Origin of the sequence: Leptospira sp. B5-022 (genome assembly GCF_000347035.1) — a bacterium.
Lineage (GTDB): Bacteria > Spirochaetota > Leptospiria > Leptospirales > Leptospiraceae > Leptospira_B > Leptospira_B cinconiae.
Map to the genome: position 1 here is coordinate 284,383 of NZ_ANIJ01000018.1, position 215,566 is coordinate 499,948.

A 215,566-nucleotide genomic window follows, 5' to 3' on the forward strand; every position below is an offset into this window, starting at 1 on the left:
TTTCCTAAGTTTCTGAAATTGATCTCTTTTTTGGAGGCAGCATCCAAGTATGTTTCAGCTTTGGATCCTAGATCTAAAACGATCGTATCAAAGAAGGTTTTGTTTAGAATGGCTAAACCTGCCTTCTCTAAATTTTTTGCCAATGTTTCAGTGAGTCGATGAACTCTAAGAGCGATATCTTTTAAACCTTTCGGTCCATGATATACTGCATACATAGAGGATAGAACTGCTAATAGAACCTGTGCTGTACAAATATTAGAAGTAGCCTTATCTCTTCTGATATGTTGCTCTCTCGTTTGCAAAGAGAGTCTAAGTCCCGGATTTCCTTGGCTATCCTTGGATACTCCTACAAGTCTTCCGGGCATATTTCTTTTAAATTCGTCTTTGGTAGCAAAATAACCTGCATGAGGTCCGCCGAATCCGTAAGGTAATCCGAATCTTTGGGAACTTCCTACGGCGATATCCGTTCCGAATTCTCCGGGAGCCTTTAGAACTGTAAGTGAAAGTAGATCGGCAGCACAGATGGTTAAAGCTCCGACAGTGTGGGCCAACTGGAAGAAACTTTCATAATTATATATTGTTCCTTCCGTTCCCGGATATTGCACTAATACGGCAAAATAATCTTCATTTAGTTCTGCGTTTAAATGGCTTCCAACTTTAACTTCGATCCCAAGTGGAAGCGCTCTGGTGCGAACCACATCGATCGTTTGAGGATGGCATAATTCGGAGATAAAGAGTAGTTTAGAAGTTTCGTTTTTGCGAATTCCAAAAGCTAAGAATACTGCTTCTGCGGCAGCTGTAGCTTCGTCCAAAAGGGAGGCGTTTGCGATCTCCAAACCGGTTAGATCCATAATCATGGTTTGGAAATTGAGAAGTGCCTCTAATCTTCCTTGGGAAATTTCCGCTTGGTAAGGAGTATAGGCAGTGTACCAACCCGGATTTTCCAAAATATTTCTTTGTATAACTCCAGGCATTACGCTGGCTTGGTAACCGGAACCAATATAAGAACGATATAACTTGTTCTTAGAAGCGATCTTTTTCAGATCATTTAAGATCTTTCTTTCGGTAGATGCCTTAGGAAGATCCAGGGCTTTTTCCAAACGAATTCCTTCCGGAACGGCTTTTGCCACCAATTCATCCAGTGCTGACAATCCAAGAGTGGACAACATTTCCTTGGTCTGATCTTCATCAGGACCTATATGCCTTCTGGGAAAAGTATCCAAAGGATCGAGAGGGTTCTTCATTTCAGTTTGTTTGCCGGATCCGTTCCAAGTTGCCGTACTCATTCTATTTTCCTAATCCAGTTTGCTCACGAATTCTCTGTAAGATTCGGGATCTAATAATTTCTCCAATTCGGAGGGGTTGAACCCTTTCACTCGGATCATCCAAGACCCGAATGGGTCCGAATTCACTGCTGCCGGGTTTTTGGAAAGGTTGCCATTAACTTCGACTACTTCTCCGCTGATTGGAGCGTACAAATCTTCCGCTGCCTTTACGGATTCGATTGTCCCGAATGTGTCTAGCTGTTTGATCGATTTTCCCACTTTTGGAAGGTCCACAAAAACGATATCTCCAAGTGCCGCTTGGGCATAGTCAGAGATCCCAATTAGTGCGGTATCTCCTTCTACCTTTACCCATTCGTGTTTTTCTGTGAACTTGTAGCCCGGAGGTGCGTTAGTTACTGCCATTTGAAAATCCTTAGTTTAATTTTTCCGAATGCTTCCCGGAATGAAAGATTGGGTGAATATGATTGCGGACTTTGCTTGTCCTCTGATTTCGATTTGGATCGATTCTCCATGTTTGATCTTTTCAGAATCTACGAGCGCAAGCCCTATTCCTTTTTTTAAGGAAGGGGAGAAGGTACCGGAAGTCGTGATACCTATATTTTTACCGTTCGAATCCAAGACAGGCATATTCTCTCTTGGGACTCCAGCTTCCTGAAGTTCGAAGGCCACGACCTTTTTTTTAGGTCCTTCTTTTTTTTCTGAGATGATCTCTTGGTATTTTGGATAAGGTGTTTTCTTTTCTTTTACGATCCAGCCTATGCCGGACTCGTTTGGACTTCTATTCTCGTCCAACTCATGACCATAAAGAGGATATTTTGCTTCTATACGAAGTGTGTCTCTCGCGCCTAAACCTACAGGAAGAAGTCCGTCTTTTTTTCCGAACTCCAAGAGTTCCTTCCAGATCTTGACACCCGTTGCATTGGAGCTATAAATCTCGAATCCGTCTTCGCCAGTATAACCTGTCCTAGAAAGGATGAGATCCTCTCCTGAAAAGGGGAATAACACGAATTTATAATATCCGATATGACTTAGATCCGATTGGAAATAAGAAGAAAGAATGGGATCCGCTTTGGGTCCTTGGATAGCGATCTGATGCCAGTTTGCACTTTGGTTCTCTAACTTTACGGAACTCGGAACGTATTTTTTTAGATACTCGTAAACCGAATCCACATTGGATGCGTTTGCACAGATCATATATTTTTGATCGTTGAACTTGTAGAGGGTGATATCGTCTACCAGTCCGCCTTTCTCATTGATGATCGCGTTATACTGCACTTGTCCATCCGTTAGAGAAGAAACCGAATTGCAGGTAACGGATTCCAGAAAACCGAGGGTGATGTCGGGCGGACCTTCGACAAAAATTTCTCCCATATGAGAAACGTCGAATAGACCGGCAGCTTGTCTAGTCGCTGTATGCTCGGCTATGATTCCTGAATATTGAACAGGCATATCCCAACCGCCGAAAGGGATCATCTTAGCGCCTAAAAGTTTATGCTCCTCATACAGAGGTGTGGTTTTCCATTGGGACATAAGCGTTTGGGGCCATCATTTCATCATAGTCCCTAGGGAAAAACAATTTTAGGCCCCTTTAAAAAAGATTTAAAGGCTTTCTTTAGAACGGTTCGACAAAAAGGTCCCGGGTTCGGTAAGCACTCCAACAAATCTCACACTGACGAAATTTGGGCGGCAGAGTTAAGAGATCATTCTTTCAATTTTTTTCTGACATAGATCACTTTGTCTACTTCAGCTATGAGTTTGCCGGTCTTTATATCTACGACCTGCGCGGTGAAAGTAACGTCCATTTTTCTTTTGCGATCCGTTTCTTCTTTGATCTCTTGTATTTTTTCCTTAGGGATATGGAACTCTGCTCTTACGGTTCCTTCTCCCGGCTTGAGGAATCTTATTGTCGCTGCTTTGTCCCAGACTAAATATCCGGGTCCTAAATGTTCGATCAGGATCAACATATAAAAAGGATCGCACATGGAGTAGAGAGATCCTCCGAATTGTGTTCCCACGTAGTTCTTATTAAAAGGAGTGAGTTTCATTGTGGTGGAGAATAAGGTTCTCTCTTTATTCAAGGCTTTTACCTTGATCCCGGCTCCGAAATAAGGAGGGTAGAAATTGAAAAAATGAAATTTAAGTCTTTGTAAAAAACCTGGTTGGGACATAGAAGATTCCTGATCTTTATTTCTAATTTTGTCCCAAACTAATAGGAGGCTCAAAAATCCGAGCTATTTTTGAAGAATATAATTGGTTTGTAAGACGGATCGATATCATACTCATATCCGAAAATTCTTGCTAAGAACGTACCCTTCTGATAGCAAGTAGAGGCTAAAATTTACACAGAATTCCCGGAGGGGGAATGAACCCGAATCAAATTGTGAAGAAAATCCAACCCTACCTAATTTCGATCCTTCTGATCTATTCCGTTATTTCTTGCGGAACCGTTGCCGAATATAAGATCGCATATAAAAAGCCGGAAGTAATCTCCAAAACCAGAGGACTGGTTGCGGGAATTTCCAAGGTGGACTTAACTCCTCCTCCCGGTTTACCTTTGGCAGGTTATTCCAAAATGGCCGAGACCGAAAAAGGTTTCCGTACCCGTCTTTATGCTAGGATTTTCTATATTAGGAAAGATGCAAATGAACCTGTTGTATTGATCCAAAGCGATCTTCTTTCCGGATCTCTGTTGATCCATCACTTGTTAGCGGAACGTTTGGCATCAAAAACGGATATTTCCTTTGGTGGAATCGTATTTGCCGGGACACATACTCATTCGGCTCCAGCTAACTTTTACGATAATAATTTTTACAACGAGTTCGCTTCAAATAAACCTGGATTCGATAAGGGTTGGACCGAGTTCGTACTGGATCGTTTGACGAGTGGAGTAGAAGAAGCTTACAAGTCAGCAAAGCCGGCTAAGATCGCATCCGGAAAAACAGCTATTTGGGGACTGACCAGAAATAGATCCTTGGATGCCTACCGCGCTAATAAAAATTCAGGATTTGAGGAATTAAAACCCGAGATCCAATACCAAGCAATCAATCCCGATCTAGTAATGATCCGTATCGATGCACAAGACAAAGACGGAAGATATAAACCTCTCGGGGCATTCTCCACATTCTCCGTACATGGGACCACAGTTCCGGATTCCAACGATGTTGCAAACGCAGATGTGTTTGCTTACCCAACTCGGATTTTAGAAAAGAAGATACGTAAAGATTTTAAACCAAGCTGGGATCCGATCCATGCTCTGAACAATTCCACGCATGGGGACAACTCACCCGATTACCGCGAAGACATGCAAGGTTTCATCGAATCCCGAAGAATAGGAGAAGCAATCGGAGAAGAAGCGGCTAAACTTTTCGATTCCTTGCAAAATTCTTTAAGTACTGATGCGAATCTTTCCTTTAATACAAGAGAAGTAGATCTATACGAAAACCAAAAGATAGGAGACGCTGAAATTTGTGATCGTCCTTATGTGGGAACCGCATTAACGGGTGGAGCGGAAGACGGACTTACACCGGTGCTGAACTGGTTGCCATTCTTTGCGGAAGGTTGGCCTCGTTGGTTTTTGACTGGCGGCTGCCAAGGTCATAAAAGGATCGTAGGTTTCAAATATCTGCAACCCATCGTTTTACCTAAATCCAAATTCCCTCATAAACTCCTTTTGCAGTCCGTGAAAATTGCGGATACACTTCTTCTTCCTGTTCCTTTCGAAGTTACTAAAGAATCCGGCAAAAGATTTGTGGATGAGGCATTAAAATCCAGTTCTCAACCGATCAAAAACGCATCCGTGATCAGTTGTGCAAACGGATATTTCGGTTATGTAACTACTGCCGAAGAATATACCCGCCAACATTATGAAGGTGGTCATACTCTGTATGGTCCAGGCACTCAACCGTTCTTACAGGCACATCTTGCAGACTTGACCAAAAATCTTCCTGCAGCAGGAGGAAAGGAATCTTTTCCTGCTTCTTGGAATTACGAATTGGATCGCTCCGATCGTTATCCTGAAACTGAAAAATCGGAAGGAGTAAGGGAATTGGTGGATTCTCCCGAGCTGATCTTAGCGGAAGAAAATCTGGAAAAACATTGGGTCTTCCGTTATAAAGATGTGGGTAGTTCTGAAATTTCCTTACATGAATCCTTAATTTCTATTGAATACAAAGAAGGTGCTTCCGATTGGAAAGAATTAATTCAGGATGGAGAACCCGTAGACGATAAGGGAGTGGATATAGAAATCAGGAAAACTTCCAATTCCGGCAAAGGAATGGCAGTTTACCAAGTTCGTTGGTACAACCCGGAACAAAATGCAAAACGAAAATATAGATTTGTAATCCATCCTCGTGCAGGCCAGGCCAAGTTCGTTTCTCCGGAATTCTGATCAAATTTTTGACTTTGCGTGAGGATTGGATCTTGCGCAAAGTTTTCCTCTCTCAACTTTTTCCCTTTCCCGGAGAATCGATTTTAAAAGGATATCTCTATGGATTGGAAAATTTCCAAGTTTAAATCGGGCAAACCTCTCCGATGGGAATTTCTAATTCCTCCCGGTTCTGCTAGAGAAACGGAAACTTTGCTTTCTCAAATTGTTTCCGATCCATTTCTTCCTAGAAATCATACTCCCGAGTTTAAGGTCTTTCCGGAGAAGTTCGTATTAGAAAAAACGAATTTTCGTCAAGCGTTGGAAGTATTAGTGAGAATTCCCTGGATCCGGGATTTTCGTTTGAACCTGGGCAAATTCACTTTAGATGAAAAATTTACCTTCTCCGGTTTGATTGAAACTTTGAGAGAAAATGAAATTTTACCGGAAGGTTGGGGAATAAACTTCCATCCGCAAGTGCGGGGAAGAAAAGAAATCTCCAGAGAAGAACTCCGTTCTTTTTGGGAAGAGTCGTATCCTGAATTCGGAGATCCAAATCCGAAGAACACCGAACTAAACGCGCTTGCTCTGGGAGATAGTATTATACTTTCTTTAAGTTTAGCTGGCGCTCCTATTTTCCAAAGAGGAAATTTTAAACCTTTATCCAAATCAGCGCCGGTCAGGGAAGATACTGCCGCCTTTCTTTTACATTTGTTAAAAAGGCAGATGCCGGAGCCGGATGCTGTTTTGGTACCTTTTGCCGGTTCGGGAACATTTATCTGGGAATCCGCTTCTTTACTTTTTAAATTAGGTTTCCCTCATTTGGATCGAGACTATATGTTCCAAGAGATGAGGGAATTCCCCTCACCTAGTTGGGAATTTTTGAAACGTAAGATCGGTCCGGAAGAAGGAAGTAAAAAACGCATATTTTGGTACAATGATTCCGAGCCCGAAATTTTTTCCTATCTAAACGATCGAAAAGAAGAATATCATAAATTTATAAAACACTTTCCGTTAAATCCGGAAAACCGATTTATTGGGATAGAAGGGGACTTCTTTTCCTTATCTCCAAGAGAAGTCTGGGAATCCGCAGGAAGACCCGAAAAGATCTGGATGCCTCTTAATCCACCTTACGGTTTGAGAATACAAAAAGGTTCCGATCTGGGATTGTACAGACGTATTGCGGAGACTCTAAAAGTTTGGTGGGAACTTCCGGGAGAAATTTCCGGTTTTATTCTTTGTCCTGATGAAGAGACCTGGTCCTCTTTTTTGAAAGGAATTCATTCCAAATTACAAACAGTTCATATTACCCACGGTGGCCTGGACCTTCGGGCGGTTTATTTTTGATTAAAGTAGAAGGGAATTTTCCTCCGTTCAGATCCGTTTTTTCCTTTTAGGATAGGAATTAAAAGAGCAGAATGCCCTCATGATTCGCTCCGTTTATCGAGTCGATACCAAAGGTTCCTTAGATTCTTTGGAAAGAAGAGAAGAGGAACTTCCACCTCCTGGGGACAATGAAGTCGCAGTAGAGATCCGTGCGATTGGTTTGAATTTTGCCGATATTTTCGCGATTCAAGGATTGTATAGTGCGACACCAAAAGGTTCTTTTATTCCGGGTTTGGAATATTCCGGTAAGGTAGTAGCTGTCGGTAAGAAAGTCAAAAATTTCAAGAAGAACGATAAGGTCATGGGAGTGACCCGATTCGGAGCATACGCGGATTATATAAATATTGATTCCAGATATATTTTTCCACTTCCACCCAAATGGAGTTTTGAGCAAGGGGCAGGGTTTTTAGTCCAAGGACTTACCGCATATTATGCTCTTCTTCCCTTAGGAGATCTCAGAAAAGGACAGAATGTTTTGATCCATAGCGCAGCAGGAGGAGTCGGGATCTACGCCAATCGTATCGCTAAAAAATTCGGAGCTTGGACTTTGGGTTCTGTTGGAAACCATTCTAAAATTTCTCTATTGGAGAAAGAAGGTTATGATGCTTGGATCATTCGATCTTCTCGCTTTCCGGAAGAGCTAAAAACTGCACTTGGTGGTAGGGAATTACATCTGGTGTTAGAATGTATTGGCGGTAAAATTTTTAAGGCGAGTTACGATGCTCTTTCTCCTATGGGTCGGATGGTGGTTTACGGCTCCGCTTCTTTTATGAGCCAAGGAGATAAGGTGAATTGGCTGACTTTGGCTTGGAGATATTTGACCAGACCTAAAGTGGACACTTTAGAGATCGTATCCGACAATAAGGCTGTGATGGGATTCAACTTGATCTGGTTGTATGAAAAAATCGACGAACTAACCGTTCATCTTAAAGCTCTTTTAAAATTAAATTTGGAACCACCTCATATCGGTTCCGTATATCCTTTTGTGGACCTTCCGGAAGCAGTCCGGCATTTCCAAACTGGAAATACTACTGGTAAAGTGGTGATTACTGTCGAATCCGGAAAATGACAAACCGAACGGAAACAAACGAACTTTCTTTACTACTACAACGTTCCAAGGATCGTTTCGAAAATTATTTAGAAGACGAAGTATATCCCCTTTTTAAAAAAGAATCCGCTCCTGAACTTGCGGCTGCAATGGAATATAGCCTGAGAGCCGGGGGAAAAAGATTAAGACCTATTCTTGCATTTGCTTCTTTTGGGAGGATAGATCAGGATTCTCTTTCGATTGGAGCTGCCTTAGAATTTGTCCATACCTATAGTTTGATCCATGATGATCTTCCTAGTATGGACGACGATGATTTTAGAAGAGGAAAACCTTCCCTTCATAAACAATTTTCGGAAGCTACGGCAATCCTTGCAGGAGATGCATTGCAGGCGTATGCGTTTGATTGGCTGACCCGAATCGTTTCTTCCGATAAAAATTTGCATAAAGATTTGGTCGGAACTTTGGCAAAAGGCGCCGGGGCCGCCGGAATGGTCTCCGGACAAATGTATGATCTACTATTAGAAAGAAATCCTTCTTCTTTAATTGGGACAAAAGAAGAGCTTCTTTCTAAAACTCATCGATTGAAAACCGGAGCATTGATCCAAGCTTCCTTTTTGATGGGAAATCGTCTGCGAGAAGACTATAAAGAAAGAGAAGTAACCATCTCCGAATACGGTACAAAGTTAGGATTATTATTTCAGATCACGGATGATATTTTGGATATTGAAGGAACAAAAGAGGATTTGGGAAAAACTCCCGGCAAGGACGGAAAATCCGGAAAGATCACCTATCCTTCTTTGTATGGAATGGAAACTTGTAAACGGATGGTTTCCGATCTGGTTTCAGAGTTGGAAGAATTAGGGACAGATCTGGATTCTTCTTCTAAAAACGAAACTTCCGAATTTCCTGAATTCTTTCAATCCTTACCTTCTAACATTGGCAAAAGAAAAAATTAGGCTAGATGATCTGCTCTTAAAAAAGGGTTTGGCTGAGGATATTTCCAAGGCTAGAAGTCTGATCTTATCCGGTTCCGTGCTCGTGAACGATAGAATGTCCGATAAGGTAGGCACTTTATTCGATGAATCCGTTGAGATCCGGATCAGAGAGATCATCCCGAAATATGTGAGTAGGGGAGCCTATAAACTCAAAGCTGCATTCAAAAAATGGAATATTTCCGTTCAGGGGAAACTCTGTATAGATTGGGGAGCTTCTACCGGAGGATTCACTCAAGTCCTTTTGGAAGAAGGTGCTGACTTAGTATTCGCTTTCGATGTGGGCTACGGACAGATGGCTTCCAAGATCGCAATGAACCCGAAGGTTTCCGTTCGAGATCGATTTCATATCAGAGATACTAGTTGGGAATTATTGTCTTCTTTGTGGGTGGAAAAAACGGAGAAAAAGTTTCCGGACGAGATCTTTCTCGTTATGGACTTAAGTTTTATTTCTCTTCGTACTGTTCTTCCCGTTCTTACCGAGCTCAAAACTAAAAATCCTAACGTTCGTTGGAATATAGTCAGTCTATTTAAACCTCAATTCGAAACAGAGTCCAGAAATTTGGAGAGAGGAGTCTTAAGAGATCCTTGGATACGTTGGAAAACGATCCGTTCTTTTTTGCAGTTTCTGAAGAATGAAATTAAAGGTAAAAGAATAGGATTGGAAGATTCCCCGATTACCGGGAGAGATGGTAACCGGGAAATCTTGGTATACTGGACCCTTTAGCTTAACCGAAGGTCGCGTCTAGAACCATGGAGACTCTGGAGCCTATCCCCGGTTTTTTTGCTTTTCCGTCCGCACGAACGAATTCGTAATCGTTAGGACGAAGGAAGAACGTCCTAGCCTTAAATTCGAAAGTGAATCCAGGCCAAAGAGTGGTGTTTCTACCCGAGCTAGTATTATACCAGCTTACACATCCCCCGGTCAACCAAACGGATTTACCTAGGCGTTTTTGGATCTCCGCATTATATCGATCCTGAACGTCTTTACGAACATCTATAAACTTTATGTTTTTATTAAGTAGATAACGAATTCCTTGTAACGCATATTGCACTTGGGATTCTATCATCAGGATCATCGAACTATGTCCTAAACCGGTATTCGGGCCAACGATCATGAATAGATTCGGAAAACCGGATACTGTCGTTCCTAAGTATGCTTCCGCACCGTCTTCCCAAACATCCGCTAAAAGTTTTCCGTCTCTCCCTCTGATCTCAAAAGGGGAAACCGCTTCTGCCGCTTGGAAACCGGTGGCAAAAACGATGGCATCTACCTTATGTTCTACCCCGTCCTTTGTTCTTACTCCGGAAGCGGTGATTTCTTCTATACCTTCGGTAATTAATTCCACATTCTCTCTGTTCAACGCAGGGTAATAGTCGTTGGAAAGGAGGATACGTTTACACCCGATCGTATAATTCGGAGTTAGCTTTTTCTTAAGTTCTTCGTTATGAATACTTTTATTGATAAAACTTTTAGCGAATTTCTCGAAAATTTTCATCAGCTTAGGATTGATTGCAAATGCCAATACTCCTATTTCGTTTATCCAATAGATCACTTTTCTAAACAACCATCTTAACGGGGGAATAAATTTGAAGATCCCTTTTACGGAACCGGAGATATTGCTGTCCGGTTTTGGGATGATCCAAGCTGGAGTTCTTTGGAAAAGTTTTAATCTTCCTACAATAGGTGCGATAGCAGGAACGATCTGAATTGCACTTGCTCCAGTTCCGATCACCGCTACCTTCTTCCCTTGGAGATTATAGCTATGATCCCATTGGGCGGAGTGAAATTTCGCTCCTTGAAACGTATTGATTCCTTTGATATTCGGAAGAACGGGTCTACTTAAACCACCTGTGCCACTTACCACTGATTTTGCTTTATAGGATTTCCCACTTGCAGTGTTAATTTCCCAAAGGCCTGCCTTTTCATCGAAAAAAGCGCCACTCACTTCCGAATTTGTGCGGATGAAAGGGCGAATTCCAAATCGATCCGTGCATTCGTTCATGTAGTTTAGGATTTCTTCTTGGGGGCCGAAAAGTCGGGACCAATCCGATTTGGGCGCAAAAGAAAAGGAATATAAATGGGACTGAACATCGCAAGCAGCTCCCGGATAGGTATTGTCTCTCCAGGTTCCTCCGATCCCATTTCCTTTCTCCAAAATAACAAACGATTCTATTCCGGCTTGTTTCAAACGGATTCCCATACAAAGTCCCGCGAATCCGGTCCCAATGATGACTACATCATATACCTTTTCCGCTTGGGAGTTCTGATTGAGGCTCGGTCTTTCTAACGTCTGAGCTACCATTCTTCTTCTCTCCTCTAAACAATGTTTCCGGAGTTTCTCCGGTGTTTTGTTGGAAATATAGAATACTCGTTTTTTTGGAAAGGATCGTCCGATCTTAGAATTTGATACTGGGAAATGCTAATAAATTCCGGAATCAGTAAGGAATTTCATTCTGATTGTATTCTCAGTTTTCTTTTGGAATCAATATTCCGGCATAGAACCTTTCAATCTTGCAAAAAGTGCGAACCACTTTTCCTCTTTCTAACCCGTTCTTCTAAAGCAATGCGCTTGAAAATCAACTACAGGATGAATAGATTATGACTGAACCAATACTATTAGTTCCCAAAGCACTTAGGAACAGTTTAGGCGAGGAAGGTGCAGAGGCTCTTGTTAGTCTTTTAAATCAAGCCAATTCGGGAGGAAAAAAGTTTATGGAAGAATTCGTTTCAGAAAGATTTGAAAGAAGACTAATGGAAGAGACCGGCAAGCTTCGTTTAGAATTAAAGGAAGAAACCGGAAAATTATGGATTGCTATTTCAGAACTTAGAGCAGAAATGCACGCGGGTTTTGCGGGCATCCAAGAACAATTCAAAGAAGTATATAAAGAGATCGCAAATATTCATAAATCAATCGCTTCTCAAACGAGATGGATGGTTGCGGTGATCATTGCCTCCGTGCTTCCTATCTACCTGGGTTTAGCAAAACTGATCTTTCAATAATTTTAGAATTCATTTTGAAATAAAAAAACCCCGGGTTTCAAAGCCGGGGTTTTTTCCTACATTGAAATGAAAAGATAGGATTATGGGCGAACCGAAATCACTTCGTCTTTGTTGATCAAAGCAACGATGTGTTTGTATTCCGGAGAATCCTTTCCATATTTCAGCTCGGTAGCGCGGAGAAGGTGGATGTTTTTCTTGTGACGGAATTTGAACATCTGGTCTTCGCTTGCTCCACCGTATTTCTTGATCATGTTTTCCTCGAAAGCGTAGCAGCTTGCAAGATACTTGTGAGCTGGGTATTCTTTCTCGTTTTCATTCACCTCGATGTAAAGTTCCAATATAGGAATACACTGAGGTAAGTTTTGTAGATCGTATTCAGTAACAATCCAAGATCTGTATACATCGGAAAGAAGTCTTTTGAACTCGGCACGTTCACGTAAATCCGGGTTCTTGATCTCATCCAAATGGTTGATTGCCTTGGTGAAATAATTCAATGCTTGTTGTTTTGCTTCCAACTTTTGGCGGGAAACGACACGATCTTCGCGAGCTTTACGGTCGACTTTTTGCCAATACCATTTCTCGTCTAGACGTTTCTTCTCCGCTTCCTCTTTACGGTACTGCTCAACAGCTTCCCTCATCTTGAGGACGGTATTCACTCCGGATTGATAGCTAGTCAGGGCCAGGCGGAACTTGTTGTTCGCGAAAGCCTTAGAAAGCTGATGGAGTTCTTGGAAGTTCTTGTCGTAACCTTTGAAGTCAGGGTTCTTCCAGATCGCTTCCTGCTCCTGGATTTCTTTTTTACGTTTCTTAGCTTCTTCCGTTAGATTTTTGTCGTCGTCTTCCGGAACGAGCTCACCTTTCAGCAGTTCGTCGATCTTATCAGCTGCCGCTTTAGCATCTGTAGTATCCTGCCCCCCTTGGTTCTGTGCGAACAAGGAGAGGTTGAGTCCGACCACGGCCAGAAGAACGAATATAGTCTTCATCACCTTCATAGTGCTCACACCTGTGCCTTCTCTTTCAAAGATAGGATTTAGAAAAAGGACGGCAAAGTCCTTTTCTTCTGTTTAACTATCGGTCAGGGACCTTTAGATATAAACCTGGATTAGAAAAAATTTCCCATTTTTCCTATACAAGGGACATAAACGAGAATCTTTTTACAATATCCATTAGCGAAATTCTATCCTTTTTCGCTAATTTTGTACCCTAAATCCGTTCAAAGTACTCCTCCAGGATCTAGCTTAAAGCAGAACTTGTCAGCAGATTTTTAGGAATTCCTAGGAAATGATATGGTCTTAGATTTCTTTCTTTCTATTACTTCCCTTTCTTTCAGTCTGGATCTAGACCATGAATTTAAAGAATTTAACCCCGATCCGAGAAGGTTCTCCCAGTTGTAAATTCTGCGCGGGAGTCGGATTCCTTTTGGAAGAGAATGTAAAGAATTCCAGCTCCGGAGTCCTGCTACTTTGTTCCTGTGTGGGAGAATCCTGCCCTTGCGGCGGCAAGGCTCCCTATATGGTCTATGACGAAAGCCAAAATAGGATGCTACCTTGCGTCTGTCATAACGCTAGAATGGAACTGGGCAAAGTAGAGTATTTGGTAAAGAAGGCGGGGATTCCTGCGAGATATAAATACAGAACCCTGGATCGGATGGACACCACCGAACTTTCTTTCTTGGCGGCTCATGACTGGGCAAATGATATCGTAGTAAAGTGGAAAGAAAGAGAAAGAGCCCAACAAGGTCTTTATCTTTGGGGTGGAACCGGTTCCGGAAAAACATTATTAGCCTGTGCCATTTTGAACGAACTCATTCTTCGTTACGGTTTGGAATGTAAATATGCAAAGATCAATCGTGACTTTCTTTCCACAATCCGGGACAGTTATCAAAAAGAAAGTGAACTCCATGGAATGGAGCAAACCATTAAGAAACAATTCACCGATGTGGAAGTTTTGGTTTTAGACGACTTCGGAGCAAATAAGGAATCCGATTGGGCAAATTCTCAGTTATACGATCTAATAGATGCAAGATACGAGGAGGAGAAGGTAACTATTCTCACTTCGAATATTCCTCCAACCGATTGGAAGGACAAAGCGGAAGGAAGGATTTTTTCCAGACTCATGGAGATGGCAAAACAAATCCATTTGGATTGTCCGGATTATCGTCTAAGTCATAGCGCTTTCGGGACTCATTGATGGATAAAAATAATCATATCGCATTTCTTTGTTTGGGAACCAATTTAGGAGATCGTGAATTATATCTTTCGGATGCGATCCAAAAGATCGGTGCCCATCCTGAAATACGGATCCTGAAAAAAGGAACTCCTTTAAACACGGAAGCGCTTGAAGTGGTAGATCAACCTGATTTTTTAAATCAGTTAATACAGATCTCCACCCATCTATCTCCCAGAGAACTTTTGGATTTTTTACTCGGCATTGAAAAAGAAATGGGAAGGGTCCGTTCGAGAGATAAAGGTCCTCGTGTCATAGATTTAGATATTCTATCCATCGATGATATGAAAATCCATGAGAAAGGATTACATCTTCCCCATCATAGTCTGTTTACTCGTCCTTTTATATTAGAACTTTTAAATGAACTCGGAGAAGGTTCCCTGATCCAAGCTTTCGGGAATCCTTCGGAGGGATGACATGAGAGATGTTAGCAAATTATTTCCAAGGGGACCAAAACCCGTGGAGAAAAAGATTACAGTATTAACCTGCTACGATTTTATGTTCGCTCGTATTTTGGAAGAATCGGGTGTGGATTGTCTTTTAGTAGGGGACACTCTGGGTGTTGTTTACCAAGGCCAACCGACCACCTTGCCGGTTACCTTGGACGAAATGATCTATCATGCAAAAGCAGTCAGAAGAGGAGCCCCGAACACATTCGTAGTCGTAGACCTTCCCTTCTTAAGCTATCAAGTCTCTTTGGAAGAAGGGATCCGCTCCGCTGGCAAGGTAATGAAAGAAAGCGGATGCGACGCCGTAAAATTCGAGGGTGGTGGGCCCGAGATTTTGGAGCTGATCTATAAATTGGAAAGGATCGGCATCCCAGTTATGGGACATATAGGCCTTACTCCGCAGTCCGTGAACGTTTTCGGCGGGCATAAGATCCAAGGAAAAGCGGAAGAAGATAAGGCAAGATTGATAAGCGAAGCAAAAGGTATCTCGGACGCGGGGGCATTCTCCATTGTTTTCGAGCTAATCCCTTCTGCCCTTGCCAAAGAAATTTCCGAATCGGTCCCGATTCCTACGATCGGGATAGGAGCAGGAGCCGCAACCGACGGGCAGGTGCTGGTAATTTACGATTTTCTTGGATTGAATAAAGGCTTTAAGCCTAAGTTCCTAAAAACTTTCCTGAATGGATACGACGATGTCTCGAGCGCAGTCAAAAGTTATATTCAGGAAGTGAGAAATGGAAGTTTTCCCGGGCCGGAACATTCTCATTAACTCTTTTCTCTGCGGATTTCTTGACGTTCCATGTGTGAAGTAAAGGCTGGAGAGAGAATCAATCCCGATTGCAAAATCGAACAAAGATAGGACGGAAGATACGTGGACATAGTCGAACTGGAGAAGGGATATCCGGAAACCGAAGCAAAAATTAAGGCTTTGGCCTCCGAATGTGGGAACGCCACCGAGATCATTCGCGGAGCGGTCGTATCCGATACCATTCATTTTATCGGGGATACCCGTAAGATTTCCGACAAGGAAGGTTATGTAAAAGAACTTCCTGGTGTGACTAGAATTTGGAACGTATCATTGCCTTATAAAAATATCGCCCGCACGGCTGCCGGTAAAAACGGAGAAGTGGTTCACCGCGAAAACCGAATTGTAGAAGTTCACGGAAAAGACGGATTAGTCCGTAAGTTCGGAACAGGAAAACATATCTTTATCGTCGGTCCGGATTCTCCTCAGACTTACGAGCAGACTGTTACTATCGCGAAACAAGCGGTGGAGATCGGTAAAAAATTCGGAATTTTAGATCGTATCATCTTTAGAGGTGGAGCATTCAAGCCTAGGACTCGTCCGACTGATTGGAGAGGAATGGGTTGGGACGGTATCAAATTACTCGATAGAGTAAAAGAAGAAACCGGACTTCCTTACGTAACGGAAGTTATGGACCATACTATGGCGGAAGAAGTTTCTAAACATGCGGACATGATCCAGATCGGAACAAGGAACGCGCAAGACTTCGAACTTTTAGAAGCGGTAGGTCGCACAGGCAAACCGGTGATCTTAAAAAGAGGTTTCGGCAATGAAGCTATCGAATGGTTTTCTGCAGCGGAATATATCGCTAATCAAGGAAATTTGAATATTGTTCTTTGTGAAAGAGGAGTGAAAACCCTTTTCATCAAGGAAGGGTATTGTCGTAACACTCCGGATCTGAATGTGATCACTCACGCTAAGAACCAAACAATTCTACCTGTGATTTTCGATCCAAGCCATGTTGCCGGGGACGATAAGATTGTGGTTTCCAATTTACTCGCTTCTCTTCCGTTCAATCCGGACGGATCCATTACGGAAACGTTACATGAAGAAGAGTTTCGTAAGGAACAGATGTGCGATGCGGCGCAAGCTCTTCTCATGTCTTTATATGAAAAAACGGTAGAAGCTATTTTAACCTATGAGGAAAAAATCAAACCTCTCACGGATAAGGTTGATTCTTATTTTTTGGAACGTAAGGGAAAAAAATAAGTCCGAGTTTTCGGGCTTATTCCGGAAATTTGGGAGCTAATTCTTTTTTGGTTTGCTCCCAAAGGCTCGGAAGTTCCTGACAAAGAGCCAAACAAGCTTCGAAGTTTCCTTCCTTCAATTTTTGTTCAGCCTCAGTAACGGTTTTCTGAACTCCAGCGAGTCCAAAATTTGCCGCCACTCCTTTTGTTTGGTGTAATTCTGCTTGGAGTTCTACGCTTTTCTTTTCGTCAGTGAAACTTTTGATATTCTCTAAACGGCTGTTCATGTTCTTACGTAAGGAACGTACCATTTCTTCCAGCCAAATAATATCATCTTCATCGTCGCCTTGTTTTAGGGAATCTAGACGAGACCAATCCACTAACATAGAATTCTCCTTCCCGAACCGCGTTTGGCAATTGTATACGGTTCCCAAAATTCGACGGAGCCATAGACCCTTTACCGACCCCAATTATTTATAGCTTGAATAAAAAATCCACGTCGATTTTCGTATTATGGAAGATTTAAGAGGCGAAACTTAATGAAAATTCACCCAACAGCCATCGTTGATTCGAAAGCGGAACTACATGAATCCGTCGAAGTCGGTGCATATACAATTATAGAAAAGGATGTGGTAATCGGCGAAGGAACCGTGATCGAGACCGGAGCCCGAATTTTCGCAGGTACTAAATTAGGTAAATTCAACAAAGTCCATCATGGAGCCGTGATCGGAGTGGGTCCTCAGGATCTAGGTTTTGATCCTAACACTCCGAGTAAAACGATCATAGGTGATAATAATACTTTTAAGGAATATTCCAATATTCACAGGGGAACCAAAGTGGATTCTCCCACTATTATCGGAAATAGGAACTATGTGATGGGAAACGCTCACGTAGGCCATGATTGTATTTTAGGGGATGATAATATTCTTACCCATGGTCTTGTTTTGGCGGGACATGTTACAGTAGGCAATAAGGCCTTCATCTCGGGTTTAGTAGCAGTTCACCAATTTTGTTTTGTGGGTGACTATGCGATGATCGCAGGTTGTTCCAAAGTGGTTCAAGATGTTCCTCCTTTTGCTACCGCTGATGGAAACCCGTGTACGATCATCGGTTTAAATACTGTAGGATTAAAAAGAGGCGGATTCTCTCCGGAGACTAGATCTGCGATCAAGAATGCTTACAAAGTAATCTATCATTCAGGTATGAATTATAGAACTGCTTTGGATCAATTGGAGAAGGAATCAGGTCATCCGCCTGAAGTTCTTCAGATCATTAAGTTCTTTAGGGATAGTGATCGTGGGGTCATGAACCACAGATAATCGAATATTCCGCGTGTTGGAATTCCAACATGCGGTTTTACTCAATCTATCTTGGCGCAGTCAGGATTGATGGACGTCACATATTCCAGGGGAAGATCTCCCAAAAAGTCTGATCCCTGGAATTTTCCTCTAAAATTTAATTTTCCTTTTTTATAAGCTTCAACCCAGGCTCTTTGGAATTTATTCGAGAGCGGAGCATACGACCAATGCCATTTCTCTTCATTATACCCTTTTCCACCTCTTTCTGATTTAGGGGAATACGGCTGGCAGAATCCGAACCTATGAGCATTCTTCTTCATCCAGATATAAAATGTTTCTCCTCTTCCCCCTTTTTCAAAATAGGAGTTTTCCAAGGCATTGATATCGATGTCCGTCCCCCAGTGATGTCTGGAAGTGCCGGGCGCGCTGGAAAACTCTAATATTAAGGAGATGATTTGAGAAGGAGTTTTGTCTTTTACAGGTTCCCTCATCTTCTTCTTTCCGGAATACTTATCTTCCCAGATGGATTTTTGTTCCGAAAAAGATCTATGCGCGGAAATTAGGAACGGCTCTTGTCTTTCTTGAGGGTAGTCCTTTTTATATTCTTCCTTTAATTTTAAAAATGCAGCTTTGGTTTCCTTTCGGAGATAGAACTGCCTGGGATCGCCGGGATTCGTGAAAGATACGAGAGCTTTTTCTTTTGGAAAATCTCCAATCAGGTAAGAAGTTTCAGATACACCTTGGTAGGTTTCGTCTGTCGTTTGGGCAACTAAGCAGAAGCTACCAAAAACCAGAACAAGTACTAAACATCGGAATAGGAACGGCATAATTCCATATTCTTCTCCGGCGAAATGGGGAAAAGGGATTTTCTAGTACTCTTGATTTGTTTAAGACACAAATGCTACTACAGAAATTTCCGGGGCCTTATGACAAGCAAAGGCTTTGAAATCCGGAAATTTGTATTGCATTACCTAGGAAATTCGGTTGAAGTTAAGCTCTAATTGGAAATTTTTTGTAAAAAACAAATTGGGAGAACCCTGGATGAAAAAAATCATCACTCTTCTTCTGCCCCTGTTCTTAACGTTTAATTGTATTTTATTCGATACAATCGGTCTGTCCTATCCGGACACCGTGGACGGAACAGAAGCAAAAAGTATAATTCTGACAAGTGCTGTTATTGGATCCGCAGTTACCGGTTTCGAGGTTCTTTCTATTCTTGCTCCTCAATTAGCAAAAGTAGAAGAAGATAAATACTATAACAAAGCGGATGTGGACGATTGTGCGAACGAAGCGTTGATCATCAACTTGCTGACTGTGGATCTGGGAGGATTTACCTGCGATTTGAATCCTAGGCCGATAATCATTCCGTTTATTTATTAATTCTTAAGAATGAGACTTGTTTTTTGGTCGGTTGAAATCTCGGCCGGCCGGGAAACATTTCTTTCAATTCGAAAATAATAAAGCCCCTTCCGAAAACCTAGAAACAATTTCCGATTTTTCCAAATCTCCTAAATTCCCGAATTGTTTCGCATCTTCTCCGGAAATCTCAATCCATTGCCGATCTTCTCTTAAGTCCGCGATCTTAAAGTCCGGCAAACCGCTTTGTCTAACGCCGAGTAATTCTCCGGGTCCTCTCAATTTTAAGTCGGCCTCGGAGAGGAAGAAACCGTCATCGGAATCAACCAAGGCTTGGATCCTATATCTTGCCTCTTCCGTAATTTTGGAGTCCGAAATTAAGATACAAAAACTCTCGTGTTTTCCCCGGCCTACTCGACCTCTTAGCTGATGTAATTGAGAGATCCCAAATCTATCAGAATGTTCAATGACCATCACGGAGGCATTCGGAACATCTACACCTACTTCTATCACTGTGGTGCTGACTAAGATCTGGATCTCGTTTTGTTGGAATAATTTCATGATCCGATCTTTTTCGGAGGTTTCCATTTTTCCGTGGAGAAGTCCCACTTTGAATTCAGGAAAAACATCTTTTCTTAATGTTTCATAAGCTTCTATACAGGATTTTAGATCCGATTTTTCGGATTCCTCCACAAGCGGATAAACAATGTAACATTGTCTTCCTTGGGAGACATACTTTTGGATGGATTTATAAACTCCGGATCTTTTACTTTCCGTGAACCATAATGTTTTAATTGGAATTCTGCCTGCAGGGCGATTTTTTAGGGTTACTAATTCCAAGTCTCCGTATAGAGTGAGACAAAGTGTCCTTGGGATCGGGGTTGCGGTCATCGCAAGAATGTCCGGATTTTTTCCCTTGGCTCTTAATGTTTCTCTTTGTTCCACTCCGAACTTATGCTGTTCGTCTATGATCGCAAGTCCGAGATCCTTGAAAGTAACATCTTCCTGGAAAACACTATGTGTTCCAATGATAAATAGGGACTCTCCCGTTTTGATCCTGAATATTTTTTCTGCTCTGGTTTTTTTAGGTTCTTTTCCCACTAAAAGTTCTATCCGTAGGAAGGGCATATTTCCTAAAAAGTTCATTACAGTTTGATAATGTTGTCGGGCTAAAATTTCGGTAGGGGCAACCATACATACCTGGACCTGATTGTCCGTGTATTTGAGTGCGGTAAGAAGAGCGACCAAGGTTTTTCCGGAACCTACGTCTCCTTGCAATAGGATAGCGGCTGGAGTATCCGACTTAGTCCATTCCGAAATTTTTGCCAAACTTTCTTTCTGGTCCGGGGTCAGCTCGAAAGGTAAATTTTTGATCAGATCATTTGCGGTTTTGGACTCCGGAAGAGGCCATAAAAGCCTGGGGACTTTTGCTCTCCTGGAACGTTTGTATTCTATCAGAAGATTAAAATAATATAATTCTTCGTATTTGAATCTGGTCCTTGCTCTTCCTAATTGTTCGTCTTCCGTGGGAAAATGGATCTCATTATAAGCCTGGGCACGATCCATCAGATTTCTTTTTTTGACCGCTTGTGCGGGAAGAATTTCCGGAATTCTACCTTCTAAAAGTTTTAATGCAAAATGAATGAGTTTGCGTAGCTCTCTGGAATTGAGATGTTCATCCCTCATTGCCTCCGTTGTAGGATAAAGTGGAATGATGCGGCCGGTATGGATACTTTCCGGAAGATCATCTTCCGAAATGTCGGAATTCCCTCCATAAGACAGAACTTCATAGTCAGGATGTAATAGTTGGAATCCTCTGAAATATTCCAGTTTACCGGTTACGGCTACGAGAATCCCGGGTTGAAAAACCCTGCGGAAGAATTGGATCCCCCTGAAAAAAACCAAACTGATCGGTTCGTTGTTTTTTGTTTTTGCGGAAACTACTAGTCTGGATTTTTTTCCATGAGCCAGATAAGAATCGATTACTTCTAGAATTAAGGTAACCGATTCTCCCTGCTTAAGCAGAATGTTTTCCGTTAAGTTCCTATCTAAGTATCTGCGAGGAAACCATCCCAAAAGATCTTGGATGCTTTTGATCCCTACGGATTCCAAAACCTCCTGTTTTTTAGGACCCACACCTCTAATGACCCCGATGGAGCTGCTCAGGGAAACGTTGGAATTTTTTTTATCAGAGACCGAGTTCTTCATCCTGGACTGGTTTCGGTTGAGGAGAATTTTGTGCTGCTTCTTCCGGGGCCGAACTCGAATCATCCAATCCTAGGTAACAATAACGGCAACCATAAATCCGCGCTTGTCGTTTTGCTCCCGGAGTCGCGGGCTCGAAAAGTACCGCGTATAAGTATTCATTCTTATCCAAGAACCGACCGCATACAGGACAAAGTCTAGGGCGGGGAAGATTCGGATCCCAATTCCCACCGTATACTTTTCTGGGATTTCCGTAGTCATTGTCTTTTGGCCGGCTAGATGCTTTTTTATCCAGACGTTTTGTATCCACTGTATAGAGAACATGGAAGAAGATCGCAGCGGCGGCTAAACAAGCGACTAAGGTGAGAAAGGTGATCATTGTTTTAGATAATCCTTTATTTTCTCCGCCATAGAGCCGGGCAATTTAATTCCCTTATCGGCCAATCTTCCTGTGTATTTATGAAAGGAATAAGTATGTTGAGAGGATTTGATGATCCCTTCAAAACATTCTTCTAACGATTCGGAAATTTTTTCCCAAAGAGGAAGATTTTCCGAGATCAAGTTTTCGTATTTATGAAGAAGTCTACGATTCACTCCTCTACAAATGGATCTGTAAAAACAAAAGCGGATGAGTAAGGCGGACTCGGCATTTTTATCTTTTATATCTTTTTCCAATTGGTTCAGATTGATACAATCTACTATTTCCAGTTTATAAGCCTGAGAACTGTGTTCGAAGGTGACTAGGTTCAGGAACATATGTTTGAATAGGGAAATTTTATAACAATTTTCCAATCCACATTCTCCCATTTTACCTTCTTCACATCTGGTATACATCACTATGTCCGTATCGGAATCGGAGGTGGCCTGACCGAAATTTAAGGAACCCAAGATGTCGAATGCGACTTCGTCCCCTCCGAAGTTGATAAGTTTATTAAATTTTTTGAAATCTTCTATTCTCTCTCTGGAGACACCGGTCTCATGAGATCTGAAAAACTTTTTCAGACCTATAAATTTAACTATATTAGAGTTTGAATTGAGTTTCGGAAGAGTCATAAAACTATCGGATGAAATCTTCCGCCTGGACTTCTGAGTCTTTATTTGCCTGGACAAGCTCCAATTTGTCCCCCGAGCAATCGATCTCCATAAGTTGGCGAATTGAGTGATCCGATAGTCTATTCAGTTTTACTTTTTTTACAAGATCCTTTTCTAATTCTATTTCCGAGAAGAAGCCTCCGGGTTGAAATCCGAAAACCGAATCCACTGGTCCAAAATTAGAAGGATTCAAAAACACAGTTTTTCCTTTTTTAACGATTCCTTGGTCTTCATGAACATGGCCAGAGACGACTAAAGAAGGTGTATAATCGTCTAAATATCTTCTGATCCCTTGAGAACCTACATGTCCAAAGCTTGGTATCTTATCTAAAAATCCGTACGCTGGATTATGGATCACAACTATATCCGGATTTTCTTCCTTAAAAAAGTCCTCCGGTTCACTGTAATTTTTTCCGTTCCGATTGTATTCGTGGAATTTTACGGCTAATTTTTCCGGGATACCTGAAGTGATCACAGGGGCTCCGCCGTAACCTGCAAATTTTAATCCTCCCATATCGAAAGTTTTTCTATGGAGGTCTCTTTCGTATAACGCGGAATATTGAAGATCTATATCGTAATTTCCCGGTAGTAGCCATACGGGGGCTTTCGCATATTTTTGGATGATAATTTCGATGAGTTCGTATTTTTCTTTCATCGTTTTAGCGGCTTGGTGGAATAATCTTCTATAATCTTGGGACTTTTCTACCACGTTAGGCTGGTATTTTTCCGGAAAACGTACAGCTCTTGTCGCATAATCGTAAGGATTGATATCTTCTTTGATATCATCCATGATACGATACATATCCTCTTGGAGAGTAACGAACTCTATAATACGTTCGGGATTAAAAAAGGCCTTATAGATGATATCGCCGGAGAATAGGTACAAGTCGCATTCGGTTCCTAGTAGGACTTCTTTCAATCCTCTGAGTCCGTCGTGGATATCGGTGAGGTAAATGATCCTCATTTGGACTTATCCTAATTTTTATGTTAAACGACTTGAAGCCGTTCGACCCTTTCTATACTGATTCTCGAAAAACACGTGATAATGTCCAATCTTTCTAATCCCTCCACAGCATGAGCATGCTGTCCTCATTCTCCGAAATCGGTTCTATTCTCAAATAATCCGGTCCAAAAAAATCCAGTAGAGGTTTTAAGATCGTATTGGAGCGTACAAATAAGAATACATTTCCCTTTTCAGGGATTACTTTTTGGACAGTAACAGCTCCTGCAACTTCCGGAATTTCCGCCAAAAAATAATTCAGATCGACTCTGATCTCATTTCCTACTTCCGTAAGGGATAATATTTCCGGAATTTCTTCCACGATCTCTTCTAATATCAATTTTCGATGGAATTTGAAAACTTTGGAAAAAATTCGTATCGGATCTATAGACCTTGGGTTATGATCATAGAGTCTAAACGCTTCTATTCGAAACACAACTCTGTTTCCGTCTACTTTCACAGGTCGTAAAGAAAGTTTGTATCTGATATGATTCGTTCTTAAAATTTTGGACCAAGTTAGTCCTTTGATGGAATAATGTCCGGAAAGGTATAAAACGCCCCGACCGGAATCCATCACAAGCGATTCCAGATCTTCGGTACCCTCTACCACTTTTTTTTGCAGAACCTTATTCAAAGAATGAAGTAAAACGGCGATCCTGTAATTGCTCTTTAAGGCTTTTTCTTCGAAGGAATTTTTCCCCGTCAGAAAATCAAAAAGATTGAATCCCGAAAGTTTCCGCAAATCGAGCATGGAAGAACAAAGTTAATCCTTCGGATTCGGTCGGTAAACTTCATTTCTTTTTTAGGCCAAAATAAGAATAGACGGGCCTTCTTATTTCCCTCCTTTTTTTTCTTGCCGTTTAGGCTTTCCTAGTCAGGATCATCACTCCTTAGGGTTAGTCGGGGAAAGGATATCTCATGCAAATCGGCGTTATCGGATCTGGGAGTTTTGGTTCTTCTTTAGGCGTGCTCTTGGCAGACAAAGGGTATGAAGTTACCATTTGGGGAAGGAATTCAGACCTGATCCGAGAGATAAATGAGAACCATCGAAACGAAAAATATCTGCCGGGGATAGAACTTCCTAAAAATTTAAAGGGAAGTACAAGTTTAGAAGAAGCAGTTCGAGAGAAGGACATGATCGTTTCTGCTCCCCCTTCTCATGCGATCACTGATATTTTAAAAGAAATTAAATCTTTTCTGCCTGAAAAGGCTCCCATTGTTTCTGCAAGTAAAGGAATAGAGAACGGAAGCCTCAGATTGGTCTCCGAAATTTTTGAGGCGGAACTTCCCGGTAAATTTCACAGCAAATTATCTTATCTTTCCGGGCCTAGTTTTGCGAAAGAATTGGTCAAACGTGTTCCTACAATCGTGAGCATCGCCTCCAAGAATGAAGCAACAGCAAGAAAGGTGCAGGAAATATTCAGTTTCACTTATTTTAGGACCTATTGGACTCCGGATGTAGTGGGGGTGGAAGTCGGCGGTTCCTTAAAGAATGTGATTGCGATCGCGGCAGGTGTTTCGGACGGATTGGGATTTGGACAGAATACAAGAGCCGCTTTGATCACCAGAGGACTTACCGAAATTTCTAGGCTAGGAGTCAAACTGGGAGCGGATCCTCTAACTTTCTTGGGGCCATCCGGAATGGGGGATTTGATCTTAACTTGCTGCGGGGACGCTTCTAGAAATAGGACGGTAGGTTTTAGATTGGGAAAAGGAGAAAGTTTGGATTCAATATTGGGTGGTATGGTAGAAGTTGCAGAAGGGGTAAAAACGGCTAAAAGTGGATTCGAATTATCCCAGAAATTAGGTATAGAAATGGCCATCACCACCGAGGTGTATAAAATGCTTTACGAGCATAAGAATCCGAAGGAGGTTGTTAGAGATTTAATGGGCCGGGACTTAAAAAGAGAAGGTCTATAAACCGGACTTAATTCGCGATCGATTCCCTTGCAAAATGCAATTTTAAATATTCGTAAAATAGGCGGCATCAGCCTAATTTTCAAGTATATTCCATTTTTATTAATTTCATTCTGCTCTTTTTGCACTTCACTTTCGGCGCAGTCCCGTAATGATTACGGTTGGACCGGTTCTCCGGGAAATTTTTATCTTTTGATGGACGGCAAAAGTGTCCTAACCAAGGAAACGGATTTTAATTCTTTTCCGGAGGGATTAAATGGGGTCCAAAAATCGGAATTTGCACTTTTGGCTGGAGAATATTTACTTCTTAACAAAGATTCCGGAAAATTTTCCAATCTGATCAATACGATCCGAAAGGAAAAAGATCTAGGCTTTGCGGAAGTTCTACTGCTTTATTTTCAGGATATCTACTTCTCCAAAAAAACAAACGGAGAAAATTTCTTAAAGGCTTGGAATCCTCCTGTAGGAGACAGTTACCAAAAAGAATTGGTAGAATCTGCGCGTAATGTTCTTCTTCATAAGAAACCTGCGGATAAGATCAAATGTTCTCCTAAAAAACAATATTATTCGCTATGTAGAATGCTTCGCCTTGGGAGTTATATGGCGGATTTTAAACTCTCCGATCCGAATCATGATCGGGAATATACGAATCTACATAGAATACTTTCTCCTTTTCCCGGGGTCAGCGATCCGGAGGAGAAGGAGCTAAAACATATTCCTTTCTTATCTAATTTTCTTCCGAATATTGCGGATTATCTTTCCGAGCTGGGATTTGCAAGAGATGCGATCCAATTTTCTAAAATAGGGATCGTTTCCGAAAATTTGGGCGGAAGAATGTTGTCCCATTCCTACGAAAAACTGGCGTATTATTATTTGGTGGATGGAGATCCGAATTCCGCAGAAAAAGTCTTAAAATACGTCGTTGATAGACAAGGAGAGATGGCTCCTGTTTACAAAAATTCATTATATCTGAAGTTAGGCACTCTTGCATATTTGCAAGGTGAGCCTGCAAGAGCTTTGGATTATTATCTGAATCTCGACTTTCTACATTGGTCTACCAAGATACTTCATCCATTTTTGGGCGAGCCGATCTCGATCAATAGCGCTCGTGATTTGGTTTCCGTGGCCGTCTGGAAATCTAAAAATTCTCATAAGGCAGTAGACGCTCTCCAGTCGGTTAGTACTCCGAAAAATCTAACCGAAGACGATCTATTTACTAAATTAAGGATTATTCAAATACTTTCCGAAGACGAGCCAGAGGTAGCTTCCAAGCTTGCGATGGATTTAAGCTTTCTAGCACAGAGTAAGGGATGGAGAAGAGTAGAATATTCCGCTACATTACTCCATGGATTTTTGCAGTTAAAGACGAATAATCTCAGAAAAGCTATCATAGAATTCACCAAAGCAGGTGGAATCTTAAAAGAAGATCCGGCTTATAAAGAAGAATGGATCCGATTGAACGGCTTATTTCTTTCTCATAAAGAATCCTCGAATCTCCGAGGAGTAAAAGGTTTCTTAGATCAGGCTCTTAAAATTTCCGCTTCCGGTGTTACGGATGATAAAACTTTCGAGATCAAAAACTATCTGCCTCCTTCCTTTGGAAGTAAAAGTTTAGAGAACTCAGCCATCGATTTTTATATCAGACATGGATATACAAACGATCTACTTTCGTTTATGATCCATTATGAGGAGAATTCGGAACTTCAGGAGGACGATTCTCCTCCAGATCTGGCCATTCTCAAGACCCATATTAGGATCTCTAGATACAAAGGATTTTATCCCCCTGGAAGAGAACCTTGGAAATCCGCCTGGTCCGAAATGAGAGCCAAGGAATCCGCTCGAATTAGAGAGGAATCCGACCCAATCAAAAATGCGAATTTCAAAAAGTTAACTCATCCATTGATTGCAATTTTTGTGAAAGATAAGAGAGTATTTCTATTTCACAAAGACGGAGATTCTTCCGAGTTGGAAGCAAGGGAATTGAATACCGAAAATCCTTCCAGTTATACCGCTCAGTCTGCCTTAAGAAATACGATGGAATCCTTTTCCAAAAAAGACAAGGTCCAAATTTATCTGAATTCTCCGGGAGTCGAAGCTGCCGAGTATCTCAGGAAGGAATTCCCGGATTCGGAGATCAAATTATTCCTTAGATTCGATAAAAGGGATGAATCCGACTCCGCAAAAAAAGTATTCGGCCCAGCTTGTGAGAACCTTTTTCCAAAAATCCTTCCTGAAGGGGACGGGCATTTAGGTTGGCAATCCTTTCCATTACAATATTATGATGGTTCTAAACTGCTCCAAGGAAAGTCAGCGTTACTTGTTTGGAACATGAAGGTGACTTCTAAATCTCCTAACGGTCTTAGGGACTATGAATGGTCTTGCGGATCCGATTCTATTTCTTTCAGAAAAGCAAAGCGCAGATTGGATTTCAGGAATTTGCCTGATAGGATCGCATTCACTAAGGATTCTCTGAATGGTTCCGGTTGGGGAGATAAATCCGAGGATTTTCTGGACTGGGCCAGGTTCTGGTTATCCGCAGGAACTTCTCGCCTTTACTTTGTTAAATACTGGAATCCCGAGTCGGAATCCGACATAAATTTATTAGAAAGACTCGCGAACGAAAATGGGGACCCGAACCTGAATTCTAGAGTCTTAAAAATGGTCCGAAACGCTGAATAAATCACTTAAACCGAGTTCGGTAAAAAGGGAAATTTTCATTTTTTCGGCTCCAAAACACTCGACAATGGACCGTTTTTCATGGATGGTATCACAGATAGATGGACCCCGACAGTAGAAGCCGGATTTTTCCGGACCAAAGCCATATTTTTCCCACCTTGTTTTATTCTTTCGATCTAGCAATCCGCCTAAATCTTACATTCGGAAGATCTTGCCGTTAATGGATGTGATTGGATTTTTCGTAATTCTTCTTCTTATTTTTGCAAATGGATTTTTCGTGTCCGCGGAATTTGCCCTTGTCTCGATCCGACCTTCTCGTTTGGAAGAATTGATTAGAGACGGAAGACCGATGGCAGTTTTAACCAAAAAAGCGGCCAGTATGTTAAACGATATGCTCTCCGTCTGCCAGGTGGGGATCACGATCGCGAGTTTACTTTTAGGTTGGGTGGGAGAAGGTTATCTGTCCAGTTGGATAGAACCTATTTTTCATTATGCAGGTTATCCCGACTCGGATTTGACGATTCATGGTGTAGCGGTCGCGATCTCGTTTGCATTGATCACATTTTTGCATATTCTATTGGGCGAACTTCTTCCCAAAACTGTTGCAATCCAAAAGACAGAGACCATGGCTTTGGTGACAAGCGCACCTATATTCTTCTTTTATTATTTATTTTTTCCTATTACGTTTTTCTTAAATGGAATGACTACTTTTCTATTAAGGATGATCGGGTTTAAGGAAGATTCTCATCGGATCATCCATTCTCCTGAGGAATTGATGATCCTCATCCAGGAACAGAATAAACAGGGAAATATTGACCAAGAAGAATTCCAGATCATCCAAAATACTTTCCAGTTCTCCGAACATTTGGCGAAAGATGTGATGACTCATCGACTCAGTATTGTGGGAATCCCTGCGGACAGCCAAATGGACGGGGTCCTTTCTATTATTGCTGAACATCATTTTTCCAGGTATCCTGTGTACGAAGGAACTACCGATAATATAGTAGGTATCGTTCACGTTCAGGCTTTTCTTGCATGGCTTTCCGAATCCAAACGGAACAAGAAGGCAAAAGTCACTACAATCATGCAACCTCCTATCGTGGTTCCGGAAGGAATGTCAATAGAAAAGGTCCTTCAGAAGTTGCGCCTTGCAAAACAGCATATGGCTATCGTTATCGACGAATACGGAGGAGTTTCGGGACTACTTACTATGGAGGACATAGTAGAAGAAGTTTTCGGAGAGATCCGGGATGAGACCGACGATCATGAAATCGATGCCGTTCCGTCACATTCTCCTGATGCATTCGATATAGATGGAGAAACCGAACTAGACGAATTAAAAGAGATCCTAACCGGGATCGAAGAAGAAGAGTTGAACGATATTCGAACTATTGCCGGCTTTATTTTAGATAAGGTAGAAGATATGCCTAAAGAAGGAACTGAAGTTGTGATCCCGGAAGGTAAACTAACCGTAGAAAAAATGGATGGGAATAAGATCATGACCGTTCGTTTTACTCGACTTTCGGCTCCTTCTTCCTTTGCGATTTAAGTTGTAAATCTAGTTGATCGGTTTTGGATCTGTAAGTATGGACAAAAAGGATATTCTGATCGCAGTCAGCGGAAGTATCGCGGCTTTTAGAGCTTGCGAACTAGTACGTAATCTTACCAAAGAAGGTTATCCTGTTTCCGTGATCATGACGGAGAACGCCACCAAGTTTATAGGTCCGATCACATTCGAGGCTCTTACCGGTAAAAAGGTGCAGGTGGACGAGTACGAGCAAGGAATGGCCCATATCGATGCAAGGAATCGTGCGGCCGTGATTGCAGTTGTACCTGCTACGGCAAATATTATTGCTAAAATGGCTAATGGAATTGCGGACGATCTTGTAACTTCTACCTATCTTGCTGCGAAATGTCCAGTATTGGTCGCTCCTGCAATGAATCCGAATATGTTCACTCATCCAGCCACACAAAGAAATCTTGCGCGTCTGAAAGAGGACGGAGTAATCATATTAGATCCACAAGAAGGCGTTGTGGTTTGCGGTGACGAGGGTTACGGTAAACTGGCCGATGTTCCGGTGATGCAAAAAAAGATCCTGGAATTGTATCTAAAAACTTCTCAATAAGACGTTCTTCCTTTGAATAAATATTCAAAAATTATAATAAGTTCGGGACCCACCAGAGAGTGGATAGATCCCGTACGTTTTATTTCAAACGCTTCCTCCGGAAAAATGGGTTATTGTTTGGCCCAAGAAGCGGCTCATTTAGTTCAAGATATCGTCTATATTCGAGGATTAACAGAACCGAAATATTCCGAACCTAAGGGTGCGAGAGTTATCAAGGTGGAAACAACTTTAGAAATGAGAGACGCAGTCCTAAAGGAAGTGGGTTCTTCTTGTATTCTTATCATGGCTGCTGCTCCCGCTGATTTTCGTCCCAAAAATGCAAACGAGTCCAAGATCAAAAAAGAAGAAGGTAACGACACCTTAGTTCTGGAGCTGATCAAAAACCCGGACATACTTGTTTCGGTTCAGGAAAAGATCCAGGCGCATAATCTAAAAGACGTGCTTCGTATCGGTTTCTCCGCAGAGACCGACCTATTGGACCAAAATGCACTCGGTAAACTTAGGAAGAAAAATCTGGATTATATCGTAGGAAATTACGTGGGAAAAGACTCCAAGGGTTTTGGAGATCTGGATACCAGCGTGATCATTTATGGAAAAGAAGGTTCCAAAAAGGAGATCGGTCCCGCTTCTAAGGAGACCATAGCAAAAGGTATTTTAGAATATTTGGATATTCTTTCTAAACAGGAAAGTATTAGATAAGAGCCTGTCCCAAATGGTCCAATCTCCTGATGCCCGGGACTTGGTATTGACCGAGGCTCTATATTTTGGTGCGGATTATAAGATTATTTAAAGACTGCTTTGGCTTCGTCTAAAGTATGATAGATCGCCACTTTTTTAGGTAATTCCATTAATCGGATCACATTCTCTAAGAAATGATTCAATCCTCCGATTACGATTTTTCCGTTATGCTGGTCTACGGTCTTGATAAGCGTTAAGAGAGTTGCAACCCCGACACTATTGATATATTCCAAAGAAGAAAGATCCAATATGATCTCGTAGATCCCTTCATCGAAAACGAAATTGATCTTTCTGGAAATTTCGAAAGCGTTCGTATTCGTCACTTTTCCGTTCATTATGACGATTAGAACTTCTTTGTCTCCGACGGAGTCTTTTTTAGTTTCTATGTACAGGCCTTCGAATTCCGTTTTTGCCATTTTATCCCGATCCGCGTTAAAAGATCATTATTCCGTCTTTGATGGTGGCTGTCAATTCCGTCCATCCGGAGACTTCATCCGGTTTGGAATCCGTTTTTGCGGATCCGCGGAAAAGTATCCTAAGTCGTCCCTTCTTTTCGATTTCACCTTCTAAATCCAGATAGATCCTTCTGTGATCTTTCTTTCTTTGAAAAGTTATTGTCGACCCACTCTCAAACAAATCCCGATTGGAAGCGACTGTTCCGAAGGTGATTAGACGAGAATTTCCGTCAATATCCAAAAATAAATCCAAATGTGGTTCCCCGAATCCTTCATGTAAGGATAATGTGCAGGGAAATTCGCTCATAATTTTACAATTTGTCTTCCAATCGGATCGCAACCGAGGGTTCTAAAACCACTTCGGAAGCGTCTATCCTTCCTAAAGATGCGGAAATGGAAGCTTCCACACAAGGATGTGTGACCACGACTACTTCCGCAGGTTCCGTTTCCGATTCGTTTTGGCGGACAGAAGAAATAGATACTCCGTTTGTTCCCAAATCTTTTGCGATTTCCGCCAAAACCCCAGGTTGGTCCAGGGTATTAAATCTCAGGTAATATCTGGCTTCGGTTTGGTTCGCTTCTGATATGGATGCTTTTGGAAATCTGTTCTTTTCCATCGGAAGATTTTTGCCCCGTCTTGAGCCATAATAGATCAGATCCGAAACCACGGAGGAGGCTGTAGGCAAAGCGCCGGCTCCCTTTCCTACGATCAGACCTGGACCGGCAAATGCGGTTTTGTAATACACCGCATTTGTCTCATTCATCACACTTGCGAATGCGTGATGTTTTGGGATCATTACAGGTTGGACTCTCGCTTCTATCTTACCGTCCAATTTTCTAACAAGGCCAAGTAACTTGATTCTATAACCCAGATCCGAAGCGAATGCGATATCCAGTCGTGTAATCTTTGTTATACCTTCCACCACTATGTTTTGTAGAGGGATCTTCTCTCCGAATGCCAAGGAGCCTATAATACTGATCTTATGGGCTGTATCTATTCCTTCTACGTCGAAACTTGGATCCGCTTCCGCAAATCCGTTCTCCTGAGCGAGTTTTAGAGCTTCTTTATAATCTAAACCTTCTGTTTCCATTTTAGAAAGGATGAAGTTAGTTGTTCCGTTTAAGATCCCATAAAGCCCAAGGAACTTATCACCTGCCAAACAATTCCGTATGGCTCGGATGATCGGAATAGAACCTCCGACGGAAGCTTCGAATCCGATTTCGGTCTGGTTCTCTTCTGCCGTTCTATAAATAATCTCTCCTTTTTCGGAAAGAAGCGCTTTGTTCGCTGTGATTACTGTCTGTTTGGATTGTAGGGCGGTTAATACGATTTCTTCGGAGATTGTTGTACCTCCAACAAGTTCGATAATGATATCGATTTCGGGGTTTCCCACTACTTGTTTGTAATCATCCGTTACAGTTACTTTGGAAAATAATTTCGAAATGGGGGCGATTTTGGAGGGAGTTCTGGTACAAATCGTATGTACGTTTAGCGAGATACCGTATTCTTTTTCGAATCTTGCCGATTCTTCCGAAAGAATTTTAAGAACTCCTGTGCCGACCGTCCCTGCGCCAATTAATCCGATTCGAATCGTCTGCATTCTGGGACAATCCTTTCGGTCATACTGGAAACATTCGACCTTTTTTAAGTATGACTAGGGGCTTTCCTTTCGGCTTGGCGGTTTTTTCTTTACTAAATGAGCTAGTCTTGGTAGAGATTCTTTTACGGACGATTTTCCAATTCGTCCAGGGCCGTTTTGAATAAATAGGTCCAAATCCATCGACTGAAAGGATAACCCACTTTATGGCGAACCGTCGTAAGCCTCCCCGCAAAACTTCCGGGAATAAAAAACAAGAATCTTCCCACAAACACCCAGGCGGAGGAAACCGCGGTCATCAGCAGAAAAAAAAGCCGGAACATGGTCGTCCAAATCGCCACCAGCAACATACTGTAGCGACTAAAATTTCGGAAACAATGAAAGAACTTCCTATGAAGGCACCTCAATCCGCGGGAAGTTCAGGGACTCTTGTAAAAGTTATCGGATTTCTCGCGGTAGCATTGATCGTGTTTTTCGGTTATTTTATCGTTCAGGAATATTTGGATAAGACCCCTGTTTATGGAAAACACGGTTGGGACGAAGAAGTCGGATCACCGGTAGCCTGGGAAGATGCGGTTCGTTATTGTTCTTCCAGAAAAAAGAGACTTCCGGACAAGGAAGAGCTTAAGACATTCTCCAAAAGAGCGGACAAAAAGATCAAAACCATAGGATTATTTTGGTCTACAAGTGCAGCCGGAGACAAAGGTGACTATATGACGGTAAACTTGAGCAGCGGGGATTTTTCTCCAAGTCCCAGCACAAACAAATTCGCAGTAATTTGTGTGAAATGATGCTTTAAATACATCATGTTTGTTTTAACTTTTTCCAGCGTCAGTTATCTTACCGGATTTCTTCTTTCCGGGCTCTGCGCTTTTTTTCTTTTGAGCAGAAGGGAAAAGTATGAAACAACCCTGCACCTAGGTTGGGTATTCTTATATTCCGCGTTACTCGAGCTTTCCTTTTTACTCGGGACTTCTTTTTTTCATCCTCTCTCTTTTTTGCATCGATGGGTTTCTTTACCTTCCGCATTTTTAATTTGTGCCCATCTTTGTTTGTATTTTTTCCTCCTGAACTCACAGGCTTCCGAAAAGACAGGAAGGATCTTATTGGGGGCAGGATATTTTCTTGCCTTAAGTATTTTGGTCCTTCATATAATAGGGACAATATTCTCCAAACCTGTTTATGATTTCGGCGGAGGGGTCTACGACGTAATCCATAGACCGAACGAAAGAGTGATCTTTTGGTTCGGTATTTTTTATGTTTCTCTAATTTTACTTTTTGGGGCATGGAGAGGATTTCAGGCTCATAGATCGGATGTTCAATTGATGGCGCTTTCTTTTTGGGTGCCATTTTTACTACTTCTTGGGACTACGATACTTTTTCATTTAAAAGAGATTGCGTATCCTTTAGACAGGGCCATCGGACTTTCTTTTTGGAACCCTATCTTTTTGACCGCATTATTCTTAGCTTGGCTGATCCATTTAAGGGCTTCTGGAGAAGTTTTTAGTCTCCGATCTCCTATTTTACTCGGGATAATATTATTATTAGTATTCGTGTTCCAAGGAAGTAGTTGGCTTTTTTTACAACCCGGTTTGGAGTCCTTTAACGAAACGGTAAAAGAAAGATTAAAAGCTCAAGATCTATCCCCCGATTCTTATTTACTTTCCGTGCAAGACAATGACGGATTTGTGCTGACCGCTTCCGGAGGATTGGAGACTTCGTTTTTTGCAGAATCCAAAAGAGATCTGATCCTTTCCTTTATCTGGAACAATCCTTCCTCCTTAAACAAAGAATTCCCTTCTTATGCAAAGGTTGCGGAGTCTTTGAAGGGTTCAGATAAATATTCTGAAAATTTAATAGGATTTTCCAAATATTTAGAGAAGTTCCGTAAGAAGATCAGAAACCTTCCTCCGAAAGATCTTCGGGACCGGATCTTGGAACAGATCTCGCCCGATGGAAAAGAGGAGAAGTTGGCCTTATTCTTAAAGATACTTTCCGGTTCCGTGAGAAACTCTTCCGCAGAAGGAGAGGCATTACGGAGTTTTGTTTTGGATCAAATGAGAGAATTGGTCCCGGAAGGGGAGCCTCGTTTTAGGAGGATCCAAGGAATTACGATGGGAGAATATTACTATTCCGTAATCCAGAAATCTCCCGGTAAAACACAAATAAAAGAGATCGGTATTCCTTATCAGGAATTTCTGGCGTTCGAGACAGGATTATTGAAAAAACCGGTTCTCGCGTTTTTAATTTGCCTTCTTCTTTTTGCCATAGCGATCAATTCGTTTTTCTCCTTCTTCGTAATCCAACCTTTGGACAGACTATATTCGGCCTTAGAACTTGCGACCGAAGGGGACCTGCAAAGGGAATTGCATCCGGAAGCTTGGGATGAGATCGGAAGTTTAGCGGATCAATTTAATAGAATGATCCAGTCTATTCGAACGGAAGAAAGTCCGGAATATTCTTCTTTTAGCCAAAATGAACCGGTATCTAGACCGAGTGGAGTAATTTCTTCTTGGAAAGAAATTTCAGATCGGATCAAAAAAACCAGTTCGGTTTCCGAATTGAGAAAATTCCTCTCCGATCTGCAAGGAAGCCACGAGTCACATCCGGTTCGTTCCAAATTAATTTTGAAACTCGGTTTGAAGATCAAGGATTATCAAACTGCTTATCTGGCCGCCCAGGAATTGAGAGAGATGGGGATAGTGAAAGATCCTGAGATGCTTTTTATCCTGTCTTATTGTGCAAAAAAAACGGGAGATATCCAAGAAGCTATCCGTTTGTCTGAAGAACTTAGATCCATTTCCCAAAGTCATACACAAAATAATCTGCATTTAGCAGATATGTATTATCATACAAATCGTTTGGACGAGGCAAAGGACCTCGCGATCCAAATTCGTAAAGAGCAAGGGCCTTCTGCGGCAGTTACGAAACTTTTGAATGCGATAGAAAAAAAAGGCGCTTGAGATATACTGGGCGAATGGCTTCTCAAATCCGAAAAATTTCGGGAAAATTCCAAAATTCCAAAGGATCCTTTATTGGAATGGTGGAACTGGATCCGAAAACCGGCCTTATACTTTCCGTTCAAAAAGGCAAAATATTACAATCTTCTAATTTGGAAGAGCTAACATTTGATCCGGACAAGTTTGTGATCTTTTCAGGCTTCGGCGATATCCATGTACACGCAAGAGAAGACGAGTCCGGGAAGCATAAATATAAGGAAGATTTTTTATCCGCTGGAAATGCAGCGATCAACGGAGGTGTGATCCATATCGCGGACATGCCCAATAACCCAATCCCTCCTACCGACGATATAACTTATGCTAAAAAAAGAGAACTCGCGGACCATTCTCCTGTTCGGATCACTTTATACGCGGGTATAGGTCCTCATACAAAACCTCTTAAAGTTCATGTTCCATACAAAGCATTCATGGGCCCTTCTATCGGAGAATTATTCTTTTATTCCAATGAGCAGTTGGAAGAAACTATACGCCATTATAAAGGATGTAATGTCAGTTTTCATTGTGAAGATCCTGAAATTTTAGAAAAGAACCAGAACGAAACCTATCATGAGGACAGAAGGCCGGCTATTGCGGAGACTTTAGCTACGGACTTCGCACTTTACTTGATCGAAAAATACGATCTGATCGGAAAGTTATGCCATTATTCCACGGAAGAAGGTTTAAAGAAGATCATCGATGCTAAGAATAGGGGAGTTAAAGTAAAATGTGAAGTAACTCCTACTCATCTCTATTTCGATAGAACCATGCTTACGGACGAGAACCGCCATTGGTTCCAAATGAATCCACCTCTCCGAGGACCGGAAGACAAAGAGGCATTACTCCGAGGAGTCAAAGATGGTTGGATCGATTTTTTAGCTACGGATCACGCTCCTCATTCTATCGAAGAAAAACTAAAAGGTACATCCGGTATTTCTCAGCTGGATACTTATTCTTTATTCGTGACTTGGCTGCATAAGACCGCAGGAATTTCTTTGGAAAAAATTTCCGAAATTTGCGCGGAAAATCCGGGAGATTTTGTGGCGGAGTTTTTACCGAAAGAATACGGAAAAGGGTTTGGAAAGATCGAGGAAGGTTATTGCGGAAGTTTTACCGTTCTGGATTTTGAAACTCCTACTACATTCAAAAAAGAAGATATAAAAAGTAAGAGCGGATGGTCTCCTTTTGAAGGTGTTACTTTTCCTGGAAGTATCGTTTCTGTCATTCACCTCGGAAAAAAGGTAAGGTAGGAGAATCGGAAAATTTTTGTTCTAATTCGAGCAGGAATTTTTTCCTCCAGAGTCCACCTCCATATCCTGTTAGATCTCCGCTTTTTCCCATGATCCTGTGGCAGGGGATCAAGATCGCGATCCGATTTTCTCCATTCGCTTTTGCAACCGCGCGGACTGCGTTTTTGTCTCCGATCCGGATTGCCTGAGCCTCATAAGAATTTGTCTTTCCATACATGACCGAATGTAGCGCTTCCCAAGCCTTCCTTTGAAAATCAGTGCCTAAGATTACAAGAGGGACATCGAACTCTTTTCTTTTACCTTCGAAATATTCCCAAAGCTGCCTTTCTAAAAGAGGAAAGAACTTACTTTCTCCCGGTTGTATATCCTCGCCGAAAACTTTTTTGAGCCGACTGAGTTGGAGTTCCAGCCTCTCTTTTTCGGTGAATTCCAAAAGGCAGATACCTTCTTCCACCGCACCGGCGAGAAGTATCCCTATAGGAGATTGTATTTCTTTACTGAGGATCATTTCTTTGTCTAAGTATAAAAGAATTTTTGAATTTAACACAACCCGAAAATTGCCGTAAAATATCTTACTAAGGATCTTAAGATTGAATCGAAAGCCGACCTAGGACCAAATAATGGACCGAACCGTTTTTGCCTAGTCTCACGTTAGCCTCGTCTAAGTAATGGAAAACAATACATGGATACTCGACAAATAGATAAAATGGGTTTTGTCATATGATCCGATTAAGTGTTTTAGATCAGTCTCCTATTCGCAAAGGTGGGACTGCATTCCAAGCGGTCCAAGAGACGATCGAACTTGCAAAACTTACGGATAGACTTGGTTATCACAGATATTGGGTTTCAGAACATCATAATATTCTTGGATTAGCCGGATCTTCTCCCGAGGTTTTGATATCTCATCTTGCAGGAGAAACAAAAGGAATACGTATGGGTTCCGGCGGGATCATGCTTCCCAATCATAGTTCTCTCAAAGTGGCCGAAAATTTCAGGATGCTTGAGACGCTCTTTCCGGGAAGAATAGATCTGGGACTCGGCAGAGCGCCGGGTGGAGATCGGCTAACGGCTGCTATATTGAATCCTTCCAACAGTTTTGTCCAAAATGATTTTATCCAACAACTGATGGATTTACGGGATTTTTTGACGGACAATGCGGAACCTGATTCTATCCAGGAGAAGGTAAAAGCGATCCCGGTTGCGGAAACCTGTCCTGAACTTTGGATCTTAACTTCCAGCGGAGAAAGCGCTTTGATTGCAGCTCATTTCGGGATGGCTCTTTCTTTCGCTCAGTTTATCAATCCTACCGGAGGATATGCGAGTATCCGGGCTTATAAGGAAAGATTCCAACCTTCAGAATCATTAAAAACTCCTCAAGCAAGCGTGGGACTTTTTGTGTTATGCGCGGACACAAAGGAGAAGGCGGAAGAACTACAGGCGGTAATGGACAGACAACTTTTAAATATTGAAAAAGGGATTAGCGAAGGTATTCTTTCTTACGAAGAAATTAAACCTTACGTTTATTCTGATTTGGAAAGGGTCAGGCTACTGCATAATCGTGGAAGAATGATTGCAGGCACACCCGATACGGTCAAAAAAAGGATTATAGATCTAACTGGCGAATATGGGATAGATGAAGTAGTGGTCTCTACGATCACATACGATTTTAAAGATAGAGTTCGCTCTTACGAACTATTGGCGGAAGCTTTTGAATTAGAAAAAAGATTATAAAAGCGTAAACTAGGGAAGTGAGAACTGGACTAGGTCCTGCAAACTAAGCGGGACCTAGTCTTTTTTATGATTAGGCTTCCGGGTTTTCCAGGATAAGAGCGATCCCTTGTCCACCGCCGATACAAAGAGAAGCGACTCCGTATTTTGCCTTTCTTCTTCTGAGTTCGTAAGCCAAAGTGATGGTCACCCTCGCACCGCTTGCTCCCAGCGGATGTCCAATCGCGACTGCTCCACCGTTTACATTGGTGATCTCAGGATTTAAGCCCAATTCTTTTTGGACGGCAAGATACTGAGCAGCAAACGCTTCGTTTACTTCTACAAGGCTCATGTCGGAAAGTTTTAAGCCTGCTTTTTTAAGAGCGATCGGAATTGCTAACGCAGGTCCGATCCCCATTTTCGCAGGATCACATCCTGCGTGTCCGTATCCTCTGATAATCGCCAAAGGTTTTTTGCCGATCTTTTTAGCATAAGAAGCGGAGGTAACGATAGTCGCTGCCGCTCCGTCGTTCAGACCGGATGCGTTTCCTGCAGTTACCGTTCCACCGTCTCTAAATGCAGGTTTAAGTGCGGATAGTTTTTCGATAGAAGCGGCGCCTTTGATAAATTCATCTTTTTCTAATGTAACCGGTTTTTTTCCGCCTACAGTTACAGGAAGGATCTCTTCTTTTAGTCTACCTTCTACCGTTGCTTTTTCCGCTCTGGTTTGGGAGATCCCGGCCCATTCGTCTTGTTCTGCCCTGCTGATCTTGTATTGGTCAGCAAGATTTTCCGCAGTGGCGCCCATAATGAGTCCTACGTATTGGTCGGTGAGTCCTTGCTCTAACGTGTCTTCGAATTCTGCGGAGCCGTATCTCACTCCCCATCTTGCGTTACGCACAACATAAGGTGCATTGCTCATGGATTCGGATCCGCCTGCAAGGACTGCTTCCGATTCTCCCAAGTAGATCTTTTTAGCTGCTTGGATGATTGCTTCCATTCCGGAACCGCAAAGTCTGTTTAAGGTCAAAGCTGGAACTGTGATCGGTAATCCGGTTTTGAGTCCGATATGTCTAGCAAGATAGATGGCTTCTTTTCCAGTGGGAACCACGTTTCCGAAAATAGACTCACCTATATCGGAAGGATTGACTCCTGTTCTTTCCAACAAAGATTTAGAGACTAATACTCCCAAATCAACTGCACTTACGTCTTTTAATGTTCCGCCGAAATTTCCGAAAGGGGTGCGGATTCCGTCCAACAAAACTGCTTCTTCCATTTTTCCAGTCCTAAAAATATTAATATTACGCAGTTATTAACTGCAGATCAATACGGTGTACTACCATTCCAATTTACATCGTTTCCGAGTCATACTATTTTAATTCGAATTCGGGGCAATCAATGGAGAATGGCACTTCTTTTCCTTCTTTGTTAATATAGAAGGAAGAATGTTTGAGCCTATAGACTCCCGGAGTATTCCGCTTATCCGTCTCCCAAACCAATCGTATCTTATCGTCGAACAAAGGTAAGAGGGATTTTTTAAAATAGAATTTAGTAGCCCAGTCGGAATCAGTATAAACAGTGATCCATTTATCTCCCTCTTTCTTCTCCACATCGAAATAGGATCTTTGTTTCGGATAAGAGATATTCGGATTTACGGAGCTCACTTCGCAGGAAACGGATTTTCCGATCTTTACGAAACTTTCATTCGGGGTTTTTATTTTTGGTTCAAAAGAAGAGATCCTCTCTCTGTGAGGGACATCCGTACCTATAACGGTTTTACTTAGATCTTTAGGAAAGGGTCCTTGGGCGCTAACCTTGTTCTGTAGAAGATCGTTTGCAAGTCTATCGTATTCTTGTCTGAAAAGATCTAAACTAAACGGACCATGAAGAGTATGACCGCCTTCGTATTGTTGTGTGGAATATTCTTCCTTAGTAGTAATATATCCCGCGAAATCGTTGGTCAATCCTGAGAGTGCGATCTCTTTGATCTTAGGCCCTAACACTTTTCTGACTGTTTCTTTCATTCTTCTGCTGGACATCGTAGTGACTTCGTTAGGTGAAATGATCAAGGCAAAATCACCGATGGTTGCAAGCCCCAAAGGTAAGATTTGAGAAAGAGAAGGATCCGGTTTTGTTTCTCCCATAGGGAATAGGATCGCCTTAGGTTTTTGGCATACTCTCAATTCATCGCTTGGAGCTTGCAATAATCTTGCGGCCAGCCAATCAATATAGAATTTTCTATCTTCGTCCTTCATTCCTTCATGGAAAAGCCAGTGACCTCCACCTTCTTCCGTGGAACCTGCCGCCAAAGCATAACCATATGCGGACAAACAAGTTCTTTCGTCTTTTCCGGTTTCCGAAAATTCCTTACGAACGATCGAGTTAGGCATATCTATAAAAGATTGTGTATAGTTAAGACCGGAAGGTAAGGCTCTGAGATTATTATCATTCAAGATCTTGGAACTCGAAAGATATTGTCTTTCTCCTATGATCTTGGTGCTCTCGAACATATCCTTTCCCGGGCCTGTATTATTTAGATTCAGGTTGGGAGTCACATCTCCTTCGTTTGCCTGAGCATAGATCGCGATAAAATCTTTTTGTCCTCTTTTTGCGGCTTCGGATTCCGAAAGATAAGAAGCATATCCCTTATTATCGGTCGATACCAAATGATTATCGAAGGTCATACTTGTAGTATGTACACCGTACCAATTCACGATCCCGATCACACCTCTTCTGGTATTTATAGAAAGTTGGATCATTGTTTTATCCGTATCGGAATCGTATTTGTCTCTTTCTTCCTTAGGATTTGCTTGGTATGCCGTTAAGGAACGATTGACTCCGGCTCCTTCTACAATTGCGCTTCCGACCAACAATTGTGCGGCTTCTTTCTTGGAATAAGCCTCTTTGATCGCCTGAAAGATCCCGTTTACGATCACTGAATAATATTCGGGAAAAAACTTAGTAGTATATATGGAATTTTGAATATAATGGAAGAATCCTGCCGGAGCGCTATGGGTATGGGAAGCGTTCAAAAGAACATTTGCTAAATTAAAATTAGGATCTACTTCTTTTTTTAATCTGGCTACAACATCTCTCTGCACTTCATGAGGAACTCCGCCTAATTCCGCTGTCACATAGGCTAATACTTTTTCGGATTTAGGATCTTTGACGACCAAAGCTCTTGCAAATTGCCGGAGATGTATACCTTCTCCTTTTTGTCCTTCTTGCGCATAACCCCAGAACATGATCCCGATAGGAGGTCCTGTGATATCTACCTTGGACATTCCGGCCTCGAAATTAAATTCTTTGATCTGAGGTTTGGCGGTTCCGGAAAAAGTAGGACCGGAAAAGAGAAAAAAGAAGAATGGAAGAATAATCGTTAAACGGAACTTCTTCATGGAAGTACTCCTGGCGGATTTTTATAATGGGTATTTCATTAAATTTGAATATTCAGCTTATTCCACATTTTCTGCAACAGGGAAGGTCAGATGGAACGGAGAAGCTGCTATTCCTGTTTTTATTCCTCCACCTTTGATAAAATCCGGAAAGATCGTTTCGTCCGACCAAACGGATTCTATCCTTGCGAATTTTCCTTTGCCTGTACCAATAAACGCAGTGCTTAGTTTGGAACCATCTTCCGCTTTTTGTAATAGAACATAAGGAAGGATCGATGTGCTTACCGGAAAATGAAAACCTAATGTGCGGATCTTAATTTTGAAAAAAGATTTTCCGTTTCTTGCAACTTCGATCTTAGTTACTGAGCCTTCTTTTTTCCATACGAAGTCTGCTCTTTCTTTTGGGATTGCCCAGTTGCGAATTCCTTCGTCTACAGAAGTTTGGCTAGATACAAAAATGCGGGTGATCCTTTTGTAATTTGTGCCCTTGTGTTCGAAATTTCCGGGAATGTATAAAAGTTCATAATAAGGCCCTACATCGGATCTTTCATAGTTCACTAACATCAAAGAACCGAGTCCTCCTTTGAAGGACTTACGATCTTCTTCATCCAAGAATGCCATTTCAAAATTGTAGGACTTCCTACCGAATAGCGGGAACAGGAATCCTTCTCCTGTTAATGACCAGGGGGCCGGAAAATGTCTCTTAGGGGACTGGGATTTGCTCTTACCATTTGTGGCTTTTTTGGGAGATTGCTGTGTGGTTTTTGAGGCTTTAGCCTTTGATTTAACCTTGGAAGAGGCGGTTGCTTTCATTCTGGGGGTCCGTTTCTATCTTTTTTCTATCCTATCCTAGGAAAATCCCCAAATTTGAAAAGGAAACTCTTGAACATCCTGCCTATTTTTGGGATAACTGGACAATGGGGACGATATTCGAGCCGTTCTCGGCTTTCGAATGTCCCGAAGGCAAAAAATATGACTGCAGTAGCTGCTCCGCGTCCTAGAAGGCGCACTAGAAATAGTTTAAATAAAGAATCCATCGTCCAGGCGGCTTTGGATATATTGAACGAAGAAGGAATTGATGGGCTGTCCATGAGAAGGATCGCCGAAAAGTTGGATTGTAGTGTAGCAAGCCCTTACTCGCACTTTAAAAGCCAGCAAGATATCATCAAAATTATCATTTCCCAAGGAGAAGCTCAGTTAACCGAAACTCTGAGAGCTTCCAGACTGAACGGAAAAAATTCCTATGAAAAATTGACTCTAATTGCAAGAGCTTATTACGATTTTTCCGGGAATAACCAAGAATTACATAAGGTAATGTTCAACACCGTTCACGGGCATATGCACAGAAAGGCTTTTCCGAAACTTCCAACCAGTTATCGGGTATTTTTGGAAACTATCCGAGCGGGCGTTAGGTCGGGAGAATTCAAGATTAAAGAAGAAGATTATCCCTCTCTCGCACGAACGATGTATTCTTGGATGTATGGGATCATTGTTTTGGACATGACCGGAATGTTGAAAAAAAGAGGGATCGGCGATCCACTGGACGAAGGCTTTTTATTTTTCCGGAAAATTCTTTTAGATAAAGAATGAGAAAGAAACTTCTCATAACCTTAGCGGTAATTGTACTCATCGTACTTACCGCTTTGCCGCTTGTCTGTTCCCGGGAAAAAATCGAATTAAACGAATCGGTACGCTCCGGAGTCTCCGGTCAATTTGCGGAATTCCCTTTGGGTTGGACTCATTTCGAATTGTCCGGACCGGAAAAGGGTGATCTTGTAGTTTTAGTACACGGATTTTCCACTCCTTATTTTATCTGGGATCCGGTCCAAAAATCGCTGACGGATGCGGGTTATAGAGTTTTACGTTTCGATCTATATGGCAGAGGTTATTCCGATCGGCCGGATACGGTTTATAATTTCGACCTGTTTACTGCTCAGATAAATGATCTATTGAATTTTCTGCATATAACCGAGTCTTTCGATATAATGGGATTATCTATGGGCGGTCCTATCGTCGCTCATTATGTTTCTAAATATCCGGAGCGAACTAAAAAAATAGTCTTAATAGATCCGTTTACTTCGAAAACGAATACGTTTCCTTTAAATGTTCCTTTAATTGGAGAATATTTGAACTCCGTTGTTTATATTCCTTCTTTGACCAAAGGAATCTCCGCCGATTTTGTGGATCCTTCCAAAGTCCCAAGCGATTGGGTGGAAAAATACGAGACCCAATTGAGTTTTAAAGGTTTTGGAAGAGCCATCCTTTCTACGATCCGAAATATTATTTCTCTCGAGCCTAAACCTGAATTCGAAAAATTGGCGTTAACCAAAAAACAAGTATTGGTTTTTTGGGGTGACCAAGATCGCACAACTCCGTTAGAAAAAGGAGAGTATGTAAAGGATTTATTGAAGGCGGAATTCGTATTGGTAAAGGATGCCGGGCATCTACCTCATATAGAAAAGCCGGAAGTGGTCCTTCCGGCTATTTCTAACTTTTTATCCAAGTAGATAATAAATTTTTAATATTTAGCCAAAGAGGGATCCACCTCGTCGGAATACAAAAGGATCCCACCTTCTAAGTTAAATACTTTCGAAAAACCTGTGGATTTTAAAAATCCGCAAGCATTCGCAGATCTTGCTCCGGAACGACAATATACTATAATTTCTTTTCCGGAAGATTTCCAAGAGTCCAATTCTCCGATCCTTGCAGGCAATTCGGAGACAGGGATCAAAAGATCCGTTCCTTCGATTGTGCAGATTTCCTGCTCGTTGGGGTTTCGCACATCCAGGAGGTAAAAATCGTCGTTTCCTGATTTTCTGGTATCTAATCTATTTTTTAATTCTTTCGGATTCATTCAGTCTCCTATATGATCAATTATACTACGGAAGTAAGTTCTTCCATTTCGATTTGCAGTTTTTCCCAGGTTTCGGTCAACTTAGAGATCTCTTTTTTAGTTTCGTTATAAGTGTCTAATTCCATTTGGTAACTGCGTTTTTTATAAAATTCGGGATCTGCGAGAAGTTCTTCCGAATTAGATTTATTCTTTTCTAATAGAGCGATCTTGGCTTCGATTTGTTCTATTTCTTTTTGGATTTTTTTAACCCGATTTTTATCGGCGTTCCTTTGGGACCTACTCTTGTTTTCGGCACTTGTGTTTTCGGTCGGGGCTTTGACGGTAAATCCCCCTTCCGCTTCCAATTCCTCCGGAGGGAATTTCAGATAATCCGAAAAGCTGGTATTCAGATCTTTTACTTTTCCGTTCGAAACGGAAACCGTTCTGGTACATAGATCCTTTAAAAAATCGGGATCGTGAGAAATAACTAAAACCGCGCCGGGATATTCCTGGAGTGCACGTTTTAAGTTATCTCTGACTACCAAGTCTAAGTGGTTAGTTGGCTCGTCCAAAAATAAAGTATTTGAGGGGAATCTAACCAATAGAGCCAATCTCAATCTGCTCTGTTCTCCTCCGGATAGAAGTCCCACCTTTTTAAAAACCCTATCGTCGCTGAAGGAAAAATAACCCAATAGTTTTCTTGCTTCCACATCCGGAAGATCCGGGTAAACGGAAAGAATCGTTTCTAAAAGATTTTTTTCCGGATCCAGATGTTCATGATGGTTCTGTGAGAAATAGCCGATCTTTGTTTTGGGCCCGAAAGTGACCGAACCTTGGGTTAATTTATGAATTCCTAATATGTTTCTTAAAAATGTGGATTTACCTGCACCGTTCGGACCGATGATCGCTATCTTATCCCCGTTGGAAACATGGAGTTCCGCGTTTGAGAATATATTATTCCCTGTTTTTTCGTAAGCAAAGGAGGCATTCTCAATCCTGAAGGAAAGATTTCCGCAAGGGGTATAATTGAATCTGTATTCGGTTTTGGAGTTCCAGAAAGAATCTTCTGGTTCTTCCACCCTCTCCCTTTTTTCCAATTTTTTGATCACACTTTGGACTTGTTTCGCTTTTGTAGCCTTTGAGCGAAAACGTTCAATCCACTCGGTCCTTTTTTTTAAATAAGCTTCTTCTTTTTTGAACTGAAGTCTTAACTTATCCAAAAGTTCGTTTTTATGTTCGAAGTAATCTTCCAAAGTGCCTTTAAATTCCAGAACACCTGAAGGATTTAATTCTGCGATCGTATCGGTGGTCGAATTCAGGAATTCAGGATCGTGGGTAACGAGAACGAAAGAACGATTCGTAGCCACTAAATATTCCGCAAGCCACGCCTTTGAAGCGTGATCCAAGTGGTTGGTAGGTTCGTCCAAAAGAAGAAGATTCCCCGGGTTCAAAATAGCGATCGCGAGCCCAAGCCTGTGTTGATAACCTGGAGAAAATTCTTTTACCTTCTTCTCCATTTGATCATTCGAAAAACCTAATCCGCCGATGATTTTTTTGGCCTGGGCCTCCAGCTCATGAACACCGTAAGTAAAAGCGTATTCCTCTAACTGGCTCTGCTCTTCTAATAATGATCCGAACTCGGGAGAATCATGATCCGTGCGGTCCATTCTTGCATGAATGTCCTCGGCACGTTTAATATATTCGTTATAATGTTTATGTTTGGAAAGTGCAGTATCGATCACTCTTGCGTCGAAATTAAAATCAGGGATCTGTTGGAATAAGGAGATCTCGGTATGTTTGGAACGACTGACTATCCCTTCTTCGGGATTCAGTTCTCCTACGGCCATTTTGAATAGAGTGGATTTGCCGGAACCGTTAGGTCCTACTAGGGCAATTTTGGAGCCGGGCTTGATATGCCAGGAGAAGTTTTCGAAAAGTGTGGAGCTACCGAACCGGTGCTTGATATCGATGAATTGTAGCATGGTTCCAAGGAATATTGAGGTCCCTCCGCACGAGTCCGCGGAGGGTTTTGCGGGATTTGAAAGTAGTGCTTACTTCTTATTAGCGAGTTCTTCTTTTCTCGCTTTAAGATGTTGTACGTACTTGCTCGTTTCCCCGTTCATCTTCTCGACTGCGTTCTTTAAAGCTTGGTCAAGCTCCCCAGCGCTCATCTTGTTGATCTTTTTGTTCTTCTTTTCGGCTGTCTCTTCAGACATAGGTACCTTCCGATGCGTTCGTATTGCCAAAATTTACGGAAATACCCCTTTCGACAACCTATTTTGGTCCTGACCCAGACTTCCTGACTTAAGGAAGATAAATTAGAATGGAAATATGTCCGGATTGGAGTTCAATAGGATGCAGATTCGGCATGTTATATAATTTATTTCAAACGAAAGAGGGTTTAGGACCCTTATTTCTTCGTCTTGGCTTTGCGATTTGTATTTTTCCGCATGGAGCCCAGAAAGCACTGGGTTGGTTCGAAGGCTCCGGGTTTACTGCCGCGATGGACTATTTTACGGAGACCCTAGGTGTTCCGTATTTCTTGGGAATTCTGGTTATTGTTTTTGAATTCGTAGGTACTATCGGTTTAGCCTTTGGATTTTTAACCAGGTTCTGGGCCTTAGGACTGGCAATTACTTTGATCGTTGCAGGTTACACTCATAAAGATTACGGCTTTTTTATGAACTGGTTCGGGGACAAAGGGGGAGAAGGTTTCGAATACCATATTTTGGCGGTCTCCGCAGCTCTTTCGCTTTTGTTTCGAGGAGCAGGATCTTTCTCTTTGGATAAAAAATTAGGAGAATGGTCCGTTTAAGAACCTTTCCCTGCGAACTCCGGTCTTTTATACGGGTTTCCGGAGAGGCACCTATATGCAGTATGCAGGCATAAAAAAACCCGGAAAAATAATTCCGGGTTTTTAACTTAAGAAGTTCTATTAATTTTTCTTAATAGATGATCTTTTCGACCGAGTTCTCATCCAGGATATATGATCCTTTTAGGGTTTGAACGATCAGTTTTCCTTTCTTTTGAGAAACCACAACACCTCTTATTTCACGGCCGTCTTTCATTATGATATGTTCTATACTCTTATCATAAAGTTCTTCCAGCTCTTGTTCGGTCTTAGCGGTTTTTAAGTTTTGAGTGCTTGCTAAAACTTCTTTGTCTAAGCCGTTCAAGTTTTTGCGCATGTCGCCGTATTCAGGACCTTCATTTTTAGCGCGTTTTTGATCTTCGACCAAAATCACTTTTTCATCCGTGACTATGATCAATCCGCCGGTAATTAAAGCTCTTTCCGTCTTGTCGTGGATCAAAGGGGTCACTTCGACTGCACCTTCGACTACGAATACGGAAGATTCTTTATCGGAAGCGTTCACTTCGAAAGAAGTTCCCCGAACAGCGGCAACCACAGTAGGTGTATCTACGAAGTAGTTTGCGTTTTTCTTTTCCTTCTCGACTAAGTTCAGGATCTTACCTGACATTAGGGAGATCCTAATTTGAGAAGAGTCCGTTTGTCTTAAACTTTTGAGAATTAACTCGGAGTTTTCTTTTAAACGGATCACACTAGAATCAGTCAGACCGATATCGATCGATCCACCTTTACCTGTTACGATCTTATCGCCTTCGCTAAGTATATCGCCTAAATGTAATGTTACGGGAGCTTCTTTTACATTTTTTGCGTCACCTTTAACGAATACGACTGCCGCTTTAAGCAGTGTGCCTTCCGCAACCGGTGCAGCTTCTTTTTTGAAAATCGTAAAATAAGTTCCGGCTCCGATCCCTACGAATAAGATTGCTGCCGCAGCTAAGAACCATACTTTATTTTTGGAGCCGCCCAGTTGAACTACGTTGTCCTTAGTAGGAGATTGCATGATATTTGCCTCCACAGAGAAGCGAGGAGACATGCCGATCCATTTTGGATCGAAGTCCGGTGCCTTAGAATCCGGTAGAGTCTTTTTGAGGAGCTCTGCGAATGTTTGGAATTCAGGGTTCATTCTTTCCATCCTCTTTACCGTATCCTTTAGTTCCGGGCCAGTTCACATTGTCCTGCCCGCTCAGTTGGATCAACAAACTGAAGGTTGGTACCTTGCTCATTTTTTTGAGCTCGGATGGCTTTTTTGACGAAATGAATTGATTGTTCGAAATACATAATAAGCGAAAATCCTAGGATTTTAGAAAAGAAGAAGGTTGAATACCTCTCTTCTTTCCCTCTTGTAAAAGTTGCTTTTCGGCCCTTTCTAAGAGCCTGGAAACCCCGGATACGGATAAATCCAAAACGGAGGCAATCTCTTCCAATTTACAACCTTGGGAATAACGCAGCTCTATAGCGGTCTTTTGTTCTTCCGGTAAGGTGCTCAATAATTCGCTTACGATCTTTCCGAGATTCTGGGCTTCCATCTCGTCCAGGACCTGGCTTTCGGGCCCCTGGCCTTTGGAGCCGAATAAAGAAGAAGTTTCCTCTCCAACGAGAGCAACGTTCTTTTGATAATAGGATTTTCCGTGGTTAATCATTAGGTTTCTAGAGATCCTGAATAAGATCATCCTGGAGACCTGCTCATCCGGTAGTTCCTTGCCGGAATAATGTTTAAAGAAGTTCAAAAAGGTGTCTTGTAATAGATCCAAGGCCGTGGATTCATCTTGGATAGAGCGCCGAATAAATGAAAACAAGTGGTCCTTGTTTTTATTGTATAGTTTTTCGAAAAACAAGGTTTCAGACACGGTAGAATAGAAATTTTTTTCTATTGGTCTTTTTTCAAGTAAATTCGGTTTTTTCTTGTAGAAAGCAATCCGTTTTAAAACGGTTATAGGCAGACAATTTTAGTGTCTGTAGTCCTAAACCAAAGGGATTTAAGATAACATGCCTTATCGTTGGCTTTTTGCAATTTGTTTCCTTACTGTCACCCATTCCATTTTTGGCTCTAGCCTAACCTTAAAAAACGGAAAGGTACTGCAAGGGAAGGTAGTAAACCAAACCCGTACGGAAGTTCAGATCGAAGTGGATGGAAAGGTTCTAACCATTCCAAAAACCGAGATTGCCGAATTGAACTTAAAAGATACCCCTAAACCGGAAGTGAAAAAGGATCCTGTTAAACCTAAAGAGGAGCCTAAAAAAACCGAGGAAGAACTGGTCCAAAGATGGTACCATAAGCCTCGTTGGAATTATTCACTTAGGTCCGCAGTCGTTCCCGGTTGGGGAATTTGGAAGGCTGATAAAAAATATCATGCTGCGGCTGCATTTGTAGCTGTTTTAGGGACAACCTACCTGGCTGTGAAGGCTCAGAACGATTTTGGCGTTGCTAAAACCGCTTACGAGGAGAATGCTAGAAATTATTTCATATTTGCACTGAACGACCCGGTTCTTTCCTTACCTGCAAATACCGCTCAACGTTTGATCGGAGCATTTATCATTAACAAGGGAGCTTTTAATCATTATCAGAACCTTGCGGAAGAATCGAATAACTTCCAATACTTGTTCGGGATCGCCTACGGGTTACAGCTTTTTTATTCTTATTATTTAGGAGTAAAAGCGGAGCAAGGAGTTGCAGAAGGACCCAGTTCCGGCTTTCGGTTCAGCCTGGCTCCTTCTTACCAGCCAATGACTGTTGGAGGCAACGGTTTGGGTTGGAATGGGGAACTCAAATACGAGATCCGATATTAAAGACTGGATAAAAGTTATTTATAACCGAAAGGTCCCACTTCCATCCAGTAATAAAAAAACTCGGATCACTTAAGTAAATATCCGAGTTTTTTTACTTAGAATCCCTTTCTGTTACTGGATTACAGTAACGGGAAATTCTATACCATTGGAAGAGTCTGAATACACATTTGCAGTTCCTCCGATCCCACCTGTAAAATCCGGATCAAATAGGAAGATTGCATCGCTTGATTCATCTGCCACACTGATAAAACACGCAGTCGTTCTGCAAGCAATGGAAGAACCCATGGTTCTATTTGTTCCCAATTCGGAAACTGAGTAATCGGTCGGAATCCCTATAGCTCCAGAGGAAATCGTGACCGGAAGATCAGAGACTTCATTAAATATTCCCATGTCTGCACAGAAAAGGTCATACGAAACCAATAAGGTCGTGTTGGTAGCGATCGCCGCAGAAGGGATCATATATTGGTCCCCACTGCTATTGACCGGGTCGCATCCATACGGATTTGTTTCCGTTCTCATTGTTGTCGGCGTGATCTGGAAGTTCTTAGAACTTTTTAAAGTAGAAGCGTTCACTTCGCCCGAACCGTCCGTTTCCGTTTGACTGAAGAATAACCAGGTATTTGAACCTTGTGCAAGTAAAGAAGGATAATCTAAAGCGAGTGAATCGGTGCCGTTTACGGCAGAATAAGTTCTTACGGAAGTAGCTGATCCGGTTGAGAAGCTGAAAACGGTTAATGAATTTGCACCTCCGCTAGTTCTTTGTCGGAATGCCGTATTATAACTGCTACCGTTCCAAATTACGTCCGCATTAAAATAACTGGTACTTGTGGAAGAAGAAATGGTAGTCGCAGTTCCTATAAGCGCTCCAGTAGAAGCATTGATCCTTTGGTATTTTGCAGCCCTTGTTGAGGCTGATTCTGTCCAGACTATCGCAAATTCCCCGCTCGGATTATATGCAGCAGAGACCTTGCCGATGGTTACACCGGCTCCGGTATAAATCGTGAATGCCGCAGCAAGTGCGGTAAGTGTTATATCGTAAAGTTGCCCTCTAATTGTTGTGTCTGCCGACTTCCAGACTAATAGATAATTGGTCCCATTCCAAACCAATTCGGGATCAACAGAGCTTGGTGTTCCCCCGACTGCAACTGCGAAGTTTTCCGTTACCGTATAGGGAGAAGAGGAGTGATTTACTCCGAACAATCTCAAGACGGGGACGGAGCTATTGTTCTTCCAACCTGCAGCGATCGCTAATTGTCTCTCACAAACAACGGTGGCGGTTCCAGTTGTTCCAGCCGTACCGCTTGCATTTGATGTAATATTACAGGTCTGACCTTGGGTATAGGAACCTAACGTTATCGAATAAGAATTTCCACTTGGGAGTTCTGTGGAAAAAGAATAAGAACCGTTTGCACTTAACTGAAGGGTTTGGGTCGTACTAGTTGTCGAATCCGATAGAGTAAGATTCAGATCGGTGGAAGTAACATCCACATACCCGCTGAGAGAAATGTTTACCGGAGAAGTTCCTTCTGAGTTTCCAAAATTGCCGAATACTCCAAAATTACCGTCGGAAAGTAATGCGCCGATAGCGGAAGAACTGGCGTCTATATTGATAGCTTTGGCATCGTTACAACCTTGTAACAATAAGAATGGTAAAAGAAAACATCCCTGAATTATTAAATAAAATCCGTTTATAGCCTTGTTTGTATCCAGGAATCTTTTCATTTTAGTTCTCCATTGCGAAGAAGGGAAAATTCGGGTAGTTTTCCCCATAACAAAGGTAACAACCTAACTTAAACTCTTTGATCTTTTTTTTTTCGATGGAATAATTTTTTTACTAAAAAGTATCGGAAATGGTCATTGCCCGATACATAGGAAGTATCTAAACTTATTGCATGCATTATAATCCGGCAACCCAAGTGCTGTCTGCTTAGAGATCAGGTTAGAGTCTGTAGCGGCCAAATTCCCCACAATGGCTGAAATAGAGACCGAATTGCTAGACCAAGAAACCAGGCCGCCAGCTTGGTTTGTTCCGGCACATTCGCTGAGTATTTTGGAAGTAGCGTCCGACCAAGTATTCAATAGACCCGTCCAGAGCAACCCACTGCCAAGTGCCTGAGAAAGTTCGGGATTAAAGTTATACGTCCGACCGCTATCCGTGGTGAACATCTTCTTATTTTGGCTACCGAAATAATAAGAAGTATTCGCTGCAAAAGGCCAATCATTGTATTGAATGCCTCTGGTTTTAGAACCGTTGCTTGGGCCAGTCACACTTAAGAGTGCCTTATAAATCATAGTACTCGGAAAATTACCCGGCTTATTGGAAGAAGAATTACAGGCCGCATCAGCAAAACCTCTGGCATCATCGTCCAATTTGCTGTCCAAAGCAAAATTTCCCTGCCAGCCTTTTCCATCATTAGTGGCTACGAACGCGCACTTATCCAAATCCTTGGTATCGAACGAGATCGTCTGCGGAACGTTGGTAATCGAATCCACGGCAATAATAGAATACTTCTGCTCCACACAATCCGCATCATCCAGATAGAGAGAGATCACTGCTTGATACGCTTGCAAAGAAGGATTGAAAGTATAACTGTTATCGTTACTTCCTGCGATACTACTGATCTCGATGGAACTAGGATCGTTTGTATTGAAGGAGAATGTGATTGTTTCTCCCGTATCTGGACTCAGAGGATTAACAAGTTCTAAGATCACTGTGTTGGAAGAAGTAGAACGTTCCGTCACTGTATTCGGCGCGGCCGTACCCGGAGAATTTACTAATTGTAATGGGATAGGAGTGGCCCCAATACCGACAAGCAAAGTAGGATCGATCATGATCGCCCCGGTGATCGGACTTTTGCTACTATCAAGGTCGATACTATCCGCCTTATTACAGTAAGTTGAAGTGAATGATAAGATCAGAAAAAGAAAGGGCAGAGAATGAGCGTAACGCATATCAAGCCTCGTTCGGAAACAAGGCCAAATATATCCCATAAGAAAGGATCTTGATAAACTTTTTTCTAAAGAATATAAAAAGTTTAAGTCAAACGAAGTGTTACAGATGTAACACTATTGTCCTACACAGACAATGAAACGTCTTTGGGAGCAAGCAGTCTCAATCACCTGAGCCGGATCCGTAGTTGTCATCTCTGCAATCGAGTTTCCATTCACTGCAGAAAGTATTCCTTGAGTCCCCGTTGCAGTCGATGAATACCAAGAAGAATATGGCGCTCCGGATGGAAGTAATGAAGCACATTGGGTTGTTGTAGGAGAACCAGTTGTCCAATCGATAGAACTGAAGCCTGTCCAGATTTTACCGCTGGTCCCAAGACTATTTGTCCACTGATCCAAATTTGCAAAACCGATTGTAGTGGAAGAATTGAAAGAATATGCCAACTTTTTACCGCTCTGGCTGAAATACTTACGGAAAGAACTAAACACCCAATCCGTGGAAGGATTTCTGTAATTTCCGCTTGGGCTGTAGCTTACTGCGATCATCGCCTTGTAACCTACATCCTTGTTAATGCCGTCCGGAATATTTGAGTTACAGATATTGTCTGCAACTTCTACAGGGCCTGCAAAAGTTAGATTATCCATTCCTTTTTTCGCGAAGTTCCCAGGATAACCTGCTCCATTATTTGTAGCAACAAAGACACATTTATCGGAATCACTTACCTTAACTTTAAATGTCTGGGAGATTCCGGATGCAACGTCAACCGCAACCAAGTCATAATAGTTATTAATACAATTTTCGTCGGACAGAGAATTGATCTGGAATCCGCTCTTATAATCGAAATTGGAATTCTGAGGGTTCGGCCCGAAATCCACGGTCAGATAATCCTGATATCCTCCTTGGTCCGGGTTATAGTCCGTTGCGAAGGTGATATTATCATTTCTATAAAATCTAAATTGAATGGTGCTACCGTCGGAAGGAGGATTTTGAATTCCGAACAGAATATCCGAAGCATCGTTTTCATCTAAGGTTAAAGTGGTTTCTCCTTCGTTCAGAAGAGGTTCTATCGGATATGGGGGAAGTGTAACGAACAAGTCCCAGAAAATAGACGGATCTATTGTGATCGCACCCGCCAAGCTAGGTTTACTTCCGTCTAAGGCGGTTGATTTCGCATCATTACAATTGGAAATCAATAAAGTAAGACATAATAAAATGAAAGTTGTTCCTAATGATTTAGATCCTTTCATATTTGCACCAACCCGATCTCTTAGAGAAAAATATCCCTTAAAGTATGAAAACAGTTAGGCCGGAAAAAAATTGAACGATTTTTTCGTTTAATCCGGAGAATAAACGCAAATAAACGGTAATGCCAAAGTGGCATCACAGCTGGAAAGGGTCGTATACGCCGCATCTCCGGTAACAATACTTGAAGTTCCTAAGTTTCCGCTGGAGGAACCGGTAGTATTTGTCCAGCTTTCAGAACCGTTTAAACAGGTATTGCTATCCATTCTTCCCCAGCCTGAATGCATCCCGGTCCAATATTGTCCCGAATCTATCAATGGATTGTCAAAGTCCGAGCTAGGGGGCCAGACGCCACTGACGGAAAAAACTTTTACCCATGTCCCGTCCCCTCTCTTACGAACGTATCTTTTGTTCGTTCGGAAAAAGGAAGTGGAAGATAAGGTTTCTCCCGGATTTCTATCTCCGTAAGCAGCGGAAAGGGCACCTACCATCGCTTTGTAATACGCAGGGTTTCTGGGAAGACCTTTTGCACTCGCAAGGTTTTTACAATGATCGTCCATTGCACCGAGCCCATCTAATTGAGCCAGGGTTTTGGCAGAAGATTCGAAAATACAAAAATCCCCGTCCTTCACGGTTACATCATATACGAAAGAATCACTGGTAGAATCTTTCGTAATTCTGAAACTGAACTTGTCTCCTGCACGATCCAAACAGTTATCGTCGTCCGCATTTAATGCAAAACCTACGGAATAAGTTCCTGTATTGGCAGGAAGAGTGAATGTGTTATAACCGACAAAACTAGGTGAAGATACGGTAGTATAACTTTCGATTGCCATCGTAAAGTTTTCGTTCACAGAGCTTTGTTCCGAAAATGAAAGATCTATATAAGTATTTCCCGCATCATACATAATGTTAGAAGAAAGTCTCGGTAGACCTTCCGGAATCACCTGGACGCCGATGATATTCGGTAAAACTACGTTTAAAAGAACGCCGGCAGCACTATTGCTGCCGTCCAGATTGATAGCATTTGCCTGATTGCAAAAAGAGAATAAGGAGAATAACGATACTATCGGGATAAATTTGAAAAAGATCTTTGGATTCGAATTCATTGTTCCGGGTCGGTTGATTTCTTTTTAAAAATCACAAACCAAATTGCGAGTTTTTGCTCATTTTTTAAAAAAAATATTTCGAATGAATTCGTTTAAATTCCAAACTTTTTGATTGGTGGAACGAACAGAGTTCGTTATTAAGAAAATCCCTCAAGATTTGTCTACTTTTCTTAATTTATCGATTTCCTTACGGAATGACTCATAAGGATCATCCGAATCTGCTTTTCCTTTGTGAGGGGTCGTTTTGTCAGACGAAGATTTATGAGAAGCGAACCATTCGTCCACATGCTTAATTACTTTTGCGATCCTAGTTCTGCTGTCTTCTTCCTCCGCGGTCCGGACTTTGTTTTGCAGGACTTCCATCCTTTCTGAAAGGAGTCTATGCAATTCTCTGGCCTTATTCCTAAAGGATTCGTTCGCAGGATAACATAGGATCTGGTCCATTCTTTCCTTCCCTTTTTCCCAGGGGATAAAAACGAACTTCTCCCGATCTAAAATTTGGTAATATAGATCAGCGGAGTATTCTCCAACATTTCCCTGGATCTCGGAGGCTGTAGGCGGGACAATACGTTTAAAATAAAACTCGTCCATTGCGGAAGAAATTTTAGATTTCTGTTCGGCTAAGCGGATCTTTTCCTCTTCTTTGAGCTTTTCTTGGAGCTTTACCTGTTCTTCCTTTTTGGAAGTTTCGTGGTTTCTGGCCTTGAGTTGATTTTGCTGCCATTTGATCTTATCCTTTGCTTGGGCAAAGAACATATCTTGGAATAATCTTCCTATCCCCAGAAGATCAAGAATAGTATAATACCAGGGGAAATAATCTAAATAACCTTTCCTTAATACTTTTCCGTAAGCTTTGACCAGATCGGGTTCTCTAAAAATCGATTTGATCTGGGGTTCGTTGGATTCCACAAGTTGTCTGATGCATAGGATCTTCCAAGTTTCTACGTTTGTAGCGGCTCCTAAACTAAGAATAATCTGCCTGACACTGTTTGCATTTTTATGAAAGAATGCATGGATCGTACTGGTTTTGGTCTCCCAAGTGGAGTAACCGATTTCCAGATCGTCCATCAACATTCTTTTCAATTCTTCCGGATAGGATTTGAATTCCTTGTCAGGAACTAAGAGTACTTTTTTTTCCCAAGAACCGGATTCCGAGAGAAGATTTTTTTTGATATCATGGAACCTATTTCTATCTTTTTCCGCAGATTGTTTATGAAGTTCTTTTTCCGCAAGTTCGGATAAGCTTCGAACTAAAACTACACTTAACATTCCTGGAGTTCCGGGACTTGGATTGCCCGGCAAAGCTCTGGCAAAAGCTTCTGCTCTTTCCGCTTTGAATTTTGTGGTCTCGGGATTGGAAGTATTAGAATAATATAATTTTTCTTCCATGGCGATCTTTTGGAACTCGTCCATTAGAACATGACGTAATTGTTTGGTTCCTTTGGATTGGATAAAGTCGTCCACGTAGTCCATGATCTGAACTGCTTCTTTCGGATTTTTGATCCCGAATAGTCCGTATCCGGGAACGTCGATAATTCTTCCTTTCTTATGAAGATCGTCCTCTAATTCGAATAAGAAATCCTTAATGAACTCCGCATTTGCGGGAATTCGGAAATGTTCGTTATGGAACGCCTGTTTTAAATACAGGAATAATTGAGGGAATGGAGCTTCCTTCCTGGCTCCCCATTCTAGATCCGATTCTAGATTCTCCCAAAGTAGGATCTTGCTCGTTTCAGGCTTTCTATCAAGATAACTTAATAAAGAAGAAACGGAATAATCCAGAAGTTCCAGATAGATCCTACTTAGATCCAAAGATTCCGATTCAGGAAAAGTCGCATAACAAGGAAGTGCTTCCGGCTGTTTTTCCGCACTGTCGCTGATTAAGTAAGCAAGTTGAGAAACTGTACCATCCTCCAGCAAGCGTTTTAAATGAAGATCTATATCCTTCGGACCTAATTCTCCGACTTCGGGGACTCTATGATGCGGTTCGAATAACTGTCTTTTTTTTACGTTTTTGAAAGATGTCGCTGCCTGAATCGCTTTGTAGACAGAATGAGTTATCTTGTCGTTCATGTAGTAACTCACGACTTCGTTTAACTTCTTAACTTTTAAGAAATTAGGAACGGCTACATTGCCTGTATGCGGATCTAAGGGTTTGGGACCTTTTACGTTCATCTTTTTATAAATAATTTAATATTAAATATTTAGAATATACTTGCGGAGAGTATCCGCTTAAGGATATAAGTATCCCAAGGATACTCAAAACCATGATATAATGCATTCTAAACGCTTCCACCGAAAAACCTAAATTCTCTTTCTTTTTCGATAAAACCGATATAAACCGAAGGACGTATGCCGAAGTTGCTATATGAATCCTCTTGACGAAGCGTGCGGGAGAGCTTTCCTGGAATAGAATGCAACTGAAAAAAAAGACTCCGTTCTCCCCCAAAAAGCTATTATTCGTAATTTTAGACGGAGTAGGCTATACTCCGAAGGGACCCGAATTCGGGAATGCGATTGCAGGCGCCAATCTTCCTTTCCTCAATAAACTCTGGAAAGAATCCCCGACTATTCTTTTGAAAGCGCATGGGACTGCCGTTGGTATGCCTTCTGACGAAGATATGGGAAACTCCGAAGTGGGTCATAATGTACTGGGTTGCGGGCGTATTTTCGATCAGGGCGCTAAGCTAGTCAATAACTCTATCGCTAAAGGACTGTTATTCGAAGGAAAAGCTTGGCAAGAAATTGTAGAAAATACCAAGACCAAAAATTCCACTTTGCATCTAATCGGTTTGTTTTCGGACGGAAATGTTCATGCACATATCGATCATACAAAATCATTAATACAGGCTGCGATACAAGAGAAGGTCCCAAGGATCAGGTTGCATATTCTTCTGGATGGACGCGACGTACCGGAGAAATCCGCTCTAGAGTATTTAATTCCATTCGAAGAATGGCTGACCTCTCTTCGATCCGAAGGAGCTGACATAAAGATCGCTTCCGGCGGTGGAAGAATGACAATCACCATGGACCGTTATGAAGCGGACTGGGCCATGGTGGAAAGAGGCTGGAAGATCCATGTTCATGGAGAAGGTAGGACTTTCCCGGATGCAAAGACTGCGATCGAAACTTTTAGGAAGGAAGATCCGGCGGTAATCGACCAATATCTTCCTAGCTTTGTGGTTGAAGAATCCGGTAAGCCGGTTGGAAAAATTGAAAGTGGAGACTCAGTAGTATTCACGAATTTCAGAGGGGACAGAGCAATCGAGATCTCCCAAGCGTTCACTCAGAAAAATTTCGACAAATTCGATAGAGGAAATTTCCCCGCAGTATGTTACGCGGGAATGATGCAATACGACGGGGATCTACAATTGCCAGAACGTTTTCTGGTAAGTCCTCCTGCAATCGATCGTACTTTGGGCGAATATATGGCCAAGTCGGGGATCAACCAGTATGCGTTATCCGAAACACAAAAATACGGACATGTAACGTTCTTCTGGAACGGGAATCGTTCCGGCAAATTCGATCCCAAAAGTGAGGAGTATAAGGAAATTCCTTCCGATGTAATTCCATTCGACCAAACTCCTGAAATGAAAGCGCAAGCGATCACTGCGGAGCTTGAAAAAGTTTTAGGTGAGAATCATTCGGACTTTTATAGGATCAATTTTCCGAATGGGGATATGGTAGGCCATACTGGAAATTACCAGGCCACAGTGAAAGCAATGGAATTCCTGGACGGATGTATGAGCCGTCTTGCGGAAGCATGCAAAAAAAATAATGTAGTTCTATTGGTGAGCGCAGACCACGGGAATGCGGATGAGATGTACCAGCTGGATAAAAAAGGAAATGTGCAGAAGGATAAGGAAGGTAAACCCGTCCCTAAAACTTCACATACTCTAAATCCGGTTCCGTTCAGTGTTTTGGACCCTGAGAACAAGATTAAACTGAGAACGGATCTACAAGAACCTGGACTTGCTAACGTTGCGGCTACAATCTTAGATATTATGGGATACGAAACTCCGGAAGGATATCATCCTAGTTTAATAACGAAGTAAGATCAGTCACTTACACAATGAATTGCATAGCTTAGGCTTTTATCGAACTGATTTAGGCTCCCATACATGAATACTACGGTCCTTGCAAACTGATCCATTGGAGAGCCTGAAATTCCTCGGGATGCGGTCCAGGTTGCAGGAGAAACAGGATTTGGGAATGCGGTAGTATTGATATACGGATCAGCGACCCCTTCGACAAGAGAGTATAATTCTTCCGCTCTGGGAAGTCTCCAGTTTTCTCGATCGGCGTAACCAATTCCGGGACCGTGTACGGTGTTTAGGTAAGCACACGCGTCTAACGCGGCTGCCCAAGAAGTATTTGTTGCAGAGCCGGAAGCACAGCCTGGCCCCACTCTTCCTTCCCAACAAGTTTTCCAAACAAGTCCGGTAGAAGAATCCGTAGTGGTGATATCCGAAGTATAAATTCCATGAGCCGTCGGGCCGGAATAGACCTGAGCTCCTGAGACCGGAGCCCCGGTAGTGGTTGTAAAAGTCGACTGATGGCTGACTGCATTTCCGGCTTCGTCTTGCAAGGAACTGGCGGGAATTGTCCAACGTATCTGGGATTCTTCCGGAAAATAAACCCAGCTAACGGTTATAACTAAGGTTTGAGCGTCCTGCCAATCGAATATTGTATTACTGTTCGGAATTGTAACCCATGAGGTTCCGTTATAGATTTCCGTTGCCATGCTCATCGTAAGACCGGTATTCATGGGCTCTGCAAAACTTAGAGTAAGAGATCCGGGAGAAAGAGCAACTCCTGTTGTGCCATCACTCGGTGTAACTGCGGATATAGTAGGAGTCACAGTGTCGACAGTGATATCGGAAGTAGAAACGGTGGATACGTTCCCCGCCTTATCTCTTGCCACATACTTAAAAGAAGTGGAAGAATTAGCGGCAACATTGATAGGAGTAGAATACTGGGTCCCTACATTTATAGTTCCGCTCACCCCATCAATATCCGGAGTAGAAGTGTCGGTAACATAGGAGATCTTATCGCAACCGGCTCCTCCAGTATCCGAACATATAATAGAAACATTTTGAGAAGAATTGTAGGCCCCACCCGAGGGATTTGTGCCCGCGGTCGGATAAGTATCATCCCGAACGATCCTGAAAATCCCGGAACCGGTTAGATCCTCCTCCGGATCGGTGACACAAACTCTAACATAACTGGCTCCTAAAGGAAGAAGACTTGCATTGATCGCGGTCATATTGTCCGTGTTTGCGATTGCAGTTCCTGTGGTTAAACTTGTGCCACTTGTGCATGAGCTGGAATCTATCCGAATATCGTAAGGTCCGGCAGTGTCCGATCTCCATGTGAGGTCGGAAGAGGTAACTGCTCCAGGATTATTACTTACGAATTTAGTGCTAAGGCTACCACTGACTGCCGGGCCCGGAAGACATACATCCAATTCTCCCAAGATACAACGAACAAAGGTAGTTTCCCACCAAGCATCCGAGAATGGGATAGCCGGGTTATGCACTTCTATCGGTTTACATAACATTCCGAATCCAACTAAAAAAAATAAAAATCGAGCCCGCATATTATTATCTTAACAATGGTTTAATATCAAAAGGACGAAATTATCCTATGATCCATTTCCATCTAGTAAATAAGTTTTTAACACTTACGACCTGGTCGAACGCTTAGACTATCGATATAACCCTAAGCTCAGACTTCAATGAGCCTGGACCTTTTGGGCAAGGCTCTTATTTATCCCTATCTTATCTAGGATAAATCTCCGACAAAAAAAACATCCCATCCCTGATTTCAGGATTTTTTTGTATGTTTTTCTTTCTTTTTAGAAGTTGGAGCTTGGCGAACCTTAGAAAATCCTTCCCATAACATTTCGGCGGATTGTTCCAAAAGGGACGGGTCTATATAATTCTCCTGGATCCGATGGAAACGTAGGATCCCTGTAAAGGAACCTAATATGAGAGAAGGATACAGTTGTCTAAGATTTTTGTCGTTCTGGGTAGGGGCAAAGTATTCTGAAATTTTCTGCTTTAAGGCGGTTGCCTCTTTTGTACTTTCTTCATCCAGTATGTAGGAGGATAGATTTCTTTCTATCATGATCAACTGGTCGAATTTACCTTGCGAGAATAGTCCGAGTCCTTTCCAGAAATCGAAAAACTGTTCTTTTGGAGTTAGATTCTTAGAGACGGATCTATCTAAGAACTCAGAAAATTCTTGGACCGAGATCCGAAATGTTTCGTTGAACAGGTGATCCTTGTTCCGGAAATGACGATACATTGTCCCTACGCCCACTTTTGCATAAGCGGAAATCTCAGGGATCCTTGTTTCGAAAAATCCTCTTTCTGCAAATAACTTGAGAGCGGAACGAATGATCCTCTCTTTGGACTCGTCTTGTTTTTTGTTTAGTCTATCTTCCTGAGGCTCCTTTTCTGTTTCAAATATGGGATCCTGATCGGGTGTGAGCTCTGGATCCGAGGAAATATCTTGGGTCTCTAACGGGGGATTATTTTCCATTCGGGTAACCATTTTCAAATTTTATTTTTTCTTAAATTTCTTCCTAATAAAGTAAGGCCGAAAGTTCCGTCTAACGAGCATTATTGTCAAGGATGAAAGACCAAAATAACATAATTTGTAATCTATCCAATATATTTGCCTTCGATCAGTAAAAACAAAGTTAATTTGGGAAGACCTCTTTGGATAAATTTCCTATCCATAATACCGGAATCTGAATTCAGATTCCGTAAATCATTAGAATCTAATATATATGCATATTAGAAAGAGATGTTATTTGAGAAATGATAAATTGAGATTTTAAGAATATATAATTTGGAATATTGTTTCCGTTTTTGCTAAGAATCTGCTTTGGAATGATCCTTATGTCTTCGGAAATAAATTTTAGAACAGAAGGGATCTTATTTCGCCAACGCTTTCCAAAGAGTTAAACCGGAAGCATGTAAAGTTTCCGGAGAAAGTTGAATATATCCACCTTTGGCCATCTTTACCATTCCCACAAAACTTCCATAACATAAGGAAACCAGTTCCATGGAGCCTAGGTCGGATCTGATGTCTCCTTTCGCTTTCGCTTGTTCTAAGAACGTACAAATGAACTCCATGGTTTGGGAGGTTGCTTTTTTGCTAGCTTGATCCAGATAAGGAGAATGATAGTGTAGTTCTAAAAATTCGAACGCTTCCGGGTAACGGTGGTAGAAGGTAGCAAGTGCCTTCCACAAATGAATGAATAAGTCTTTGGACTTTGCTTTTTCCGGATAATTTGCAGCGAGAGTTTCTCTTAGTTTGTTTTTCCAGAAACGATATAACTCGTTTACCAGTTCTTCTTTGTTTTTATAATATCTGTATATGGTTCCGGCGCCGATACCCGCGTCCTTAGCTAGATCAGGTATTGGAGTTGCTTCAAAACCTTTTTCGGTGAATAATCGCAGGGCAGAGGTGAGTATTCTTTCTTTTTTATCTTCCGGATCTCGAACTACTGGCATTTTGTTTTCCTGGAATTAGGGAATGGTACCGAAGTATTCCACTTCTCTTTGTAATATCACACCGGTTTCTTTTTCCACTTTTTCTTGGACAGTATTAACTAGTCCATACACATCGGATGCCTTTGCTCCTCCGGTATTCACTATAAAATTACAATGTTCCGGAGAGATTTGAGCCCCACCTATTTGTAAACCTCTTAAGCCCACTTTGTCTATAAATTGCCAAGCTTTGATCTCTTTTCCTTGTTCGTCGAATACCTTCGGGTTTTTGAACATGGAACCTGCACTTTTTTTGTTCTGAGGTTGGGAAGAATTTCGTTTGTCCCTTTTTTCTTTGAGAGATGTTTCGATCTCTTCCAGGTTTCCAGGTTTTAATCCGATCCGAATGGAAAGAATAATGGAATCTTTTCTTTTTAGAAACTCAGTAAATCGATACCCATGCTCAATCTCGGAGGGTTTTCTTTTGAGGACTTCTCCGTTTCTCAGGAATTCCACTTCTTGGATAAGCTCGAAAAGTTCTCCTCCGTAACATCCGGCGTTTTGAATGACTGCTCCTCCGGTCCAACCAGGGATGGTGCTTAGGAACTCCGCCCCGGTATATCCTTTCTGAGAGATTTGGCGAAATACTGGAGTAGTGTTCGTTGCTGCTCCTACTTGGAAGATTCCTTCCCCTAAGTCTTTATATTCCTTAAATCCACCGGAAAGTTTTAAGATCACAAAATCATTCGGATGATCCGAGATGAGAATGTTCGTACCTCCCCCTAGGATTTTCCAAGGAAGGTCCAGTTTTTCGAATAGGGAAAGAGTTTCCAGGATTTGCTCCTGGGTTTCAGGTTCGACCATTATGGGAGAAATCCCGCCGATCTTAAAGGAGCAATGAACGCTCAAGTCCTGATTTTCCCGGTAGGGTAGACCGGAATTTTCTAGGGAATTCTTTAGTTCTCGGATCTGTATTTCGGAAAGAATGGCCACTTTATTCAAGTTTCCCCGTTCGGATCTAGGAGCAAGAAAAAAGTCTAAGGCTTAAAAAAGGCTTATGAGAAGAGTAAGCCAGTCCGACCATTCTTTTAGGGGCCGAAAGATTATGTTTTATTTGCTCTTGCAATCCGTGTATCAAGACTATATCACCGGAAGATCCGATCGGGAAACTTATATCAATTCCGTGATCCGATTAGCTCTAGACCAAGAAAAATTGGCAGGACTGGTATAAGGTCTACTTGTTCAAGAACCAAAACCTACATCAAACATAGGTTTTTTCCGTTTCCTCTTCCCATTCCTCGTCATCTTCCCAAAGTTTTGAGTTAGAGAGTTTTGCCTCTGCTTGGGCGTAAATTCTCTCTTCTATCCGATTCAATAGAGTGTTTAATCCGAAACCTTGGATTGCAGAGACATAGATCGTGTCCGGATCACCTTCTCTTAGAAGTTCGTTGCGCGCTTCTTCAGGTAGTCCGTCTATTTTGTTGAATACCAAGATCCTTGGAATGTCGGATAAATTCAAATCTTCTAATATAGTTTCGACCGCTTCCATCTGTTGTCTGAATTCAGGATTGGAAACATCCACAACATGCACTAGAAGATCCGAATCTCCCAATTCTTCGAGTGTTGCTTTGAATGCGTTGGAGAGTTCCGGCGGAAGATCGTGGATAAATCCCACTGTGTCCGAGATTATGATCTCTCGTTCTTCCGGGAAACGTATTCTTCTGGATGTCGGGTCCAAGGTTGCGAATAACTTGTCTTCGGATAATACGGAAGAGTTTGTCATCGCGTTCAGTAGAGTGGATTTTCCTGCGTTCGTATAACCCACGATACCGCAGACAGGGATCTCGTTTTTTTTCCGTCTTCTTCTCGCGATCTCTCTTCGTTTTTTTAAGGACTTAAGTTCCTGTTCCAGTCTGGAAATTCTTTCTTCTACCCTACGTTTTCCGATCTCGAGTTTGGTCTCTCCGGGGCCTCTTCCTCCGATTCCTCCGGTGAGCCTGGACATATTATCATCCAACTCGGAAAGTCTTCCTTTCAGATATTTTAGTTGGGCAAGTTCTACTTGGAGTTTACCGTCTCTGCTTGTCGCATTTCTGGCAAAAATGTCCAAGATCAATTGAGTTCTATCTAAAACTTTCAGATCCGCATAGTCGGAGATCTTTTTTGCCTGAGAAGGTGTAAGCTCTAGATCGAATACTAATAGTTCCACTTGTTTTTGGATGGCCTTTAATACGATCTCCTCTAGTTTACCTTTTCCTAATACGGTAGAAGGATCCAATCGATTTTTTCTTTGAATAAACGAGTCCACTACATGAACCCCTGCAGTCCTGCAAAGTTCCTTTAATTCTTCGATTGATTGTGCCGGGGGACGAACCCTATTATTTTCAGGATACACTCCTACTAAAAAGGCCCTATTCTCTTTTTGGGCGCCTTTTAGATTTCGACGGTATCTGGTCATTCTTCCTTCAATGTCCAGAATTTCGTCCAGTATACCTTCTTCCAATTGTCCCGGGACTTTTTTAGGAAGAACTGTCCAAGGTTCTCCATCTTCGTCTTCCGGATTTACATGTGCGGAGTAGTAGGACCGGGGAAGTCCCTTTTCGTCCATAGTGACCGCGGTTATATAATCTAAACGTAATAAAGCTAAGTCCGTAAGATCTTCCTGGTTCAGACTTTCTTCTTTGAGATGACTATGTACCAGTCTCAAACCCCTTAACCTGGCTTCGGATGTTCTGATGCGATCGAGCCAAGGGATATCGATAGAACTATCCGATCCCACGATCACATGGGTTACGTATCCGTTCCTATCGATGAGGATCCCGATTTGTCTGCTAATTTCGAAGGAAAGTTCTGTGAGTGTTCTGGAGACTTCGGGCGTGATGATCACGTTTTCCCGAATTCTACGCTCGGAGAGTTTTTTGAGTCTTTGGATCTGATTGGACTTTAGTCCGGAAAGGTTTCCGCTGAGCTTACTGATAAATTTGCCTCTTCTCTAAGAATTAGACGGTACCATTTCCTAAAAAGAGAGTCAAGCAGTTCCGATCGCAAAAAAGAGCAAGAAGATCGAATTCTATAGATATAAAGGTATAAACGGCAAATCCGTAACCCATTCCGGAAAGAAATTATTACTTTTACGGTTACATTACTTGCAATCGAGGATTCCGGCCTAAAAAAAGGTAAACGCACGATAACGGATGGTCGAAAAAAAGAATAGAGGCTGGCACAGGAAAATGTTTCTTGGACCAAAGCTTGCTTTTCGAATAAAAGAATGTTTGCCCCATTGAATTTCAGATTTTTATTTCCAGGCTTATTACTGATCGCCTCCCTTGGAGTCTGGTTTTCACCTGCTTTTGCTCAAACTCCCGAAGATACCGGCAATCCTTCCGATGTGGGAAATACTTCCTCGGACACCGAAGATCCTTCTTCTTCCGATGAACAAGGAACCAATAAGAAAAAACCTAAAAAGAAAGTATTGGATCCCGAATCCAAACGTTACAACGATCTTTTAAAGAACGGTCTGTTGAAGGTTTTTGAAGCGGAAGCAACTTACAATTTTAGCAGATTAAAACACTTCGGACTCACACATCCTATCCCAAGAGTTAGAGCAGCAGCAGCTTTGGCTTTAGGGAGATTGAAAAATCCTGCGGGCGTTAATATTTTGCACAGTATGATCGATCGTGACGGAGAATGGGTTCGTCAGGCTGCGTACAAGGGACTTGCGGATATCGGTTCCAGACGTTCATTAGATTATTTTTATATAGGTGCCAAATCCTCCGATAGGGAGATCAGAGTCGCTTCTTTCCGTGGAATGGGGAAAACGTTGGATCCCGGCGCAAGAGAAGTTCTTTTAAAAAAAGGTCTTAAGTCGGAAGATAAGGAAATCGTTAAGGCTACACTTTTAGGTCTTGGCTATTATCAAGTGCCGGAAGACCTTCGCATTTTTATAGAATATTTGAATTCGGAAGACGAGGAATTCCAAAAAGCGGCAGTGGAAGCCTTGGGAAGACATAAAACCCGGACTTCTATGAAAATTTTGGAGGATTCTTTCAAAGATAAAACAAATCTGCGTAATCAGATCTTGGATACTCTGACGGAACAGAAAAATTCTTTTGCGATCTTTGCACTATTAAGAATTCTTAATGCTCATTCCGGTTCGGAAGATATCGTGAACGAGATCAGCGCTAGATTGTATAAACTAAAAGCTGTCGGAAAATATATGACCATCATTTCCGATAATACTCCTCTTCTCAAAGAGCCTTATGTCGGAGCTACTAAGATCCGAGACCTGGAAGCGGGAGAAGTAGGTAAGGTAGTCGGCAAAAATTCCGTAGCTTATATCATTCCAATCGAAGGCCAGAGGATCGAGGACTTTTATTATAAGGTTTTGGTTAACACCAAATACAAGGATGCATTTACGGAAACTGTCCAGGGTTGGGTGTTTGGAAAATATATCCAGATCAGGACTATTTCCATGCCTAAGGAAGAAAAGAAGAGGAAGCCGAAAAAACCTTCTATCCTGGACGATATGGAAACTTCCGATCCGGCTCCAAATACTCAGCGTGAAAATCCGAATTCTCAATAAAGTTTCGTCTTTTCGTTAAGACATTGGATCTATCAAGACGATATCCTCTTTTACATTATTTTTTTAAGAGTAACCTCCGGCGCATGGATTCGGGTCTTGACTTCCGAATTTGTATAATAAAATATTGATATTCTAATTTTATTTTAAGAATGACCGATCTTTCCGAAATTTTATCCGTTTTTAAATTTGCATCTAGATCTGCCGGGATAGAGATCTTAAAATTATTCGGAAAAAAATCCGCTTTCGATCTGAAGGATCCTATGCAGGTTTTGACCCAAGCGGATTTGGATTCTCATCGTGTTCTGGAAGAAATTCTCAAAAAAGAATTTACCGGTATTCCTTTGGTAATGGAAGAGCAGAATAATTATGAGCCTCTTCCCAGGACTTTTATTGTCTGCGATGAGTTAGACGGCACCACTTTATTTTCCAGAGGGATCAAAGAGTTCAGCGTAATTTTAGCATACGTGGAGGATGGATCTCCTGAAGTAGGATGTATTTATTTCCCTGCCTTGGATACGTATCTCACGTCTCAAATAGGATTCGGGACTTTTATCGACGATCGAAAGATTCTGTTGAAAAAAGGAGGAAGTCTGGATCGTTCCGTTCTTTCTCTTGAGATCAATAATACTTTTCAAGACGAGGACTATCGTTGGATTGCGAGCGCTAGTAAAAGTACTTTAGCGACCCGTGCCTTGGCTGCGACAGGCGCAGGGTTTTTGGAATTATTGGAAGGCAAAACGGATCTCTTCATGAACTTAAGCGGTGCCAAGATCTGGGACTTTGCCGCAGGTGTTCTTGCTTTGGAAGAAGCAGGTGGGATCGCTTTGGATAAAACAGGCAAGCCTTTGAAATGGGATAAGATTCGAATGTCCGCCTTGTTAAGCAGAGATCAAGATTTATTAAAAGAAGTTTACCGACTGAAACCTTAAAGCATTCCTTGGAATATGCAGGAATTTCTAACCATTTTGGATTCTAAAACGATCGATACCTTCACGGTCAGTCTTCGGGTGGGGTTGATCATTCTTTTTGCGGGTGTGGTAGGCTGGAATAGGGAAGGCAAAAATCACGGTGCCGGTTTTAGGACCCATATCTTGATCGGTCTTGCTTCTACGGTTTTGATGTTATTATCCATTTTTATTCCGGAATTTTATTCGGTAGTGGGAGGAGATCCCTCTAGGATTGCGGCTCAGGTGGTTTCCGGAGTCGGGTTTTTATGTGCGGGTGCGATCATGAAGTTCGGATTGACCGTGAAAGGACTGAATACTGCAGCTTCTATCTGGATTGTCTCTGCCATCGGTTTACTTGTCGGTGCCGGTCTTTATTATGCGGGATTTTTAACCACGGTTGCTACTCTGATCATTCTGGTCTTATTCGATCTGGTAGAAGAAAGATATTTCGGAAAGTACGAATATAAGGTCCTGATCCTGGATCTGAAACAGAAAAAATTCCACCGAAAAGGGTTTAAGGAATTATTATTAAGAAATAAGTTACGATTGGTTTCGGAATCTTTTATGCAAGATTACCAAACTAAAAACGCTCAGATCAAACTTACGATCGCTATGCCTCGAGATTTCGATATTCTAAAGATCGTGGACGAGTTCAGGAATCTGGCGGATGTCATAAAAATCAGTATAGAATCGACTTAAGCTTGGACAATACCGATCTGAATTCGGCTCCAGAAATTAAGAGATCTCTAAATATCTTCCGATCATAAGTGCGGTCTCTTCTAGGATTTTTTCATCCGAGATATCGAATCCTTGTAGAACCATATACGTTATTATATCGTCCATTGCTCTTTGGGCGACTAAAAGAGCTGAGGGTTCGGATCTTAGTTTTCGGCCTTTGCCGAAGTATTGCAGCAGTTTGAAAACTTCCGTTCCAATCCTTTCCCTTTCTATTTTTTTTACGGCACTTGCAAGAGCCTGGTCCGAAAGAGACAATATCGCAAATTCTTTATGTAGTTTTTTGTTTTTTAAGGCGGACTTGCGCATTCTGGTTAAAATTTCCAAAATAATCCTGGTAAGATCTGCATTTTCAGGAAGTAAGCCGATAGTTTCCGCGGCAAGATTCCCGTAAAATTCTTCGCTATATTTTCGAACTATTTCTAAAGCAATATCGTTCTTATCCTTGTAGTAAGCATAAAACGTCCCGATGGAAACACCCGCTTCTTCCACTATGTCCCGTATTCCGGTTTCATTATATCCGTTACGTTTTACGAGTCTATAGGCAGCATCTATTATACTTTCTTTTCGGGCTATCGAACGATCTTGTACAGGATTACGGACAGTTTTTTTCTTCGGATCCATTTCTGAAAATATTCGAGATCGGCCGTTTTGCCTAACAAGCGTATTTTCCATTTTTTAAAAAACATGAACAAGGTTCAAATTTTAATTTACATTTTATTTTTAGTTCGTCTGATATATGAACAAAGTTCATGTTTTGGAGAATTCGAATGGGATGTATAATAGGGAAATTTAGTCATCTTTTGGTTTTTACGGTGCTTTCAATTTCCGTTTGGAACTGCGGGAAAATCGAAAAGGGGCGTTTTTTCAACGATCAGGCCTATCATTTTCAAACCTTAAGAGCCTTGAACGACGCCCGCAGTGACGGAGCGGAAACAGGAGAGGTTCTCGAGGCGGTACGGAATATCAAGGAAGGGGACCCTCAATCTTGGTTTTCCGCCTGGGAAAATGCGGGAAATAAGGTTTTAGAGAGAGGAGATCGTATCCAGGACCGGATGAGCCGGGGGCAAGCATACCTGAGAGCGCATAATTATCTTAGAACGGCGGAATTTTTCCTAGATCCTGAGGATGAAAAAAGATCTTCCGCATTCGATAGATCCGTGGAAGTTTTTCATAAAGGATTGGATACTCTTGGAGTAAAATATGAGAAGATCAAAGTTCCTTACGGCGAATATCAATTGAATGCGATCTATTATCCGGGGCCTTCCGGTGCGGATCATAAACCTTTGATCGTTCTCGTGGGAGGATTCGATTCGACTTTAGAAGAATTATATTTCGTTCTTGTTCGAGCTGCTTATGAGAGAGGGTTCAGCGTGCTTACTTACGAAGGGCCTGGCCAAGGTTCCGTATTACGAAAGCAAAATTTGGGTTTTACTCCCGAATGGGAAAAGCCGACGAAAGCCGTACTGGATACTTTTTTAGCTTCTCATAAGAAACCTAGCAAATCCGTTCTGGTAGGTATGAGTCTGGGCGGATATTTCGCTCCCCGTGCTGCCGCTTACGACAAGAGATTTGACGGAGTGGTTGCCTACGACGTTTTGTTCGATTTTGGAGAAGTGGCCGAGAATTCCGTTCCGGGGATCATACTCTGGCTTGAAAAAAAGAATTATGATAATGTAATTGAGTTCCTAGTGAAGATAAAATCGTCCCTTTCTCCCAGTTTTTCCTGGGGAGTAAAAAACGGAAGATGGACGATGAAAACCGGAACCTCAAGCGAGACTTTGAAAGCATTTAGGGCTTATACGTTGGCGAATTCTGCAGAAAAGATCACACAAGACGTTTTGATCCTCGCAGGAACGGAGGATCACTTCATTCCGGTCAAACAAGTCGAGGACTTTAAGAGTAAATTAACGAATGCGAAAAGCGTTACTTCGATACTCTATGACAGAGGATCAGGAGGAGCGGAGCATTGCCAATTAGGCGCTCAGGCTTTATGGCACGCGGACTTTTTCGATTGGATGAAAAGGTTCGAAAATAAATGAAGTTCTGTCATTAGGACCGCGACAGGGATCGCAGCGGAAATCCGGCGATGCACCGTTCATGGTGCGTCGCTGATTGCAGCGTAGAGCCCGGTCCGAGCGTAGCGAGGAGTCGCCCAACTCCGAATATTACAATTCTAAAATCTATTTATGTCCTATTACTTTTAGCGGGATTCTATTCGAATTTCGGAATTTGCTATGCTTTTTTTAAGAGTTTATAAAATGACACTGACCTGGATATGGCCGAAAAAAGAACATCGATCCCTTCGGATCTCGCACAGGAACTTGTAAAAATCATCCGACTTCTTGCCATGTCCGGCAAAAAGAATTTTAAGAAATATCTATACGATCCCTTTATCTACGCAGGTTGGGAAAAGGAAAAATCCCATTCTGCACTTGCTGCAAGTAAGATGATCGATAAGATCCAAGAGGATTTCAACAATCCTTCCTATTTGCATACGATCCCGCATCATTGCAAACGTTTGATCTCTCAGGCAATCATAGAAAGTCTTTCCGCTTTGGGAGACTCTTGCATTTTCTTTTTAGAGAAGATCCAGGAAACGGGTAGTATAGCCTCTTCTCCCGAGGCTTTGGAATTTGTCGCCGTATTAGAAAAACCTTTAAAAGAATTCGAAAAAGTAACCAGCAATAATAACGAAAAACTTTTCGAAGACTCCATTAAGAATTTCTCTAAAGAAGAATTAAAATCCGCTTTCGAGCCAGTGAAATTGGACGGGACCAGACAGAAGGTGTATCTTGACTCGGAAGTGCATACCTTGTATCAGCAGATACTTTCTGCGGCAAAGGTCAATAACCTTGTCCGTTGTAAAAAGTTACTTTCCAGATATATAATTAACTACAGCGATTCGGAAACTTATAGCGAACAAGAGGTGGAAAATCTTTTGGACGCATTAGGAAAACGTGAAGTCGGATTCAAGGAGAATTTAAAAGATTCTCTCGCCATAGAACTTTACTTTTCCATAACAAAGGGCATTTTAGAAGGGAATGCAAAGAAGGCGATCCAAGGTATAAGGAAATACGCTCATATTTTCGAAGGGGATCCGAACACGAAATATTATTACGAAATTGACTCCTTAGAAAGAAAGTTATACGGAATCATCCAAGCGAAGGATTTAATGAAAGAATTAAGGAAGGGTGTGTAAATGGCGAACCTCACATTCAACGAAAAAGTGGAAGGAAGCAAGTTGATCCTCAAAGTCGCGGGCGAGATCGATGCTAAGACCGCTCCGGATCTAAAGATCAAATTGGAAGCAGCGGTAGGGAACGGAATTAAAACAATTATCTGTGATTGTTCCGCTCTTACTTATATCGCTTCCGCAGGGATCGGTGTTTTAAACTCCATCCAAAAATTCCTGAAGGAAAAATCGGGAGAGATCGTTTTCTGCAGCCTTAAGAAGGAAGTGAAGGATACGATGGAACTCATGTATTTCACCAAAAAGGTAAGAGTATTCCCCTCTTTAGATGACGCATTAGGCGGGGTTTGAATCCTCTCATGGATTCCTCTCCGGAAAAAATCCTATATTACTCCGTAGACCTGGATGAACTTTCTAAAATTCGGGGGGAGGTCCGTGAATTTTTGGGAGAGGACTGTTCGGATATAGTCAAAGGCCGGATCGTATTCTGCCTGGATGAAGCAATGACTAACGTAATAGAACACGGATTTCCGGAGCCGAACTCCTCTAAAATCGAGCTCAGAATGAAAAAGAATAAGGGAAGCTGGAAGTTCTCCATCCTGGACCAAGGCGTTCCTTTCGATCCCACGAAAGAAAAAAGCGAAACCTGGAAGGAATTATACGAAAGCGGGGCCGATGGAGGTTTCGGATTACGTTCCATTAAAAAAATAATGATCGTACGTTACCAACGTCTTAAAAATCCCCCGCGTAACAAACTTACTCTGATCCACACGAGATAATAAGATGATTAAAAACAAATTCCTGAGAGCGGTTCTTCCCGGGATCCGGGCGAAACTTTCCTTTTTTACGGCCGCATTGGTTATCTCCATATTAGGCTTCACATCCATAATTCATTATGCCCAACAGACAAAGGCTTTGGAACAGAAGTTGGAGTCGGAATTAAAAGCTCCTTTGGAATATGTGAACTCTGTCGTTCTGGATCTGGAAAACCTGAGCCGAAGTATGATCTTGATAGAGGAATTCAAGGTCAGAGTGAAAGAGAAGAAAAAACAACTCAGTAAATTCAAAAGGACGGTCGTCCAGAAAGAAGGCGGGCTTTTCGGTGCGTTAAAAGCATTCGGTCAATCCATCGGTTTGAACGTGAAAAGGGGAAATGTTTATAAATCCGTAGATACTTATTTTACGAGATATCTTTCCGAAAAAGAGATCCAAGAATTCGAATCCAAGGTCCGAAACGAATTAAGAAAAGAGAATGGAGCTCCGATTGACGCACCTGTTTATGAAAAGATCAGATCCATTGCGGAAAAGACCGCCCTCGCAAGGATCAGTGCGGAAACTTCTAAGATCAGAATAGAAGAAATTACGGAAGAGTTAAAGGATATAGATTCTGAATTAGCAAAACCCGATATCGATCCTAAGAAGAAAAAAACTTATCTTACGGATAAGGACAAATTAGAGAAGGAACGAAAGGCCGCAGAAAAAGCGATCCCGGACGGAGAGAAGAAGGCGGCATCGGGTGAGACCGCTTTAACAAAGGCTCTTCAGAATTTTTTCAGAGGATCTTTTAAGGATCGAATTTCTTCTTTAGGACTTCTTCCGGATAAAATTAGGATTTTAGCTTATGATAGAGCGGGGAAGGAAACCCTGGACACAGGTTTACTTTTCTCTCAAAGTTCCGAGACCGGAAAAAAATTACTCACACAGACGGATTTTACGGAAAGTCGTAAAACCCTTTTCGGAGATACCGACGTTTTAGAGGTTATCCAAAACAAATCGGAGGCGGAAAGTTATGAAGTGGGCGGTAGACAATACGAAGTAATATATCGTCCTGTTTTTAGGAACCCAAGTACTGCGGAAAGATCCAGGTCCATGGCGGAAGAGATCGTTGAGAATCCCAAAGATTGGGCAAAGTATCTGGAAGAAGATAGAAAAATTTCCGCAGAGATTGCGGAGATCTCTCAAAGATTGAAATCAAGAATGTCGGAACTTCGCAAGGACGGAAAAGCTAAACCTTCTTCCGATAAGGAATTCAAAAATCTGGCTCTGGCCTATAGGCAGATGCTCAAGAAACGAGATACTAAGCTTGAACAGTTACAGCCGTATTCTTCGGTTTTTGAGAAGAATGAGAAAAAATGGACTGATGATCATAAATCCCTAAAAGACAAGATAACAAGTACTTCCAAGGAAATTTTGGAATGGGAGAAGATGCTGAAGTTCCCTCCTAAAGAAGGGGAGAACAAAACTTCACCGGAAGAGATCCAGGAAAAGATCAGGATATTAGAATCTCAGGAAGAAGAATATAAGGATTCTTTAATCCGTTTGGAATCGACTAAGGGTGATTGGAGTAACTCCTACGAACATAAAGCGGAAGACGCTTTTTACGGCCTGAGAGAGGCGGCATTGGAGGATTTCACATTTATTCCTTTCAAAACAGGGCCCGCCAGCATTAGAAGATATTATAAAGATGATAATGAAAGAAAGTCCGTTCGGATCAAATGGAGGCTTTTGAGAGAATGGATCCTTTCCGGAAATTCAGAGACGGAACTACCTAAAACTCCTAAGGGGATCGCTTGGGACTCCGGTATCCTTGTCAGAAGTAGAAGTGAAGCGGAAGAAATGATGTGGGCCCTGGACTCCACTCCACTTGTTCTTTCTGGAGAAGAGGAAGGTAAGGGGCTAGTCTACGACCTCCTCCGCAAAGACTTATTAGGGTATAATATTATTCTAATTGATAGGACCGAAGGTGTTCGTCAGATGAGATCCAACAGAGAAGAGATGATCCGTTACACGGGGATCATCGGAACTATCGCAATTCTTCTGGCGTACGGCTTGGCTTGGTTTGTGGTCCGCAGGATCAGGGGTATCAGTAAAAATGCAGAGTTAATCGGAGAAGGGAATCTGAATGTCGAATTTCCTCCTGCGGGTTACGACGAGATCGGCGTATTGAGTGAATCTCTGAATGATATGGTTCACGGTTTAAAGGAAAGAGAAGAGATGAAAGGGGAACTTCTGGCGGCGGAAGAGATCCAGAAACGTCTGCTTCCTGAAAAACTTCCTTCTAGCTTGAACGACTATGTTGAATTCGGGGCGTTCTATAAAGCGATGACCGGAGTAGGTGGGGATTATTACGATTTTATCGAATTAGGCGGAGGAAAGATCGCGATCTGTATCGGTGATGTTTCCAACCATGGTGTGGGTCCTGCGATCGTGATGGCTCTTTTCAGGGCTCAGATCCGGGCCATTCTACGGAAGGGAGAAAGGGATCTGAAAAAGATCCTGCTCGAGGCAAACGGATATCTGTATGAGGATACTCCGGATCATATTTTTATCACATTCTTTTTGGCGATCTTCGATTCCAATACCTCCAGATTGGAGTATATATCTGCGGGCCATGTTAAGCCTTTATTCTTCGACGCTTCCGATGGAAAGATCAAAGAACTTCCTGCAGGTGGTTTGCCGATCGGTATGGATGAAAATTCTTTCTTTGAAACTACTATTGAGAGGAGGGCATTAACTTTGGATTCCGGAGATATTTTCTTTGAATATACGGATGGTTTGGATGAAGCAAGAAGTCCGAACTCGGATATGTATACCAGAGAGAGGCTTGCGAAACTTTTGCATGCAAACGGAGAAAAACGTCCGGAAGAATTGATCAAGACAATCGTTACGGATGTGGAATCCCATACGCAACAAGATCTGAGTGCGACCGGGTTTTCGAAACTTTCCGACGATATCGCGATGATCGCGATCCGGAAAAGATAAGAACCGCTTGTTCTCATTTATGGCCTTGTAGGAGAAAAGCCTAAACAAGCGATATACACTTAACGCATGTTGGAACTCCTAAATCGCCATCCTTTAAAACGGATCGTTCAAATTATGGAAGGATCAAATCCTTCCATTCTTCTTCTGAACTGGAAGGACAAAGATATACTTCGCCCTCGGAGTATTTATTCTTATTTTTTCTCCAAAGAGAAAGTTTATGATCCGCTTCTTCCAAACCTGTTTTTAAAACTTCTCTTAATTCCGAGACAGATCCGAAGGTTCCGTCTAAAACTCCGGTATTTTTTGCGTCAAAATCAGCTCTGGATTTTTTTGTAAAAGATCCGAAAAATTCTTTTTGGATAGATTCGATTTCCTGAATATTTCCTTCTTTTCTGAGTGCGGCAACTTTTGCACCTTGGAATAGATCGAATGCGGAATTTCCCCCCATAACTGCAAGTGTTGCCTCAGCTAAAGAATAGTACGCAATTCCCGGTCTTAAGAATCCGCTAAAAGCATGTATTTGCCTTCCTCCGTAATTTTGTCTTAATACGATCGAAACCACGGGGATCTCTGAAAGAATGTTTACATCCAAAGATTCTCCACCGATTTGCTGTATTCTTGCTCTTTCTTGTTTGGTGCCTGGGACAAAACCCGGAGCATCAGAAATCATTAATAAAGGAATGGAATGTTTGTTTGCAAACTCGGTGAAAACTCTGAATTTTTCCGTCCCTGGAGCGTCCGGAGACCCTCCTCCTTTCGGTTGGTCGGCAATGATCGCTACCGTTCTACCTTGTATCCGTCCTAACCCTGTGATCAAACTGGAGCCGGGGTCCCATTCTCCGAATTCTAGGAAAGTGTTCTTATCCAAAATTTTTTGGACGATCTCTTCTTTCATATCGTAGGAAACAGTGATCTCGCTTGGAAGTTTGATCTCACTTTCGCTTGGCAGAAAGTTTTCGATCTTTCTGTGATTTAATAAATGGAAAAATTTTCTGATAATCTCATAAGCCTCCGGTTCGTCTTTTGCGGTGAAGGTAGCCCATCTTTTTTTATTCGAGAATTCCTTATGAGCAGAAGATTTACTTTTTGCGCTCGGTTCTAAAAGTAGCCATACGTCCGCATTCGAGGTAAGTTCGGAAACTCTAAGTCCCTCCGGATTTTTTACAAAATGTAAACAGGCTCCTTTAAAATTTTGTAATGATTTTTGAAAATCTCTTCTTGGTCTTAAGGAATCATAGTCATCCAAATGGGAACTTCTGAACCATTTGCTTCCATAGACTAAAAGTAAACTTGCTCCCGTTTTTTCCGCGATCCGAACGGACTCTTTCGCTTTGATAATACATGGAAGGGAGTGAAATCCATCATCGGTCCTTGGGCCCATGGAGAGTACGGGAGCTTCTCCCAATCGAATGAGCCCGGAAACTAAAGATCCTGAGCCGGAATAGTTTTCTTTGATTGGAAGGAAAAATCCGCTTTCAGAATAATGAGTCAGTTCGTTCTCGTCTAGAACATTCCAATTTTCCGATATAGCTCTTTGGCTTTTTTCTTTTGGAAGAAGTTTACATCCCAACAAAGAATCTTGTATCCTTCTGATAATCCATATAAGCTGGATCTTATCGTTTGCTACAAAATCCACAGTGCCTGTAGCTTGGCCCATAATTTTAGCACCGCCTATCTCGTAATTGGTGAATTTCTCTCCGGTTACGGATTCGATCACTGAAGATCCTGTTAGAACTCGATAAGATTCTTCTTCATTTAAAAGGACTTGTAAAGAGGCTTGAGAAGAGCCGTAAACGTCCAATCCAGTAGAAGATCCCGTTCCGACTGCGACCGTAAAACAAAACTTAGGTCTTTCTTCAGAGTTGTATTTTCTGAATTCTGGTCCGTATTTTTTTTCGGTTTCGGAGCATATTTCTTTTAAAATAGGATCCGAATGCGATTCGATTGCAGCCCTGAAATCGGAGGCTTTCAAACCGGCACTTAAAAGTGAATTCATAAAAAACCCTTCTGCAGCTCGGTTCAATGATACCATTCCTTCTTTGATGTTAGCACCGGCCCCGTCGTTCCAGATATATAAAGGAAGATCTTTTCGATAAGCGTAGTAGGCGGCTGCAATATATTTTCTTCCTTCTAAATCTCCTGTGGCTCCGCCCGCTACTCTGGAATCTTTAAAAAAACATAATGCAGGTTTTCCGCCGATCTTTCCTTCGAAAATTTTCGCTCCCGGAACATAGATCTCTTCTTTGCCTGTTTTAGGATTTTTTCTGAGAAGCCCGTCGGTTCCCGGGATCGTAATCTCTTGTACGGAATCCATGTCGAATATCTCGGAAACCCAACATTCCAGAGGCCATTTTCCTTTTTGGAAAACGTTTAGGTCTTTCGGATCGGTTCCCGTGCAATACGGAAATCTAGGATCGTTTGAATGGGCTATATCCATCCTAAGTTTTCCATCTTTAAAGAAGAAGGAAAGTGTTACCGTTTTTTCGGCATTTTCCGGAAGGAAAACCATCGTGAACTGGCTATACAACCCATGTAAGAAGAACCGTAGAACGGAGCCGGCAGATTCCATTATATTATTATAATTGAATACGTCTTCTTCGTTGGATCCCGGGTCGAATTTGATCATAAATCCGGAAACAAGGACTTCTAACCTGAAAATATCAACATTTTTGAATATTTGAGAGCCTTGTAAGATGCATGCTCCCACTTTCGCGGTAGTTTCCAGATCGAACCTGGAGATTTTCTTTTCCGCTTTAGCGTTTAATGTCGAGAAGAGTATATATTGTTTTTCTCTTTCCGTTTCTAAGAAATATAAGAAATGTCCGGTGCTTGGGGAGAATATTCTTTTAAGATTCCCTTGGGTTTGCCAATATTCCAGTTTTTTCCGGATCTGATAAGTAAGGGATTCATCGAAGTTTTCCGGGACCAACGGTAAGTTTTCGGAAAAAGACCTATTGAATTTTTCCTCTAAGATCTCGGATCCTTCTTCCGAAACGGAAGACCAAGGCGCTTTAAGAAACCGTACGTAATCGAATACGTGTTTTCTAGATATAGTCGCATCTCCTCCTTTGAATTTTTGCGGACGATTTCCTCTCGAGTTTAATATTCTTCTGACTGTTTTTTCGAGGGAACTTTCTTTTTCTCTTTCTTCCAAATATAAGATGCCGTTCAAAGCTAGGTCTATGGAGGGAGTAGGCGGAGCATAAATGGAAAGTATTTCCAAAAGTTTTGCTACAAGTTCCTTTCCTTCTCTAAGGTTCGCGTATGCTTTTACTAAAAATATGAATGCATCCTTTTGGCTTTTGGTCCTTCGAAGAGGATTCCAAGGTTTGATACCGTAATAGTGAAACGCATTGGATAAGAGTTTTTTTGTGGTCTTAGGTGGATTGTATCCTTCCGTATCCCATTCCGATAGAGCTCTTTGAACCTCTCCATAATGGGAAAATTTTGTTCCCGGATCCGATGAGAATATTCTTCGTACTAATACATGGAATTTTAAAAGTTCTAAATAGAAATTTCCCCATTGGCGGCTCTCTGGATCGGATAGTTTGGAAAATTCGAGATTAGAGAGTATAAAATCTATCTTTTCTACGGCGTCTTGTTCCCTAAAAGTTCCTAAGATCCAAGACCTCAATAAGGTTCTTAGATCGGGGCCTGATTTTTTTTGGATCGATGGAATTTTTCCTTCCGTATCCGGATCTAAGGAAGGCCAGATCTCCCAGATAGATCCTTCAGTACTATTATAATTATCTAATTCTTTTTTGGGTTCGGATCTTTGTTCTGTTTCAATTTTTGCAAGTATTTCCCCTTCACTTAAACCTTTGCCTAAGATCATCCCGGAAGCGGTCATTCCGCGAACCAATTTATTCCTATCTCCGTGCTCTAATAAATATCCTAGTTTTCCGCCGACTGGTGCGGTTAGGACTGTTTCCATCTTCATTGCGGAAATTACTAAGATCGGATCTCCTTCTTGGATAGTTTCCCCTTCATTCCATGTATTGTTCGTTTGCGGATTATCGCATATCTTTACGAATGTTCCTTGGAAGGGAGAACGTAAAACTCCTTCGTTGGAGGTATTATTCTTTTTGTCTTTGGATAAAATAGAGAATCGGAGATATCTAAGTTTTCCTTGGCTATCCGGGAATCTCACCAAGTGAAAAGAAGGCCTACGATCTACGCGGACGGGAATCGTTCTGCCGGCAAATTCCACTAAAAATTCTTCTCCAAATTCTCCTTGAACGGAAACCCCGATGGATCCGAAATCTTTCCCGTTTAGCAGAATTCTATAGCTAGAAATGGAAGTTCGGAATAAGCGGGTTTTATACGCTTTCGTTTCCGATCTCAATTCGAATTCAAAAAGAGAATACTCCGATTCTTGGGAATGAAGTAATTTAGGAAGATCCCGATCTCTGAAAGACCTTTTCAGATCGTTTTCGGTCATAAAAACCGATTCTGCAAGCGAGCAGATGACTGCCCCTTCTTCTTCCGATTCATTCTCCGCTTTTGTAAGTTCCTCATTATTAGATAAAATTAAATTATCATATTCTCCCGAACGAAAAAGATCATGCCTTACTAGTTTGATTAGCTGTTCAATGTTTGTGGTAATTCCGCGGATGTACAGATCTGAAAGTGCTCTTTCCATTCTGAGTAGAGCTTCTTCCCTTGTAGTTCCCGTAGTGATCAATTTTCCTATCATTGGATCATAGTCACCTAAGACTCTATCGCCTTTTTTGAATCCGAAATCACAACGTACTCCGTTGAATGTAGGAAGTTCTAGATCTTTTATTTTTCCGGGAGAAGGAGAGTAATTTTGAAAAGGATCTTCCGCATAGATCCTGCATTGGATGGAATGATTTCTGTCCGAGAATCTCCTACGGATAACTGAGTCGTAAGGGATCTCTTGTTCTCTACCATCAAAAAATAAAATTTGCCATTTGGCCAGATCGATCCCGAGAGATTGGTCGGTCACGGGATATTCCACCTGCAATCTAGTGTTCATTTCTAAAAATCCGAAATTGCCTGTTTCGCAATCCAGTAAGAATTCAACAGTTCCCGCGGCGCATCCTTCCGAGTAGCCCGAAATATGAGCGATCTTTTCCGCGGATGATAATAATTGTAATAAGGTCCTATCGTCTAAAAAGGTTTCTCCACTTTCTTCCACGACTTTTTGGTTCCTTCTTTGTACTGCGCATTTCCGGATACCCACAGCCGTGGAATTGAAAATTTGTACTTCAAAGTGAGCAGGTCTCTCCACATATTTTTCAAAAAAGAAGGTACCGTTCCCATAGGACTGGACTCCGATCCGAACCGCACTCTCGATTGCTGGAATTAATTCCTTTGAGTTTCGTACGATGACCATTCCTTTCCCGCCACCGCCGCTGTCTAGTTTGATCATGATCGGATAGCCGATCCTTTCCGCTTCTTGAATTGCGATCTCTTCTCCGCCTGTGATAGGCCCGCTCCCCAATAAAAGGGGGATTCCGTTCTCTAAAGCCAATTTTCTGGCATCTAGCTTATTTCCAACTTTTCGCATCACGGAAGCCTTGGGCCCCATAAATATTATGTTTCTTTTATATATGAGGGAGACTTCCTCTAGAGATTCAACGAACCTAAAGTCTTCGGACAAAAATCCGTATCCCGGATAAACTGCGTTTGCATCCGAAAGTAAAGCTGCGGCTATAATTGTCTGAGAGTTCGTATATTTATCGGAACTTCCAATGTAGACGATCTCGTCTGCGGATTCATACCAGGATTGTTCCCTATCCGGATCGGTTACAACTGCAACCGATCGGATACCTTCTTCTCTCAGCGCTAAAAAAAATCTTTTGGCGATCTCTCCTCGGTTTGCGATCAGCACTTTTTTTAGTACACCTTTTCTTTCCGGGTAAATTTCTTTTTTTTCTGAACGTCCTGGGTTTAGGATTTTCAATTCTTTTATGACGGAATCTATTTCAGGAATACTTAATATTCCTTGGGTAAATGATTCTGGTTCTGGCTTTCTTGTGGGTATCATTCGCTTTCTCCTAAAAGATCAGGAGGACTTCGGAAAATGCATAATCCCCCGTATGGCTGATGCTTAGCCGGATCGAATTCGGCTTTATATTATTCAAATATGTTTCAAAGTTTCCGTAAAAACGAAAATAGGGACGGCCATAATCATCATTCCGTATTTCTATTTCCGAATAGTTCACATTCAGATCGGGTTTTTGGAATAAACGATATCCGTCCAAAGCCTTGATCAACGCTTCTTTAGCGGCATATCTTCCCGCAAAAAAGCCGGCCCTTTGGTTTTCAGGTTTTGTTTCTCCCTTCTTTCTTTCCCAATCCGTAAAAGTGATCTTAAAGAAGAAGGTAGCCTTATCTTGCAAACTTTCCTTGAATTCAGGAATAAAAGTAAGATCCACTCCTACGGAAGCATAAGGACTCGTAATCGATTCAAAACTTGGAAGAGGTTGCGATCTTAGTTTCATTTTTTCTCTCCCGGTTTGGATCTGTATTCCGCGTTTAGAAGTAGACCGATTTCATCTTCCTGGAAGTAAGACTTGGTATGTCTTTCATACAAAGGTTTTCCTATTCCCATTCTGATCTCGTGATATCTGTTCCGATATCGGATCTCTCTTTTTTTTCTCAACTCTAGATAGGTTTCTCTTTGTTCCTGAGTGAGTGCTGCTAAAAAATAATCGGAATGAACGAAGAGACAAAGCGCACCGACATGTCCGAAACCTAAGGTGGTCAATATTCCGGCCCTAATATTATGTTTACCGAATGGAATACTTTCGTCCGTAAAAGTTACGAACGGATAATCGTTCATGTCCGGATCCACTTCTTCTAGATTTCGGTTTCCGGTTACGATACCGTTTTCTAGAGTTTGTAATATTCCGATTGTCTGCCAAGCGGCGGCCCCTCCTTTGGAATGTCCTGTAAGCGATTTTTGAGAGACTACCGGTAATAGGTTTCCTGGTGTTCTTCCTAACTTGGATAGTAAATTATACAAAAGTTTGTTTTCATTCTTATCGTTCGCTTTTGTAGAAGTATCGTGCTTATAGGCGACGCCTATGTCGTCCCCGGTGAGTCCGAAGGTGGATAACGCGTTTCTTAAAGGAGATTTTTCTTTTTCGGATTCAGCTCCTAAAGATAAAAGTCCTAATCCCGGAGCAGGAATAGAGGCTTGGATCCCATCCGTCTTAGAACCTGCATAAGCTAAAATCCCGTAGACAGGAAGTCCTGCTTCGAGGGCTAAGTCCGCTCTTGCGAGTAAAACGACTCCTCCTCCTTGGGCCTCTACGAATCCGCCTCTTCGGATATCGTTCGGACGACACATTCCTTTCGGGTCGATTCCTTGTTCCAACATTTCTACACTGCTTGCAGTCGCTTGCATATCCCCGAATCCGACCAGACTTTCCATCGCGAAATCATCGAAGGCACCGGCTAACATAAAGCCTGCTTTTCCTTCTTTGATCAAACTTGCAGCCATTTCCAAAGAAATTCCCGCCGTAGCGCAGGCTGCAACAGGAGTTTGGACGGGACCATAACCTCCTACATAAGAGGTGAGTGCCCAAGCGGTCGTAACGTTTATCAATGATTCTTGTAGCGCGTCATGTTGCCTTTGGTTTCCGAGTAAGAAGTCATGGAACATTCTTTTGAGTTTACCCATCCCTCCCATACCGGAACCGACCGTTGAGCCGACGAGTCCAGGATGAATGAATCGATACAATTCCATCGGTTCCATTCCGGAACGTAAGAACGCTTCGCATGTGCAATAAAGATTATATACTGTGATCGGATCCACTTGAGCGGTTAGATCTTTGGTTAGTCCGTATCTTGCCGGATCCCAACCTTTCGGGATCTGCCCTGCAACTTTTCTATTGAAGTCGGAAGCTTTTCTGGCCTTGATTGTACTTCCTTTTTTCCTTCTCACGAACCATTTGTCTTTTTCAGGATCATGATAGACTTCCGTAGCTTCCGGTTCTGCATTTTTGAATTCTTCCGCTTCTTTGGAATTCGAAACAGGTATAAAGAAGTCCTCTTCTAAAACCACGTCTACAAAGGAGAATAACGTAGATGGATCGAATCCGACACATTCCTGATCGATGATCCGAATGCCCGTATGGGCTAAGATCTTTTCTTCGTATTTGGATTTGATTTCCCATTCTGCGACCGCTTCTCCTGTTTCGGAGTCAGTCCAACTTCTTCCTTTATCGGCGGCTTGGTATTTGATAAAACCCATCATCCAAGCCAGTTCGAGAGCGGCCTCCAAGGAAAGTGTTCCGGATTTTTCCAATTCCCATCTGGTCATGGAACTACCGGCAGGTCCTAATTCCGCAAAACCGACAACACAAATCGTTTTAGAAAGATCTAATTCTTGTAAATACCCGATCTCATTTAACCTTGCTTGGTTCGGAATGGAAGGATATTTATACACTTCTTTAGGTAAGAACTCTCTTGTATGAGTTTCCTGTTTTTCTAATAGGATTTTGCTTTTAAGATAGAATGTTTCCTTTTTGATCTTGGCTTCCGAAAGAATGTCAGCACGGATCTTGCCTAAGGTCTTTCCAAGCTCGGTTTGGGAATCCAAGCCGCCCGTAAAATTTGCCTTAGTGATTTGTTCGGGAGAATGGTATACGCAAGTGTTGATCAAATTTGCTAAGAGAAGTCCCATTTCTCTTCGAGAGAATGTTAGCACACCCGATCTTTCTTCCAAAGTTTGGGCCACAAGATCGTTCGCTTCCATGAGACCGGTCCCTCTTACCCAACCGATCACACAACCGTGGATCCTTGTATGTTTTCCCCAATCGTCTTCTTCCGAGAATTTTTTTCGGAACAAAGTTTCAAGACCCAATTTGGTTTCGGCATACATTCCATCTCTTCCAAAGATACCATGATTCGGTGAGAGAGGTAAGATAACGTGAAGTGGAGAAGTTTCCGTAGGAGTATTCTTCAATCTTCCTAGCGTGCCAATCAGTTTTTCCACGCCGAGCAGCATCACTCTTAATGATGTTAAAGAAGAATCATCCAATTGTGATCCTGTATTTTCTTCTCCGACTGCACCGAATGGAATTAGGACATCAGGCTCCCAGTCCTTTTGGACCAACCATTCGGATAATAGACGAATATCTTCGAACGATCCTTGAGAGAAGGGAACTAAGGAGAGAGATGCGCCCTTTGCTCCGTACTTTTGGAATATCCTTTTATAAAACTTAACTTTTTCGGAAGAATAGGAAGTAGTTGTTAGGATAATATCCGCTCCACCGGCAAGCAGTACGAAGACGGTCTCTAACGCGATGGAGTTTGGACCTCCTCCTGTGACTAAAACTTTCAGACCCGAAAAACTGATCCCTTCTTTGGATGAACTCAAAATAGAGTTTAGAATAGATTCCGTCGCTTTATCGTTCTCGGTCCAACTTCCTCCTTGGTCCTTACTTGTTAATATGGAAATTTTGCCATGGAAGTATTCCTTTAAATTGGTAGAATATTCTACTTCTTTAAAGTTTAAATTACCGTCTTCGGAGATTTCTAACTTAGGACGTAAGACGGAGTTCTCTGCTTGAGAGATCGGCTTCCGATTCGGGTCCCATTTAGAAGAGAGTGATCTTAAATATTCTCTTTTAGATCCAATACTTTTCTTTTCTTGCGGAAATCGGATCTCGTCCTTTTCCAAAATTTGATCCCAGTATTGTAAAACCTGGGACAACAGAGGGCTTGCATGATTTGCAAAATACTTTTCTGCTTCAGGACCGAAATGATCCGATTCTCCCGTTCTGATCTTGGTTAGGCCTTGTAAAAGTTTTTTCTTCGCCCATTGTTCCGAATTGGAAAAACGAACAATTTTCTTTTCTTCGAATAAAGGAGAAGGTTCTGTCTGGATCTTTTGCCTTGCTTCTTGCAGGGCAAAAATATCTTTTATTAGAAATTCAGCGTATGGATCTTCTCCTAAAAGTCTATATTGGAAATTTTTGATCGCCTTTCCGAAAACTCCTTCCGCTCCGAAATATTTTCTTTCCAGCTCTTCCAATGCGGCAGCATCTACTTTTGCTCCCCCGGCCGATCCTGAATTATTCGCAGAAAGTTTTCCGATCCGGATTCCTTTGGATTGAGCAAACAGATCCACTGCTTTGTCCAACCATTTGGACGCCTCTTTGGCATTTCCGATCCGAGAGTTTAATGCAATAGGGCTCAATGCTCCTTTTCGCAACGACTCTCCTTCTCTTACATATAGAGGAAGAAAAATACTGACCGTAAAAATTCCCGAAGAACTTAAACCCCTTTCTTCTTTTAGATGTTTAAAGATCTCTGTTCTCCCGAAATCAGGCGGAAAAAATTTCTTCAAAGTTTCTTCGAATGAAGTTCGAAGATAAGGCCCCGGTTGTGAATACGCAGATTGTTCCTCTAAAGATTTTATAAGATCTTTTAAGGATTTCTCATGAGCTCCGTCCAAATTTGTCGTTTTGAATTCCGCTCCAAGATCCGCCATTACCTGATTTCGTTTGGAAGAATTTCCTCCGAATAGGGTGTCTATATTTTCCTCTTCCGAAATTTCTTCGGGTCGAATTCCCGCTTTTAAAGCAAGTAATACGAATAATGCGTCCTTCTTAGTTAGATTTACGGACACTTCTTCTCCGCCGAAAGGTTGGGGTTCCTGGATCGTATCCTGAACTTGTACAGGCTCTGTCCTACTTTCAGCTTGTACGATTGGGACTTCCGATGTTATCGGTTCCGCAATTTCTCCTAGTTTGGAAAACTCTGCGGTCTCACAATCTTCTAGTTCCGAAAAGACCAGATTTCGATTTTCTTCTATATGCAGGATTTCGAATGAAGAAGGATCCGGAAATTCCCTCAGAGTTTGCCTTGCCATTCCTGCAAGATCACCCCTAGCTCCAAGATCGATCAACCTTCGGACTTTCAGATCTTGGAAGAATTGATCCTGGGTCTTGATCCATTGTACCGGCATAGCAAATTGATAGGCTAGTAATTCGATCAATAATATTCTTCGGAGTTCTTTTTCGGAAAGATTTTTGCCTTCTTTTAGGATCTTTTCTAAAATAGGACTTCCGGAGACTTCCCAAACATACTTTATGAATTCTTGATCAATGGAGAATGGTTTTGCAACCAGATTCGGGATATACTTGCCGTCTAATTCTTCGAAACCGGAAATTTGGGGAACGTTCGCTTCCAGAGTTTTTCTGAATTCTGCAACCCCGTTTACTAAAACCCTTGAATGAAAAGGTACATCTATTCCTTCCAAGCGGATCGTAGTCTTTTTACCTCTCACGATCTCTTTAAAACGATTTTCCATTTCGGATAGCGCCTTGAGATCTCCGGTTACGGAATATTGTTTGTCTCTTATGTTTAAATTAACTACTTCTAATGGAAGTCCGGTCTCTTCTTTAATTTGAGCGACAACCTTAAGAATGGTTTCTTCATCCAAGCCAACATGCCGATTTCCTAATACTACGCTCATTCCGAATGGACTTCTTCCTTCCTTATCTCTTGGAACAAGGCTTTGCATGGTAAGTCCTCTTCCATACACGATCCGGATCACATTCTCTAATCCTAAAAATCCTCTCGCAGATAGAGCGGAAAATTCTCCTAGAGAATGTCCTGCAAACGGAGCCTCTTGATCTAAAAATCCTCTCTCCTTCAAGATCTCCCAATCCGCCATAGACTTAGTGACCAAAGCGACTTGTGTAAATTGTGTGAGATGAAGAACACCCTTAGGATGATTCCAAACTTTTTTTCCAACTTTCAATGAAGTCGGATTATCTTGTACTATCTTTAAAAGAGAGAAGCCTAATTCGTCCCTTGTAGTATTTTCAGCTCTTTGCCAAACGTTTCTTGCCTCCGGGAATTCATCTCTGAGTTTCATTCCCATTCCTTGGGATTGGGAACCTTGTCCTGTAAATACGTAGCCTGTTTTTTTAGGAGAAACGATTGCTTTCGCGCTTAACTTTTTCTCTCCGTCTCTGTTGACTAAACTGACGGAAAGAATTTGAGATCCTTTCTTTTGAGAAACATGGATTGCTTCCAAAAGTAATTCTTCGCTTAAATATACGGGGGCCTCGAAAGTTTCATCGAAGGCGGACAATCTGGAAGGATCTCCTTCACAAAGATCCATTACGATTTTCTTAATTACTCTGGCCGAAGTCCATAAACCGTGAACGATCCTGTCTTTCCAACCGGCATATTTTGCGAAATCGATATCCGTATGGATCGGATTTGTATCTCCGGAAGCAGCCGAATATTCGCTCATATCCGAAGGAGCGTAAAAAGTTTCGGATATGATCTTATAAGGTTTTGCAAGTGGAACTTCAGGATCACCTTCCGAAAGGTTGGTGAAGAATCGATCCAAGGATGTTGGGATTCCGATTTGGACTTTTTCTTCTAATTTGAATTCTCCCCATTCTTCGAAATGAGAGCCTGAAACCTTTTCAATCTTACCTTCTACTTTATGAAGTTCTTGATTTGCTCCCAAATATCGAACTAAACGATTTCCGGATGTGAATTTTAGTTTAGACCCGACTGAACTTATATTTTGACCTTCCTTTTTATGGATCCAAGGAATTGAATTTAGAAGATTAGATTCCGCTTCGGATCGGATCAGAATACTTTTTTCAAAAGGTAAACAATCGAATTCTTCGAATTTAGAATGGACGTCTCTTATCAAAAACCCGGTTTGGAAAGAGCATATCTTCTTTCCTTCTTTTGAAATTTCTCCCAGGATCTGGATCTCCTGTCCGGAACCAAGTTTACGGACTTTCGCAAGTCTTGCTTTGGACTTTAGCTTATCTCCGGGAATCAATTCGGCGGCTTCTCTTTCCCATTGGAAATTTTGGGAGAAGTGTAAAAGTCTAAATAAATTCTTATTTTCTAATGTAAACAATGGAGCGAGTAATACTTTCCAAGCAAAAGCGGTACTCATTCCAAGAGGAGGATTCGGATCGGATTTAAGATCCGTTCTCCTTAATTCTCCGATCGCTTTTCGGAAATTTAAAATAGATTCCTTATCGATTACGATCTCGGATTCTAATTCTTGTGAAATATTCTTGGAAGAATTAAGATCGATCCTTTGATTTAATCCCCATGTTTTCAGATAAAGATCCAGACCCGATTTTTCTCTAACCGTAAGATCTTCCTCTATGAATGCCCCTAAAGTTTTTCCTGCACTGAATTTTCTTTGAAAAGGGATCGCAGCCCCGTCTTTTGGATCATAAAAGAATAGCTTCAACTCCGCAGAATCTTTTTCAGAAAGTTTTAATTCTACTTTTAGTTTGTTTTCTTCCAAAACTTGGATCAGTAATAATTCTTTTGAATCGCTTGTCTCCCAGACGAACTTTCTGCCGACTCTCGGTTCGAAGAATAGTTTTAGATCGGATGAATTTTGTCCGATTTTGGAAGATCGTAAAACTGCAGTCAGGAAACCTTTTCCTAATGCTGCTAAATGAACGATCCATTCATTCGGAGTTACATCAAGATTATCGAATATAGAGATGGAATTGTTACTGATTTGTTCTTCTGAGATTAAATTCAGGATATTTTTTCTTTGGGATTCTGAATCAAATAGATCCTCCCATGGGATTTTTTTAGCTTTGGAACTTTCTAAACTTGCTTGTAAAAAATTTCGGAAGATAGAGGAGACCGGCTCGTTTGGTTTGTGAATTCCTTTGATCGCTCTTGGTCCAGGGATCCAAGCACAAGAATCCGGTTCCATATCCACACAATGAGAATACCAGAGGGAATCCGAGCGAACCCATTTTACTAAGTCCTCGTCGATAACGGGGATGAAGTTTACAGGCTTGCCGGGTCTTTTACAAACATCAAAGAAGAAAATAATATCTTCCGGTAATATAAGAATTGTATCAGCACTTGGGTATCTTGTCTTCCATTCGTGAACAAAACCATTCGGATCAAAGTCGGAGTTTACTTTTTCCAGTATAGAATTTTGATCCGTCGGTTCGGAGATACGGGCCTCGAATCTTTCTACTAATTCTATGAATCTATTTCTGAAACTTTTATCTATGAACGGATGATCCGGCCAATCCCCTTCCGGAGAGATCAATCTTTTCCCAGGGCAAGTAAGTTCCAAATATCTAGAAAGGATTTGAGTATAACTCATCTCTTCCAGATCGCCGAAGTACGGTTTTGCGGTGGAATTGATAAGGGAGATTAATTCTTTCTTTTTGGACAGGGTGGCTTTTTTAGCCTCCTCTGTTTCTTTTCCCTTTGTGAGTTCTTCCGCAAGAGAGGAAAGTTTGGTCCAAGTATTTTCCGCGTAATAAATATCGGCACCTAAGCCCGATCTTCCTGAGATGACCCCGCCTGCATTCTTACCATCTTGTGTGGTCTTCCAATTTTCAGATCCTGAGATCTCTACGAGAGCTTGTTTAATTTTTTCCGATGTGGCACATTCCTTGGAAGCCATGAGTCTGGTGCCGAGGAAAACTGCGTCTACCGGCATTGGATTTTTACCTGCCCATGTTCCGAATAGCCAAGACTTGGAGTCTTGCGGTTCGGCAATTCCTCCACCGACAGCTAAGATAATATTTTTACAATCTCTGATCTCGCTATAAGTAGATCGGACCAATTCTTCTAGATCTTCCCAACTGTGATGGCCTCCAGCGGCTCCACCTTCGATTTGCATTAGGATTTTTGAATCCGGCATTTGTTTTGCTATGGAGAGAACTTGCCGGATCTGTTTTTGGGTTCCAGGTTTGAAAGAATTCAACCAGATTCCATGAGATTCAAAATCCTTTAATATTCGTATTGCTTCATCCGTATCAGGAATTCCTGCCGAGATGGTGACTCCTTCGATTGGAGCTCCTTCACTCTTGAGTTTTTTCACCAGAGGAACTTGTAGATTCCATAAATAAGCATCTAAGTATAGAAGATTAACAACTATACCGACTCCCGGAGGTAATTCTTTTCGAAATACTTCCATTCTTTTTCGAAATAGTTCCTCCGTTACTTGTCCACCACCGGCCCATTCGACCAAGTATCCATCATTTGCGGCAGCGATCACAATTCCCGGTTCAACGGTAGAAGGAGTCATACCTCCTCCAAAGACCGGAGCTCTTCCAGTCCATACGGAATAGTTGTTTTTTAAGAATACTTTTCCGTTCGGTAGTTCTACGGTCTCAGGCTGGAATTCTTTCCATGATTTAGGAAATTCCAAATTAGTTTCTTTGGTGAAAGATCTATACGAATCGGATTTGCTTAAGTTTCGAATGAGATAGGATTTGCCTTTCAGACTGGGAGAGCATAATTTCTCCGCATCTACTCCCGGACCGAAAGAGATGAGTAAAATTTTACCTTTTTCTTTTTCTAAACATCCTAAACAGGTTTCCCAATCTAAGGTTTCCGCTACCGCCATTCTGGATAATGCAAGAGCAATGTCCGATTCCGTTCTGAGATCTCTTCCATCTCTTGTATCATATAAAGGAATTTTTAGATCGGATTGTTTAGGATTGAATCCTATTCTTTTTACGTCCTCTTCCAGAAGAATAGGGACTCTTCGTAATAAAGGGCTATGAAATGGAGCGGAAATTTTTAGAAATGCCCAGGACTCCGGATTAGGGAAACTATTATTTGCGAGATAGTTTCTGAACTCTAATAAAGATTCGGGAGACCCGCAAACAACTCTTGCTTTTGGTCCGTTCTTTAACCCTAAATATACTGTATCTTCGGAACTTCTAGTTGAATTAAATTTTTCTAATACTTCTCCCAGTAAGAAATCGTTTTCCGATCTTAAAACCGCCATAGGAGAAGCAATCTCATCCTGCTTTAGAAGTTTTTTTGCAAAAACATCCAATTCTAAAATCGGAAATTCTTCTTGGGTCCGTATGCCAAGACTGATCAGGTTCCTAAGTATCATTGATAAATTTTTCAAGAACGTGGCTTTATCAGGAGAAGAAGATAATAAGAAACCGGCATATACACCCTGAGAATGACCGAATATTCCTGAAGTTTCGTTAAACAAAGCCTCCCAGTTCGATACGTCTTGTAGGACTCTGTATAAGGCCGAAGCCTGAGCTAAAAAGATAAGCGGAATACTATAGGAACAATTCTTTAAGATGGAATGATCCGGAGTTAAATCAGGTTGATCGAGCCAGTCCTTTAAATGGAAGCCCAAAGGTAATGATCCGATCAGCCTGTCTTTATGGATTGCTTTACATTCTTCCTCGATGGAAGAGAAGACAGTTTGCCAAAATTCCGAATGTGTATGGCCTTCTTCATAGAAAGATCGTAATTCAGGAAGTGGATCAGCTCCTTGTCCGCTAAAGGTTATAAAGGTTTTAACGGATTGAGCGGAAAGATTTTTAAAGATGGATGGTGCTTGTTCGGAAGATAAAGCTCCGCTTGAATAATTCGTTTTCATATATTGACCCTTCCATTTTATTTTTCATTTGTTAAGATTTCATTTGAACTGGAAGAGGTTACGTTTTGATTTCAAGAAAAAATTTTTTTATGCTTAATAAAATAGAAATCGAAATTATGAACACCTGTTTGGACGGATGTAACAAATGCTATACATAAGTAATTTCCTAATTTATAATATGAATGCATAAATATTATGCTGATGAACGTTCGTTAGTTAAATAAGTTAGCTAACAATCGTTCGCTAATGGCGTTTGTTTATTGTTCAAAGGCTTACGTTTTGTAGTAAATATATTTCATTAAAATGAACGTATGCTTACATAATATTAATAAAATATAAAGCATTATGAGGTGCGGATCTTATTGCGGTTCCTTCCTGTATCGATTGATGAGAAGCCTCGGTTTCGGGTCAGGTTTGGAAAAAATACCCGTTGGAAACCGGAGCCGTCGGATCCGGATTTAAGAATGGGATCAATGTGTTTTTACGGGGGAGGTTATGGGATCCGGAATCTTCCGGTCGGGTCTATATATTCCGGACCGGAAAGCCTGAGTCGTTTCTGTTCTAGAATATAATAAAAATAGAATATATAATCTTTGGGTTTAGGATTTCAGTTTGCTTAAAAAATCCGAGAATACTCCGCTTGTCGGTAGGAGTATGACTTCTCCTTTTTTTAATGGGACTTTTGGCACCATATATTCCACTCCTGCAAACCAAGGAAGGAAATATTTACTTATCGCCATTACTCCGGATACGTCGAATCCGGTAGTAGCGATCACTTTAATTCCTTCGAATCCATCTTGGTAGATCCTACGGATCATCCAAAGACCGGAGGTCTGGGTTTCCATTGTGATGTCGGTGATGACAGCTTTGAGTTTATGTTTATTTGCGAGATAAAGATCCCAACCTTGCGAAGCATCTATAGCTCGAAGTACGTCGCATCCGTTTGCTTGGAGGTAGGTTTTGAGATTATTCGCATAACGATCATTGTCGTCCACTACGAGAACTAATGGTTTCAAGGTAGCATCCCCACTCCGGCGTATTGATTGTCTGTAAGTTTACGATAAAGACCGTTTTTCTCCATTAGAGAATTATGATTTCCTTCCTCTACAATCCTTCCGTTGTCCATAACAAGTATACGAGGGATATCCTTGATTGTAGAAAGTCGATGAGCGATCACGAAAGTAGTACGGTTTGCGAATAATCTACGGAATGCATCGCTTACTAATCTTTCGGATTCTGCGTCTAATGCGGAAGTGGCCTCATCCAAGATCATGATCTCGGGATCTCTTAATAGGGCTCTTGCTATCACAAGCCTTTGTCTCTGACCGCCTGAAAGATTTAAACCTCTCACTCCCAGGATACTATCGTATCCATTATCCATTTGTTTGATAAAGTCATGGGCGTGAGCAAGCCTCGCAGCTCGGATTACATCTTTCCTGCTCGCTCCCGGTTTTCCATACGCGATATTATCCGCCACTTTTCCGTGGAATAGAAAAATGTCTTGGGTCACGATCCCGATCTTATTGCGTAGATCGGCAAGAGAAAGATCCTTAATATTTTGTCCATCGAACTCGATCGACCCTACACTCGGATCAAAGAATCTAGGAATTAAGTCCATTAATGTGGATTTTCCACAACCGCTTGCACCTACAATTGCGATCGTTTCGCCCACTTTCACATTTAAGTTAATATCTTTCAATACTTCTGCATTCGTTCCAGGATAAGCGAAGTTTATACCTTTAAACTGGATCGAGTTAGTAACTCTTTCTACTTTTACTTTTTCTTCTTCGCTATGATCTTCCGTTTCCAGATCGATGATCTCGAATATCCTTTTGCCCGCGATGATTGCTTGCGAAATTTTTCCCACCATCTGCGATAATTGTGTTAAAGGACGAAGAAGGAAAAGTAGCGTCAGAAGAAATACCATGAACTGCCCCACAGTGAATGGGGTACCTACGTTCCCTGCGAGAATATACTTTGCACCTAATGCAAAAAAACCGAGAGCCACTAATGAGGAAGTCAACTCGACTAAGCTCGGAGCGATCTGAAGATAATACTGCCCTTTAAAATTCCTACGATAAACGTTCTGATTGATCTTTCGGAATTTTTCCTTCTCGTAATTTTCCGTGTTAAAAACACGAATCACTTTGATTCCGGAAATCATCTCTTGTAGATTCGCGTTCAGATCCGCCATCTTTTCTTGAAATCGTTCCGTTGATCTTGTGATCTTTTTAGTAAATAAGGTTACCGGGAGGATGATCAAAGGTACGATCCCGCATGCGATAAGTAGAAGTTCCGTATTCAAATAAAGTAATACTAGGAGGTGAGTGATTACGTAGAAAAAGTTGATCGTAGCATCTCTGAAATTGGAAGAAATCACGGCGGCTACCACTTCTACATCGTTGATAATCCTACTCATCAAAAGTCCCGTTTTTTCCTTAAAGAAAAAGGTGAGAGGGAGCATTTGGTTTTTCTCGAACAATTCCTGTCGGATATCCCTAACGGCCCAATAGCCGGCAGTTGCAAGACAATACACCGAAGCAAGATACGTGAGCAGCTTGAGCCCGTACAAAGGAAGTATTAAAAGACAAACCGCCCAAACCACTTCCTTAGGTTCCATGTATTTGGTGCGTCCGTTAGACCATCTTTTAACGTCTATCAGTACTTTTTTGGCTCTTTCTACAGGATTTAAACGGATCTCTAAGTTGGATTCTTCTTTTGCGATGATTTCCTGTTCAGCTTCCGTGAATTCGAATTGGAAGCGAGAATTCGGATCCGCTGCCATAGTATCGAAAAGAGGAATGATCGAGGTTAAAGAGACTGCATTTAAGATCGCAGTCAAAAGGGCGAATGCAATACCTAATGAAAATCTGTACTTATAACGTACTGAATAACTCATTAAGCGGAAAAAAATTTTCATTTGATTTATGCTTCTGACACGATTCGAGAAAAATTTCTCACCAGCTCCAATCCGTTTTGGGTCATGATAGACTCCGGATGGAATTGCACTCCGTATAAATGAGGTTTTGTCTTATGACGCACTCCCATAATAATCCCGTCTTCCGTTTTGGAGGAGACTTCCAATACGTCGGGAAGGCTTTCCGGTTGGATCACAAGAGAATGATATCTGGTGGCTAAAAAAGGTGATGGTAATGATTTATAAATATCCTTACCATCATGTTCAATCAGACTTACTTTTCCGTGCATGATAGTCGGAGCGTTTACGATCTTTCCGCCATTGACGAGTCCTATAGCTTGGTGACCTAAACATACGCCTAAGATCGGAAGTTGTCCAGCCAGTTCTTTTAAAATGTCTATACATACTCTCGAGTCTTCAGGACGTCCAGGGCCGGGACTTAATACGATCCCTTTCGGATCTAATCTTTTGATCTCGTTTAGATCTATCTTATCGTTGCGAAAAACTTCTACCTTGTTGCCGATCTGCGAAAAATACTGATACAGATTATATGTAAAAGAATCGTAATTGTCTACGAGAAGGATCATCTATTCCATTCTCCTTTCAATCCGTTTCTTGCAAAGTCCACAGCTCTAAGTAAAGCGGCCATTTTATTTTTGGTCTCTTCTAATTCGCCTTCAGGAGATGAATCATACACCACTCCGCCCCCCGCTTGGACGAATGCCTTTTCGCCGTAAAAAGAGATCGTGCGGATCACTATCGCCATATCAGTATCTCCTTGGTAGGAAATATAACCTAAGGCTCCGGAATAAATCCCTCTTCTGGTTCTTTCTAATTCGTCTATGATCTCCATAGCTCTAATCTTAGGTGCTCCTGAAACCGTTCCAGCAGGAAGAGTGGCTCTAAGAAGATCGTAAACGGATTTTCCTTCTTCCAAAATACCCGAGCACTGGCTCACAATATGCATTACGTGGGAATATTTTTCTATAATTTTGAAGTCTTCAACTCGAACACTTCCCGCTTCACAAACCCTGCCTAGGTCGTTCCTTCCTAGATCAACGAGCATGATATGTTCTGCGATCTCTTTGGGATCCGCTAAAAGATTTTCTTCTAGAAGTTTATCCGCTTCCGGATTGGCTCCTCTCGGTCTTGTACCTGCGATCGGTCGGAGGTACGTTTTTCTATCCTTACATTTTACCATGATCTCAGGAGAAGATCCGACTAAGGAAATATCGTCCAATTTGAGGAAATACATATAAGGACTCGGATTAACGGTCCTTAATCCGCGATATACTTGGAAAGGAGGAACTCCCGGTCGGAATTCCAACTTTCTAGAAGGAACGACTTGGAAGATATCTCCCGCGTAAATATATTCCTTCGCTTTTTGGACCGCTTTTTTATAATCCTCGTCCGGAATATTAGGAGTGTATTCCAACTTCTCCTTGGATTCCAATGGATGCTTGACCCAACCTGGGAGTTCTCCCTCTCGGATCTCTTTTTCGATTGCATCAATTCTTTCTAATGTAGCTTCGTAACAAGCTTTGGGATCTTCGTATTCTGAAAGACGTGCGTTTACAACGATCCTTAAAAGGCGATCCACATGATCTACAACCAGTATCTCGTCGTATAAAGCGAAGTAAACATCGGGAGAAGGTTCGTCTTCCGGTTTAGTATCCGGGATATTTTCATAATAACGTACAGCTGCAAAGGAAAGGAATCCTACTGCTCCACCTTGGAAAGAAGGAAGCCTATGATCCGGAACGTAAATATCGTCTCCCATGGAATATTCCAAAAGGAATAAAGGATCGTAAGTGATGATCTCGGTTTCCGGTTCTTTTCTTTTGGAAACGTAGAATAGACCGTTCTTACCGTACAGTAGTCGATAGGGATCTTTTCCTAAGAAGGAATTTCTACCTACATTCTCTCCACCTTCTACCGATTCTAGAAGAAAAGAATGTTTGGCCTCGGTGCCTCCCCATTTTGCAAAAAGAGACACCGGGGTTTCCAAATCCAAGAAGACCTGTTTGAAAACCGGGATCAAATTCCCGGACTTTGTTTTTTCCAGGAATTCTTCGTATGTTAAGGAAAATTCCTTCAGAGGTTCGGTCCTTCTATCCCTTTACCTTCAGTCAGGTAACGAGAGATGATCAATCTTTGGATTTGAGAAGTACCTTCGTAAATTTGGAAAATTTTCGCGTCTCTCATCAGTTTTTCCACCGGATATTCGGAGTTAAAACCGTAACCGCCTAATACTTGTACTGCGTCGGTGGTAATTCTCATACATGCATCCGCGCAGAACGCTTTCGCGATAGAAGCTTGGTATGTATTTCTGAAACCGTTATCTATCAACCAGGCCGCTTGGTGACAAAGAAGTCTTCCTGCTTCTATATCTCTCGCCATCTCTGCGATCATAAACGAGATAGCTTGGTTTTCTATAATAGGTTTCCCGAATGCAGTCCTAGTTTTAGCATATTCTAATGCATGTTCCATGGCAGCTCTTGCAACGCCGACTGCTCCCGTCGCAACACCCGGGCGAGTGTGGTCGAATGCTCCCATCGCGATCTTAAATCCGTCACCTTCTTTACCGATCATTTGGCTTTTGTGTACTTTCACTTCTTCAAAAGTGATCCCTCTGGTGTCGGAACATCTTTGTCCCATATTCAATTCTTTTTTACCCACTACTACACCGGGGGTTTTGGAACTAACTATAAATCCAGTGATACCTTTATGACCTGCGGCAGGATCGGTCTTAGTAAGAACGAAGAACCAATCCGCATAACCTGCGTTTGTGATCCACATCTTGGAACCATTAATGATGTATTCGTCTCCCACTTTTCTTGCGGTAGTGCGGATACCTGCAACATCGGAACCTGCTCCCGGTTCGGTCACCGCATACGCGCAGAGTTGGAATTGTTCGGTCATTGGTTGGACCCATTTTTTCAAAACCTCGTCGCTTGCACCGATGAGCACGGGAGCGAGAGCAAGGTTATTCGCAAGGATAGCAGTCGCCATTGCGGAGCAACCCCAAAATAATTCTTCTGCAATGATAACATCATCCAATTCCGGCATTCCGGCTCCGTTATATTTTTCCGGAATATGGATATTCATTAGGCCGATTTCCCAGGCCTTTTTCAAGATCTGAAGAGGGTATTCTCCCGTTTTATCGTGATGTTCCGCTTTTGGGCGGATCTCATTTTTTGCAAAATCTCTGGCAAGACCTCTAAGCGCTTTTTGATCGTCTGAAAGGGCGAAATCCATTATAACTAACCTTAATTGGAATGAGGGTTTCTTCGGGGGGCACGATGTATGAATCGTGATTCTTTTCAAAAGACGAAAGATCTTCGAAAGGATATAATAGGACAGCCGTCCGGTAAGCCGGTCCGGATAAAAATATCCCCGACAAAAAACCCTAAGGAACAGGTTCTAAGCGGAAGGGTACCAAGTCAAGAACGTACGATTCGATTAGAAGAAGTGAGAAAAATCGTAAAATCGCATAAATGCCGAAAGGACGGCATCGACTTTCGGACTTCTTATCGGAATTATCTTTCCAATAAGAATAACAGAACAAAAAAATCCTTCCTCTACAACCCGAATGGGTTCACTGATTTTATTCCGTATAAGAGATTCGAAATTTTTCTCTTTAAATACGGTCCGCTAAAAAGAAGAATATTAAATTAGTAAAATTTTATATAAACTTTCGAATTTTTATCGCGAGTGGTCTATATTTTCCCACAGGGACCTTCTACACTTTTAAACCGGACTCTGCGAATAACTGCGGATTTTTTCTGCTATAATCTTTTAAGTCCCCAAAATCTGGGACTTCATAAAATGAGCGGACCTTCTTCCAAGTTCTAACGCCAATCTACCGTTTTCCATTTTTTTCGGATGAAGATAGGGAGTATTGGTCACTACTCTAATTATTTTTTTACCGTACTTCTTGGCTAGTAATTCTTTCAGATCTCTGGTCTCGCTTGCGATCACACTCACGCAAGAATCGAATGCTCTCATCAGCACTTTATCCGAAACAGGTTTACGGTTCTCTATATCATGGACTACGATCCTTTTGATACTAGGGTCCAGAATGAATTCTTTAATCGGTTCGGCGTCTGCAACACCGCCGTCTAGAAATTCTTCTCCTTGTAGATTAGGAATTTCAAAAAGAAGAGGGAATGTCATGGAGGCCATGATCATATCGATGATATTTCCTTCGGTCTTTAATTCTCTGATCCCTTTCGTAAGATTAGAAACTGCGATCCCCATTTTAATGGGCATCTCCGAAATATCCTTACCTCCTAAGTAAGGTTCCAATAATGTCCTGATCTTTTTTCCCGAAAGAATGCCCGAATAATTTTTAAGTCCTTTTCTGATCGGTTTCAAGAATTGACTGAAAATATTCCCGTCCCAAAAATCGCTTTTTTTTAATGTAAGAATGAATCTTGTGATCTCTTCCGGAGGAAGTCCTGAGGCGACCAAGGAACCGATCAACGCTCCGGAGCTCGAACCGGTGATTGCAGCCGGTTTAAAACCGATTTCTTTTAGCCCGAGGGAAAAACCTGAATGAGCGTAAAAACCGAAAAACGCTGAATTCAAAACCAGTGCGTCATAGGATTTTTTAAAAATAAGGTTCGGCGATTTTTTGGAAGCCATTACGAATTTCTTAATTTAGAGGGGACCTTTGTCCAGAATTTTACCTAAACTTTTAGGATTTCGTTTTTCGATTTCATAAGAATCATCTTGAAACAGTTCGTTTCCCGAAGTATCATTATAATATGGGATATCGAACTTTTTACGTCACTACAAAGAACGAGACAGAGGCTTTGGAAATTGCGGAAACTTTAGTGAACGAAAGACTGGTCGCCTGCGCCAATTTGATCCCTGGGATGAAATCCGTTTATAGATGGCATGGCAGGTTGGAGCATGAGCAGGAAACCGTTCTTTTGTTAAAAACCAAAGATTCCGAGGCCGAAAAAGTTGTAGCAAGAATTTCGGAATTACATAGTTACACGGTTCCATGTATCGTTTCCTGGGAAATCAAAGAGGCTAACCAAAAGTATTTGAGTTGGATAGATTCGGAAATCAGAAAATAATTCTTTCCCTTTAAACAATATTTTCCTACATTCGGATATTTTTATAGGGTCTCTTGGTGAAATTCCGACAGATTCGTGACTGAGGCGGATGAATGGAAGAAAAAGCGGAAAAGTTTTGGAGCTGGTTTTCCCAAAACAGCCGGTATTACACTAAACTAGACGACTTGGAAGATAGAGAAAGAGATCGCCTTTTGGACGATCTGATGGATCGACTCCAGGAAGTGAATTCCGAGTTTTTTTTCGAGATCGGTGGAGGGGACGAGAGTCCTCACGAATTCACCGTTGTAACGGCAGGAGACGAAGATCTATATGCGGAGGCCGAAAGATTTGTCGACCTCGCGCCTGAAATTTCAGGCTGGGATATATATTCCGTAGATCAATACCAAGAAAAAGGTACAGTCATCTTTCACGAAGGCCTGGAATTGGATTCGGAAGAGACCTGGTTTCTGCCGTTAGAAAATACAAATCTTCCTAAAAGTTTCGGAGTCCGGATCTGTTTCCCGGATTTCCCGAATGTAGAATCAAATCCTCATCTCAAAAAAGCAGTCGGATTATTATTAGAGACCCTTTTGGGTGAAGATACATTTACTAAAGAAATAGGATATTACGAGATTGGAATGCTTCCCGACGATCCGGAAGAAGAAGGATTTATAGAACTAGTTGAATTGCCCGATTATATCCAGTGGAGAAAGGAAAGAGAGGCATAAAAAAGGCGGGCAAAGCCCGCCGTCTAAAAGGGAATGGAATTCCGAAATTAATTCTCCGATTGGATCACTAATGTGGATTGTTGGCTTTTGGAATGTTTCACATCCAGACCATAAATCAGCACGGTAGGCACAGCGTATTGAGAATCGAAAGTGTCGATTGCAATCGCGATCTTATTTCCTGCAGGAACATCGTAAGCTACCGCATTTAGATCGATAGACATACTTTTTGTTTCATACCATCCCGCGTCGAAAATGGTTCCAGTACCATGAGTGATCAAAGTAGCGGTGCCGTTTTTGTTTACATCGTAGAAGTAAACGTTCACGTTAGCCTTTCCTAAGCTGGAGGAGATCCTTCCGTTCCAGAACATTTTACCTCTGATCTTCAATGTAGAGTTTAAGGTAGAAGATTGGTAAACGATGCCGTTTAATCTGCTTACAAAACCTAAATTAGTTTGTACAGGAATTTCAGCATGTGCGGCGAGAATGTCCGAAAGCAAGGGAAATCCGGTGCTGGCGAGAGTGTCCGCTCCGGAAAGAATTCCTGTGTTTGTAACGGTAGTATTCTGGCTCGTGGATAATTCACCGTTCGTGAATAAACCTCTAGGTTTCAGATAAAAAGTTTTATCGGAAACGGTAGGAGAAGGCCAAGAAGGAAGAGTTATCCTAGGGCCTGCAAAACGTTTTTGGAAAGTAACCTGAGGTTTGTCCATGATCCCGTTATTGATCCCTTTCAACCAATAATCGAACCAATCATAGGCGTTATCCCATACAAAACCGGAGATACCTAAAATGCCGGTTAGCTCAGCGCTTGCATGGATCCCTTCGTTCATTAAAAGTTTTTTAGGAACGCTGATCTTAGAATAATAATCCAAAACCGCATTCGGGTTGAATAAGAAGTCCTCGAAATTATTAGAGATCAATACCGATTTACCTTCAGAAGCATTCAATTGTCCTACGAAAGTTTCCGGAGAACGATCTGCTGCCCATGCGGACACAAAATCGATATCCTTATGTTGTAAAAGTTTTCCGAAATTCTCCGCGATGATCGGATCAGGTCTTCCCGTAATATAACTGGAAGCGACTAGTAACAGTCCCCAGATCAATCGAGGAGTATCGTTACCATAAAGAGAACGTTTGAGATTTCCCCAACCGCTCATTGCAACTGCAGTCTTAATCCTAGGTTCGGTGCTCACACCTGCCAAAGAAATTCCAGCACCGTAAGAGATACCAGAAATACCGATATTTGCCGGATCTGATTGAGTATTAGCAAGCAACCAATCCAGAATTTTACTCAGGTCCGATCTGTCTTTTGGACCGGCAGTATCAATGAGTCCTCCGGAAGCTCCGAAACCTCGGGTGCTATACGAGAGAACGATGTATCCTTTTTTAGCGAGTTTGGCTGCGGGAACCAGATACTCGTATTTATTCAACGCCCAACTGTTTACGAAAATTACCGCAGGGTATTTTCCTGTTGGAGAAGGTGTATTAGGTGCGAAAAGACTAGCTTCTAATACCACTCCGTCGTTTGCAGTTATCTTTATAGTATTATCGAAAGTGAAACTTCCGTCGCTCTCCTGCGCGAAAGCGTTTTGGATCTCCCCGCTGGAATCTTCTAACTCGGAAACGTTTTTGTTTCCTACAGCTTGAGCCAGGCTTGGATCCAGGGAAGCTAAGAGGGCAGCAGCTTCCGCATTTTGAGAAGAATCACTTTTACAAGAGTAAAAAGATCCTCCCACGATCAGCATCAGTATGCAAAATTGCATAACTAACGTTCGATATATTTTTCTCATCACTATTCTCCATACGCTTTTTCAGTCTTTGACTTTTAGCTAATTTTATGAAGAGGGAGTATAAGACAGTTATCAGTAAGGGTCGTCTTGGATTCGAATTTTGGACAAATTAAAAGGTCTTAATTTTTTATTTAAACGAATTCGAAAGAAAACGTTCGTTCAAATTAAGAGACTTTGGATTTTCGCAGATATTCTCGAGGGGAAACACCTTGTATAGATTTGAATGCAAGGTTGAAGGTCGCCTTGGAATTGAAACCGGATCTGTAAGCGACGGAAAGGATATTGGCTCCTTCTTCTTTTTGTAATATACGGACCGCTTCCGCAACTCGGAAACCGTTTACAAACTTTGCAAAGTTGGTACCTTTTCTTTGGTTCAGAAATTCTGAAAGTTGATATGGTTTGATATCTAACTGATTGGATAGTGCGGAAAGAGAAAGATCTTCTTGCAGATAGATTTTTTCTTTTGTCATCAAACTTTCCAGACGATTTTCCAGATCCGTCGTATCCACACCTTCTAACCTGGAATTACGATAAGCATCTCTCATAGAAGGTCCCATCTCGTTGAAAACTTCCGGAGCATATATCTGCGCTAGATAACCGGCAACCGCATATACCACCGTACTTAGAACAGAAATGAATAATAAATGAATATCTCTGATCAAATAAGAAATGACCAGGATAGAAGTTACACTTCCGCTTCCGATCACAACGAACAGTAGAATCCTTGCTCCGGCGTCTTTTTTCAGTCTTTCCAATCGGAATGCGGCTCTTGTTTGCCAAACGATAGAAGAATAAAATAGTAAATTCGCGGAATAGGCGCCTAGTAGAAGGATATCCGACCAACTAGTGGAGCCCTTCTCGAAATAATCCACAGGATGGCTTGAAAAGATTTGAGGTAAAACTAAATATAAGGTAGGAAATACGATAAGAAGTAATATTCCCGGAAGGTAAAAACTCCGTTCGAAGGCTGTGAACTTCTCCTCTCGCACGGTAACAGAATATAGACTATACATTCCCGGTCCTAAAAACCAAGCGAATGGAATATGAAGATGATTTAAAAACGAAGGTTCGAAATAAATACCCTTCAAAAGAAAATACACATACAAGAATTGGATCGAAACACAAAAAGATAATAAAGATAAGATCTTTAAGCCGACTGTTTTTTCCGGGCGGAGTAGGCATGCAACGCAGAGTAGCATACAGAATAATACTCCGAAGAATACGATCTCATGGAAATGAGGGACCACGAACTAATTGGATGAAATGTTATCCTCTACTTGTCAAGTTCTTACGTTTAGAATAGAAATCCGCAAATCGTATTTAGAACCAAAACTTAGGCCGTTTTTAGTCTAAATTCCCGGAAAGAAGGCTCGTTTTTTGGGATTCCTTTCTAAGTTTTTGGGAGAAATTTTCGAAACTATAAGTATGGCATTCAGAGGGTTCCTCATACTCTTCTTCTTAATACCCTCTTATATATTTTCCGAAACTCCCGTATTATTCCGATGGAAAATGAAGTCCGGAGACGATCTCGAATTGAACGAATACCACCGAGTAAAAGCCAGACAAGGCGCTCGAGTCATTCACAGAGAAGATAAGAATCGAATTTTATTGAAGGCCGTCTCCTGTAAAAAGGAAGGCTGCGATTTTTCCGCGATATTCGATACCTATATTAAATTTCCCGAATTAGATCCGGCTTTCTATAAAGATAAAACTTTCAAGAGCAAATTTCATATTTCGGAAACGGGGCAGTATACGGTACCTCCCGAATACAGTATGCCCAATCTCAGATCGCTGCCTACATTCTCCTCGAAAGAAGTAGGACCGGGAGAAGAGTGGAACAAACCTGCTTCCGAAAGTTTTCAGTTCTCGACGGCTAGGATAGAGATCCCTGTCCAGGCAAAGTATATTTATCAAGGAAGAGGGGATTGGGAATACGCTGGTAAAAAAGGGAATGCAGACCTGATAGAATATAATTATAACTTAATGAAGGAATCCGATCCTATCGCTCAGAATATACCGTACAAAATTTACGGTTTCGCAAAGGGAAAAGTATTCTTCGATTCCGAACAAGGCGTTCCACAATACAAATATGTGCAGCTTGCTTACACGTTCGTTTTTCCGAATGGGATAGCGCAGGAAATGTCTTTCGAGATCCACGGGGTTTATTCCAAACAAAATTCCGTTACCGAGAATGATAAGGACAAAATTGCGGAGGAAGTAAAAAGGATCCTCGGACCTTTTCCGGAGGGAAGCACTTATCCTAGAAAAAGACCGAATGGCAAAAAAGGAAACGGATTAGAATGGCCCGAGTGGGAAGGAAATCCGGAAGAAGAAATCGCAGACCGCGCACCGGTTGAGATCAGAAAATCGAACGAAGGTGTTGTACTGTCTTTGGATAATCTTCTTTTCGATTACAATAAATCCGAATTAAAACCGGAAGCGAAAAAGGTTTTGGAAAGGATTGCAGACGTTCTGAAAAAATATCCGGATAGAGAAATTCGGATCAGCGGACATACGGACGATAAAGGAAGCCAAGAATATAATCTTAAACTTTCCCAAGATCGAGCATTATCGGTTCTGCAAGAGTTACGAAATTCTCATGGAATAGAGGAAACTAGAATGTCGTACAGAGGTTATGGGAAGTCTCAGCCTGTTACGGAAAATTCCACGGAATCAGGCAGGGCAAAAAACCGAAGAGTAGATATCACCATCGTTTTGGAATAAGTTTCGGCTCCTGCCCCTTTTAGACAAATGGGCGGTCAAAAGTAACCTTCATTTTTGCATTCGTTGTAGTGATCATGTTCCGTTAAACAGGAAAGAAGGATATTATTATAGGATTCCGTTCCAGGTTCGTGAGCGCTCACTGCCTGACAAACTGCATCTCTCATTATTTTTCTTCTGTCTTGGCATCGTTCTACCGGATTACTTCCGCAAGATATAAAACCGAATATTAGAATAAGACAAAATACAAGGTTTCTAATTTTCATTCTTTTCACCTATTTCTGTTTGGTTTAGCAAGCGGATAACATAACGAAGGATATAAAAAAAGCAAGGAGTTTTGGCAAAAACGGGAGCAGAAACCTTTACGGTCCGTTCCAAAAATGAAATTGTCGAGGATAGTTGATCGCGGGCTTCAAGAGCCGAAGGCTCTTATGTAAAACGGATTCTATTCGTGAATATAACCCCAGCTTTCCAACACTTTTCGGACTTCTTTTCCTAAAGCCGCCTGCTCGGAAGATTCGGAATTTCCGGAAAGACCGGCATCGTTATAAAAATAAGGTAATTTAGAAGTTTTGAATTCGTAAGGAACTTTTGCAGAAGCCACTGATTCGGGAGAATCTCTATAAATTTTAGAACTCGCTTCCGATAGAATTCCCCATTTTCCGGATTTATAATCTTCCTGCTTCCCGTCTTTGGAAACGGACAAACGAAATCCAAAAACAGGTTCAACCGTGTAAAAAGAGAGGATATTTTCTTTTCCGGGGGCCTGTTTGACAGTGAGGGAAGCGGACTTCGCTTCCAATCTATTCTCTATAAATGGAATGTCAGATTGTATTTTATAAATACCGGCTTGGATCCCGATCTCTATTTTGCGAGTACATTCTTTTTCGCAAGCTGGCAATCTAAGTTTGAAAACATTCTTCTTTAAACTATGACTTTCCAATTCTTCTCTTGCTTTTGTTAGAAGTGACGAATCGGTCGAAGAAAGATTTCGTAGTTCTCCCGGATCTTCCATTAAGGAATAGAATTCCTCGGACATTTTATGAGGTTCTCCTTCTTTGGTTCTTCGTACGAAATCGTAACCTGGGTATCTGCGAATAAGTTTGTATTCTTTGGTTCGAATCGATTCAGAAAACCGTCCCTCCGTATATACGAAGTTTTCGGATTGTGGACCTTCTTCACCATAGATCGCTTTAGAATAATCGTTTCCATCGCAAGTATTCGGATCACAAGGGAATCCCAAAACCCCTGCTAAAGTTGGAAAAAGGGAAAGTAAGGAGACTTGTTCGGAGAATATCTTTTTTTGAATATTCTGTTTTTCTGATGCAGGTGGATGAATGATCCAAGGAACCTTGATTTCTTCGTCGTAATGGGTTTCACCGTGAGCATGCAGATTTTCCGCCACGAAATGGTGATGGTAATAATGTTCCATAGATTGTAATTCTCCATGGTCTGCGACTACGGCGATCCAGGACTTATCGAAAGCCCCAGTCTTTTTAGCTTCTTCTAAAATTTTGCCTATAACCTCGTCCGTATAAAGGATTTCCGCCATGTACTTTCTGACATAAGGATCGTAACTGTTCCAGATCTTTGGATCCGTCTTCTTTGCTAGAATGTCCATGTATTTTTTTTCGGGCAGATAAGGATAATGAGGAGTGTTGATGTTTATATGTAGGAAAAATCTTCTGTTTTTATTCTCATTCAGGAATTGGACGGATTCTGCAAGTATAAGTTCCGTATCGTCTTTATCTTTTCCGGGTTGGAATAATTTATGAAATCCTAGATCCACCCCTACGCCGGTATAATCCAGTAGGAATACGTTATTCATAAGACTCGCAGTCAGGTACCCTTTGGATCTGAGATGGTTCGGAAGTGTTTCGGGTTTTTTAGAATAGAATATTTTTCGATGAAGATTGCTCGAATAGAACCAGGCATTCCCAAGACCTAATTCGGATGCGATTTTAGAAGTGAAAAAAGAGATCATACTCGGCTTAGTCCAATTTCCATTAGAGAAAGCGTTTTCAAAAACGATGGAATCGGAAGCAAGTTCGTCCAAATAAGGACTCGTAGGGACTGGAGATCCGCCGAAACCTAAACGATCCGGGCGAAGAGCATCTACAACGATCAATATTACGTTTTCTTTAGGTCCCCAAAGCTCCGGATCGGCAACGGAAGAATACAATGTAGGCTGTCCTACAAACATTAGGTCGTTCTGATTTTTGGGGAACCATTCAAAGTTCCAAGTGATGGAAGGATCCTCTTCCAAAGATTTGGAAAGTGATTCCGGGATCTTGATCTTGTGATCGATCCATTCTTTTCCTTGGCTTTGTACATCTTCCGAGAATACTACCGAATCCCCCAACTTCACGACCAGTTTCCCGGAGCTAGGAACATTCTCCCCTGAGGAAGCAAGCGCAGTGGTGGAAAAATCCAAAACGACATTTTGAAGATCGTAAAGTTTTGCCCCAGGGATGATGAACTCGGAGGAAATATCACAACCGCCGTTTTTGAAAAGTAACAAACTGTCCCGGGACTCGTTCAGTAAAGTTCGTTTATCTTTTAGGATGGTAAGCTGGGTGTTTCTCCATTTCTCATGAAGAGGGAGTTCCGAATAACGGGACGGATTTTTTTTATAATGATAAGCGATCTTTTGGACGGCTTCTTCCGAGTTTCCTCGGCAAACACTCCCTGGTTTTTTTAAGGAACGAAGTCCGTCCCAAACGGGGATAATGGTTTCTTCTTCTTTCGAAAACGATCCGGGAAAAATTTGCCTACAATCCGTGTAAAGATAACATAACAAGATCGGGATCAATATTCTAGAAAGTTTGGAATCAAAAGAAATCATAAGGAACAAGGACAGAATTTTACTTGAGGGGTTCGCTTACAACACTTATAGTCCGCAACGCGGGCTTTAGGAGCGAAGCGACTATCATCTTGATGAACACCATTCAGTCGATTGTTGGTTGAGTAAACAGAACGTTCGTTACTAAAAATTCAATGGACCTGTGGGATCGGTGTCTAAAAAATAGGGCCGTAGAAACGATCTTCGACACTTCGAAGGTTTTTTAAACCAATCCCAAGGAAAAGGATTATGGCAGAAAAAGGCATTTCAAAAGACCTGATCGGCACAAAACTCGACTCCTACGAATTCGACGTAGAAAGAGGAAAAATCAAAGAGTTTTGTCTCGCGATCGGTGAAACCAATCCGATATACTTCGATCTAGAAGCGGCAAAAAAAGCGGGATACGAGGATATTCCAGCTCCTCCTACATTTCCCACAGTGATCCAGTTTTGGGGATATCCTAAAATTTGGAAAGATATGGAGAACATGGGAGTGGATACTTCCAGGATCCTACATCTAAAAGAAAAATATAATTATGTTAAAACTCTTTACCCTGGCAGAGTTTCTTCTCAGGGAGAATGTGTTAACGTTACCGTCGGTAAAATGGATACGATGACTTTCCGCACTACCATTCGTAATGCCAAGGGTGAAACCGTGATCGAAGCGGAGATGTCCATTTTCATCCGTAAACCGGAACAGTGATAGGAGGATTATGATGAGTAAGATTGAATTCGATAAATACGAAGTAGGACAAGAACTCCCTCCTTTAAAAGTGGATACGGTTACGCATGCGCATTTAGTGCGTTATGCGGGAGCAAGCGGCGACTTTAACCCTATCCATAACGATCCGGATTTCGCTCGTAAGACCGGATTGGACGGAACGATCGCACACGGTATGTTCGTAATGGCTCAGATCGGAAGACTTTGCACTTCCTGGGCAGACCAAAAGCAGATCAAAGAATTCGGAGTCACTTTCAAAGCGATGACCAAACCCGGACAAACATTGACTTGTTCCGGTAAGATCAAACGTAAGAAAGAAGAAAACGGAGAAAAGCTGCTTACGGTAGCCGTTGAAGCTGCTGATGAATCCGGAGAAGTAAAAGCTTCCGGAGAATTAGTAGTTATTTGCTGATCTTTTCGTTTTTCTAAATTATAAAGGCCTCCGGATCTCGGAGGCTTTTTTATGCCCGGATATTTTTCCTTACAAAAATAGATTGTCCTTCTTTAATATTTAGATATGTTTATTGCCCATGATAAACGCGGCAAAAAGTGTGCAGTTTTTCGGGATTTTCTTATTGATCGAAGGACTTCTTTTGATCACGGTCCCGAATTTTTTCCTGGGTCTATTCCTATTAAGTGCAAGTGATGTTTGGGTAAGAGTGGTCGGTCTCACTCTGATCATATTAGGATATTTTTATTTTAGAATGGGTCAGGAGAATGTTCGTCTTTTCTTAAAATTGACCACTCATTCCAGAACGTTCCAGTTTTTGGTCTTAATTTCATTCGTGGCTCTTGGATGGATCCATCCTATGATCTTGTTGCCGAGCGGATTCGAATTTTTATGTGGGGTTTGGACCTTCTCCCTTTTAAATAAGGAAAAGCCGTAATTTTTTTTACGCAGGGTATTCCGGAGTTTCTCTGGATTCGATCGCGATGATGGTGATATCATCATATCTTTGTTCGTCTCCTCTGGACTTTTCTTCCAATACGACCAATTCTTCCAATAGTTTTTGGAGACCGACATTGGAAAGTGTGGAAGCTCTTGATGCGATCGTTTCCACAGTGCTCCATCTATTCTCCTTTCTTCTGTTCTCGATAAGTCCATCCGAAAAAAGTAATAAACGGCTTCCTAAGGGAAACTTATAAGTGGAGAATTCGATCTCCAAATCATCGAATAGTCCTAAGATTGGACCCGTTTTGTGCAATAATTCGTAATTACCGCCGGGAGAAAGAAGCACTTGATCCGGATGTCCCGCGGAAGCATAGAGCACTTCTTTTTTTTCCAAATAGATATCGGCAACAAAACAAGGGAAAATACTTTCCAAGGTATCGAACTTTCTTAAAAATCTTCCATTCAATTCTTTTAATACATGAGTAGGGCAGGCTAGTTTTTTTAACTCTTCGTATTCCGTTTTTAAGGCCATAGTCATAAGACTCGCTTGCACCCCATGTCCTACGGCATCCGCTAAAAGTACTCTCACTTGTCCCGGGTTGATCTCCGAGATGTCTAAGAAATCCCCTCCAACTTTTTCCAAAGGTTTATATACGTAATCGAAACGGATCCCTTTTATCTCTCTTTCCGGCGGAGTTAGGATCTTTCTTTGTACGTTCTGAGCGATCTCTAACTCCCTATTGATCTGTTGTAAAGTGTCGTTTAGGGTCCTGGTCCTATCTTCTACCTTTTGTACCAATTTTTCCTTCATTTCGAAAAGTTCTAGGTTCATGGTCTGTAGATCTTCGGTAAGAAGTTTTGCTTCTTTATATTTGGAAGAACGGTCCGAAGCGATCACTAAAGATTGTAAGAACACGAAAAGTACAAGTGCAATATGAGAGACCTGATGCGAGGAAACTTTCAGGATATAAGTATAGAATAGATCGATCGCAACTCCTAAGAATAGTATCCCGGAACCGTATAAAATATAAGAAGAATTACTTTCTTTATCAAAATCTATTCCGAAGATCACGTAGATCACATATCCGATTGTGATCCCTATGAACAAATGGAAATAGGCAACCTTACTACTGTTGAATTCCAAAGAACCGAATAAGGTCATTATAATAAATAGCGAAATGATCGCTAAGGAAATCTGTACGTATAGTTTGGATGCATAAACGCTGAAGGTTTCATAAAAGAAAAGCAGGTACAATCCGGTGGCACACATCATGGAGATCTGTTCTATCATCTGGATCCCGTTTTGATTGATAGATGGGAAAAATTCCATCAGTAACCTTGTATTTGTAACAAGGGCCCTAAGACTGATCGCCATACTCATAAAACCGAAATACAGAGGAGCTTTGCTGGATCTTAAGTACAAATACAAAGAGATATGATAGAGCCCCATGATCACTAAACTGGAGAATGCAAAAATTTCGGTAAAGATGGTCCTTGTTCTTGTGGATAACATCACTTCGGAGGGACCTAATTTGATCGGAGAGCTTATCCCTCCCTGCCTAGCGAAATTATTCGTAACGAAAAGTGAAACTTCCATCTGACTGGAACTAGGAACGAAAGAAAAAGATCTAGGCTGCACCCTGGCAACGCTGGATTTAGGTGAAGTAGACGGGGTTCCCGATTCTCCTAAGAATTCTCCGTCTAAGTATAACCGATAGGAACTCCAAACGGTACCTACGCTTAGAGTAAGAACCTTCCCCACCCAAACATCGGGTAAAAGTATCTTTAATCGATAAGTAGCATAACCTAACCTTTCATAAGATGGATGTAATTCGGTCTCTCTATTCCAAGAACCTGGAACCGTCATATTCCCATGAAAGGACTCTAAAATCTTACCAGGCTCTTGGCTCCAGAAAAATTCCCATTCTCCGGAAAGATCTACCGGGCCGGAACTTGCACTTTGGATCCCTCTGAGGTCGATTATCCCTTTGTAGGCGCGTAAGTTTTCTTCCTTATGCCATGGGGTGAGAGACAAAAGGAAAATGAGGAAGCCGATGGGTCCTAATAAAAAGAATAAGTATTTTGCCGTGTGCATTGAGCAGGAAGGTTGGGACCATCCTCCATCGGTTTATATTTTCTCGTCAATCCTTCTCCGACTAACAAGAGTATTCCGGAGAATTTTGGAAAATAATAATTTCCAAAATCACCTTTAGAACATTTGACCTTCTACTTTTTGCTTGGATTCCGTAAATACGAAAGAAGCGGCCCTAAAGTTTCATTCGGGGAACTTCAAAGATTATTAGAGGAAAAAAAGCGAAGAATTATACGTCCAATACGGTGTTTTTTATAAAAAAGAAGTATTTCGCCGGATCCGCGTGAAAACCTGGAAATTCCTGTTGCCATGTCGCTCCTCCGAAAGATGATGAAAAAGACCGATATTGACCTACAGATGAGCCGTTTTGATTTTCCCAAAAAATATCCTATTTTTGCTAGCGTTACACTCGTATTGGCTTTCTATTCCGCTTGTTCAGGGGAGAAGGATGAGCCATCCATTCTAGAGATCAGAGATCTATTGGACTCCGGCCATTTAACGGAATCGGTCCAAAAGGCGAAGGATAAGGCCCTTACCACCGGGAAAATGGATCAAGTCCATTATTTGAGAGGTTGGATCTATTACTTGCGCAAAGAAGACTCTTCTGCAGAGAAAGAATATAAACTTTGTTTAAAGGAGAATAAGAACTCTATCGACTGTCTGCGAGGGCTCGCTCAAATCGAAAAACATAAACAGAATTTTGAAAAGGCGGAAACAAGATACAAACAAGCCTTAGTGATCGCGCAGGCCTCTAAGGACAAAGAATACAGTTCTATGTTACTTACTGATCTTGGAAATTTGGCGCTTTCTCAGGATGAAAGAGAGGAAGCGATGGATTGGTACGATAAATCCATCCAAGTAAAGCCGGAAGGTTCTGCATTTTATGGACTCGGTTTTGTGTATCTATTAAATCGTGACAAATCTGCTTCGATCCGATCCTTAAAAAAAGGATTAGAAACCGAATACAGGGATTTGATCATTAAGGCGGAAACCTATTATCTTCTGGCGAAGTTACAAAACGATTTCGAAAAAAATCCGAAGGCAGCAAGCGAGTCCGCAAAAAAAGCCTTCGAATTATTTCCGGCAATGGAGAAATACTCAAAATCTTGGGAACATTATTCCAAACTTTCCAGTTCTAAATAAAACAGGCCATAATGAATTTTCTGAGAACGATCTGGCGGATCATCCATAAACAAATCATCTTACCTTTTCAAGAATCATACGCTCCGATCCACGAAGTTTGTTTAGGGACCACAATCGGTTTGCTATGGTCTATGACTCCTTTAGTAGGAGTGCAAATGTATTTGGGATTGGGGACTTGGTTGGTACTTCGATTATTCCGTATCCGTTTTTATCTTCCGATCGCAATCGCAATGATCTGGATCACAAATCCGGTCACAGTTCCGTTTTTCTACTCCCTATTCTATTGGACAGGAAAGCAGGTTTTACTTTTACTTGGGATCCCATTCCAGCAAATCAGCTTTGACACGTTATTAGCCATCTCTAAAGAATCGGAATCAATGGATCTGATCAGCGGATTGTATCATTGGACAATTTTCTTATTCGATAAGATGGGCCTTCCTATGTTTATTGGAGGTTTTGCATTCGGGATCCCTCTGGCTTTACTAGGTTATCCGATCACATATAACTTATTGAGTTCGTACAGGGCTAGAAGAGCGGAAGAAGAAGGTATCAGTTTGCATGAATGGGAACTAAAACATGTCAGAAAAGACGTGGGATTGTTCGCTGCAAAATCGCCTTAAACTCGTCCTATAACGTTCGTTCTTTTCAATATATTTTTTCTAATTTAAACATTATTAGTTGTCCGAATTCCTTGCCGACCGGCATATTATCTGTTACTCGATTTTAATCCCGGGAGAGATTATATGATTCCTCGATTCTTGGCCGCCTTCTTTTTTACGGCCATCCTATGGAGTCTTCCTGTTTCCGCTCAAAAATTTGAAACAGATGCAGACTTATTAAAATGGATCAAATCCTTAAAGTATGAAACTAACCTAGTACCCCTTACAAATAAGGACGGAAAGGTGATCGCAAATATCCAAGTTCCGAAAGGTTACAAATATCTGAACCCAAAAGACAGTAAGATCGTGTTGGAAGATGTTTGGGGAAATCCTCCCACTACCGAACCAGGACTAGGGATTTTATTCATCTCTAGCGAAACACCTTTAGACTTGGGTTCCTACGCGATTACAATAGATTATGTGGACGAAGGGCATGTGGATGACGAGGATTCCAAAGATATTAATTACGACGACTTATTAGCCGATCTAAAAGACTCTACTAAGGAAGAAAGCGAACTGAGAAAAAAAGACGGATATTCCGGATTGGAATTAGTAGGCTGGGCCTCTAATCCTTATTATGATTCTGCCGCTAAAAAATTACATTGGGCAAAAGAATATAAATTCGACGGAACCGAAACAAACACTCTCAATTATAATATTCGGGTTTTAGGAAGAAGCGGTTATCTTCTGCTTAACGTACTCGGGGATATTTCCGTTTTAAAAAGAGTGGAGAACGATGTTGGTAGGATCCTCGAAAGTGTGGAATTTTCCGAAGGAAACCGTTATGCGGATTATGATTCTAAAATAGATAGTTTAGCCGCCTATGGGATCGGAGGTTTGATTGCGGGGGGGCTTTTAAAAAAAGCGGGATTATTTGCAGTGATCGGAGGATTTTTGCTTAAAGGAGCAAAACTACTGATCCCTGCCGCCATCGGTCTCTTTTACGCTATTAGAAGATTCGTTTTCGGAAAAGGAAAACCGGAAGACACTGCTTCCGGACCGGGCGACAAAGAAACCTAATTCACTCCTAAAAGACTGGAAAGCGTTTCCGCATCGTATTGAGATTTACCGGAACCGCTTTCCGCTTCTGCGATCAAAGACGCTATTTTACGATTGATCGGTGCCTTATGTCCGATCTCATCCGCTAAACGTATGATCTCTCCGTTCAAAAAGGAAATTTCAGTTGTTCTTCCATGATGAAGGTCCTCCCACATGGAGGATCTTGCTTCCGGATCAATTTTCACCATACTAGAGGCTACTCTGAAAAATAGAAAATCGGGTAATTTCAGAATGATTGGTGCAAGCCAAGGGATCATTTTTCCTACACTTGCAGGTTGGATCCCGGAAAGTTTGAGTATTTCTAAACCTTCAGTGATCATAGAAGCTAAAATTTTTCTGTACGTTCTTTGGGATAATTCTTCTCTAAGAGGAATGCCTGCAAGTGCGTTGAGACTATTATTCAAATTAAAAAGTAGCTTTCCCCAAAGCACTCCCTCCATATTTTTATGTATGATAGAGGGTAAACCGGCTTTTCTCAGATAAGAATGGATCTTATTTCCGAATTCGTTCGATTTAACTACGAGTTCTCCGCTTGTTCCTTGGTGGAATTGCCCTTTTCCTTTTGCCACAACATTAAACGGGACCATACCCGCTACATTTCTATCGTTTAGCTCCGGCAAAACGGAAGCTAGTTCCTTGGAATTTCGAACCCCATTTTGAAAACTTATGATCACAATTTTCGAAAGTTCTTCCGGTGAAAAAAGAGAACGAATGGATTTTCCGACTTCTATCGTATCTTTACTTTTGACAGTGATCAGAAATACGTTCGAATCTTTGGCCTCCTTTATATCGGTTACATAACGGATCTGGCTTGGGGCAAGTGTGAAGGAATTTCCTCGATAATCACTGATCCCTAAACCGAATAATTGGATCTCTTGTTTTAATCTTTCTCTACCTACAAATACTACGGGATAACCTGCTTTTAACAAGTACGCACCGATATACGTTCCTATACTTCCGGAACCCAAGATCGCAAATTTCGGGGAAAAACTCATAAGCGGAAAGAATGAGGAATATTAGAAAAATACCAACTAGAAAATCGCTATTCTACCCTTAGGTTTGGGCATAAAAAAAGCCGGGAGATTAGCCCGGCTTTTCCAGACACAACGTTCGAAATTACTGATTAGATTTCGCGTTGGATGCCATTTTCAGGAAGTAACCTTCCACGTCGTACCAAAACTTTCCGGAATTTAGAGTGTTGGAGCACTGGATATGGTCTACACCTGTTACCAGAAGACCGTAATCAGGTCCACCTTTGAAGGTTCCCCATTTCAAAGAAGAATAAGGAACGAGTCCGTCGCAAGTCCCACCTTGTCCATTAAACAATCCGCCGGCGATACAAGCAGGTTGGATCAACCCCATCAGAGGGTGTTGGATTAAGTCAGGAATTGTGATGTAAGAACCGTAAGAGAAATATTTTACGGAAGGAGCATCAGGAGTACGAGTATTAAAGGCTGCAGTTCCGCTTGTAGTCAAAGAGCCTAATGCAGCAATCGCATTTTGCTCTCCACCATTATATACTAACTGAACGAAAACCCCAAGAATCGTGCTAACAAAAGGTTTAATCCAACTAGGCAATACAGTATTAATAATGTCCGCAATCGGAGATCCTCTATGAGGAGTATTCAAAGTGGTTAGAGTAGAAACTTTAGAAGAAAGTCCAAGGTTGGAAATTGCGTAACGGCTATCCAATCCACCTTGAGAGTGCCCAAGGATATGTACTTTGCTGAAGCCGTTTGCAGCCATATAGACAAGGATTTTGTCCTTTAACTGAACTCCGCGAGTTTCATTGGATTGAGCCGCGGTTTTGGCAGGTGCATATACGGTAGCTCCTTGGGATTGAAGGTAAGTATCCATTCCTCCCCAATAGCTTAAAATACTGATAACACCGGAGGAATCATTTCCCCAACCGAAAAGTCCATGGGAAAGAACGATTGGATACGATCCCGCTAGGGGCTTGGAGGAAGATCCTCCACCGGAAGCGAACACTGTGCCGCTACACAAAAATAGGAGCAATACTGCTAATCCTAATTTACGCATTTGAGTTTACCTCTTCACTATTCTCTTGCTGTCTATATGGTCTCAGATTGAGATTCGCTTAGTTTAACTTGTTCGCTTTTTTATCTGTATCACTCGGTACAATACCGAGCTTTTGAAGATTAATTCAAGACTTGTAACTGTCAAGAGAAAACACTCGAAAAAAGCACTGATAAAATAACATTTGATATAGAACCAATGTTTTTTTATAACGCTCGGTTTTTAATAAATATTCTTTTAGGGATGGGTTAAGGGTAGAAGGTCCCAAGTTGAAAAATCCCCATTTTTAAGACCGACTAACGTATTTTGGGGGGAAGATGCGCTGGTTTGGAAATTTTTTTCTGAACAATCGGGGATGGAGCGGGCGAATAGGGCTGAGTTACGGATTTTGTGTAGAGCATGCTCTAATTTTGTGCTATCAGCCTGCCCGGTACTTTTGCCTGTGGTCGCGTCGGAGGGCGCATGGAGAAGGTTCGCGTATGTGCCGATGCCAGGATAGAACTCAGCGTGATCGGTCCCATCGTATATACAATTTTCTTTTTCCGTGAACAATCGTTCATCTATATTCAAAAAATTTGAAAAAGATTGACTGTGGATTATTATACACTTTCGTAGCGAAGCTCTAAAACATAGGATAGAGAAGAGGAATCATTATGAAGTACGATGTTCTGATCAAGAATGGAAGAATATTCGATGGAGAAGGGAACGGATCCTTTATCGGAGATGTTGCGGTCCTGGATGGAACTATTGTAGAGATCTCAAAATCGATTTCCGGTGATGCAAAGAAGATTTATGACGCAAAAGGACTTTGGGTTACTCCGGGATTCATTGATTTTCATACACATTACGATGCAGAGGTGGAAGCTTCTCCAGGACTTAAAGAATCTGTAATGCACGGTGTGACCACCATCACAATGGGAAGTTGTTCTCTCAGTCTTTGTATCGGAACGGCTGAAGACCTTGCGGATATGTTCAGTAGGGTGGAGGCAATCCCGAGAGAGCAAGTGCTACCTTTATTACAAAAAAAGAAAACTTGGAATTCGATGAAAGAATATGCCGACCATTTGAATTCGCTTCCTTTGGGTCCGAATGTTTCTACATTTTTGGGGCATTCTGCTATCCGAGCTTATTCTATGGGATTGGAAAGATCTCTTTCTCATGGAGTAAAACCTACGGAGCAGGAAATGTTACAAATGGAGAAACTTCTGCAAGAAGCGATCGACTGCGGATACTTGGGACTGTCTATCAATACTCTTACCTGGGACAAGATGGATGGTAGTCGTTTCAGAAGTAAACCTCTTCCGTCTACCTTTGCCAAATGGTCCGAGATTAGCAGGTTGAATCGAATCGTTCGTAGAGAAGAGCGTATCTTCCAAGGAGTGCCGAACGTTTCTACAAAGTATAATGTTCTTCTATTCTTTAAGGAAAGTCTAGGGATTTTGAGAAAAAAACTAAAGACTACAATCATTTCTCTCATGGATCCAAGATCCAATCGATCTATTTACAAATTGGTAGCGTTTTTAACTCGGATCGTGAATACGATCTTAAAAGGAGACGTTCGTTTGCAGGCGGTTCCGGCGGTATTCGATCTTTATGCGGATGGAGTGGATGTAGTAGTCTTCGAAGAATTCGGTGCGGGAACCGCTGCCATTCATTTGGCGGATCTTGCCGAGCGCAGGAAACTTCTGCTCGATAAAGGGTATAGAAAATGGTTTCGCAGACAATGGACCAATTGGTTTTTGCCACGAGTATTTCATAGAGACTTCAACGAATCCAAGATTGTAGAATGTCCTGATCAAAAACTAGTGGGCAGATCTTTTTCAGAACTCGCAAAGGAAAGAAAACAACATGTGGTCGAAACATTTTTGGATCTCTGCGCCGAATATGGGAACGATATCCGTTGGTATACCGTGATCGGCAACGATCGAAAAGGTCCTTTAAAGTATATAGTCAGTCATCCGGATGTGTTGATCGGATTTTCGGATGCAGGAGCCCATTTAAGAGGAATGGCTCATTATAATTTTCCATTACGTTTTCTGAAATTAGTGAGAGATGCTGAACTGGAAGGAAAACCTTTCCTCTCTACGGAAAAGGCGGTTTGGAGAGTGACGGGAGAGATCGCTGATTGGTTCGGTTTAGATACAGGCAAATTGAAAGTAGGGGCTCAAGCGGATATCGTTCTTTTAAATCCAAACGGTCTGAACGAAAAAGTGGAAACCATCCAAGAAACCCCCATGCCGGAATTCGGTGGAATGGTTCGTTTGGTTCGCAGAAATGAAGAAGCGATCCGTGCGGTGCTGATTAACGGAAAAGTCGCTGTGGAGAACGGGATCGTTCTTCCCGAGATCGGAAAAGAAAACGGTTTCGGTAGATTTATGGCCCATAAGGCAAAAGATTATTTGTACCGCTCTACAAAGGGGCAAAAACGGGAAACTGCAGGTTCTGCCGCTTAAACCAAGTTTAAGGAATACGAACTACGATCTTTCCGAAATGTTTTCCGTCTTTCAAATAATCTAATGCATCTTTGAATTCGGAAAGTTCGTAGACCTTATCCACTACCGGTTTTAGTTTCCATTCTTCTATTGCTTTGTTCATGGCAAGGAAACCTTCTCTATGACCGACTACGATCCCTTGGACTTTGATCTGGTTCATGACCAGAGGGAGAAGGTTTAGATCCTTGATGGCTCCCGCTAAGATCCCGATTAGATGGATTGTGCCGAATAATTTTACTGCCTTAATGGATTGTTCTAAGGTTCCAGCTCCGCCCACTTCCACTATGTGATCGGCACCTTCTCCACCGGTTAACTCTCTGATCTTCTCTCCCCAGGATGTTACACTTTTATAGTTGATCAGATAATCCGCGCCTAAGGATTTTCCTCTTTCCAGTTTTTCGTCGGAGGAAGAGGTCAAATAGACTGTGGCTCCAACTGCTTTAGCAAATTGTAATGCGAATAAGGAAACTCCGCCTGTGCCTTGTATAACTACGGATTCCCCTTTTTTGAGTCGGCTTTCCACAAAAAAAGAAGACCAAGCGGTAAGTCCGGCACAAGGAAGTGTGGCAGCTTCTTCAAAGTTGAGATGAGAAGGCATTGGAACCACTCCGGTTGCAGGAAGGATTGCATATTGTCTTAGAGTCCCGTCCAAAGGACCGCCGAGAGTGGTCCTGAGTTCTTTTTTGTTTGCATGTCCGGATAACCAGTATGGAGCAAAGGTTGCGTTTATTTTATCTCCGCTCTTAATACCTGTGACATTCTCTCCGACTTCTACTATTTCTCCCGATCCGTCGCTGCAAGGAACCATTGGTACGGGAAAATTCGGATTGTACTTTCCTTGAACCACCAGATAATCCCTGAAATTTAAGGAAGCCGCTCTGAAACGGACTAAAACTTCTCCAGGACCTGGCTTGCCCGGTTCCGGTAGATCGATTAAGGAGAGATTTTCTTTTCCGAAAGAGGAAAGTTGGACCGCTTTCATTTGATTATACTTTTATAATGTAGTTCGGAGGGTAGAAGGACTCCCGCGATCAGGAGCCCTTCTGCGGTAGTTTACTTTCTACCTAGTCCTAGTTTATCAGCACCCACAAGGATACTCATGTTTCCTGAAGGGTGTTTGTTTTCTTTCATCAATTGGTGAGCCATTGCTGTCTCTTCAAACTTGTACGTATGAGAGAGAGCAGGATCTACCTTCTTGTCGATCACGAGTTGGTTCAAACCGGCTGCGTTTTCGTCGTTTGCAAAGTGAGAACCTTGGAGACGTTTTTGGCGCATCCACAGATATCTTAAGTCTACGGTTGCGTTATAACCTGTGGTTCCCGCGCAAATAACTACCATTCCTCCGGTTTCACATACGAAAACGGAAGTAGGGATGGTGGTCTCACCCGGATGTTCGAATACGATCTTAGGATTGTTTCCTTTTCCTGCGATGTCCCAGATAGCCTTTCCGAATTCGCGGGCTTGTTTGGTCCATTCTACAAATACTTCAGGCTTATTAATATCCGAAGTAAGGGCACCCCAATGTTTGAAATTGTTTCTGTTTATTACACCGGCAGCGCCAAGCTTTTTACAGAAGTCGATTTTGTCGTCGGAAGATACTACAGCGATCGGAATTCCGCCTGCTGCTTTTACGATCTGGATTGCCATAGCTCCGAGTCCACCGGCTCCTCCCCAAATCAACACTACGTCCCCCGGTTTTACATCGTTCGGTTTCCAGTGGTGAAGCATTCTGTATGCCGTTGCTCCAACGAGCATGTAAGCAGCAGCTTCTTCCCAAGAAAGATGTTTCGGTTTAGGAAGACATTGGTGGTCTTGGACCTTACAGAATTGTGCGAAGGATCCCCAGTTCGTTTCATACGCCCAAATCAATTCGGAAGGTGCAAGCATAGGATCATTCCCAGCTTTGATCCAAGGATCGTTTTTATCCCAGATACCACAGTGTAGGACGACTTCGTCTCCGACTTTTACGTTCTTAACTTCGGAACCTACTTTATATACGATTCCGGAAGCGTCAGAACCTCCGATATGGAACTTCTCCGGCTCGCCTTTTTTGTTCCTAGCGGCAATCACATCTACCGGGAAGCCTAGACCGGCCCATACGTTGTTATAATTAATTCCTGCCGCCATGACTGCAACCAGCACTTCGTCCGGAGCAATTTCAGGGACATCTATCTCTTCCGGTTGGATGGATTTGATCGGGTCTCCATAACGCTCTGGTCGGATGACCTGTGCATGCATTTTTTTCGGGACCACCCCTAACGGAGGGAGTTGGCCAATTGGTACGATTTCAGGTGCGCTCATGGGGACCAGAAAACAGAACCGACCGAGGCTTACGAGAAAAAAAAGGGTCTTTAACTTAGCTTTTGAGGCTAACTAAGCAGGATATGATCGATCCTATCTTCCAATCCTCTGACCCTATCCTCAAAAAATCGCTCTGAGGAGATAGAAAGTATCAAACTATGCAATAGGTCCACGAGAAGGGATAGTTTAAGTTCCGCATTCTTAGCCGGGGGGTTCCGATCCACGGCTGCATCCAGTAACTTTCTATACTGGGCTCCATAATGATTCGTATATTCTTGGACCAGATTTTCCGGCGCAGAATATACTAAGCTGAAGGGAAGTTTAGCTCTATCGGGAAACTGTCTAGCGATATCGGAAATTGCCCTAAATACGGATACAACCTCTTCTCTTAAACCTTTATCTTTTATCACTCTGCTTCGGATATCGTTCAATATCATCAAATGAGTGGCTACCAACGCTTTTCTAAACAGGTTCTCTTTGGAATGAAAATGATGATAGATACTAGGTTGCTCCAACCCACATTCTCTACTGATCTCTCTCAGAGAAGTTCCATGGAATCCCTTGCGGGCAAAAGCAATCGCAGCGCCTTCTAAAATTCTCTCTCGAGAATTTCTGAAAACTCCGTTTGTGGGGTAGACTGGGCTACCGTCCTTCTTTTTCACCGATCCGACCTCTTTTAGGAGGATTAATCCGGCGAAATGATTTTTTTTTGTCTGAAGATCGAAGATCCCGAAATCGCCGGAAGATCTATCCTTTAGGATAGAAATTTCACTATATTAGCGAAGATATAACAAACGCCAGAATTCCGCAATTCATTAACTTATTTGGAAATGCTATTTAGGTCAATCTTGTAGGAAAGTTAGTCTTACCCGACTTAAATGCAATCTGAAGATTCAGAACTCTTTCTTAAAAACTTCAAAGTAGTTATTCAACTCACTCGTACCAGGAAGTCTTCCTTCGGCTCCCGGTTGTTTTTTGCCTGGAGAACCTGGTTGGTTCAGGTTTTGATCCTTTTCCTCTCTCCCGAACGCGGCTGCAGGAGTGTATAATTGGCTTCCGAATAGAAGCTCGAAGTTTGCAACGTTAGACTCCGATTCATCTAATCTAATCTCTACTAAGAAATGATTTTCTCCGAATCTAGCTTCCCATTCATACACGAAAGAAGGTTCTACAAATCCCGTAAATAGAGGAGATAATTTTCTATCTTCGCTATCCGATTGGAAGATATGAACCAATACGGCTTGGTCAGGATTTTCGTGAGCGAGACCTATTCCTAACTTGCGAACGATCTTTCTATCCTTTCCTTCGGGGAATTGTAGTTTGAATGATACGGTATTCCCTTTGAATACGGAACCTGTAAAATGTGATTTTCGGTCTACGATATATCCTCTGTCTTTTAAAGAAATCTTAACTTCCTCCACCAATTTTTTGAATGGGGGGGGGCCTCCTGCTATGGTCTCTTTAGGATTAGCTGGGGGATTTGAAGGAGCGGTTTGGGCGTACGGGCTCGATTGGATAATTAAGAATAAAAACAAAATTAAGGGAAAGAATCCAAGTCGGGGAAGTTCTAATAATAAAGATCGCATGATTACTAACAGACTAACTTGGATCGCACATTCTCGCCAGATTTTTTCGAAAATAATTCGGAAAATAGAGGAGAATCCCTTGGGAAAAGTCCAAAAACAACGATAAGTGAATTATGCGTCCCTGTTATAAGAAAAAACTCGGAGGAATCATGAAAACGAATCTGGGTATTCTTACCTTTGCCTTAGTCTCAGTTCCCCTTTTAACCAATTGCGTTTCGCAATCCAAATACGACGCATTACAAGCGATGTACGACGAAAAAGCAAGGGAGCTTTCCAATTTAGAAAGAGATAAATCTTCTCTTCAAAGATCCGTTGAAGATATGAAACGTATCCAGGAAGAAACGGAAAGAAGGATCGCCGATTACAGAAGCCTATTAGAAAGTTTTAAAGGAATGATCGATTCCGGAAAACTAAAGATCCGGATCGTAGACGGAAGAATGGTAGTAATTCTTTCTTCCGATATATTATTCCCTCCAGGATCTGCGAGTTTATCCTCAAAAGGAACGGATGCGATTAAAGAAGTTACAGGGATCTTATCTTCCCTTCACGGAAGAAGATTCCAAGTAGAAGGTCATACGGACGATGTACCCACCGGTATCAAAGGATATTCCAATTGGGAACTTGCGTCCGCAAGAGCTTTGACCGTATTGCATACAATGGTGAAGTCCGGAATGCCGGAAGATCGGATCAGCGCTGCTTCTATGGGATCTTCTCGTCCTTCTGTACCGAATACAAGTGTGGAGAATAGAACCGCAAATCGAAGGATAGAAATTGTAATCGTCCCGGATTTATCGAATCTACCTGGAATCGAAGAATTACGTAAATTGAGCGAATAGACCCGGCCTAGGATTCGCTTGGCGAATTACTGCACCCTATAAACTATGGTCCTATCCCCTCTTTTTAAGATTCCTTCGGTGTTAGGTAGGTTGTATGATCAGCGTTTCGGGTTTATCTCTGAATTTCGGAAAGAAAATTCTTTTTGAAAACGTTACAGTTAAGTTTAAGGAAAACTGTAGATACGGTCTGATCGGAGCCAACGGTTCCGGTAAATCCACTTTTATGAAAATCCTTGCCGGAATGGAACAAGCTGCCGCGGGTTCCGTTGCCATCGATGTAGGAGTCAAAGTAGGTTACTTAAAACAAGACCATTACGAATACGAAAATGAAACCGTATTGAATACTGTGATGATGGGGAATAAGGAACTCTGGGCAATCGCCAAAGAGAGGGATGAAATTTATTCCAAACCCGAAATGTCCGACGAAGACGGGATCCGAGTTTCCGAACTAGAGGAAGCTTTCGGAGAAATGGGCGGATACGAGGCGGAAAGTGTTGCAGGAGAATTGTTGGAAGGTTTAGGAATTCCTACAAACATCCACAGCCAGACACTTTCCTTTTTAACAGGTGGATTCAAACTTAGAGTATTACTCGCCCAAGTTCTATTCCAAAAACCGGATGTTCTACTTTTAGACGAGCCTACCAACCACTTGGATATCAAGACAATTCACTGGTTGGAATCATTCTTATTAAATTACAAGGGAGTCGTTATTGTGATCTCCCACGACCGTCACTTCATCAACTCGGTTGCTTCTCATATCTGCGACTTAGATTATCAAACGATGACAGTTTATCCTGGAAACTATGACGAGTATATGGAAGCTTCTCAGGCTGCCAGAGAAAGAGCTCAATCCGATAATAAAAGGTCAAAAGAAAAAATCGCAGAACTACAAGAGTTCGTAAGTAGATTTAGCGCCAATGCGGCAAAATCCAAACAGGCTACTTCTCGCCAAAAGATGATCGAGAAGATCAAAGATAATATGACGGAGATCAGACCTTCTTCCAGGTTATTTCCTTATATAGTTTTCAAAATGAAACGGGTTTTGGGTAAGGACGTCATCCTTGCCGATAATATCACCAAAGCTTACGAAGATAGAGTTATCTTTAAAGATTTTACGATCAATATCACTAAAGGCGAGAAGATCGCGATCATCGGAACAAACGGTGTCGGAAAGACCACTCTTTTAAAAACTCTGATGAAACAGATCGAACCTGATTCCGGAAAGGTTGTTTTCGGAGATTCCGTAGAAGCTTCTATCTTCCCTCAGGATCATAGAGAAGGGATTGGAGAAGACGCAGACTCTATTATAGAATGGTTATATAGATACGCTCCTCCAGGCACCGAGATGGAAGAGATCCGAGCAATTTTAGGCAGAATGTTATTCAGCGGGGACATGGCTAAAAAACCGACCCAGGTACTTTCCGGAGGAGAAAAATCCAGGATCATTTTAGGAAAGATGATCTTGGCCCAGGACAATCTTCTGGCTTTGGACGAACCTACCAACCACTTGGATTTGGAGTCCATCGAGTCCTTGAACTATGCTTTGACCAAGTTCGAAGGAACTATCTTATTCGTTTCTCACGATAGGGAATTTATAAGTTCGATCGCGACCCGAGTTCTGGAAGTTACAACGGAGGGTATCCGAGACTTCAAAGGTACTTACGAAGAGTTCTTAGAAAGAGAAGGTCAAGAATTCTATAAACGTTTGGCAGGCGGGCCTGTTCTTACGGAAGCTCAATAAGACAGATACATTCGCTCGAAGCATATTCAGTTTTATGAATATGTTTTCAGGTATTTTACTAACTCATCCAATGCTTTCTTGCGATGAGAAACCGAGTTCTTTTTCTCATCCGAGACTTGGGAAAAATGTGCTGAGAAGGGCGGGTAATAGAAAATAGGATCGTATCCGAATCCATTTCCGCTTGTATCGTAAGAATCGGAGATCAGTCCGGGACATTCTCCTTCGAATGTAAATTCTCCTTCCGAAGTGACTAACGCGATCACGCATACGTATTTTGCGTTCCGATTTTTTTCTCCTTTCATTTTTTCCAGAAGAAGTCTAGCTCTTCCCTCGTCGTCTAAACCATCTCCACCGAAACGAGCGGAATAAACTCCGGGTTCTCCGCCTAGAGCTTCCACACAAATTCCGGAATCGTCCGCTAAAGAAGGAAGTTTGGAAAGAGAGAATAATTCCCTGGCTTTGAGAATTGCATTCTCCGTAAAAGTTTTACCGGTTTCTTCCGGACCGAAATCGATCCCTAACTCCTTCGGGGTGGATAAAGTGAACCCTAAAGGAGAAAGGATGGCCCGGATTTCGCGAACTTTATGGGAATTGTTGGAAGCTAAAGAAAGGGATTTCAATTTCCCAATTTGAACTCGTCAAAAGCGTCTTCGATAGTCGGAAGAACTTTAAAAACTTTGTCCAACATTGTGATCTCAAACAGTTGAAGAAGATCGTCGTCGTTCACTACGATGATGATATCCCCTTCCGCAGAGTTGAACTTTTTTTTGTAGGAGACTAGGATCCCCAGAGCAGTCGAGCAAATATGACTCACCTCTGTAAGATCGATTATGATCTTAGGAGAAGGTTCGAAATTATGATCGCTCAGATTGCGGTCCAGTTCCTCGCTGTCGGATTGCAGAATGGATCCGGAAATTTTGATGATGTGGATGTCGCCTTGAACCGTTATTTCCATGTGGGTAACGAACCTTGTGTGCATATTCGATTTTTTAATAGCAAGCAAAAAACAAGCTTTCGTGAACTTCTTTCCCCCTTCTTCTCGAATAATTTTAGAAAAAGAAGGGGAGGAGCCTATTTTAACGAATTTCCCGGGAAAAAACTTCGTTTATGTCCCTATTCTCCGGGTCGTTCAAAGACCCTAATTCTCATTTCAGATCAGGGACCTTTTGCAATTGTTCGCTGAAAACTTGCGAGGTCATCTTAACTTTGTATTTTGCAATCAGCTTGTCCTTTAGGATCGCAAACGGTTTTTCAGTGATCAAATGGTAAAAATAAGCGAAAAAGAAAACTGCTAACCCGACCGGAATTGTATAGAGCAGGAATTCGTGTTGTTCCAATTTTTTATCCGCAAAAAGTAACTTTCTAGAAATAGGCGCCATCACCACGATATGGATGATATATGCGCAATAGGATAATTTTGCAAATGGGGAGAATCCTTTCCAAGAAAGGAATTTTCCGATCGGATCCCCTTTTCTCATAGAAAGAATAAAGATCCCGATCCACAACAGAGCAAAACTTGGGAAACGAACGACCTGATGAAATCCCATTTCGAATTCATTCGCTAGAGCGGTGTAAGCCAATAAACCGATCCAAAGTCCTGCATGCAGGTAATTGGCCCAGGGACCCAATTGGAGAGCTTTTTCCACCCATCCTTTATGAAAATTGAATATATATGCGAATATGATCCCATAAAGGACGGAATCTATATGTCCGTGGAACGGATAATAGATATTTGCATTGTATAGATCCACACTTTCTGAGCCGGAGGTTTTTAGGATCACTGTATACATGAAGATCGCGCGATAGATCAAAGGAAGTGCGGTAAGAAAGATCAAAGATCCTAATCTAAAAGGTTTCGGAATATATCTGAAAATAACCAATAGAAAGATCGGAAATGCTATATAAAACTGTTCCTCCAGAGATAGGGACCAACCATGGAACATGGTCCCTTTGAAGTAATTGGATATATAAAGAAAATCGAACCAAATTTTACTTTTTGCCGCTTCTATTTGAGGGATAAGTTCAGGGGGAGCGCTTTTGAGCATTGCAGGAATGAATACGAAATACTGCAATATTAAGAAAATATAGAACGGAGGAAAAATCCTTAGGGATCTTTTTATATAAAAGAATTTCCAGTTGATAGTTCCTTTGGATTCTAATTCCGCAAATAAAGGGCTTGCGATCAGGAATCCACTTAACGGAAAGAATAAGTCCAGACATACGGATCCGTTGTTTAAGAAATTTCTTAAATAGGGATCTATATCCGGTATAAAGATCTGAACTGTCCGGTACATATGCCCGTAGATCAGCATAAAAAAGCCGATGGTCCTTGCTCCGTTAAAAGGTGCGATCTCCCTTTCATCGGGTCTAAAAATTCCAAGGAAATATTCTTTCATTCAATGATCCTTAATATTGTGGATTTATAGTGAAAGGAGTTCTTGTTTAGAAGTTGAAACTCTTCACTTTCTTTTTCCGGGGTTTCTAATATGATCGTAATTGCAGGTTCCGAGTCGGGACATCTGAACGATCTTGGAACTAAAAAATGCCATTCTTCATTCAGGCATACGTTGTATCCTTCTCTGGTTAATCTCAGGAGGATACCCAAGGCTAAATCTCCCTGTCCGAAATCTTTAGGATCCGATTTCCAAAGGATCCTGTATTTGTTTTCTTTTTGCGGAGAGAGTGCTGTTAAAAATTTTTCAGGTCTATTATCGTACTCGAATTCCGTATTTTTACCGTAGATAGCGATACAAAGGAATACTATGGAAATAGAGTAAATTCGAAAGTTTCTAGTACTCGGAAAATCTAATTTAGATAGAATAACCTTTAGATTTAAATAGTAAAGAAGTCCTGCCAGAACATATGTGAACCAATAAATATGGGAAATCTGGCCGCCTTTCATCTTGAAAGCGCCGAATAACGTAATAAAGAATGACCAGATCAGGATTTTGAGTAATGACCTATCAAATTCTTGTAATTTATCCTTCCGGAAAATAGGAATTCCGAACAGTATACCTACCACTAAAAGGGCCGGGATCTGTTTCGGGATACTGAGTGGGGATACATAGTAGGACAGAACGTATTGTAGCGTAGGGCCCAATTTGTGAAAGGTAGAATTCTTAAGAGCTAATCCGAAAATTTTACTTAAATTGCCGGGAGAATTTGTGAATTGTTCAACTAATGGCGGGATCCAACAGATAATCGTAAATGTTATCGCCAACAGGACGTTTAAACCGAACTCCCTCGTTTTGTATCGGGAAAGTCCTTTATTTTTATAAAAATAAAAACTTCCTACGGCGAACATCGGTACAATAAAAGAAATACCGACAATTTGGTTTTGTACGATGATATTCGAGCAAACTATAACCCAAAAAAAATTTCGGATAGAACCTTGGGAAAAATCCGTTAAAGAAAGGATCAATACCAATGTGGGTAAAAGTACCACTCCCGGTCCCCAGATATTGGAAAATGCATTCGGTAAGAGTGGGATTAATCCTATTACCAGGGATGCAAATAGAAGAGCAGTTGATCTGTTCTCTTCCGATTTTGTATCAGAGCCGGTTTGAAAAGATCCAGGCTCTTGAAGACCAGGGATTGGCATTGTTCTACGGCTAAAGGTTAGGGAAGAACTATAAAAAATTTTTAAACCGATCAGAAGGAAAATGAGATTATAAAAAACGATCCCGATAGAGTGGGCTCCGTGAGGTGACCTCACAAAGAAAAATATTTTTTCCGCAAGAGCAAGATAATAAAAGACGATTGGTCCCGGGTGATTCACTAAAAAACGGGAGTAAGCTCCTAATGTTTCTTCAAACTTTCCAGCCTTCCAGATCTGAAGAGCGTTGGCAGCATAATCTCCTGTCTCTTGGTATGGTTGGCTAAAGAACCCGGGGTTTGCCAGTAGATATCCTAAGCAGAATAAGATCGGGAAAATTACATATAGCGGAAGTTTTCTGTCTGAAGATGTTTGCATGAATCGGGGAAAGTAGGTTGGCCGATATTTCAAGTAAGCTTCCGTTTTTCGGTTCCTGGGTCAAGAAGATTCCTTTTTAGAACGTGCTTTATGCGAAGAGAGAAGTATTAGAAAAACCCTTGAACGAGTTTAAACTGGAATTCCTACAAATCTCAGAAGTCTCATAAAATTTTGGAAATAAATTACGCTTGATCCGAGTCAGATCGTTACTCTAAGCTTCCGGGACCGCTTTTCAACACCAATCAATGGATCCGTTATTTTTTAACTTTTACTCTTTCGGTTCGATCTTAATAGTTCTGTACTTCCTCTATGCCGGCTTCTTTTTTCTTACGATCAAAGAGAGAAGTATGGCCGCCTTTCATTTGGGGGTTTGCGGTTTAACAACCGTTTTCCATAATGTAGGATATTTTTGGGGTTTTATCTCCTTTGACGAAAGTACGATTTTCCATCGGGTCATTGCAATTGCAGGACCACTGATGAGTTTTACACAATTGGTAGGTTTTTTTATATATTTCCCTGAACCAAGGAAGAAAGGGATCTTACCAGGTTTGATCTTTTATTGGCTTCTATATTTGGGAGTGTTAGTCGTCACAGGATACTATATATTTATATGTTGGGATGCTCCTAGATCTTTTGTGCCAGGAAGTCATTATTGGGATTATGAAGCACACGTATTTTACAGTTATTTTATATATATTATCTTATTCTACGAAGCATGTTATCTTGTTATCGGGATATGGAAAGCGATCATTGAGAAAGGTAAAGAGAGAAGGTCGGTAATTTACATTCTTCTTAGTTATGCCGTGATTACTGTAGTTCCGGGAATATTGAACGCGCTTAGTCGTAACGGATCAGTTGCGCGTGCTACTTACCAGCAGTCCTTTAATCTGGGCATGGTTACGGGTATGTTCCTGATCATGATCGTTTATGTGAATGCTACTAAAGAAAGAACTACGATCTTAAACCGTATTATCGGGGTTTCTTTAGCTACATTCTTCGTATGTTATCAGTTGGTAGGTTATTCCATCTTGAATGGATACGAAAGATCCTACGATGAGATGAAAAAAAGAGACAGCTCCATTGCCGTTATGGAAGAAAAAAATCCGCAAGGTCTCGCTTATATAGTCTCTTATGATCCTGAAAAAGGTGAGTTCCGATCGGAGCGAGGGAACAAAGATCCCAGATTTAAGAAAGAAGATGAGTTGGAAGTCCGATTCTTTAGAGAAAAACAAAGGATCTCTAATTTAGGAAGTTTGCCTGCAAAAGAACGTTTGGAAAAAACGGAGAAGATTTTGGAATCTTCTCCAAACGATTTTAAGGCGTATGCTATCGGAGTTCTTGCTTTCTTGAAATCCAAAAATAATGAGACTGTAAAAGACTCCGATATGGAGGATTATTTTCGAGGTATATACGGAAAACTGAATATTATCAGAAATAAATACTCCCGACTTCCCGACCGTAAAAAACAAAAATCTATCGAAGGATTGCTCTTTTCGCCGGACATAGGCCTCTCGGAGACATTGGCCTACGTAAAACAATCGGCAGTCCAAGCGGTCAATTCGAATAAATCGGCCGAACAAGTTTCGAAGATCGTATTAAATTCATTGGCCCCAATACATTTTGCAGGAGAGAGGATCTACCGTGGCACAAGGATCTACTCTCCTTCCGATCCTAAACCTGTGATGTATTTGTCCTATTATTTTCTTCCGAATCCGAACGGAAAGATATACGAAGTGGGATTCGAATATAAAGATTATAGAATATTCCATCATGATCCGAGTTTTATCTTGGTCGCCTCTATGGTCCTGACTTTTTTTGTGATCGTCATCGGATTCCGGTTCTTTTTCCAGAATGCGATCGTGGTTCCCATGGACGAAGTAGTTGTCGGACTAACGGAAGTAAATTCGGGAAATTTAGACTATAGACTGACCCCTCGTGTGGAGGATGAGATCGGATTTATCGCTAGATCTTTCAATAAGATGGCAAGAAGTATCCAAGCCGCTAAAAAAAGACTCCAGGAATACGCGGATGAATTGGAAGAAAAAGTAAAAGATAGGACCAAGGAATTGGAAAAAACCCTAGAAGAAGTGAGGGAACTAAAACAACAACAGGACGGGGACTATTTCCTCACATCACTTCTGATCAAACCTTTAGGAGCAAACAAGGCAGTTTCGGAAAACGTAAAAGTGGACTTTCTGATAGAACAAAAGAAGAAGTTCAGCTTCCGAAGATTTAACGATGAGATAGGTGGGGATATGAATATCTCCAACCAGATCACGCTGAGAGGACAACGTTACATAGTGTTCTTAAATGCGGACGCCATGGGAAAATCCATGCAAGGAGCGGGGGGAGCCTTGGTTCTAGGAGCCGTATGCGAGTCCATAATAGAGAGAACTCGGATAGTAGGATCAATGAAGGAACAGTCTCCGGAAAGATGGCTGAAAAATGCCTTTATAGAATTGCATAAAGTATTCGAAAGTTTCGAAGGTTCTATGCTCGTATCGTCAGTGATAGGACTGATAGATGAAAATTCCGGAACGTTATATTATATTAATGCGGAACATCCTTGGACAGTGTTGTACAGGGACGGAAAAGCGGATTTTATAGAGCGAGACCTCATGTTCAGAAAGTTGGGAACTACCGGAATGGATGGAAAAATTTCGGTGAAAACGTTCCAGCTATTACCTGGCGATATAATTATAGCAGGTTCGGACGGAAGGGACGATATCCTTATCGGGAACGACGAGGAAGGTGCAAGGATCATCAATGACGATGAAAAACTTTTCCTAAGACTTATCGAAGAAGGAAAAGGAGAACTTTCCATTATATACGAATCCATAAAAAAAGTAGGTTCTTTAACTGACGACTTGTCCTTGGTTCGTATCTCCTTTAAAGAAGAAGGTGGAATTGAAAGGATACAAGAGAAGGAAAAGATAAGGCAACTTCTCAAAAAAGCGAAAGAAAAATCCCAAAACAAGAATATCGAAGAAGCATTATCTTTATTGGAAGAAGCAGACTCGATAGACGATCGTCTACCAGAGGTCAAAAAAGGACTCCTTAAGTATCATATTCGATTAAAGAACTATTCCAAAGCTTCTCAATTTGCGGAAGAATATCTTAACATCCGTCCCGTGGATAAAGAAATATTATTCATCGCCTCGTACGTAGCTAGAAGAGCTAGACAATTCCAAAAAGCCCAGGATTTCGGCGAGAGATTACTCTTAAGAGAGCCGGAACATATTAGAAATTTGATTAATCTAAGTCGGATATCAATCGCTTTACGAAACTATGAAAGAGCAAAGGAACATTTAAGAGAGGCCCACAGATTGGAGCCGGAGAACTCCCAGGTCCAAAAGATAAAGCAAGCCTTAGATAAAATCTAAAACTTTCGATCTAATGTGACTTAATTAAGAGGTTAAATATCGAAAATGATTTCAGGAAATTAATTTTGTCCAAACTATGTAAATATCTTGCAAAATCAGGTCAAAAAAAATAAAATACGCGGATCAAACATGAGATAGAATTAGAAGATTAAGAACTTTTAATTTATCTTTTTCCTTATATCATGCTCTCTTATAATTCTAAACTGAGATTCGGGATTGTCGGGATAGGATTTTTAGGCCTAATCATCGGTGTTTCTTCCTGGATTAGCAGCAGGAATCTTACACAATCGAAAGACTGGGAATCTCATACTTTCGGAGTACTTTCAAGATTGGAGGGTTTGGTTTCTTCGGTAAAGGAAACTAAGATCCGTTTTTTGCTCTTTTTGACTTCGGAAAAAAAAGAGGACCTTGAATATTATAAAACTGAAAAAAAGAATCTGTTCCTTAAACTCCGGGAACTAAAATATATTACTAGAGATAATCCCACCCAACAAACCGGCCTCCTTGAGTTGGAAAAATTACTTATCAGGCGGGATGAACTGATCCAAAAATTCGGATATTCCCCTTTCCAAAACAAAGAAGCGAAAGCGGAAAACGCCGCTCTGGAAAATGAGATAGGTCGTTCTATCGACAGACTAAAAGAAAAAGAGATCTCACTTTTAGCGGAAAGAGTTTCCGATTCCAAAACTAATGAAAAGATCACAGATTGGATATTGTTTCTTTCGATTTCGTTTAATATTCTTATCTTAATAGCAGTTTATAGATTCTTAAAAAAGGAATCCGATCTAAAGATCAAAGCGGAAAAGATCCTATCTGAAAAAAATACACTTTTAGAAAATTCACTTTCCGAAAAGGAAAAGTTCTATAAGGAAATATTAATGATCAAATCCGCTTTAGATTGTGCGTCTAGCAATATTATGATTGCGGATAACGATCTGAATGTGGTATATACGAACCGTTCCGTTGTAAATATGTTCCAAACAGCAAAGGAGAATATTCGGAACCAATATCCTAGTTTTTCTCCGGAAGCGCTTTTAGGATCCTGTATAGATATTTTCCATTCTCAACCTGAAAAACAAAGGCAAATCCTTTCTACATTTACTGACACTCACAAAAGTTCCATTTCTATCGGTGGAAGACAATTTATTCTAAGCGCAGATCCCGTAATCGATTCTTCCGGTAACAGATTGGGAAGTGTCGTGGAATGGCTGGATGTGACTGAAAGGAACGAGAGGGAATTCCGAATAATCCAATTAAATCGGGATCTCGAGGAAAACATTCGAAAATTAGAATATGCGAATCGAGAATTAGAAGCTTTTAGCTACTCCGTTTCTCACGATCTGCGGGCTCCGATCCGCGGAATAGACGGATTTACCAAGATCATGCTGGAAGATTATTCCGCTGTTTTGGAGCCCGAAGCTCTCAGACTTTTGAACGTGATAGCCACCAATTCCAAATTTATGGGGCAATTGATAGACGACCTTCTTGCATTTTATCGTGTTTCAAAACTGGAACCAAAATCGGATTCCATAAACATGAAACATATGGTTTCGGATTCGATCGAGATCATAAATCAGGAATACGGATCCAAGAGTCCTAAGGTGCAAATTTCGGAACTTCCTCCGGTCAAAGGGGATGCTTCCATGTTAAAACAGGTTTGGTTGAATCTTATCTCGAACGCATTTAAGTATTCTTCCAAGTCGCAAAATCCTTTTGTCGAAATCGGTTTTTTAGACGAAGAAGGGAATCGAACGTTTTTCGTAAAGGATAACGGAGTTGGTTTCGACGATCAATATTCTCATAAACTTTTCAAGGTATTCCAAAGATTACATTCCAATGAGGAATTTAACGGAACCGGTATCGGACTTGCAATCGTGGATCGGATCGTACAGAGACATGGCGGAAAAGTTTGGGCGAAAGGAAAAATGGGACAAGGCGCCACATTTTATTTTACAATACCGAACAAGGAATAGAGAAGAATGAACCAATCGGGAAACTATGATATACTTTATGCTGAGGATAATCCGAACGACGCGGAACTTACTTTGAGAGGTTTCAGAAAAAATAATTTAGTAAATCAAGTTTTCCATGTGAAAGACGGAGAGGAGGCTCTGGAATTTTTGTTTTGTAGAGGAAGATACAAGGATAGAGAATCCGGCGGAAAACCTTTGTTCGTTTTGTTGGATCTGAAAATGCCGAAAGTAGACGGACTCGAGGTACTAAGAGAGATAAAGTCCGATGAAAAATTGAGAACGGTTCCCGTAGTAATGTTAACTTCTTCCGCGGAAGAAAAAGATATAGTAGAAAGTTATAAATTAGGTGTGAATAGTTATATTATCAAACCGGTAGAATTTGAAAAATTAATCGTTACGGTATCTGAAATAGGACAATATTGGTGTATATTAAATAGATCGGTGCATTGACATGAAGACGCTAAAGTTCCTTTTTTTAGAAGATTCTTCTACCGATCTAGAGCTTATCCAAAGGGAGCTAAAAAGGGGAGGGGTGGATTATATTCCTGTACATGTCCAGGACAGGGACGAATACCTAAAAGCAATTATAGACGAAAAGCCTGATTTTATCTTTTCAGACTACTCACTTCCGAACTTCGACGGATTATCGGCATTATCCATTGCAAAAGAGCAGTGTCCCTCTACTCCTTTTATATTCGTTTCCGGAACATACGGGGAAGATGCAGCCATTCAAACTTTGACAAGAGGAGCGACGGATTACGTTCTCAAGGACAGGTTGGTGAAACTTGTTCCCGCTTTAAGAAGAGCGATCCGAGAAATAGAAGAACATAAGGCATTAAGAAGAGCAGAGCAAGAGAAGTTCGAAATAGAAGAACAACTTAGACAAAGCCAGAAAGTGGAAGCGATGGGGTTTTTGGCCGGAGCTATGGCCCATGAGATCAATAATCCTATCATGGCGATCATCGATTATGCCCAATTGATCTCCAAAGGAGAGATGGATATAGATAAGGCGCAAAAGATCGCTTCTAAGATCAAACAAGAAGGAGAGAGAATTTCCGTAATGGTAAAAGATCTATTAAGATTTGCCAGACAGGAAAAAGGCGCTTTCGAACCTGTAAGCGTGTTCGCCTTAATATCCAAGACACGTTCTATCTCAGAACAGCGATTAAAAATGAGCCGAATTCAGTTGGATCTGGACGTACAGCCGGATCTTCCATCGGTTCTGTGTAAAGAAGGTCAGATACTTCAGGTGCTCTTAAATCTGATCAATAATGGAACGGATGCATTGAATCAACGTTATCCGGAATATGATGAGAGCAAAAGGATGATCATCTCCGCAAAACCCGAAGAGATCGGAGGTAAGCCCTGGGTGCGGATCACTGTCGAAGATTTCGGTTCCGGAATTCCTCAGGAGATCGGTAAGTCCATCTTCAATACATTCTTTACTACCAAGGGAGCGGAGAAGGGAACCGGTCTAGGACTTTCTGTCAGCTTAGGGATCGTTAAAGAGCACGGAGGGTTTCTTTCTTTCGAAAGTGCACCAATGGAATATACTCGATTTTTCTTGGATTTACCCGCGGTCTAACAGCGATTTTTGGACCTTCTTCTTAATTTTTTTGTCAAATAATTATCTAAGAACGGTTATACTAGAAGATGGAATCGATTGAATATACAAACTTAGTCTCGGAAAGACCTTTTGCCAATCTATACTTAAAAATCGGCAAGGTAATCGGTTTTGAATTGGTTCTCGATAGCGGGGAAAAAGCTTATAGATTGATCTTGGATTTCGGCGAAGAAGCGGGTATCCGTAAATCCAGCGAACCTATACTTGCTCTCGGAGAGGAAAAAGATTTCTTGGGTAAACAGACATTATGTGTGATGGACTATCCTTCCGCTCATATAGCAAGAATGAGAGCCCAGGCTCTATTTTTAGGTTTTATGGAAGACGAGGAGGAGTTCAGCGAGTCCGATGCGATCAGCTTCGTCCAACTGGCCTGTTAGTCTAATCCGAATAATTAAGAAGCCTTTCCGGCTTCATAATAGCTGATTTTAATTATCTTTCTCCCTTGACGGCACGCAATTTTTACGTATAGTAAAGCGGCGCCGTCCATTTAAGAATCCTAAATATGCCATACAAACCCACAGAACCCAGCATGAAGCTGGGAAAATTCGCAGTTTCATTCGCAAGAGACACATCACTCGGGGTTCTGTCCGGAGTAAAATCCGCACTAACCGGTTCATTTGAATGGTGTGCGAAAAGTTTATCCCAAATTTCGGAAACACCGACTGTAAACGGTACTCGTCTGGGAGAATTTCTGAAAAATACAGGCAAGTCCTTGGGAGAAGCGGGAAGTAAAACGGAAGAAGGTCTCTCGAAAGCATTCGAGTCGACCGCACAAGCAATGCATACCGCACTGGAAGCTTTGAGCGAAACGGAGTCTTTGATCCAAAGAAAGGTATTCGAGAATATTTCCGTTTCCAGCGTAGTAGGAGAATCATTCGCGGGAATGATTACCACTTCCGAGATCCAAGCATCTTTTCGTTTGGATGGAAAAGACGTAAGCCCTGAAGAAGTATTGGCCGATTGGAAAAAGTCCGGATCTAAAAAACCGATCCTTTGTGTTCCGGGTTTATTTTGTGACGAAGGACTTTGGATCAAGAATGGGGAGCCAACTTTCTCCGAGATCCTAATTCGGGAAAACTATTATCCTTTTTATCTTCGGTTCAATCCGGGGGCTCATATCTCTGACAACGGATCTAAACTTTTGGAATTAATGAGAAAGGTTCTGGAAGATCCGGATATAAAAAGTAAAAAATTCGACGTGATCTGTTATAGCCAAGGAGGTCTCGTCTTTAGAAGCGCTTTGTATTCCTCGGGAAAAGAGGGTAATCCACTTGCCTCTAATATTCAAAAAGTATTATTTATCAGCTCTCCTGACGGAGGTTCTTATATCGAAAAGGTGGGATTCTGGCTGGGGCTTGGTGCGGAAGCTTTGCCTGTGTTCCCTGTGCAGTTAGTAGGATATATAGGAAACCAGAGAAGTGAAGCAATGAAGGACCTTTCTCATGGTATTATCCGAGAAGAAGATTGGAAAGAAGGTACACATCTCGGCAGGTACGGGAAAGAAAAATATTTCGGAGAATTGGATGAGATAGATGCCTACCAGATCTATAGTTTTGTTTCGGAAGAAGAAGGGGACTGGTCTTCTTGGATTGGAGACGGTATCGTGGAAAAACCAAGCCTTTCATTTTTGAGCGATTCCGTATTTCGAACAAAATCCAATCCGGAAACTAGAGTTAAGATCTTGAAAGGATTATCTCATTATCAGATCATACCATCTTCCGAATTGAGGGAATATTTTCTGAAGATTTTCATAGGAAAGTAAGGGTTTTATTTAACCCAACCCTTCTTTTTATATTCTTCGTATCCTAATTTCAAAGCGTCTTTTATTTGAGAAAGAAGGACTGGGTCCTTTTTCTTTATATAAAAACAACTTTTGCCTTTTAAACATTTCAATAACTCCGGTTTGAAAAATTTTTTCAATTCCGGCTGAGAGTATACAGGCATAAAATAAAATCCAACATATCCCTTTTGAACGAGTAGGCCAGCGAAATAGACTTCGGGCTTTTTTTTGCCGTCTACCTCGATCTCCATCTCGCTCACCAATCCATATTGGCCTCCCGTATCTCCTCTTTCTTTGAGGCTTCCCTTTTTATACGGTTTTATTAACTTCTTGATCTCTTCAAAAATCGGGACTAGTTCCGGTTGTCCTGGGGATTTATCTTCGTATTTTATCCCTTGTTTAGGGGAGGAACTTGCCTTCTTGGCCTTCTTCTTCGCTGGCATGTTTCGCATTTTGCGGACTTCCTTCCGACCAAACAAGATTTTTTCGGGGAATATTCGTTTTATAAAAAGGATCTTCACAATTTTATACTCCGCGTATAAAAATTGTGAAGATCGATTAATATTATATAAACATAATGTATGAGCGGTTGCTCACTTAACTCTGTTTGTTTGTGGTCCCACTAATTCATTCGAAAATTATAAATAACGATCGTTTTTCATAAAAATAAACAGATGTAAGCCGCTTATAAGAAGAAGCTTGTTACAAGTTAAGCCTTCGAAATAATATGTTTCCACAGAAGTAAAAAAGGTGAATGGAAATATGAAGAGAAAATTGATCATGCTTACCGTTTTGCTGATAAGCTTGTCTTCGACTAGTTTGTTTGCAAGTAGAGGAGCAGTAACTGAAAGTCCGATCGATATATTCGAAAAGTCTGCGGAAGCAAAATCACTCGCTGTGCAAAGACAAGTGCAAGTGGCTGCAAACCTACCTGTGCATAAAGCTTTGTTTTACGGCACACACAATTCCTATAATAGCAAAGCGTATGCGGGACCTTTCTTTTCTTACGCTTTCCCGAACCAACAGGTCTCTATCACCGACCAGTTGAGATTGGGAGCTAGGTTTATAGAATTGGATATTCATTATTATTTGAGTACGAATTTCAAAAATGATTTCTTGCTCTGCCACGCTAAATCGGACGATTTAGGATGTAACGTATTCGATCGCCCCGCCAGTAAAGGATTGGAAGAGATCCGCAACTGGATCTCTTCCCCTCAAAACAGGAACGAAGTTCTTATTCTGTACTTCGAGGATTATCTGGACGGAAGGGCCGACCAATTTTTAGGAATTGTAAGGAACTACTTGGATCCTTATCTTTACAGATATAGCAGCGGTTCGTGCGGAGATATTCCAAACGCATCCAACATGCCTAAACTCAAGGATATGGTTTCATCCAATAGAAGGATCCTGATGATGAGTAATGGATGTTACGGAGGGGCTTGGAACCAATACTCGAAGAGGATCTTCTTCGGAAGCAACACGATCAGCCCTAAAAATTTTCAAGGATATCCTAGCTGCAACTGGTCCCGAAGTGTATATGATAACACCATGACCCGTGTTTTCAACGATAGCACCAATTATTTCGGTATCTACGACGGCGTGAAAGAAAGTGGAGTATTCACAAACGATAATATTGCTCAAATGTTGGCTTGCGGGATCAGCGTATTCGGAATAGACCAATTCAATCCTGATTTTGCAAAACGAGGGCTTTGGTCTTGGGATAATGCGGAGCCTAACGATTACGGTGGAGCGGAAGATTGCCTCCAGATCGTAGGAAGCGGACGATGGAACGATAACAGATGTTCTAATAGCTATCGTTACGCTTGTAAAGACGGAAGCGGAAACTGGGCGATCACTGACTCTTCCGGAAATTGGGCAAACGGAAAGAGCGCATGTTCTTCTAGAGGCTGGAACTTCTCCGCTCCTGTAACTCCTTACGAGAATAAAAAACTACAAGAGGCAAAAATCGCGAAAGGAGTTTCGGAAGTTTGGGCAAATCTTACCGACCAGTATTCTGAAGGATATTGGGAAGCCGGAAAATAATCTAACTTACTTTCCGCTCCAACGCGAAAAACGGGATCTCCGAGAATTCGGGGTCCCGTTTTTTTATTTTTCCCCCAAATCCGTCAAAATTTTATCGTCGACTTAAACATTATAAAAACGGATAATTTACGCAAAATAAAAGTTTTAAGTCGGCCCATTCGGAGGTCCCGGCGGGCTCATTAAGGAAAAATGTCAGATTTATGATCCAACCTTTCTTTAAAATTTTATTTGCGGAAGATAACGAGACTTCTGCCGAGTTACTCATTCATTTTTTAGAAAGGTTCAACTTCGAAGTGGACCATGTCGTGGACGGAATGGCTGCGGAACTTAAATTAAGAAAAACGAAATATGATTTGGTCCTTTTGGATAATATGATGCCCGTACTTTCCGGTGTTCGTCTCGTAAGCAAGATCCCTGATCTGAATAAAAATACTCCGATCATCTTTCTGACTGCGAGTAATGAAAAAGAAGATGTGGTAGCTGCGGCTCATAGCAAACAACTTGTGGGATATATTCTCAAACCTTTCGATCCGGAAAAACTTTTGCAAAAGATCGTCTCAGTTCTCAAGATCCCCGAGAAAATGATCGTGGACAAAAAAAAATACCCATTCTCCATTGAAAGGACTCAAAATGTTTCTTATGGGATCGGAGTAAAATTGCTCGGTTGTCCTTTCCAAAAAAATGCCGAGAAAATCGCTCAAGAGATCGCTTTCATCCTGAAAGAACTCCCGGGAGTCCGAAAATTTTTTATCGAAGTAGGCGAAGAATTCTATTACCACAAAAAGTCTCAGGAAATACTGAGTTCTCTCATTACCCGCCTGGCCTCCAAATACGAGATCAAGGAAGAAGATATTCTCATACTTTCTTCTTAATTTTTTTGGAACCGGCTTTTTAGCTCCCGGTCCCAGTTGTATAAAGAGGAGAAATGAATGTTTCGCAAAATTTCGAAAATAACCGCGATTTTGTTGGTGTTGGGGACGACCGCCCTACTAACTCAGGGTTGCCATCATAAATGGATGTCTCATGAAAAAAGGGCCAATTATATCGTCAAAAAACTTAAATCCGAACTGGATTTAACGGATACACAAGCTGCGGCCTTGGATAAAATTAAAGAGGACGTGCTTGCAAAACGGAAAGAGCTTAAATTGGGCGGACACTTCTTCCCTAAGGAAGCAGTAGAAGAACTTCGTGCAGACAAATTGAATCCTGAAAAATGGAACAAACTGGGCGAAGAAAGAGAGAAAAAGATAGCAGCTCTTAGAGTATTTTTTACCAAAAAGGCAGTGGAATTCCACGCGGTATTAACCCCCGAACAAAGAGGGAAACTGGCGGATCTAATCCTTAAGTTCCAAAGTAAATTCGATAAGGAAGACGAGGATTAATTTCCAAAGTTCTTCGGAGGTAAAATGGGAGAGGCAGAATTTTCCCGCTTCGTAGAGGAAACCAGGGAGATCGTCTTAGCGGCGATCTCCCGTTACTTGTATGAACGATTTGCATACGCGATAGACGATGTCGCACAGGAAACATATCTTCGCGCCTATAAGGCATTACAAAAAGGTCAATTCAGAGGAGACTCTAAGTTGACAACTTGGTTGTACACTATCGCTCGGAACGAGTCCATTCGGATGAATGAAAATCTGATAAGAGAAGAGACCAAGGCGGAGAAGGCCGGAAAAAGATCGGAAGAAGATTCCAGAAGTTTCGTTTTTGAAAGAGAACAACGTGAGGATAGAGAAAATCTTCCTACATGGGAAAAAGCAAAACTTTGGATCGGCAATCTACCGGAAGCGTATAGAAGTGTGATCCAATATTATCTTTCCGGATATTCCGAAAAAGAGATCGCCGAAGCTCTAGGAGTTCCTGCCGGAACCGTAAAATCCAGGGCGGCTAGAGGGAAGGAAATGTTGCGAAGAATGCAGAACTCCGAAAAAAGAGAAGGAGGAGAAGTATGGGGAAAATATTAAAAGATTGTCTACCAATGAAGGAAGAGATCGAAAAAAGAAAATCGGATCCGAACTGGTCCAAAAATTTAGCTTCATGTGTGATCGACAGATACATAAAGGAAGAAAGTTCTAAAAAGCTGGTTCGATTCCCGATTAGAAATGTATTGGCGGCAGCGGCTGCTCTCCTCTTAGGCATTTCTATCGGATGGTATACTTTTTCCGGACAATTCAACTCGGAAGATGAATACTATCTTGGTGTCTCTTCTATTTTGGAAGGTGAATCTTACCTCTCCACTCTGGAAGAATAAAAAGGTCGGGCCCGAGTATTTGGGCCCGTCATTCTTTCCTAATAGGAGTGCGAACACTGCGGAATAAAAATTCCGATAGATACTTCGGTAATTTCGAAAAAATTGCAAACTTAATGAACATTCTACTACACGTAGCTCCTATATTCCCCCAGGAGGAAAATGTTTATGAAAAATCTATCACTCACAGTTCTGGACGGTTTTTTAACCGTTGATCCGGAATTAAAGAGGACCCAAGCAGGAAAGTCGGTCACAAATTTTACTGTGGCGGTTAATCATAACTACAAAAGAACGGAAGGAGAAGAATCCGAAGTCTCGTACGTGGATGTGGAGGTCTGGGAAAGACTCGCCGAAAATTGTTCCGAGTATCTTAAAAAAGGAAAAAAGGTAACGGTAATCGGGCATTTAAAACAGGATCGATGGAAAAATCAGGAAGGCCAATCCCGTTCCAAGGTCAAAGTAATAGCGGACGAGGTCCGATTCGACAGTTTCGGAGATAGAAAAGAAAAAGAAGCGGCGTAATACCCTCCTGGGCGAGGCCTTGGGAGGATTTCCAAGGTCTCACCTTTCTTGACGGTTCTGGTCGGTCCTTGGTTTATGTAGGAAAAGGATGCTTACTATCATTTGGGCCGGGGGACAACCCGGAAAAATTTCGGCATTGAGAAGAATGACCCAAGAAGAATGGGACCTTCTCCGCCGCGACCTTCCGACTAACGTGAAAACTTATATAGACTGCGACGAAGATACGATACTAATTTTTCATCCTAATTTTTCGGAAAAGGAATTGATGGAGATCGAGAATTTCGACGACCTCAAATTCTCGGATGGTTTGATTCCGGTGATCACCAAGGATGAGAAGGGTCTTGTTTTGATGCAGGCATTCTCCACTTTAGAAAGTTTAGAACTCAGCCAAAAAGAATCCATGGGAATCTATTTTAGCAGATCCAGAAACCGGCTTTGGAGAAAGGGCGATACTTCCGGACATATCCAAAAACTGAGAAGGATCCTCGCACCTAAAGACGGAAGTTTTGTCGTGTACGAAGTAAAACAGGAAGGTGCAGCCTGTCACGAAGGATACTATTCCTGTTTTTTCAGAGAGCAGGATAGAAGCGGGAACAAAAACTTAGCTCCGGAGATCCCTTTTTTGGGGAAGTAGAGGTTCCGTAAATAGGAATATTCGCCGATAGAAATACGAGGCAGATGCGGTTATGATTTTTAAAAATACATTCGTGAGAAGATCCGTTGTTTTATTAGGAATACTTGTCCTTTCAGGGATTGTCGCCTTCTTTGTTGTGGATGAGATCAAAGGGGGAGCGGTTGGCGCAGGCCAGGTAAAGGTGGACATCATCGTTGAACCTGGAGACTCTCCGGTAGAAGTTACGGAAAATCTTTCCAAGAACGGACTTTTAAAGTCTTCCAAATATTTCCTTTTTCTAATTAAAGCGACGAGGTCCGCAGGCAAGATCAAAGCAGGTCTGTATGAGATCAACGACGGGATGGATGCGCGTAAGATCCTCCAAGTGATCACGGAAGGAAAAGTAAAACTCGTAACTTTCACGATCCCGGAAGGTTATAATAACCGCCAGATCGGGGACTTATTAGTTAAGAAAAATTTAATTAAAACCAGAGCGGACTTTTTGAATGCAGCTTCCAGAACGGAACTATTGAGAGAATTCAAAATTCCCGCAAATAATGCGGAAGGTTATCTGTTCCCGGAAACGTACAGCGTGCCGGTGAATTTTCCGGTGGATAAGATCGTCAGAATGATGATCAAAAGATTTTACGTACGATTGGAAAAGATCCCAGGCGCTAAAGAATTGGATCCTAAAAAATTACATGAGATCGTGGTCCTGGCTTCAGTTGTAGAAAGAGAAGCCAAAAAAAATGAAGAAAGACCTTTAATGGCGGGTGTTTTCTTAAATCGTCTCAAACAGGATATTCCTTTGGAGTCTTGTGCGACGATCCAGTACCTTTTTGATAAACCTCATCCTCGCATTTTCGAAAAGGATCTGAAGATTATTTCTCCTTATAATACGTATATGAACAAAGGATATCCGCCCGGTCCTATTTCTAATCCGGGACAACCGTCTTTGGAAGCGGCGCTTATGCCTACCAAGACCGAGTATCTCTTCTTCTTATTAAAACCGGACGGGTTCCATTACTTCTCTAAAAGTTTTAAAGAACATGCCGAAGCTAAGAAAAAGTACATCGATGTTCTTTACGAATAGAGGAGTGCAATCATGAGTTCCCCTGTAGAAGAAATCGTTTCGGTCGCAGAACAATTAAAAGAGGTCCAAAGATCTTTGGATCTTTTTAAGGAAAAACAACAAAAGAGGGAATCTGCCAGTGACGCGGCCATCGAGTTCGTGGAAAAAGCGAGTTTGGTTTTGGGTAGGGCGGAACGAAAAGAGATACTTCTGACAGAGGACCAAAAGAGAAGGATCCGGAACAATCTATTGAAGATCAGATCTTCTCTAGTCCGCAATATGGAAGGTTGATATAGGAACTCCTACAGGCTTCATTGGACAGAAGAAGCGACCTTCCACCGGACATTCTGTCTCATTTCTTCCCGAGACTTGGGTTCAAAAACTTAAATGACAGGCCGAAACGGCCCCAGGTTATAGTATTTTGAGTAATATTCCCAAATAATTGGTAGGAACAAATGATGGCAACGAAAGCTCCGACGGACTCTTCGGCGGCAAAACAGGCTTTAAGCAAGTCTTCAGCTATAATCGAACAAGTAACCAAGGCCTTAGCGGCTAAATGTAGCTCCAATGGAAAAGTTTCCGTTTCCAAGATGGACCAAAACCAATTCGTACAATACCAAATCGCTTGGTTGACTTCCGAGCAAAAGATCGCGGAAAACTTTATCGAGTACGCTTGGAACGATTCTCTCGGGACCGGCGAGCTGGAAAAATTAATGGCGCAAGTTTTCGCTGCGGAAGTTGTTTCCCATATCCGCACCGAGTTCAGTTCCAGAGCTTCCGAATACGGAATTTCCACCCAAGAACTGGTTTCCAAATTATTCGACGACTCCACTAACAAGTTCTTAGAAGAATCCAGTGCGATCGAAAATTATAATCATATTGCCGACCTGATCGCTTCTACCGGAAGTTTCGGAGCGTACGGTCTGAGCGAAGACCATGAAATGTTCCGCCAAACTTTCAAACAGTTCGCAGAAGAAGTAGTGGCTCCTAAAGCGGAACACGTTCACCGTCACGACGATATCGTTCCGGAAGAGATCATCCAAGGTTTAAGAGACATGGGATGTTTCGGTCTTTGTATTCCTGAAACTTACGGTGGATTACAACCGAACGACAAGCCGGACAATATCTCCATGCTAGTCGTAACCGAAGAACTTTCCAGAGGATCTTTGGGGATCGCAGGATCTCTCATCACTCGTCCTGAAATCCTTTCTAAAGCGTTATTAAAAGGTGGAACAGACGCTCAAAAAGAGAAGTGGCTTCCACTAATCGCTTCCGGAGAGAAGATGGGCGGTATCATGGTGACCGAACCTAACTACGGTTCGGACGTTGCCGGAGTTTCCGTAACCGCTAAAAAAGTGGACGGAGGTTGGTCGATCAATGGCGTTAAGACCTGGTGTACTTTTGCGGGATATGCGAACCTTCTTCTTATCCTTGTAAGAACAGAGACGGATCCTGAGTTGAAACATAAAGGTCTTTCTATCGTTCTTGCGGAGAAGCCAAGTTTCACCGGTCACGAATTCGATTATAAACAAGATGGCGGCGGAAGAATTTCCGGTAAAGCAATTGGAACCATCGGTTACCGCGGTATGCACTCTTTCGAAGTCTCTTTCGAGGACTATTTTGTTCCGGAAGAGAACCTGATCGGAGGAGAAGCAGGCAGAGGAAAAGGATTCTATTTCCAAATGGAAGGTTTTGCCGGAGGAAGGATCCAGACCGCGGCTCGTGCAAACGGTGTGATGCAAGCTGCCTTAGAAGCAGGTCTTCGTTACGCACAAGAAAGACAAGTATTCCAAAAACCTATCTTCGATTATAACCTGACTAAATATAAGATCGCTCGTATGGCGATGATCGTTCAAGCGTCTCGCCAGTTCACGAACACTGTAGCAAAACTTTTGGACAACCACGAAGGTCAAATGGAAGCGACTCTCATCAAGTTCTATGCTTCTAAAGTTGCTGAATGGGTGACAAGAGAAGCAATGCAGATCCACGGAGGAATGGGATACGCGGAAGAATATGCAGTTTCTCGTTATTTCGTGGATGCCCGTGTATTCTCCATCTTTGAAGGTGCGGAAGAAGTAATGGCTCTTAGGGTAATTGCAAAATCCCTAATGGACCAATATTCGGCTTAAATTCCTTCTTAAAACGTGAAATAAAAAAAGGAAGTCGAAAGACTTCCTTTTTTTTTCGAGCGGACCTTTTGAGCGATCCGTCGGAGCGAAATCAAACAAACTGTACTCGAGTAACTTAACTGGCGAGTTGTTCTACGAAGGCGAGAATATCCGAATTATCTCTTTCCAAAAATTCAAGAGTCCTTTCTACCAGATGATCCAAATAATAGTTGGGGTTGTGGTAATCTCTTAAGAAAGCTTTTACTTGTTCTATCTTTTCCTCTGGAATCCTGTCTTCCAGGACGATTTGTGCCAATGCGTAGATCCCGAATGCGGATTTGAACGGATCGTTAAGAGAAGAGATGGAAATAATCTCATCTATATCAATTTCTTTGAATGTAGGGATCAGATCTCCGATCAGCTCCAAGGCACCGGTCGGAATAGTCCTGTCCAAGGACTTTACGTAATTGATAAATAATCGATAAGACTGAGAGTCTCCGATCCGAGAAAGCATATGAAAGATCCCGGAAAGTAGTCTTTTATGAAATCCCCAGGACAATCTGCCTGAATCCGCCTCTCTGATCGCTTGGTATAAAAAACTCCAAACCAGTTTGTCTCCGGATCTCGCCCTTTCAGATAATTGATCCAACCAAAGATCGAAGTTGGGATTTTCGGATTCCTTTTTGAGAAAATCCATGAGTTCCGAGGGAGTTTGTACAGAGGGGAGAGTAAGGGCAATTTTCGACATAAGTAGAAGATACTCTCTTTTAAGATCGGTTTCCAGTCTTTTTATTCGACATCGATTTTTTAATTCCCTTACTCTAGGAATAGTTTCTGTCTCATTAAATTATTGATGTTCTACCTGGCTAACATCTCTGATAGCTCCCGTATGTGCAGAAGTTGTCATTGCGGCATAGGCTCTTAATGCTGCGGAAACTGTTCTCTTTCTGGACTTAGGTTTCCAAGCTTCCTTTCCTTTATCGTTCATTCTATCTCTGCGGTCGGAAAGTTCTGCGTCACTCACTCTTAAATGAATGGATCTATCCGGGATATCTATTTCGATAATATCCCCTTCTTCTACAAGACCGATGACTCCGCCTGCTGCCGCTTCCGGGGAAACATGTCCGATAGAAAGTCCGGAAGTTCCTCCGGAAAATCTTCCGTCCGTTAGGAGGGCACAAGCTTTTCCTAAACCTTTGGATTTTAGATAAGAAGTAGGATATAACATTTCCTGCATACCGGGTCCGCCTTTTGGACCTTCATATCGGATCACTACTACGTCACCTTCTACCACCTCGTTGCCGAGGATTTTAGCAACAGCTTCTTCTTGGCTTTCCATCACTCTGGCCTTGCCCTTGAATTTCCAGATGGACTCGTCAACACCCGCCGTCTTAACGATACAACCTTCGGGTGCGATATTTCCGTAAAGAACAGCAAGTCCTCCATCTTGTGAGTATGCGTGTTCTACGTCTCGAATACAACCGTTAGCCCTATCTAGATCCAGTTCAGGCCAACGTTTGTCTTGGGAGAATGCTTCCGTTGTAGGAATTCCACCCGGTGCTGCGGAGAATAATGCGTATGCCTTGGAGTTTGCTTTCTGACGAACGATATCCCATTCTTCTAAAGCTTTTCCTAATGTTTCTGAATGGACCGTAGGCACATCTCTATGAATAAGGCCTGCTCTGTCCAACTCGGAAAGAATACCGATGACTCCACCCGCTCTATGAACGTCTTCCATATGATATTTTTGCGTGGCAGGTGCTACTTTACAAACGCAAGGAACTCTTCTGGAAATAAGATCAATATCATGCATTTTGAAATTGATTCCTGCTTCGTTTGCAGCCGCGAGAATATGGAGTACTGTATTTGTAGATCCTCCCATCGCTACGTCCAAACTCATCGCATTTTGGAAGGCTTCGTGTGTTGCGATGTTTCTCGGAAGAACGGATTCATCGTCCTGTTCATAATATCTTTTTGCAAGTTCTACGATCAATCGTCCGGCGGTTAAGAAGAGTTGTTTTCTGTCCGCATGAGTAGCTAACGTGGAACCGTTGCCAGGAAGAGAAAGTCCTAATGCTTCGGTAAGACAGTTCATCGAATTTGCTGTGAACATTCCGGAACAAGATCCGCAAGTCGGACAAGCAGAACGTTCTATCTGCTCTACAAGTTCGTCGGAAACATTTTCGTTGGCGGCTTCTACCATTGCATCCACCAAATCCAATTTTCGAACCTCTCCATTCCAATTTACTTTTCCGGCTTCCATGGGTCCACCGGATACGAAAACGGTTGGTATGTTCAATCGTAACGCTGCCATAAGCATTCCGGGTGTGATCTTATCGCAGTTGGAAATACAAATAAGTGCATCTGCAGTATGTGCGTTGACCATATATTCCACCGAGTCGGCGATCAGGTCTCGGCTCGGCAAAGAGTATAACATTCCGCCATGCCCCATGGCTATACCGTCGTCCACTGCGATGGTATTGAATTCTTTTGCGACGGCTCCCGCCTTCTCCACTTCTCTAGCGACCATTTGTCCTAGATCTTTTAAATGAACATGTCCCGGAACGAACTGAGTGAATGAGTTTGCAATTGCGATGATCGGTTTTCCGAAATCACCTTCTTTCATGCCGGTGGCTCTCCAGAGAGCTCTGGCTCCGGCCATATTGCGTCCATGGGTGGAAGTACGGGATCTTAACTGAGGCATATTGAATGCTCCCTGGTGTAAGTTTAGACGTCGAGTTTTTTCCTAAGGGAGAAACTAAGTTGGTTTTGAGATCGAATCGCGTATAGTAAGTATAAAATTGTGCTCTAGTCGCCCGAGTGGTGGAACTCCTACATCGTGTTAGAAAGCTCCGAGGGGGCAGGCACATTTCTTGCTAATCAAACCTAGAATGGAATCAAAAGAAGAATTCAGTAGAACCCTGGGGCCTTGGCTACTTTGGGGTTTGGGGGTCGGATACGTAATTTCAGGCATGTATTTCGGTTGGAACTTAGGTCTACCGGTTGGTGGGACCTTGGGCTTAGGAATTGCCACCTTACTCATCATTCTGCTATATGTTTGTTTTTCTTTCAGTTACACAGAACTCGCATGTATGATCCCCAAAGCGGGAGGAGCATTCGACTACGGTAGAGAAGCTCTCGGAAATGCCTGGGCTTATCTGGTAGGCACCGCTCAGTTGATCGAATTTTTATTTGCGCCCCCTGCGATTGCCGCCGCCATTGGCGCCTACTTCTCCTTGTTTTTGTCTGGAATCGATCCGATCTGGATCGCGATTATTGCTTACCTACTATTTACAAGTTTGAATATACTTGGAGTAAAATTTGCGGCTTCCTTCGAATTCGGGATTACTATATTAGCGGTTTTCGAATTACTTTTATTTTCAGGACTTACACTTCCTAGTTTTTCTTGGGATAAGTTTTCCTCCAATCCATTGCCCAACGGTTGGACAGGTGCCTTGTCCTCATTACCGTTTGCTGTTTGGTTCTTTCTTGCAATCGAAGGAGTAGCAAACGTTGCAGAAGAAACAAAAGATCCTCAAAAAAATATTTTGATCGGATTCGGATCTGCGTTAGCCACTTTGGTTGTACTTTGCGGATTGGTGTTTTTTTCTTCCATTGGAGTCGGTGGATGGGAAATGATCGTGTATCCTGAACAAGGAGCTGCCGCCTCCGATTATCCATTGCCTCTCGCATTACGGAAATTATACGGAGAGTCCGGTTGGGCATTTCACCTTCTGATCACCATCGGATTATTCGGACTTATCGCTTCTTTTCACGGGATCATTTTGGCGGGGGGAAGAGCCAGTTTCGAATTTGGAAGGGCCGATTTTCTTCCTAAATTTTTCGGTAAGATCCATCCTAAATTCAAAACACCTGCAAATGCACTGTTGGCAAATACCGCATTCGGGATTGCAGCATTATGCACAGGTAAAACATCCGAGCTGATCACATTATCCGCATTCGGAGCCTTGCTCTTATATTTCTGTTCCATGATCAGCTTTTTTGTGCTCAGAAAAAGTCAGCCGGATAGAGAAAGACCGTTTGTGGTTCCGGGAGGGAAAATCCTACCTTCTATCGCCCTTGTTCTATCTGCGCTCGTCTTGGCCGTGTCTGCCTGGCAACATCCAATCTTATTCGGGATCTTTATTTTGATCTTAGGAAGCGGCTTGGTTTGGGCCAGGTCTTCCATTTTTGGAAAATGAAAAGGCAATTTTCTTGATTTGGGATTTTTCGGAATTAGAGTAAGTCGGATCAAGAAAAGAAAAAATTCCGATCAAAGATCTTATATGAGACAATAGGAAATCAATATGGCTTATAAAACCGTTCTTGGTAGGAGGTCTTACACATTTCCTGACTTAAAAACATTATTAGCGAAGGCGAGCCCGCTTCGTTCGGGAGACCAATTGGCAGGGATCGCAGCTTCCACTCAGGAAGAAAGGGTGGCCGCCCAAATGGCTTTGGCAGATCTGCCTTTATCAGAATTTTTGAATATAGAATTGATCCCTGGAGAAACGGACGAAGTGACTCGGCTCATTTTCGAATCGCATAATAGTTCGGCTTTTTCTAAAATTTCTTCCTTAACAGTGGGAGAATTTCGCGACTTTCTGTTAAAGGAAAATACGGACTCGGACCTGATTTCCCAGATCCGAGACGGGATCACTCCGGAGATGGCTGCCGCTGTTTCCAAGTTAATGTCCAACCAGGATCTGATCTTGGTTTCTAAAAAATCTCCCGTGGTGACCAAGTTCCGAAACACGATAGGACTTCCTGGAAGGTTGTCCGCACGTTTGCAACCCAATCATCCCACGGACGATCCTAAAGGAATTGCTGCGAGTATATTGGACGGACTCCTTTTGGGAAGCGGGGATGCAGTGATCGGTATCAACCCGGCGACGGACAATGTTCCGACAGTGATTGCACTTTTGAAAATGTTGGATTCTATCATTCAAAAATATTCTATACCGACCCAGTCTTGTGTTCTCTGTCATGTGACCACTTCTATGAAAGCGATGGAAGAAGGTGCTCCTCTCGATCTTGTATTCCAATCCATCGGAGGAAGCGAAGCTTTGAACAAAAGTTTCGGGGTGAATTTAAGTATTTTGGAAGAATCTAGACAGATGGCTTTGGAACTGAACAGAGGTACAATCGGAAAAAACGTAATGTATTTCGAAACGGGACAGGGAAGTGGATTGTCTGCGGGAGCACATTTTGGTATAGACCAACAAACCTTAGAGGCAAGAGCGTATGCGGTCGCAAAAAAATTCGATCCTTTACTTGTGAATACTGTGGTAGGTTTTATCGGACCGGAATATCTATATAACGGAAAACAAATATTAAGGGCTGGATTAGAAGATCATTTTTGTGGAAAACTTTTAGGTCTTCCTATGGGTGTGGATGTTTGTTACACCAATCATGCGGATGCGGACCAGGATGATATGGATACATTACTTACATTACTTGGAGCCGCCGGATGTAATTATATTATGGGGGTTCCCGGTGCGGACGATGTGATGTTGTCTTACCAAAGTACTTCTTTTCATGACGCTTTGTATTTGCGTCAACTTTTCGGCCTGAGGCCGGCCCCTGAATTCGAATCTTGGCTTTTGGAGAAAGGGTTATTCGAAACAACGAAACAATTTTTGCCCAAGGAGAATCCAGGCAAACTTTTACTCGAAGAAATATTAGAGGATAAGGCCGGATGAATCCTAAAGAATTTTGGAAAAGTTTAACTTCCGCTAGGATTGGGATCGGAAGGTCGGGAGGTTCTATCCCTACTTCTGAACTTCTAAAATTCAGATTGGATCATGCAAGAGCAAGAGACGCAGTTTTAGAAGAACCGGATTTTGATACGATCCATATCGGCCTTGAAAAAATTTTCCAACCATCAGGGATCGAGACTATTGGTGTAGAAAGTTTAGCAAAAAGCAGAGAAGAATATTTACTGAGACCGGATTTGGGCCGTAGGCTCTCGGGACCTTCCCGGTCTAGATTAGAATCTAAAAAAGGAAACTGTGATCTTGCGTTGATAGGTATAGACGGACTTTCTGCGAGAGCTATCGATTCGAATTTGATACCATTCTTACAAGTTTTGGTGCCGATCTTATCCAAGCAAAAATACAAGATCGCTCCGTTCGTTTTAGGAAAGTTTGGAAGGGTTGCCATCGGAGACGAGATCGGAGAAATATTGGGGGCCAAAGCGGTTGTATTGCTGATAGGAGAACGACCGGGACTTTCTTCCGCAGATAGTTTAGGAATGTATCTGACCTTTGATCCTAAGTTAGGCAAAACAGACGAAAGCCGAAATTGTATTTCGAATATACGACCCGACGGCTTAGATTTTTACAAAGCATCCTTAAAAACGGCTTATTTACTTTCCGAATCTCTCAAACGGGGTATTTCAGGAGTGGATCTAAAGGACGAAATGATCCCTGATTTCTTGGAAGCTTCTTCCAAAGATAATGTTTCAAATAGATTGAGTTTATAAAATCTGTTTCAGAAATACTTTAAAGTAGCTTAGAGTGAATTTTTTGCCTGAGAGCGAAGCCAGGATGGCGAAGTGACCCGGAGCTCTGCACAGGATGTGCAGGCGGAGGGGAAGGCAAAAAATTTACTCTAAGAAAATGCTTCATAAAGATTCTGAAACGGATTCTTATAAATTTATCAAACATTACAAATTCGGCTTGAATCCTTATTCTCTAAGGAATAGATTCTATGGAAAGAACTACTTCGAGAAAGAGCTAGATCATTCTCGATAAGGCGAAAAGGGAAAAAGATGTATAAAAATAATATAGAATTTATCATTAACTCCACCAATAAAGATGAGCCTATGTATGGCATTATCGCTTTGGTGAGTGATACTCTGGAATCCATGAAAGCGGATATAGCTTCACAAAGAGTAGACGAAGATCAAAAGAAGGCTTTTCGTTCCGCTATGAAAGATATGATTTCCGGTTTGATTAAATTGAACGGCATCGTAGAGGGTGCGGGGCAGAGGGTTAGGTAAGAGCGAAAATTTCGCTTAACTATCAATCCTTCCCCAAAAACAAGCGGATCCCTTTCGCTATCGTTTGCAAGGTTCTGGCCATCAAACCTTCCAGCTTGGTTTGAAGGAATAATTCCATGATCAATTTTCTGAGGGCCAGATCGAAAGGGAGATTGAAATCGTTCCAATCAACTCCGAATCGGAATGGATAAGATTCGGATTCCTCTTCTTCTCCAAGGCCGGTATGTAATAAAGTGCCTTCGAAGTCGGTATGATGTTCGTCTATATGCCGAAATTCTAAAGTAAGATGCACTTGCTTTTTGAATAAAGGTAAAGGGATAATTTCCAACCCGGCAAGTTCCCCCCAGGTGATGCCGCTCAACGTCAGATATCCCCTGTCTCCACCTTTAAGCGTTCCGGTTCTAAGTAGTCCTTCTCTTCCGAGCCTACAAGAGCCCATTCTGCTTCTAAAAAGGATCTCTAACGGAGAGCCTGCATCCAGAACCCCGTTCTCTATTTTGATGTCCCGGATCTGTATATTAAATACCGGAGTTAAGGTCTTGTCCTCTATATCTATACTGGAATGCGATACCTTCTCCAGTTTGAATTGGATCCTTCCTCTTTTGGGAAGGTATTCTATTTTTTTCCGGGATTCTACTCTGTTGGTGTAATCCATATGGAATGAGCGGACATTCACTCCTCTGAATATTAGCTTTCCTTTAAATAGATTGGAAAACGAGATCCTGAAATGAACAAAACTACCTTTCGCATGAACGATATCCGTTCCGAGTTCTCCTGGGAAGAATAGTACGAAATGTCTGGCCCAAACCCAAAGTCCCGGCAGTATGATGCCGGGTGTCAACCATCTGAACTTGAACAACCTAAACGATATTATATTTACGAGAAGCTGTAAAATTGGGCCGCTTAGAATGAACTGAAGGCCTAAGTAGCCAAATAATACTAATAGGATCGGAAAAGGCATGGGAGAGAGGGCGACTTGAGTCAGTCCTCGTCGCCGTCCGTATATTTATTATCTATGTTTTTCTTATCCATGGAAGAAATTTCCAACTCCTTGGCCAGATCTTCTAAAAATTCCTTTTCTCTATCCGTAAATTTGCCGTCACTCGTTACGATACATACTGCATCTTCGTAAAAATTCGCGGCTAAGACCGGATTTCCTTCCGCAAAATCAGTGATCATCTTAATCGGAAGTGGAGATTCGAACACTTCGGATAATTCTTCTATGATCTCGGCCTTTTGGTCTTGATGATGATCAAAGATACAATCCTTATCGAACATAGCTTTTACCATTTGTCCGACTAGGTTTCCTTCTTTTCTATGAAAGACTCCGTCTGCATGACAAGAATAAGACCAAAGACTGACTAACACTTTGGCGTAATTCATCTTGAGTTGAAAAATCTCGGACTCTCTATCCAGACTTTTCTGAAATTTTTCGTAAAACTCATGACCCGGCAGAACTTTACTAGCCAAGGATGAAACCCTTTCCATTTTAATGCCTTCCTTACGATGGCGATCCCGTTTTTCCGATGTATTTTAACCCAACCTGCGGTTTTGCAATGAAAATCCATGTTGATTTTGGGGGAATTTTTCTCAACCTGACTATGTGAGTTCCGAAACAAAACGAAAGATCCTAGTTACTTCCGCTTTGCCTTACGCGAATGGTCCCATTCATTTGGGCCATGTTCTGGAAGCGATCCAGACTGATATTTATGTTCGTTATCAAAAATCTATAGGCAATGAGTGCTATTTTTTCTGCGCGGACGATACCCATGGCACACCCATCATGCTTGCTGCAAGAAAAGAAGGGATTAGCCCGGAAGAATTGATTGACCGAGTCAGAGCGGAACATTACCGGGATCTCTCCGGCTTTTTAGTGGGATACGATAATTATTATACCACTAACTCGGAAGAAAATCGAATCCTTTCCGAGGAAATTTATCTTTCTTTGAAGGGAAAGGGGCATATATCGGAAAGAGAGATCGAGCAGGCCTATTGTGATACCGATAAGATGTTCCTTCCTGATCGTTTTATCAAGGGGACTTGTCCGAATTGTGGGACCCAGGATCAATACGGAGATAGCTGCGAGAATTGCGGAGCAACTTATTCTCCTAAGGATCTAAAAGATTCTCATTGCTCCTTATGCGGTAACCCACCCGTTAGTCGAAATTCTAAACATATCTTTTTTAAGTTGGGTGATTTCGAAAAATATCTTTCCGACTGGGTCGAAAAGGATTCCCACGTTGCGGACGGTGTTCGTAAAAAACTGAAAGAATGGTTCGAGACGGGGCTTCAGGATTGGGATATTTCTCGTGACGGGCCTTATTTCGGTTTTAAGATCCCCGGCGAGACCGAAAAATATTTTTATGTTTGGTTAGATGCTCCTATCGGCTATATGGCTTCCAGTTTGAATCATTTCAAGGGGGATCGTAAAAAATTCGATTCCTTCTGGAAAGACGAGAAGGCGGAGATCTCCCATTTTATCGGAAAAGATATATTATATTTTCATACTTTATTTTGGCCTGCTACCTTAGAAGGAAGTGGATATCGTTCGCCTACTCAGGTCCATGTGCACGGTTTTATAACCGTGAACGGAGAAAAGATGTCCAAGTCCAGAGGCACTTTCATCAAGGCGGAAGGTTACCTAAAACATTTGGATCCGGAACATCTTCGCTTCTATTTGGCTGGGAAACTCGGGCAAGGAATGGACGACCTGGATCTTTCTTTCGACGATTATACTGCGAAGGTAAATTCGGACTTTGTAGGGAATTTTGTAAACCTGGTTTCCAGGGTAGCTACTTCTATATTAGATAAACTTGATAGAACTTTGGGTAGTTTGGATGCGGAAGGAAAGAAGGTCTTGGACGAACTTAGAAGCTCCGAATCCAGGATCAAAGAATGGTATGAAACCAGAAATTATACCAGAGTAATGAAGGAATGTTCTCGTTTAGGGGATATTGCGAATAAATACGTAAACGATCTTGCCCCATGGATCCAGATTAAATCGGATGCGGAAGCTGCTCGAAAAACGGTAACCGTCGCTTTGAATGCAGCCAGAATTCTTTCCATTTATCTGTATCCTGTTCTTCCTAAATCAGGGGAGAAGGTGTATAAAATTTTAGGTTTAAATAAAAAGCCCGAGTTTGCGGATCTTTCTTCCGATCTGGAAAAAACAAAAGTATCCGCTTACGAAATGATCACCAAACGTGTAGAGGAAAAATCGATTCAAACCATGTTAGAAGAAAACGCTTTGGAAACTAAATCCGTTCCACCTGCAACTCCGTCCGCTCCTACTAAGGCAGAAGGAATTTTGGAAATTTCTATCGAGGATCTAAGCAAGGTAGATCTGAGAGTCGGTAAAATTATAGAGGCCGGTCCTGTGGAAGGTGCGGATAAATTAGTCCAAGTAAAATTGGATCTGGGTCCTCTTGGAACTAAGAACGTTTTTGCAGGTATCAAAGCCGCTTATCAACCTCAGGATCTGATAGGGTTGACGATTGTTGCGGTTGCCAACTTGAAACCTAGAAAGATGAAGTTCGGGGTTTCGGAAGCTATGCTTTTGGCTTCCGGTGAAGGCGATAGACTCAGTCTTTTTGTGCCTCATAGAGGTGCTAACCCTGGCGATAAATTGAAGTAAACTTAGTCTAACAGCTAGTAGGAACGAGACTTGCCTTTAGAATTAGACATCTCCTATAGTTTTCAAAGGCTTTTGGAAAAAAGTAGGGCGGTCGCTTCCGGTCGCTTGGTCTCTCGTCAGCTCACATTTATTATAGATTCCTTTTTGAGGACCAGGTTTGAAAAGTCTTCCGGCATTTTAAAAAAAGGGGAAGAAGTCGCGGTTATCGCCCTAGGCGGATATGGCCGCATGGAAATGGCGCCTCATTCGGACGTAGATATATTATATTTACATAATGGAGTTCCGGATTCCAAACTATCGGAGATTATCTCGTCCATTAATACGTACCTTTACGATTCCGGAAAAGAAGTAGGGCATACATGCAGGACCATCAAAGAATCGTTTCGTTATTTGGATGATATGTCCAGTTTTCATGCGATTTTAGACAGTCGTTTCCTGACAGGCTCCAAGGAATTATTCAAAAAATACCAGGAAGAATTTTTGGCGAAACTTCCTCCAAAGTTTGCGACCAGATACAACCAAGCTAAAGAGGAGCAACTTTCGGAAAGGTTCTTAAGAGAAGGAAGACCTATTCTTCTTTCTGAACCGAATTTAAAAACGGATCTCTGCGGGTTGAGAGATATCCAATATTTGTACTGGACCGAAAAATCCAGAAGCCCGATCCGTTCTTTGGGCGGACTTGCAGTTCTGCCCTTTTTTCAAAGTGGAGAAGTCCAGGCCCTAGAAGAAGCGTACGATTTTTTGATCCGCGTCCGGACAGCGCTTCATATTCTTACAGGAAGAAAACATGATCGTTTGGATCTGAATCTTCAACCTGAAGTGGCTGAGTATCTTGGCTTCGGTAAAAAAGAAGATATGCAAACTATAGAGAAGTTTATGAACACTCTCTATAGCCACCAGAAGAATATATTTTTTATCGTTCGTATCTATTTGGATTCTTTGTTAGCGGCTCAAAAAAAAGAAGAGGCCCAAAATTTCGAATATGAAGGGATCCGATTCTTGAAGATTGGGAATACGATCTTTCCTCCTAGCGAAGGAAATTTATTCGCGGATCCTCATACATTATACAAGGATCTTTTACTAACCTTCAGAATGTTCCAAGAAACGGGTTTGGAGGTTTCCGGCGGATTACTCAGCGAGATCAGATTCGCTTCTCACTTTTTGGACGACGACTTCAGATATTCTGCGGAAGTGAACGGGGAATTTATCCGAATTCTACAGAATAAAAAAGATAGAGGAAGGATATTAAAGTTAATGCATGAATGCCAGGTGCTCGGAGCGCTCTTGCCTGAGTTTGGCGCATGTACGAATTTTCCTTTGTTTAGTTATCATCATGAGTTCACTGTGGATGAACATACCCTTTTGATCCTACATGAATTGGATCGTTTGGATAAGGGAGAGTTCGAAGACAGAGAGATCCTCGAAGTTTACGGAGAATGTGATAAGACCGAAATTTTGGCTTTGGCAATTCTTCTTCATGATGCCGGAAAAGTGAAAGAAGGCGATCATTCGGAATACGGTGCGGAACTTGCCGTTTCTGTCGGATCTCGTTTAGGACTATCGGAGGAAGATACGGATCTATTCCGTTTCCTGGTAGAAAAACATATCCTGATGTCGGAACTTTCTTCTAAGAGAGATATTTCGGATAAGATCTTGATACGTAACTTTGTGAGAACTGTTTCTAACCCGGACAGACTCAAACTTTTATATATTCTGACCATTATCGATACCAAGTCGGTCGGTACGAATGTTCTTACGAATTGGAAAAAAGCCATCTTAAGCGAACTTTATAAAAATTCCATAAACTTCTTCCTTACAAATCGAACAGACCATGAGGATGCTCATGGTGAAGAAGAACGGATCGCACTTGCAAAAGACTTAGTTGCATATTTAACCGAAAAAGAAGGACAAGATCCTAAGATCGCCAAAACGATCGCTTCTTTTGCGTATTCGGTTATCCCGGTAAGTTTTTTGAAAACAGTGTCGAATAGAAAAATATTAAAATATTTTAAATCGATTACTTCTCTGAGCCAAGACCTGAACTCCGATCTACTCTTGGACTTGGAACAAGACCCTGCTTTCGTAACTGTTGAAGTAGTAAGTCGAAATATTCCCGAGATCTTATTGGATCTTTGTTGTTCCGTTTCTTCCGAAGGATTAAATCTGGTTGGGATGCAGAGTTATACTTTCGAAGAATTCCAGATCCATATTCTTCAAGTAACGGATTCTCAAGGGAGCGGTAATATTTCTTCCGAAAGACTTTCCAGGATGGAAGGCAAACTTAGACTGATGGCTTCCGGAGAATTACAAAGAGACAGTATCGCTTTCGAAAGAACGGAGTGGAATCCACGTAAGACGATACCGGAAAGTATCATCAATCGTTCCGTTCGTTTTTCCAACGAAGATGTTACGGATACCACCATTATGGAAGTCCGTATGCCTGATATGGTAGGCTTAGTGTATCGGATATTACGAAAAGTATTCGATTTCGGTTTAAAAGTTTCTCATTTGAGGGTCTCGACTTCTGCGGACTATGCTTATGACTCATTCTATCTCCAGACCAAGGACGGAGAACAGGTAAAAGATGCAGAATTGTTAAAATCCTTGGAAGATAAGATCTTGATAATCCAGCCGGTGGAAAGGATGACAGGGGAACTCGTTTTTTAAAAATGGTTCCCAGTATGGATTCGGGTAGTCGTTCCACAGTCACTTCTAAAAGAAAAAAAGAAACCGCGGCATCTGTTAGGTTGATGAAAAAACCTAATTCTCCACGCCGGGGCAAAAAAATAGACGCCGACTGGTGGAAGAACGCGGTAGTTTATCAGATCTATCCTAGAAGTTTTCATGATACAAACGGGGACGGAATCGGCGACTTAGAAGGTATCATCCAAAAACTGGATTATCTAAATGATGGGACTCCGAATTCTCTGGGTATCGATGCCATCTGGCTTTCTCCTATCTATCCTTCTCCAATGTATGATTTCGGATACGATATTTCGGATTACGAAAGTATCGATCCAGTGTTCGGCGACTTAGACACCTTCAAACGTTTATTAAAAGAAGCTCATAAACGGAAAATCAGGATCATTATGGATCTGGTTGCGAACCACACTTCGCATCAACATCCTTGGTTTTTAGAATCCAGATCTTCCAAAGACAATCCTAAAAGAGATTGGTATATTTGGAAGGACCCAGTGGATGGAAAACCTCCTAATAATTGGATGGGCACTTTCGGGGGAAGGGCTTGGACCTTGGACAAAACCACAGGTCAATATTATTATCATTCTTTTTTAGCGGAACAACCCGACCTGAATTGGAGAAATCCTGAGGTTAAAAAAGCGATCTTCTCTATGGTCAAAAATTGGCTGGATCTCGGGGTGGACGGTTTCCGTTTGGATGTTGTGAATCTATTCATTAAGGATTCGGAATTAAGAAGTAATCCTCGTAAAAGATGGATCGCAAGACCTTTCGATCAGCAAAACCATATTTACGATCGTGATCGTCCTGAAATGCACGACATTCTGAAAGACCTCAGAAAACTTTTGGATTCGTACGGAGATAGAATGTCCGTAGGCGAAGTGATGATGGAACCTCCCGGTACAAGCGCACTCCCCGCTTCTTATTACGGAGCGAAGGGGGACGAACTTCATCTGGCATTCAACTTCGCTTTCTTTTACACACCTTGGAAGGCCGAAAAATTCAGGGATGTGATCAAAGAATGGGAGAAGTATCTCCGAGATAAGGGATGGCCGAATTATACATTAAGTAATCATGATTTCCGCAGACATATCACCAGATATTCAAAGGGAAAAGAGACGACCGCTAGGGCTAAGATAGCCGCTCTAATGCTTTTGACCCTGAGAGGAACTCCTTTCTTATATTACGGGGAAGAACTGGGAATGATGGACGAACGAGTCCCTAAAAATCGCATCCAAGATCCGGTAGGGATCAGATACTGGCCTGTTTATCCGAGCCGAGACAACTGCAGACTCCCTATGTGTTGGTCCGGAGATGTGAACGGAGGCTTTAGCAAGGGTGAACCTTGGCTTCCCGTTTTTTCCAAATACGAATCCGTAAATGTGGAAACCCAATCCAGATCCATCGATAGTTTATTAAATTTTTATAAAAAGTTGATATGGCTAAGAAAAGGGAACGAGATCCTGAAAAAAGGGTCACTCGCCTTGGATTACGATTCTCCTCCTGGAGTTCTGCAATACACCAGAGAGTTCGAAAAGAAAAAATGCCTGATTATTTTGAACTTTGAGAATGAATCCAAAAAGATCGTAGCAAATGCGAACCGCACCGCTCAGATACTTATCTCCACGCATAGAAAGCCGGAGAAGATGGAAATCCCGGTGGTATTCGAGATCGCACCTTATGAAGGTTTGGTTTTAGAATATTAATGGTTTAAAATCCTGGGGAAACGGGGTCTTCTCCGCTTTTTACGACTATTTCCTTGTTTTCGGTTTCTATTTATTCCTAATTCTGATCGTTTTCATGGCTTAAAGTTAAGATTTCGGAATAACTCTTATACTAGAGGGTTTTCGAGTGAAATTTTTAGCCGTTTTATTCTTCTTTTTTTTCCACATCGTTCTTTTGGCCCAGGACGCATCTCCCACATCAACCTGTATTGAACCGGAAAGTTTACCTTCAAAACCGGTAAAGGATTTGGCAAAACGAGAAGATCCATTAATTTTGAAAAGGGAGAACGAGGAACAATTCTTACTCTCTATGGATTTTATGAAATCCAAAGTCAAAAACGTAAAAATCCCCACCGAAGTAAAGGAAGGGACCTTCATTACAGTTACGTATATTCATTCGATTTGTAAAAATTCTTTTTACGATCAACAAAGATTGGATAAGGAAAGAAGAAAAGAATTATTGAGAATATTCCCTACACTGGAAAACAACTTGTTAGTGGAATGGAAAGAAAAGAAATACGAATCTTGCGGTGAAAAAGAAAATACTTCGGATAAATTTCACGGCTTTGCTATAAATTACAGACAAAAACCGTCTGGCGAAACATGGAAGAAGGAAAAAGAGATCCTATTCGGAAAGAAACCGGAAATCTCCGTCGAAAGTCGTTCTGAATCTTGTGTTACCGTATCGAAACATTCTCCACAATTTCAAAAAGACGAAATCGTTTCGAAAGTTTTGGAAAGAAAGAAGGAATGGAACGGGGCGATTGTTGGAGACCTTACCGGAAGTATGTTTCCTTACACACAGCAATTATTCCTTTATTTTAAATTGCAGACCCTTAAGAGGATCGAGAGAGCATTCGTTTTTTTTAATGATGGAGACCGTACTCCCGATGAAAAAAAAGTAACTGGAAAGACCGGAGGGATCTATTTCCAAAAATTGAAAAATTATGAGGAACTAGAAAAATTAGCGAAAGCTGCCATTAGCGGAGGATACGGAGGCGACAGCCCGGAAAATGATATTGAGGCTTTGATCAAAGCACAGGCAGTCTGTCCCGAATGTAAAGAGCTGATCCTGATTGCGGATAATTTCTCCAATATGCGGGACTATTCTTTGATGAGCCAAATTCAAAAACCTGTAAGAGTAGTGTTATGCGGTTCCTACGCAGGGATTAATACTGAATATCTGGATTTAGCTAGAATTACTAAAGGATCTGTTCATACAATCGAAGAGGATTTGGAAAATCTGATGGAGTTGAATGAAGGTCAAATAATTGAATTGAACAAGAAAAAATACGTATTGGAAAAAGGCAGATTTAAACCGATCCAATCCATTTAAAACGAACAACGTTTAACGAATTTTGCTTATATTAGAAAATTCAAAAAAATAGTCGCAGTTCGTATGATTTACTCTAATATAGTTTTAAGTAAGTTTATTAGGGAATTATATGAATCATCCATTACGCTTAGCCGAAAACCCAGGTTTATCTTCTTACGACTTAACCGGTTATAAGGGAAATAGAGGTAAAAATTTTTATGAAGAGGACAAGGTCCTCCAGAGAGTGGTGGAAAGGTACTCTTCCGATTATAAACCGGATCATAAAAAAGCGATGTTGGACCATCTCAAGGGTTATGGAGAATTGGTCGGGGGTATTTTAGACGAACTCACAGAAGCCTCTCATAAGGAAGGTAAATACGGAGAAGTAGTCAAATACGATCGAACGGGAAATCGTATAGACCAGATCGTTTATTCCCACGAACAAAAACTTTCCAGAAAGATCTCTTACGATTACGGAATTGTTAATTTAGATTTTCATGATGAATGGAAGTTTCCTTTTACGGATCTTCATAGACAGGCTTTAACTTATCTAGCCAACCAGAATGGAGAAGGCGGAGTAACCTGTCCTTTGGCTATGACCGAAGGTATGATCCGAGTTCTACAAGGGATCGGAACGGAAGAACAGAAAAAGAAATATCTTCCATTGGTGGCAGGAAAAGGTTCATTCTCCCATTTTATGGCGGGACAGTATGTGACCGAAAGAGTTGGAGGCAGTAACGTAGGAGCCAACCGCACGATCGCACGCAAGGGTGAGAATGGGAAATGGATCCTGAACGGAGAAAAATGGTTTTGCTCCAATCCGGGAGATCTTTGGGTCACCACGGCGAAGATAGAAGATACCGAAACGGTGGGGTTATTCCTGGTTCCTCGTATAAAGGATAACGGAGAACTGAATGGACATCATATATTAAGAAAAAAAGATATTATTGGTTCTAAAGGAAAACTCACCGTAGAGATCGTTTACGAGGATCTAGAAGCCGAAGCCTTGGGAAGGCCTGCACACGGGATCGCAAACCTGATCCGTTACGTGATCCGGACTTCACGGGTCCATGTAGGTCTTGCCGCTTCCGGAATGTCCAGAAGGGCTTTCATGGAAGCCCGAGAATATTCTCGATATAGAACTGCTTATGGAAAGAAGATCCAGGATTTTCCTGCATATTCCAGAGAACTTGCAGAGATGAGGATCTTGTATGCTGCTTTGGTTATGCCGATTTTCCGCGGGATAGATTGGACCCAAAAAGGGGTTTTAGCGGAACAGATCTCCACTCCTCTGATGAAGTATAGATCATCTTCCCTCTCTTCTCAGATCACTCATAGAGCGATTATGGCTCTGGGCGGTTCCGGCATTATCGGGGATTACACTTGTTTGCCAAGACTTCATAATGATTGTATTATCAACGAGACCTGGGAAGGAACCCACTTGATCATTACGGATCATGCGCTTGGCGCTATGAATCGGGCAAAGATCAGAGATTCTTTCGTTTCGGAATTGAAGAAGAATTTCGACTCTGCAAAAAAATATCCCGAGCTAAAAGAGATCTCTCAGTTAGGAGAGGATCTCCTACTGGATTGGAATAAGAGTATAGAGGAAAAACCAAGAGAATGGAAGGAAACGTATAGAGTGGATCTTTCCGATCAGGCTTATGGCGCTTTGGTTCTTTCCGAGTTTTTGGAGCAGGCGGTGTTTGATCGAGTATCCGGTTCTAAAAGATCCAGATTCGATTCTTTTGCAAAAGGATTCGGGGCGTTCTTATTTCGGACTCTTCCTAAAACTTCGGGAGACTATGAGTCTTTCCGTTTAAATCAAGAAGAAGTAGATGAGATTGTGAACTGGTAATCGCGACAGCGATACGTAGGACGCGAAGCGGTCACGGCCGATAGGAACTATATTCAGAATATTGAATGCGATTTGCCGAGACCGGAGCGAACGCGTAGTCCGGAGTAGCGCGGCCCTCACGTAAGCGAGGGAGTCGCCCAAAAGATCGCTGCGGAAGGAATCGCTCCAATAAGTTGCGAGTTTCCTCCCGTAGAGTGAACAAAATTTTAAACCAATTTAGGGGCAAAAACTTTCTCCATATGTGCCTGTGGAATTGCTCCCACCACCTTTTCGGCGATTTCTCCGCCTTTGAATAACATCAAGGTCGGAATGGATTGAACTCCGTATTGTTGAGCCAATTCAGGTTTTTCGTCTATATTGACTTTCACTACGGTGACTTGCCCTTGGTGAGCTTGTGCAAATTTTTCCAACTCAGGGGCTACCATTTTACAAGGACCGCACCATTCGGCCCAGAAATCCACTAGGATGGGTTTATCATGTGTTTTGAGTAGTTCGTTGAATGAACCAGGCATTGTGTTTTCCATACAAAGATTAGACCCATTCTAAATCGGATCGGACAATCCGTTTTTAAAGGTTTGGAGAATTTTTCAAAAAACTTTTTAGTCCACCCGAGGCGCGGGCTTCAGAATCCGAACAGGTTTTAGCCCAATAAATTTCGAAGCGCCGCTTCCAGATTCGGGTATCTGAATTTATAACCCAATTCTTGGAGTCGTTTGGGCACTACTCTTTGGCCATGCGTTGCTACGATGGCACCTTCGCCGAATGCGAGAGAAAGTGCAAAGGAAGGCATTCTTGTGAAAGATGGACGTCCTAGAGTTTTTCCCAGAACCTTACTGAATTGCTCGTTGGAAAGAGGTTCAGGAGATACCAGATTGAATGCCCCTCTTGCCTCTTCTTTTCTGATCAGGAACATGATTGCGGAGAGTTGGTCTTCGATATGGATCCAAGAAAGGATTTGATTTCCGCTTCCGATCGGACCGCCTGCGAATAATTTGAATGCAGGGAGCATGGTGGCGAGTGCTCCACCTTCTGTGGTTAATACGACTCCTGTTCTTAGTAGAACGGTCCTTATACCTGCTTTTTCCGCTTCTAAAGCTTCTTCTTCCCAATCTCTACAAAGGGTGCCTAACTCGTCATCCGCTGCGGGACTATCTTCGTCGAAAGGCGGGGTTCCCGCGTCATAAGATCCATAGATCCCGATCGCTGAAGAGTTGAATAATGTTTTGGGAGCGAATTCTCCCAAGGAGGTGAGTCTTGCGACTAAATCCCTGGTGAAATCTACGCGAGAAGAACGGATCCTTTGTTTGTATTCAGGCGTCCAGCGAACTCCCGCAATCGGTTCACCCGCCAGGTTGATGAGTACGTTGACTCCTTCTAAATCCGCTCTGGTTGGGAGCGAGCCGATTCGAACGTCCCATTCCGAAATTCTTTGGAGTCTAGGCGGCAATTTTCCACTACGGCTAAAAATGCGGACTCTATGTCCTTCTGCCTTCAAGCGGATCGCCAACATGGATCCTATGAGTCCCGTGCCGCCGGTAATTCCAATAAGCATTTCGCGAACCGCCTTTTTTGAAATTTCTTTCCGAGAATCATGATTCGAAATCGGTTTTCTTTCGACAAGAAGAAAGGAAATCCTTCTTGCTTCTCGGTTAGGAAATCGACATCTTTGGATGCAGTGGATTTTTTAAAATTGAACGCCGTTTCAAAAATTTGGGCAGCCGTTTTCGTTGTCGGGCTGGTTTTTTCCAATTTTTATCTATACTCTACCACCAATTCCAAGTTGGAGTCTTATAAATCCGAGCCTCCTTTTTTACGTTTTGATTTCACTGATTCCTATTTAGTAGATCGTTCTTCACAGGCTCCTTATTTGGCGGATGGGAATTTGGATACGGAGTGGAGAAAGTTGAGGCCTTCTTCCATGAAGGTGGATTTTGATCTGGAGTTACGACTTTCTCATCGGCTGAAGTCCGGGATTTATGTTCCGACCAACTGGAAAGGATTAAAAGTAATTGCGTGTTCTAGAAATACTCCGGCTCTTTATCTTAAAGTTTTAGAAAGAGAAGCGATCAACGTGGATAAGGAATCCAGACTTCCCGACGATACGGAATATAGTTCGATCGTTTTGGATTTTTCCGGGTCTGAAACTGCGACAGTTTCTTTGAAGAAGGACGGGAGCTCTGTCCCTCAAAAAGAATATCCGAATGGGATCTGGATTTGGGCAGTGCAGGGGACTTTCCAAAGCCTTGGGCCGGATTCCTGCATTAAGGATATCCAACTCTACGAATAGATCTTCCGGCGATAATATGAACTTTTCGGAAACAGGAAGAATCGATGTACCTGAATACAAAGCAAATACTTGGGAAAGTTATCTTATCTATTTATCCATTGTTGTTTTCGGGACAGCCGTTTTCGAAGAAATCAGGAGCCTTTATATCGTTCCGATCGTACTTCTTCTTCTTTTACTGATCGGATTTCAATTTAAATGGAGGTCCTTATTCTATCTAAATATTCCTCTGGTTACATTATCTTTTATTAATACATTTCCTTTTGCTAAAAATTTTTGGCCCGCTACGTTGATTGTGGCTTTAGGTTTTTACTTTTTGAATTTTTCTAAAATTCGAAATTTAGGGTTATTACGTTGGTGGGCTAAGGGAGAAGTTACCAAACAAGTCCTAGGACTTTCCGTTCTATTTGTTCTATCTGCAAGTATCGCTTTGATTCTTTGGTTTTATCTTTTGGATCCCGATATCAGCGATATCAAAGAGAATTTTCCAAAGGGAGATATTCCTTTGCTTATTGCGGCAGGAATCGGCTTTGCAATAGTGAATGCGATTGCGGAAGAATTTTTATTCAGGGGGATTTTATTCGAGGCCTTATTGACTGCAAAACTTCCCCTTTTTTGGGCTCTTGTTTTCCAAGCTTTAAGTTTTGGGATCTTACATTTACACGGATTTCCAAGAGGTTGGGTGGGAGTCGGACTTGCCGGAATTTATGGTTTGATGACCGGGCTTATCCGAATTTTGAGTAAGGGAATTTATTATCCCGTGTTGGTGCATTTTTTTGCGGATATTACAATAGCTGCGATCGTGCTGTTTTTGACTCGTTAGCGAAAAGCTTCGATCCCCAATTTTTCCGATTAAGTTAATTTGATTTTTATGGTTTGGAAGAGTTTGGGGTGAACGATCTTTCGTGTTAATTCGGATGCAGATAGTTTCATTCCAGATTTGCCTTCGCTCCGCTCGGCACCCGATGGGAATTTTGCTTCCTATGGGTCGCAAAATTGGGCTCGCCGTTACGCAGTCTCGCATCCTGCTCGACTTGGCTCCACGGCGTCTTTTGCACTCGCTTCGCCATCCATGGCTTGCGACGCGTTTGCGACGCTCTCTATGGATCGCTGCAAACGCTTGCGTGCAAAAGCTTCGATCCCCAATTTTTCCGATTAAGTTAATTTGATTTTTATGGTTTGGAAGAGTTTGGGGTGAACGACGGGGCTCGAACCCGCGACAGCCAGAACCACAATCTGGAGCTCTACCAACTGAGCTACGCTCACCATGTTTGGTGACCCGAGAGGGATTCGAACCCCCGACCCACTGCTTAGAAGGCAGTTGCTCTATCCAACTGAGCTACCGAGTCTTTTGTTTTGTAAAAGAGGGATTCGGGATGACTGGATTTGAACCAGCGACCCTCTGTACCCAAAACAGATGCGCTACCACTGCGCTACATCCCGGATCGAAGTCCATGATTTCGCGAAAGGTCGAGGTGTCAAGTCGCTTGTCTATTTGTTTGGGTCAGTTTTTTCAGGTGTTCCAAAATTATATCTTCGTTGGGAGCTTTGGTAATGGCTTTTTCAAAGGCCTTTCTGGCTTCTTCCATTTTTCCCAATTTGCTCAAAAGTACTCCGAAAGAATCCAAATAAGCAGGATTTTCCGGATCCAATTGTAGAGCCCGCTTGATATTTTCCATTGCCAGTTTTAGCTCTTCCGGTTTCGGTTCCTTTCCCTCTAAAAGAAGATATGCCACCGAATTTAGGCTGTTTTTCTGTTCCGGTCTCAATCGCAAAATTCTCAAATGAGTTTCGATTGCGGCTTTCGTGTCGCCGGACTTTTCCAATGCGGATGCTTTTAGGGAAAGAAGAATGATATCATCCAGAGAAAGTTTGAGACGTTCATCCGTTTTTGCAAGAGCGGTTTTGTAATCTCCAGTCCTGATAAGAGAATAGATCATCATTCTGAATGCGTTGTCTCTTTCCGAGAATTTAGGGAATTCTTCCAGCAATTCTTCGATAATGGAGACACATTTTTTATGGTTTCCGGTCCTGGAACAGCATATTGCAAAATTATAAAGTAGTTCCGGATCTTTTCCGGTTTCGGACATTTCCCGATCGATCAATGTGAGTGCGATCGTATAATTCTCTTTTAGGATTTCCGTAAAAATCCTTCTTTTGGCTGGGATCTTTCTGGAAGTTTTCTTTTCCATTTACTTCGATTTTACCCGGATCCTTTTTTTGAATTCTTCCAATTCAAGTGGAGAAGTTTGATCCAAACTTAAAGGTGTGATCGGTATTTTTCCACGGAAGAATGTATCGAAGTCGGTACCTTCTTCAGGAACATATCCCAAGTGGGATCCTCCTAAGAAAAAGTCCGAAATACCTCCTATGATAGGTTTAGATTCGTAGGTGTCTATATAGGTTCTTCTGCCTAACTTAGCAATTTCAATAGCAGATAACGAATCCTCAAATTTTTCGGGAATATTTATATTATAAACTATTCCCGGGATAAACTCTTCAACCCATGAGCCGAGGATTTCGTGGACCAGTTCCGCTTCCTTGATATAATCGTAGTTTTTGTCCAAGTTTCCGGAACTGACTGCCAAACTTTTTCTATTATGAATAGCGCCGTGCCTTGCCGCACCAACCGTTCCAGAATAATGTACGTCATGTCCCATATTCACTCCGCGATTAATCCCAGAAAGAACCAAATCAATGTTAGGAAAAATCTTCCCATGAAGTCCGATGTTCACACAGTCTACAGGGTATCCGTCTACGATATAATGATTCTCGTTCACTTTCTCCACTCTTAAAGAATCGTAGATACTCAATGCCATAGAAGTTGCAGAGCGTTCTTTAAGAGGAGCAATTAAATAGGTATTATGTTCTTTGCCTAAAACTTTTTCCAAAGCAAGGATCCCGTTGGAAGAGATCCCGTCGTCGTTAGTGATTAGAATATTCATATACTATGTTACGGAAGAGAAGGATTAAACGATGTGATCACGGCCGAATACATCGCCAAAGGCAGGAAGAATGTTACGATAAATGTGAAAATATTGATGAATAAGGAATCCTTAAACTTTAGATCGTAAATATAAGAAGTCCCTCGAACCAATACCACCATGAACAATCCGTAATGGATCGAGTATAAAGTAAAAACTCCAAATCCTCCTTTTAGTCCCAGCTGAGCAAGTAGAATGGCCCAAGCAGCATTGGAAATAAATATAGAAAGAGAAAGGTTCACAAATCTGAGAGTGGTATTTGCGTTTCCCTTCTTCCCTTTGGATTGGGCTAATCCATCCATGATGAATGCGATCGTATAGGGTAAAAGTATGAAGAACAATAAATGAGTCAGTGCCGCAATAAGGAATTGTCCGAAACTTCTTCCTGTGAACGGAGGAGTGATGAAAACATAACCCGCTCCTGCGCTTACGGAAGCAAGCAGCAGAACTAAGAAACCGACTATTTTAAGCGGATAAGTTCCCCAAGAAGAAATTACATTTTCCACACGAAACGGTTCGAATAGCACTGCGTCTAAAAGATCTATAAATCTGCCGAATAATTCTTTCAACACGGGATAATTACCATGCCATTGAGTGAGGGTATAAAACTAAAACAGGAGAACGTTTGAGCTCCTGAAGAAATACTTTTTCTCCGCCGAGAAATCCGCCTGACTTTGCCTGCATTAATCGGAAGAACCTATCCCATGGATTTGCTTCTTCTTCGAATAAAGGAAGAGTCCCGTCGTAATTACAAAGTTTGGAAAGTTCGGCCAACGCTTCTCTTCTGCCGCCGATATCATCCACGAGTTTGTTTCGGAATGCGTCCTGACCGGAGTAGATCCTACCTTCTGCCAATGCTTCCACGAATTTTACGGTTTGGTTTCTTCCTTTAGCTACATCTTCGATAAATTCTTCGTAGGTATCGGAGAGCATTTTTTGGATCATCGCGTCTTCTTCCGGAGTATTGTCCCTAAAAAGAGAAAGTGAGTCCTTATATTTTCCTTCTTTAAATGTACGGACCTTTACTCCGTATCTTTCTAAAAGTCCTTTTATATTCGGTGCGATCGCGATCACTCCGATAGAGCCGGTCAAAGTTCCCCCTAGCGCGAAAATTTTATCCGCAGCGGAAGCTATATAATAACCGCCGGAAGCCGCGATATCCTTCATGGATACCACGACCTTTTTGTTTTTTTCCTTTCGGAGATACATTAGTTCTTTATAGATCTCTTGAGAAGCACCGACGGATCCACCGGGAGAGTTGATCTCTACCAAGATGCCGACGATATTCGAATCATCTTCAATCGATCTAAGTTGATCCAATACGGTTTGAGCTCCTGCAGAATCATAGCTGGAATGACCGGAATGGATCTCTCCTTCTATTTTGATCAGAGCCGCTCCCAACCTGTCGGTCCCGAATCCGGAACCTGCATCCACTTTCGTGAGTTTAGAAGAAGAAACGTTGGAAACTAAATTAATAAGTCCGACGAACAGGGAGAGAATGGTGACAACAAAGGTGACTGCTAATGCGATACGATTTCGGTCCACAATTAGAGTGGATCTCGGTACCCATCCCCTGTCAATGAAATAGCGGGGTCTGGTTTCGTTTGAGAAACCTGGCCGGTTTCTCTTGACGAGGAGATAAGTTTAATATGTGTATCAATATAGGTAAGGGGTTTAAATTTGTTTAGGATTTTGACTTTAGTTTGGTTCTTTGTTTTTGCTCTATTTTTCGAAAGTTGCCTGACTTTTCGTTTTGGGCATATAAATATTATTAAAGACGATTTTAAGAATACTCATATAGTAAAGATGAAGTTATTGCTTTTATCAAACGAACCGTATCTGGATTATTTCGGCGCACCTACCTATTTAAAGTATTACTTTTATTTCGATCTTACAAGGGAGATAGGACCTGATAATAAGGCGATCCCTACTTCCATTAGATTTTCATATCATGGCGAGACTAACGATGCTCCAATTGCTAAGACCGGTTTTTTGAAAATAGGTGAGAAGATCAGTCCCCTTGTGATCGGTAACTCCGATAGTCAGCTAGTTACGAATAGTTCCGTTACTACTACGACTTCCGTAAATTCTGCGAATATCGGCTCTGCGAATGCAAATGCGATCATGAATGCAAAAGGTGGATTTGTAGATTTTACGAAAGTCCAGCAGACTGGAGGAACAAATACCCAGACGAGAACTTCCGTTCGGACGCACACTAGCAAGGAACAGAGTGGGATGTTTTTGCTAAAAAGGGAAGACGAACAGGCTATACTGGAAGGTAAACCTTTTAGTATTCGCTTATATATGGGATCTTACCCTTTGACATTCACTTTCGATGAGAAAAATTCCAATTATCTTAAAAACTTTTTGCTTGCTCGACCTGGAATGGAATTGGAATGATCTTGTTCTATATTATCCGTTTAGAATAAACTAACTACGTTTATCACTAAAGGAACGTTATCCAAAATGAGATAATGTTCCTTATTCAACTTATTATCATAAATTTCAAAAATACTCTCTTGACCTGTCGCAGATTTGCAGGGGATAGGATTCTATATACAAATTGGAGAATTGAATTGTTTAAAAAATTAACCATATTATGTTTTTTATTTTTCGTTACAATTGGATGTAGCACGTTTGGAAAGGTAAAAGTTACTAAGGATAGCTTTAAGAATGTTCATATAGTGAATATGAAATTACAGATACGTTCCTTAGAGTCTTTTCCTGGAGCGATTTTTGAAGATAGTAGCCTGGAAAAGTATGTTGCTACTTTGGATTTTACCAGAGAAATCGCTACAGATAAGATTGTTCCTACTGTAACTAGATTTACTATTTATGCTACCGAGCAGAATGCACCGATTGAAAGGAGCGGATTCGTAAAAATTGGGGAAAAAACTAACCCCTTAGCTTTCGGAAACACTGCATCACAGAGCATAACCAAAGTTACATCTACAGTTTCTTCAAGTAGTACAACTACAAGCAGCTCTAACACCCTTAAAACTAAGGTGGATACTAAGTCTCGGACTTATAAGGAATTGACTGGTACCTTTTTATTGAAGGCAGAAGATGAAGAGGAAATTCTTAAGTCTAATGAATTTACTATTAGATTATATTCCGGATCTGAACCAATCACCATTCCAGTCACCGGAGAAGATCTCGCAAAATTCAAAGAATACCTAACTGCAAAACCGGAAGCCGGAAACTAAACCTACCTAACGCGGGCCGACGTTATTAGTCGGTTCCCGTATTCTCTCAATATTTTAATCGACTTCGCTTATTAATTTCTTGCCTAAGTGTAATTTAATTCGTCTCTTAAAACATCTTTTCAGATGAAAGAGGCTTTTATGGAATTTACGATTCGGCCGATCGCAAAGGTCTCGAACTCAAGATCAGAAATCCAGGACGATTACTGGGCGGAAATTGTTTCCGAGATCGAGTTAGAAGATAATATTCCCGCTGAGTCCTTGGATGGGATCGAAACATTCTCCCATTTAGAGATCATCTATATCTTTCATAAATCGATCGGATCGGAGCCTATATTAGGCAGCGAACACCCCAGAGAAAATAAAAAATGGCCAAAGGTAGGGATTTTTGTCCAAAGAAAGAAAAATCGTCCAAACCATCTAGGTTCTACGATCGTAGAACTTCTGAGAAGGGACGGCAAAAAACTTTTGGTAAAATATTTGGATGCGATAGATGGAACTCCTGTTGTGGATATTAAACCTGTGATGAGGGAATTCCTACCAATGTCAGGGATTACTCAGCCGGATTGGTCCAAAGAATTGATGATAAATTATTGGGAGTAATTCCTTCGAATTGGATTGACTGGGACTTGATTTCCCTTAGTTTTTTCGGCCATGGTTTCCATGAGTCGAAAAACATTTCTGAAATCCGGCATTCGTTTCGGAATATTTCTATCTGCTTCTCAAGTTTTACAGTATTGTAAAACTTCTCCTAATGATAGATATGATTACGAAAGAAAAAATCCTTTCGATCCCGAATTTCTTTCCGAAAATATCTCTCCCATTCTGAAAGCGATCCGTATCGGGATTACTGCTCCGAATCCACATAATGTTCAGCCTTGGAAATTCAAACTTATAGATGATTATTCTGCACTTTTGTATGTGGATGAAAAACGTTTATTAAAAGATACGGATCCAACGTATCGGCAAATCCATATTGGCCAAGGTACCTTTCTAGAGAACTTAAGTTTAGGAATTCAGATATTGGGATATTCTGCAGAAGTTTCTCTTTTTCCGGATGGAAAATATACGATTGCGGACATAGGCAAAAAACCGATCGCTAAAATCGTTCTGATCAAACGAGATGATCTGGTCCAAAATCCCCTATCGGAATTTATTTCGGAGAGATTAACTCGAAGAAGTATTTATGAAGGAGAAGATCTTACTTGGCAAGATTTTGAGAAGATTCGCAAAGACTCCGCAGTTTTGTATTCCGAACTGAAATTTGTTCCAAAAGCAGGATCAGAAAAATTGAGAAACCAATTGATCGCCGCTATGCAGGCGGAAACCGATACTTATAATACATACGAAGAATCCAGAATTTGGTTTCGTTATAATGACGAAGAGATCGGAAAATTTAAAGACGGCCTTTCCCTTAGAGCGACAGGAGTTTCCGGTTTGAAATATTACTTTGCTCGAAACTTTTTTTTAAAACCCGGAGCAGAAAGTTGGCATTCACCGGAAAATAAAAAAGCCGGGATGGATATGTTTACTTCTCAGGTAGAAAGTTCGAAAGGATTTATTTTTTTGAAAACGGATCATAACGAGATCATCGATTGGGTCCAGGCGGGAAGAGATTACCTTCGTCTTCAATTGGCTGCGACTAAAAACGGATTTTCTCTTCATCCATTGAGCCAAATACTACAAGAATATTCTGAAATGGATCTTCTCAGAAAAGAATTCGAAGCTAGTTTAAAACCTGGAGAAAAGATCCAAATGTTGGTTCGCTTGGGAAAAAGTGATTATCACTATTATAGTCCCAGAAGAGATCCGAAAGATTTTATCGTATAGACGACTCGATGCGGATAAAGTTCAAATCCGGAAAGTCTGAATAAAATAAAAACTTCCTTGGCTGAAAAAGTGATCACATTTTTATATTCTTTTAAAAATTTGGAATATCATAATACGATCGCTTTAAAGGAACTTTTGTCGAAATAAATGAATATACTCAAAAAAATCCTGTTCTGGTTCGGGGATCTTCTATTCCTGCTCATTCCAATATGTATCGTTTTAGCAGAAACCGGAACCTGTACTCAAGGTGATGATAGTATTTTTCTTTTATTCACCCAGGTGTCTTTCGCAGTTTCTATGTTATGCCTTTTTTTCGTATGGTACGGAACTCCGTCCGGAGGATTGGTGGGACAGGCGCTTGTTACTTTTCCATTTTTGATCTGTTTGTATTTTTATCTAGCTTATATTCCCGTTTATTTCGTATATTCTACATTACAAAATCAGGATTTATGTGTAGTGATCGTTTCTGATCTGACTTTATATAACACCGCTAATGTGGTCCAGAGTGGGACCACAAGTTTGTTTTCAAAAACCTACGCTATTTTGATGTTATTGCCAGTTTTGGGCAGTTTTTTACCGGTTTATAAATTTTGGAAAGCTGGGTCCTTCTCCCAAAAGGAAAAGAAGAAGTAGATAATTTTCTCCGTCAAGGTGACGAAATTTAGTCGGAATTTTTTCTAAATTCTCACGAAGAAATGGAAGGATTCCGTGGATTTTTTATCGTCAAACAGTGATAACACTAATTTTCCAATGGAGAAAAGAATGAATCGCAATCCCTTATGGGTCCCTCTGGCAACTTTGCTAGTCTCCAGCGCTATTCTCGCTCAAACTTCACCAAGCACAACCGCTCCTAAGTCCACTATTCCTAAGGCGGAGACTACGAAACCGTCCGCTACAGATAGAGAATCGTCTTCCGGAGAAAAACCGGATCTATATATCAATTCCCAATCTTCCTTCGAGTTTAACTCCAAGGATGAAGGCTCCACTGTGGATTACATCGAATATAAGATTGGATCGGGCGATTATAATAAATACGTTTCTTCTATCACATTGGTCAAGGAAGGTCTGACTAAGATCACGTATAGGGCGGTGGATAAGGCGGGAAACAAAGAGCCTGAAAAACATTTTAACGTTTTAGTCGATAATACTCCTCCTTCTACAAAGATCACTCCGAGTGCCGCACTTGTAGTTCATGAGAATACGAACTATGCCACAAAGGGTTTGACTTACTCTATTACCGCTCAGGATAACTTGGCCGGAGTTCAGGATATCAAAATTTCAATCAACGGCTCAGAGCCAAAAGTGTATGACGGTAAACCGATACAGTTAGAAAAAGCAGGAGTGAATACTATTAAGTTTTCTGCAACCGATAAGTCCGGAAACTCTTCTACCGATTCCGTTTTGGCAGTAACGGTAGATCAAGAAAAACCTTTAGTAGAACTTTTCGGGTCTGCACTTGTGACCGTAAAAGATAAAATTTTCGTAAAAAGCGGGAATACTTTTACCATCAAGGCTTCCGACACATTATCAGGAATTAAACAGATCTTCTATAAATTGGATTCTGGAGAATGGAAAGCGTATTCTGATCCCGTTTCCGTAGAAGCACAAGGGAATCATACGATCGAAGCTAAATCAGTGGATTCGGTAGGTAACGAAAGTGAGGTCAAAAAGATCGCTTTTATAGTAGATACCACTCCTCCTGAAACTAAGATCCAAAAAGTGGATAACAAACCGAGCTCTCCTGTTCCGGCAGCTAAGCCTACAAGTTCTTCCAATTCACCAAGCACAGAAAATTAGAAACCGCCAAAAGGGATCTGCTAATAAAGCAGGTCCCTTCTTCTTTTTCTCTTAATAAAAATCTAATAAACTAATTTTCCTGGAGTTCGGATCCGGTCTTTTGCCAGTTCGGCTTTAATACGTTCACTTTGATCTTGTACTCCGCTTGGTTTCCAACTCTGTCCGAAGTATAAACCGTAACCGTATGAATTCCCGTATTGAATCCTATCGGATTTTGATATGGTAGAACCGCGGTATCGTCTATCTTATATTCCAATTTGAAAATCCCTGATCCGGTTCCCGGATCTTCGCAACGGATCGTGATCAACCCGTTTTCCTTTAAATAATAGATACCGTCTTCTCGGAGTTTACCTTCCGACGGAGCAAATACGCATACTGGATGTTTTGCATCTATCAATAAGGGTATCTCCGATTGGATATAATTTCCCGCCTTATCATTTGCTTCCCAACGAAGAATAGAAAGACCATCTATACCTAGGGAAGATATTTTGATCGGCTTCTTAGCTTCCTCTCCGGATAGAGTTAGATTTACTTCCGCTCCGCTTCCGTCTCTTGCGGTAAGGTTGATAGTGATCTCTTCCAATCCGGAACCTTCTTCAGTAACTTGTAATGTAAGTTCCGCTCCGGATTTGATCTCTATCAGACCAGATTGCCCCTTTTTCTCTCCGATTAAACGGACCTGGGGGGCAGTGGTGTCTTTCAGATACTTTGTCTTTTTAGGCGTTTCTTTATTTCCTAATATATCTTCTGAATAAAATTCTACCTCGTTCCAACCTTCTTGGGAAAGGGAAATGGAACCTTCATACTTTTGCCATTCGCCTCCGTTCACTCTATAATAAGTTGAGACAGGAACTTGTTTTTGAGAATTTGGAGATCCCATCGAATTGGAAGAAGGTCCGCCGGTTTTTGGATCGCCGAGCGAGATCCGTAATTCCTCGGAAGAAGCAACGACTGTAGAAGGTCTTTCCACCTTAACTTTCGGAGCCGTGGCGAATTTTTCCGATAAGGAAATGATAGGAGAAGAAACTCCTCTTACCCCGTCCACATTGATCCCGACTACACGCACGTAAAATTTGGAATCTTGTGAATTAAATTCGTAACGGAAGTTTTTGGTCTTATAAAAATGGTGGACTCTTAAAAATTCCCGGTCTTCCGAAAGTTCGATCAGATAACTTTCGGCTCCTTGGCTGGGTTTCCAACGAAGGCTCACCCGTTGTTGTTCGGAAAACGTTTCTCCCGGGAGAAAAAGCAGAAAAGATAATAAAAATGAAAATTTTAATTTTATAATATTCTGATCCAGAATTCTCACTCTAACTCAACCTTCTCGGGAAGTTTTTCCGGTTTGGAAGGAGCCTGTCCTTTGACCACGGTAGTACCGAATCCCGCTGGGACTGCTACCGTTTTTCCTTCCGCAGAGACTTCTAATTCTCCTTTGTAACATCCCACCATAGTGTTCTCCGGATCAGGAGCGTTTACGTATAATTCTGTTCCTCTCACTCCGACTACCGCTGTAGGAGTTACAACCATAAATTTGCGGGTATCGTCACCCGGTTTTTTAGGAGGGACCTTGGCTTCCAGATAGCCTGACTTGAGTTCCAGAATCCCTCCATCTTTATTCAGTTTGTATTCTGAAATGGATTCCGAACTTGTTTTTACGATCTTAGTTAAGGTTTTTTCTCTTAACTCTACTACGGTTCCGTTTTTAGTGAAGATAATTTTGGAAGAAGAGGCTTGCCCTGTCTGAATCCAATCGTCCATATTCAATAACTGGTCCTTGGAAAGTTTGGACCAGCTTGCAGGAAGTCCTGTCGGAGTAAAATCTCTGGAGAATTGAACTTGGCCTTTTTGGAAATCTGCGACTGCCACAGGACCTGCATTCGGTTTGATAATTTCTCCGGTTGCAGAGATGGTATCTTTTCTTAAGAACCCAGGGATCAAAAGTGTAGTTCCTTCTCTAATCAAGGAAGGATTTGGAATTTCATTATATTTTAATAATTCTTTCCAGTTTCTCGGATCTTGTAGGAATTCCTTAGCGATCTTGGATAAGGTATCATTCTTTTTTACCTTGTATTCGAAAACGTCTTCTTGAACTCCTTTTTTAGGTTCTGCGAGTAAACCGATCAAAGAAACGGAAATGAGTAAGATTGCAAAAATATGAAAAAGTTTGGATCGAGAGATCGAAAAAGGGAAATTCTGGAAGGCCATAGATTATCCTGGAAACTAGTTCTATTCTATCATTAGAAGAGAATCTTTTGGGAATTCCAACAAAATACGCTGCTTAGGTGAAAAAGGAGATGCAAGAATCAGGCGGAATTTCGTGGAAAATGATTGCCTAATTTTCCGAAAATCCAATGATTTGAGCCTCATTTCGGATATCGTAAATGTCTCCTCATCTTCCACCATTTGTTCCCATTGTTTTCGGTTCTACGGTATTTGCCATTTTGGGATATTTTTTCTCTCTTGTACTAGGCTCTCGAAAAAATTGGATCGGTTCTTCTTTAATCCTATTAGCGTTGGCTGTCTGGCTTTTGTTGCAAGCTGTCTTAAGTTGGTCCGGATTTTATTTGGTAACGGACTCTTTTCCTCCCAGATTTCTTTGTATGGTGGTTCCTCCGATCTTGTTCTTAGTTTTACTTTTTATTTTTCCGTCTAGCAGGGCTTGGATGGACCAGATCCCAGGGGAGAATTTACTCTACTTACATCTGGCAAGGATACCCGTGGAGCTTGTTTTATACTGGCTGGCAATGTACGGTTTGGTGCCCGTCAATATGACGTTTGCAGGTTGGAATTTCGATATTCTAATCGGATTAACCGCACCGATCGCGGCCTATTTCATTTTAAATAAACCTACTTCTTCTAAAAATTGGATTTTGTTTTGGAATCTAATTGGCCTTTTATTTTTATTGAATATAGTGATCCTGGGGATCTTATCCGCACCGGGGCCATTTCAAAAATTGTCCTTTGATATACCGAACAGGGCGATTCTCCAATTTCCATACGTATGGCTGCCTTCTTTTATAGTTCCTTCCGTTCTATTCGCTCATTTTGTTTCCATTCGAAGAAGAATTGTCGCAGAATAACTTTGTATCTTACTTTCGGAAAATCATATTCTAAAATAGTAATTTCTATTATTTGCATGTTCCTGTTTGGTTCTTGTTTTCCGGATATGGTCCGCAAAAAAAGAACTGAGAACGAATGGTTTAAATTAGAGAAGGTTTATTACAAAACGGAACCTAAAAGAATCGAGATCTTTCTAAAAGGTACCGTAAAAAATCCGTCTTTAGCGAGTTTGGAAGCATTCGAATTAAATGAAAATTCTTCCGATACTTTATTGTTTCAGCACGAAAAACCGCTTACAGTAGGCTCTGTTCTTTTAAGATTTAATGTAGAAGTTCCGGAGAACAAGGATTGGATCCGAAAAGTCGGGACCACTCGTAAATGGATAGCAATCGTTTTAAAAAACGATAATGGACAGATCACTCATCTGCAAACTGAAATTTCTATCCACGAATCGGATAAGAAACAATTTAGAAAAGATCTTTCTTTGGAGGCCGAAGGAGAGTTCATTCGTTTGGACGGAAGAGAATGGAAATTGGTTTCCGATGTGGATAGGATGGATCAGGCATTATTGCAATATATTCCTAAACAGGAGTCTTTATTGTTTTGGAGCGAGATGCTTTCCATTCATATTTATAAGGTGAGAGTCTCTTCCCCTACTGAAATTTATTCTCTGTTGGAATCCGGTAAGAAGAAAGAATGTCCGAATATTCTTTGGAGCCTGGAATCGGAGAAATCCGGAAAAATTTCTTATTCTTGGGAACATTCCGGTTGTGGTAAACAACCTACTTCTTCTCAGGTTTCTAAATTGTACAGAGGAGAATTCGGAATTTATAATATTCGTTACGATAAAAGAGGAAAAATAGGGCCGGAAGATAAAACACACTGGTCCGAATTGTTGGATCGCCTACCTTCGAAGTTGGACTGAAATTTTTAGATCATACCGCGAGGGATCGAGCCGGGGTCAAAAAATCGCGGACGAGATTTTTTGACCGGAGGTGAGAGCCCGGTCCGAGCAAAGCAAGGACGCGGCCAAGACTAAAAAATACGGTCTTTTGTTGGAATTCCAACATAGCGAAAGGGGATTTTTTGCCTTGACCAAGATCCGGAGAAGTCAAATTGATGTAATTACACATGTGTAATTACATATATGCAAGTGCACATTAATTCTCTTAGGAGATTCTGTATGGAATTGACGATAGGTAAACCGGTGCTTTCCCCTTATAGTTTTGCAAGGATACGTTTTCAGGATTGTGATCCTTTCGGCCATTTGAATAATGCAAGGTATATGGATTACTTTTTGGAGGCTCGTTCGGAGCAGTTGAGAGAGACCGCTAATTTCGATTTTTATGAATACGGTTCTAGTTCGGGTAAATCCTGGGTGGTGAGTAAGGTGGAGACCCAATATTTGGAGCCGGTCAAACAGAATGACGTTGTGAAAATAGTGACTCGTTTGATCAGACTGACTCCGGCCACGATCCATAATGAATACTTACTTCTAGATAAGGAAGGAAATCGTTTGAAGGCCGTTTTGAGAGCTCAGTTCTCCTTTATTGATCTTCAAAAAGGGCGTCCCGTTCGTCATGACCAAGAGATGATGTCTTTTTTAGGGAACTTCTTATTTGATGAGCCTGGTTTGGAAGATGGTTCTTTCGAAGATAGGGTAAAACAGTTGCGAAAACAAGTATCGGAGGGAAAATATTCCCAAGACTGATAGTCTTTTTTATCTTTTATGTCCAAGAAGTCTCAAAACACTATGGCTCGGAAGTCCGAAAAATTTCCGAGCAAAGCGGATATGCTTAGCGCAGGTTTAAGTTGTGTGAACTTCAATCTGCGCAGGGCCTCTCGGGCGGTCACTCAATTTTACGATAGAGAATTGGAGAAAGCGGGTCTTACTTCTCAAAGATTCAGTTTATTGCATACTCTTGGCGCCACTGATGGTCTTGCCCTTGCCGAATTAGCGGACCTTCTCGTTTTAGATAGAACAACTTTGATCCGTAACTTGACACCTTTGGAAGAATTAGGCTATGTCGCGGATGTTCCTTCCGAAAACAAAAGGGCTCGAAAGGTGATCTTAACCCAAAAAGGGTTGGAAGCTTTGAGGGTCGCTTATCCGATCTGGGAAGAGACTCAGGCAACGGTTACCGAGGCGATGGGGGAGGACGATCTCAAACGATTGCTAAAAAGGTTAAACTCGATCGTTCGCAAAAGGAATTTTAAAGAATTTTCCAAATCGGAAGATTGAAATCCGATGTTATTAGTTTATTTTTCCATATTATGGAATCCTAACATTCGAATCGGTTTCTGAGGTCAATGAATAAGAACTTTTATCCTATCCTGATCATCCCCGTTGTACTGTTTTTCGCGTATTACTTCTTTTCTCCTAGTTGTGTTTCAGGCGATTGTAAAAACGGGACCGGGACCAAGATCATGTCCGGATCGTATCGTTATGACGGTAGTTTCCAAAATGGTCTAGCTCATGGAAAAGGCAAACTTATATTAGGAGGAGTGGAGTCTTACGACGGGGAATGGGATCGGGGAAATAAAGAAGGCAAAGGCACTTATAAATATGCGGATGGTACCGTTTACGAAGGTGAATGGAAAATGAATAAAAGGAACGGCTTCGGTAAATTATCCGATCCGGAAGGGAATCCGATTTTCGAAGGGCAATGGAAAGACGATATCCAGGTTCTGGCCAAAAATCCAAAATGAAATATATTAGTTTTTTCTTAATTCTATTTTCTGTTTCGATTTACGGAGAAGGACCTAAGCTCCTGGTTTCTCAGATCGGTAAAAATATTTACGTACACACTTCTTATAAACTTCTAAAAGACGGTTATTTTCCTTCTAACGGACTTTTGATCGAAACGGGAGAAGGTGTCGTTCTCGTGGATACTGCCTGGGGAGAAGAACAAACCTTCGAACTCTTGGATTGGATCTCTAATAATCTGAAAAAGCCGGTGATTGCCGTCATTATTACCCATTTCCATGAGGATAGAGCGGGTGGGATAGATATATTAAAAAAACAAAATATTCCCTCTTATGCCGGGAAAAGAACTATTTCTATTTTGAAAGAGGAAGGTGAATCTGTTCCGGAAAAAGTCCTAAAAGACAAGGATCTATTGGTATTCGGTAAAACTAAAATTGAGACTTTTTTCCCCGGCGCAGGTCATTCTAAGGATAATTTGGTCGTCTGGCTTCCCGGATCTCGAATTTTATTCGGGGGTTGTTTGGTAAAAAGTGTCGAAGCGGATGATATCGGTAACACTAAGGACGCGGATCTCAAAGAATGGCCCAAAACCATTCGTAAGTTGGAGAAGATGTTTCCGAAAATTTCTATCATAGTTCCTGGACATCAAGCTTGGGGCGGAAGAGAGAGTTTGAAACGTACCTTGGAGTTGTTGGGAGTTTCGAAATAAATTTTTTCATTGCGGTTCCTAACTTAACATTTAGGTTCGTTGGAATTTAAATTATTTAGGCGATCACAGATGAAAGTTTATGGTACTTCCGTTTCCGGGAACTGTTATAAAATTAAACTACTACTTCATTTATTGAAAATCCCTTATGAATGGATTGAGACCGACACCAGAAAGGGCGAGACCAGGACTCCGGAATTTCTTCTTAAAAATCCCGTAGGGAAAGTACCTCTCTTGGAATTGGACTCCGGGGATTTTCTTTCCGAGTCGAACGCGATCTTATACTTCTTAGCTAAGGAAAGTAGTTTCTTTCCGGAAGATCTTTTAGTCCAATCTAGAATATTACAATGGATGTTCTTTGAACAATATAGTCACGAGCCATATATTGCCGTTAATCGCTGGTTGATCCATTTTCAAAATAAAAAGGATGACCCAAGGATCCCTGGAAATCATACGAAAGGATTGGAGGCTCTTAAGATCATGGATGATCATCTTGTTAAGAATCAATATTTCGGCTTTGAGAAGCCGAGCATTGCTGATATTTCCCTCTTTGCATATACACATGTGGCGGAAGAAGGTCATTTTCCTGTTTCGGATTTTCCGAACTTATGCTCTTGGATAAAAAGGGTCAGAGAGCTCCGGGATTTTATTCCGATATACTAAGGATTTATATTGAAAAGTGTACGTTTCAAGACGGGGAGAAGCGTGAGTATGCTTTTCTAAATTCTCCTTGATTCCTTACTTTTGGTTTCCATATTCTACCGTTAAGATTCGGCCGATCCGATCCCGGCGAAAAAATGACGAAATACCCTCTTTCTAAGATTTATCTAACGTGCGGAATCGCGGTTATTGTTATTGTTTTCGGGATTTTTCTATATTCTTTCCTCCGGAACGGTTCGGGTGTTCCGGTCTTTACGGATCGTTTCGAGTTTAAGAACCTAACAAGGGCAGAGGCGGAGAAGTTTGGGGTCTTAGGTATTCCCAATGGTGTAACGAATTACTTTATCAAACGTTGCGGTTATAAAGAATCTTGGGTGGTTTATTCCAAATATAAGGTAGAAAGTTCCGAGTTCAGGAAGTCGCTCTTGGAACGATTCAAAAACCATCCAGGGTTGAACCGCAGATTCGATTCTTATCCAAAGGATTGGCCTGAAAATTTTGATCAGGGGAATTGTAAACCGGACTGGTGGGAACCTTGTCCCAATGGATTTTGGGCGGAAATTTTCAAGGATATCCCTGTTGTATCTCATAAAGACAAAGACGGGTTTTATCTTTGCGAAAGCGGCAAAGAACTTAGATGGTTCGTTTTTCATTTTAGAAATATCCTATAACTATCTCGCAGATGAAGAGTATATTCAAAAAAATTGATATTGAAGAAAGACATTTGGCTTACGCAAGTTTGAGCAGGCGGGTTTATGCTCAATTCCTGGATTTTTTGATCTTATGTCCTGTTTTAATCCCGCAAGTCCTTGTTTTTTATTACCATAATAAAATGGTATACGCGGTGTTTCCGTTCTATACCGCCTTACATTCCCTCCTTTATATAGGGTATAGATTCGTGATGCACGCCTTATTCGGTAGGACGTTTGGTAAGGCCTTTGCGGGGATAATCGTTACCGATTCGAACAAAGGGCGTTTAGGTTGGGGTAGATCTTTTATCAGGATCTTGCCCGAACTTGCTTTGTCATTAGTAACTATCGTGAGTGCAGTGTATGATTCTAGGATTTTCATGGAACACCAGGCTGAAATGGAAGGTCTGCCATTGGCAGGCGTTCATAGGATCTTGAATAAATGGAATCCTTTGGATAATTTTACCTTTTGGGATTCGATCGTATATTATGGGATTTCGTTGATTTATATCTTCTTTTCTCACAAAAGGACGGCATTACACGACCTTTTTGCAGGGACCAGGGTATTTCGTTATAGAGCGGAATGACGATATATGGCCGAATAATGAAATAAATTTCCTTTCTACAATCTCTTGACTCATATTCCGTAAATGTTATACTACAAAAATGCGGATCTTCGATTCTCACTTCCATATCATAGATCCAAGATTTCCTTTGGTGCCAAATCACGGTTTTTTGCCCGAACCCTTTACGGTTTCGGACTATAATAAACAAGCGGATTGGCTCAGGATCAAAGGAGGTGCAGTCGTTTCCGGTTCTTTTCAGGCGTTCGATCAGACTTACTTATTGGATGCGCTTTCCGTATTAGGAAAAAATTATGTAGGTGTGACCCAACTTCCTGCAAACACTAAGGATTCCGAAATTTTATCTCTTCATAAATCGGGAGTGAGGGCAGTAAGATTTAACGTAAGAAGGGGGGGCTCTGAGGAAATTTCCAAGATCAAGGAGATGGGAGCCCGTGTCTATGATATAGCCGGTTGGCATGTGGAATTGTATATTGATGCCAAAGAGATCGACGAATTTTTGGAAGAAGTCTTATTGTCCCTACCTAAGGTTTCAATAGATCATTTAGGATTATCTAAACAAGGATTTTCCACTACTTTAAGATTGGTTGAGAAAGGAGTAAGAGTCAAGGCTACAGGTTTCGGACGGACCAATATGGATATAAGATCGGCCCTAGCGGATATTTCAGATATCAATCCGGATGCCTTGATGTTCGGGACGGATCTTCCTTCCACTCGTTCTCCTGCTCCTTTTACCGAAGAGGATCTACATCTCGTAACGGAAACTTTCGATGGAGAATTATTACAAAAAGTATTATATACGAATGCTCTAGAGTTTTACGGCGTAAACGTAAAAGTATAAGAGCCCGTCCCAAAAGATCAGGCTCTTGAAGTCCGCGACTTGGTATTGAACGATAACCTATATTTTGGGGTGGACTGTAATTTATTCTTTTTTAAAGATCCGATCCGCTATCCTTTTAACGATCCAAGAGGGAAATATTTTCGTAGAATAATAATGTGCCTGATTCATAAATCCCGGGACGGATCTTTTGGTCTCGTTTTGGATCGCGTTAAATGCAACCTTGGCCACATCTTTCGGATCCATCGCGATAGAGTAGGCAAGATTTCCTAACGATCCCTTTTTGTTTTCTTTATGAATTCCTGCTACGGAAAGAAAGTTTGTCTTAGTGGTTCCCGGATATAAGATCCCAAGTTTGACCCTATAAGGAGAAAGTTCCTCAGCCAATGCTTCCGAAAAACTAACCACATACGCTTTGCTAGCTGCATAAGCCGCCATATAGGATAGAGGCTGCAAAGAAGCTGTAGATGCAACGTTCAATATAAAACCGTTTTTACGTTCTATCATTCTTTTAGAAAATTCGTTGGAAAGTCTGGTAACTGCATTCACGTTTAGTAAAAGCATGGAATCCACTTTTTCCGGAGAAAGTTCCCAGGATTTTCCCCAAAGCCCGAATCCCGCATTATTGACCAGGACATCTACTTCTAAATTCAGTTTGGAGATCCATTTTAGAATTTTAGGAATACTTTCTGTTTGAGTTAGATCCGCTTCGAAGGTTTCTAATTTTCCGGAAGGGTTTATGTCTTTGCATTCTTTATGCAGAAGTTTTAATTCTTCTTTGGAAATGCTGACCACTATTACTTGATAGCCTTGTTTGTATAATAGGAGAGAAAGTTCTTTACCAATTCCGGAAGAACCTCCGGTAATGAGCGCTGTTTTTTGATTGATGTTCGTTTTCATTTAATTTCCTTTTCGATTTCGCAATAGATCCCCTAAGTTCTGAAATCTGTCAAAGCCTTTCAAAACCTGAAAAATCTAGCTTGCTCCATGGAAAAAGGAACTTAGAGTTTCCGGAATGTCTCCTTTATTCCAACCTTTAAAAACATATTTGGATGCAAAACTTTCTTTGGTCGATAAGATCACTAAGGAAAGAAAGGCGGTACTTTCTTCGTTGGCGGATTCTATTCTCCAATCTTTTGAGAACAAACAAAAAGCGAATTTAGTTTTTATATGCACTCATAATTCGAGAAGGAGCCAGATCGCTCAGGCATTCGCAGCAAGTATTCCTCATTATTTTGATTTTCCCGGGATCAAATCTTTTTCCGGGGGAACGAGTATCACCGAGCTACATCCGAATGTAGTAAACGTTTTAGGAAATTGCGGATTTCGTTTGGAGAACCAAGGCCCCCCTCGCAATCCTAAATATTCAATTTGGTGGGCGGATGGGACTCCTGCTTTAACCGCTTATTCCAAAAAATTCCAAGATGCTCCGAATCCTGTCTCCGAGTTCATTGCGGTTTTGGTTTGTTCCCAAGCGGATGAATCCTGCCCCTATGTTCCGGGAGCGGAAGCAAGGATCTCTCTTCCATTCGAAGATCCTAAAATTGCTGACGATTCCGAAAATCCGTTAGAGAAATATATGCAAACTTGCGATCAGATCTCTTCCGAACTTCTTTATACTTTCCGGGAAGTAAAACGGAAACTTTGAGATTCTTTAGGTTCTTGTAGGAATTCCTATATTTATCGTTTGCCAGATCGTTTCTCTCTGTAGAATTAATATTTATGACGGTTCGTAATGAAGAAGATCTGAAAGCATTAAAAAGAGTAGGCAGAATTACTGCCGAGACTTTGGTCAAGATGAGAGAAGCTGCTAAGCCGGGGATCAGCACCAAAGAACTGGACCGTATCGCTCATTCTTATTTCTCTAAGTTCGGAGCGAAAAGTGCTCCCCAACTCATGTACAAATTTCCCGGTAACACATGTATCAGCTTGAATACTGAGATTGCTCATGGAATTCCAAACGATCGTATTTTGAAAGAAGGGGACCTATTGAATCTAGATGTTTCTTTGGAATTAAACGGGTATTTTGCAGACACCGGTTATACTTTAATAGTTGGTCAAGATGAGAAAGGTTTAACCAAATTATTGGATGTCTCTTCAGAAGCGTTAAAACGTGCTCTTTCGGGAGTAAGAACGGGACAAAAACTGAACTCTATCGGCAAAACCATAGAGAATACTGCAAAGAGGAATGGATACAAGGTGATCCGGACCTTATGCGGACATGGAGTGGGAAAATCTCTCCACGAAGAACCATTCAATATTTGTAATTATTACGAGCCTAGAGATAAGCGAATTTTAAGATCGGGGCAAGTCATCGCGGTGGAAACTTTCGTTTCAACCGGAGCCGAAGATTTTGTAGAAGGATCGGATGGATGGACTTTAAAAACTCCTGACGGTTCGTTTACTGCTCAGTTTGAACATTCAGTAGTTGTTACGGACTTCGGACCTATTATACTTACAGCGGCATAAAAAACAGATGATTACCATAATTTTGAACGTAATTCCTATCCTGATCTTCATTCTAGTATTTGTTCTTTCTATTTGGGATAGAAAGCAGAAAGAAACTTTTTCCAAAAAAAATTTCGGTTCCTTCTTCCCGGCTATTTTGTCCGGAGAATTAAAGTCGGATTTGAATTCGGCCTCTTCTCAATTCGGCAAAGCAGGATATGTTGTCCAAGCAGTAGGGGAAAAACTTCTGTTTCAAAACGCTTCTCAATTGGCAAAACATAGAAATTGGTTATGGTCTTTCGGTTATGCCGAGAAGGCGGAGAACGGCTCCATCCAATATAAATTGTTCATTAATATAGGTTCTGTGATGACTGTTCCTGCGGCCTTGTTCGTGGTAGTGTTCTATGGTATGCTAGTGCAGAATAATATTCCACAAGAACAGGTTTCTATAGCCCCTTACTTTTTCTTAGGATTCGCATTTTTTTTCGCGATTTCCAGTTTTATCTCCCAAACGATTAAAGAGAGAAGTTTCCTTAAAAAAATTCTCTCACAAAATTAAAAAATGTTAATACGAATCGCACTCATTCTTCTGTCCCTTTCTTCTATGTACGGTTTGGGACTAAGGATAGAAAAAAAAGAGCTGGGTTCCTGGGCTAAATTTGTTCCGATCCTTATATTCGCATTCTTTTGGAATTTCGTGATACTTCCTGTTTTCGTTTTTTTTGCCGGAAAATTTTTGGGTGTATCCGAACTTACCTTTACGGCCATTTTTCTTTGTGCTGCTTCTCCGGGGGGAGCTTCAGGAGGGCTGTTCGTATTAAGGGCAAAGGGCAATCCTGCGTTAGGCGGAATCCTGATTGCACTATTGAACGGGGCTAATACGGTCCTCACACCCTTAATCTTTTCCATTTACCAAGGCGATTCCGGATTCAACTTCGATCTGTTCTTAAAACTTTTTTTGATAGGGACTTTTTTGCAGGGATTGCCCTTACTTTTAGGATTTTTGAGTAAATACTTCTTCCCTAAAATTTTCGATCCGATTGCTCCTTGGGTAGAAAGATTCAGCACTTTCTGTTTGGTATTATCGATCTTACTCTTGATCTTTCAGTACGGAGAATATGCGCTAAGCCTGGGTTGGCTGGTGTGGATCGCTGCCTGCGTAGCTGTCTGTTTTTCCCTCCTTCCTGGGATCTTTTTATTGAATTCCACCCAGGAAGTCAAAGCTTCCTTGTCTATGGTTTCCGCGATCAGAAGTTTATCCTTGGCCCTACTTCTTGCGGAACTTCATATCAAACAAAGTGAGACCTTACTTACTATTCTTATGTACGGGACTGTAATGTATTTATTGAGTGCAATTGCAGCTGAATTTTGGAATGGAAAGAAGAAGATCCAAATATGAATTTTTATTTAAATGTATATTCGAAAACCAATTTCAAAATAGATGTTCTTGTAATCATTACTTTTACCGTATTTCTCCTCGTATTCTTACTGGATAAGAGGAGGTTTATTTTTTCTAAAGAATGGGAGCTTTCCTTTTATAAAAGAATTCTAATTCTTACATTGATCTATTTGGCTCTTGCGTCTACTGTTCCCTTCTTTTTGGATATAAGTTCTTTTATCCGGGTCAGGATCGCTTGGACTGTTTTGACAATTGCACTTCCCATATTAGGTCTTGTGCATTTTGTATTTTCCAAAAGAATTATTTTCTTATTCGTTTCTATTTCCTTAGTTTTTATCAAATTTTATTCAGAAGTATGGGAGCCGAATTTTCTAGATGTGGAACGTATTCGAATCCAATCGGAGAAGATACATTCTCCCATAAAGATTGTACATATTTCGGATCTACAGACGGACGATATTCGAGATCTACATTTGGAAGTTAGGGAAGAAGCGAATCGTTTTCAACCCGATCTTATTTTGTTTACGGGAGATGTGATGAATCATTCCTCCTTGTATCCGATCGTAACTTCATATTTAAAAGAATTCAAAAGTAATAATGGATTCTATTTTGTTACCGGAGATGTGGATCATATCTTACGCCATACCGATTTTTATTCTAAATCCGGATCCGTTCTTTTGGATCGTAAATCTAAAGTTCTCCGGATCGGAAAAAATAAGATCGGTTTGATCGGATTAGGTTTGCCGGATTACAGGAACAAAACTTTGATCTGGAGTTTGAAAAGAGAGATCCCGGAAGATATTTATTCTATTATGATCAGCCATTATCCTGATTCCGTTTTGCACCAACCGAATGAAAAAGTGGATCTGATTTTGGCGGGACATACGCATGGCGGACAGGTGCAAGTCCCGTTTTTTGGACCTATTTTAACTCTTTCCAGAGTTCCTCGCCATATAGCAGCCGGCGGTTTGAACACGTATGAAAATACGGATATTATAGTCAGTAGAGGTTTAGGGGCAGAAGGTCATGTGGCTCCAAGAATTCGATTCGGTGCAAGACCTCATTTGATTTTGTTGGAGCTTCTACCAGCAAATTCCGCAAAAGAAACCGTAAAAAACGGGATCTAAAATTTATTGAGAAAGGGTCCGATCCGATATGCGGCTAACGTCAGTCCTTCTATTCTGTTTGCTTGCGTTTTTTATCACCTGCCAATCCGTAACCGTAGAATATCCTATGTATCCTTCCACAAAAGAGGGAAGGGACTTAAAACAATTCTTAAACGGTGTGAAGACAGTCGCATTTTCTCTGGAACCTATGAATTCCGAAATCTGGATCCACGAAAGTAATCGTTCTTTCGTGTTGTTGGTTCCTAGGAAATTGTATGAAAGTATATCTAAAGATTCTTATTTTAAAGTTTTAGACCTGAAAGATAGACCGGATGTTCTGGAAGAAAAAGATCTTTCGATAGAAGGGATACAAAAGAACAGGAAGAAGATCGGAGAAGTTTTGGACGTGGATGCAGTCTTATATGTTTCCGTCAGAGAACCCGAGTCCCAATGTTATGTAGAGAGAAAAATGGATTATCTTGCTCTTGGAATGGCTGTTCTTAGGGTAGCTGCCGCTGGAAAGGATAGAGACAGGCAATTGAGTCGAGCAGCGGCTTCTCTGGTTGAGGATCCGATCATAAAGCCTACAGGAGTTCGAAAAGTTTATATTCCTATAGAAGCGAATTTGATCCGGATAGATTCCGGAGAGATGATGAAAACCGTCATCAGTAAACCTTCTATCATATATAACGGTGTGGGAGACATTAGTTGTCCTAGTATACTTCCTTCTCTTTCCACTGCATTAGATGAATCTATTTCCGAAATTCAAAGAAAACTTTCTCCAAGAGTCGAATCGGAAGATATTTCGATTTTTACGGAAGACGAAAATCCGGAAGTAGAAGCGCTTCTTTTGGAAGGATACGAAGAGATTACCGGAGAAAATCCGAATTTCCAAAGAGCTAAGATCGCTTGGGAAAAAGCGGATCAAAAGGCAAAAGGAAAATCTTGGGCAGCGAAAGCGAATTTAGCTACGTATTATTTTTCGGAAGGGGATTACCAAAAGGCGATCCAATTTTACGATGAAGCCATCCGTTTAGGCGGCCCGGAAGATGATTATCTAAAAGAGCTGAAGGAATTGATGGCGCCTCCTCCGGTAGAAGAAGAGGCAACCGAAGAAAAATAATTACCCTCTTCCTTTTTCTCCTCTTCGTAAGAAAGCGGGAATATCATAATCTTCTTTCATGTTTCCGGAAGGATTTTTAGACTTAAGAGTCCTGTATGCTTCCGGATCATTGCTGATCCTTTCCGGTTCAGTTTTAAAAGTCGGACGCGGCTCTTCCATTTCAGGAAGCCCTACCACTTTTCTTTGAGGTTGGGATTGTGACTTAGGAACAGATCCGATTCCTGCAGCTCTCTTATTAAACCCGGTAGCGATCACTGTGATACGAATCCTTTTTTCCAGATCTGCATCTTCCGTCAAACCGATGATGATATTTGCGTTAGGATCCACTTGAGAAGTGATGATCTGAGATACTTCGTTCCAATCGGAAATTGTAAGATCGGTTCCACCTGTGACATTGATCAAAAGAGAAGTTGCTCCTGCAATAGAACGAGAATCCAATAATGCATTATCGATGGCAAAGTTCACAGCTTCTGAGACTTTGTTTTCTCCGTAACCTTCTCCTACTCCCATGACCGCGTCGCCGGTATCTCTCATGATAGCTTTTACATCCGCGAAGTCCACATTGATGATACCCGGATTATTAACGATATCGCTAATCCCTCTCACCGCATTCAAAAGAATGTCGTCTATCACTCTGAATGCTTGGTCGATCGGAGTATCTCTTTCCACTACTTGGAAGATGGACTCATTATTCACTAAAATTAAAGTATCAACGTAAGAGCGAAGTTGTTCCACTCCTCTTTTGGCGAGTTCCATTCTTCTTTTTCCTTCGAAAGAAAAAGGGATCGTAACCACTCCGACAACTAGACATTTTTGCTCTTTTGCGATCTTTGCAACGATAGGTGCGGCCCCTGTTCCGGTTCCGCCTCCCATTCCGGCGGTTACAAAAACCATATCCGCACCTTGGATCACGGATGCGATCTTTTCTCTGTCTTCTTCTGCGGCTCTTGCGCCTAGTTCAGGGTCGCCACCGGCACCCATTCCTCTTGTAGTCTTGGAACCTAATGCGATCTTATTTTCTATCTCGGAACGTTTTAATACCTGTTCGTCGGTATTCATGATGACATATTCCACGCCTCTCAGGCTGGAATTTGCCATTCTAGCGACTGCATTCATTCCGCCGCCGCCGATCCCTAAAACTTTAATAATTGCAGGGTTTGATCTATCTTCTTCTTCGAAACGTAACATGGTTCACTTCCTTAGAGGTTTTCCTCTATCCATCTCCGAATTTTTTTCCCCCAGGTTTCGCTTCTATCCTGGGATTTTCTTTCCATGTCCCCTAATCTGGACGCGTATTTAATAAGCCCTACTGCAGTGGCGAATTCAGGAGAAGATACTCTATCCGAAAGTCCGGAAAGACCCGCAGGTCTTGCGCGGGTTACCGTTAGACGAAATACGTCTTCTGCCAGACTTTCTATTCCTTCCAGCAGGCTTCCTCCTCCCGTGAGGATAACTCCTCCGGCAAGAAAGGATTTTTTTCCGGACTTGACGAGTTCCGCATCGACCATCTCAAAAATTTCTCTCATACGAGGTTCGATTACATGGACTAATTCTTCCCTTAGAACGGTTCTCGCAGGTCTTCCGCTGATAGAAGGGATCTCCACTGTTTCTGTAGGATCTATTTCTTCTAAAGAACAATGACCGAATCTTTTTTTCACAAGTTCTGCGGTTTCAATCGTGGTTTTTAAGCCGATGGAAAGATCGGAAGTCACATTATAACCGCCGAATGGGATCACGGAAGAATAGGCAATCCCGCCGTCCACATAAACGATCAGATCGCAGATACCTGCGCCTATATCCAAGACCGCTGTTCCCAGATCTTTTTCTCCGGAGGTTAAAACAGCATCGGAAGAAGCCAAACTGGAAAGGACCCTCGTCTCCTCCGCAAGGCCGGCTGCTTCAATACATTTTTCTAAATTATGAAGTGCTGTTAGACCTGCCGTGACTATATGTACTTCCGCTTCTAATCGTACTCCTGTCATTCCGATCGGGTCTTTGATGGAAGTTTGATCGTCTACGGAAAATTCTTTGGAGAGAACGTGTAAAATTTCCTGGTCCGCGGGAACTCGGACGGCTTGTGCGGCTTCTATCACTCTGACTATATCCGGCTCGGTCACCACTCTATCCCTATTGGTGATGGCAACCACTCCTTTGGAATTGTCCGCACGAACGGATTTGCCGGTGACATTTACCACAACATAACCGATCTCTTGGCCGCACATGAGTTCCGCTTCGCTCACTGCTTCTATGATGGAACGAGTAGTCGCTTCTATATTGATGATGGAACCGTTCTTGATCCCGGAAGAAGGGAACATCCCTGTTCCGATAATTTCAGTTTCGTATTCGGAGATAGGGCGTCCTACCACCACTTTTGTAAGTGCTGATCCCAGATCCAGAGAGACTATGATTCTTTCAGAAGATTCCATATTCTTAATGGTAGACCGCGTCTTCTCCCCGTATGTCCACTAGTTTGGGGCGGACTTTTTCTTTTTCAAGATATGCTAATACAGCGTATAACTTTCTGACCTGTTCCGTTTGGAATAATGTCCCTACCTGCACACGAACCGGAAGAGGAGTGTCTGCGTAGACAAAAATTTCTCCGTCTTCATGTAAGGATACTTCGGAGATCCTGGACTTCAGAGCGGGATAAGAACGAAATGCGTTCTCCACGGAAGTGTGAAGGTCCTTGAATGCTGCGCCTACCACTTCTCCTTTTTCTCTGGAGAATGTCCCGGAAAGAATTGTAAGTCCTTGGCTTCTTACATCATCCATGGAAAGGATCTTAAGTTCGGGATCTATCTCGAAAAGATGACCGTCGGAGTTCACGAGGTAATTCGGTTTTCTTTCGGTGATCTCTACGAGCAATTGGTCGTCCGTTTTTTTTTCCAAGTGAGCGGATTTGATTCTGGGATGTGAGGTAAGTCGGTGTTCCATTTGGCCGAGGTCGTAATTTTCGAAAGAGGTTCCCGGTTGGATACCCATGATCTGAACTATTTCTTCCGTTCTAAGAGTTTCGTGTCCTGTCAGTATGAGTTTATTCAACTCCTGGGGAAGGGAACCCCTTCTAAATCCCCAGCCTAAAGTGCTAGCCAATAGAAAGAGGAAGGCCAGAAGCCACCAACTCGTTCTTTTTTGAACGGATTCTTTCAAAAAGTCAATTATATTATGTCTCATAGGCGTTTGGAGAGGGTTTTTTCTTCCTTTCCCTTAGAATTATCGGGAATTTCTCTAAAAATTAGCCCATCTATTTTTGATTTGTTAGGGATTTAGTTGATCCGAATCCAAAGCCGAAGTTTCTAATAGAAGAAAGTATGAAATTCCCGATCCCTTCGCCCATACATCTAGGTTTCGTTTTCTTTTGTGCTTTTTTTGTTCTTCTTTACCAATCGGTGATCGAAAGATCCGGTTCCGAAGAAGATTATCCTTATACTTTAAAAATTTATTATCCAAAGTCCCAAGGTATACGCCCTGGAACTCCGGTCAGTATTTTAGGACTGGAAAGAGGGATCGTAAGAGAAGTGGATGTGGTTGGGATCGAAGAAGTTCCCGACAAAAGATTTTTGGATAAGAACAGGACAAAGGCGGTAGAGATCACGATCCGCCTAGCTGAACCTATCACACTGTATTCCAATTACGATATAAGTTTTAGGACTGCTACCGTACTTTCCGGAAGGACCATCGACATCAATCCTGGAAACGCTGAGGAAGATTCCAAGCAGGTGTTTTTTAAACCTACATACAAGGAAGAAGACGGTTTTCGTCCAGACTTCGCTCCTTCCGCCAGATACTATGACGACTTTTTTGCGGCTTCCACCGGCGTGATCCGAGAGAATAAAGAAGATATCAATCTGCTATTCGGGAACTTAAAAGAAATCTCTTACAAACTCAACGGAACTAACGGATCGGTCCCTAGGTTTATCAACGATATAGATACGTACGACAACCTAGCCGAAACTTTGACGGACATGAGAATTTTAGGAGATGATGCCAGAAGGTACGTGGAAGGATACCGTAAGATGGAAAGAAGTGCACCTATTCCATTCTCCATCAATCTGTACAGAAGAACCACTTTGATTGGGGACATTTCCAGCGATTTCTATCTGGACCGACTTAAACCTCCTTGAAAAGACAAGGACAAACTAAGCCGTCCTGCCGATCCTAGTATCTATGAAAGTCGCAGTGATCCATGATTGGCTGAACGGAATGAGGGGCGGAGAGATCGTACTCGATTCCATCCTGAAAGTATTTCCGGATGCCGATCTATTTACCCTTTTTTATGAAAAAGGAAAATTAAACGAAAGGATCGAAAACAGAAGGATCATAACCGCATTCACCGATAGGCTCCCTTTCAAGTCCAAATACCGTTGGTATCTTCCTTTATTTCCGACCGCAATCGAATCCTTGGATCTTCGAGGGTATGATCTGATAGTATCTTCTTCTCATTGTGTTGCAAAAGGTGTGATCCCCGATCCTGATGCGATCCATATTAGTTATGTACATTCTCCAATGAGATACGTTTGGGATCTTTACTATGATTATTTTCCCGCCAGAAGCGGATTGAAGTTTTTTGCCTTCCAATTTGTTTCCAATTATCTTCGTACCTGGGACTCCGTTTCTTCCAATAGAGTGGATTCTTTTTTATGCAACTCGGAATTCGTTTCCAGAAGGATCCAAAAGTTTTATAGAAGGAATTCCAAGGTAGTTTATCCTCCTTGTTTGCCAAAAGGGTTTAAAGTTAAAACTGAGAAGAAGGAAAATTTCGATCTGATCGTTTCCGCATTTGCTCCATATAAACGGATCGATTTGGCAATAGAGGCATACAGAAAGAACGGGAGACCTCTAAAAATTTTAGGAAGCGGCCAAGAATATAAGAAACTCGTAAAAGAACTTCCGCCGAATGTGGAGATCTTGCCTCATAGGCCAAGGAATGAAGTGCAAGAGTATATGGCCAAGGCCAAAACATTCATTTTTCCCGGAATGGAAGATTTCGGGATCGCACCGGTTGAAGCGCAAGGCTATTGTACTCCTGTTTTGGCATTTGGAAAGGGAGGAGCCTTAGAGACGGTGGTCTCCGGAAAGACCGGGCTATTCTTCCGAGAGCAAACGGTCGAAGCATTGAACGCTAGCTTAGAGGAATCCGACCGAAAAGAATGGAAATCCAAGGACTTTCAGGCCTCGGTAAACCGTTTTACGGAGGAAAAATTCATCATCCAAATCCAAAAGACGGTCGAGACTATAAACAAGAACTCTGGAAAAAGGAGGGGCGTTTGATTACTTTACATAGATTGAAAGGAAATGAATTCGTTCTAAACGCCTCTCATATAGAATGTATCGAGGCCAATCCGGATACAACGATCACTTTGTCTAATGATAGAAAATATGTGGTCCAAGAAAGTATACCTGAAGTGATCGAAAAAATTTTGGAGTTCAAAAAACGAGTGCTGGTGTTTCCTTTTGGTTCCGCGCCGGATCAATTTAAGAGGGCAGATTAAACTACAATGGATATAGCTACAATCATAGGCTTCGGCTCCGCAATCGTAGTATTCACTTTCGGGGTTCTTTCCGCCGGACTAAATCCGATCGATATTGTGGACGTGCCTTCCGTATTGATCACATTCGGAGGAGCGACCGCTTGTACGGTTATGGCGGTCCCTTGGCAAAATACCTTGGACTTGGGAAAGGTAACTCGTAAGGCTTTTAGAGAAGAAAAAAGCGACCTCATAGGACTTATAAAAACTTTAGTATCCTTCTCCGAGAAAGCAAGAAGAGAGGGTCTACTCGCTTTGGAAGACGACGTGAACGAACTTCCGGAAGAATTTTTAAGAAAGGGAATTACCCTGGTCGTGGACGGTACAGACCCGGAACTTGTTCGGAATATTATGGAAACCGAAATGAGTAATATTGCCTCCAGACATAATGCCGGAAAATCCTGGTGGGAAAACTGGGGAGCTCTTGCTCCCGCATTCGGGATGATTGGAACTCTGATCGGATTGGTCCAAATGTTGAAGAACCTCGGATCGGGAGACGCGAGTGCGATCGGAACGGGAATGGCGGCCGCATTGATCACCACATTGTACGGATCCATGGGGGCGAATATCATAGCTATTCCCATTATGAAAAAGCTCATGCGTAAATCCTCGGACGAACTATTAATAAGACAGATCATGATAGAAGGTACACTCTCCATCCAATCCGGGGATAACCCTCGTATCGTGAAAGATAAACTCGCAAGTTATCTGCCACCTGGCGAACGCGGCGTATTAAAAGACGAAAACGATTAAGATTTATTTCGGTAGAAGAATATGGCAAAATCCAAATGTCCAGAATGTATCCAGAATATTCCAGAGTACATGCTTACTTATGGAGACATGGTTACACTTCTTCTTTGCTTCTTCATCATGTTGTATCGTACAGGTAAAACGAATGCGATAGAGATGCAGATCATTCTATCTGCGTTCAAAACCACTACCGGATTTTTTGACGGAGGCCAAACTCTTTCCAAAGGAAAATTGGAAGAGATGGGAATGAACATAGAAAGTCTTCCTTCCATGACCACGGGGAAGGCGCTTTCTAAATCCAAAAAGACTGCCACGGAATTATTCAAACCTGAGATTGAAGCAGGGAAAGTGCGAGTAACGGAAGACGAAAGAGGTCTTGTTATAAGCCTGGTAGGAGCGGATTATTTTAATCCCGGATCCGCGATCTTGCAGGAACCGATCAAAAGTACATTAAAAAAAGCTAGTGGACTCATCAAAGGATTGGAAAGATTCGTTAGGGTAGAAGGTCACTGCGATGCTGATGCAGTACTTCCCGGCGCCAATCCCAGTAGGGAAGAGCGAACTTATTTGAATAATTGGGACCTAGCGGGAGCAAGAGCGATCAACTCCACTGACTATATCGTAGGTGTAGGAAAATTGGACCCTAGTTGGTTCCAGGCTGTGAGTTTTGGATCTTATAGACCGCTTGTTGTGGAGAACCAAGGAACTCCGGAAGCAAAAGCATTCAACAGAAGAATTGATATCGTAATTTTAACGGAAAAATCCACTAAACGAAGCGAATACGAATCCAATTTCGGCCTACCTAAGAGCCGCGTTCCGGGTTCGGAAACTTCCACCGAAAGTGGATTATAGAAGAGTAAAAGGAGAATACCCATGGGCGATCCCGAAATAGACGAGGAAGAAGGCGGTTTACCCGCGGCGGATGCCGGCGCCGGCTCGTCTCCGCTCATCAAATGGCTGATCTATATTGCCGGTGCCGTATTCGGAATTATCATAGTTGTACTTGTTTCCATGTTCGTAGCGAAACAGGCGGCAACTAGCACTTTCCGTGAGATGAAAAACGTGGCTTTGGTAAAACCTCCTCCGCCACTCATGACCTTCCAATTCCAGGAAGAGTTCAGGATCAATACTGCGGATAAGGGAGAGACACATTTCGTGAAGATGAAATTATCTTTCGGAGTGGCAAGAGACGACGCAAAGATCACAGCGGAACTTGCGGAAAGGATCGCTCAGATGAGGGATTTGGTGAACCTGATCATAGGAAGAAAAACCAAGGACGATCTGATCGATGTGGAAGATCAGTTGGATTTGAGAGAAGAAATTAAGGCTCAGATCAATCACATTCTCTCCGACGGAAAGATCCAAGAAGTGTACTTCACAGAATTTATCGTCAACTGATGACAAAACCGAAAATCCTAGGGGTCATACCCGCAAGATATGGAAGTTCCCGATTTCCCGGCAAACCGTTAGCCAAGATCGGGGACCTTCCGATGATCGCCTGGACATATAAGAATTCTGTCCAGTCTTCTCTTCTTCACGAAGTTGTAGTTGCTACCGACGACGAACGAATCGCCCGAATCGTTTCGGATAACGGTGGTAAGGCGATAATGACTTCTCCTGATCATCCCTCCGGTACGGATAGGATTCGAGAAGTTGCACTAAAATATCCGGATTCCGGAATTATAATCAATATCCAAGGCGACGAACCCGGGATAGAATCCGAACTCATTGACGGAGTAGCGAAACTCAAACTGGAAAGGCCCGATTGGGCGATGAGCACCGCAGCTGTCCGATTGGAAGAAAAGGAAATTTCGGATCCGAATCGGGTGAAAGTGGTTTTAGACAAAAACGGTAAGGCGCTTTACTTCTCCCGTTCTGCAATCCCTAGCCAATTCAAAAAAACGGTCCCTGCTTATAGACATCTTGGGATTTACGGATACGATAGAGACTTCTTACTTGGATATCCGGAACTTCCTCCTAGCGCGTTAGAAGAATCGGAATCACTGGAACAACTTAGAGCAATGGAAGCAGGGTATTCTATCGGAGTGTACATAACAAGTCGTGCCGCATTAAGCGTGGACACACCCGAGGATCTGGAATTAGTTGTGGAAGATTTTAAGAAGAAGGGACTGATCCCTTAACTAAGAGCTTCTTGTAGAGTATTGTGGATTAAAACGAAATCCGTAAGACCGACGATATCCATCACTTTTCTAAAATGGTCGTTTAGGCCTGCAAACTCGATCTTAGAAGAGGACTCGCTTGCTTTGGTAATCAAACTGATCAAGGTTGCAAGTCCCGCGGAATTGATGTAAGACGTTCCGTGAAAATTCAAAATCACTCTGGTCCTACGTTGTTCCGGTATGGATTGGTATTTCCCTAAAATTTCGTCATCCGCCTCGGAAGTAATTTCTCCAGAGATATGGATCACCGGGACATTGGGTTCAAGATCCACGTTTATTTTGAATTCGTCAGACATCTGCCTTATTTAGCACAAAAGACCTTCCCTCCCGAAGACAGTCAATCCCGTTTCCTGAGGAAAAACGTCTGCTTAAGGGAACTCGTCCGTTAAACGTAGTGCTCTAGCTCCTCCGGAGAAAGTCTGTCGAAAATTTGGCCGCATCGGGAACATTGAAAAGAAACAGTAGTAGGTTTGGAAGAGATCCCGAAAAGGATCAAAAACCAGGCCCAATTTCCGTAGGTTTTCACCTCTCTCGAAAGAGGGGATTTTCTGTCCGTTCCGCAACTATCGCAATGTGGTAAAGAAGTGGATTGGCTCACAAAGCTAGGTTGAAATGGGGGTGGAAAACTTCCAGAAGAAAAGTGGGAAAAAATCGAGGTGGGAGTCCTTTCGGACCCCCAAAGTATCGGTATTAATTTTGGTTCAGGTAAATTACGTACTTAGCAATTTTCTTAAGTTTTTCGTCGCCTAAGAACTTGTAAGAAGTCATCACAGGGTTGCTTGGAATTCCGTTGTTCAAAGTTTTCAGGATTCCAGCTTCTGTTGGACCGTTTTTCCATTCATTTGCCGGCGCCTTGTAATTTCTAGGTTTTGGATTCAAGCTAGCCGCAGCTGCTCCGTCTCCGGCACCAGTATCTCCGTGGCATGCGTTACATCCGTTTTCAAGAAAAAGTTTTTTACCTTCTTCTATTTCCGGACTTAAAGTTGCTGCGCTTGCTACAGGTGCAGCTTCTTCTTTCGGTTTTTCTTTATCTCCGCAGTTCAATAAAAAAGTGAGGGAGAGAATGGAAACAAAAAGGGAAATCAGGATTGCCCGAGTTTTCATGGATTACTCCTTTATATTGGTTCCAAGTTTCTTTTTTAGAAAGAGAAAGCAAAGAACTTTTTGTCACGGTATTGTCGGGAGAAAATCCGCAAATAATTTCATTCCCAGGGAGAAGGGGACGTACGTTGACTTTTGTCAAACTATCCGGAGCTGATTCTTAATATCGATTTCTAAGAATGGGAGAGAATTGGACTTATTCGTTTTTTGTAAAACAAAAGCGGGGAAGTCCCACCCCGCTTTCCTTTTTTGATCAAGCAGGTTTAAAAATAAATCCCGTCGAAGTTTCCGTTCTATCGAATAGAACAGGCATATCGATCGCCACAGATTCAGTGACCGGTTTGCCTTGGTATTCTCCTTCGATGATACTCATTGTTTTAGCACCTTCTTCCAGCTCGATAACGGCAAGAACGTAAGGCGCTCTCGGAGCCAAATGTCCGAATCCGACATGAACAACGGTGTAAGTATATACTTTTCCTTTTCCTGAAAAAGTTTTAACTTCCACGTCTTCCGATCCGCAATTCGTGCAGGATACTACGGGATCCGTAGCCTCGAATCCGCAGGACTTACATTTTTTTCCCGTCAAAGAATGAGCTTCCATAATCTCCGCCATTATTCCCCCCTCTGCAGAATATGCACGATACTAACGGCACCCGGGCCGCCTAAAACATGGGTTAATGCCGTGCGAGCATTTGCAACTTGGCGTTTTTCGGATTGGTCTCTGAGTTGGAAAGTCATCTCCACAACCTGACCTACACCTGTAGCTCCGACCGGATGGCCTTTTGCTTTTAAACCTCCCGAAGTGTTTACGGGAAGTTTACCGCCCAATCGAGTATGACCGTCTTTGGTGAATTGGCCGCCTTTTCCCTTTTCTACAAACCCAAGATCTTCTATATTGATGATCTCTGTGATCGTGAAACAGTCATGGCATTCTAAAACGTCGATATCCTTTCTTTCCACTCCGGCCATTTTAAAAGCCTCAGTAGCTGCTTGCACAGAAGCGGGGAAGCTAACGGAATCTTTTTTAAGAGCCACATTGAAGTAATCTCCACCGATCCCGGAACCTTTTACTACCACATAATCCTTACGAACGGATTTTGCTCTTTCTTTCGTAGTGATCACAACTGCCGCAGAAGCATCCGTAACCAAGGAAACATCATGAAAACCGAATGGAGTAGTAACCATTCTTGCTCTCATAATATTATTGAAGGAGATCTCTTTTTGTTTATGAGCGAACGGATTTAGGCTACCGTGGAAATAGTTTTTTTCGGCAACGGTTGCTAACATTTCCTTGGTGGTGCCGAACTCGTGCATGTGACGGATTGCATTTAACGCAAAACCGGAAGGACCGGAAATACAATAACCGCCTTCTACATCCTGGTCTTGCCCTCTTGCTACGATCTCCATCGTAGTTTCGGGATCAAGGCCGTTCATTTTTTCGACACCCAGAACTAAAACTGTATCGTACAGGCCCGATGCAACGGCAAGAACACCTTGTCTCATCGCGATCCCACCGGAAGCACAGGCCCCTTCGGTGCGGATCGCAGGACGATCACCTAATCCAAGTAAGTTGGCTGCGTAAGATCCCATGGTGTTTTGCGCATTAAACTCATTTCCGGCGTAATTCCCAACATAAACAGCTTGGATTTCCTTTCTGTCTATACCGGAATCCTTGATGGCTCCGTTACCCGCTTCCGTGACTAGGTCACGAAGAGTTCTGTCTTTATGATTACCGTGGACCGTTTCATAGGCCCCGATGATTGCAACTTCTCTCATGACTAACTCCTTACATTCCGATACCGGCGCCGCCGTCTACTCTCAAGAATACACCGGTGATATAAGATGCTTTGTCGGAAAGGAAGAATTCTACAGCGTCAGCGATCTCTTGTTGAGTTCCCGGTCTTTTTAACGGAATGAACATAGGATCGGTAAGTTTTTTCTGAACTTCTTCCGGAAGAGAAGCAGTCATGTCTGTCTGTACATAACCAGGACAGACTGCGTTTACAAGAACACCTCTGCCTGAAAATTCTCTTGCAGCAACTTTAGTAAGAGCGATTACCGCAGCCTTAGAAGAAGAATAGTTCGCTTGGCCAGGTTGACCGGAAAGACCGGAGAGAGAAGATATGTTCACAATTCTACCGGAAGGAGCTTTCAGAAGAAGTTTAGATGCTGCTTTGGTCATCAGGAACACACCTTTTGCGTTCACATCCATCACAAAATCGAACTCTTGCTCGCTCATTCTGATAAAAAGATTATCTTTTAAAACTCCCGCATTGTTTACTAAGAAGTCGAGTTTTCCGAATTTTTCTTTAACGGCGCTAATCGCAGCGTCGCAATCTTCCGGCTTAGTGACATTTACCGGAAAGCCTAAGGTTTTAACGCCGAATTCTTTCGCGATATCGGCAGCAGCCTGCTCGATCTGTTCCTTATTTAAGTCTACTACAACCACGTCTCCACCGTCTCTTGCGATCGTATTGGCGATAGCGCGACCTAAACCTCTGGGAGATGCAGCTCCCGTAACTAATGCAACTTTACCTTCAAATTGTTTTGCCATTTGGATCCCTCTAATGTCCTCGTATAACGAAATTTTGAACCATCGGATCGTATTGGAAAGGTCTCGATCCGTTTAAAGTAGAACGATTGTTCTGGTAAAAGATGGATTCTGCCCGGATTCCCGACAAGGAAAATTCCGGGAAATATCCGCCTTTGGAACAGTGTTCGTTTTTATTGAACATTTGTTCGCAATTTCTAAACGGAACATAGTTGGATTTTGCAAGAATGATGAAGGAAAGATATGTCTCATTTTTAGTCGGATAACGGCCTCAGAGGGTTCATATTATTTAGTTATATTATAAATAAATTATATAGAAATAGTGTAGATAATGGATTTTCGATTTTTCTAAAATTAACATCTGGATGATCGAGGAACGTAAGTTGCTTTTTAGATTTATATGAGAATTTCCTTTACCCCAAATGAGATAGTCCCATCCAATAAGGAACAGATTGGATTCAAGGTTACAGAGATTGATAAATCCCTATTCATGGCATAGATCTTGGGTAGTGGGAGGATTTTATGATTTGATTTCCGAACTATCCGAATTCGATGTAATCGTTTTAAAAAAAATTAATTTCCAAATATAGCAATATTAACATTATAAAAACATTAAGTTCTTGTTTTTGATAAAAATCTCCGGGAGGAATATCCCGTATTAGAATAACATAAATTATCCGTTATGGGATACGTTCTAATTTTTCTAGAATCTCCCAACTGGGAGAAAAAGTTCCAAAAATTTTATCCCTTAGTTTCATTTAAGAAGAATCACTGCCTATTTTCTAAACGTTTTCAGAATTTTTTTTAAATTTCACACAAAAAATTAGACAAAAAAGGGAACTTTTTCGAAACGTCCATTCAAACGCCAAAGTTATGTTTCGGTTCAAAGACGAATCGGGCAGAACTGTGAATAAAATTTTGCACCTGGTCAAAAAAGTCAGACCTGGTTAGAGAAATTTGTCCGGCGCATTTTGTATTTTGGATTTGGTTTTCAAAAGTGATGAGAACCGGAGGTTCGTTCGATGTTCGATTTGATCGTTAGGATTGTTGTTAGGAAAGTTCTTTTGACTACAGTTATGCTTTCCTTTGCGGGATGTTTAAGCGACTGGGGCTTTGGCGGTGGAGATGTGGATTTGAAAAAAGCCACATGGCTCGTTGCAGAAAAGGTTCCTCTAGTAGTAGATAAGGGCGGGGTTCCTGTCGGTGGTGGCGGGTCTGTACCGAACACACCGGTGAATGGTTTGTTCAATTTAAAACCGGGAACCAAAGTGAGCGCCCAAGCCTTAGGTGGAGCGATCGATCCAACCGGAACAACGATTGTTAACGATTTTGACGGTGATGGAATTTTAAATATCAACGAAACTACAACTAACGTATGGGTTGCTGATTATCCGGATGTCGATACTGTAATTGCCCCTCCAATTACTTTGAAGATCGCTATTCTGAAAAGTAGTACTGGGGAGAGCGACGAGATTTTAAGCGAGATTAATTCTGACGATTTGGAATCGACTACTAGTCTTGGAACAGAGATTATTCATCAGACTGAGACAAATCTCAAGACTGTTCAGTTTCAAGATCAATATAAAAGTGAAACGGAAGATTCCCAGGCTACTTCCATTGAAAACGTCGTAAATAATGTAGTTTCTGGTTCGAGTTCTAATTCTAGCAATAAATCTACTAATAGCTGGTCAAAGCGGGTTTTGAATGAATCTACAACTACTAAATGGGCAGATAAACCTTTTTTAAATAATATAGATCGCAATGCAACTACTACGAAAAGTGATTCTTCTGGAAAAAATGCTAGAAAATATCGAGCAGAAAAATCTGCAAAAGTCAATCAGACCTCTAAGGTTGAATCGAATGCTGGTTATGTGAGAGCTGCGCTTTATATTAAGAACCGTACGGTCAATATGCCAGTTAAGTTAACAAATATCCTTTGTACTCTTATGTTTGAAGATGGTATTGGCAATTTGATCCCGGTCCAAAGTTTTCGATTGAGAAATGATGATTATAGCCTTTTCCAAGTAGAAGTATATGGGGGAAATGAATTTGGTCCCTATGTTGTAGAGCTTAATAACTTAAACACTGCCGAAATTGAACGCGCTATCAATTCAGGATTTACTCCAAAAATTTATATCGTAGATTATTCAATGACGCACGTAGCGGACTCAAATTACAAATCCGCACTTTTGAATTTTAATGGAGATAACCTTAAGATTATCGAAGAAAACTCTAAAGGTAGAACGAGCCTAATTAAATTTTACGGACCGAACTTAAGGGAGAAATATCGGGTTGCTGCTTTTGATGATCTGAGTAGTGCGGATCCATGTATAACTACAACGGTATCAACCTTATCTCCCGGAGTTACTTTAAAAAAGGCCCTGGAGAGAATATCTTGTTCTGGCAGCAAAGTTGAATTTCAAGATTATGTAATCGACTTTAGTGAACTCGCTCCAGCGTTAAATGAATCGAAAATTCATGTAAAGGCAATTAAATCATTTGCTGGTATCGAGAGTAAGCTTCCCTGTAACAACGGTACTTTTACTGGATCTGATGGAGTAGAAAGAACTGCTTGTATTCAAAAACCAACTAGTTCTTGGAGTGACTCAGAAAAAGCAACCGCTGGTGTTTGGGCGATTTTTTCGAAAGCTAAATATTTTTCTTATACTGATTATTGGGTCGATGGAACCAATATTAGGATTTTTAATCCAACTGATCCTAAAAAAATTCAGATGGTTAAAGGTGTTGATTCAATTATTTGGGCAGGTGATGTTTACGATATCGTATATATTTCTGTAAAGGATTTATTAAATAAGGTTGTAGACCCAACTTATTCTTCTAGTCCAGTTGCAAATGGAGAGGATAACTTCTCTTTGAACACTCTCTGGGATTTAAAGCAACTGGGTGAGCACCCTTATGATCCGGACATCCATGCAAAGAATGTCGGTAAGGTTGGTTTCGGAGAAAAATTAGTTTTTGAGATTAAATTGGATAAAACAAAATATCTAAATCCAAATTTTGGTTCTCCGGAGAATGGCGGCACATATCAAATTTTTACAAATTTTAGCTATAGTCCGATCGTGTCTACTAATCGATTTTATTTAGACCAAACTTTGGACTTTGAAGTTAGTTTAGGCGCAGGAGGAACAAGAACAGATTGGGTGCATATCATAAAAGATACAAATGTTACTGACCCTAAAAAAATTCGTCGCGTTTGGATTGATAATTCTGGTTATACAGATCAGACGTTTCGTATTTGTTTACAAATGCCGTCTGCTAGCGATGTCGTAGATGTACAAAATAGTTTAGTAAATGTATACATTCGCCCTGCTTTAAATAGTGCGTATCGGAGAACGATTTGGCCATTGAGTTATACAGACGTTAAGAAAATGAGAGCTGAGTTGGATGTTACGACGAATGTCGGTGATACAACCATTTATCTTAAGAATGTAAATGGAAATATAGAACAAAACGATTCTATTTATATTGCAGGCGACCCGAATGTTTACACCGTTGCAGCTCCGCCGACCATTACCCCATTAGCTCCGGAAGGATATTTTACTGTGGTTTTACAGTCTGGCATTCAAAAAGTTTCAGCTAAGGCCACACTTACTACGATCCCTGGAACATTGACAGCTCCAGATGTGAGATTGATTGAAGATAATTCCTTTGTGTCAACTTGGAATGCTCAAACTCCCGCATCCGATTACAACTTGCGACAATATCTTCCTTTATTAAATGGAGGAACTTCAGATTGTTCCGGAGTAAATCAATTTCATCCATTTGGGTGTTTGGGATTTACTCCTGATTATCATGCAATCAATTGGATGGGATCATACAATAAGGGAGTGCCTTTCTGGAATAGTTGGACAGACGCAGGTGGTTTCTTCAGTTTTCTATCGGGTGGTAGTTTCTCAATAGGAACGAATGGGAATGCTCTTCAGGCAGCTTCTGTTGCCTCGGATAATACATTAAGTGATCCAAGTGCCGATGTGCCATATGGTGAACCTGTGAGTGTATCCAGTGGAGACGCAATGATGGTTTTTTGGAAACAGGATACAGCTATTTTAGGAAAAGCTGTAAAAATCTCAGATCCAGGAACGTCTGTGCTAAATCAATTCACCCTTGCAACTTCTGTGGGAGCGGCTACTGAGTTAACAGCAAAGTTAGATTCCACCAGTGGCAAGGTAACCATTATCTGGGAAAACGGATTGGATATATATATAGCAATTCGGAACTTTGCGGATGGCGCAATAATCTTGGCTCCAACAAAGGTGGTAACTCGCACTAGCGGGAGTAGAATAGGTTTGGCCGTTGGTATAGATCGTGCATTAGTTACATGGGCTGATATAGTGCCGATACCGGCTAGTTGGGAAAGTACGAGATCGGTTAAAGGCAAAATTTATAACGCGACAAATGGTACGGTTGCGATCAATACCTTTAATCTCTTTACAGTTAATTCTTGGAACAATTGGGGATATGAAGCTGATGCTGATGGGAATGGAGGTCAATACGCGCTCGTTAGCCGACATTGGGTAGATACCTCAGGAAATCAGTCTAACGTTGTTAACCATTCGGTCAATTTATCTACAGGCGCGATTGTAAATAGTGTGACCTTGAGCTCAAATTCCGTTGTGGCAAGTAATGGGGTAAATGTTTCTGCCGGGACAAATTATGGATTAGTCATCTATAAAGGAGCAAGCGGTACTTGGTATGGGCGATCAATTAATTTAACTACGGGAGCAGTTGTCGGTACGAGTAATTTGGCTATTGTGACGAACCCAGCCTTTATCCGAGTGAATGCGATTGGTGACTATGCATATATTCAATATTCAATTAATGGGTCATTGCAAGTAAAAGTGGTCAATCTCATATTAAACAGTTTTCAGAATGGAAACGCATTGACACTCAGCTCTGAACAACCAGGAGCAGTACAAAGATCTTCCAAAGTGGCTGTTAGCAGTGAGGGGACATTGTTCACAGCGTGGGAACATACCGATGGTACTAAGAAAACTATTAGAGGTCGGACGTTTACTTTGAGTCCATGGGCGCTCAAAGGAAGTTCCGAATTCTTCCTTAGCACCAAGAATGAGGGGCTACAGACGGGATTACCTGAAGTTGGAGTATACTTGTCTCGTGCATTACCAGTCTGGAGATCTGAAGATATAGCAACCGACTCGATTCGTAGGTTTGATTTGGATTTAGTTAACCCCGGTTCTTTACGATATGGTATGAATAACTTCTTTATCTCTCCTCTCATTGAACGAGATTATCAGATCAAGGTGACTATTGTTCCATAAGTAATTTGTAATAGGGTGATTCAAATCGGATCATCCTATAATCGGATGAAAGTGAATTTCTCACAAAGAAAAAATTAATGAGGTAGAAGCTCTCTTTGTGAGAGCATTTGCTTTTATTAAGGAAATAGCGTGTTCGAATGATAGCGGGAAGGATATGTCAGGGAAGAATTTTTTAAATAGAATAGAAGATTGTATTCATTTTGCAAAAGGATTCTTTCGTTTTGGAAAACGAGAAGTAAATTTTAAAGCTTTCGGTTTCTTTTTGGCTCTCTCCTTTTTGCTTTCTTCCTGTTCTGGCGGATCGGACATGATGAATCGTCTGTTCCAGTTTGCCGGCGTTTTACCATCCGGCACGTCCTTCTTATCTCCCGGTTCAGCGCCAGCACCAGAAGGAAGCGATCTATTTTCTATTTCGACAAACTACAGTGAGGCGATCGATGATCCGGAAACAAAAGCGGATGCTTTGTCCGGAGCTTCATTTATTGCACCACCGGAACCGAATAATTTCGGAGCTGTATCTTTAAATTACCCAATTCAAGTGCCTGCAGGTAGGGCTGGGGTTCAGCCTAGTCTTGCACTTTCATATTCTTCTACGGGCGGAGATGGATGGACTGGGGTAGGTTGGAATCTCGGACTCGGAGCAATTACAAGAACACCCGAATACGGGGCCTTGTTTTACGATGCCAGAGATACATTTACTTGGAATGGAAAAAGACTGATCAAAGTTTCCGGTTCCACTTCCAATGAAAATGGAACTTATAGACCGGAGATCACGGAAGAAGATTTTGCATTATTAAAATTAACGAATGTTGAAAACGGAGGAACCTGGGAAGTTTCAGATTCAAGCGGAACCAAAACGATCTACGGGGACTCTTCCTCCAATCGGATCTATGATCCAAGCCAGATATCCAAAACATATAGTTGGTATCTTTCTAAAACGGAAGATCGAAATGGGAACTATATGCAAGTTACTTACGATACTTCCCAATATTCCGATAAAAGAAGCTTATATATTCAGGAAATTAAATATACTGGGAACAGTAGGAGCGGATTTGCCGCGAAACAATATGTTCGCTTTATTACTAAACAGCGATCCGATTCCTACGTAAGTAAAGCTCCTGGATTTACAATGACTATGGATCGACTATTGGATAAGATTGAGGTCGGTTGGACAGGTGGAAAACTTTGGACTTATAATCTTGTTTATGATACTTCCTTCGATTCTGGAAAACCTATTTTAAAAACTGTAGATTCGGATCGCCAAAGTACAAAACCGGAATTCAAATACAGCATTGCAACCCGCACTTTAGCTTGGCAGAACGTTGCAAATCAAGGTTCAAGTGAGTCTGAATTGCTACCGGATTCCACGCAATATTTCGAGGGAGATTTTAACGGAGACGCGATTTCGGATATCGTGTATTTTAACCCTCAAACCGGAAACTGGAAAGCCGCAGAAGGCAGAAAAGAAGGCGGATATAATTTTAAGACCTATGGGAATCGTTATAAAAACTATGACAGCTTTTCCAAAATAAGATTTTTCAAAGGAAATGTAAGCGGAGATTTTAATGGAGATGGAAGAGCAGATATCGCGTTCTTTCTTCCAGAAACAAAAGATTTCATTGTAGCTGAACATGATGGGCAAGTCTTCCAATTTCGTAATTATGGAAGATTGTTGAGCGGAGTCCCTGATATTTTCAGGATGGAATGGTTTCCTGGAGATTACGATGGAAACGGACTTTCCGATTCATTATTATTCGACGAACCTACTGGTCTTTGGACTTTAATGTTGAATAAGGGTGGAAGTTTCGAGTTTCTAAAAATAGGAAAAAAATTCCAAAATGTATTTAGGGGAGACTATTCTCCGAACGCAAACTTAGATAGTGTCAGCACTAGAGATACTAGCATAGAAGGAAAAGCCAGAGATAAAGTTAAATTTTTGGTCGGAGATTACAATGCAGACGGCCTTACAGATATTTCTCTCTATGATGCTCGAACAGGAAAATGGTTTGTAGGTGAGGGCTTACGAAATCCGGATAAAACGAGTCCCGCGTATTTCATAACAAACTGGGTATTATATAAAATATTCTCCACTCCCGAGCAGACCTTATTTTCCAACGATCAGTTTTCCGGAGACTTTAACGGAGACGGTACTTCCGACTTTTTGCTATTCGATCGTTCTTCCGGGGAATGGATTTTAGGTGCGACTATAAATCAAACTATCAACTTTCAGATTTGGTCAAAAGCTCCACAATTCAAAACGGTTACTCGGTGGCTCCAAGGGGATTTTAACGGAGACGGTGTCACTGATATCGGATTTTTTTCCGCCAATGACGGTAAGTTTTGGATAGGAGAAGCAACACCGACAGGTTTCCGCTACAAAATTTATAGTGATATGAGTTTTGGTCCGAACCAAGAAAGAGTAATGCAAACTCCTTTACCTTTGGATGAAGTAAAACCGATCAAAGGCTTCGAAGTATTTTCCACTCTTTCGAATACAAAAACTGTTTTATTAGATTATTTATATGATGGAAACTCCAATCCTGGAAAAGGCGAACTCCCTTTTGAAGGATGTTTTACTCAGGATGATTGTTCTTCATCTCCAGAACTTTTACTTTTTGATAGAAAGGCAGGAGTATTTGATTTTAAGAAAGGGAATACATTTACAGAAGCTGTCTTAACAGGATTCAATCCGGAAACAAACGGAATCATTACGATCAATAATGGGAAAGCTGATCGTTATACAGTTAATACTCGAGACGAAGTTTTATTCTTTGGAGATTTTGGAAACATTAGCAAGTTTTTCGTAGTCACTCAAGATAGTGGGACTGCTTTTAAAAGAATCGATTTTGCAAGCATTGCAGATTCTCAGGTTGTTTCTTTTGATATTAATTCTAGTGGATACGCTATAGACAATTTTGAATCTGCTTCTTATAAGTCTGCACTTGTTTTAAACGATCAAACTTCAAATCCAGCCCAAAGATTTTTACTATCTAACCCGACTGGGACTAGATATCTAAATGTAGGAACTCCAACAGATGTTTCGGATTCTTTTCTACAAAATCTTTTCCAAGCTGGAAGCGAAACGAATCGAAATAATAGAAACCAATTCAGTATATTTTCCGGAGATTTTGTTGGGGCAGGAGCGGGAAAGTCTCAAGTCCTTTTGGTCGATCGTAGAGGGACTTCTCATAAATGGTATTTGGGTACGATAGGTACTTCTTCCATTACTTTCAAGTTATTGGTTCCATCCGGTACTGTCAGTCTTCCTGTTACGACTGCTGTTTACGATATTACAAGCCAAGCTGGAATTCAATATGCGCTTTATCCTGAGCTTGGTGGTAAATCGATTGTATATGAAGATCCTACGGATACTTCTTCGACAGTATTTTCTAAAATTAGAATTACTGCTACTTCGATTACCAGAAGCGTTTATAATCCCGGACTTGTAGGGTTTTCAAATGATTATGATCATCTTGGAAATCCGATCGTATTATACAATGGCTCATACTCTGTTTATGATCTTGCTCAGAATAAGATTGTAACTCCCGGTTCGGCAGTAGTTAGTCAGGCATTGGATCGTCCTGATTTACTCAGTAAGGTGTATCCGTTTCAGTGGATCCAAGGAGATTACAACGGAGATGGACTTACCGATATAGGGATCATTCATCTAAAAGAGCCTACTTGGTATTTTGCGATGTCTACAGGCACGGTTCCGGATGTGATCGAGCAGATCAAGAACGGGATCGGCGGAACTTACACTTTAGAATATGATAATTCTACCAAGTTCGATAATAACGGCGGGGATAATATCCCGGATCTTTCCATCAATTACAGAGTTTGTACAAAGATCATATTAGAAGACGGACTTGGAAATACGATCCCTAAGAATTATAGTTATAAGAATGGGGTTTCTTTCTCCGCATTCATTAACGGCAAAAAGGAAACGGATGCATTCGGTTTTACTGAATTTACGATGACCGATGCAACCGGGTCTCGCACTACTCATTCATACTTCAGCCAACCTTATTCCAATTTTATGCATAACCGAGCTCTTGCGGGCGCCGAGAAGGAGATGCATATCCTGGGCTCGGATAATAAGGACTACGGTTCT

At 41.7% G+C, this 215,566-nt stretch carries 189 protein-coding genes and 3 tRNA genes (1 of these 192 cut by a window edge); 105 read left to right on the forward strand and 87 right to left on the reverse strand.

The window, feature by feature from the left end:
- The 4 genes from gcvP to LEP1GSC192_RS09330 form a co-directional block, all read right to left on the reverse strand.
- Window positions 1-1,286, reverse strand: the 5' end (the start) of a protein-coding gene (gene gcvP / locus LEP1GSC192_RS09315; RefSeq protein ID WP_020769690.1) for an aminomethyl-transferring glycine dehydrogenase. The gene continues 1,603 nt to the left of window position 1, outside the view; 1,286 of the gene's 2,889 nt are visible here — the first part of the coding sequence; the start codon lies at window positions 1,284-1,286; its stop codon lies beyond the left edge, outside the window.
- A 9-nt stretch (window positions 1,287-1,295) separates the two neighbouring features.
- Window positions 1,296-1,688 carry a glycine cleavage system protein GcvH gene (gcvH, locus tag LEP1GSC192_RS09320; RefSeq protein ID WP_020769605.1) on the reverse strand — a complete coding sequence of 131 codons (393 nt, stop codon included), beginning with the start codon at window positions 1,686-1,688 and terminating at the stop codon, window positions 1,296-1,298.
- A gap of 15 nt (window positions 1,689-1,703) precedes the next feature.
- Entirely contained in the window at window positions 1,704-2,816 is a 1,113-nt protein-coding gene (gcvT, locus tag LEP1GSC192_RS09325; protein ID WP_020769573.1) for a glycine cleavage system aminomethyltransferase GcvT, read from the reverse strand.
- Between the two features lie 170 nt (window positions 2,817-2,986).
- A complete protein-coding gene (locus tag LEP1GSC192_RS09330; RefSeq protein ID WP_020769861.1) occupies window positions 2,987-3,454 on the reverse strand; it encodes a YiiD C-terminal domain-containing protein in 468 nt (155 codons plus the stop codon).
- A 194-nt stretch (window positions 3,455-3,648) separates the two neighbouring features.
- Between LEP1GSC192_RS09330 and LEP1GSC192_RS09335 the strand changes: the two genes are divergently transcribed.
- The 5 genes from LEP1GSC192_RS09335 to LEP1GSC192_RS09355 all read left to right on the forward strand — a co-directional run bounded on the left by LEP1GSC192_RS09335 (window position 3,649) and on the right by LEP1GSC192_RS09355 (window position 9,802).
- Window positions 3,649-5,673 carry a neutral/alkaline non-lysosomal ceramidase N-terminal domain-containing protein gene (locus LEP1GSC192_RS09335; protein WP_020769507.1) on the forward strand — a complete coding sequence of 675 codons (2,025 nt, stop codon included), beginning with the start codon at window positions 3,649-3,651 and terminating at the stop codon, window positions 5,671-5,673.
- A gap of 99 nt (window positions 5,674-5,772) precedes the next feature.
- Window positions 5,773-6,996 (forward strand): hypothetical protein, encoded by a 1,224-nt coding sequence (locus LEP1GSC192_RS09340; RefSeq protein ID WP_020769555.1) that lies wholly within the window; start codon window positions 5,773-5,775, stop codon window positions 6,994-6,996.
- Between the two features lie 79 nt (window positions 6,997-7,075).
- Window positions 7,076-8,104, forward strand: coding sequence for a zinc-binding dehydrogenase (locus LEP1GSC192_RS09345; RefSeq protein ID WP_020769685.1), 1,029 nt, complete (start codon window positions 7,076-7,078; stop codon window positions 8,102-8,104).
- The gene (locus LEP1GSC192_RS09350) at window positions 8,101-9,039 is read left to right on the forward strand and encodes a polyprenyl synthetase family protein (RefSeq protein ID WP_020769812.1); all 939 of its coding nucleotides are present in this window, start codon (window positions 8,101-8,103) and stop codon (window positions 9,037-9,039) included. Before LEP1GSC192_RS09345 ends, LEP1GSC192_RS09350 begins: the two co-directional genes overlap by 4 nt.
- Window positions 9,020-9,802, forward strand: coding sequence for a TlyA family RNA methyltransferase (locus tag LEP1GSC192_RS09355; RefSeq protein ID WP_036089507.1), 783 nt, complete (start codon window positions 9,020-9,022; stop codon window positions 9,800-9,802). Before LEP1GSC192_RS09350 ends, LEP1GSC192_RS09355 begins: the two co-directional genes overlap by 20 nt.
- A gap of 1 nt (window position 9,803) precedes the next feature.
- On the opposite strand, the gene LEP1GSC192_RS09360 is transcribed toward LEP1GSC192_RS09355, so the two are convergent.
- Window positions 9,804-11,381 carry an NAD(P)/FAD-dependent oxidoreductase gene (locus LEP1GSC192_RS09360; protein ID WP_020769604.1) on the reverse strand — a complete coding sequence of 526 codons (1,578 nt, stop codon included), beginning with the start codon at window positions 11,379-11,381 and terminating at the stop codon, window positions 9,804-9,806.
- A 296-nt stretch (window positions 11,382-11,677) separates the two neighbouring features.
- Between LEP1GSC192_RS09360 and LEP1GSC192_RS09365 the strand changes: the two genes are divergently transcribed.
- The gene (locus tag LEP1GSC192_RS09365) at window positions 11,678-12,079 is read left to right on the forward strand and encodes a hypothetical protein (protein WP_020769506.1); all 402 of its coding nucleotides are present in this window, start codon (window positions 11,678-11,680) and stop codon (window positions 12,077-12,079) included.
- Window positions 12,080-12,159: 80 nt separating this feature from the next.
- Here the strand turns inward: LEP1GSC192_RS09365 and LEP1GSC192_RS09370 are convergent, their stop codons facing one another.
- Window positions 12,160-13,071 carry a hypothetical protein gene (locus LEP1GSC192_RS09370; RefSeq protein WP_008589523.1) on the reverse strand — a complete coding sequence of 304 codons (912 nt, stop codon included), beginning with the start codon at window positions 13,069-13,071 and terminating at the stop codon, window positions 12,160-12,162.
- A gap of 352 nt (window positions 13,072-13,423) precedes the next feature.
- On the opposite strand from LEP1GSC192_RS09370, the gene zapE reads away from it, so the two are divergent.
- The 4 genes from zapE to LEP1GSC192_RS09390 all read left to right on the forward strand — a co-directional run bounded on the left by zapE (window position 13,424) and on the right by LEP1GSC192_RS09390 (window position 16,768).
- Window positions 13,424-14,269: an AFG1/ZapE family ATPase gene (gene zapE / locus LEP1GSC192_RS09375; RefSeq protein WP_020769792.1), complete on the forward strand. Its 846-nt coding sequence runs from the start codon at window positions 13,424-13,426 to the stop codon at window positions 14,267-14,269.
- Window positions 14,269-14,721, forward strand: a complete 453-nt coding sequence (folK, locus tag LEP1GSC192_RS09380) for a 2-amino-4-hydroxy-6-hydroxymethyldihydropteridine diphosphokinase (RefSeq protein WP_020769466.1) — start codon at window positions 14,269-14,271, stop codon at window positions 14,719-14,721. Before zapE ends, folK begins: the two co-directional genes overlap by 1 nt.
- A 1-nt stretch (window position 14,722) precedes the next feature.
- Window positions 14,723-15,523, forward strand: a complete 801-nt coding sequence (panB, locus tag LEP1GSC192_RS09385) for a 3-methyl-2-oxobutanoate hydroxymethyltransferase (protein WP_020769547.1) — start codon at window positions 14,723-14,725, stop codon at window positions 15,521-15,523.
- A gap of 102 nt (window positions 15,524-15,625) precedes the next feature.
- Complete coding sequence (locus tag LEP1GSC192_RS09390) at window positions 15,626-16,768, forward strand: N-acetylneuraminate synthase family protein (protein WP_020769443.1); 1,143 nt, start codon at window positions 15,626-15,628, stop codon at window positions 16,766-16,768.
- 16 nt (window positions 16,769-16,784) lie between these two features.
- Here LEP1GSC192_RS09390 and LEP1GSC192_RS09395 read toward each other — a convergent pair whose 3' ends face one another.
- Window positions 16,785-17,132 carry an Hpt domain-containing protein gene (locus tag LEP1GSC192_RS09395; protein WP_020769830.1) on the reverse strand — a complete coding sequence of 116 codons (348 nt, stop codon included), beginning with the start codon at window positions 17,130-17,132 and terminating at the stop codon, window positions 16,785-16,787.
- Between the two features lie 153 nt (window positions 17,133-17,285).
- Between LEP1GSC192_RS09395 and lpxA the strand changes: the two genes are divergently transcribed.
- Entirely contained in the window at window positions 17,286-18,065 is a 780-nt protein-coding gene (lpxA, locus tag LEP1GSC192_RS09400; protein ID WP_020769608.1) for an acyl-ACP--UDP-N-acetylglucosamine O-acyltransferase, read from the forward strand.
- 41 nt (window positions 18,066-18,106) lie between these two features.
- Here lpxA and LEP1GSC192_RS09405 read toward each other — a convergent pair whose 3' ends face one another.
- Complete coding sequence (locus LEP1GSC192_RS09405) at window positions 18,107-18,871, reverse strand: M15 family metallopeptidase (protein ID WP_020769860.1); 765 nt, start codon at window positions 18,869-18,871, stop codon at window positions 18,107-18,109.
- Between the two features lie 214 nt (window positions 18,872-19,085).
- Here LEP1GSC192_RS09405 and LEP1GSC192_RS09410 point away from each other — a divergent pair, with 214 nt between their 5' ends.
- On the forward strand, window positions 19,086-19,424 hold the full coding sequence (locus LEP1GSC192_RS09410) for a TIGR04452 family lipoprotein (RefSeq protein WP_036089647.1): 339 nt from the start codon (window positions 19,086-19,088) through the stop codon (window positions 19,422-19,424).
- 63 nt (window positions 19,425-19,487) lie between these two features.
- On the opposite strand, the gene recG is transcribed toward LEP1GSC192_RS09410, so the two are convergent.
- From recG to LEP1GSC192_RS09435, 5 genes are all read right to left on the reverse strand, one after another.
- Window positions 19,488-21,608: an ATP-dependent DNA helicase RecG gene (gene recG, locus LEP1GSC192_RS09415; protein WP_020769638.1), complete on the reverse strand. Its 2,121-nt coding sequence runs from the start codon at window positions 21,606-21,608 to the stop codon at window positions 19,488-19,490.
- On the reverse strand, window positions 21,589-21,984 hold the full coding sequence (locus LEP1GSC192_RS09420) for a hypothetical protein (RefSeq protein WP_020769566.1): 396 nt from the start codon (window positions 21,982-21,984) through the stop codon (window positions 21,589-21,591). Before LEP1GSC192_RS09420 ends, recG begins: the two co-directional genes overlap by 20 nt.
- Complete coding sequence (locus LEP1GSC192_RS09425) at window positions 21,981-22,658, reverse strand: hypothetical protein (RefSeq protein ID WP_020769457.1); 678 nt, start codon at window positions 22,656-22,658, stop codon at window positions 21,981-21,983. The genes LEP1GSC192_RS09420 and LEP1GSC192_RS09425 overlap by 4 nt, the downstream gene beginning before the upstream one ends.
- A 4-nt stretch (window positions 22,659-22,662) precedes the next feature.
- On the reverse strand, window positions 22,663-23,661 hold the full coding sequence (locus tag LEP1GSC192_RS09430; RefSeq protein WP_020769800.1) for a metallophosphoesterase: 999 nt from the start codon (window positions 23,659-23,661) through the stop codon (window positions 22,663-22,665).
- A gap of 94 nt (window positions 23,662-23,755) precedes the next feature.
- Entirely contained in the window at window positions 23,756-24,448 is a 693-nt protein-coding gene (locus tag LEP1GSC192_RS09435; protein WP_020769493.1) for a hypothetical protein, read from the reverse strand.
- Between the two features lie 167 nt (window positions 24,449-24,615).
- On the opposite strand from LEP1GSC192_RS09435, the gene LEP1GSC192_RS09440 reads away from it, so the two are divergent.
- The 5 genes from LEP1GSC192_RS09440 (at window position 24,616) to LEP1GSC192_RS09460 (ending at window position 31,115) form a co-directional block, all read left to right on the forward strand.
- Window positions 24,616-25,617 (forward strand): NAD(P)H-dependent glycerol-3-phosphate dehydrogenase, encoded by a 1,002-nt coding sequence (locus LEP1GSC192_RS09440; RefSeq protein WP_020769647.1) that lies wholly within the window; start codon window positions 24,616-24,618, stop codon window positions 25,615-25,617.
- Between the two features lie 192 nt (window positions 25,618-25,809).
- Window positions 25,810-28,293 (forward strand): tetratricopeptide repeat protein, encoded by a 2,484-nt coding sequence (locus tag LEP1GSC192_RS09445; RefSeq protein ID WP_232420996.1) that lies wholly within the window; start codon window positions 25,810-25,812, stop codon window positions 28,291-28,293.
- A 217-nt stretch (window positions 28,294-28,510) separates the two neighbouring features.
- Window positions 28,511-29,839 carry a hemolysin family protein gene (locus LEP1GSC192_RS09450; RefSeq protein WP_020769848.1) on the forward strand — a complete coding sequence of 443 codons (1,329 nt, stop codon included), beginning with the start codon at window positions 28,511-28,513 and terminating at the stop codon, window positions 29,837-29,839.
- A gap of 37 nt (window positions 29,840-29,876) precedes the next feature.
- Window positions 29,877-30,416 carry a phosphopantothenoylcysteine decarboxylase gene (locus LEP1GSC192_RS09455; RefSeq protein WP_020769834.1) on the forward strand — a complete coding sequence of 180 codons (540 nt, stop codon included), beginning with the start codon at window positions 29,877-29,879 and terminating at the stop codon, window positions 30,414-30,416.
- A gap of 12 nt (window positions 30,417-30,428) precedes the next feature.
- Window positions 30,429-31,115 (forward strand): phosphopantothenoylcysteine decarboxylase, encoded by a 687-nt coding sequence (locus LEP1GSC192_RS09460; RefSeq protein ID WP_020769518.1) that lies wholly within the window; start codon window positions 30,429-30,431, stop codon window positions 31,113-31,115.
- Window positions 31,116-31,198: 83 nt separating this feature from the next.
- On the opposite strand, the gene LEP1GSC192_RS09465 is transcribed toward LEP1GSC192_RS09460, so the two are convergent.
- Genes LEP1GSC192_RS09465 through LEP1GSC192_RS09475 form a run of 3 tightly spaced genes read right to left on the reverse strand, consistent with a single transcriptional unit; the run spans window position 31,199 to window position 33,210 of the window.
- Window positions 31,199-31,570, reverse strand: a complete 372-nt coding sequence (locus LEP1GSC192_RS09465; protein ID WP_008589531.1) for an STAS domain-containing protein — start codon at window positions 31,568-31,570, stop codon at window positions 31,199-31,201.
- A gap of 16 nt (window positions 31,571-31,586) precedes the next feature.
- Window positions 31,587-31,916: a hypothetical protein gene (locus LEP1GSC192_RS09470; protein ID WP_036089511.1), complete on the reverse strand. Its 330-nt coding sequence runs from the start codon at window positions 31,914-31,916 to the stop codon at window positions 31,587-31,589.
- A gap of 4 nt (window positions 31,917-31,920) precedes the next feature.
- On the reverse strand, window positions 31,921-33,210 hold the full coding sequence (locus LEP1GSC192_RS09475) for a homoserine dehydrogenase (protein ID WP_020769777.1): 1,290 nt from the start codon (window positions 33,208-33,210) through the stop codon (window positions 31,921-31,923).
- A 203-nt stretch (window positions 33,211-33,413) separates the two neighbouring features.
- Between LEP1GSC192_RS09475 and LEP1GSC192_RS09480 the strand changes: the two genes are divergently transcribed.
- The 3 genes from LEP1GSC192_RS09480 to LEP1GSC192_RS09490 are packed head-to-tail and all read left to right on the forward strand — an operon-like array spanning window position 33,414 to window position 37,453.
- On the forward strand, window positions 33,414-33,998 hold the full coding sequence (locus tag LEP1GSC192_RS09480; RefSeq protein WP_020769607.1) for a DUF1566 domain-containing protein: 585 nt from the start codon (window positions 33,414-33,416) through the stop codon (window positions 33,996-33,998).
- Window positions 33,999-34,013: 15 nt separating this feature from the next.
- Window positions 34,014-36,170: a HAMP domain-containing protein gene (locus LEP1GSC192_RS09485; RefSeq protein WP_020769701.1), complete on the forward strand. Its 2,157-nt coding sequence runs from the start codon at window positions 34,014-34,016 to the stop codon at window positions 36,168-36,170.
- A gap of 14 nt (window positions 36,171-36,184) precedes the next feature.
- The gene (locus LEP1GSC192_RS09490; RefSeq protein WP_020769726.1) at window positions 36,185-37,453 is read left to right on the forward strand and encodes an amidohydrolase family protein; all 1,269 of its coding nucleotides are present in this window, start codon (window positions 36,185-36,187) and stop codon (window positions 37,451-37,453) included.
- Here LEP1GSC192_RS09490 and LEP1GSC192_RS09495 read toward each other — a convergent pair.
- Entirely contained in the window at window positions 37,425-37,961 is a 537-nt protein-coding gene (locus LEP1GSC192_RS09495) for a methylated-DNA--[protein]-cysteine S-methyltransferase (protein WP_036089651.1), read from the reverse strand. The two genes, LEP1GSC192_RS09490 and LEP1GSC192_RS09495, sit on opposite strands and share 29 nt — an antisense overlap.
- 212 nt (window positions 37,962-38,173) lie before the next feature.
- On the opposite strand from LEP1GSC192_RS09495, the gene LEP1GSC192_RS09500 reads away from it, so the two are divergent.
- Window positions 38,174-39,184 carry an LLM class flavin-dependent oxidoreductase gene (locus tag LEP1GSC192_RS09500; protein ID WP_020769872.1) on the forward strand — a complete coding sequence of 337 codons (1,011 nt, stop codon included), beginning with the start codon at window positions 38,174-38,176 and terminating at the stop codon, window positions 39,182-39,184.
- Window positions 39,185-39,254: 70 nt separating this feature from the next.
- Here LEP1GSC192_RS09500 and LEP1GSC192_RS09505 read toward each other — a convergent pair whose 3' ends face one another.
- The 3 genes from LEP1GSC192_RS09505 to LEP1GSC192_RS09515 all read right to left on the reverse strand — a co-directional run bounded on the left by LEP1GSC192_RS09505 (window position 39,255) and on the right by LEP1GSC192_RS09515 (window position 43,368).
- Window positions 39,255-40,436, reverse strand: a complete 1,182-nt coding sequence (locus tag LEP1GSC192_RS09505; protein ID WP_020769521.1) for an acetyl-CoA C-acetyltransferase — start codon at window positions 40,434-40,436, stop codon at window positions 39,255-39,257.
- Between the two features lie 94 nt (window positions 40,437-40,530).
- The gene (locus LEP1GSC192_RS09510) at window positions 40,531-42,558 is read right to left on the reverse strand and encodes a neutral/alkaline non-lysosomal ceramidase N-terminal domain-containing protein (RefSeq protein ID WP_020769783.1); all 2,028 of its coding nucleotides are present in this window, start codon (window positions 42,556-42,558) and stop codon (window positions 40,531-40,533) included.
- Window positions 42,559-42,615: 57 nt separating this feature from the next.
- On the reverse strand, window positions 42,616-43,368 hold the full coding sequence (locus tag LEP1GSC192_RS09515; protein ID WP_020769696.1) for a hypothetical protein: 753 nt from the start codon (window positions 43,366-43,368) through the stop codon (window positions 42,616-42,618).
- Between the two features lie 159 nt (window positions 43,369-43,527).
- Here LEP1GSC192_RS09515 and LEP1GSC192_RS09520 point away from each other — a divergent pair, with 159 nt between their 5' ends.
- Window positions 43,528-44,145 carry a TetR/AcrR family transcriptional regulator gene (locus LEP1GSC192_RS09520; RefSeq protein WP_020769708.1) on the forward strand — a complete coding sequence of 206 codons (618 nt, stop codon included), beginning with the start codon at window positions 43,528-43,530 and terminating at the stop codon, window positions 44,143-44,145.
- A complete protein-coding gene (locus tag LEP1GSC192_RS09525) occupies window positions 44,142-45,062 on the forward strand; it encodes an alpha/beta fold hydrolase (protein WP_020769586.1) in 921 nt (306 codons plus the stop codon). Before LEP1GSC192_RS09520 ends, LEP1GSC192_RS09525 begins: the two co-directional genes overlap by 4 nt.
- A gap of 11 nt (window positions 45,063-45,073) precedes the next feature.
- Here the strand turns inward: LEP1GSC192_RS09525 and LEP1GSC192_RS09530 are convergent, their stop codons facing one another.
- The 3 genes from LEP1GSC192_RS09530 to LEP1GSC192_RS19950 all read right to left on the reverse strand — a co-directional run bounded on the left by LEP1GSC192_RS09530 (window position 45,074) and on the right by LEP1GSC192_RS19950 (window position 47,604).
- Complete coding sequence (locus tag LEP1GSC192_RS09530) at window positions 45,074-45,409, reverse strand: rhodanese-like domain-containing protein (RefSeq protein WP_020769673.1); 336 nt, start codon at window positions 45,407-45,409, stop codon at window positions 45,074-45,076.
- Window positions 45,410-45,429: 20 nt separating this feature from the next.
- Window positions 45,430-47,370, reverse strand: a complete 1,941-nt coding sequence (locus tag LEP1GSC192_RS09535) for an ABC-F family ATP-binding cassette domain-containing protein (protein WP_020769814.1) — start codon at window positions 47,368-47,370, stop codon at window positions 45,430-45,432.
- 69 nt (window positions 47,371-47,439) lie between these two features.
- Window positions 47,440-47,604: a hypothetical protein gene (locus LEP1GSC192_RS19950; RefSeq protein WP_020769532.1), complete on the reverse strand. Its 165-nt coding sequence runs from the start codon at window positions 47,602-47,604 to the stop codon at window positions 47,440-47,442.
- Window positions 47,605-47,756: 152 nt separating this feature from the next.
- Here LEP1GSC192_RS19950 and LEP1GSC192_RS09540 point away from each other — a divergent pair, with 152 nt between their 5' ends.
- On the forward strand, window positions 47,757-48,203 hold the full coding sequence (locus LEP1GSC192_RS09540) for a DoxX family protein (RefSeq protein ID WP_020769655.1): 447 nt from the start codon (window positions 47,757-47,759) through the stop codon (window positions 48,201-48,203).
- A gap of 130 nt (window positions 48,204-48,333) precedes the next feature.
- Here LEP1GSC192_RS09540 and LEP1GSC192_RS09545 read toward each other — a convergent pair whose 3' ends face one another.
- Window positions 48,334-49,389 (reverse strand): FecR domain-containing protein, encoded by a 1,056-nt coding sequence (locus tag LEP1GSC192_RS09545; RefSeq protein WP_020769661.1) that lies wholly within the window; start codon window positions 49,387-49,389, stop codon window positions 48,334-48,336.
- Window positions 49,390-49,549: 160 nt separating this feature from the next.
- Window positions 49,550-50,104: a sigma-70 family RNA polymerase sigma factor gene (locus LEP1GSC192_RS09550; RefSeq protein WP_036089514.1), complete on the reverse strand. Its 555-nt coding sequence runs from the start codon at window positions 50,102-50,104 to the stop codon at window positions 49,550-49,552.
- Window positions 50,105-50,243: 139 nt separating this feature from the next.
- Here LEP1GSC192_RS09550 and LEP1GSC192_RS09555 point away from each other — a divergent pair, with 139 nt between their 5' ends.
- Window positions 50,244-51,044, forward strand: coding sequence for an LA_0442/LA_0875 N-terminal domain-containing protein (locus LEP1GSC192_RS09555; RefSeq protein ID WP_020769569.1), 801 nt, complete (start codon window positions 50,244-50,246; stop codon window positions 51,042-51,044).
- 111 nt (window positions 51,045-51,155) lie between these two features.
- Here the strand turns inward: LEP1GSC192_RS09555 and LEP1GSC192_RS09560 are convergent, their stop codons facing one another.
- The 5 genes from LEP1GSC192_RS09560 to LEP1GSC192_RS09580 form a co-directional block, all read right to left on the reverse strand.
- Window positions 51,156-52,766 carry a hypothetical protein gene (locus LEP1GSC192_RS09560; RefSeq protein WP_020769904.1) on the reverse strand — a complete coding sequence of 537 codons (1,611 nt, stop codon included), beginning with the start codon at window positions 52,764-52,766 and terminating at the stop codon, window positions 51,156-51,158.
- 132 nt (window positions 52,767-52,898) lie between these two features.
- Window positions 52,899-53,996 (reverse strand): DUF1554 domain-containing protein, encoded by a 1,098-nt coding sequence (locus LEP1GSC192_RS09565; protein ID WP_020769660.1) that lies wholly within the window; start codon window positions 53,994-53,996, stop codon window positions 52,899-52,901.
- A gap of 114 nt (window positions 53,997-54,110) precedes the next feature.
- Window positions 54,111-55,241, reverse strand: a complete 1,131-nt coding sequence (locus tag LEP1GSC192_RS09570) for a DUF1554 domain-containing protein (protein WP_020769787.1) — start codon at window positions 55,239-55,241, stop codon at window positions 54,111-54,113.
- 87 nt (window positions 55,242-55,328) lie between these two features.
- A complete protein-coding gene (locus LEP1GSC192_RS09575) occupies window positions 55,329-56,345 on the reverse strand; it encodes a hypothetical protein (RefSeq protein ID WP_020769453.1) in 1,017 nt (338 codons plus the stop codon).
- Between the two features lie 150 nt (window positions 56,346-56,495).
- Entirely contained in the window at window positions 56,496-58,520 is a 2,025-nt protein-coding gene (locus LEP1GSC192_RS09580; RefSeq protein WP_020769554.1) for a hypothetical protein, read from the reverse strand.
- Between the two features lie 239 nt (window positions 58,521-58,759).
- On the opposite strand from LEP1GSC192_RS09580, the gene gpmI reads away from it, so the two are divergent.
- Window positions 58,760-60,400 (forward strand): 2,3-bisphosphoglycerate-independent phosphoglycerate mutase, encoded by a 1,641-nt coding sequence (gpmI, locus tag LEP1GSC192_RS09585; protein WP_020769463.1) that lies wholly within the window; start codon window positions 58,760-58,762, stop codon window positions 60,398-60,400.
- Window positions 60,401-60,402: 2 nt separating this feature from the next.
- Here the strand turns inward: gpmI and LEP1GSC192_RS09590 are convergent, their stop codons facing one another.
- The 4 genes from LEP1GSC192_RS09590 to murB form a co-directional block, all read right to left on the reverse strand.
- Window positions 60,403-61,944, reverse strand: a complete 1,542-nt coding sequence (locus LEP1GSC192_RS09590) for a DUF1566 domain-containing protein (RefSeq protein ID WP_020769438.1) — start codon at window positions 61,942-61,944, stop codon at window positions 60,403-60,405.
- Between the two features lie 227 nt (window positions 61,945-62,171).
- Complete coding sequence (locus LEP1GSC192_RS09595; protein WP_020769593.1) at window positions 62,172-62,891, reverse strand: TetR/AcrR family transcriptional regulator; 720 nt, start codon at window positions 62,889-62,891, stop codon at window positions 62,172-62,174.
- A gap of 398 nt (window positions 62,892-63,289) precedes the next feature.
- Entirely contained in the window at window positions 63,290-63,871 is a 582-nt protein-coding gene (locus tag LEP1GSC192_RS09600; RefSeq protein WP_020769624.1) for a TetR/AcrR family transcriptional regulator, read from the reverse strand.
- Between the two features lie 15 nt (window positions 63,872-63,886).
- On the reverse strand, window positions 63,887-64,840 hold the full coding sequence (murB, locus tag LEP1GSC192_RS09605) for a UDP-N-acetylmuramate dehydrogenase (RefSeq protein ID WP_020769782.1): 954 nt from the start codon (window positions 64,838-64,840) through the stop codon (window positions 63,887-63,889).
- A 112-nt stretch (window positions 64,841-64,952) separates the two neighbouring features.
- On the opposite strand from murB, the gene LEP1GSC192_RS20145 reads away from it, so the two are divergent.
- Window positions 64,953-65,078 carry a hypothetical protein gene (locus LEP1GSC192_RS20145; RefSeq protein ID WP_020769644.1) on the forward strand — a complete coding sequence of 42 codons (126 nt, stop codon included), beginning with the start codon at window positions 64,953-64,955 and terminating at the stop codon, window positions 65,076-65,078.
- 30 nt (window positions 65,079-65,108) lie between these two features.
- On the opposite strand, the gene hflX is transcribed toward LEP1GSC192_RS20145, so the two are convergent.
- On the reverse strand, window positions 65,109-66,779 hold the full coding sequence (gene hflX, locus LEP1GSC192_RS09610; protein WP_367899041.1) for a GTPase HflX: 1,671 nt from the start codon (window positions 66,777-66,779) through the stop codon (window positions 65,109-65,111).
- A gap of 336 nt (window positions 66,780-67,115) precedes the next feature.
- On the opposite strand from hflX, the gene LEP1GSC192_RS09615 reads away from it, so the two are divergent.
- From LEP1GSC192_RS09615 to LEP1GSC192_RS09625, 3 genes are all read left to right on the forward strand, one after another.
- Window positions 67,116-68,429, forward strand: a complete 1,314-nt coding sequence (locus LEP1GSC192_RS09615; RefSeq protein WP_020769871.1) for a HEAT repeat domain-containing protein — start codon at window positions 67,116-67,118, stop codon at window positions 68,427-68,429.
- A gap of 149 nt (window positions 68,430-68,578) precedes the next feature.
- Complete coding sequence (locus LEP1GSC192_RS09620; protein WP_020769510.1) at window positions 68,579-69,358, forward strand: inositol monophosphatase family protein; 780 nt, start codon at window positions 68,579-68,581, stop codon at window positions 69,356-69,358.
- 15 nt (window positions 69,359-69,373) lie between these two features.
- Entirely contained in the window at window positions 69,374-70,075 is a 702-nt protein-coding gene (locus LEP1GSC192_RS09625) for an MgtC/SapB family protein (protein WP_020769620.1), read from the forward strand.
- A 36-nt stretch (window positions 70,076-70,111) separates the two neighbouring features.
- Here LEP1GSC192_RS09625 and LEP1GSC192_RS09630 read toward each other — a convergent pair whose 3' ends face one another.
- Window positions 70,112-70,735 carry a TetR/AcrR family transcriptional regulator gene (locus tag LEP1GSC192_RS09630; RefSeq protein WP_020769799.1) on the reverse strand — a complete coding sequence of 208 codons (624 nt, stop codon included), beginning with the start codon at window positions 70,733-70,735 and terminating at the stop codon, window positions 70,112-70,114.
- A 146-nt stretch (window positions 70,736-70,881) separates the two neighbouring features.
- Between LEP1GSC192_RS09630 and LEP1GSC192_RS09635 the strand changes: the two genes are divergently transcribed.
- The 5 genes from LEP1GSC192_RS09635 to LEP1GSC192_RS09655 all read left to right on the forward strand — a co-directional run bounded on the left by LEP1GSC192_RS09635 (window position 70,882) and on the right by LEP1GSC192_RS09655 (window position 77,066).
- Window positions 70,882-72,153, forward strand: a complete 1,272-nt coding sequence (locus tag LEP1GSC192_RS09635; protein WP_020769670.1) for a S9 family peptidase — start codon at window positions 70,882-70,884, stop codon at window positions 72,151-72,153.
- A 236-nt stretch (window positions 72,154-72,389) separates the two neighbouring features.
- On the forward strand, window positions 72,390-73,313 hold the full coding sequence (locus tag LEP1GSC192_RS09640) for a hypothetical protein (RefSeq protein WP_020769528.1): 924 nt from the start codon (window positions 72,390-72,392) through the stop codon (window positions 73,311-73,313).
- A complete protein-coding gene (locus LEP1GSC192_RS09645; protein ID WP_020769476.1) occupies window positions 73,314-73,655 on the forward strand; it encodes an STAS domain-containing protein in 342 nt (113 codons plus the stop codon).
- An 8-nt stretch (window positions 73,656-73,663) separates the two neighbouring features.
- Window positions 73,664-74,083, forward strand: coding sequence for an ATP-binding protein (locus LEP1GSC192_RS09650; RefSeq protein ID WP_020769821.1), 420 nt, complete (start codon window positions 73,664-73,666; stop codon window positions 74,081-74,083).
- A gap of 4 nt (window positions 74,084-74,087) precedes the next feature.
- The gene (locus LEP1GSC192_RS09655) at window positions 74,088-77,066 is read left to right on the forward strand and encodes a PP2C family protein-serine/threonine phosphatase (RefSeq protein ID WP_020769677.1); all 2,979 of its coding nucleotides are present in this window, start codon (window positions 74,088-74,090) and stop codon (window positions 77,064-77,066) included.
- Between the two features lie 112 nt (window positions 77,067-77,178).
- On the opposite strand, the gene LEP1GSC192_RS09660 is transcribed toward LEP1GSC192_RS09655, so the two are convergent.
- The 9 genes from LEP1GSC192_RS09660 to LEP1GSC192_RS09705 form a co-directional block, all read right to left on the reverse strand.
- Window positions 77,179-83,079, reverse strand: a complete 5,901-nt coding sequence (locus LEP1GSC192_RS09660) for a carboxyl transferase domain-containing protein (protein ID WP_020769754.1) — start codon at window positions 83,077-83,079, stop codon at window positions 77,179-77,181.
- A gap of 10 nt (window positions 83,080-83,089) precedes the next feature.
- Window positions 83,090-83,536: a holo-ACP synthase gene (locus tag LEP1GSC192_RS09665; RefSeq protein WP_020769526.1), complete on the reverse strand. Its 447-nt coding sequence runs from the start codon at window positions 83,534-83,536 to the stop codon at window positions 83,090-83,092.
- Window positions 83,533-93,435 carry a type I polyketide synthase gene (locus tag LEP1GSC192_RS09670; protein ID WP_020769903.1) on the reverse strand — a complete coding sequence of 3,301 codons (9,903 nt, stop codon included), beginning with the start codon at window positions 93,433-93,435 and terminating at the stop codon, window positions 83,533-83,535. Before LEP1GSC192_RS09670 ends, LEP1GSC192_RS09665 begins: the two co-directional genes overlap by 4 nt.
- Before the next feature lie 599 nt (window positions 93,436-94,034).
- A complete protein-coding gene (locus LEP1GSC192_RS09675; protein ID WP_020769706.1) occupies window positions 94,035-94,451 on the reverse strand; it encodes a response regulator in 417 nt (138 codons plus the stop codon).
- A complete protein-coding gene (locus LEP1GSC192_RS09680; RefSeq protein WP_020769836.1) occupies window positions 94,448-96,355 on the reverse strand; it encodes an ABC transporter ATP-binding protein in 1,908 nt (635 codons plus the stop codon). Before LEP1GSC192_RS09680 ends, LEP1GSC192_RS09675 begins: the two co-directional genes overlap by 4 nt.
- A 5-nt stretch (window positions 96,356-96,360) precedes the next feature.
- The gene (locus LEP1GSC192_RS09685; protein WP_020769863.1) at window positions 96,361-96,939 is read right to left on the reverse strand and encodes an aminodeoxychorismate/anthranilate synthase component II; all 579 of its coding nucleotides are present in this window, start codon (window positions 96,937-96,939) and stop codon (window positions 96,361-96,363) included.
- Window positions 96,936-98,360, reverse strand: a complete 1,425-nt coding sequence (trpE, locus tag LEP1GSC192_RS09690; protein WP_036089660.1) for an anthranilate synthase component I — start codon at window positions 98,358-98,360, stop codon at window positions 96,936-96,938. The genes LEP1GSC192_RS09685 and trpE overlap by 4 nt, the downstream gene beginning before the upstream one ends.
- An 86-nt stretch (window positions 98,361-98,446) precedes the next feature.
- Window positions 98,447-99,610, reverse strand: coding sequence for an acyl-CoA dehydrogenase family protein (locus tag LEP1GSC192_RS09695; RefSeq protein ID WP_020769779.1), 1,164 nt, complete (start codon window positions 99,608-99,610; stop codon window positions 98,447-98,449).
- Between the two features lie 540 nt (window positions 99,611-100,150).
- Window positions 100,151-100,999 (reverse strand): patatin-like phospholipase family protein, encoded by an 849-nt coding sequence (locus LEP1GSC192_RS09705; protein ID WP_020769489.1) that lies wholly within the window; start codon window positions 100,997-100,999, stop codon window positions 100,151-100,153.
- 122 nt (window positions 101,000-101,121) lie between these two features.
- Here LEP1GSC192_RS09705 and cutA point away from each other — a divergent pair, with 122 nt between their 5' ends.
- Window positions 101,122-101,439: a divalent-cation tolerance protein CutA gene (gene cutA / locus LEP1GSC192_RS09710; protein ID WP_020769589.1), complete on the forward strand. Its 318-nt coding sequence runs from the start codon at window positions 101,122-101,124 to the stop codon at window positions 101,437-101,439.
- 92 nt (window positions 101,440-101,531) lie between these two features.
- Window positions 101,532-102,146: a hypothetical protein gene (locus LEP1GSC192_RS09715; RefSeq protein WP_020769753.1), complete on the forward strand. Its 615-nt coding sequence runs from the start codon at window positions 101,532-101,534 to the stop codon at window positions 102,144-102,146.
- 47 nt (window positions 102,147-102,193) lie between these two features.
- Here LEP1GSC192_RS09715 and LEP1GSC192_RS09720 read toward each other — a convergent pair whose 3' ends face one another.
- Together LEP1GSC192_RS09720 and LEP1GSC192_RS09725 are read right to left on the reverse strand one after the other, a co-directional pair.
- Entirely contained in the window at window positions 102,194-103,891 is a 1,698-nt protein-coding gene (locus tag LEP1GSC192_RS09720) for an alpha/beta fold hydrolase (RefSeq protein WP_020769514.1), read from the reverse strand.
- Between the two features lie 209 nt (window positions 103,892-104,100).
- Window positions 104,101-105,135 (reverse strand): AraC family transcriptional regulator, encoded by a 1,035-nt coding sequence (locus tag LEP1GSC192_RS09725; protein WP_020769891.1) that lies wholly within the window; start codon window positions 105,133-105,135, stop codon window positions 104,101-104,103.
- A gap of 226 nt (window positions 105,136-105,361) precedes the next feature.
- Between LEP1GSC192_RS09725 and LEP1GSC192_RS09730 the strand changes: the two genes are divergently transcribed.
- Entirely contained in the window at window positions 105,362-106,660 is a 1,299-nt protein-coding gene (locus tag LEP1GSC192_RS09730; protein ID WP_052005221.1) for an OmpA family protein, read from the forward strand.
- Window positions 106,661-106,695: 35 nt separating this feature from the next.
- Here the strand turns inward: LEP1GSC192_RS09730 and LEP1GSC192_RS19475 are convergent, their stop codons facing one another.
- Together LEP1GSC192_RS19475 and LEP1GSC192_RS09735 are read right to left on the reverse strand one after the other, a co-directional pair.
- Window positions 106,696-106,923: a hypothetical protein gene (locus tag LEP1GSC192_RS19475; protein ID WP_020769580.1), complete on the reverse strand. Its 228-nt coding sequence runs from the start codon at window positions 106,921-106,923 to the stop codon at window positions 106,696-106,698.
- Between the two features lie 179 nt (window positions 106,924-107,102).
- Entirely contained in the window at window positions 107,103-109,502 is a 2,400-nt protein-coding gene (locus LEP1GSC192_RS09735) for a sulfatase (RefSeq protein ID WP_020769538.1), read from the reverse strand.
- Between the two features lie 246 nt (window positions 109,503-109,748).
- Here LEP1GSC192_RS09735 and LEP1GSC192_RS09740 point away from each other — a divergent pair, with 246 nt between their 5' ends.
- The 3 genes from LEP1GSC192_RS09740 to LEP1GSC192_RS09750 all read left to right on the forward strand — a co-directional run bounded on the left by LEP1GSC192_RS09740 (window position 109,749) and on the right by LEP1GSC192_RS09750 (window position 111,106).
- Entirely contained in the window at window positions 109,749-110,201 is a 453-nt protein-coding gene (locus LEP1GSC192_RS09740; RefSeq protein ID WP_020769844.1) for a MaoC family dehydratase N-terminal domain-containing protein, read from the forward strand.
- Between the two features lie 13 nt (window positions 110,202-110,214).
- Window positions 110,215-110,631, forward strand: coding sequence for a MaoC family dehydratase (locus LEP1GSC192_RS09745; RefSeq protein WP_020769763.1), 417 nt, complete (start codon window positions 110,215-110,217; stop codon window positions 110,629-110,631).
- A 118-nt stretch (window positions 110,632-110,749) separates the two neighbouring features.
- The gene (locus tag LEP1GSC192_RS09750) at window positions 110,750-111,106 is read left to right on the forward strand and encodes a hypothetical protein (protein ID WP_020769643.1); all 357 of its coding nucleotides are present in this window, start codon (window positions 110,750-110,752) and stop codon (window positions 111,104-111,106) included.
- 6 nt (window positions 111,107-111,112) lie between these two features.
- Here the strand turns inward: LEP1GSC192_RS09750 and LEP1GSC192_RS09755 are convergent, their stop codons facing one another.
- Window positions 111,113-113,206 carry a PP2C family protein-serine/threonine phosphatase gene (locus tag LEP1GSC192_RS09755; protein ID WP_020769839.1) on the reverse strand — a complete coding sequence of 698 codons (2,094 nt, stop codon included), beginning with the start codon at window positions 113,204-113,206 and terminating at the stop codon, window positions 111,113-111,115.
- A 354-nt stretch (window positions 113,207-113,560) separates the two neighbouring features.
- On the opposite strand from LEP1GSC192_RS09755, the gene LEP1GSC192_RS09760 reads away from it, so the two are divergent.
- The 3 genes from LEP1GSC192_RS09760 (at window position 113,561) to LEP1GSC192_RS09770 (ending at window position 116,025) form a co-directional block, all read left to right on the forward strand.
- Window positions 113,561-114,346: a tetratricopeptide repeat protein gene (locus tag LEP1GSC192_RS09760; protein WP_036089665.1), complete on the forward strand. Its 786-nt coding sequence runs from the start codon at window positions 113,561-113,563 to the stop codon at window positions 114,344-114,346.
- A gap of 11 nt (window positions 114,347-114,357) precedes the next feature.
- Window positions 114,358-114,966 carry a DUF2062 domain-containing protein gene (locus LEP1GSC192_RS09765; protein ID WP_020769442.1) on the forward strand — a complete coding sequence of 203 codons (609 nt, stop codon included), beginning with the start codon at window positions 114,358-114,360 and terminating at the stop codon, window positions 114,964-114,966.
- A gap of 123 nt (window positions 114,967-115,089) precedes the next feature.
- Window positions 115,090-116,025: a DUF2167 domain-containing protein gene (locus LEP1GSC192_RS09770; RefSeq protein ID WP_020769804.1), complete on the forward strand. Its 936-nt coding sequence runs from the start codon at window positions 115,090-115,092 to the stop codon at window positions 116,023-116,025.
- Here LEP1GSC192_RS09770 and LEP1GSC192_RS09775 read toward each other — a convergent pair.
- The 3 genes from LEP1GSC192_RS09775 to LEP1GSC192_RS19800 form a co-directional block, all read right to left on the reverse strand.
- Window positions 116,022-117,059, reverse strand: a complete 1,038-nt coding sequence (locus tag LEP1GSC192_RS09775) for a 2-dehydropantoate 2-reductase (protein ID WP_020769452.1) — start codon at window positions 117,057-117,059, stop codon at window positions 116,022-116,024. The two genes, LEP1GSC192_RS09770 and LEP1GSC192_RS09775, sit on opposite strands and share 4 nt — an antisense overlap.
- 121 nt (window positions 117,060-117,180) lie before the next feature.
- A complete protein-coding gene (locus tag LEP1GSC192_RS09780) occupies window positions 117,181-118,104 on the reverse strand; it encodes a triacylglycerol lipase (protein ID WP_020769615.1) in 924 nt (307 codons plus the stop codon).
- A 234-nt stretch (window positions 118,105-118,338) separates the two neighbouring features.
- On the reverse strand, window positions 118,339-118,653 hold the full coding sequence (locus LEP1GSC192_RS19800; RefSeq protein WP_157186901.1) for a hypothetical protein: 315 nt from the start codon (window positions 118,651-118,653) through the stop codon (window positions 118,339-118,341).
- A 101-nt stretch (window positions 118,654-118,754) separates the two neighbouring features.
- Here LEP1GSC192_RS19800 and LEP1GSC192_RS09785 point away from each other — a divergent pair, with 101 nt between their 5' ends.
- A complete protein-coding gene (locus tag LEP1GSC192_RS09785) occupies window positions 118,755-120,554 on the forward strand; it encodes an amidohydrolase family protein (protein ID WP_020769793.1) in 1,800 nt (599 codons plus the stop codon).
- A 7-nt stretch (window positions 120,555-120,561) separates the two neighbouring features.
- On the opposite strand, the gene LEP1GSC192_RS09790 is transcribed toward LEP1GSC192_RS09785, so the two are convergent.
- From LEP1GSC192_RS09790 to LEP1GSC192_RS09805, 4 genes are all read right to left on the reverse strand, one after another.
- Window positions 120,562-121,575 carry an NAD(P)-dependent alcohol dehydrogenase gene (locus LEP1GSC192_RS09790; protein WP_020769667.1) on the reverse strand — a complete coding sequence of 338 codons (1,014 nt, stop codon included), beginning with the start codon at window positions 121,573-121,575 and terminating at the stop codon, window positions 120,562-120,564.
- Window positions 121,576-121,646: 71 nt separating this feature from the next.
- Window positions 121,647-122,894 carry a crotonyl-CoA carboxylase/reductase gene (ccrA, locus tag LEP1GSC192_RS09795; protein ID WP_036089522.1) on the reverse strand — a complete coding sequence of 416 codons (1,248 nt, stop codon included), beginning with the start codon at window positions 122,892-122,894 and terminating at the stop codon, window positions 121,647-121,649.
- A gap of 68 nt (window positions 122,895-122,962) precedes the next feature.
- Window positions 122,963-123,556 carry a TetR/AcrR family transcriptional regulator gene (locus LEP1GSC192_RS09800; RefSeq protein WP_020769460.1) on the reverse strand — a complete coding sequence of 198 codons (594 nt, stop codon included), beginning with the start codon at window positions 123,554-123,556 and terminating at the stop codon, window positions 122,963-122,965.
- A gap of 231 nt (window positions 123,557-123,787) precedes the next feature.
- A complete protein-coding gene (locus LEP1GSC192_RS09805) occupies window positions 123,788-124,480 on the reverse strand; it encodes a hypothetical protein (RefSeq protein WP_020769876.1) in 693 nt (230 codons plus the stop codon).
- A 149-nt stretch (window positions 124,481-124,629) separates the two neighbouring features.
- Here LEP1GSC192_RS09805 and LEP1GSC192_RS09810 point away from each other — a divergent pair, with 149 nt between their 5' ends.
- Entirely contained in the window at window positions 124,630-125,316 is a 687-nt protein-coding gene (locus LEP1GSC192_RS09810; protein WP_036089669.1) for a flagellar motor protein MotB, read from the forward strand.
- 94 nt (window positions 125,317-125,410) lie between these two features.
- Window positions 125,411-127,057 (forward strand): ATP-binding cassette domain-containing protein, encoded by a 1,647-nt coding sequence (locus LEP1GSC192_RS09815; RefSeq protein ID WP_020769674.1) that lies wholly within the window; start codon window positions 125,411-125,413, stop codon window positions 127,055-127,057.
- 32 nt (window positions 127,058-127,089) lie between these two features.
- Here LEP1GSC192_RS09815 and rdgB read toward each other — a convergent pair whose 3' ends face one another.
- From rdgB to LEP1GSC192_RS09840, 4 genes are all read right to left on the reverse strand, one after another.
- Window positions 127,090-127,677 (reverse strand): RdgB/HAM1 family non-canonical purine NTP pyrophosphatase, encoded by a 588-nt coding sequence (gene rdgB / locus LEP1GSC192_RS09820; RefSeq protein WP_020769857.1) that lies wholly within the window; start codon window positions 127,675-127,677, stop codon window positions 127,090-127,092.
- On the reverse strand, window positions 127,674-128,012 hold the full coding sequence (locus LEP1GSC192_RS09825) for an STAS domain-containing protein (protein ID WP_010514772.1): 339 nt from the start codon (window positions 128,010-128,012) through the stop codon (window positions 127,674-127,676). Before LEP1GSC192_RS09825 ends, rdgB begins: the two co-directional genes overlap by 4 nt.
- Before the next feature lie 190 nt (window positions 128,013-128,202).
- Window positions 128,203-129,453, reverse strand: coding sequence for an acyltransferase (locus LEP1GSC192_RS09835; protein ID WP_020769579.1), 1,251 nt, complete (start codon window positions 129,451-129,453; stop codon window positions 128,203-128,205).
- Window positions 129,450-131,063, reverse strand: a complete 1,614-nt coding sequence (locus LEP1GSC192_RS09840) for a hypothetical protein (RefSeq protein ID WP_232420997.1) — start codon at window positions 131,061-131,063, stop codon at window positions 129,450-129,452. Before LEP1GSC192_RS09840 ends, LEP1GSC192_RS09835 begins: the two co-directional genes overlap by 4 nt.
- Before the next feature lie 212 nt (window positions 131,064-131,275).
- Here LEP1GSC192_RS09840 and LEP1GSC192_RS09845 point away from each other — a divergent pair, with 212 nt between their 5' ends.
- The 6 genes from LEP1GSC192_RS09845 to LEP1GSC192_RS09870 all read left to right on the forward strand — a co-directional run bounded on the left by LEP1GSC192_RS09845 (window position 131,276) and on the right by LEP1GSC192_RS09870 (window position 139,772).
- Window positions 131,276-134,413 carry a SpoIIE family protein phosphatase gene (locus LEP1GSC192_RS09845; protein WP_020769628.1) on the forward strand — a complete coding sequence of 1,046 codons (3,138 nt, stop codon included), beginning with the start codon at window positions 131,276-131,278 and terminating at the stop codon, window positions 134,411-134,413.
- Between the two features lie 182 nt (window positions 134,414-134,595).
- Window positions 134,596-136,386 carry an ATP-binding protein gene (locus LEP1GSC192_RS09850; RefSeq protein WP_020769557.1) on the forward strand — a complete coding sequence of 597 codons (1,791 nt, stop codon included), beginning with the start codon at window positions 134,596-134,598 and terminating at the stop codon, window positions 136,384-136,386.
- Window positions 136,387-136,392: 6 nt separating this feature from the next.
- A complete protein-coding gene (locus LEP1GSC192_RS09855) occupies window positions 136,393-136,836 on the forward strand; it encodes a response regulator (RefSeq protein WP_020769672.1) in 444 nt (147 codons plus the stop codon).
- A 1-nt stretch (window position 136,837) separates the two neighbouring features.
- Window positions 136,838-137,971 (forward strand): hybrid sensor histidine kinase/response regulator, encoded by a 1,134-nt coding sequence (locus LEP1GSC192_RS09860; protein ID WP_020769474.1) that lies wholly within the window; start codon window positions 136,838-136,840, stop codon window positions 137,969-137,971.
- A gap of 68 nt (window positions 137,972-138,039) precedes the next feature.
- Entirely contained in the window at window positions 138,040-138,387 is a 348-nt protein-coding gene (locus tag LEP1GSC192_RS09865) for a hypothetical protein (protein WP_020769561.1), read from the forward strand.
- 152 nt (window positions 138,388-138,539) lie between these two features.
- Entirely contained in the window at window positions 138,540-139,772 is a 1,233-nt protein-coding gene (locus LEP1GSC192_RS09870) for a triacylglycerol lipase (protein WP_020769598.1), read from the forward strand.
- A gap of 5 nt (window positions 139,773-139,777) precedes the next feature.
- Here LEP1GSC192_RS09870 and LEP1GSC192_RS09875 read toward each other — a convergent pair whose 3' ends face one another.
- Window positions 139,778-140,242 carry a DUF1801 domain-containing protein gene (locus LEP1GSC192_RS09875; protein ID WP_232420998.1) on the reverse strand — a complete coding sequence of 155 codons (465 nt, stop codon included), beginning with the start codon at window positions 140,240-140,242 and terminating at the stop codon, window positions 139,778-139,780.
- Window positions 140,243-140,552: 310 nt separating this feature from the next.
- On the opposite strand from LEP1GSC192_RS09875, the gene LEP1GSC192_RS09880 reads away from it, so the two are divergent.
- The 10 genes from LEP1GSC192_RS09880 (at window position 140,553) to LEP1GSC192_RS09925 (ending at window position 148,417) form a co-directional block, all read left to right on the forward strand.
- Window positions 140,553-141,833: a lectin-like protein gene (locus LEP1GSC192_RS09880; RefSeq protein WP_198289306.1), complete on the forward strand. Its 1,281-nt coding sequence runs from the start codon at window positions 140,553-140,555 to the stop codon at window positions 141,831-141,833.
- A gap of 200 nt (window positions 141,834-142,033) precedes the next feature.
- On the forward strand, window positions 142,034-142,705 hold the full coding sequence (locus LEP1GSC192_RS09885; RefSeq protein WP_020769781.1) for a response regulator: 672 nt from the start codon (window positions 142,034-142,036) through the stop codon (window positions 142,703-142,705).
- A gap of 57 nt (window positions 142,706-142,762) precedes the next feature.
- Window positions 142,763-143,215 (forward strand): Spy/CpxP family protein refolding chaperone, encoded by a 453-nt coding sequence (locus LEP1GSC192_RS09890; protein WP_020769895.1) that lies wholly within the window; start codon window positions 142,763-142,765, stop codon window positions 143,213-143,215.
- A gap of 24 nt (window positions 143,216-143,239) precedes the next feature.
- Complete coding sequence (locus tag LEP1GSC192_RS09895; protein WP_020769749.1) at window positions 143,240-143,797, forward strand: RNA polymerase sigma factor; 558 nt, start codon at window positions 143,240-143,242, stop codon at window positions 143,795-143,797.
- Window positions 143,782-144,084: a hypothetical protein gene (locus LEP1GSC192_RS09900; RefSeq protein ID WP_020769525.1), complete on the forward strand. Its 303-nt coding sequence runs from the start codon at window positions 143,782-143,784 to the stop codon at window positions 144,082-144,084. Before LEP1GSC192_RS09895 ends, LEP1GSC192_RS09900 begins: the two co-directional genes overlap by 16 nt.
- 165 nt (window positions 144,085-144,249) lie before the next feature.
- On the forward strand, window positions 144,250-144,603 hold the full coding sequence (locus LEP1GSC192_RS09905; protein ID WP_020769884.1) for a single-stranded DNA-binding protein: 354 nt from the start codon (window positions 144,250-144,252) through the stop codon (window positions 144,601-144,603).
- Window positions 144,604-144,691: 88 nt separating this feature from the next.
- Entirely contained in the window at window positions 144,692-145,237 is a 546-nt protein-coding gene (locus tag LEP1GSC192_RS09910) for a phosphoribosyl-AMP cyclohydrolase (RefSeq protein WP_020769827.1), read from the forward strand.
- A gap of 52 nt (window positions 145,238-145,289) precedes the next feature.
- Entirely contained in the window at window positions 145,290-146,309 is a 1,020-nt protein-coding gene (mltG, locus tag LEP1GSC192_RS09915) for an endolytic transglycosylase MltG (RefSeq protein ID WP_020769732.1), read from the forward strand.
- 12 nt (window positions 146,310-146,321) lie between these two features.
- Window positions 146,322-146,579, forward strand: a complete 258-nt coding sequence (locus LEP1GSC192_RS09920; RefSeq protein WP_020769444.1) for a hypothetical protein — start codon at window positions 146,322-146,324, stop codon at window positions 146,577-146,579.
- 167 nt (window positions 146,580-146,746) lie between these two features.
- Window positions 146,747-148,417, forward strand: a complete 1,671-nt coding sequence (locus LEP1GSC192_RS09925) for an acyl-CoA dehydrogenase family protein (protein WP_020769864.1) — start codon at window positions 146,747-146,749, stop codon at window positions 148,415-148,417.
- Between the two features lie 115 nt (window positions 148,418-148,532).
- On the opposite strand, the gene LEP1GSC192_RS09930 is transcribed toward LEP1GSC192_RS09925, so the two are convergent.
- Together LEP1GSC192_RS09930 and ilvD are read right to left on the reverse strand one after the other, a co-directional pair.
- Window positions 148,533-149,144 (reverse strand): hypothetical protein, encoded by a 612-nt coding sequence (locus tag LEP1GSC192_RS09930; protein WP_036089535.1) that lies wholly within the window; start codon window positions 149,142-149,144, stop codon window positions 148,533-148,535.
- A gap of 99 nt (window positions 149,145-149,243) precedes the next feature.
- The gene (gene ilvD, locus LEP1GSC192_RS09935; protein ID WP_036089538.1) at window positions 149,244-151,100 is read right to left on the reverse strand and encodes a dihydroxy-acid dehydratase; all 1,857 of its coding nucleotides are present in this window, start codon (window positions 151,098-151,100) and stop codon (window positions 149,244-149,246) included.
- Window positions 151,101-151,287: 187 nt separating this feature from the next.
- On the opposite strand from ilvD, the gene eat reads away from it, so the two are divergent.
- The 4 genes from eat (at window position 151,288) to LEP1GSC192_RS09955 (ending at window position 155,399) form a co-directional block, all read left to right on the forward strand.
- On the forward strand, window positions 151,288-152,598 hold the full coding sequence (eat, locus tag LEP1GSC192_RS09940; RefSeq protein ID WP_036089542.1) for an ethanolamine permease: 1,311 nt from the start codon (window positions 151,288-151,290) through the stop codon (window positions 152,596-152,598).
- A 105-nt stretch (window positions 152,599-152,703) separates the two neighbouring features.
- The gene (locus tag LEP1GSC192_RS09945) at window positions 152,704-154,098 is read left to right on the forward strand and encodes an ethanolamine ammonia-lyase subunit EutB (RefSeq protein ID WP_020769577.1); all 1,395 of its coding nucleotides are present in this window, start codon (window positions 152,704-152,706) and stop codon (window positions 154,096-154,098) included.
- Window positions 154,095-154,880, forward strand: a complete 786-nt coding sequence (gene eutC, locus LEP1GSC192_RS09950; RefSeq protein ID WP_020769471.1) for an ethanolamine ammonia-lyase subunit EutC — start codon at window positions 154,095-154,097, stop codon at window positions 154,878-154,880. The genes LEP1GSC192_RS09945 and eutC overlap by 4 nt, the downstream gene beginning before the upstream one ends.
- Window positions 154,881-155,168: 288 nt before the next feature.
- Window positions 155,169-155,399, forward strand: a complete 231-nt coding sequence (locus LEP1GSC192_RS09955; protein ID WP_020769509.1) for a hypothetical protein — start codon at window positions 155,169-155,171, stop codon at window positions 155,397-155,399.
- A gap of 22 nt (window positions 155,400-155,421) precedes the next feature.
- On the opposite strand, the gene LEP1GSC192_RS09960 is transcribed toward LEP1GSC192_RS09955, so the two are convergent.
- The gene (locus LEP1GSC192_RS09960; protein ID WP_020769855.1) at window positions 155,422-156,360 is read right to left on the reverse strand and encodes a hypothetical protein; all 939 of its coding nucleotides are present in this window, start codon (window positions 156,358-156,360) and stop codon (window positions 155,422-155,424) included.
- Between the two features lie 20 nt (window positions 156,361-156,380).
- Window positions 156,381-156,887 (reverse strand): TerB family tellurite resistance protein, encoded by a 507-nt coding sequence (locus LEP1GSC192_RS09965; RefSeq protein ID WP_020769606.1) that lies wholly within the window; start codon window positions 156,885-156,887, stop codon window positions 156,381-156,383.
- Window positions 156,888-157,002: 115 nt separating this feature from the next.
- On the opposite strand from LEP1GSC192_RS09965, the gene metG reads away from it, so the two are divergent.
- From metG to LEP1GSC192_RS09990, 5 genes are all read left to right on the forward strand, one after another.
- Window positions 157,003-159,033, forward strand: a complete 2,031-nt coding sequence (gene metG, locus LEP1GSC192_RS09970) for a methionine--tRNA ligase (RefSeq protein ID WP_020769692.1) — start codon at window positions 157,003-157,005, stop codon at window positions 159,031-159,033.
- A 30-nt stretch (window positions 159,034-159,063) separates the two neighbouring features.
- Entirely contained in the window at window positions 159,064-161,700 is a 2,637-nt protein-coding gene (locus LEP1GSC192_RS09975; protein WP_020769820.1) for a bifunctional uridylyltransferase/uridylyl-removing protein GlnD, read from the forward strand.
- Between the two features lie 14 nt (window positions 161,701-161,714).
- Window positions 161,715-163,436, forward strand: coding sequence for an alpha-glucosidase (locus tag LEP1GSC192_RS09980; RefSeq protein WP_020769611.1), 1,722 nt, complete (start codon window positions 161,715-161,717; stop codon window positions 163,434-163,436).
- 145 nt (window positions 163,437-163,581) lie between these two features.
- Entirely contained in the window at window positions 163,582-164,790 is a 1,209-nt protein-coding gene (locus LEP1GSC192_RS09985; protein WP_020769758.1) for a hypothetical protein, read from the forward strand.
- A 109-nt stretch (window positions 164,791-164,899) separates the two neighbouring features.
- Window positions 164,900-166,627 carry an acyl-CoA dehydrogenase family protein gene (locus LEP1GSC192_RS09990; protein WP_020769810.1) on the forward strand — a complete coding sequence of 576 codons (1,728 nt, stop codon included), beginning with the start codon at window positions 164,900-164,902 and terminating at the stop codon, window positions 166,625-166,627.
- A 206-nt stretch (window positions 166,628-166,833) separates the two neighbouring features.
- Here LEP1GSC192_RS09990 and trxA read toward each other — a convergent pair whose 3' ends face one another.
- Together trxA and LEP1GSC192_RS10000 are read right to left on the reverse strand one after the other, a co-directional pair.
- The gene (gene trxA, locus LEP1GSC192_RS09995) at window positions 166,834-167,139 is read right to left on the reverse strand and encodes a thioredoxin (RefSeq protein ID WP_020769684.1); all 306 of its coding nucleotides are present in this window, start codon (window positions 167,137-167,139) and stop codon (window positions 166,834-166,836) included.
- A gap of 128 nt (window positions 167,140-167,267) precedes the next feature.
- Complete coding sequence (locus LEP1GSC192_RS10000) at window positions 167,268-168,179, reverse strand: TIGR01777 family oxidoreductase (RefSeq protein WP_020769741.1); 912 nt, start codon at window positions 168,177-168,179, stop codon at window positions 167,268-167,270.
- 123 nt (window positions 168,180-168,302) lie between these two features.
- Between LEP1GSC192_RS10000 and LEP1GSC192_RS10005 the strand changes: the two genes are divergently transcribed.
- Window positions 168,303-168,914 carry a hypothetical protein gene (locus LEP1GSC192_RS10005; protein ID WP_036089674.1) on the forward strand — a complete coding sequence of 204 codons (612 nt, stop codon included), beginning with the start codon at window positions 168,303-168,305 and terminating at the stop codon, window positions 168,912-168,914.
- Window positions 168,915-168,930: 16 nt separating this feature from the next.
- Window positions 168,931-169,734: a CPBP family intramembrane glutamic endopeptidase gene (locus LEP1GSC192_RS10010; protein ID WP_020769500.1), complete on the forward strand. Its 804-nt coding sequence runs from the start codon at window positions 168,931-168,933 to the stop codon at window positions 169,732-169,734.
- 367 nt (window positions 169,735-170,101) lie between these two features.
- Here the strand turns inward: LEP1GSC192_RS10010 and LEP1GSC192_RS10015 are convergent.
- The 7 genes from LEP1GSC192_RS10015 to sppA all read right to left on the reverse strand — a co-directional run bounded on the left by LEP1GSC192_RS10015 (window position 170,102) and on the right by sppA (window position 173,440).
- Window positions 170,102-170,177: transfer RNA gene (locus tag LEP1GSC192_RS10015), tRNA-His, on the reverse strand.
- Between the two features lie 6 nt (window positions 170,178-170,183).
- Window positions 170,184-170,260: transfer RNA gene (locus LEP1GSC192_RS10020), tRNA-Arg, on the reverse strand.
- Between the two features lie 22 nt (window positions 170,261-170,282).
- A tRNA-Pro gene (locus tag LEP1GSC192_RS10025) sits at window positions 170,283-170,354 on the reverse strand.
- Window positions 170,355-170,389: 35 nt separating this feature from the next.
- Entirely contained in the window at window positions 170,390-171,103 is a 714-nt protein-coding gene (locus LEP1GSC192_RS10030) for a tetratricopeptide repeat protein (protein WP_020769659.1), read from the reverse strand.
- Window positions 171,104-171,856, reverse strand: coding sequence for a 5'/3'-nucleotidase SurE (gene surE, locus LEP1GSC192_RS10035; protein ID WP_020769790.1), 753 nt, complete (start codon window positions 171,854-171,856; stop codon window positions 171,104-171,106).
- Window positions 171,857-171,864: 8 nt separating this feature from the next.
- The gene (locus LEP1GSC192_RS10040; protein WP_036089548.1) at window positions 171,865-172,467 is read right to left on the reverse strand and encodes a hypothetical protein; all 603 of its coding nucleotides are present in this window, start codon (window positions 172,465-172,467) and stop codon (window positions 171,865-171,867) included.
- Between the two features lie 7 nt (window positions 172,468-172,474).
- Window positions 172,475-173,440 (reverse strand): signal peptide peptidase SppA, encoded by a 966-nt coding sequence (sppA, locus tag LEP1GSC192_RS10045; RefSeq protein ID WP_020769551.1) that lies wholly within the window; start codon window positions 173,438-173,440, stop codon window positions 172,475-172,477.
- 261 nt (window positions 173,441-173,701) lie between these two features.
- On the opposite strand from sppA, the gene LEP1GSC192_RS10050 reads away from it, so the two are divergent.
- The 6 genes from LEP1GSC192_RS10050 to LEP1GSC192_RS10075 all read left to right on the forward strand — a co-directional run bounded on the left by LEP1GSC192_RS10050 (window position 173,702) and on the right by LEP1GSC192_RS10075 (window position 178,725).
- Window positions 173,702-174,295 carry a hypothetical protein gene (locus LEP1GSC192_RS10050; protein WP_157186902.1) on the forward strand — a complete coding sequence of 198 codons (594 nt, stop codon included), beginning with the start codon at window positions 173,702-173,704 and terminating at the stop codon, window positions 174,293-174,295.
- Window positions 174,296-174,585: 290 nt separating this feature from the next.
- Window positions 174,586-175,101, forward strand: coding sequence for a hypothetical protein (locus LEP1GSC192_RS10055; protein WP_232420999.1), 516 nt, complete (start codon window positions 174,586-174,588; stop codon window positions 175,099-175,101).
- 138 nt (window positions 175,102-175,239) lie between these two features.
- The gene (locus LEP1GSC192_RS10060; protein ID WP_036089552.1) at window positions 175,240-175,701 is read left to right on the forward strand and encodes an SAM-dependent methyltransferase; all 462 of its coding nucleotides are present in this window, start codon (window positions 175,240-175,242) and stop codon (window positions 175,699-175,701) included.
- Window positions 175,702-175,761: 60 nt separating this feature from the next.
- Window positions 175,762-176,928 carry a hypothetical protein gene (locus LEP1GSC192_RS10065; RefSeq protein WP_232421000.1) on the forward strand — a complete coding sequence of 389 codons (1,167 nt, stop codon included), beginning with the start codon at window positions 175,762-175,764 and terminating at the stop codon, window positions 176,926-176,928.
- 147 nt (window positions 176,929-177,075) lie between these two features.
- The gene (locus LEP1GSC192_RS10070) at window positions 177,076-177,561 is read left to right on the forward strand and encodes a hypothetical protein (RefSeq protein ID WP_020769588.1); all 486 of its coding nucleotides are present in this window, start codon (window positions 177,076-177,078) and stop codon (window positions 177,559-177,561) included.
- A gap of 129 nt (window positions 177,562-177,690) precedes the next feature.
- Window positions 177,691-178,725 (forward strand): carboxypeptidase, encoded by a 1,035-nt coding sequence (locus LEP1GSC192_RS10075; RefSeq protein ID WP_020769456.1) that lies wholly within the window; start codon window positions 177,691-177,693, stop codon window positions 178,723-178,725.
- A gap of 70 nt (window positions 178,726-178,795) precedes the next feature.
- On the opposite strand, the gene LEP1GSC192_RS10080 is transcribed toward LEP1GSC192_RS10075, so the two are convergent.
- Window positions 178,796-179,935 (reverse strand): hypothetical protein, encoded by a 1,140-nt coding sequence (locus LEP1GSC192_RS10080; RefSeq protein WP_232421001.1) that lies wholly within the window; start codon window positions 179,933-179,935, stop codon window positions 178,796-178,798.
- A 95-nt stretch (window positions 179,936-180,030) separates the two neighbouring features.
- Complete coding sequence (locus LEP1GSC192_RS10085; protein WP_020769613.1) at window positions 180,031-180,930, reverse strand: LysM peptidoglycan-binding domain-containing protein; 900 nt, start codon at window positions 180,928-180,930, stop codon at window positions 180,031-180,033.
- A gap of 176 nt (window positions 180,931-181,106) precedes the next feature.
- Here LEP1GSC192_RS10085 and LEP1GSC192_RS10090 point away from each other — a divergent pair, with 176 nt between their 5' ends.
- From LEP1GSC192_RS10090 to LEP1GSC192_RS10140, 10 genes are all read left to right on the forward strand, one after another.
- On the forward strand, window positions 181,107-181,805 hold the full coding sequence (locus tag LEP1GSC192_RS10090) for a hypothetical protein (RefSeq protein ID WP_020769852.1): 699 nt from the start codon (window positions 181,107-181,109) through the stop codon (window positions 181,803-181,805).
- Between the two features lie 56 nt (window positions 181,806-181,861).
- A complete protein-coding gene (locus LEP1GSC192_RS10095; RefSeq protein ID WP_020769495.1) occupies window positions 181,862-182,710 on the forward strand; it encodes a hypothetical protein in 849 nt (282 codons plus the stop codon).
- Window positions 182,711-182,968: 258 nt separating this feature from the next.
- A complete protein-coding gene (locus tag LEP1GSC192_RS10105; protein ID WP_020769668.1) occupies window positions 182,969-183,496 on the forward strand; it encodes a thioesterase family protein in 528 nt (175 codons plus the stop codon).
- A gap of 42 nt (window positions 183,497-183,538) precedes the next feature.
- Window positions 183,539-184,027, forward strand: a complete 489-nt coding sequence (locus tag LEP1GSC192_RS10110) for a MarR family winged helix-turn-helix transcriptional regulator (protein ID WP_020769576.1) — start codon at window positions 183,539-183,541, stop codon at window positions 184,025-184,027.
- Window positions 184,028-184,095: 68 nt separating this feature from the next.
- Window positions 184,096-184,494: an MORN repeat protein gene (locus LEP1GSC192_RS10115; protein ID WP_020769468.1), complete on the forward strand. Its 399-nt coding sequence runs from the start codon at window positions 184,096-184,098 to the stop codon at window positions 184,492-184,494.
- The gene (gene bla, locus LEP1GSC192_RS10120; RefSeq protein ID WP_036089565.1) at window positions 184,491-185,201 is read left to right on the forward strand and encodes a subclass B1 metallo-beta-lactamase; all 711 of its coding nucleotides are present in this window, start codon (window positions 184,491-184,493) and stop codon (window positions 185,199-185,201) included. The genes LEP1GSC192_RS10115 and bla overlap by 4 nt, the downstream gene beginning before the upstream one ends.
- Before the next feature lie 69 nt (window positions 185,202-185,270).
- Complete coding sequence (locus tag LEP1GSC192_RS10125; protein WP_020769838.1) at window positions 185,271-185,861, forward strand: glutathione S-transferase family protein; 591 nt, start codon at window positions 185,271-185,273, stop codon at window positions 185,859-185,861.
- 134 nt (window positions 185,862-185,995) lie between these two features.
- Window positions 185,996-186,529 (forward strand): hypothetical protein, encoded by a 534-nt coding sequence (locus LEP1GSC192_RS10130; RefSeq protein WP_020769714.1) that lies wholly within the window; start codon window positions 185,996-185,998, stop codon window positions 186,527-186,529.
- Window positions 186,530-186,540: 11 nt separating this feature from the next.
- A complete protein-coding gene (locus LEP1GSC192_RS10135) occupies window positions 186,541-187,134 on the forward strand; it encodes an RDD family protein (protein ID WP_020769571.1) in 594 nt (197 codons plus the stop codon).
- Window positions 187,135-187,213: 79 nt separating this feature from the next.
- On the forward strand, window positions 187,214-187,972 hold the full coding sequence (locus LEP1GSC192_RS10140; protein WP_020769470.1) for an amidohydrolase family protein: 759 nt from the start codon (window positions 187,214-187,216) through the stop codon (window positions 187,970-187,972).
- An 81-nt stretch (window positions 187,973-188,053) separates the two neighbouring features.
- On the opposite strand, the gene LEP1GSC192_RS10145 is transcribed toward LEP1GSC192_RS10140, so the two are convergent.
- Entirely contained in the window at window positions 188,054-188,869 is an 816-nt protein-coding gene (locus tag LEP1GSC192_RS10145; protein WP_020769539.1) for an SDR family oxidoreductase, read from the reverse strand.
- 115 nt (window positions 188,870-188,984) lie between these two features.
- On the opposite strand from LEP1GSC192_RS10145, the gene LEP1GSC192_RS10150 reads away from it, so the two are divergent.
- From LEP1GSC192_RS10150 to LEP1GSC192_RS10175, 6 genes are all read left to right on the forward strand, one after another.
- Window positions 188,985-189,617, forward strand: coding sequence for a hypothetical protein (locus tag LEP1GSC192_RS10150; RefSeq protein WP_020769765.1), 633 nt, complete (start codon window positions 188,985-188,987; stop codon window positions 189,615-189,617).
- Between the two features lie 74 nt (window positions 189,618-189,691).
- Window positions 189,692-190,438 carry a type I methionyl aminopeptidase gene (gene map / locus LEP1GSC192_RS10155; RefSeq protein ID WP_020769623.1) on the forward strand — a complete coding sequence of 249 codons (747 nt, stop codon included), beginning with the start codon at window positions 189,692-189,694 and terminating at the stop codon, window positions 190,436-190,438.
- 7 nt (window positions 190,439-190,445) lie between these two features.
- The gene (locus tag LEP1GSC192_RS10160; protein WP_020769809.1) at window positions 190,446-190,976 is read left to right on the forward strand and encodes a hypothetical protein; all 531 of its coding nucleotides are present in this window, start codon (window positions 190,446-190,448) and stop codon (window positions 190,974-190,976) included.
- A gap of 3 nt (window positions 190,977-190,979) precedes the next feature.
- Window positions 190,980-191,816 (forward strand): bile acid:sodium symporter family protein, encoded by an 837-nt coding sequence (locus LEP1GSC192_RS10165; RefSeq protein WP_020769707.1) that lies wholly within the window; start codon window positions 190,980-190,982, stop codon window positions 191,814-191,816.
- On the forward strand, window positions 191,813-192,943 hold the full coding sequence (locus tag LEP1GSC192_RS10170; protein ID WP_020769508.1) for a metallophosphoesterase: 1,131 nt from the start codon (window positions 191,813-191,815) through the stop codon (window positions 192,941-192,943). Before LEP1GSC192_RS10165 ends, LEP1GSC192_RS10170 begins: the two co-directional genes overlap by 4 nt.
- Window positions 192,944-192,971: 28 nt before the next feature.
- Entirely contained in the window at window positions 192,972-194,045 is a 1,074-nt protein-coding gene (locus LEP1GSC192_RS10175; protein ID WP_020769892.1) for a lipoprotein LipL41, read from the forward strand.
- Here LEP1GSC192_RS10175 and ftsZ read toward each other — a convergent pair whose 3' ends face one another.
- Genes ftsZ through LEP1GSC192_RS10190 form a run of 3 tightly spaced genes read right to left on the reverse strand, consistent with a single transcriptional unit; the run spans window position 194,046 to window position 197,219 of the window.
- Window positions 194,046-195,233, reverse strand: coding sequence for a cell division protein FtsZ (gene ftsZ, locus LEP1GSC192_RS10180; RefSeq protein WP_020769833.1), 1,188 nt, complete (start codon window positions 195,231-195,233; stop codon window positions 194,046-194,048).
- Between the two features lie 11 nt (window positions 195,234-195,244).
- On the reverse strand, window positions 195,245-196,471 hold the full coding sequence (ftsA, locus tag LEP1GSC192_RS10185) for a cell division protein FtsA (RefSeq protein ID WP_020769713.1): 1,227 nt from the start codon (window positions 196,469-196,471) through the stop codon (window positions 195,245-195,247).
- 4 nt (window positions 196,472-196,475) lie between these two features.
- Window positions 196,476-197,219, reverse strand: a complete 744-nt coding sequence (locus tag LEP1GSC192_RS10190; RefSeq protein ID WP_036089567.1) for a cell division protein FtsQ/DivIB — start codon at window positions 197,217-197,219, stop codon at window positions 196,476-196,478.
- A gap of 137 nt (window positions 197,220-197,356) precedes the next feature.
- On the opposite strand from LEP1GSC192_RS10190, the gene LEP1GSC192_RS10195 reads away from it, so the two are divergent.
- The 7 genes from LEP1GSC192_RS10195 to kdsB are packed head-to-tail and all read left to right on the forward strand — an operon-like array spanning window position 197,357 to window position 202,464.
- Entirely contained in the window at window positions 197,357-198,169 is an 813-nt protein-coding gene (locus LEP1GSC192_RS10195; protein ID WP_020769559.1) for an MlaD family protein, read from the forward strand.
- 43 nt (window positions 198,170-198,212) lie between these two features.
- Window positions 198,213-199,316, forward strand: coding sequence for a glycosyltransferase (locus tag LEP1GSC192_RS10200; RefSeq protein ID WP_020769747.1), 1,104 nt, complete (start codon window positions 198,213-198,215; stop codon window positions 199,314-199,316).
- Window positions 199,313-199,537 (forward strand): flagellar FlbD family protein, encoded by a 225-nt coding sequence (locus tag LEP1GSC192_RS10205; RefSeq protein ID WP_020769802.1) that lies wholly within the window; start codon window positions 199,313-199,315, stop codon window positions 199,535-199,537. Before LEP1GSC192_RS10200 ends, LEP1GSC192_RS10205 begins: the two co-directional genes overlap by 4 nt.
- A gap of 6 nt (window positions 199,538-199,543) precedes the next feature.
- On the forward strand, window positions 199,544-200,326 hold the full coding sequence (locus tag LEP1GSC192_RS10210) for a motility protein A (RefSeq protein ID WP_020769716.1): 783 nt from the start codon (window positions 199,544-199,546) through the stop codon (window positions 200,324-200,326).
- A 21-nt stretch (window positions 200,327-200,347) separates the two neighbouring features.
- Window positions 200,348-201,175: a flagellar motor protein MotB gene (gene motB / locus LEP1GSC192_RS10215; RefSeq protein ID WP_020769791.1), complete on the forward strand. Its 828-nt coding sequence runs from the start codon at window positions 200,348-200,350 to the stop codon at window positions 201,173-201,175.
- A gap of 21 nt (window positions 201,176-201,196) precedes the next feature.
- A complete protein-coding gene (gene fliL, locus LEP1GSC192_RS10220; RefSeq protein ID WP_008591739.1) occupies window positions 201,197-201,721 on the forward strand; it encodes a flagellar basal body-associated protein FliL in 525 nt (174 codons plus the stop codon).
- Window positions 201,721-202,464 (forward strand): 3-deoxy-manno-octulosonate cytidylyltransferase, encoded by a 744-nt coding sequence (gene kdsB / locus LEP1GSC192_RS10225; protein WP_020769889.1) that lies wholly within the window; start codon window positions 201,721-201,723, stop codon window positions 202,462-202,464. Before fliL ends, kdsB begins: the two co-directional genes overlap by 1 nt.
- Here kdsB and LEP1GSC192_RS10230 read toward each other — a convergent pair.
- From LEP1GSC192_RS10230 to LEP1GSC192_RS10255, 6 genes are all read right to left on the reverse strand, one after another.
- On the reverse strand, window positions 202,461-202,799 hold the full coding sequence (locus tag LEP1GSC192_RS10230) for an STAS domain-containing protein (RefSeq protein ID WP_020769614.1): 339 nt from the start codon (window positions 202,797-202,799) through the stop codon (window positions 202,461-202,463). The two genes, kdsB and LEP1GSC192_RS10230, sit on opposite strands and share 4 nt — an antisense overlap.
- Before the next feature lie 89 nt (window positions 202,800-202,888).
- A complete protein-coding gene (locus LEP1GSC192_RS10235) occupies window positions 202,889-203,101 on the reverse strand; it encodes a hypothetical protein (protein WP_036089569.1) in 213 nt (70 codons plus the stop codon).
- A gap of 92 nt (window positions 203,102-203,193) precedes the next feature.
- Entirely contained in the window at window positions 203,194-203,607 is a 414-nt protein-coding gene (locus LEP1GSC192_RS10240) for a cytochrome c (protein ID WP_020769641.1), read from the reverse strand.
- Between the two features lie 250 nt (window positions 203,608-203,857).
- Window positions 203,858-204,217 (reverse strand): Zn-ribbon domain-containing OB-fold protein, encoded by a 360-nt coding sequence (locus tag LEP1GSC192_RS10245; protein WP_020769698.1) that lies wholly within the window; start codon window positions 204,215-204,217, stop codon window positions 203,858-203,860.
- Entirely contained in the window at window positions 204,217-205,380 is a 1,164-nt protein-coding gene (locus LEP1GSC192_RS10250) for a thiolase domain-containing protein (RefSeq protein WP_020769796.1), read from the reverse strand. The genes LEP1GSC192_RS10245 and LEP1GSC192_RS10250 overlap by 1 nt, the downstream gene beginning before the upstream one ends.
- A 10-nt stretch (window positions 205,381-205,390) precedes the next feature.
- Entirely contained in the window at window positions 205,391-206,158 is a 768-nt protein-coding gene (locus LEP1GSC192_RS10255; protein WP_020769635.1) for a glucose 1-dehydrogenase, read from the reverse strand.
- A gap of 1,019 nt (window positions 206,159-207,177) precedes the next feature.
- On the opposite strand from LEP1GSC192_RS10255, the gene LEP1GSC192_RS10260 reads away from it, so the two are divergent.
- Complete coding sequence (locus LEP1GSC192_RS10260; protein WP_020769886.1) at window positions 207,178-211,455, forward strand: LIC12048 family lipoprotein; 4,278 nt, start codon at window positions 207,178-207,180, stop codon at window positions 211,453-211,455.
- A gap of 307 nt (window positions 211,456-211,762) precedes the next feature.
- On the forward strand, window positions 211,763-215,566 hold a 3,804-nt coding region (locus tag LEP1GSC192_RS10265; protein WP_369750132.1), incomplete at its 3' end, for a SpvB/TcaC N-terminal domain-containing protein.

Coding starts and splice junctions, on each gene's coding strand:
- gcvH (WP_020769605.1), bottom strand. CDS start 1,688: ATGGCAGTAACTAACGCACCTCCGGGCTACAAGTTCACAGAAAAACAC.
- gcvT (WP_020769573.1), bottom strand. CDS start 2,816: ATGTCCCAATGGAAAACCACACCTCTGTATGAGGAGCATAAACTTTTA.
- LEP1GSC192_RS09330 (WP_020769861.1), bottom strand. CDS start 3,454: ATGTCCCAACCAGGTTTTTTACAAAGACTTAAATTTCATTTTTTCAAT.
- LEP1GSC192_RS09335 (WP_020769507.1), top strand. CDS start 3,649: ATGAACCCGAATCAAATTGTGAAGAAAATCCAACCCTACCTAATTTCG.
- LEP1GSC192_RS09340 (WP_020769555.1), top strand. CDS start 5,773: ATGGATTGGAAAATTTCCAAGTTTAAATCGGGCAAACCTCTCCGATGG.
- LEP1GSC192_RS09345 (WP_020769685.1), top strand. CDS start 7,076: ATGATTCGCTCCGTTTATCGAGTCGATACCAAAGGTTCCTTAGATTCT.
- LEP1GSC192_RS09350 (WP_020769812.1), top strand. CDS start 8,101: ATGACAAACCGAACGGAAACAAACGAACTTTCTTTACTACTACAACGT.
- LEP1GSC192_RS09360 (WP_020769604.1), bottom strand. CDS start 11,381: ATGGTAGCTCAGACGTTAGAAAGACCGAGCCTCAATCAGAACTCCCAA.
- LEP1GSC192_RS09365 (WP_020769506.1), top strand. CDS start 11,678: ATGACTGAACCAATACTATTAGTTCCCAAAGCACTTAGGAACAGTTTA.
- LEP1GSC192_RS09370 (WP_008589523.1), bottom strand. CDS start 13,071: ATGAAGGTGATGAAGACTATATTCGTTCTTCTGGCCGTGGTCGGACTC.
- zapE (WP_020769792.1), top strand. CDS start 13,424: ATGAATTTAAAGAATTTAACCCCGATCCGAGAAGGTTCTCCCAGTTGT.
- folK (WP_020769466.1), top strand. CDS start 14,269: ATGGATAAAAATAATCATATCGCATTTCTTTGTTTGGGAACCAATTTA.
- panB (WP_020769547.1), top strand. CDS start 14,723: ATGAGAGATGTTAGCAAATTATTTCCAAGGGGACCAAAACCCGTGGAG.
- LEP1GSC192_RS09395 (WP_020769830.1), bottom strand. CDS start 17,132: ATGTTAGTGGATTGGTCTCGTCTAGATTCCCTAAAACAAGGCGACGAT.
- lpxA (WP_020769608.1), top strand. CDS start 17,286: ATGAAAATTCACCCAACAGCCATCGTTGATTCGAAAGCGGAACTACAT.
- LEP1GSC192_RS09405 (WP_020769860.1), bottom strand. CDS start 18,871: ATGCCGTTCCTATTCCGATGTTTAGTACTTGTTCTGGTTTTTGGTAGC.
- LEP1GSC192_RS09410 (WP_036089647.1), top strand. CDS start 19,086: ATGAAAAAAATCATCACTCTTCTTCTGCCCCTGTTCTTAACGTTTAAT.
- recG (WP_020769638.1), bottom strand. CDS start 21,608: ATGAAGAACTCGGTCTCTGATAAAAAAAATTCCAACGTTTCCCTGAGC.
- LEP1GSC192_RS09420 (WP_020769566.1), bottom strand. CDS start 21,984: ATGATCACCTTTCTCACCTTAGTCGCTTGTTTAGCCGCCGCTGCGATC.
- LEP1GSC192_RS09425 (WP_020769457.1), bottom strand. CDS start 22,658: ATGACTCTTCCGAAACTCAATTCAAACTCTAATATAGTTAAATTTATA.
- LEP1GSC192_RS09430 (WP_020769800.1), bottom strand. CDS start 23,661: ATGAGGATCATTTACCTCACCGATATCCACGACGGACTCAGAGGATTG.
- LEP1GSC192_RS09435 (WP_020769493.1), bottom strand. CDS start 24,448: ATGCTCGATTTGCGGAAACTTTCGGGATTCAATCTTTTTGATTTTCTG.
- LEP1GSC192_RS09440 (WP_020769647.1), top strand. CDS start 24,616: ATGCAAATCGGCGTTATCGGATCTGGGAGTTTTGGTTCTTCTTTAGGC.
- LEP1GSC192_RS09445 (WP_232420996.1), top strand. CDS start 25,810: ATGGACGGCAAAAGTGTCCTAACCAAGGAAACGGATTTTAATTCTTTT.
- LEP1GSC192_RS09450 (WP_020769848.1), top strand. CDS start 28,511: ATGGATGTGATTGGATTTTTCGTAATTCTTCTTCTTATTTTTGCAAAT.
- LEP1GSC192_RS09455 (WP_020769834.1), top strand. CDS start 29,877: ATGGACAAAAAGGATATTCTGATCGCAGTCAGCGGAAGTATCGCGGCT.
- LEP1GSC192_RS09465 (WP_008589531.1), bottom strand. CDS start 31,570: ATGGCAAAAACGGAATTCGAAGGCCTGTACATAGAAACTAAAAAAGAC.
- LEP1GSC192_RS09470 (WP_036089511.1), bottom strand. CDS start 31,916: ATGAGCGAATTTCCCTGCACATTATCCTTACATGAAGGATTCGGGGAA.
- LEP1GSC192_RS09475 (WP_020769777.1), bottom strand. CDS start 33,210: ATGCAGACGATTCGAATCGGATTAATTGGCGCAGGGACGGTCGGCACA.
- LEP1GSC192_RS09480 (WP_020769607.1), top strand. CDS start 33,414: ATGGCGAACCGTCGTAAGCCTCCCCGCAAAACTTCCGGGAATAAAAAA.
- LEP1GSC192_RS09485 (WP_020769701.1), top strand. CDS start 34,014: ATGTTTGTTTTAACTTTTTCCAGCGTCAGTTATCTTACCGGATTTCTT.
- LEP1GSC192_RS09490 (WP_020769726.1), top strand. CDS start 36,185: ATGGCTTCTCAAATCCGAAAAATTTCGGGAAAATTCCAAAATTCCAAA.
- LEP1GSC192_RS09495 (WP_036089651.1), bottom strand. CDS start 37,961: ATGATCCTCAGTAAAGAAATACAATCTCCTATAGGGATACTTCTCGCC.
- LEP1GSC192_RS09500 (WP_020769872.1), top strand. CDS start 38,174: ATGATCCGATTAAGTGTTTTAGATCAGTCTCCTATTCGCAAAGGTGGG.
- LEP1GSC192_RS09505 (WP_020769521.1), bottom strand. CDS start 40,436: ATGGAAGAAGCAGTTTTGTTGGACGGAATCCGCACCCCTTTCGGAAAT.
- LEP1GSC192_RS09510 (WP_020769783.1), bottom strand. CDS start 42,558: ATGAAGAAGTTCCGTTTAACGATTATTCTTCCATTCTTCTTTTTTCTC.
- LEP1GSC192_RS09515 (WP_020769696.1), bottom strand. CDS start 43,368: ATGAAAGCAACCGCCTCTTCCAAGGTTAAATCAAAGGCTAAAGCCTCA.
- LEP1GSC192_RS09520 (WP_020769708.1), top strand. CDS start 43,528: ATGACTGCAGTAGCTGCTCCGCGTCCTAGAAGGCGCACTAGAAATAGT.
- LEP1GSC192_RS09525 (WP_020769586.1), top strand. CDS start 44,142: ATGAGAAAGAAACTTCTCATAACCTTAGCGGTAATTGTACTCATCGTA.
- LEP1GSC192_RS09530 (WP_020769673.1), bottom strand. CDS start 45,409: ATGAATCCGAAAGAATTAAAAAATAGATTAGATACCAGAAAATCAGGA.
- LEP1GSC192_RS09535 (WP_020769814.1), bottom strand. CDS start 47,370: ATGCTACAATTCATCGATATCAAGCACCGGTTCGGTAGCTCCACACTT.
- LEP1GSC192_RS19950 (WP_020769532.1), bottom strand. CDS start 47,604: ATGTCTGAAGAGACAGCCGAAAAGAAGAACAAAAAGATCAACAAGATG.
- LEP1GSC192_RS09540 (WP_020769655.1), top strand. CDS start 47,757: ATGTTATATAATTTATTTCAAACGAAAGAGGGTTTAGGACCCTTATTT.
- LEP1GSC192_RS09545 (WP_020769661.1), bottom strand. CDS start 49,389: ATGGAAAGAATGAACCCTGAATTCCAAACATTCGCAGAGCTCCTCAAA.
- LEP1GSC192_RS09555 (WP_020769569.1), top strand. CDS start 50,244: ATGCCTTATCGTTGGCTTTTTGCAATTTGTTTCCTTACTGTCACCCAT.
- LEP1GSC192_RS09560 (WP_020769904.1), bottom strand. CDS start 52,766: ATGAAAAGATTCCTGGATACAAACAAGGCTATAAACGGATTTTATTTA.
- LEP1GSC192_RS09565 (WP_020769660.1), bottom strand. CDS start 53,996: ATGCGTTACGCTCATTCTCTGCCCTTTCTTTTTCTGATCTTATCATTC.
- LEP1GSC192_RS09570 (WP_020769787.1), bottom strand. CDS start 55,241: ATGAAAGGATCTAAATCATTAGGAACAACTTTCATTTTATTATGTCTT.
- LEP1GSC192_RS09575 (WP_020769453.1), bottom strand. CDS start 56,345: ATGAATTCGAATCCAAAGATCTTTTTCAAATTTATCCCGATAGTATCG.
- LEP1GSC192_RS09580 (WP_020769554.1), bottom strand. CDS start 58,520: ATGAACGTAAAAGGTCCCAAACCCTTAGATCCGCATACAGGCAATGTA.
- gpmI (WP_020769463.1), top strand. CDS start 58,760: ATGCAACTGAAAAAAAAGACTCCGTTCTCCCCCAAAAAGCTATTATTC.
- LEP1GSC192_RS09590 (WP_020769438.1), bottom strand. CDS start 61,944: ATGCGGGCTCGATTTTTATTTTTTTTAGTTGGATTCGGAATGTTATGT.
- LEP1GSC192_RS09595 (WP_020769593.1), bottom strand. CDS start 62,891: ATGGAAAATAATCCCCCGTTAGAGACCCAAGATATTTCCTCGGATCCA.
- LEP1GSC192_RS09600 (WP_020769624.1), bottom strand. CDS start 63,871: ATGCCAGTAGTTCGAGATCCGGAAGATAAAAAAGAAAGAATACTCACC.
- LEP1GSC192_RS20145 (WP_020769644.1), top strand. CDS start 64,953: ATGTTTTATTTGCTCTTGCAATCCGTGTATCAAGACTATATCACCGGA.
- LEP1GSC192_RS09615 (WP_020769871.1), top strand. CDS start 67,116: ATGTTTGCCCCATTGAATTTCAGATTTTTATTTCCAGGCTTATTACTG.
- LEP1GSC192_RS09620 (WP_020769510.1), top strand. CDS start 68,579: ATGACCGATCTTTCCGAAATTTTATCCGTTTTTAAATTTGCATCTAGA.
- LEP1GSC192_RS09625 (WP_020769620.1), top strand. CDS start 69,374: ATGCAGGAATTTCTAACCATTTTGGATTCTAAAACGATCGATACCTTC.
- LEP1GSC192_RS09630 (WP_020769799.1), bottom strand. CDS start 70,735: ATGGATCCGAAGAAAAAAACTGTCCGTAATCCTGTACAAGATCGTTCG.
- LEP1GSC192_RS09635 (WP_020769670.1), top strand. CDS start 70,882: ATGGGATGTATAATAGGGAAATTTAGTCATCTTTTGGTTTTTACGGTG.
- LEP1GSC192_RS09640 (WP_020769528.1), top strand. CDS start 72,390: ATGGCCGAAAAAAGAACATCGATCCCTTCGGATCTCGCACAGGAACTT.
- LEP1GSC192_RS09645 (WP_020769476.1), top strand. CDS start 73,314: ATGGCGAACCTCACATTCAACGAAAAAGTGGAAGGAAGCAAGTTGATC.
- LEP1GSC192_RS09650 (WP_020769821.1), top strand. CDS start 73,664: ATGGATTCCTCTCCGGAAAAAATCCTATATTACTCCGTAGACCTGGAT.
- LEP1GSC192_RS09655 (WP_020769677.1), top strand. CDS start 74,088: ATGATTAAAAACAAATTCCTGAGAGCGGTTCTTCCCGGGATCCGGGCG.
- LEP1GSC192_RS09660 (WP_020769754.1), bottom strand. CDS start 83,079: ATGATACCCACAAGAAAGCCAGAACCAGAATCATTTACCCAAGGAATA.
- LEP1GSC192_RS09665 (WP_020769526.1), bottom strand. CDS start 83,536: ATGAAACTAAGATCGCAACCTCTTCCAAGTTTTGAATCGATTACGAGT.
- LEP1GSC192_RS09670 (WP_020769903.1), bottom strand. CDS start 93,435: ATGAAAACGAATTATTCAAGCGGAGCTTTATCTTCCGAACAAGCACCA.
- LEP1GSC192_RS09680 (WP_020769836.1), bottom strand. CDS start 96,355: ATGAAAATTTTTTTCCGCTTAATGAGTTATTCAGTACGTTATAAGTAC.
- LEP1GSC192_RS09685 (WP_020769863.1), bottom strand. CDS start 96,939: ATGATCCTTCTCGTAGACAATTACGATTCTTTTACATATAATCTGTAT.
- LEP1GSC192_RS09695 (WP_020769779.1), bottom strand. CDS start 99,610: ATGGATTTCGCCCTTTCAGACGATCAAAAAGCGCTTAGAGGTCTTGCC.
- LEP1GSC192_RS09705 (WP_020769489.1), bottom strand. CDS start 100,999: ATGGCTTCCAAAAAATCGCCGAACCTTATTTTTAAAAAATCCTATGAC.
- cutA (WP_020769589.1), top strand. CDS start 101,122: ATGGGATATCGAACTTTTTACGTCACTACAAAGAACGAGACAGAGGCT.
- LEP1GSC192_RS09715 (WP_020769753.1), top strand. CDS start 101,532: ATGGAAGAAAAAGCGGAAAAGTTTTGGAGCTGGTTTTCCCAAAACAGC.
- LEP1GSC192_RS09720 (WP_020769514.1), bottom strand. CDS start 103,891: ATGCTGATCGTGGGAGGATCTTTTTACTCTTGTAAAAGTGATTCTTCT.
- LEP1GSC192_RS09725 (WP_020769891.1), bottom strand. CDS start 105,135: ATGCTACTCTGCGTTGCATGCCTACTCCGCCCGGAAAAAACAGTCGGC.
- LEP1GSC192_RS09730 (WP_052005221.1), top strand. CDS start 105,362: ATGGCATTCAGAGGGTTCCTCATACTCTTCTTCTTAATACCCTCTTAT.
- LEP1GSC192_RS19475 (WP_020769580.1), bottom strand. CDS start 106,923: ATGAAAATTAGAAACCTTGTATTTTGTCTTATTCTAATATTCGGTTTT.
- LEP1GSC192_RS09735 (WP_020769538.1), bottom strand. CDS start 109,502: ATGATTTCTTTTGATTCCAAACTTTCTAGAATATTGATCCCGATCTTG.
- LEP1GSC192_RS09740 (WP_020769844.1), top strand. CDS start 109,749: ATGGCAGAAAAAGGCATTTCAAAAGACCTGATCGGCACAAAACTCGAC.
- LEP1GSC192_RS09745 (WP_020769763.1), top strand. CDS start 110,215: ATGAGTAAGATTGAATTCGATAAATACGAAGTAGGACAAGAACTCCCT.
- LEP1GSC192_RS09750 (WP_020769643.1), top strand. CDS start 110,750: ATGATAAACGCGGCAAAAAGTGTGCAGTTTTTCGGGATTTTCTTATTG.
- LEP1GSC192_RS09755 (WP_020769839.1), bottom strand. CDS start 113,206: ATGCACACGGCAAAATACTTATTCTTTTTATTAGGACCCATCGGCTTC.
- LEP1GSC192_RS09760 (WP_036089665.1), top strand. CDS start 113,561: ATGAGCCGTTTTGATTTTCCCAAAAAATATCCTATTTTTGCTAGCGTT.
- LEP1GSC192_RS09765 (WP_020769442.1), top strand. CDS start 114,358: ATGAATTTTCTGAGAACGATCTGGCGGATCATCCATAAACAAATCATC.
- LEP1GSC192_RS09770 (WP_020769804.1), top strand. CDS start 115,090: ATGATTCCTCGATTCTTGGCCGCCTTCTTTTTTACGGCCATCCTATGG.
- LEP1GSC192_RS09775 (WP_020769452.1), bottom strand. CDS start 117,059: ATGAGTTTTTCCCCGAAATTTGCGATCTTGGGTTCCGGAAGTATAGGA.
- LEP1GSC192_RS09780 (WP_020769615.1), bottom strand. CDS start 118,104: ATGCGTAAATTAGGATTAGCAGTATTGCTCCTATTTTTGTGTAGCGGC.
- LEP1GSC192_RS09785 (WP_020769793.1), top strand. CDS start 118,755: ATGAAGTACGATGTTCTGATCAAGAATGGAAGAATATTCGATGGAGAA.
- LEP1GSC192_RS09790 (WP_020769667.1), bottom strand. CDS start 121,575: ATGAAAGCGGTCCAACTTTCCTCTTTCGGAAAAGAAAATCTCTCCTTA.
- ccrA (WP_036089522.1), bottom strand. CDS start 122,894: ATGAGCGCACCTGAAATCGTACCAATTGGCCAACTCCCTCCGTTAGGG.
- LEP1GSC192_RS09805 (WP_020769876.1), bottom strand. CDS start 124,480: ATGCGATCTTTATTATTAGAACTTCCCCGACTTGGATTCTTTCCCTTA.
- LEP1GSC192_RS09810 (WP_036089669.1), top strand. CDS start 124,630: ATGAAAACGAATCTGGGTATTCTTACCTTTGCCTTAGTCTCAGTTCCC.
- LEP1GSC192_RS09815 (WP_020769674.1), top strand. CDS start 125,411: ATGATCAGCGTTTCGGGTTTATCTCTGAATTTCGGAAAGAAAATTCTT.
- LEP1GSC192_RS09825 (WP_010514772.1), bottom strand. CDS start 128,012: ATGGAAATAACGGTTCAAGGCGACATCCACATCATCAAAATTTCCGGA.
- LEP1GSC192_RS09835 (WP_020769579.1), bottom strand. CDS start 129,453: ATGAAAGAATATTTCCTTGGAATTTTTAGACCCGATGAAAGGGAGATC.
- LEP1GSC192_RS09845 (WP_020769628.1), top strand. CDS start 131,276: ATGGATCCGTTATTTTTTAACTTTTACTCTTTCGGTTCGATCTTAATA.
- LEP1GSC192_RS09850 (WP_020769557.1), top strand. CDS start 134,596: ATGCTCTCTTATAATTCTAAACTGAGATTCGGGATTGTCGGGATAGGA.
- LEP1GSC192_RS09855 (WP_020769672.1), top strand. CDS start 136,393: ATGAACCAATCGGGAAACTATGATATACTTTATGCTGAGGATAATCCG.
- LEP1GSC192_RS09860 (WP_020769474.1), top strand. CDS start 136,838: ATGAAGACGCTAAAGTTCCTTTTTTTAGAAGATTCTTCTACCGATCTA.
- LEP1GSC192_RS09865 (WP_020769561.1), top strand. CDS start 138,040: ATGGAATCGATTGAATATACAAACTTAGTCTCGGAAAGACCTTTTGCC.
- LEP1GSC192_RS09870 (WP_020769598.1), top strand. CDS start 138,540: ATGAAGCTGGGAAAATTCGCAGTTTCATTCGCAAGAGACACATCACTC.
- LEP1GSC192_RS09875 (WP_232420998.1), bottom strand. CDS start 140,242: ATGCGAAACATGCCAGCGAAGAAGAAGGCCAAGAAGGCAAGTTCCTCC.
- LEP1GSC192_RS09880 (WP_198289306.1), top strand. CDS start 140,553: ATGAAGAGAAAATTGATCATGCTTACCGTTTTGCTGATAAGCTTGTCT.
- LEP1GSC192_RS09885 (WP_020769781.1), top strand. CDS start 142,034: ATGATCCAACCTTTCTTTAAAATTTTATTTGCGGAAGATAACGAGACT.
- LEP1GSC192_RS09890 (WP_020769895.1), top strand. CDS start 142,763: ATGTTTCGCAAAATTTCGAAAATAACCGCGATTTTGTTGGTGTTGGGG.
- LEP1GSC192_RS09895 (WP_020769749.1), top strand. CDS start 143,240: ATGGGAGAGGCAGAATTTTCCCGCTTCGTAGAGGAAACCAGGGAGATC.
- LEP1GSC192_RS09900 (WP_020769525.1), top strand. CDS start 143,782: ATGGGGAAAATATTAAAAGATTGTCTACCAATGAAGGAAGAGATCGAA.
- LEP1GSC192_RS09905 (WP_020769884.1), top strand. CDS start 144,250: ATGAAAAATCTATCACTCACAGTTCTGGACGGTTTTTTAACCGTTGAT.
- LEP1GSC192_RS09910 (WP_020769827.1), top strand. CDS start 144,692: ATGCTTACTATCATTTGGGCCGGGGGACAACCCGGAAAAATTTCGGCA.
- mltG (WP_020769732.1), top strand. CDS start 145,290: ATGATTTTTAAAAATACATTCGTGAGAAGATCCGTTGTTTTATTAGGA.
- LEP1GSC192_RS09920 (WP_020769444.1), top strand. CDS start 146,322: ATGAGTTCCCCTGTAGAAGAAATCGTTTCGGTCGCAGAACAATTAAAA.
- LEP1GSC192_RS09925 (WP_020769864.1), top strand. CDS start 146,747: ATGGCAACGAAAGCTCCGACGGACTCTTCGGCGGCAAAACAGGCTTTA.
- LEP1GSC192_RS09930 (WP_036089535.1), bottom strand. CDS start 149,144: ATGTCGAAAATTGCCCTTACTCTCCCCTCTGTACAAACTCCCTCGGAA.
- ilvD (WP_036089538.1), bottom strand. CDS start 151,100: ATGCCTCAGTTAAGATCCCGTACTTCCACCCATGGACGCAATATGGCC.
- eat (WP_036089542.1), top strand. CDS start 151,288: ATGGAATCAAAAGAAGAATTCAGTAGAACCCTGGGGCCTTGGCTACTT.
- LEP1GSC192_RS09945 (WP_020769577.1), top strand. CDS start 152,704: ATGGCTTATAAAACCGTTCTTGGTAGGAGGTCTTACACATTTCCTGAC.
- eutC (WP_020769471.1), top strand. CDS start 154,095: ATGAATCCTAAAGAATTTTGGAAAAGTTTAACTTCCGCTAGGATTGGG.
- LEP1GSC192_RS09955 (WP_020769509.1), top strand. CDS start 155,169: ATGTATAAAAATAATATAGAATTTATCATTAACTCCACCAATAAAGAT.
- LEP1GSC192_RS09960 (WP_020769855.1), bottom strand. CDS start 156,360: ATGCCTTTTCCGATCCTATTAGTATTATTTGGCTACTTAGGCCTTCAG.
- LEP1GSC192_RS09965 (WP_020769606.1), bottom strand. CDS start 156,887: ATGGAAAGGGTTTCATCCTTGGCTAGTAAAGTTCTGCCGGGTCATGAG.
- LEP1GSC192_RS09980 (WP_020769611.1), top strand. CDS start 161,715: ATGGATTCGGGTAGTCGTTCCACAGTCACTTCTAAAAGAAAAAAAGAA.
- LEP1GSC192_RS09990 (WP_020769810.1), top strand. CDS start 164,900: ATGAATCATCCATTACGCTTAGCCGAAAACCCAGGTTTATCTTCTTAC.
- trxA (WP_020769684.1), bottom strand. CDS start 167,139: ATGCCTGGTTCATTCAACGAACTACTCAAAACACATGATAAACCCATC.
- LEP1GSC192_RS10000 (WP_020769741.1), bottom strand. CDS start 168,179: ATGCTTATTGGAATTACCGGCGGCACGGGACTCATAGGATCCATGTTG.
- LEP1GSC192_RS10010 (WP_020769500.1), top strand. CDS start 168,931: ATGAACTTTTCGGAAACAGGAAGAATCGATGTACCTGAATACAAAGCA.
- LEP1GSC192_RS10030 (WP_020769659.1), bottom strand. CDS start 171,103: ATGGAAAAGAAAACTTCCAGAAAGATCCCAGCCAAAAGAAGGATTTTT.
- surE (WP_020769790.1), bottom strand. CDS start 171,856: ATGAATATTCTAATCACTAACGACGACGGGATCTCTTCCAACGGGATC.
- LEP1GSC192_RS10050 (WP_157186902.1), top strand. CDS start 173,702: ATGAAGTTATTGCTTTTATCAAACGAACCGTATCTGGATTATTTCGGC.
- LEP1GSC192_RS10055 (WP_232420999.1), top strand. CDS start 174,586: ATGAAATTACAGATACGTTCCTTAGAGTCTTTTCCTGGAGCGATTTTT.
- LEP1GSC192_RS10060 (WP_036089552.1), top strand. CDS start 175,240: ATGGAATTTACGATTCGGCCGATCGCAAAGGTCTCGAACTCAAGATCA.
- LEP1GSC192_RS10065 (WP_232421000.1), top strand. CDS start 175,762: ATGAGTCGAAAAACATTTCTGAAATCCGGCATTCGTTTCGGAATATTT.
- LEP1GSC192_RS10070 (WP_020769588.1), top strand. CDS start 177,076: ATGAATATACTCAAAAAAATCCTGTTCTGGTTCGGGGATCTTCTATTC.
- LEP1GSC192_RS10075 (WP_020769456.1), top strand. CDS start 177,691: ATGAATCGCAATCCCTTATGGGTCCCTCTGGCAACTTTGCTAGTCTCC.
- LEP1GSC192_RS10085 (WP_020769613.1), bottom strand. CDS start 180,930: ATGGCCTTCCAGAATTTCCCTTTTTCGATCTCTCGATCCAAACTTTTT.
- LEP1GSC192_RS10090 (WP_020769852.1), top strand. CDS start 181,107: ATGTCTCCTCATCTTCCACCATTTGTTCCCATTGTTTTCGGTTCTACG.
- LEP1GSC192_RS10095 (WP_020769495.1), top strand. CDS start 181,862: ATGTTCCTGTTTGGTTCTTGTTTTCCGGATATGGTCCGCAAAAAAAGA.
- LEP1GSC192_RS10105 (WP_020769668.1), top strand. CDS start 182,969: ATGGAATTGACGATAGGTAAACCGGTGCTTTCCCCTTATAGTTTTGCA.
- LEP1GSC192_RS10110 (WP_020769576.1), top strand. CDS start 183,539: ATGGCTCGGAAGTCCGAAAAATTTCCGAGCAAAGCGGATATGCTTAGC.
- LEP1GSC192_RS10115 (WP_020769468.1), top strand. CDS start 184,096: ATGAATAAGAACTTTTATCCTATCCTGATCATCCCCGTTGTACTGTTT.
- bla (WP_036089565.1), top strand. CDS start 184,491: ATGAAATATATTAGTTTTTTCTTAATTCTATTTTCTGTTTCGATTTAC.
- LEP1GSC192_RS10125 (WP_020769838.1), top strand. CDS start 185,271: ATGAAAGTTTATGGTACTTCCGTTTCCGGGAACTGTTATAAAATTAAA.
- LEP1GSC192_RS10130 (WP_020769714.1), top strand. CDS start 185,996: ATGACGAAATACCCTCTTTCTAAGATTTATCTAACGTGCGGAATCGCG.
- LEP1GSC192_RS10135 (WP_020769571.1), top strand. CDS start 186,541: ATGAAGAGTATATTCAAAAAAATTGATATTGAAGAAAGACATTTGGCT.
- LEP1GSC192_RS10140 (WP_020769470.1), top strand. CDS start 187,214: ATGCGGATCTTCGATTCTCACTTCCATATCATAGATCCAAGATTTCCT.
- LEP1GSC192_RS10145 (WP_020769539.1), bottom strand. CDS start 188,869: ATGAAAACGAACATCAATCAAAAAACAGCGCTCATTACCGGAGGTTCT.
- LEP1GSC192_RS10150 (WP_020769765.1), top strand. CDS start 188,985: ATGTCTCCTTTATTCCAACCTTTAAAAACATATTTGGATGCAAAACTT.
- map (WP_020769623.1), top strand. CDS start 189,692: ATGACGGTTCGTAATGAAGAAGATCTGAAAGCATTAAAAAGAGTAGGC.
- LEP1GSC192_RS10160 (WP_020769809.1), top strand. CDS start 190,446: ATGATTACCATAATTTTGAACGTAATTCCTATCCTGATCTTCATTCTA.
- LEP1GSC192_RS10165 (WP_020769707.1), top strand. CDS start 190,980: ATGTTAATACGAATCGCACTCATTCTTCTGTCCCTTTCTTCTATGTAC.
- LEP1GSC192_RS10170 (WP_020769508.1), top strand. CDS start 191,813: ATGAATTTTTATTTAAATGTATATTCGAAAACCAATTTCAAAATAGAT.
- LEP1GSC192_RS10175 (WP_020769892.1), top strand. CDS start 192,972: ATGCGGCTAACGTCAGTCCTTCTATTCTGTTTGCTTGCGTTTTTTATC.
- ftsZ (WP_020769833.1), bottom strand. CDS start 195,233: ATGTTACGTTTCGAAGAAGAAGATAGATCAAACCCTGCAATTATTAAA.
- ftsA (WP_020769713.1), bottom strand. CDS start 196,471: ATGGAATCTTCTGAAAGAATCATAGTCTCTCTGGATCTGGGATCAGCA.
- LEP1GSC192_RS10190 (WP_036089567.1), bottom strand. CDS start 197,219: ATGAGACATAATATAATTGACTTTTTGAAAGAATCCGTTCAAAAAAGA.
- LEP1GSC192_RS10195 (WP_020769559.1), top strand. CDS start 197,357: ATGAAATTCCCGATCCCTTCGCCCATACATCTAGGTTTCGTTTTCTTT.
- LEP1GSC192_RS10200 (WP_020769747.1), top strand. CDS start 198,213: ATGAAAGTCGCAGTGATCCATGATTGGCTGAACGGAATGAGGGGCGGA.
- LEP1GSC192_RS10210 (WP_020769716.1), top strand. CDS start 199,544: ATGGATATAGCTACAATCATAGGCTTCGGCTCCGCAATCGTAGTATTC.
- motB (WP_020769791.1), top strand. CDS start 200,348: ATGGCAAAATCCAAATGTCCAGAATGTATCCAGAATATTCCAGAGTAC.
- fliL (WP_008591739.1), top strand. CDS start 201,197: ATGGGCGATCCCGAAATAGACGAGGAAGAAGGCGGTTTACCCGCGGCG.
- kdsB (WP_020769889.1), top strand. CDS start 201,721: ATGACAAAACCGAAAATCCTAGGGGTCATACCCGCAAGATATGGAAGT.
- LEP1GSC192_RS10230 (WP_020769614.1), bottom strand. CDS start 202,799: ATGTCTGACGAATTCAAAATAAACGTGGATCTTGAACCCAATGTCCCG.
- LEP1GSC192_RS10240 (WP_020769641.1), bottom strand. CDS start 203,607: ATGAAAACTCGGGCAATCCTGATTTCCCTTTTTGTTTCCATTCTCTCC.
- LEP1GSC192_RS10245 (WP_020769698.1), bottom strand. CDS start 204,217: ATGGCGGAGATTATGGAAGCTCATTCTTTGACGGGAAAAAAATGTAAG.
- LEP1GSC192_RS10250 (WP_020769796.1), bottom strand. CDS start 205,380: ATGAGAGAAGTTGCAATCATCGGGGCCTATGAAACGGTCCACGGTAAT.
- LEP1GSC192_RS10255 (WP_020769635.1), bottom strand. CDS start 206,158: ATGGCAAAACAATTTGAAGGTAAAGTTGCATTAGTTACGGGAGCTGCA.
- LEP1GSC192_RS10260 (WP_020769886.1), top strand. CDS start 207,178: ATGTTCGATTTGATCGTTAGGATTGTTGTTAGGAAAGTTCTTTTGACT.